Raw genomic sequence first — 225223 nt, forward strand, 5'->3', positions numbered from 1 at the left:
CTTGGGGATGCGCGCCTCGAACAGCTCCTGGACACGCGGCAGACCGTGCGTGATGTCGGCCCCGGCCACACCACCGGTGTGGAAGGTCCGCATCGTCAGCTGGGTGCCGGGCTCACCGATCGACTGCGCGGCGATGATGCCGACGGCCTCGCCGACGTCCACCCGCTTGCCGGTGGCCAGCGAGCGGCCGTAGCAGGCGGCGCAGACACCGATCTTGGCCTCGCAGACCAGGGCGCTGCGGGTCCGGACCTCCTCGACACCCGCCTCGACGAGGCGCTCGACGACCGTGTCGGCCAGGTCCGTGTCGGCCGGGAAGATCACCGTGCCGTCGACCACGACGTCCTCGGCGATGGTCCGGCCGACCAGTCCGGTCTCCGTGGTGGTCGGCTTGGTCAGGGTGCCGTCGGGCTGCCGGTCGGCCACCTGGAACGGGATCGTCCGGTCGGTGCCGCAGTCCTCCTCGCGCACGATGACGTCCTGCGCCACGTCGACCAGCCGCCGGGTCAGGTAACCCGAGTCGGCGGTCCGCAGCGCGGTGTCGGCCAGACCCTTACGGGCGCCGTGCGTGGAGATGAAGTACTCGACCACCGACAGGCCCTCGCGGAACGAGGACTTGATCGGCCGCGGGATGGTCTCGCCCTTGGGGTTGGAGACCAGACCGCGCATACCGGCGATCTGCCGGATCTGCAGCGGGTTACCGCGGGCACCCGACTGGACCATCATCCAGACGGGGTTGGTCTTGGGGAACGAGTCCTCCATGTCCTTGGCCACGTCCGCGGTCGCCTGGTTCCAGATCTCGATGAGCTCGGACCGGCGCTCGTCGTCGGTGATCAGACCGCGGTCGAACTCGCGCTGCACCTTGTCGGCGCGACGCTCGTGCGACCCCAGGATCTCCGCCTTGTTCGGCGGAGCGATCACGTCCTCGATCGAGATGGTCACACCGGACCGGGTGGCCCAGTGGAACCCGCGGTCCTTGAGCGCGTCCAGCGAGGCCGCGACCTCGACCTTGGGGTAGCGCTCGGCCAGCTCGTTGACGATCGCCGAGAGCTGCCGCTTGCCGACCTCGTAGTTCACGAACGGGAAGTCGGCCGGCAGCGTCTCGTTGAACAGGCAGCGGCCCAGGGTGGTCTCCAGCCGGTACGGCTGGCCCGCCTCGTAGCCCTCGGGCGCCTGCCACCCGCGGGGCGGCGGAACGTCCTTGAGCCGGACGTGGATCTTCGCCTGGAGGTCGAGCTCACCCCGGTCGTAGGCCATCACGGCCTCCGGCACCGAGGAGAACGCCCGGCCCTCGCCCTCGGCCGCCTCCTTCTCCGACGTCAGCCAGTAGAGGCCGATCACCATGTCCTGGGTGGGCATGGTGACGGGCTTGCCGTCCGACGGCTTGAGGATGTTGTTGGTCGAGAGCATCAGGATGCGGGCCTCGGCCTGCGCCTCAGCCGACAGCGGCAGGTGCACGGCCATCTGGTCACCGTCGAAGTCCGCGTTGAACGCGGTGCAGACGAGCGGGTGGATCTGGATGGCCTTGCCCTCGACCAGCTGCGGCTCGAACGCCTGGATGCCCAGGCGGTGCAGGGTCGGCGCCCGGTTCAGCAGCACCGGGTGCTCGGTGATGACCTCTTCGAGCACGTCCCACACCACCGGGCGGGCGCGCTCGACCATGCGCTTGGCGCTCTTGATGTTCTGCGCGTGGTTGAGGTCGACCAGCCGCTTCATCACGAACGGCTTGAACAGTTCCAGGGCCATCTGCTTGGGCAGGCCGCACTGGTGCAGCTTGAGCTGCGGACCGACGACGATGACCGAACGGCCGGAGTAGTCGACCCGCTTGCCCAGCAGGTTCTGCCGGAACCGGCCCTGCTTGCCCTTGAGCATGTCGGACAGCGACTTGAGCGGACGGTTGCCCGGCCCGGTGACCGGGCGGCCCCGGCGGCCGTTGTCGAACAGCGCGTCGACGGCCTCCTGGAGCATCCGCTTCTCGTTGTTGACGATGATCTCGGGCGCGCCCAGGTCGAGCAGGCGCTTGAGCCGGTTGTTCCGGTTGATGACCCGGCGGTACAGGTCGTTCAGGTCGGACGTGGCGAACCGGCCACCGTCGAGCTGCACCATCGGGCGCAGGTCCGGCGGGATGACCGGGATGCAGTCGAGCACCATGCCGAGCGGGGAGTTCCGCGTGTTGAGGAACGCGGAGACCACCTTCAGCCGCTTGAGGGCGCGGGCCTTCTTCTGGCCCTTGCCGGTGCGGATGATCTCGCGCAGCTTCTCGGCCTCGGCGTCGAGGTCGAAGTTCTCCAGCCGCGCCTGGATGGCGCGCGCGCCCATGCCGCCCTCGAAGTAGCGGCCGAAGCGGTCGCGCATCTCGCGGTAGAGCATCTCGTCGCCCTCGAGGTCCTGGACCTTGAGCCCCTTGAAGCGGGTCCAGACCTCCTCCAGGCGATCGATCTCGCGCTGCGCACGGTCGCGGAGCTGCTTCATCTCGCGCTCCGCGCCCTCGCGGACCTTGCGGCGCTGGTCGGCCTTGGCGCCGGCCTCCTCCAGCTCCGCCAGGTCGGCCTCCAGCTTCTGCTGGCGGGCCTCGATGTCCGCGTCACGCCGCTGCTCGATCTGCTGCCGCTCCACCGAGATGTGCGCTTCCAGCGTGGGCAGGTCGCGGTCGCGCTTCTCGGCGTCGACACTCGTGATCATGTAGGCCGCGAAGTAGATGATCTTTTCGAGATCCTTCGGGGCCAGGTCGAGTAGATAACCCAACCGGGACGGGACGCCCTTGAAGTACCAGATGTGGGTGACCGGAGCGGCCAGCTCGATGTGGCCCATCCGCTCACGCCGCACCTTGGCCCGGGTCACCTCGACGCCGCAGCGTTCACAGATGATGCCCTTGAACCGGACCCGCTTGTACTTACCGCAGTAGCACTCCCAGTCCCTGGTGGGACCGAAGATCTTCTCGCAGAAGAGTCCGTCCTTTTCCGGCTTCAGGGTCCGGTAGTTGATGGTCTCGGGCTTCTTGACCTCGCCGTGCGACCACTGCCGGATGTCGTCTGCCGTGGCCAGACCGATCCGCAGCTCGTCGAAGAAGTTGACGTCGAGCACTATTTTCTATCCCTCGCCTAGGTTCAGACCTCTTCGACACTGCTCGGCTCACGCCGGGACAGGTCGATGCCGAGCTCCTCCGCCGCGCGGAAGACGTCCTCGTCGGTGTCGCGCATCTCGATGGACATGCCGTCGCTGGAGAGCACCTCGACGTTGAGGCACAGCGACTGCATCTCCTTGATGAGCACCTTGAAGGACTCAGGGATGCCCGGCTCCGGGATGTTCTCGCCCTTGACGATCGCCTCGTAGACCTTGACCCGGCCCAGGACGTCGTCGGACTTGATGGTGAGCAGCTCCTGGAGGGCGTAGGCCGCGCCGTACGCCTCCAGCGCCCAGACCTCCATCTCACCGAAGCGCTGGCCACCGAACTGGGCCTTACCGCCGAGCGGCTGCTGGGTGATCATGGAGTACGGGCCGGTCGAGCGAGCGTGGATCTTGTCGTCGACCAGGTGGAGCAGCTTCAGAATGTAGATGTAACCGACCGAGATCGGGTCCTTGAACGGCTCGCCGGTGCGACCGTCGAAGAGCTTGGCCTTCCCGCCCGAACCGACCATGCGCTGGCCGTCACGGTTGGGCAGGGTGCTCTCGATCAGCCCGGTGATCTCCTGCTCGCGAGCGCCGTCGAACACCGGCGTGGCCGTGTTGGTCCACGGCTCGGCCGAGTCGGCGCCGATCGACTTGAGGGCGCGCTTCCAGTCGGCGTCGTCGCCGTCGACCTTCCAGCCCCGGCTGGCCACCCAGCCCAGGTGGGTCTCGAGCACCTGGCCGACGTTCATTCGACCGGGCACGCCGAGCGGGTTCAGGACGATGTCGACCGGGGTGCCGTCCTCCAGGAACGGCATGTCCTCGACCGGCAGCACCTTGGAGATGACGCCCTTGTTGCCGTGCCGGCCGGCGAGCTTGTCACCGTCGGTGATCTTGCGCTTCTGGGCCACGTAGACGCGGACCAGCTCGTTGACCCCCGGCGGAAGCTCGTCGCCCTCGTCGCGGCTGAACACCCGGACGCCGATGACCTTGCCCTGCTCGCCGTGCGGCACCTTCAGCGAGGTGTCGCGGACCTCGCGCGCCTTCTCACCGAAGATCGCGCGCAGCAGCCGCTCCTCCGGGGTCAGCTCGGTCTCGCCCTTCGGGGTGACCTTGCCGACCAGGATGTCGCCGGGGACGACCTCGGCGCCGATCCGGATGATGCCGCGCTCGTCGAGGTCAGCCAGCACCTCTTCGGAGACGTTCGGGATGTCCCGGGTGATCTCCTCGGGGCCCAGCTTGGTGTCGCGGGCGTCGACCTCGTGCTCCTCGATGTGGATCGAGGAGAGGACGTCGTCCTGCACCAGCCGCTGGCTGAGGATGATCGCGTCTTCGTAGTTGTGGCCCTCCCACGGCATGAACGCCACGAGCAGGTTCTTGCCCAGGGCCATCTCGCCGTTGTCGGTGCAGGGACCGTCGGCGATGACCTGCCCGACCTCGACCCGGGCGCCCTCTTCGACGATCGGCTTCTGGTTGAAGCAGGTGCCCTGGTTGGACCGCTTGAACTTGGCCACCCGGTAGGTGGTGCGGGTGGCGTCGTCGTTCATCACGGTGATGTAGTCGGCCGACACCTCCTCCACCACACCGGCCTTCTCGGCGGTGATGACGTCGCCGGCGTCGGTCGCGGCGCGGTACTCCATGCCCGTGCCGACCAGCGGCGCCTCGCTGCGCAGCAGCGGCACGGACTGCCGCTGCATGTTGGAGCCCATCAGCGCGCGGTTGGCGTCGTCGTGCTCCAGGAACGGGATCATCGCGGTCGCGACGGAGACCATCTGCCGGGCCGAGACGTCCATGTAGTGCACGTCGGTCGGCGGCAGGTACTCGATCTCACCGCCCTTGGTGCGGACCAGCACCCGGGCCTCGGCGAAGGAGCCGTCCTCGTTCAGCGGCGAGTTGGCCTGCGCCTTGACGTAGCGGTCTTCCTCGTCGGCGGTGAGGTAGTCGATCTGCTCGGTGACCACGCCGTCGACGACCTTGCGGTAGGGCGTCTCGACGAAGCCGAACGGGTTGACCCGGCCGTAGGAGCTGAGCGACCCGATCAGGCCGATGTTCGGCCCTTCGGGCGTCTCGATCGGGCACATCCGGCCGTAGTGGGACGGGTGCACGTCGCGGACCTCGAATCCCGCCCGCTCCCGGGACAGGCCGCCGGGGCCCAGCGCCGACAACCGCCGCTTGTGGGTCAGGCCCGCCAGCGGGTTGGTCTGGTCCATGAACTGGGACAGCTGGCTGGTGCCGAAGAACTCCTTGATGGAGGCGACGACCGGCCGGATGTTGATCAGGGTCTGCGGCGTGATGGCCTCGACGTCCTGCGTGGTCATCCGCTCGCGGACGACCCGCTCCATCCGGGCCAGGCCCAGCCGGACCTGGTTCTGGATCAGCTCGCCCACCGTGCGCAGCCGCCGGTTGCCGAAGTGGTCGATGTCGTCGACCTCGATCGGCACCTCGACGGCGCCGACGGTGCCCTCGGTCTCGCCGGCGTGCAGCCGGACCATGTACTCGATGGTGGCGACGATGTCGTCCTCGGTCAGCGTGCCCTGGTTCATCTCCAGGTCGAGCCCGAGCTTCTTGTTCACCTTGTAGCGGCCGACCTTCGCGAGGTCGTAACGCTTCGGGTTGAAGTAGAGATTCTCCAGCAGGGTCTGCGCGGACTCCTTGGTCGGCGGCTCGCCCGGGCGGAGCTTGCGGTAGATGTCGAGCAGCGCGTCATCCTGGCCGGTGGTGTGGTCCTTCTCCAGGGTGATGTTGATCGACTCGTAGGAGCCGAAGCGCTCGCGGATGCGCGCCTCGTCCCAACCGAGCGCCTTGAGCAGCACGGTGACGGGCTGCTTGCGCTTACGGTCGATCCGGACGCCCACGTTGTCGCGCTTGTCGATCTCGAACTCCAGCCAGGCACCGCGGCTGGGGATCACCTTGCAGCCGTAGATGTCCTTGTCTGAGGCCTTGTCGAGCGAGCGGTCGAAGTAGACGCCGGGCGAACGGACGAGCTGCGACACGACGACGCGCTCGGTGCCGTTGATGATGAAAGTGCCCTTCGGGGTCATGAGCGGGAAGTCGCCCATGAACACCGTCTGGCTCTTGATCTCTCCGGTCTGGTTGTTGATGAACTCCGCGGTGACGAACATCGGCGCGGAGTAGGTCATGTCCTTGTCCTTGCACTCCTCGACGGAGTACTTGGGCGGCTCGAACCGGTGGTCACGGAACGAGAGCGACATGGTCCCGGAGAAGTCCTCGATGGGACTGATCTCCTCGAAGATCTCCTCCAGTCCCGACTGGGTCGGGACGCTCTTGCTACCGGCCTGCTGGGCCGCCTCGACGCGGGACTTCCACCTCTCGTTGCCGAGCAGCCAGTCAAAGGACTCGGTCTGCAGGGCGAGGAGGTCCGGGACTTCGAGCGGTTCCTTGATGCGTGCGAATGAAACGCGGTTCGGACCGGTTGCGGTATTCGAGGCGTTGCGCGAGGCTGCCAAGAGTGGTCCTTCCGAGGGCTCGCGGCGGACTGATGGCGCGCACGCCAAGCCATCCTCGCTTTCAGACGCCAAATGATCAAGAAGATTTCAGGGCATCCGGGCGTGGATAGTCAATGGGCAGCGCAAAGGGGCAGTGTAGCCGACCGGCACACCGCACGCAACTCTAGCGCCTCTGTATGCATCACAGTTGCCTCGCAGCATTGCTCGTCATCAGCGTTGAGTCAAGACCGGACATGGACATTGACCCGCTCGCCAGGGGTGAGGAAGGCCATAGTTTAGGGAGCGCCCTCCCCTGAGCACCGACGACGTGCTAGTGCCGGGTCCACCTGCGGTACGGGCTTCAGAGCACTTCCAGCTTCGACACCAGCCACCTGTCGCCGACCTTGATCATGGTCAGCCGCAGCGTGTGCTGATCGGGGAGCATCTGGTCCGTCTTGGTGCTGGCGGCCTTGACCGTCTGCTGGTTGAGGAAGACCAGGGCGACCATCCGCCCGGGCGCGGCGTCCTCGACGGCGGCCCGGATGGCGGTGCCCTTGACCTGGGCCTGCTGCTGCACCGCCGAGGCCTTCGTGCGCGGCACCAGGGCCTCGAACTGCCTGCGGAACGAGCCGGTGGTGTGTCCCGTGGCCCTGCGCAGGTCGGAGTCGATGGTGCGGTAGTCGTAGGAGGACAGGTCCTCGGCGGCCCTGGAGGCCGCGTAGGACGCCTGGCGTACCGACTTCTCGGTCGCGGCCAGTTCCCGCTGCTGGAGGAAGAGCCAGACCACGGCCGCGGCCAGGGCCGCGGTCACCAGGCCCAGCACCACCAGGACCTGGACGCCGGCTCGCGGGCTGGACGCCGGCTCGGCCTTCTTCCGGACGGTCCTCGCCTTCTTGACGGCCTTCTTCTTCGTGGGCGCCACAGCGGTCTCGTCGCCGTCCTCCGGGCCTGCTGCGGTGGTCTCGTCGCCGTCCTCGCCGTCCTCCGGGCCCGCCGTGGTGGTCTCGTCGCCGTCCTCAGCGGTCTCCGGAGCGGTCTCCGGGCCCTCTTCGACCGTTGCCTGGTCCTCCTCGGTGCGGGTGAGCTCGTCCCGGGCGGCCTCGGCCGGCTCGACGTCCTCGGTCTCCGCGGCCCGCTCCGCGCTGTCGGTCGCGGCGCTCCCGCGCCGGTCGGCGTCCGTCATGGCACCAGTCCTGTCTTGGAGACGAGCCAGCGCCCGTCGGTCCGGGTCAGTTCCAGCACCCAACGGTTGTTGACGGTCGTGCCGTTGGGCGCCTGCTTGCTGACGATGAGGACGGTGACCGCCACGGCCACCTCGGCGGAGTCGCCGTCCAGCGACACCACACCGCCCTTGACCGACTGCACCGTCCAGCGCGCCTGCGCCTGGGTGGCGGCGGCGATCACGGTGCGGGACTGGGTGCCCCACTGGTTCTTGGCCTCACCGGTCAGGCCGGTGAGCACCTGGTCGATGTTCTTCTGGATGTTGCGGTAGTCGAGACTGCCCATGTTGACCGCGGTCTGCCGGGCGGCCTGAAGCGCCGCCTCCCGGTCGGCGGCCCGGTCCCGGGCCCGCCACACCTGCGTCCCGAGGAGGCCCGCCACCACCGTCAGCGCCACCACCGCGGCCAGCAGGGAGGCCGCGAGAACCCGTCCCGGACGCCGGCTCAGCGCCGCCCCGAGATTCCTTGCCATAGCGTCGTCACCCATCAGTCACCGCGAAAGCGGGCCGAGCAGCAGCCACTTCCACGAGGCGTCCCCGAGCAGCCGCCGCTGCCCGCCTGTCGAGCCCATCTGGTAGCGCTTCCCGTCGGGGCCGTAGACGGCTCCGGTCGCTGGATCGTATCCAGCCAAAGCCACTGGTTCCGCCGAAAGCGGTACGTAAGCAACGGTGGGCTCGCCCTGCCCGGCCGCCTGGCCCGGGCCGCCGCTCGCGGCCGGGGAACCGTTCACCCCGCCGGGCGGGGCCCCGGCCCCCGCGGTGGCACCCGGCGGCAGCGCCGGCGCCGGGCGCGGCGGCGGGGCGTTGCGGGCGCCGCGCGGCACCTGCGGGGACGTCTTGGGCTCCTTGCAGCCGACGTCGAGCGGGTTCGGGCGGTCCCTGGTGTCCTGCGGCCAGCGCTTCTTGACCTTCTCGTACCCCCTGGTGCACGGCGGCGGCGAGTCCAGGTTGAGCACCAGGCCGAGGTGCTGGGTGCCGTCGCCGGGGGTCACCGTGAACGCGCCGCCGACCGCCAGCGGGTAGAGGATGAACAGCGACCGCAGCCCGTCGACCCGGGTGTGCACGATCTGGCCCACGGTGGTCATGTTGGCCAGCAGCACCGGCAGTGTCGGCGCCAGGTCCGCGATGGTCGCGTCGAGTTCCTTCGCGGCCGGCGGGGCGGCGTCCAGCGTGGCCCGCAGCGCCGGGTCGTCCTTGCGGAGCTGGTCCGTGAGGACGTTCAGGTTCCGGGCGAACTGCCGGATGTTGCCGCCCTGCGAGCGCTGGGTGTCGAGCACGATCCTGCTGTTGTCGATCAGCTCGGCGGTCGCCGGATAGGCCTCCTCGGCCGTCTTCAGCAGCCGGTCGCTGGCGTCCAGGATCGCCTGAAGGTCGGCCGCGGAGCCGGAGAACGCCTTGTTCAGCTCGTCCACGATCGTGCCCAGATGCTGCGGGTTCACCGACGAAATGAGCTTGTCGGTGTTGGCCAGCAGCTCGTGCGTGGACACCGGCAGCCGGGTGTCGGACCGCGGGATCGTGTACGCCCTGCCCTCGTCGAGGTACGGCCCGGCGGCACGGACCGGCTGGAGGTCGATGTACTGCTCGCCGACCGCCGACCGGTTGGCCACCACCGCGACCGTGCCCTGCCGCGGGATGCGGTGCCCGCGCCGGAGTTCGAGCCTGACCTTGATGCCGTCCCGGGTCAGCTCGATCGGCCCCACCCGGCCGACCGCCACGCCCCGGTAGGTCACCTCGGCGTTGGTGAAGACGCCGCCGGAGTCGGTCAGGTCCACGTAGGTGGTGTAGGTCCGGCCCAGCGCGTCGCTGCCCACCCCGAGGTAGCGGACGAGGGTGTAGCTCACGCCGAGCGCGGTGATCAGGGCGAAGACCAGCAACTGGATCTTGACACCACGCTTGATGATCATGAGAGCCCTCCCATCAGGAGCGTGTACAGATCCTGCTGCTGGGCCAGTTCCTCCCGGGTCAGGACGGGGCTCGCCGCGCGCGGCCGGGCGGCCGGCGGCGACGGGAGGAGCGTCGGCAGGGCGGGCAGGGTCGGCAGGCCCGGACCCGGCTGGGGCGCTCCGGCGGATCGCTGCGGCAGCACGCCGGGCGGCTGCTGCGGCAGCGTGATGTCCGGCGGCCGGAGCAGGTTGCGCGCCGCGGCGCCCTGCTTGGTCAGCGCGTCCAGTTCGGTGCCGCCCAGCAGGTTCCGCGCCAGCGACTTCATGTCCAGGTCGAGCGTCATGTGCACGTTGCCGTAGTCGCCCCGCAGCACGTTGGAGAAGGTGTGCGGGAACGGGAACGTGATCATCGCTTCGAGCTGCCGGGGCAGGTGCGTCCCGGCCTTGTTGAGGTTGGCCAGGATCGGCTCCAGGGCCTTCAGGTTGACCAGCAGGTCGGCCTTGGAGGCGTTGACCACGCGGGTGGTGGTCTTGCTCAGCTCGTCGAGGGCGACCAGCATCTTGGTGAGGTCGGCGCGGTTCTGGTCGAGGACCTTGATGGCCGGGCCGGCCCGGTCGATCGTGTCCTCGATCGTCCGCCGCTCGGCGGCCAGCTTGCCCGACAACCGGTCGATGCTGTCGAGCGCCCGGACGATCGCGCCGCGGTGCCGGTCCAGCGTGCCCACGAAGGTGTCGACCTGGTGGAGCACCGACTTGATGGTCTGCTCGCGGCCGTCCATCGCGGTGCGCAGCTCGTGGGTGATCGTCGCGATCTGCTCGATGCCGCCGCCGTTGAGCAGCAGCGACATCGCCGAGAGCACTTCCTCGACCTCGGTGTTGCGGGTGGTGTTGCGCAGCGGGATCAGGTCGCCCTGGCCCAGCGCGCCCTGCGGGGCCTCGGTGGTCGGCGCCGCCAGCGAGATGAACTTCTCGCCCAGCAGGCTGGTCTGGCCGATGCCGGCGCGCGCGTTGTCGGGGAGCCGGACGTCCTTGCGGACCTTGACGGTCACCCGGGCCCGCCAGCCGTCCAGCTCGATCTTGGTCACCTTGCCGACGGACACGTCGTTGACCTTGACCGCCGACTGCGGGACCAGGTCGAGGACGTTCTGGAACTCGATCCTGACCTCGTACGGGTCGGCGCCCAGGTCCGGCCCGCCGGGCAGCGGGACCGCGTCGACCCCGCGGAACGAGCAGCCCGACAGGACCGCCGCGCCGGCGAGCGCGACGGCGCACAGTCTCAGCAGCGGACGGTTCGTCACGGGGCACCGCCTCCCGGCAGCAGCGCGGTCACGTCCCGGGGCCGGGCCTGGGCTCCGGCCCCGGTGTTCCGCCGGTTCGCGGCGGCGTTCCCGCCGGGCCGGCGGGGGTCGTTCGGCCCGTACGCGTCCGGCGGGATCGGCACCGGGTCGTAGTGGGTGGTCAGCGCGGTCAGCCACGACAGGTCCAGGTGCAGCCCGGACAGCGCCGTGCCGATCCCGGCGTAGGGCCGCATGAAGTCCAGGCACTGCTTGGCCGGGGTGCCCACCGAGTAGGCCAGCGAGCAGATCCAGTCGCCCAGGTTCTTGAAGTTCAGCCCCAGGTTGGCCCGGTTGCCGACGGTGCCGCTGATCGGGTCGTAGGCCCGGGCCAGGTTGTTGACGGCCAGCGGCGCCACGCCCATGAACTCGCTGAGCGCGTCCTTCTCCTTGACCAGCACCGCGGTGATCTGGGCGAGCTGGCGGATGTTGGCGGCCAGCTGGGTGCGGTTGCCCTTGACGAACCGGGTCACGTTGCGGAGCGTCGGGCCGAGGCTGTTCAGCGCCGCGCTCAGCTCCTCCTTCTCCCCGGCGAGCTGCCCGGACACGGCCTGGAGGTGCTCGGTGAACTGCTTGATCTGCTGGTCGTTGGCGGCCATCGCGCCGGTGATGACCCGCAGGTTCTCGATGGTCTGCGCCACGTCCCCGCGGTCCTCGCTGAGCGTGCTCAGCATGGTCGAGACGTCGCCGATCGTGGTGCGGATGTCGGTGCCCTGCCCGTCCAGGGTGGTCGCGCCGACCTGGAGCAGCCGGGACAGCGCGCCCTGGCTGTTGGCCCCGTCGGGGCCGAGCGCCTTGCTCAGCTCGTTCAGGCTGCCGCCGATCTGGTCGTACTCGACCGGCACCGCGGTACGGCCGGTGTGCAGCGTCGCGCCGTCGGCCAGCAGCGGGCCCGAGCCCTTGTAGACCGGGGTCAGCTGGACGTAGCGGTCGGACACCAGCGTCTGGTTGATGATGATCGCCTGCGCGCCGGCCGGGACCTTGCGGCGGGCCTCGTAGCGCATCTCGACCCGCACCTTGTCGCCGGCCGGGGTCACCTCGGTGACCTCGCCGACCTTGATGCCGAGGATGCGCACGTCCGCGCCCGGGTACAGGCCGACCGTGCTGGTGAAGTAGGCCGTCAGCCGGTGCTGCGGCTCTCCGCCCAGGCGGAGCACGACCAGGGCCGCGACCAGCGCGACGGCGAGGGCGGCGACGCCGAGCTTCAGGACGGTCCCGCCACGGCGGGAAGGGGAAGGCACTCTGCTCACCTCTGCCTGGCTGCTCACGGGAGGAAGGGCAGCGGGTTGCCGCTCCCCGGGCCGCCGGACGGGTTCGGGTTGGGCTGCGGGTTGTCGCGGATGCTCATCGGGAGCGGCAGCAGGTTCTGGATGTAGGCGTCGAACCAGCGGCCGGTGCCCGTGGCGTCCGCGAACTGGCGGGCGAACGGGGCGAGCAACTGGATCGTGCGGTCGAGGTTGGCCTGGTTGTCCAGCAGCACCTTGTTGACCTTCTGCAGGTTGCTCAGCATCGGCTTGAGCTGCGCTTCGTTCTCCGCGATCAGGGCGTTGACCTGCTGGCTGAGGATCACGGTGTTGACCAGCAACTGGTGGATCACCGCCCGGCGGGCCTGGACGGCCTGGAGGATCTTGTCACCGTCCTCGATCAGCCGGACGAAGTCCTGGTTGCGGTCGGCCAGCAGCTGGGTCACGTCCTTGGCCCGCCCGGCGAGCTCGTGCAGTTGCTCGTCGCGCGAGGAGATGGTCGCCGAGAGCCGGCGCAGCCCGCGCAGCGACGCCTGGATCTCCTCCGGGGAGTTCTCGAAGGTGTCCGAGAGGACCTGGAACGACTTCGCCACCTGGACGGTGTCGATCTTGTCGACCCGCTGGCTGAGCTCGTTGATCGCGGGAACCACCTCGAACGGGGTGACCGTGCGCTCCAGCGGGATCTGCCGGCGCAGCGTCCCCGGCCCGCGGGGGTCCAGGGCCAGGTAGTGCGAGCCGAGCAGGGTCTTGATCTTGATCTCGGCCCGGGTCAGCTCGCCCAGCCGGACGCCGTCGTCGACCCGGAAGGCGACCCGCACGTAACCGCGGTCGTCGAGGTCGAGGGAGGTGACCTGGCCGACCTTGACGCCGGCGATCCGCACCTCCTCGCCCTCCTTCAGCCCGGCCGCCTCGGCGAACGCCGCCTGGTGCTCGGCGCCCCCGGAGATCAGCGGGATGCGCTGCAGGTTCATGGCCAGCACCATCAGGACCACGATGATCGCGATTGCCGCGAGCCCGATCGGAACGGGGTCGCGTTCGCGGAACGGAACCCTCACTGCGGCTTGCACCTCGCGTTCTCGTTGATGATGCTCGGCGTCTGCATCACCGGTCCGTCGGGCAGCACGATCCTGGCGTCGAGGCCGCAGAGGTAGAAGTTGAACCACGAGCCGTAGGACGAGGCGTGCACGAGCTTGTCGAGCCGGTCAGGGGTGCGCTCCAGCGCCTTGTCCAGGGTGGTGCGCTCGTCGGCCAGCGTCCTGGTGAGCCGGTTCAGGCCCGCGATGTCGGTGCGCACCGACGGCCGGACGTCCTTGACCAGGTCGGCGGTGACGCCGGTGAGCTGGTTGATCGCGTCCAGCGAGTCGAAGATCGCGGCCCGGTCGGCGGACACCCCGCTGACGAAGCTCCGCAGCTGCCGGATGAGCAGGTCGACCTGGGTGTGCCGCCGGTCGATGGTGCCCAGCACGGTGTTCAGGTTCTCGATCACGCGGCCGATCACCTGGTCGCGGTCGGCCAGCGTGTTGGTCAGCGAGGCCACGTGCGCCAGCAGGCTGTTGACCGTGCCGCCCTCGCCCTGGAGGGTCTGCACGATCTGGAAGGCGAGCTTGTTGACGTCGTCGGGCTCCAGCGCGCGGAACAGCGGGCGGAAGCCGTTGAACAGCACGGTGAGGTCGAGCGCCGGCCTGGTCTGCCCGACCGGGATCGTGCCGCCCGGCGGCAGGTGGTCGTCGACCGCGCCCGGCCCCTCCTCCAGCGCGAGGTAGCGCTGGCCGATCAGGTTCCGGTAGCGCAGCTGGGCCCGGGTCGAGCGGGGCAGGCCAGTGGCGAAGACGCCCTGCTTCTGCAGCGAGAACGTCACCTCGGCCTGCCGGCCCCCGTGCAGCCTGATCTCCTCGATCTGGCCGACCCGCACGCCGGCCACCCGGACGTCGTCCTTGACCAGCAGTCCCGCGACGTCGGTGAAGATCGCCTTGTACCGGCGGGAGTCGATGAACCGGGTGTTGGCGATCGTGATCGCCAGGATTCCGGTCAGCAGCGAGGTGACCAGGACGAAGACGGTGAGCTTGATCGCCGCAGTCGTGGTCTTCACTCGATCGTCACCACCGATCCCTGCATGAGCGGCCCGAACAGCAGCGTCGCCACGTCGGACACCTGGTCGGCCGGGGTGTGGATCATCGGTCCGACCACGTTCTTGATCTTTTCCTGTTCGGGCATGTCCCCCGGGTCGACGAAGACCCCGGCGGCGGCCCGGCCGCGCGGCTGCTCGTTCGGCGGGTCCGGGTCCCGCCACCACAGGTTGTCCTCGGTGCCGTCGAGGGCGAGGTAGTCGGGGAACGGGACCTGCGGGTTGGGCAGGCCGTAGCAGCGCGGGTTGCGGTGGTCCCTGGCCTCCGGCAGTTCCAGCGGGTTCTTGTACGCCGGCCGGGGCTTCACGATCTCGATCGTGACGTTGAAGGTGGAGCCGTTGCCGCCACCCGCCTCGATGGCCCGGGGCGCGAGCTTGGCCAGGCCCTCGAAGACGCAGGGCAGCGACGGGGAGTACCGGGCGAGCAGTGCCAGCCCCTCCTTGTTGGCGATGTTGAAGCCAATGATCTTGTTGCCGTTGTTCTGGACGAACCGGTCGCCGTTCCGCGCGGTGCGGGTCACCCCGGGGATGAGGTCCTCGATCGTGGCGCGCCGGTCCACGATCGTCCGGTTGGTGACGTTGAGGTTCCGCAGCGCCTGCATGAGATCGGGCGCCGCCGCGGTGTAGATGTCGGAGACGTCCGCCAGCGCGCGCAGGTCGTACAGCAGCGTCGGGACCTTGGGGTTGAGCTTCTTCAGCAGCGCGTCGGCCTGCTCCAGGTTGTGCCCGAGCTGGTCGCCGCGGCCCTGGAGCGCGGTGGCCAGCGCGTTGAGCGTGGCGTTCAGCTGCTCCGGCCGGACCGCCTGCAGCAGCGGCAGCAGGTTGTTCAGCACCCGGTCGATCTCGACGGCGGCCTGCGAGCGGTCCTGCTGGATGACCGCGCCGTTCCGGAGGCCCAGGGCGGCTGGCTGCGGCGGCACCATCAGGTCGACGTACTTCTCGCCGAACAGCGTCTTGGGCAGCAGCCGGGCCTGCACGTTGGTCGGGATCAGCTCGGCCTTGTCGGGGTCGATCGCCAGGTCGAGCACCGCGCCGTTCGCGGTCGCCCGCGTCCCTCGCACCTCGCCGACGATCAGCCCGCGCACCTTGACGTCGGAGCGGGGCAGCAGTTGCAGCCCCGCCCGGTCGGCCCGCACCTCGGCCCGGACGACCGGGACGAACACCTTCTGGAACAGCGCCACGGTCAGCGCGACCAGCAGCAGCACCACCAGGATGAACGCCAGCCCGGCGATCCGGAAGCGCGTCTTCTCGGCCAGCCCCGAGGAGGTCACCGCAGCGTGCGTCATCGCCCCGTCACCCCGCGATCCGCACGGTCGTGGTGGGTCCCCAGATCGCCAGGCCCATCAGCAGGTCGGCGATGTTGATCACCACGATGCTGGTCCGCACCGCCCGGCCGACCGCCACGCCGACGCCCGCCGGGCCGCCGCTGGCGTGGTAGCCGTAGTAGCAGTGGATCAGCATGACGATCACGGCGAAGACGATCACCTTGCCGAACGACCAGAGGATGTCGTACGGCGGTAGGAAGAGATTGAAGTAGTGGTCGTAGGTTCCCGGCGACTGCCCGTAGAACGTGGTGACGATCAGCCGGGTGGCGAAGTACGAGGACAGCAGCCCGATCACGTACAGCGGGATGACCGCGATCATCCCGGCCACCAGCCGGGTGGTCACCAGGAACGGCAGCGAGGGGACGGCCATGACCTCCAGCGCGTCGATCTCGTCGGAGATCCGCATCGCGCCGAGCTGGGCGGTGAACCCGCAGCCGACCGTGGCCGACAGCGCCAGCGCGGAGACCAGGGGCGCCAGTTCCCGCGTGTTGAAGTAGGACGACACGAACCCGGTGAACGCCGCCGTGCCGATCTGGTTCAGCGCGTTGTAGCCCTGCAGGCCCACCTGGCTGCCGGTGAAGAACGTCATGAAGCCGACGATCACCACGCTGCCGCCGATCACGGCGAGCCCGCCGGTGCCCAGGCTGACCTCGGCGAGCAGCCGCATCACCTCGGAGCGGTAGCGGCGCAGCACCCGGAACGTCCAGGCGAACGCCCGGGCGTAGAACGTGAGCTGGTGGCCCAGGTCGTCCAGCCGGTCGAGCGGGCGCGTCATGACCTTGGCGGTCCTGCCCGCCTTGCCCGGGGTCTCCATCACATCCCCTTCTGCGGGACGAACTGGAAGTACAGGGCGCTGATCAGGAAGTTCTCCACGAACAGCAACATGAAGGTGATCACCACGGTCTGGTTGACCGCGTCACCGACGCCCTTCGGACCGCCCGCGGCGTTCAGGCCCTTGTAGGCCGCCACCAGGCCGGCGGTGATGCCGAACACGAACGCCTTGATCTCCGCCTGGTACAGGTCGGGCAGCTGGGCCATCGCGTTGAACGACGCCAGGTAGGCGCCCGGGGTGCCGCCCTGCACCATCACGTTGAAGACGTAGCCGCCGACGATGCCGACGACGGAGACCAGGCCGTTGAGGAACAGGCCGACGAAGGCGCAGGCGAGCATCCGCGGCACGACCAGGCGGTGCAGCGGGTTGATGCCCAGCACCTCCATCGCGTCGATCTCCTCGCGGATCTTGCGCGAGCCGAGGTCGGCGCAGATGGCCGAGCCCGCCGCGCCCGCGATCAGCAGCGCGGTGACGATCGGGCTCGCCTCGCGGACGATCGCCGTCACGGCCGTCGCGCCCGTGTAGGACTGCGCGCCGAGCTGCCGGATGAGACCGCCGACCTGGAGGGAGAGGATGGCCCCGAACGGGATGGCGACCAGCGCCGTGGGGACCACCGTCACGCTGACGATGAACCAGGCCTGTTGGATGAACTCCCGCCACTGCAGGGGCCGCTGGAACATCGCCCGGAAGGTGTCGAGGCAGAGCGCGAAGAAGCGCCCCGGCTCCCGGACGGCCACGTTCGCGAGGCCGCCGGCGGCCGGGCGCAGCACAGCGCCCGGACCGCCGTTCCGGTTCCTGCCGAACTTCCCTGGCTGGTTCGCGCCTTCACCAGCACGGGTCATGCCCGGACGCCTCCCGGGGGTGGTGGCGTCTTGCCCGGACCGGGCTGGGTCACCGGCCCGGGCCGGGTCGGGGCGCCGGCCCCGACGGACATGGTCGCGACGTAGCGCGGCCACTCCTCCAGCCAGTTGCGGCCGAGCTCGTCGATGAACGAGCCGGCCGGCGGCGTGACGCCGTTCGCGCGCAGCCAGGCGCCGGGGGGCGACTGGGTCGGGCGGACCCGCCCGTTGCTGGGCAGCAGCTGCGGCGGGATGGGCGGCAGCCGGCCGGGGTCGTGGCCCATCTTGGCCTCGGCCTCCAGCTCGGAGACGTCCTTCTCCTCCGACATGCCGATCGGGCCGACCCGGCGGGCGTTGAGGAACTGCCGGACCACCGGCTCCTCGCTCGACAGCAGCATCTCGCGCGGCCCGCACATCACCAGCTGCCGGCGGAACAGCAGCCCGATGTTGTCGGGCACCGTCCGGGCGGTGTTGATGTCGTGGGTGACGATGAGGATGGTGGCGCCGATCTGCGCGTTCAGGTCGACGATCAGCTGGTTGAGGTAGGAGGTGCGGACCGGGTCCAGGCCGGAGTCCGGCTCGTCACAGAGGATGATCTCGGGGTCGAGCACCAGCGCCCGGGCCAGCCCGGCGCGCTTGCGCATCCCGCCGGAGATCTCTCCGGGGAGCTTGCCCTCGGCCCCGACGAGGCCGACCAGCTCCATCTTCTCCATGACGATCCGCTTGATCTCGCCTTCCTTCTTCTTGGTGTGCTCGCGCAGCGGGAAGGCGATGTTGTCGAAGAGGTTCATGGAGCCGAACAGGGCGCCGTCCTGGAACAGCACGCCGAACAGCTTGCGGGTCTCGTAGAGCTTGGACTCCGACAGCCGCGGCACGTCCTGGTCCCCGACCCACACGTGGCCGCGCTCGGGCCGCAGCAGGCCGATGAGCGTCTTGAGGAACACCGACTTGCCCGTACCGGAGGGCCCGAGGAGAACGGAGATCTCTCCGGCGGGCAGCGTTAGCGATACGTCTTCCCAGATGACCTGGCGGCCGAAGCGTTTGGTGAGGCCCTCGACCCTGATTTCGACGCCCACTCGTCACCTTTCGTCCAGGCCAGGCGGACTCCCCGGCCACTGAGCGAGTGACCCCGAACCCGGGCACCCGTCGTGACGTCCCGTTCACTACCGATCGGTAGGCGTGACGGGAGCACCACGTTAGCGACGAATCGGAGAAATGGAAGGGGGTTCCACCCGACGATTCACGCGAACCGGGCCATGTAAGCAAATCGTTACTTGTGCGACGAGGGTGACGAACGGGACACGATCGCCCGGTTCACCCCCACCGCACCGGACCGGCGATCTCGGAGCTCAGGGATCAGTTGCCGAAGCTAGAGCCGGGACATACCCGCGGACAAGTGACAAAAATGCAAAAGGCGGCCACTCCACTTGTCAGTGGAGTGACCGCCGCAGTGCTAAGCGGCCGCCGTCGTTACTTGACGGTGACGGAGGCGCCGGCCTTCTCGAGGGCCTCCTTGGCCTTGTCGGCCGTCTCCTTGTTGACCTTCTCCAGGAGCGCCTTCGGCGCGCCGTCGACCAGGTCCTTGGCCTCCTTCAGGCCCAGGCTGGTGAGCGCGCGCACCTCCTTGATGACCTGGATCTTCTTGTCGCCGGCACCCTCGAGGATGACGTCGAACTCGTCCTGGACGGGGGCTTCCTCGGCCGGGGCGGCCGGGCCGGCGGGGCCCGCGACCGCGACCGGCGCGGCGGCCTTGACGTCGAAGACCTTTTCGAACTCCTTCACGAACTCCGACAGCTCAAGGAGGGTCATCTCCTTGAAGACGTCGAGCAGCTCGTCGTTGCTGAGCTTCGCCATGGTGTGTTCCTCCGGTATTGCTACTGAACCAAGTTCGTTCTTGGGACCGCGGGGCTCAGCCCTCGGCGGGCTGGGTTTCCTCGGCAGGCGCCTCGCTGGTCTCGCCGGCCTCCTCGCGCTTGGTGCGCAGGGCGTCGGCGAGCAGCGCGAGCTGCGTCGGCAGGGCGTTGAACGTCGCGGCGGCATTGCCCATCGACGCCTTCATCGCACCCGCGAGCTTCGCGAGGAGCACCTCGCGCGACTCGAGGTCGGCCAGCTTGGTGATCTCGGTGGCGTCCATCGACTTGCCGTCGACGACCCCGCCCTTGATCACCAGCAGCGGGTTGGCCTTGGCGAAGTCACGCAGGCCCTTGGCGGCCTCGACCACGTCGCCCTTCACGAAGGCGATCGCCGACGGGCCTTCGAGCAGCTGCCTGAACTGCTCGTCGACCCCGGCCTCGCTCGCGGCGATCTTGGTCAGCGTGTTCTTCACCACGGCGAACCTCGCGTTGTCGCCGAGGTTCCGGCGCAGCTCGCCGAGCTGCGCCACGGTGAGCCCGCGGTACTCGGTCAGGACGGCGCCGCTGGAGTTGTTGAACTCGTCGGTGAGCTCGGCAACCGCAGCCGCCTTTTCGGCCTTCGCCATGGGCCTCCTTCCGAATTACCTAGGGGAAGCCGCCGGCGTGAGATCCGCAGGAAACACGAACGCCCCGGGCGCAGGCGCACGGGGCGGAACACGCGATCACCATTGATCTCGTGCGAGCTCTCGTCTCACCTGCGTGGGCCGTCCGCATTCGCTGCGGACCTTCGGTCACCCGGGTGGGTGACGACCGACGGTCTTCGGCAAGTCAAACTGTACAGGTATTGAGCGATGGTCCGCACCACGAGCCGGTCGGACTCCCGGGCCGCGAACGCGGCCGTGCGGGTATTGAGCAACGATCCGCGCCGGCCGCCTCCGGAACGGATCCGGAGGCGGCCGTGGGACAGCGTGCCGCGATCAGTTGCCGAACAGGCCGCTGAGCTCGCCGACCTGGTCGGCCGGCGGCGCCGAGACGGTCACCGACTTGCCGTAGTCGCTGTAGAGGACGGTGAGCGCCGCGCTCCCCCCACCGCTCTCCGCGCCCTTGGTGGTCAGCTTGCGGGGCAGGTGCTGCCCGTCCACCCACAGGTCGAAGTTCAGCTTGCCGTCCCCCTGCGGGTAGGCCTTCTGCAGCTTCTGCCGGGCCTGCGGGTCGAGCTGCGCCAGCGCCTCCTTGAGGGTCACCGAGCCCTGGTAGTGCGTGGTCTGCACCCCGTCGATCTTCTCGGTGCCCACCTTCCGGACGTTCTTGGACGCCGTCAGCATCTTGGTCTGCTCGGCCGGGTTGACCTTCTGGATCTGGTCAATCAGGCCGCCCAGGTCCACGCCGGTCCGCTGGTCAGCCTGGTTCACGTTCACCTTGAGCCAGGGCTTGCCGCCGGTGAACTGGGTGAGCCCCGCCGGCAGCTTCGCGTACAGCACCCGGTCGGTGAACACCGCCTGGGCACCCGCCCCGGTCAGCGACTGGCCGCCCCTGGCCAGCTCGTCCAGCCGGGCGCTGAACGCCAGCTCGGGCCGGAGCCGGAACTGCCCGCTGGCGCGGATCTTGGTCGTCGCGCCGGCCGCGGTGGTGCTCACCGTGAGCTCGGCGCGGAACGTGTCGGTCTGCCCGGCCTTCTTGGAGGTCTGGGTCAGGGCCTGCGCGGCGGTCAGCTTGATGTCCCCGGTGGTGCCCTGGTTTCCCGCCTCGCCCTGGCACCCGGTCAGAAAGAGGGTGAGAGTCGTGCCCACCGCGGCCGCTGCGGCGAATCGCAGCCTCATGTTCGGATCCTCTCTGATCGCCTGCTCGGTCGTGGTCCGACCCACTCGGTCATCGAGAGGTTGGACGCTGCCATACCGAGTCTTGTTCGTCCACCGATGGGCGGCATCCCCCGGTGGTACGAATACCGCCGGATTCGGTACCCCTGAAGGCGTAATCCACTCGGCGGGGCACGCTGAGCGGACATGCGAAGCGGGGCGCCCCCGGTGTCCGGGGACGCCCCGCTACGGCGTCGTGCTCGGGTGCGATCAGCCCGCGGTGCCCTCGAGCTCGGCCGTGAGGTTGCGGGTCACGTTGGGGTCGACCGGGATGCTCGGCCCCATCGAGGTGGTCAGCACCGCCTTCTTGACGTACCGGCCCTTGGCCGCCGACGGCTTGAGCCGCAGGATCTCCTCCAGCGCCGCCGAGTAGTTCTCGATGAGCTGGGCGTCGGTGAAGGACGCCTTGCCGATGATGAAGTGCAGGTTCGCGTGCCGGTCGACCCGGAACTCGATCTTCCCGCCCTTGATGTCGGTGACGGCCTTCGCCACGTCCATGGTCACGGTGCCGGTCTTGGGGTTCGGCATCAGACCACGCGGACCGAGCACCCGGCCCAGCCGGCCGACCTTGCCCATCATGTCGGGGGTGGCGACGACCGCGTCGAAGTCCAGGAAACCGCCCTGGATCTTCTCGATCATGTCGTCGGAGCCCACGTAGTCGGCCCCGGCCTCGCGGGCCTCCTCGGCCTTCGCGCCGCCGGCGAAGACCAGCACCCGCGCGGTCTTACCCGTGCCGTTCGGCAGGTTGACCGTGCCGCGGACCATCTGGTCGGCCTTGCGCGGGTCGACGCCCAGCCGCAGGGCGACCTCAACGGTCGCGTCGAACTTGGTGACGGAGGTCTTCTTGGCCAGCTGCACGGCCTCGGCCGGCGTGTAGAGCCGCTCCCGGTCGATCAGCTCCGCCCCCTGGCGGTAGCCCTTGCTGCGCTTCATGCTGCTCTCCTACTCGCTCGGTGAGAGTTCGTGGTCGAAGGGCTGCGCGAGCCCGTCCCACTGGTGTTCCGTTGCGGGTGTTACTTGACTTCGATGCCCATGGAGCGGGCGGTGCCGGCGACGATCTTCTCGGCGGCGTCGAGGTCGTTGGCGTTGAGGTCGGGCAGCTTGGTCTGCGCGATCTCGCGGATCTGGTCGCGGGTGACCGAGCCGACCTTGGTCTTGTGCGGCTCGCCGCTGCCCTTCTCCACCCCGGCGGCCTTGAGGATGAGCTGCGCCGCCGGCGGGGTCTTGGTGATGAAGGAGAAGGAGCGGTCCTCGTAGATGGTGATCTCTACGGGGATGACGTTGCCGCGCTGGGACTCCGTGGCAGCGTTGTACTGCTTGCAGAAGTCCATGATGTTGACGCCGTGCGGACCGAGCGCGGTACCGACCGGCGGCGCGGGCGTCGCCGCACCGGCGTTCAGCTGCACCTTGACGATCGCGGAGATCTTCTTCTTCTTGGGAGGCATGCCTCACCCTTCGTGTTCCGTTCGACGTCGGCCCCGACTCCCGCTTCGCGGGCAACGCGGCGGGCGGAACACAACCGCCGCGTTGGGACCATGTATGCGGACCGGCCCGAGGCCGGACCGGTCAGATCTTGGAGACCTGGTTGAAGGACAGCTCGACCGGGGTCTCGCGACCGAAGATCGACACCAGCACCTTGAGCTTCTGCTGCTCGGCGTTGATCTCGTTGACCGTCGCGGGCAGGGTGGCGAAGGGGCCGTCCATGACGGTGACCGACTCGCCCACCTCGAAGTCGACGGTGGCGGTGACCTTGCCGGGCTCGGCGCCACCGGCGCGCTTGACCGGCTCGGCCGGCTCGGGCGCGAGCAGGTTGGCGACCTCGTCCAGGTTCAGCGGGGACGGCTTGCTGGACAGGCCCACGAACCCGGTGACGCCCGGGGTGTTGCGGACCGCGGCCCAGGACTCGTCGGTCAGCTCCATCCGGACCAGGATGTAGCCGGGCAGCACCTTCTCGTTGACCTTCTGCCGCTTGCCGCCCTTGATCTCGGTGACCTCGTGCTGGGGCACCTCGACCTGGAAGATGTAGTCCTCCATGTTGAGCGACTGCGTGCGGGTCTCGATATTGGTCTTGACCCGGTTCTCGTAGCCCGCGTAGGAGTGGACGACGTACCAGTCACCCGGCTGCAGCCGCAGTTCACGCTTGAAGTCGGCGTACGGGTCGGGCGCGGGCTCGGCGGCCTCGTGGTCGTCGCCATCCGCCTCGGTGCCGCCGCTGAGCCCGGCGGAGACCTCCTCAGGGGTCTCCGCGGCGGCGGCCTCCGCCGACTCGGCCTGCTCGACGGCCTCGTCGTGGGGCATCGGGGACTCGGACACGCTGACTCTTTCTCTCGTACGACTGTGATGGTGGAACAGGGCGGTCCGCGGCTGTGATGCGGCTCGCTCAGCCGAAGACCGCGAAGACGGCCTTCTGCAGCCCCCAGTCGAGGCCCGAGACGATGCCGATCATGATCAGCACGAAGACCAGGGAGATCAGTGTGTAGTTGATCAGCTGGCTACGGGTCGGCCAGATGACCTTGCGCAGCTCGGCGGCCACCTGACGGACGAAGAGGGCGGGCGCAGTGCGCTTGCCCGCCGGCTTGCCCTTGTCTTCGGTCGCGGCGTCGCCGCGCGTGTCAGTCGCCATAGTGTCGCCGTTCACCTCATCGGTCATGTACTACGCCATGGTTGGCTCAGCGTATGCCACCTGTGAGAGGTGTGACCACGTACGCACACCGCACTCCGCAGGGCAGGAGGGACTCGAACCCCCAACCACCGGTTTTGGAGACCGGGACTCTGGCCAATTGAGCTACTGCCCTTCGCTGCGGAACCCCGCCGCACGGAGCGTCGCTGGACACGACCGTACGCCAAAGGCACCGCTAGGTAGGTGAGTGTACGTGGCCGAGGGCCTCCGCGTCGAACCGGGCAGGTACATCCGGCTGAACGTCGTGTCACGGGTCTGGAAGCATGGGAGGCATGAGCATCGACCGTCCTCGAATCTCCGCGCGGATCGCCGCGATCTCCGAGTCGGCCACGCTGGCCGTCGACGCCAAGGCCAAGGCGCTGAAGGCCGCGGGCCGCCCGGTCATCGGGTTCGGCGCGGGCGAGCCCGACTTCCCCACGCCCGACTACATCGTCGAGGCGGCGGTGACCGCCTGCCGGGTGCCGCGTTTCCACAAGTACACGCCGGCCGGCGGGCTGCCCGAGCTGCGCACCGCGATCGCCGAGAAGACCGAGCGCGACTCCGGCCTGAAGGTGGACGCCGCCCAGGTGCTGGTGACCAACGGCGGCAAGCAGGCCGTGTACGAGGCGTTCGCCGCGCTGCTCGACCCGGGCGACGAGGTGCTGCTGCCGGCGCCGTACTGGACCACCTACCCCGAGTCGATCAAGCTGGCCGGGGGCGTGCCCGTCGAGGTCGTGTCCGACGAGTCCACCGGCTACCGGACCAGCGTCGAGCAGCTGGAGGCGGCCCGCACCGACCGCACCAAGGTGCTGCTGTTCGTCTCGCCGTCCAACCCGACCGGCGCCGTGTACTCGCGGGCCGAGGTCGAGGCGATCGGGCAGTGGGCCGCCGAGCACGGGCTGTGGGTGGTCACCGACGAGATCTACGAGCACCTGGTCTACGGCGACGCCGAGTTCAGCTCGATGCCGGTCGCGGTCCCCGAGCTGGCCGACCGCACCCTGGTCCTCAACGGGGTGGCCAAGACCTACGCGATGACCGGCTGGCGGGTGGGCTGGCTGATCGGCCCGAAGGACGTCGTCAAGGCCGCGCAGAACCTCCAGTCGCACGCCACCTCCAACGTCTGCAACGTGGCCCAGGCGGCGGCGCTGGCCGCGGTGACCGGCGACCTGTCCGCGGTGGCCGAGATGCGCACCGCGTTCGACCGGCGGCGGCAGACCATGGTGCGGATGCTCAACGACATCCCCGGCGTGGTCTGCCCGGTGCCCGAGGGCGCGTTCTACGCCTACCCCTCCGTCAAGGGGGTGCTGGGCAAGGAGCTGCGCGGCCGGCGGCCGCAGACCAGCCTGGAGCTGGCCGAGCTGATCCTCGAAGAGGCCGACGTCGCGCTGGTGCCGGGCGAAGCGTTCGGCACCCCGGGCTACTTCCGCCTGTCGTACGCGCTGGGCGACGAGGACCTGACCGAGGGCGTCGCCCGGGTCGCCAAGCTCCTCTCCGAAGCCTCCTGAACCGGCCCGCGACGAAACTCCAAGCGTGATCCTTCAGGTTCCGGGGCGTCATAGCGCACCGGAACCTGAAGGATCACCTGGTGAGAGCGTGTGCGGCGATGATCCTTCAGCGTTCGGTGCGCTGTAGCGCCTCGAAAACCGAAGGATCACGTTGGGGGAGATCAACTAGGCGGTGATGGGCCGTCCGGGTCATCCGGCCTGGTCCGGGCGGGTGGTTCGCGCCGGTCGGCGTCCGGGGGGCGCGGGCGATCCGGCAACATTGGTTCATGGAGCCCCGTTCTGTTTTCGCACTTCCCAAGGCCCACCTCCACCTGCACTTCACCGGTTCGATGCGGCACTCGACCCTGGTGGAGCTGGCCGCCGAGCACGGGGTGCACCTGCCCGAGGCGCTGGTCGAGGACTGGCCGCCGCGACTGCGCGCCACCGACGAGCGGGGCTGGTTCCGGTTCCAGCGGCTGTACGACATCGCCCGGTCGGTGCTGCGCCGGCCCGAGGACATGTACCGGCTGCTGCGCGAGGCCGCCGAGGACGAGGCCGCCGAGGGGTCGGGCTGGCTGGAGATCCAGGTTGATCCGAGCGGGTACGCGGCGCGGTTCGGCGGGCTGACCCCCACCATCGAGCTGGTCCTGGACGCCGCCGACGTGGCCGAGGCCGCCACCGGGGTGGGGATCGGCCTGGTCATCGCCGCCAACCGTACGAAACACCCGCTGGACGCCAAGACCCTGGCCCGGCTGGCGGTGCGCCACCGGGACCGGCGGGTGGTGGGGTTCGGGCTGTCCAACGACGAGCGGCGCGGCCGGGCCTACGACTTCGAGGGGGCGTTCCGGATCGCCCGGCGGGGCGGGCTGCTGTCCGTCCCGCACGGGGGCGAGCTGCTCGGCCCGGCCAGCGTGCGCGAGTGCCTGGAGACGCTAGGCGCCGACCGGATCGGGCACGGGGTGCGCGCGGTGGAGGACCCCGCGTTGCTGGAGCAGATCGTCCGGCGCGGGGTGACGCTGGAGGTCTGCCCCTCGTCCAACGTGGGGCTGGGGGTCGCGCCCACCGCGGCCGACGTGCCGGTGCGGGCGCTGCTGGCGGCGGGGGCGCGCATCGCGCTGGGCGCCGACGACCCGCTGCTGTTCGGCTCCCGCCTGGCCCGGCAGTACGAGTTGGCCCGCACCGAGTACGGCTGCACCGACGCGGAGCTGGCCGAGCTGGCCCGCGCCTCGATCCGCGGCTCGGCCGCCCCGCCGGACGTCCGCAAGCGGCTGCTCGCCGGCGTCGACCACTGGCTGTCCCCGGTCGAGCCGTCCCGCCCGCGGCACCGCGCTCCGGCACGCTGCTCCTGAGCGGGCCGGCCGCCGGGAACCGTCAGAGCACGACCGTCAGGCCCTCCGCCAGGAGCAGGATGCCGAAGACCGCGAACGCGGCGGCGGCGCCGATCCTGATCGCCTGCTCGGGCAGCCGCCGGCCGAGTTGCCGCCCGGCGACGATGGCCAGCGCGTCGGCGGCGACCATGCCGACGGTGGAGCCGGCCCACACCCCGGCCAGGGCCCAGAACCCCGTCCCGTCGGCGGCCAGGGTGACGGTGGCGAGCATGGTCTTGTCGCCCAGCTCGGCCAGGAAGAAGGCGGTGCCGACGGCGAGGATCGCCGAACCGGTGGCCCTGGCGGCCTTGTTCTCCTCCTCCTCGTCGAGTTCGTCGCCCCGCCAGGTCCAGAGCGCGAAGCCGAGGAAGGCCAGCCCGGCGAGGATGGAGATCGGCCCGGTCGGCAGGGCGACGCCCAGCGCGGCGCCGAGGAGCACGCTGGCCAGGTGCACCACGGAGGTGGCCACCGTGATGCCGATCAGCACGGGGAGGGTGCGGAACCGGGTGGCGAAGGTCATGGCCATGAGCTGGCTCTTGTCGCCCAGCTCGGCAATGAAGATCACGACAAGACTGAGGATGAAGGCGGACACCGCTTCCCTTTCCGCTCGGCCGAGCGGAGGGCGGGCGGTGCGCGACCTCGGCCCGGCATGGCTGCCAGGCCGAAGGTCTCGTCCGCCCCGCGGAACGGGGCCCGCGCGACCGGGCGGAATGCGCCAGTATGTCGACCGCGCGATTGGGACTACTCCCCCTCGACGCGGATCAGGGTAACAAACCCCTAAAGCTCGACGCCGACCAGGACCGGCTCGTTGACGAGCTCGACGCCGAACGCGGCGTGGACGCCGTCGCGGACCTCGCGGGCCAGCTCCAGCAACTCCGCGGTGCTGCCGCCGCCCGGGTGGGTGAGCGCGAGGGTGTGCTTGGTGGAGATGCGCACCGGGCCGCGGGCGTGGCCCTTGCGGAAGCCGGCGCGGTCGATCAGCCAGGCGGCGGAGGTCTTGGCGCGCCCGCCGGACTCGGGGTAGCGGGGGAAGTCGGGGCCGGCCCGGTGTTCGAGCTCGGCCAGCGCGGCGGCGTCGAGGATCGGGTTGGTGAAGAACGACCCGGCGCTGCGGGTGTCGGGGTCGGCCGGGTCCAGCACCATGCCCTTGCGCCGGCGCAGTTCGAGGACGGCCTGGCGGGCGTCCTTGAGCGGCACCCGCGCGCCGATCTCCACGCCGAGGGTACGGGCGAGCTCGGCGTAGACGATCGGGCCCGACTCCCCCGTCTCCTCCAGCGCGAACGTGACGTCCAGCACCACGTACCGGTCGGAGCCCTTGAAGACGCTGTTGCGGTAGGTGAACTCGCAGGCGGCGCGGTCGAGGGAGACGATGCCGCGGGTGTGCCGGTCGTAGGCCCGGACCTCGGTGATGGTCTCGGAGACGTCCTGGCCGTAGGCGCCCACGTTCTGGATCGGGGTGGCGCCGATCCGGCCGGGAATGCCCGACAGGCACTCGACCCCGGCCAGTCCCTCGTCGGCGCAGCGGGCCACGAAGGGCTCCCAGTCCTCGCCCGCCCGGGCCCGGACGAGCACCCGCGGGGCGTCGCCGCCGACCGCCGGCAGCCGCTCCACCCCGCGGGTCGCCACGTGCACGACGATGCCGTCGAAGCCGATGTCGGAGACGACCAGATTGCTGCCGCCGCCCAGCACGAGCACCGGCTCTCCGTCGGTGTCGGCCTTGCCGACCGTGGCGACGAGATCGTCCTCGCTCACCGCCTCGACGAACCGCCGAGCCGGGCCGCCCAGGCGCAGGGTGGTGTATCCGGACAGATGGACCTGCTCGCACAGGACGGACATCGGTCTTCCTCCCCGCTCCCGGACGCTCCGCGGCTCAGGCGAGCCGGACGACGGCCTTGGCGCGGGTGAGGACCTTGGCGCCGGCGGACCGGGCCGTCAGCGCCACGACGACCTGGTTGTCGTCGCGCTTCTCCTCGACTTTGCCGCTGATCTCGATGTCGGCGCCGCCCTCGTCGGGCACCACGACGGGCGCGGAGAAGCGCACGCCGTAGCTCACCACCGCGCCGGGGTCGCCGACCCAGTCGGTGACGTACCGGCCGCCCTGGGCCATGGTGTACATGCCGTGCGCGATCACGTCGGGGAGACCGACCGCCTTGGCGACGCTCTCGCGCCAGTGGATCGGGTTGAAGTCGCCGGACGCACCGGCGTACATCACCAGGTTGGCCCGGTCGACGTGGTACGTCTGCGCGGGGAGTTCGGTGCCGACCTCGACGTCGTCGTACTTGACCTGCGCCGCCATCAGGCCCCCCGCTCCACGATCGTGTTGTAGGCCGTGCAGACCAGTTCGCCCTCGACGGTCTTGACCTCGGTCTCGATCTTCATCATCTCGTTGTTGCCGGCCGACTTGATGTCGGTGATGGTGGTCGAGCAGACGATCACGTCGCCGGCGCGCAGCGGGCGCTGGTACTCGAACCGCTCCTCGCCGTGGACCACCATCGCGTAGTTCAGGCCGAGCGCGGGGTCGAGCAGCGCCGGGCCGCCGAGCGAGACCACGATCGGGAAGGTCGGCGGGGCGATCACATCGGGGTGCCCGGCGGCCTTGGCGGCCTCGCTGTCGCGGTAGATCGGGTTGGCGTCGCCGATGGCGGTCGCGAACTCCCGGATCTTGACCCGGCTCACCTCGTAGGGCTCGCTGGGCGGGAAGGTCCGCCCGATGAAATCACGGTTCAGTGCCATGCAGTTTCCGTCCCTCCGGCGCACTCCGCGGTCTAGAGCGCGACCGTAACAGAATGACGTTCAGCCCGTCCTCGCGGGTCTACGCGGGGGCGGGCTGAAAACGTGAAAACGGTCTCGCGGCGAACGCGGTGATTTCAGCGCGTCTCGCGGTGCGGCCGGTGCGTGCGGCAGTTGGGGCAGTACTTCTTGATCTCCAGGCGGTCAGGGTCGTTCCGCCGGTTCTTCCGCGTGATGTAGTTGCGGTGCTTGCACTCCTGGCAGGCCAGCGTGATCTTCGGCCGTACGTCGGTGGCAGCCACGATGGAGTGCCTTTCTGGACTAGGGAAATGGACCAACAACACCTGCCCGCCGCCGGAAGGCGGATCGGACAAGGTAGTAGCGGAGGCCGGACTTGAACCGGCGACACAGCGATTATGAGCCGCTTGCTCTGCCTGACTGAGCTACTCCGCCGAGAGCGGCCGGGGGCGCCCGGCTAGCAAGGATACCGGACCTCCACCCGACTCAGGAACGAGAGAACCCGGGGGTCTCGGTTCCTTGAGCCCCGTCAGGGGTGGTGAGCCGCCATAGCTCGCCCATCAGGGCCGGTCAGAGGGTATCACAGGCCCCGGATGAGCGCGATTCGACCACTGCGCCATCGGGAAGAGGAAAGGCCGCTCCCCCATTACCCGGGAAACGGCCTGCCATCCTGCGAGAGCCCCTTTACGGAATCGAACCGTAGACCTTCTCCTTACCATGGAGACGCTCTGCCGACTGAGCTAAAGGGGCCTGCGTCGTGCGCGCGGTGTAACCATACACGCCCTTAGACCCCGATGTGAAATCAGTTGGCGAGCACCCGGCGGGCGATCACGACCTGCTGGATCTGGCTGGTCCCCTCGTAGATCCGGAACAGCCGGACGTCGCGGTAGAACCGCTCCACGGAGACCCCGCGCATGTACCCCATGCCACCGAAGATCTGCACCGCGCGGTCGGCGACCCGCCCCACCATCTCCGAACAGAAGTACTTGGCGCAGGAGGGGCCGAGCTTGGTGTCCTCGCCGGCGTCGAAGGCGCGGGCGGCCTCCAGCACCATCGCGCGCCCCGCGTACAGCTCGGTCTGGGAGTCCGCGATCAGTCCCTGGATGAGCTGGTACTCGGTGATCTTCTGCCCGCCCTGGCTCCGCTCGCGGGCGTACTCCACGGTGTCGTCCAGGATGCGCTGGGCCAGGCCCACGCAGACGGCGGCGATGTGCAGCCGGCCGTGCGCGAGGGAGGCCATGGCGGTGCGGAAGCCGGTGCCCTCGGCGCCGACCATCATGCTCGCCGGCACCCGGACGTCGGAGAAGAAGACCTCGGCGGTGTGCGTGCCGCGCTGGCCCATCTTCACGTCCTTGGGCCCGACCGACAGGCCGGGGGTGCCCTTCTCCACCAGGAAGGTGGAGATGCCCCGGGAGCCGGGGCCGCCGGTGCGGGCGAAGACCATGAAGACGTCGGCCTCGGGGGCGTTGGTGATGAAGCGCTTGGCGCCGTTGACGACGTACGCGTCGCCGTCCTTGACCGCGGTGGTGGTGAGGGTGCTGGGGTCGGAGCCGGCCTCGGCCTCGGTCAGCGCGAACGCGCCGATCACCTCGCCGGCGGCCAGCCGGGGCAGCCAGTGCTCCCGCTGCTCCGGCGTGCCGGCGTTGACGATGACCTGACCGGCGATGCCGTTGCTGGTGCCGAACATCGACCGGAAGGCCGGGCTCACGTAACCCAGTTCGAAGGCCAGCCGGACCTCTTCGCCCAGCGACAGGCCGAGCCCGCCGTACTCCTCGGGCAGGGCGTAGCCGAACAGGCCCATCTCCCGGGAGGTCTGGCGCAGCGACTCGGGGATCTCGTCGGTCTCCTCGATTTCCTCCTCGAGCGGGATCACCTGCTCCCTGACGAAGGCGCGTACCGCGCTGATCACATCGGCGAAGTCCTGGGCGTCCATCGGTCCCTCCCTGGCCGGCTATCCGAAGCAGGTCGAATTCTAGAATCATTTTCTAGTGTGTCGGGACTCGTCCCTTATGTCAGGCTTGGCCGTCATGAGTCAGGTCTTCCACCAGCTGTGCGAAGAAACAGTCCAGGCCGCGCTGGTCGAGGATCAGTCCTTCGGCAGCGTCCTGCCACGCCTCATCGACGAGGCGCGGCACGTCCCCGCCCCCGTCCTCTCCGCGGCGCTGCCCCGGCTGGCGCAGGGCGTCGCGGAGGCGCCGCCGAACCTGGGCGGCTGGCTGGCGGTCTGCGCGGGAGCCTGGGTCGAGAACGGCGCCGACCCCGACCCCGTCGGCACCGCGATCGTCGACCGGCTGACCGAGGTGGCGGCCGCCGCGCTGGCCTTCGCCGACGCCTGGGAGGCGGCCACCGGCGACAAGCCCCCGCACATGCAGGAGGAGCAGCCCTCCCAGCACGCGCTCAACGTGGTCTCGCCCACACTCGGCGAGGGCGGCGTCCCCGCGATGATGGCGTGGTTCTCGCTGCCGCAGTTCGCCATGGGCGCCTGCACGGTGCTCGCCCGGGGGCCGCGAGTCCGGGCCGCGGTGACCGACCGGCCGTTGAAGATCCTCGCGGCCGAGCGGTCCGCGCGGTACTGGGGCCAGATGGACTACGTGAAGGACCTGCTCCAGGTGCTGGACGACCACCCGCTGCTGGTCCTGGACCGGCAGACCCGGCGCGGCTGGATGGTCACGATCAGCGGGATCGGCGACAACTTCCAGCTGCACACCCTGCTGGCCGCCGCGCTGGTGGACCGCCCGCAGGGCGTGCCCGGCCGGGCCCCCGACCCGCGCTGGGTCGCCGCCTCCGGCGACGGCGACCTCCAGCCCGACACCCCGTCGGTGGTCGGCTGGTGGAACCTGGTGGACGCGCGCGGCGGATGGATCTGGAACGAGGGCGTGCCCGCGGACATCCCGGAGGTCAACGGCGTCCGGGTGGTGGTGCTCGACCCGCCGGCCTACGAGCGGGTGTGGAGCCCGGGCCGGCGGTTCCCGCTGATGCCCGGCTCGCTCACGGTGAACGGCACCTACACCGCCGACGAGCTGGCCGGCTGGTGGCCGCACATCGCCCCCGCACGGTCTCCCGGGCGCTCCGGCTGACCCCTCACCGGCGGGTGAGCAGGACCGCCGTCGCGTCGTCGTACCGCTTCCCCCGCGGCCCCGGCGGCAGCTCCGCCTCCGCGGCCCGGGTGCGCCGGATCACCTCCGCCGGCCCGTACCGGTCGAGCAGGTCGAGCAGGTCGCGCCAGCCGAGCAGCCCGAAACGCTCGACCAGCCGGGCCGCGCCGTCCGACAGCAGCGCGGCCCGCCGGACGCCGGTGGCGGACCCGGTGACCGCCTGGTGGGCGGCCTCCGGGCGGGTGCTCGCCACCCAGAAGCCGCCAGGTGCGTTGCGGGCCGCGCGGACGGCCTCGGCGGTGTAGGCGGGCAGCCGGTCGACCCGGTCGTCCCGGATCACCGCAGGCTCCGCCGCGCCGAGGTCGAGGACGATCGGGGAGTCGGCGAGCACCAGCCAGTCGAACTCCCCGGCCTCCCCGTCCCGGTGCCGCAGGATCGCCACGGCGGCGGACGGGCTGTCGGGGTCGTCCAGGTCGCACTCCGGGTGGGCGGCGCGGACGGCCTCGATGGCGCCGGCCAGCAGGTCGGGCAGCGGCTCGTGCCGCTCGGCGGCCAGGCCGCCGGCCAGCGCCCCGGCCAGCCGGCGCACCAGCCAGCCCGGCCCGTGCGCGCACCCCCCGTCCACCCCCGGCCGGGGGGTCGCCCCATCGAGCACGACCGCCCAGCCCGGGCCGGTCACCGCGTAGTCCTCGTTGCGGCGGCCCGGGGTGGGCTCGCTGGCCTGGACGATCAGCATTCCCTCCATGCCGGAAATGGTCTCAGCAGGTCGATCGGGGTAGGGAAGCCTGGATCGGAGAACCTGCCTCGATGGGACGAGCGGTGGAGAGCACGGGCGAGCGGATGCTCGGCGGACTGCTGGAGGACTGTCACCTGGCCGCCATGGAGGACCTGCCGCGCCTGGCCGCCGGGCACGCGGCACCGGCCGGCCTCGCCGACCCCACGATCCATGTGGCCGACCTGCAGAAGAAGTTCCTGGTCCCGCTGCCCGGCCAGTGCGGCCGGGACGGGAAGCCACTGCGGGAGATCTCCATCGACGTCACCATGGCGGGACGGGCCTTCCGCAACGTGGAGATCGTCCGGGTCCGCGACGACGACGCCCCCGGCTCGGCACGGCTGTGGGTGCCGCTGCTGGACGGCACCGAACGGCTCGGGGTGCTCGGGGTGACCGTGCCCGCCGACGACGAGGAGGCGCTCTGCCGGGCCGCGTACCTGGCCTCCCTCATCGCCCTGCTGGTGACCAGCAAGCGCAACTACAGCGACACCTACCAGAGCCTGGTGCGGACCGAGCCGATGACCCTCTCCGCCGAGGTGCTGTGGAACCTGATGCCGATCGGCACCTTCGCCAACGACCGGGTGGTGGTCAGCGCCGCCCTGGAGCCGGCCTACGCCGTCGGCGGGGACGCCTACGACTACGCCATGCGGGGCGACACGCTGCACCTGGCGATCTTCGACGCGATGGGGCACGACACGGCCGCCGGGCTGACCGCCAGCATCGCCATGGGCGCCTGCCGCAACGGCCGCCGGCTGGGCATGGACCTGACCTCGACCGCCGAGTCCGTCGACCACGCCATCGCCGGGCAGTTCGCCGGCGAGCGGTTCGCCACCGGCGTCCTCGGCGTGCTGGACGTCGGGGCCGGCGAACTGGCCTGGGTCAACCGCGGCCACCACCCGCCGCTGCTGCTGCGCCGCGGGCGCCGGGTCCCGCTGCCGGAGGAGCAGGTGGAGCCGCCGATGGGGCTCGGGTTGCCGCAGACCCCCACCACGATCCGGTACCAGCTCGAACCCGGCGACCGGGTGCTGTTCTACACCGACGGGATCATCGACGCGCAGAACCCCGCCGGGGAGCGCTTCGGCCTGGAGCGGTTCATCGACTTCGTCCTCCGCCGGGAGGCCGACGGGCTGCCCGCCCCGGAGACGCTGCGCCGGCTGGTCCTGACCATCCTGGAGTACCAGCACGAGCGGCTCCAGGACGACGCCACCGTGCTGATGGTCGAGTGGCGCACCCAGGAGGAGCAGCGCCTCACCTTCTGATCCGGGGTGAACCCGGCCGCGGGTTCGGCCGTCCATCCAGGTGACGATCTTGCTCGACGACCGGAAGGCGCCGTGCCGTTCACCCTGAGCCACCCCGCCGCCGTCCTCCCGTTCGCCCGCGGCCCGCTGGTGCCGTCCGCGCTGGTGATCGGGGCGATGGCGCCCGACCTCCCCTACTTCGCCTTCCTGATGGAGTACCGCGGGGTGACGCACCGGCAGCCCTGGGCCTTCCCCGCCGCCCTCGGCATCGGGCTGGCCGCGTACGCCGTGTTCCACCTGTGCTGGAAGCGCCCGCTGATCGCGCTGTCCCCGTCCTGGCTGCGGCGGCGGCTACCCGCCCCCGGCCCCGCCTTCACCCGGTGGGTGCTCCCGTCCCTGCTGTTCGGGACGGCCACCCACCTGTTCTGGGACGCCTTCACGCACAGCGCGCACGGCTTCACCGGCCTGCTGCCCTGGCTCGTCACCCACTCCTACGCGGGCCTGCCGGTGCACAAGTGGCTCCAGTACGGGAGCGGGGCGGGCGGCGCGCTGTTCATCTGCTGGTGGCTGGCCCGCTGGGCGCGCACCACCCCGCCCCGCGCCGACGCCCCGCCCGGCCTCTCCCCCACCACCCGGCGCCGCGTCCTGGCCTGGTCGGCCGCGGCCACCGCCCTCGGCGGCCTGCTCGGCGCGGTCACCCTGGTCGACCCCGCCGAGCAGAGCCCGGCGAGCACCCTCTACATCGCCGTGGTCAACGGCGTCCTGTCCACCGTCGCCACCGCCGCCCTCGCCCTCACCGTCTACTCCCTGTGGTGGCACCGCTCCGCCGCCCCGGGCTCACGCCCTTAACCTCGCCCAAACGATCTTGCCCCCGGACGGCAGCGGGGTGACGCCGCAGCACGTGGACAGGGCCTTGACGATGACCAGCCCGCGCCCCCCGTTGTCGTCGAAGTTCTCCTCCCGCAGGTCCAGGTCCTCGGGCCGCAGCTCGGTGACCGGCGCGGGCTCTCGCGGGAGGCCCGGATCGGTGTCGGCGACCCCCACCGCCAGGCCGATCTCGTCCCGTCGGCAGAGCACGGTGATGCATCCGCCCCGGGGACTGACCGCCACCGCGTTCGCGACCAGCTCGCTCAGGATCAGCCGGGCGTCGTAGCGGGCGTCCTCGCCCAGCCCCCAGCAGATCAGCCGCTGCTCGACCAGGCTCCAGGCCAGCCCCGCGCTGGCCGGGGACGCCGCCATCGGCATCCGCAACTCGTCCGGGCTCTTGGCCTCGGTGGAGGTCACGAGACCACCGCCCGGCGTCCGGGACGGGGCTTCTCGGGGGGAACGGAGTGTTCGGGTGGGGTCGCTCGCAGTATCGTCGTCACTGCCTCTCCCTGGAGGGGTGGAGCCGCGCGACCGGGCCAGGCCGTCAATCCGAAACCCGGTCGCGCGGCGGCTTCCGCGCGGGTGGTTATCCACAGTTCGCGTATTCGCTCGTAACCGCGCCACTACTCCCGGATACTTACACAGGGCTGCATCAACCCGCTAGTGAAACACAAGGATTGCAAATCACTAGTAGGATTTTCTCTGGGCAGCCGGTGATCCCCTCCGAGGAGAGCAGATGGCGAAGCAGACCCGTCCACCCACGGCACGCCTGCGCAGGCTGGCGGGCGAACTACTCGCACTCCGCCAGCACGCGGGCCTGAGCAGGGACGACGTCAACGAGCGCTCGGGCATCAACCCGGCGACCCTCTACCGCATCGAGGTGGCGAGGTCCCGCCCCCAGGCCAGGACGCTCAAGACGCTGCTGGACCTGTACGAGGTCGACCAGGACAGGCGGGACGCGCTGACGCTCCTGTTCCGCGAGTCCGGACAGCGGAACTGGCTCCTGTCCTACCCCGCGGACCTGCCCGAGCGGTACAGCACCTACATCTCATTCGAGTCCGAAGCCCACACATCCCTGACCTTCGGAGCAACCCTCGTCCCAGGGCTGCTTCAAACCGAGGACTACGCCCGCGCCGTCATCAGAGGCCTTCTCCCGGAGATCACCTCAGAAGAGGTGGAACAACGAGTCGAAGCTCGCATGCGACGGCAAACGATTCTGGACAGGGAAAACCCTCTGCGACTTTGGGCCATCGTGGACGAGGCCGCGCTTCGACGTCAGGTAGGCAGCCCCCAAGCCATGAATGCGCAGATCGCCCATCTCCGGGAATCCATGGACCGGCCGGAGGTGACGCTCCAGGTACTCCCCTTCGAGGCAGGGCCCCACCCGGCGATGCTCGGAGAGTTCATCATCCTCAAGTTCGAGGGGGCCATCGCGCCCGATATCGTCTATATCGATGGCCTTGCTGGAGACTTGTTCGTGGATGATGCTCCCAGTATCGCGCGTTACATCAGAGCTTTTGAGCACCTCCGGGCCATCGCCTCCAGTCCGGCAGCCACGCACAAGATCCTTGCCACCCTGGCCAGGGATGCCTGAGTGAAAGGGGCACAGAATGCACATCTCCGACCTGCCTGATGCTGTATGGCGTAAAAGCACCCGCAGCAGCGGAAACGGCGCCTGCGTCGAAGTCGCCGACCTGACCAAGGCCATCGCCATCCGCGACAGCAAAGACCCCGACGGCCCCACGCTCACCCTCCCCGCCCCCGCCTTCGCAACCCTGATCACCCGGCTCAAGCACAACGATCCACTGGCCAGGCCCTAACGACGGCGAACCGGCACCGCACAATGATCCTTCCCCGAGAGGGGGCGCGGCCGGTACCGATGCCTCGGGGAGGCTTCTGGCCTCACTTTGAGACATGCCTTAAAAGGGCGGCCAGTCCGAGTCGGAGGAGGTGTGCCCTGGCCCAGTTTCCGGCTCCGTATCTCCAACGGCCAGCGCCGGTCGATGACAGCCGCGGCCTCCTTAACGAGAGGGCCACAAGATGCACATCCCGGAACTGTCAAGCGCGGCATGGCGCAAGAGCAGCCGCAGCGGCGGAAACGGCAACTGCATCGAAGTCGCCAACCTCACCACGGCCATCGCCATCCGCGACAGCAAAGACCCCGGCGGCCCCACGCTCACCCTCCCCGCCTCCGCCTTCGCAACCCTGATCACCCGGCTCAAGCACGGCGATCCACTGGCCAGGCCCTGACGCCGGCGAACCGACACCGCACCGTGAACTGCCGGAAGCGGCTCACGCCATCGCGCCGGTTCCAAGGCGTGTATCGAAGTGGGCCAGGTGCCGATGGTGCTGGTTCGCTCGCGCAGGACCGGGCCGCCCTGCCCAAAAGCCTGCACCGGTGATCGTTGAGGATGGGCGGTGCCAGGGCACCGCCCATCCTCAACGATCACGCGGGCAAGGGGTCGGAGACCGACGTCGGTGGTGCCGCGGGGGCTGCCGGCCTCACGTTGAGACAGGCGCTAGAAGGGCGGCCAGTCCGAGTCCGGGGAAGGCCTGCCCTGAACCCGGTGGTTCGAGCCTCGCTTCTCCACCGGCCAACGCCGGTCGATGACGGCCGCGGCCTCCTTGCAGGCTTGGCAGGCGTCGTCCCAGTGCGGCACCCACGGGTAGGGCGAGGCGGACACGGCATCTTGCCGGACACCACAAAGAGTCGTGCCGAAGTACCCGTAAGCATGGGAAACACCGGCGGGCAATCCCGTACCGGTGGCCCGTTCCCAGCGCAGGCGCATGGGCTCGTACGTCGGTCGCGAGACCTCCTGCGGGCCGATCCCCAGAAAGGTCAACGCATAGCACCAAGAGCACAACCACACCTGCTCCCGCTGGAGAGCCGGATCTGTCGGCACCTGCCGCATTTCGTGGTCGCACACATCACAGAGCATGGCCTAATCCTCGAACACGACCACCGGCCTCAGCGGCCATACGGGCACCTCGGCAGGAGGTCCGAACGGCACCCGGCCGAGGGGCGGCGGCATCGGTGTCAGCGGCGGGCCGCGGGGCGGGCGGGTTTGGTGGCTTGCACGATGGCCGAGCGCAGGCCCTGGCCGGCGTCGGCGGTGGGGGTGATCCGGATATCGGTGAAACCGGTGGTGGTGAGGAGGTGCCGGTACTCGTCGGCCGTGAGGGTGCCGTTGGCGCAGCCGACTTGCTGTTCGGCGGCGGCACGTCGGGCGGGGTCGAGGTCCGGATCGGCGATGACGTCGCTGATGCCGAGGCGTCCGCCGGGGCGCAGGACCCGGAGGGCCTCGGCGAGGACGCGGGCCTTGTCGGTGGACAGGTTGACGACGCAGTTGGAGATGACGACGTCGACCGTCGCGTCGGGCAGGGGGACGTCCTCGATGTGGCCGTGCAGGAACTCGACGTTGGCGGCACCGGCCTGGGCGGCGTTGGCGCGGGCAAGGGCGAGCATGTCGGGGCTGGCGTCCAGCCCGTAGACGCGGCCGGCGGGGCCAACGCGGCGGGCCGACAGCAGGACGTCGAGGCCGCCGCCGGAGCCGAGGTCGAGCACGGTCTCCCCGGGGGCCGGGTCGGCGACGGCGAGGGGGTTGCCGCAGCCGAGGCTGGCGCGCAGCGCGGCCTCGGGCGCTTCGGCGCCGGTGTAGGCGGCGGGGCCGAAACAGCCCTCCGCACCGGACCCGGCCTCGCCGTCCAGCGGGGTGCCGCCCGCTATGGCGAGCCGGGCGAGGCCGGAGTAGCGCTGGACGGTCAAGTCCCGGCGCGCGTCGGAGTCGGTCATCGCTGGTCTCCCGGGGTGGGCTCGCAGGTGGGCGGGGCGGGCACGGGACGGCCCATGACGACGTCGGCGGCGGTGGGGAAACAGGCGACACAGGCGTCGTTGATCCGGTAGAAGGCCGCGGTGCCCCGGCGTTCCACGAGCACGAACCGGACCTCGGCGAGGACCTTGAGGTGCGCGGAGACGGTCGACTGGCCGACCGCGACGGCCTCGACGATCTCTCCGACGGTCAGTGCCCCGCCGTGCCGGGCGAGCAGCGAGACGATCTGGATCCTGGTGGCGTCGGCGAGCGCCTTGAACCACGAGGCGTACTCCGCGGCCGTGGGCCGGTCGAGCGGTTCTACCCTATTCATCGTTCATCGACGATAAACGATGAAGCTGGTGTCAGGGAAGCAGTTCCGCCAGCAACCGGCGGACGTGGGCGTCGATGGCGTCCCGGATGGGCCGGATCTCCTCGGCGCTCCTGCCGGCGGGGTCGTCGAGTTCCCAGTTCAGGTAGCGCTTACCGGGATAGAACGGGCAGGTGTCCCCGCACCCCATGGTGACGACGACGTCGGATGCCCGGACGGCGTCGTCGGTCAGCGGTTTGGGGAACTCCCTGGCCAGGTCCAGGCCGAGTTCCGCCATGACGGCGACGACCGCCGGGTTGACGGTCTCGGCAGGCGCGGACCCGGCCGACCGCACGCGGACGCGCCCGGCGGCGTGGTGGTCCAGGAGCGCGGCGGCCATCTGGGACCGTCCCGCGTTGTGGACGCACACGAACAGGACCTCGGGGATGTCGGACACCAGGTTCCTCCTTGCTGCGAATCGGTGCGGGGTCACGCGCCGACGGTTCGTTTCGGCGTTTCCGGGGCGGCCGACCGCGCCGCCCGCGGGTACAGGGCGGCGACGAGCAGGCAGCCGAGCACGGCTCCGGCGAACTGGGCGGCAACGAAGCCGGGCACCGAGCCGGGCGCGATCCCGGCGAACGTGTCGGTGCGGGACCGGGCGAGGGTGACGGCGGGGTTGGCGAAGCTGGTCGAGGAGGTGAACCAGTAGGCGGCGCCGATGTAGGCGCCGACCGCGGCGGGCGCCAGATGGGCGCGCCCCTGCCGGGACAGGGCGAAGACCAGCGCGACCAGCCCGGCGGTGGCCACCAGTTCCCCGAGCAGCAGGTGCCCCGCCGACCGGTCGTGCGCGGCGGTCTGTAGCGCGGGCCGGGCGAACATCAGATGCGCCAGCACCGTCCCACCGAGCCCGCCCGCGAGCTGGACGGGCACGTAGACCAGGACCTCCCCGAGCGCCAGCCCGGTCCCGTCCCGGCGGCCCAGTGCCCAGGCCGCCAGGGAGACCACCGGGTTGAGGTGCGCGCCGCTCACCGGCCCGAACAGCAGGATCAGGACGCCCAGCCCGCCGGCCGTGGCCAGGCTGTTGGCCAGCAGCCGGATCCCGTCGTCCCGCGACAGCTCGGCGGCCATGATCCCCGACCCGACCACCACGGCCACCAGCAGGCCGGTGCCCAGGAACTCAGCGAGAGCCCGCCGCGCCAGTGGCAGCCCGGTCACAGTGCGGCGGGCTCCGGCTTGAGCAGCGCGGCCAGGCGCTCCAGCGTGGCGGGCAGCAGCCAGTAGTACACCCAGGTCCCCCGGCGTTCGGACGCGATCAGCCCGGCCTCGCGCAGCACCTTCAGATGGTGGGAGATCGTCGGTGCGGTCACCTCGAACGCCCCGGTCAGCTCGCACACGCACACCCCCTGGCCGACCTCGCGGCCACCCGCGTGTGCGCCGATCAGCGTCAGCAGCCGCAGCCGGACCGGGTCGGACAGCGCTTTGAACACCCGCGCCAGCTCGGCCGCCTCGCCCGCGCCGAGGGGTTCGGCGACCAGCGGTGTGCAGCATTCCGCGGAGACGACCGGCAGCCCTTGATTCGACATAGGTCTAATTTGACAGACATCTAGATAGAAGCGCAAACTCGGGACTGCTTAGACAGCCATCGAATCAGTACGGAGGGCCCGCCGTGTCCCGCGTCCAACTCGCCCTGCGCGTCGCCGACCTGCAAGCCTCGATCGACTTCTACACCCGGCTCTTCGGCACCGAGCCCGCCAAGCTCCGCCCCGGCTACGCCAACTTCGCGATCGCCGAACCGCCGCTCAAGCTCGTCCTCATCGAGGGCGACCCCACCGCCCCGACCCGCCTGGACCATCTCGGCATCGAGGTCGAGACCGGCGACCAGGTCACCGCCGCCACCACCCGGCTGGCCGGCGCGGGTCTCGACACCACCGTGGAACAGGACACCGCCTGCTGCTACGCCGTCCAGGACAAGGTCTGGGTGCACGGCCCGGGCGAGGAACCCTGGGAGGTCTACGTGGTCAAAGCCGACGCCGACACCCTGACCAGGACGGCGGACTCCCCCTGCTGCGCCCCGGCCGGCTGAGCCCGCGCGGGAGGAACGCGATGCCCCGGCAAGCACAGTGGCCTCCGCCCGGACGCGCCGGAGGGCCGCCAGCGGGGATCGGCCCAGGTGAAAGCTCGCCCCCTGTGCCCAGGTACGGGGTTACCGCCGGAATGAGCCCGCCACCGAGCCGGGCCGGAAAAGGAGCCGACGATGACCGGGCCTGACGTACCGATCACGTGCACGCTGTCGCCGGACAAGATGATCGACCGGCTGGCCGACTTCGAAGCGCTGTACGCGGCCCGGCTGACCGCCCTGGAGCGGGAACCGCTGCGGCTGCTGCTGACGTTCGCCGGCGCCGACACCGCGGGACGGGCCCGGATCCGCGAACTGTTCGACGCCGAACAGCAGTGCTGCGCCTTCCTGACCTTCACCTACGCGCAGACCGACGACGACCTGAAGGTGACGATCACCGCACCCGCCGAGGCCGCACCGGCACTCGACGTCATGCAGGCCCTCGCCGAGCGCAACGCGCCGCAGGCCGTCGCCGACCAGGAGTGCGAACCGGACGAGCGGCAGCCGTGAGGAACCGCGCGGCGGCGCCGGGTGAACTCGCATCCGGCCCGCCGCGCGACCGCCCCACACAACAAATCCGGAGAAGCACCGAAGCGGTCCTGTCGCGACCTACGACAGGACGGGCCGAAGTGCAACCCCAAGGACCCTGACGACAAGTTTCAATCCGATGCGGTTTGTCGCGGTCTGCGACAGTAGCCTCGATTATGAGTCCGTGACCTGCAGCGTTGCAAGATCATGCGCCGACCCCCGTCGAACGATCTTGAACACCACCCGTCGTTGACCTTCTCCAGCAGAGTCCTCGCAGGCCAGCCCTCTTCCCAAGGCCACCGTCCTCGCCGCACCGGAGGCAGTCGACGCCCGCTGACCGGCCGGCCGACGCCGGTCTCCGCCTCCGTGCGGTTCCGGCTCGCTGACCAAGATCATCAGAGTTGGGCTCGCAGGGTTTCCGTATCGGCTCGTTCGGCTCGGGCGTCCAGGCGTTCCCACGCCTCGATGGAGCGGGCCAGCTCGGAACCGTCCTCGTGGAGGCGCCCGCGGGCCCGGGCGAGGCAGGCCGCCGTCCAGGCGTTCTCCTCAGCGAGCGGGGTGGCGGCCGCCAGCAGGTCCGTGGCGTCGGGCAGGCCCGCCGCCACGGCCAGTTCCGCGCCCGCCGTCCCGGCGCGCTGACCCGGGTCCACGACCACGTGACCTGGTGCGTGTTCGGCGTCCTGGCCGGCGTGGAACACGAGGATCTGTACGCGCTCTCCGAGGACGGCACCACACTGACCGAGATCGGCGGCAAGGCGAACCGGGCCGGCGAGGTCAGCGGCTTCGCCCCGCCCGGCGACATCCACCGCGTCCGCAACATCGGCGACGACACCGCCGTCTCCCTGCACATCTACGGAACCGACCTGCGCCGCGTCGGCTCCAGCGTCCGCCGTTTCTATGATCTCCCGACCGAAGCCACCGAATGAGCACCCCGAAAGAACGAGGGCCGGCATGACGATTCAGCGAATGGACAACATCGGCATCACCGTCGACGACCTTGAGGCCGTCATCGCGTTCTTCATCGAACTGGGCCTGGAACTGGAGGGCAGGGCGCTGGTCGAGGGGCCTTGGGCGGCACGGCTCGTCGGGCTCGACGACCAGCGAGTCGACATCGCGATGATGCGGACCCCGGACGGCCACGGGCGGATCGAGCTGGCGAAGTACCACACGCCGAAGCCGATCAGCGGCGTGCCGAGGGACGCCCCGGCGAACACGCTGGGCATCCGCCGCATCATGTTCGCGGTCGACGACATCGACGACGCCATCGCCCGCCTGCTCGCCCACGGCGCCGAACTCGTCGGCGACGTGACGCAGTACGAGGACAGCTACCGGCTCTGCTACCTCCGCGGCCCCGAGGGCATCGTCGTCGCGCTGGCCGAGGAGCTCGGCTGACGGCCCGTCGCGGCCGACCTGCGAGAACGGCCCACTGTACGGGCCGAAAACGACAACAGGAGGAACCGTGCAACCGAACGAGATCGTCGAGGTTCTGAACCGGCCGATCAGTCAGGAACTGCTGGCTCGCGACATGACCCGCCTGGCCTACGTCGCCATGGACGGCACGCCTCGCAACATCCCGATCATCTTCGCCTGGAACGGCTCGGAGATCGTCGTGTGCACTCCGAAGAACGCTCCGAAGCTCCGGGCCCTGCGCGAGAACCCGATGGTCGCCCTGACGATCGACACCGAGGTGCACCCGCCCAAGATCCTGCTCATCCGGGGCCGGGCCGAGCTGGACTACGTCGATGACATCCCGGACGAGTACCTCCAGGCGACCAGCACCTACGAGATGAGTCCCGAGCAACGGGTCGAGTGGGAGGCGGAGGTGCGTTCGCTCTACCACGACGGCATGGTCCGGATCGTCGTGACCCCGACCTGGGTGAAGCTGATCGACTTCGAGACGACCCTGCCGAGCGCGGTCGAGGAGCTGATCCGGCAGCGAGCGGAACGCCAGCGCGCCTGAGAGCGGGCGGGCGCCCATCGGCCGCGTTCCCGGCCACGCCCCGGGCGGCACCGACCGGGGTGTGGCATTCGGACCGCCCCGCTTCCGTTCCTCGGGCCGTGGCCGGCCCTGCGGTACAGGTCGAGGTTGCCCTCGAACACCGAGGCTCCGTGGTGCGCCAGGCCCGGGATCCCGTGCCCCACGCGTGCCTCACCGGGCGGTGATCAAGGGGGGCCACGGGAAGAACGCGAAAGCGGCGCCGGGCCCCGTTCGACGAGGTCAGACGCCGCTTCGCAGAGTGTGGCGGGTCCAGGGTTCGAACCTGGGTAGGCTAAGCCGACAGATTTACAGATGTCCGGACGATTCTTGATCGCTCCCGGCTCCGCCGCAGGTCAGGCGGTTGTTTCTCCGGTCGGTTGGGCTTCCTCGTCGCCGCCGTGCCCCACTCGTGCCCCAGGGCCGCCCGCGCCCTCTTTCCGTGCCCCCGGCGGCTTGCGGTCGAGCGCATCGGCGATCTCGGCGTCACGGGCTTCCACCGCCCGAGCGTAGTGGCGGGTCGTGACGCTCGCGTTGGAGTGGCCCAGCCGGCGGGCCGCCGCCATGACGCCGTGCCGGTCGGCCACCCAGGTCGCGTGGGTGGCCCTCAGGTCATGCGGGGTGACGTCGACCAGGCCCGCCTTCTCCGCCGCCGGGTCGAAGTACCACCGGCGCCAGGAGTTGTAGTGGAACGCCTTGCCGGTACGGCCGGTGAACAGCAGCGTCTCGGGCGCCTGGTCGAGGTCGGCCAGGTGCGCGCGGAGCCGGTCGACCAGGAAGGCCGGAAGGGTGATCTCCCTGCGCTGGTGGGACTTGGGCGAGCCGAACACGTGCTTTCCCGCGATCTCCACCACGGCCTCAGCGACCCGGAGCCGCCCGTTGTCCAGGTCGAGGTGAGCGCGGCGCAGCGCGAACGCCTCCCCCACCCGCAGCCCGCCGAAGGCGAGGAGTTGCACGAGGAGGTCATGGGGTCGCCGCGCGCTGGACACGAGCCGATCGACCTCTTCGGGGGTCAGGATGCGGGGTTCGGTCTGCGGTAGCCGAGGCAGCTTCACGCCCCTGCACGGGGACGCCTTGATCAGGTCGTTGTCGACGGCCGATGTCATGATCTGCGAGAGGACGATGTACGCCTGTCGGATCCGGGACGGGCTCAACCCCCGTCCGACCATGCGCGCCACCCACTCACTGACCGCGATCGGCCGTACCTCGGCGACCTGGAGAACGCCGAAGGCCGGTTCGATCTGCGTCTTGATCAGCGAGGCGTACAGCGCCCGGGTCTTGGGCTTCAAGCTCGGCCCCGCGGACGCCAGCCATCGCGCGCTCCAGTCCTTGACCATGGTCTTTCCTGCGTCCGGATCCAGCCACTCCCCTCGTGCGATCTCCGCTTCCTTCAGGGTCAGCCAGCGGACCGCGTCCCGCTTGTTCTTGAACGTCATCGGCGCGGTACGCCGACGCCCCTCAGGGTCCCGGTAACGGGCCTGCCAGCGCCCGGACGGCAGTTCCCGCGCACTCCCGAAGTGCCGCTTGACCATCAGGCCGCCGCCCTTTCCCTACCGCCGTGCAAGGTGACCGGCTCGACCCGACCGGCCGCGATGAACTCCAGGAGCGCACTCTCAGCGATGCGTACGTGTCGGCCGAAGTGGTGGAAGGCGATCCGGCGTTCTTCGATCAGCCGCCGGACAAACCGTTCTTTCGTGTTCAGCAGCTCCGCAGCCTCAGCAGCGGTCAAGAACCGTTCCAGCGCTGGCCCCTTTCGAGTGGTGGTCATGTCGATGAGCCCCCTTGCTGAGGGCTGAGTGGTGGTAGCGGTTGGCCGGTCAGCGCGGCAGTCAGCAGCGCTTCACCGGGGGTGAGGCCCTGTCCGACGTAGCGCCAGTCAGCGAGGACGATCACGGGTTCCTCGTCGGGGAAGGGCAGCCGCCCGGTAGTGATCTCGGCCTCTCGCCGGTTGTGGTCGATGCGGTCGGCGCGCAACGTGCCGAGGGTGGTGGAGTAGTCGCGGGATTTGGTGGAGAAGTGGCCGCGGAAGCCGAGCATGTGCGCCCACTCGGCCAACCGCAGGCCCGCCAACTCCTCCATGGCGCCCAGGCGCAGGCACTCGGTGATCAGCCGCCGGGCGTGCGCCGACACCGGCAACTCGGCCGGATCGTCAGTGGGCCGAATACGGCGGTCCAGGGTGCCGACGCACTCAGCGGCTTTGGTGGCGTACTTAGCCACGTAGCCGGCCACCGCCTTGTCAGTGAGTTCCCCACTCGTGGTGATGGGTCGAACGTCGACCTGATCCCCCCAGGCCAGCGACCGGGCGGGCAGGTCCGGCGCCGTCGGAGTCGACACCGTGACGACCCCGGCCGCCTCATTGACCGCATCGGCAAGGAGTGCGTAGGTGGCCCAGCCAGGCGGGGTCGAGGCCGGGCCGTCGGGCCCGTCCAGGCGGATGACGGCGTGGAAGTGCACGACCCCGCGCCGCTGGTATTCGGCGACCTTGGCGAACGACACGGTGAGCACGTCGCGCAGTTCGCGGACCGTCAGCCCGGCGGCTTTGGCGATACGCCGCCGCAGGGCCAGGGTGAAGCGCCGCCACAGTTCCGGGGCCAGGGCGTTGAACAGCACGGACCCGGCATGGTCGTAGCAGTCCGGGCACAACGGCTGCCCAAGCCGGGAATCATCGGCGCCGTGCCGGGTGGTGCAGGAAAGCACCCGCCCATGCGGGCACGGGACTGCGTTCCGCCGAGGGTGGCAGGGTGCCACCGACCCGCCGGGGGTCTCCCGCCGCGAATGCACCACCCCGAACGACGGCGCGGTCAAGGTGACGAACGCCGCCGGATGGGCGGCCACCGACGCCGGAACACCTTTGCCGCCGGCCAACCCGGCGCGGATGAGCTGGTAGGTATCGGCCCGGTAGGTCTCGGCGCACGCTGGGCAGCGGGAAGCCCGCCGGGTCTTGCACGCCACCCGCAGCACCCCGCCGGGTTCGTGGGCGGTGGAGTAGCGGTGCAGCAGTTGTCCCGTGGCCGGGTCCCGGTAGTCGACCCGGCCTTTGAGGTGGATCGGCTGAGCACACCCGCCGGTCGCCCGGGCACGAGCGGCCCACCGGGGAAAGTCGGGCCGGTTGGCTTTGTCGGCCAGGTCCCGGGCGACCAACGGCGTGATCCGATGCGGACTCACAGCGGGCGCGGTGTGCGGCACGGCGGGCGGACCTCCCAGAAGACACGAAGACGGGAACAGAACGAGGGCCAGGAGCAGGAGGAGCGAGGCGCCGGCGGAGCGGTAAGGCCAGCCCCGCCGGGTGCGGTCGGGTCAGAAGACGGAGGCGAACACCGCCAGCGCATCGGCCAGGGTGCCCAGGCCGTGGGCGAGGGCGGTTGCGGTGTCGGCTGCTGCGGCGGGGTGGCGCAGCACGTACAGGGCCAGGACGATCCAGAAGAGGGCGAAGCAGCAGCGGCGCACGAACATCGGTGGGGTCTCCGTTCGGTCGGAAGCCGGGCGAGAGGTAAGCAGGTCAGGTGTGGCCGGCTCCGTCGCAGCCGGGGCAGGTGTGGCCGGCTGAGTTCAGGCCGCCCCCGCCGCACTGGTCGCACGCCCAGCCGCGGACTACCGGCACGAGCGGGGTGAGGGGCTTGGAGTTCTCGGCCGGGTCGGGGTTGTCGGTGGGGCGGGCCCGCTCGACCAGGCCGCCGTGTGGGGTCGGGTCGAGTGGGCCGGGGCGGTCGGTGTTCATCAGGCCGCCGGGTCGTGGGTGGTGTCGGCGGCCGGGGTGGTGGTCGGGGTGGTGTCGGGGGTGACGTTGTCGGCGTAGGTCATCAGCGCGGCGTAACGGGCGCCGGAGTGGTCGGGGATGTGCACGGCGCGGTAGGTGATGCGGCCGAAGGTGCGGGAGGTGGTGTAGTGGCCGCCGTCGGCGGTGTCGTCGATGACCTGGGCGCCCAGCAGGGCGGCGATGCGGTCGATCTCGGCGCGTCCGCTTTCCTCGGTGTGGTCACGGTCGGTGTAGATGGGGTAGTCGCGCCCGTACTCCTCCACCGGCACGGCCGGGTGGGTCTCCAGGAAGTCCGCCAGGGCGCGCAGGCCGGTGATGGTCTGGTGGCGGGCCAGCAGGTCCCCGGGCACGATCGGCGCCAGAGCGTCTGGGCGAACGGTGTGGACGGTGTGGGTGTGGCGGGTGGTCATGGGTGTTCTCCCTTGCAACAGCGATCAGGCGGCGGTGTCGGTGGTGGCGCGCAGGTGGCGCAGCAGTTCGGAGGCGAGCTGGTTGGAGACCCCCAGCCGGGCGCGTAGGGCGTCGCGGGTGATCGGTTTGCCGTGCCGGGTGTGGTGCTCGTCGGCGACGCGGCGGGCGAACTCCACCAGCGGCCCCGCCGGCCCCGCCGACGAAGACGGACCCGCCGAGGAAGATGGGCCCGCAGTGGCCGGGGCGGGTACTGGGTCGGTGGGGAGTGGGAGTGCGGTTTGCTTCTCGTCCCCGGCAGCCGGGGGCCGGGTGGGGGCGGCCGGGGCGAGTTCGGGCCGGGCCTCGTCCGCCACCGCCCCCGAGGAGGAGGCAGCGGACGAAACGGGCGAGGCGACCGGGGGCGGGGAGGGGTTGCCGAAGGACGGTGGGACGGCCCCACCCGATGAGGACGGGACGGCCGACCGGCCCGCGGGACGAGCGGCCCCGGAGGCACGGCGCTCCAGCATCGAGACCGCGACCAGGAACGCCACCGCCGGAGTCGCCGCCGTCACCCACCCCCACGCCGACGGGTGGGCTTGGGCGAGGTTGGCGGCCAGGGACAGCAGGATCCCGCCGACCAGGACGCAGGTGGGCCACGACACCGCCCGGACAGCACGGCCGGTGCGCTTGTCGCGCTGGCGTTCACGCGCCGCCATGACGCAGGTCAGGTCGATGCACACGGCGATGGCCCAGGCCATCCACCCGTGCTGGCCGTGCTCGGCAGCGGTGTCGCGGATGTGGGTGAAGGACCCGGCCGCCGCGATCCCTGCCAGCACCAGGACCGGCCCGGAGTCGACCACCGCCGAGCCCAGCCGCCGGTTCACGCCACGCCCCTACCGGTGACCGCATCCAGCAGCGCGACGAACTCCAGGTCACACCGGTGTTCCTCGGCCCAGGTGTGCGCGTCGGTCAGGGTGGCCGGAAGAACCGTGTCGGTGCAGCGGGAGCAGCAGGCGACGTAGGCGCCGCGCTCATCGCTCCACTCCACCGCCACCGGGTCGACCGGCCCCCGCCGCCGGGACGAGCGGGGACGGGGCGGGACGGCCGGGGACGAGGACGAGGGACCGGCCGAACGGGCAGTACGGGGACGAAGGATGATCACTCGGGCGTTCACGAGAACTCCTCAAACGGTTCCGGGCATGGGTCGGGTAGGGACGTGGCGCGCAGGGCCCGCGCCGAGCCGAAGGAGAGAGGGAGAGAGGGAGAGAGGTTAGGCGGCTTGCTCGCCGGTCCAGGACGGCCGGTCAGGGAGCGCGGCCGGGGTGGTGGTCGAGGTGACCTGCTCCCACGGCGGGGTCAGGTGCGCGTAGGTGGTCGCGGCGTGTTCGGCGGCTTGTTCGGGGAGGTAGGCCGAGCGGGCGCGGTGCCAAGAGCCGTCTTGGCCAGCCACCACGCACACCCCCGGAGTCTCCGCCGCGATCACCCGCGCGGCATCCAACGCGTCCGGGTCCAGGTCCCCCAACGCCATCGTGGCGGTTTCGGGGTCGTTGACCCGGTGGCACACCCGGCCGGAGAGTTGGGAGCGCAGCGCGGTGACGCCGGGGCCGAGGTCGGAGCCGATGCGCTGCCCGCAGACGATCAGGTGGACGGCGAAGGCCCGGCCGAGCTGGGCGACCCGCAGCAGCGCGACCCCGGTCCGGGTGACCTCGTCTTTTTCGGTGCGGTCGGCCATGAGGAACAGTTCGGCCACCTCGTCCACCAGCAGCACCACCGGCACCGGCCGCACGCTCTCCGGGAGCGTCCAGACGTTGCGGGCACCATGGGCCCGGCACAGGGCCATGCGGTTTTCCAGTTCGGCCACCAGGTCCGAGAGCAGGGCCACGCATTCGGTGCGGGTGGTGCCCAGCGCCGACAGCCGTGGGGCGTAGGGGGTGAACTCGACCCCGCCCTTGAGATCGAAGCCGACCAGGGCGACCGGTTGCGGGGACAGGCCGGCGATGATCGCGTTGGCCAGGTTCGACTTCCCCGACTGTGTGGCGCCCACGATCATCCAGTGCGGCACCGTCCGCAGGTCCATCACCCACGCCCGCCCGTCCTCCAGGCGGCCCGGCCGCACGGTCAGCAGGTCCGCCGACTCGGCGACCGCAGCGACCTCGGCCAGCGGGTCCGTGCGGGTAGCGACCAGGACCAGCCGGCCCGGGCGGGTCTCCAGGACCCGCACCGCGTGCACCCGCCAGGCGTGCGCCAACCGTTCGGCCACCGCCGCGTAGTCCGCCGGGATCTGCCCGTCATGCAGCCGCACCGGCAGGCGCCACCCGATCGGAGTGGGCCGGATCAGGCCCAGCCGGGGAGCGCGGTCGATGTCGACCCGGCGCATCCGCCGCTTGTACTCCACCACCGACGCCGCCGACCGCGCCGCCGGACCCACCACCGGCAACGCGTCCAGGGTCAACCGCCAGGCCCGACGACGGCGGGTGAGCTTGCACCCACCCGCCACATGCGACCACGTCAGATACACCCACACCGCACGGGCCGGGAACCCGACCCCGTACCAGAACGACGCCGGGTGATGGCGACGCCAGGCCCAGAGCCCGGCCGCCGCAGCGACCAGGGCCCCGAGCACGTAAACCAGCGTGTCACTCATGATCGGGCGCCCCTCAGGCCGCCGCAGCCGACGGCGAAGCCGGACCCGACTCGACCGCCGCAGCGGCGGAGACGATCCGCTCGGCCCGGTAGGCGATCCCCCACCGCAACCGGCCGTCACGGGTCTGCTCCCAGGGGAACCCCACCAGCCCCACCGGGCGAACGATCTCCCCCAGGCCGATCCCGGGGTCCCCGGAGACGTTGACGTTGATCAGTTCGGCCCGCCCGGTCGCCTCATCGGCCACCGACAGGCCCACCTGGTAGACCATCGCCCCATGACGGTCCATCTTCACCTCTCCGGTGTCCTGGTCGACCAGCTTGGGACGCGGAGCCGACACGCACACGAACGCCAATCCGTTCGTGTCGACCGGGATGTTGCGCATGGAGCCCTCCTAGACTCAGACACTGACTTCACTACCTACAAAGATACCTAGCAAAGTAGAGAAGTCAACTGATAGACCGAATATTTCCTCAGGTACCTAGAGACCTAGGAGGAGGCTTACACTCTCTGACATGGGAAATCGTCGCCCCACCGACCACCGCAAGCCGTTCGTGCGCATCGCCGACGACCTACGCCGTGACATCGCGGCGGGCAGGTACCCGATCGGCGAGAAGCTGCCGGCGGTCGGCGAACTGGCCGAGCGGTACGGGGTCGCGAGCATGACCGTCGGCAACGCCATGGCGGTCTTGCGCGACGAGGGGTTGATCACCACCAAGCAGGGCGCCCGAAGCACGGTCATCGCCGTGCCCGACGCCCAGAACGCCGAAGCGGCCCCGGCGGAGCGGAGCGAGGAGTTCGAAGTCCTCTTCTCCCAGCTCCAGGAGATCCGGGGCCAGCTTCGGCAGTTGGGTTCTAGGCTGGACGAGCTAGACGAGCGGACTCGGGACCTTTGACCCGCTCGGCGATCTCCGCCACCCGGCCGTGAAGTTCATCGAGTTCCGCCGAGACCTCCGCCAGCATCTCCAGCAGGATCGCGCGCTCTTCCTCTGACAGGCCCATCGCCCACTTCCTGATTCTGGTCACTTCCCGCATGAGGTCGAGCTGGACGACCCGCATGGAGTCGATGACCTGCTGACCCGTCCCCCAGGCCGGAGAACACCCCGGTTCACCGGCAGGGGGCGCATGATCGAACGTGGTCGCCAAAGCGGCGGCCGGGAGCAGCACATCCAGCAGCCTGAACAGCCGGACCGGGTCAGCGAACGGCGGCAACCCCGCCCCCTGTCGGGTGTGCGCGGCCCGCACCAGCAGCCGGGCGACCTGTCGCGTCTCGTCGGTACCGGCGCCCGGATCGGCGAGCCGGTCAAGGTCGGGACAGCCGGACGCGTCCCGCAGCGACCCAGGCGTGACGGCCGAGATGATCCGGACGCACACGTCCACACCATCGAGGAGCCCAGGCCGCCCGAACTCGCCGAACAGCGCACCCACCAGCACCTTCGTTCGCAACTCGTCCCCGGCAAGGTGCGCGTCGATCGCGTGCGTGACCCGTTTGGTGACGGCGAGCTGTTCGGCAGGGCCCAGCGCCCGGAAGCCGTCGAGATCGGTCACCGGACATCACCCGCGCCGGTGTAGTTGCGCAGCCGCCGCAGCAGTTCCGAAGCGCTCTGCCCGTACAGGGCGCCCCAGCCAGGTTGGGTCGCGCTCCACCGGCCGGAGGTTTCTCGGGAGATCCGCCAGTCCGGGAACTCCGTCTGTATCGCGATCTTCCGCCGCTTGATCAGCGCCGCCTCTTCCGACGTCACCTCGCTCATCACTGGCCATCACCCACGAGGCGTAGCCCGGTGATGTGGTCGGCCAGCCGTCGGGCCGCCCCCGCAACGTCGTTGACCGGGTGCTGGTGATTGCCCCGGTTCCAGGAGAAGTAGCGCATGTTGAAGGCGACGAAGACCCAGAAGAAGACGTCCGGGGTATCGGTCAAGACGGCCAGCGCCATCACATCCTCGCGGATCTCGGCCCGGATCTCGTGTTCGACCAGAGCCCCGCGCAACTCGGCCAGCAACTCCAATTCCAGCGACATGCTCACCTCCACTGCCTTGCCTCTCGTCCGGCTGTGGACCGGCGGCGCGGGGTCACGGCCACTTCCTCCACCATTCGAAGGGCCCGCCCGCACCGCGCCGCCGGTCACACTTCGAGAGTGCTCCGAAGGGGTGTCACGCCGCGTTACCGCCGGTATCGCGTCCCGGGCGTCTTGCGCTCATTTCGTCTCGTCTGTGTCGCGTCTCGTGTTACGTTCGCCGCGATGGACTCCCCGGAGAAGACCCCGACCACCGTCCGGCTGAAAGTCCTGCTGCGCGAGCGCCATTGGCAGACCCACCGGACCTTCACCGCCGAATACGACAAGGCCGCCCGGAAGATCGACCCCGTGTTGGTCGGCGCCGGCCCCAGCCGCGCCCAGCTTCACCGCTGGACCTCCGGTGAGCTGAAGGGCCTGCCCTACCCCGATCACTGCCGGGTGCTGGAGAAGATGTTCCCCGGCTGGACGGCCGCGCAGTTGTTCGAGCCCGCCGCCGAGGAGGAAGAGGGCCAGGCCGCCGAGCCCGGCCCCGAACCCCCGGCACCGGCCGAGGCGACCCGCCGGGCCCCGGCCGACCCGGCCGCGGGTACTTGGGGTGACAGCATCCGCGGCCATATCGTCGAGCTGTCGATCCGGCTTGATATCGACATCGCCCCGGACGGGTGGGCCCGGTTGGTCAACCGCCATGAACTGCTGAACCTCAGCGACACCCCGTTGACCCGGGTGTCCCGAGAGTTGTGGTTTGAGAACACGCGCGGCCCGCTGGCCATCACCCCGACCGACGACTGTGAGCGCCGGATGATGATCCGCCGCCTGCACGACACGGCGAACCTGGCCAAATTCGCCTGCCAGATCTCCCCGCCGCTCCAACCAGGGGAATCGGCCGTCCTAGCCTTCTCCTGTGAGGACGGGCAGTTCGTTGACGACCACTACTGGCGCCAGGGCATCTCACGCCACGTCCGGCAGTTCACCATGCGCGTCCGCCAGCGCGGAGCCGGCCACCTGCTCAACTGCTCGGCCATCGAAGAACACCCCGACGGCGCAGAGCACTCGGCCGACGCCGGACTGATCTGGGACTACGAGGACGGAGACGCGGTGATCACCCTCACCCGTGAATACCTGCGCCCCAACCAGGCCATCACCTTGCGTTGGGACGTGCCGCGGTGAACGTCCGCGATGAGGCCGAGCAGATCATCCGGGCATGGAACGCCTACGAGACGCGCCGCACCGGGTCACCGGTCATCGACTTCGACTGCCACCCCACCGGAGACGAGGCCGAGCCCGCCGCCGACCGGTTGGAGGTCTACCGGCGCCTGACCGAACTACGCGCCATCGCAGACGGCCCGGTCGCCGTCCGGCTTGACGCCGATATCGCCTACCTCGGCGCCCTGCTGGGCGAACGCGCCCCGCTGGCCGGCTACGTGCGCGCGACCCAGGGATGCGACACCGCCGGATGGCCACAGGAGTACGTGACCCACCGCGCCGACCAGGCCCGCACCGCCCTGGACGGCTTGGGCATCGGATGGGACGCCGACACGGCCACGGCATTGGAGCAGGCCGAAGGGCCGATCGACGCAGAAGAGGCGCCCGAGGCGATCCGCCAGGCCGCCGCCGAGTACGAACCCGCCGTCCGCCAGGCCACCGGCTCAGACGCCCCGTACACGCTAAAGATCGAGAACGCCGACGTTGACGCCTACTGGGCGTACTGGCTGGACGGGGCAGGCGACCAGGTGCGGCTACGCCTCAACACCCGTAACTCCCGCTTCACCAAGGTCAGCGCCCGCCAGTTCGCCCTACACGAAGTACTCGGCCACGGGTTGCAAAGCGCCAGCCTCTCCGCCCAGGCCACCGCCCAAGACGTCCCGTGGGTCCGCCTGCTATCGGTGCACGCCCCCCAACAGGTGATGTTGGAGGGACTGGCCCAGGCCATGCCCCTACTCATCACCCCCGACGAGGAGATCCTGACCGCCCGGGTACGCCTCGACCACTACACCCAACTCGTCCGCGCCGAACTCCATCTAGCCATCAACGACGGCGCCCCCATCACCGAATGCGCCCAGCACGCCCGCCGCCGTATCCCTTGGTGGAGCGACGCCGCCATCGCCGATGCGCTCACCGACCGCAGCACCAACCCCGAACTACGGTCCTACCTGTGGGCCTACCCCGCGGGTATCGACTGGTTCGCCGCTCTCGCCGAGGCCGACGCTAGGGTGATCCGGGAGGTACTCCATGCCGCATACCGGGCCCCACTCACCCCTACCGACCTCGCGGACCTCTGGCCCGCAGGACCGCCTATCGGTGGACCCGGACGCCCTGTTCGTCTACGGCACACTCCAATTCCCTGAAGTCCTCCACGCCCTCATCGACCGGGTACCGGCCCACACCCCCGCCCAAGCCCCAGGCTGGAGAGTCACCGCCCTCCCCGAACGCGTCTACCCCGGACTGGTCCCCGGACAACAGACCGCCGCCGGCTACCTGCTCACCGGACTCAGCCCCGAGGAATGGCGCGTCTTGGATGCGTTCGAAGATCCGGTGTACGAGCTGCGCCGCCTACACCTCACCGACAACCGCCACGGATGGGCCTACGTCTGCAACCCCGAAGCAGACACCCTCGATGAGGACTGGTCGCTAGAGATCTTCACCGCGCAGCACCTCCCGGCCTACGTCGACCGCTGCGCAGCATGGCGCCAACGCCACGAAGCCCGCCAGAACCAGGAACAGGCCAGCTAGACCCGGGTTCCCTAAGCCCTACAGGCAGGAGCCATCCCGCCCAATCCTCGACAAGGGCTTCTCTGCTTGCTGGCTCGCTCTCGCCGCGATGAACGCGCAGCGCCAGCTAACCCACCACTCCGCTGACGCGGCGCAGCACGCTGATAAAGAGGCGTCGGGCGCGCTCTGCTCCATCCAGCTGCTCCATGAGCTCCGGTCGATCGGCAAGGAACTGCTGATGCCCGTCCGCATAGGACAGTGGCCCATGAGGGCTGACAGCACTGGAGTGTTCTTGATTCATCTGCTCTGCCCACTCGGCCACGACCAGGTATCCAGCGAGCAACTCGACCAGCCGATCATCAAAAGCCGACCGGTCCACCGCCAAAGCCAAGCGCAGCAACGGCGCAGTAGACCACAACCGCCCCAGACGGACCTCTAGTCCTTCATCGCGATGCGGCGGCGGATGCTGAGCGTCCCGCCACATCCCTTTCATGACCTCACGAGCCAGATGAGCTTCCTGAGGCGTCGGCTCCCACTCCCCCGACTCCAGCACACGCCTGGCCTCCCGCAGAACCGGCCCCAGCCCCGCGAGTCTGATCGAATCATCAAGCACAAGGCCATGCTGCCACCAGCCGAGCCCAGCGCTTGCGGCATGAGGCACACGACAGCAACTTCTCGATCCCCGGATGAGAACTTTCTTCACGGGTTCAAGGGCGCCCCGCTAAAGCGGGCCGCCGGCCGGTTCGTCCGAGCCGGGCATGCGGCCTGTTCCGGCCGGTCCCGGCCCGGCCGCCCGGCCGCTTCGACGGTTTATTCAGCCTGCGAGCGTAGTTCCGCCGCTTCGTCATGCGCCGACTGCGCGTCAGCCAGGCGACCCAACTCCGAGAACACGACGCCGAGGCTGTTCAGGGAACCGGCGAGGTCAGGGCGGTAACGGTCGGGGTAGGCAACGGCCAACTCCCGGTAGGTCTCGACGGCTTCCTCAGTGACCGACAACGCCTCAGCCGAACGACCCAACTCCGAGAACAAGATGCCGAGGTTATGCAGGGAACTGGCGAGGTCAGGGCGGTAACGGTCGGGGTAGGCAACGGCCAACTCCCGCCGGATCTCGACGGCTTCCTCAGTGACCGACAACGCCTCAGCCGAACGACCCAACTCCGAGAACACGACGCCGAGGCTGTTCAGGGAATTGGCGAGGTCAGGGCGGTAACGGTCGGGGTAGGCAACGGCCAACTCCCGCCGGATCTCGACGGCTTCCTCAGTGACCGACAACGCCTCAGCCGAACGACCCAACTCCGAGAACACGACGCCGAGGCTGTTCAGGGAATTGGCGAGGTCAGGGCGGTAACGGTCGGGGTAGGCAACGGCCAACTCCCGGTAGGTCTCGACGGCTTCCTCAGTGACCGACAACGCCTCAGCCGAACGACCCAACTCCGAGAACAAGATGCCGAGGTTATGCAGGGAACTGGCGAGGTCAGGGCGGTAACGGTCGGGGTAGGCAACGGCCAACTCCCGGTAGGTCTCGACGGCTTCCTCAGTGACCGACAACGCCTCAGCCGAACGACCCAACTCCGAGAACCTGACGCCGAGGTTATGCAGGGAACTGGCGAGGTCAGGGCGGTAACGGCCGGGGTAGGCAACGGCCAACTCCCGCCGGATCTCGACGGCTTCCTCGATGACCGACAACGCCTCAGCCGAACGACCCAACTCCGAGAACACGACGCCGAGGCTGTTCAGGGAACGGGCGAGGTCAGGGCGGTAACGGTCGGGGTAGGCAACGGCCAACTCCCGCCGGATCTCGACGGCTTCCTCAGTGACCGACAACGCCTCAGCCGAACGACCCAACTCCGAGAACACGACGCCGAGGTTATGCAGGGAACCGGCGAGGTCAGGGCGGTAACGGTCGGGGTAGGCAACGGCCAACTCCCGGTAGGTCTCGACGGCTTCCTCAGTGACCGACAACGTCTCAGCTGGGCGGCCTGTCTGGGCGAGGGTGGTGCCGTGCCAGGTGAGCCATCGGGCGTGTTCAGCGGTTCGGCCGGGGCCGAGGGCATCGAGGATGCGGCGGGTGATGGCCAGGTCGGCTTCTGCGAGAGCCAGGGAGGGGTAGGGGATGGCGTTGGAGATCGCCGAGAGCAACGGCAGGTCCTCGGGCAGGTCGGTGATGACCCGTTCCAGCAGGGGTAGGAGCCGTTCCAGCAGCGGTGTCGCGGTGGGCTGGTCGGTTGATGCGCGGCCGAGCAGGGTCACCGCGCGCAGCACCTGCCGGTCATCCAGATCAGACAACAAGAGGTCAGCGAGCCCGGGAGAGGCGTCGAGTTGGGCGATCACGTGGTGTTCGGCGAGACGGTCCGGTTGCAGCGACCCCAGCCACTCCCCATCAGCGGGTGGATACAGCTCCCGCAACCATGCCGCCAACCGGTCTGCGCCCCCCACCTCCCGAACACGTTTTGCTAAAGCGACCGCGGCAGCCTCGTCCACAGCCCCTAGCAGGCACGCCGCAGCGACCATGCGTCGCAGCGTCCCGACCCCGACCCCGGTCGTCCCCTCCAGCAGGCCCGCCCGCCCGGCGGTGCCGATCCAAAAACGCTCCTCGTGTTCCAGCAGCTCACCGAGCACATCAGCGACCCCGACCCGCACCTCCGGCACCGGAGCCCGCCCGGCGGCTTCCCCCTCAGCCGTCCGCAGCACCGCCACCAAAGCCGCCGCGTGCAGATCCAGCACCCGAGCCCGCCCCGGACCCGCCTCCACCAGCACCCGCGGCATCACCTGAACCCCGACCTCGGCAGCGAACACCACCGCCGCGGCATTCACCAACTCCTCATCAGTAACATCGGCCTCCACCACCGTCGGCAGATCCTCACCCGCATAAGCGCCAGCCATCAGGCCCCGCACGGCCCGTTCGGCCCCCTTCAACCGTTCCCACCACTCACCCGCGCTCCGGGCCAGCAACAACACCCGGATCTCACCGTCATCGGCCGCGACCTGACGCAACATCCCCACCAGCCCGGTACGGACCTCTGCGTAATCCACCACCAGCAGAACCCGGCCCTCCCATACCGCCCGCACCGCCTCGACCGCCGAACCCTCACCGCCATCAGCGACCTGCACACACCGCCACCCGACCTGTGACAGGCGCGCACACAACTCCACCCCCAGCCGGGTCTTGCCCACCCCACCAGGCCCCGTCACCAACCGCACCCGCCCACCGGCCGCACCCTCACACCAACCGACCAGACCCGCCAACTCCTCACCGCGGCCGACGAAGTCCACCACCTCACGAGAGGGCACCAGCAACCCCGCCGGACCCCCCGCCCCCACTGGCAATACCGAGACACCCGCCAGTGCCTCCACCGCCGCACGCCGAAGGCGACGAGCACCCAACCCCTCACTCACAAACGAACCAGCAGCCCCCGCAGCAACCGCAACCCCCACAGCCGAGACCACCCGCCAACCCAACGACCAGTTCTCAGGAACCCACGCCCCAGCAGCCGCCGCCCCACCCGCGACCACCAACAGCAACAACCAACCCACCGGCCGGACCCCACGACCACCCATCCCCCCACCATCACCCACCCGAGCGAAGCAGCCGACCGCAAACACCCAACGAAGCCAGACCGTGACAAATCCAGCCCCACACCGGCAAGCCGATCAAGCACAAAGCAAGCGCCCCATAGCCCCCGGCCCCCGCGCACCGCCGGCCACCGGCCGCCATTCAGGGCTGGAAGCTCCTGGCTGCTGCCCCCCGTCCCCGTCCCACCGCAGGTTAAGGACGAACACAGGTTGTGATTTCCCAAGCTGATGTTCAGGACGGTCGCCGTGGGTGGTCGGGCACTGTTTGGGGTTGGGGGCTCCCGCTGCCGCCCCCGCTTCCGTTCCTCGGGCCGTAGCCGGCCCTGCGGTACGGGTCGGGGTTGCCCTCGAATCGCCAAGACCCTGCGGTGCGCCGGACCCCGGATGCCGTGCCCCACGCGTGCCCCACAGGGCGGTGATCAAGGGGGAACCACGGGGACTCACGGGGAGAACGCGAAAGCGGCGCCGGGCCCCGTTCGACGAGGTCAGACGCCGCTTCGCAGAGTGTGGCGGGTCCAGGGTTCGAACCTGGGTAGGCTAAGCCGACAGATTTACAGTCTGCTCCCTTTGGCCACTCGGGCAACCCGCCGTGGTGGCACCGCTTCCGCGATGACATCGGAAAGGATAGCGGACTCCCGGGGCCATAGTGACATCGGGACGAGGGCGCCGGGACGTGGTGCGAGACTGGGGGTTCGCCGGGGCGGGGCCGCTCCGGGCGCACCCTGACCGAGACGACCCGTGAAGGACTTGAACCCGTGGCTTCGGAGTCATCGTTCGACATCGTGAGCAAGCTCGACCGGCAAGAGGTCGACAACGCGCTGAACCAGGCCGCCAAGGAGATCGGCACCCGCTTCGACTTCAGGAACGTCGACGCGGGGATCAAATGGTCCGGCGAGGCGATCGAGGTCCAGGCCAACAGCGAGGAGCGGGCCAACGCGGTCCTCGACGTGTTCAAGGACAAGCTGGTCAAACGCAAGATCTCACTCAAGGCCATCGACGCCGGCGAGCCGCGCATCTCCGGCAAGATCTACAAGCTGGGGGTGGCCCTCAAGGAGGGCATCTCCCAGGAGGACGCCAAGAAGATCGGCAAGATCGTCCGGGATGAGGGGCCGAAGGGCGTCAAGGCCCAGATCCAGGGCGACGAGCTGCGGGTGAGCTCCAAGAAGAAGGACGACCTCCAGGCGGTCATGACCCTGCTGAAGGGCAAGGACCTCGACGTCGCCCTCCAGTTCGTCAACTACCGGTAGGTGGACGGACGCGGCCGGCCGAGCCCTCCCCTAAGCTCAGCCGGCCGCGCGACCGGCGGAGACCACACCCGCGCCAGTGAGGGCGGCCCCGCCGCGATCCGGCCCCGACGGCCGGAACGTCCGGGGACGGTGCCGGCCGCCTTCCCGCTCAAAGGCGGTCCGACCCCGTCCATATGTGTGTGACGCGGACAGACCGCCATGAGTTCGGACGAATTCTCAGCAATTTCACCAGGGGTCGGTCCGGCGGGCCATGTCCTGGAGGCGGGCGATCCGCTCCGCGGTCGGCGGGTGCGTGGAGAACAGCTTGACCAGCCCCTGGTTGCGGAAGGGGTTGGCGATCATCAGCGAACCGGTGGACGCCAGCGGCCCGTCGGCCGGCAGCGGCATCGCCTTGGTGCCCGCCTCGATCTTGTGCAGCGCGCTGGCCAGCGCCAGCGGGTCGCCGGTGAGCCGGGCCCCCGCCACGTCCGCCTGGTACTCCCGGGTCCGGCTGATCGCCAACTGCACGATGGTCGCCGCCACCGGCCCGAGGATCAGCATCAGCAGGGCGCCCAGCATCCCGGGCCCCTCCTCGTCCTCGGACCGCCCCACCGGCAGGAAGATCGCCAGATAGGACAGGTAGGTGATCACCGTGGCCAGCGCGGCGGCCACCGACGCGGTCAGGACGTCCCGGTTGTAGACGTGTGAGAGCTCGTGGCCGAGCACCGCCCGCAGTTCCCGCTCGTCCAGCATCTGCAGGATGCCCCGGGTGCAGCACACCGCGGCGTTGCGCGGGTTGCGCCCGGTGGCGAACGCGTTGGGCTGCATCGTCTCCGAGACGTACAGCCGGGGCATCGGCTGCCGCGCCGAGTTCGACAGCTCGCGCACCAGGCGGTACAGCACCGGCACCTCGACCTCGCTGACCGGATGGGCGCGCATGGTGCGCAGCGCGATCCGGTCGCTGAAGAAGTACGCGATCCCGTTGGTGACCAGCGCGATCACGAGAGCGACGGCCAGCCCGCCGCGGCCGCCCAGCCCCCAGCCGATCACCAGCACCAGCGCGGAGAGCGCACCGAGCAGCGCCGCGGTCTTCAATCCGTTGAATCCCACCGTTCGTCACCTCCCCTAGACCACTCGACTACCCCGTCCACTATGAAAAACGGCATGGCCAGGACGGACGTTCCAGACGTCAGGTGGCCAGGGTGACCGCCTGGAGCACCAGTTGCGGGGCGGCCGAAAGCACCACGACGCCGGCCAGGGTGGCGGCGAGGGCCGGGCGCAGCGGCCGACCGATAGGCCGGGCCTGGACCGCCTCCTCGGCGGGGGCGAACAGCCGGGCCGCCCAGGCCAGGTAGTAGTACAGCCCGATCGCGGTGTTGACGGCCATCACCACCGCCAGCCAGGTCACGCCTCCGGCCACGGTCGCCCGGAAGACCACGATCTTGGCGATCATGCCGATCACCCCGGGCGGCAGCCCGGCCAGGCAGATCAGGAAGAACGCCAGCGCCGCCGCGGTCACCGGATTCGACCGGGCCAGCCCCCGGTAGCCGCCCAGATCCGTGATCTTGACGGCGATGACCACGGCGAACGCGCCCAGGTTCATCACCGAATAGATCGCCACATAGGCGACGGTCGCCGCCACCGCCTCGGGCAGCCGGTCCGTTCCGACGGCGAGCGGGGCCAGCATGTAGCCCGACTGGGCCACCGACGACCAGGCCAGCAGCCGCACCGCGTGCCGCTGGCGCAGCGCCACCAGGTTGCCGACGGTCATCGTGACCGCGGCGAGCACCGCGATCAGCGGCCCCCAGACGTGCCCGTACCGGGGAAAACCCAGCACCAGCACGATCGCCAGCCCGGCGAACCCCGCGGCCTTCGACACCACCGACAGGAACGCGGCCACGGGCAGCGGCGCGCCCTGGTAGACGTCCGGCGCCCAGAAGTGGAACGGCACCGCGGCGACCTTGAACGCGAACCCGGCCAGGACGAGCACCACACCGACGGCCGCCACCGGCGCCAGGTCCGGGCCGGGCCGGGCGACGGCGATCCGGTCGAGGTGCATCGCCCCGGTGGACCCGTACACCAGGCTGATCCCGAACAGCATGACCGCGGCCGAGACCACCGAGACCAGGAACAGCTTCAGCGCGGCCTCGCCCGCCCGCCCGTCGTACCGGCGCAACGCCACCAGCGCGAAGACCGGCAGCGACAGGGTCTCCAGCGCCACCACCAGGGTGACCAGGTCGCGGGCGGCGACCAGGACGAGCGCCCCCGCGATCGCGGCGAGCAGCAGGAAGTGGTACTCCCCCACCGGCAGCCGGGACTCGGCGACCTCCGCCACCGACAGCAGCACAACGATCACCGCCGCGGCCAGGACCAGGCCCTGGAACAGCAGGGTGAACCCGTCGGCCACGTACGAGCAGGAGGACGGCCCCTGACCGCGCAGGCCGGCGGGCAGGCAGAAGGTGGCCCGCCGATCACCGGCCGCCAGCACGACCACCGCGCCCAGCGCGACGAGCAGCGCGCCCGAGGCGAGCCAGCCCAGCAGCCGGCCCGGCACGTCGAACGCGTCCGCGAGCAGCAACGCGACGGCGGCGACGGCCACGATCAGCGGCGGCGCGATCGCCGCGTAGTCGATGCCCTGGATCATCACCCACCCCCCAGCAGCGCCCGGACGGGGGCGGCGGTGAGGTCCAGCAGCAGCTTGGGCCAGAGCCCGACCAGCAGGATCAGCGCGACGAGCGGCGTCCAGACCGCGTACTCGGCCCGCTCCGCGTCCGCACCTGGTGCGGGCAGGCGAGCCACGCCCTCCCGCGCTTCCGCACCGCCCGCAGGTGACGCGGGAAGGCGAGCCGCGCCCTCCGGTGCCTCTGGCCCACCGTCACCGCCCGCGAGTGATGCGGGAACCGCGTCCTCCCGCGCGCCCAGGCCACCGTCACCGCCCGCAGCCGAGGAGGGAAGGCCGGCCACGTCCTCTCGCACGTCTGCACCGCCCGCAGGTGACGCAGGAAAATGCGCTGCGCCCTCCCGCGCGTCCGGCCTTCCATCACCACCCGCGGGTGACGCGGGAACCGCGTCCTCCCGCGCGTCCGGGCCGCCCTCACCGCCCGCGACCGAGGAGGCCAGGCCGGCCTCGTCCTCTCGTGCCTCCGGGCCACCGCCACCGCTCGCAGGGGATGCGGGCAAGCCGGCCTCGTCCTCTCGTGCCTCGGGGCCACCGCCACCGTTCACAAGGGATGCGGGCAAGCCGGCCTCGTCCTCCCTCCCCCCCGGGCCACCATCGCCGTCCACGGGCGACGCGGGAACCGCGTCCTCCCGCTCCGGCCCGCCCTCCAGGCCCGCGGACGGGCGGCCGTGGGTGACCTTGGCGAGCAGCCGCAGGAAGTACGCCGCGGTGAGCACCGCGCCGAGCCCGCCCACGACCATGTAGATCAGGAACGCGGTGCGCGGCAGCTCCGGATCGGGGCGGTACGCGCCGAGCAGTGCCAGCATCTCGCCCCAGAAACCGGCCAGCCCGGGCAGCCCCAGGCTCGCCACCGCGGCGAACGTCAGGAACGATGCCAGGCGGGGGGCGCGGGCGAGCATTCCGCCGCCCAGCGCGTCGAGGTCGCCGGTGCCGTACCGCTCCTTGACCGTCCCGGCCAGGAAGAACAGCAGCCCGGTGATCAGGCCGTGCGCGACGTTGCCGAACAGCGCCGCGTTCACCCCGACCGGGGTCAGCGTGGCGATGCCCAGCAGGACGAAGCCCATGTGCCCCACCGAGGAGTACGCGATCAGGCGCTTGAGGTCACGCTGGGCCAGGCAGGCCAGCGCCCCGTACACGATGCCGACCACCGCGAGCAGGCCCAGCCCGGGCGCCCACACCTCGGCGCCCTCGGGGGCCATCGGCAGGGCGATCCGGACGAAGCCGTAGGTGCCCATCTTGAGCAGCACCCCGGCGAGCAGCACCGATCCGACGGTCGGGGCCTCGGTGTGCGCGTCCGGCAGCCAGGTGTGCAGCGGCCACATCGGCGCCTTGACCGCCAGCCCCAGCCCGACCAGCAGGAACGCGGTGACCTGCACGCCGCGGGACAGCCCCGCGCCGTGCCGGTCGGCCAGCTCGACCATGTCGAGGGTGCCCGCGTTCACCCCGATCAGCAGCAGGCCCACCAGCAGGGCGCCGGAGCCCAGCAGCGTGTAGAGGATGAACTTGTACGCCGCCCGCCGCCGGCCCGGCCCGCCCCAGATCGCGATCACCGCGTACATGGGGATCAGCACGACCTCGAAGAGGACGAAGAACAGCAGCAGGTCGAGGGCGACGAAGGTGCCGAGCATCCCGACTTCGAGCGTCAGCAGCAGCGCGGTGAGCAGCCGGGCGTGCCCGCCCGCCTGCGGACGCCGCACCAGATGGACGAAGCACAGGAACGTCAGCAGCGCGGTGAGCAGCACCAGCGGCAGCGAGACCCCGTCGACACCGAGGTGGAAGCGCAGGCCGATCGCGGGCGCCCAGGCCAGGTCGATCTCGTGCCGCATACCGGCGGTTCCGGGCCGGAACCCGACCGCCGCCGCCATGGCGAGCAGCAGCGTGAGACCCGAGACGCCCACCCCGTACCGGCGCACCGCCGCGTCCCCGGGCAGGAACCGCCCGGCGGGGACCAGCAGCGCCAACGCCCCCGCCAGCGGGACCGCCAGCATGATCGCCAGGATCATCCGCGCCACCTCGCCCACGGAGCACCGCCATCCGGCCGCCCGGCCAGGGGCATGACCATCAGGATCAGCCGTGCGCCCCGCCCTCCGGAGCGCCGCCACCCGGCGGGCACGGCCGGGCGGCTCATTGGAGGACCGCCACGGTCACCGCGATGACCACCACCCCGGCCAGTAGGCCGGTGAGGTAGGTCTGCGGGTTGCCGTCCTGCGGGCGGCGGAGCAGGCCGCCCAGGCCGCGGCTCGCGGGGGCGGCGCCCCGCACCGCGGAGTCGATCACCCGGTCGTCGGTCTCGACCACCAGCCCGGCCAGTGCCCGGACCGGCCGGACGATCACCAGGGCGTACAGTTCGTCCAGGTAGAACGCGCGGGCGAACGGGGCGCGCAGCGGGCCCAGCGCCCGGGCCGGGTCGAGCGCGGGGTCGCGGTTCCACAGCAGGTACACCGCCCCGGCCCCGGCCGCGACCAGCAGCAGCGACAGCAGGGCCGAGCCGAGGTGCGGGCGCAGCGCCGCGTCGCCCAGCCCGAGCAGCCCCAGCAGCGCGGCGGGCACCGCGCAGGCCGCCACCGGCCAGGACATCAGCACCGGCGCCTCGCGCGGCCGGAAGTCCGACCGCGGCTCGCCGAAGAACGTCATCAGCCAGGCCCGGGTCGCGTACGCGGCCGTCACCGCCACCGTGGCCAGCAGGCTCAGGTAGACGACCCAGGCGACCCAGCCGGGGACGTCCACGGAATGCTGGGCGACGGCGACGGCCGGATACGGCTCCGACAGCACCACTCCTGCGCCAGGGGAGGCGTCGGCGGGATGCAGGGCCGCGTGCTGGGCCGCCTCGATGATCGCGTCCTTGCTGAAGAACCCGCTGGCGGGGGGCAGCCCGGCCAGTGCGGCGAAGCCGACGGTCATCGACCAGAAGGTGATCGGCATGGCCCGGCGCAGGCCGCCGTGGTCGCGGAGCAGGTTCGAGCCGGTCACCAGGATCACGCAGCCGGCGGCGAGGAACAGCAGCGCCTTGAACGCCCCGTGGGTCAGCAGGTGGAACGTCGCGGCCTCGCGCGCCCCGACCGCCAGCCCGGCCGCCATGTACGCGAGTTGGCTGATCGTGGAGTAGGCCAGCACCCGTTTGAGGTCGTCTTGGGCGAGGGCGGCCAGCGCCGCGCCCAGCATGGAGATCGCCGCCAGCACGCCGAGCACGGCCAGCGCGGCGGGCGCGGCCGAAAACACCGGGTACAGCCGGACGACGACGTAGATCCCCGCCGCGACCATCGTGGCGGCGTGGATCAGCGCGCTGATCGGGGTGGGGCCGGCCATCGCGTCGGGCAGCCAGGTGTGCAGCGGGAACTGCGCGCTCTTGCCCGCCACCCCGGCGAGCAGCAGCAGCGCGGCCGCAAGGACGGTGCCGTCCGGCAACTGGGGTACTCGGGCCAGCACGTCGTCGATCCAGAACGTCCCGGCGCCGGCCCCCAGGACGAGGATCCCGAGCAGGAACCCGACGTCGCCGAGCCGGGTCACCAGGAACGCCTTGACCGCCGCCCGCGAGTTGGCCCGCTCCTCCCAGTGGTGGCCGATCAGGAAGTACGAGCAGACGCCCATGACCTCCCAGCCGACGTACAGCAGCAGCAGGTCGCCGGCGAACACCACCAGCAGCATCGCCGCGGTGAACAGCGAGACGAACGCCGCGTAGGAGGAGTAGCGCGGGTCCTCGGCCATGTAGGCGATCGAGTAGACCTGCACCGCCAGCGCCACGCAGCAGACCATCAGCCCGACCGCGACGGCCGGGCCGGTCGTCTGGACGCCGATCACGATGTCGACGCCGCCGGTGGGCACCCGGGTGAGCACGCCGCTCCGAACGCCCGGATCGGCCCAGTGGACGATCAGCGTGACCAGCGACAGCAGGGCGGCCAGCCCGGTCGGCACGCAGGCGAGCAGCGCGGGGCCGTTGCGCAGCGGCACCCGCGCGGCCGTCCCGGCGGCCACCGCCCACGACCGCGCGGACGCCCGGGGCCCGCCGCCCGGCACCCAGACTCCGCCCGGCGCGGGGCCGGGGCCGCCGAGCGCCCGGGTCAGCCGCGGCCCGGCCAGGAACCCCGCGAACGCGGCCAAAAACGGCAGCAGGATCATCGCGGAGACGAGCGCGATCACGGCGTGCCCTCCCCGTCCCGGCCGCCGGCGACCGTGGCGGGCGGCCGGTCCGCACCGTCCTCGCCGGGGACGGGGTCGCGGTCGGCGAGGTCGCGCAGCCGGTCGACGTCGACCGTCCGGCGGGTGCGGTAGACCAGCAGCACGATGGCCAGGCCCAGCCCGATCTCGGCGGCGGCGATCACGATGGTGAACAGCGCGAGTACCTGCCCGCCGTGCAGCCGGTCGCGCAGCCAGACGTCGAAGGCGACCAGGTTGAGGTTGACCGCGTTGAGCATCAGCTCGACCGACATCAGCACGAGGATCGCGTTGCGCCGGGCGAGCACCCCGTAGACGCCGAGGGAGAACAGCAGCGCGGCCACCACCGCGGGATAGGCGACGTGCATCAGCCGTCCCCGTCCTCGGGCTCCCCGGCGGGCTCCCCGACCGGCTCCCCGACGTCGCCGCGCGACAGCACGATGGCGCCGATCAGCGCGGCCAGCAGCAGCACCGACAGCACCTCGAAGGGCAGCACCCAGGTGCGGAAGATCGCCGCGCCCAGGCCCTCGGCCGAGCCCGGGCCGGGGTCCAGGTCGATGAAGGCGTCGCGGAAGCCGCGGACCAGCAGGGTCACCAGCACCCCGGCGGTGGCCAGCGCCACCGCCAGGGCGGGCCACCGGTTGCCCGAGTCGAGGTCGGCGGACCGGCCGATCGGCGCCCGGGTGAGCATGATGCCGAACAGCAGCAGGACGACCACCGCGCCGACGTAGATGAGCACCTGCACCCAGGCCACGAACTCGGCGGTCAGCACCAGGTAGCAGCCCGCCAGCGCGCCGAACGACACCACCAGCCACAGCGCGGCGTGCACCAGTTGCCGGCTGGAGACGACGAGCAGCCCGGAGCCGACGGCGACGACGCCGAGCAGGGTGAAGACGATCTCTGCGCCGGTCATGGGCGGCCCCGCTCGGCGGCCCTGGCCGCCGCCGTGACCTCCTTGGGCGGCTCCGCTCCCGGGTCGTGCGCGGGCGGCGGGGGCACCGTCCACATCCACTCGCGAAGGCGTTCCTTCTCGTGCGTCAGCTCGGCGATGTCGTACTCGGCGTATTCGAACTCCGGCGACCAGAACAGCGCGTCGAAGGGACAGACCTCGATGCAGATGCCGCAGTACATGCACAGCGAGAAGTCGATGGCGAACCGGTCGAGCACGTTGCGGGAGCGCGGGCGGCCCCGGCCCTCGGCGGGCAGCGTCTCCTTGTGGGAGTCGATGTAGATGCACCAGTCGGGGCACTCGCGGGCGCACAGCATGCAGACGGTGCAGTTCTCCTCCAGCAGCGCGATCACTCCGCGGCTGCGCGGGGGCAGGTCGGGCTGCACCTCGGGGTACTGGCGCGTGATGGAGGGACGCGCCATCGTCCGCAACGTGACGGCCAGCCCCTTGGCCAGTCCGCCTCCTGGTAGCCGTGCCACGCGCACCATGATTGCGCACCTCGCGGCCCGATGAAACACGGGGCGCGAGGCCGTCACGGACGCGCGTGCCGGAACGGAAAAAGCCGTTCACTCGTCTGAAGAGACGTGATGCATTGGCACAAGGGGCCGTACCATCCTGGTATGGCCTGGTCGGGACAGCCCCCGGGGCGGCCGCCCCGAGTGTGGCGGCCCCCGCACGCCGGGCCGCCGGTCCCCCGGCCGCCGATGCCACCGCCGATCCACCCCCCACCGGTGCCTTCCGTGCCTCCGCCGCCACCCGGTGAGACGAGCGGGGTGCTGTGGGCGCTGGTCCCGTTCCTGAGCTACGGCTTCGGTACTCCCTTCTCGTTCGGGTACGCCGCGCTGCGGCGCCGCTCGGCCGGGCTGGGCGTGGCCGCCGGGGGGTACGGCCTCGGCACGGTCGGGGCGATCGCGCTGATGTCCGTGGGGCATCCGGGGGCGATCTTCCTCGCCCTCCTGCTGATGACGTTCCTGTGCGTCACCGGGACCGTGCACTCCTTCGTGGTGCGCGGTTCGGTGTTCCCGCGGGAGCAGTCCGGCAACTGGCGCAACAAGCAGGCGATCGGCGTGGCGAAGTACCGCATGATGCTCCGCCAGGAGGCCCGCACCCTGGTCCGCGACGACCCCGCCCTGGCGCACGAGCTGCGGATCGGCCGGCCCGACCTGCCCCGCGGCTACGACGACGGCGGGCTGATCGACGTCAACCACGCCCCGGCCGCGACGCTGGCGATGCTGCCGGGGCTGACCCCTGAACTGGTCGAACGGATCGTCCAGAAGCGCACGGAGCAAGGCGGCTTCGTCTCGGTCGAGGAGCTCGCGCTCGACGCCGACCTGCCGCCCGAACTGGTCCAGCGCCTCGGCGAGTACGCGATCTTCCTTCCCTAGCAGGGTTGTCCGGCACCGGAAAGGGGCGGACTGCACCGTGAGCCTCGCGAAGACGCTGCCCCGGGTGATCTTGAGCCACCTCTGGGCGCTCACCCCCATCCTGTCGGGCGGCTTCCTGACGTTCGTGGTCCACGTGATCGCGGCCGGCCGGCTGCGATCCGTCTGGCAGTGGGTCTCCGTGGGCGGTTACGTGGCGCTGTTCGCGGCGCTGGTGGCGCTCTCCGACGCCGCGGACGGGACCACCCGGGACCACCTGTTCTCGGGAGCCCTCGCCGCGATGATGTTCGGCGGGTCGCTCCACGCGTACGTGATCCGGAGGCGGGTGTTCTTCCACCCGGTCCCGTCCCCGTCCGTGGGATCGCCGTCCCCTAAGGACACGACGGCCCTACGGCGCCCTCCGCCGCACCTCGTGCCCGCGCCGGCGGAGCCGTCGTCCCTCCAGGTCGCGGCCGAACAGGCCCGCCGACGGCTGGACGCCCGGGCGGAGGCGCGGGCGCTGGCGGCGTCCGATCCGGCCCTGGCCCGCGAACTGGGGATCGGTCGGCCCGACCTGCCGCGCGGCTACGACGACGGCGGGCTGGTGGACGTCAACCACTGCCCGCCGGAGGTGCTGGCGACCCTGCCGGGGCTGACGCCGGAGCTGGTCGAGCGGGTCGTCCGGGCCCGGGAGGAGTGTGGCGGGTTCGTCTCGGTGGAGGAGTTGTCGGTGCTGGCCGAGTTGCCGCCGCGGCTCACGCCCCGGCTGGCCGAGCAGACGATCTACCTGAGCTAGCCGGAGATCGCGACCTTGACGACGCCGGTGAGGGCGAGCTGGGCCAGCGACAGCGGGACGAGGACCCCCCAGGCGAGCCTCTGGAGCTGGTCCTCGCGCATCCGGGGATAGCTGACGCGGAGCCAGATCACCACGAAGGACAGCGCGAAGACCTTGGTCAGCGTCCACAGCCAGCCCAGCTCGGCGTCCAGGAACGGGCCCTTCCAGCCGCCCAGGAACAGCACCGCGGTCAGCGCCGACAGCACCACGATGCCCGCGTACTCGGCCAGCAGGAAGAACGCGAAGCGCAGGCCGCCGTACTCGGTGTACGGGCCGAAGATGATCTCGGAGTCGGCCACCGGCATGTCGAACGGCGGGCGGCGCAGCTCGGCCAGGCCCGCGACGAAGAACACCACCGCGCCGACCGCCTGCCAGGGCAGCCACCACCAGCGCCACTCCTCGACCACGCCGGACAGCGACAGGGTGCCCGCCGCCATCGCCACCGAGGACGCCGCGAAGACCATCGGCAGCTCGTACGACATCAGCTGGGCGGCCACCCGCATGCCGCCGAGCAGCGAGTACTTGTTGGCGCTCGCCCAGCCGGCCATGATCGCGCCGATCACGCCGACGCCCATCACGGCGAGGGCGAAGAACAGGCCCAGCCCGAGGTCCAGCACCACCTGGCCGTCCGGGCCGACCGGTATCACCGCCAGCGCCACCAGGTACGGGACCAGCGCCACCGCGGGGGCCAGCTTGAAGATCCGCCGGTCCGCGTCCCGCGGGACGACGTCCTCCTTCTGGGCGAACTTGACGCCGTCGGCGACGAGCTGCGCCCAGCCGTGGAACCCGCCCGCGTACATCGGGCCGAGCCGGCCCTGCATGTGCGCCATGACCTTGTGCTCGGCCTGGCCGACGAGCAGCGGCAGCACGGCGAACGCGGCCGCCAGCCCCAGCAGCTTGAGCACGACCTCCAGCACCTCAGGCACCCTCGTCTTCCGCGTCGGGGCGGGCGGGCCGCCGCGGACCCCAGTCCTCCGGGACGCCCGGCGGGAGCATGCGGCGCCGGCTGGGGGCGCCGTGGCCGGACTCGCCGGGCTCCTTGGCGCCGGGCCACGGCTTGGCGACCCGGGCGGCCAGCACGAACTCCTTGCGCAGCGGGTGCCCCTCGAACCCGTCGGGGAGCAGCAGCGGCCGCAGTCCCGGGTGCCCGTCGAAGACCACGCCGAACATCTCGTGCGTCTCGCGCTCGTGCCAGTTCGCGCCCCGGTAGACGCCCGTGGCGGTGGCCAGCCGGGGGTCCTCCCGGGGTACCCGGGTGCGGACCAGCAGGTGGTGGCCGTGTTCCAGGGAGTGCACGTGGGCGACCACCGAGAAGCCCTCGGCCAGCTCGTCGACGCCGGTCAGCCAGTCGAAGTAGCCGCAGCCCAGCTCGTCGCGGGCGAACTCCAGCGCCGCCGGCCAGTCGCCGGGCGGGACGTCCACGGTCAGCCCGCCGAAGCTCTCCTCCAGGGTCGCCTCTCCGCCGAACCTTTCCGTCCACGCGGTGCGCAGATCCACCGGGTCACCGCCCGTCCTCGTCGTCCGCCAGTCCCGGGATGATCGTGGGGTCGTGTCCGGGCCGCTTCCGCCTGGACCCCTTCTCCTGCCGCGGCGGCTCTCCTTCGGCCGGGACGACGGGGAGCCGGTCGGTCGCCATCAGGTCCGGCGGAGTGTACGCCCCGGGCTCGTCCCCGCCACTTCGGTCCGCCGGAGACGGTCGCGAGTCCTGCGCGCCCTGGTCGTCGGGGAGCGGCGTCAGATCCTGGGTGCGCTGGTCGCCCGGAAGCGGCCGCAGGTCCTGGGTGCGTTGCTCGTCGGGAGGCGGTCGCAGGTCTTGCTCACCCTGGCCGTCCGGGAGCGGTGTCAGGTCCTGCGTGCGCTGGTCGTCCGGCGCGGCCACGGGTTCCTCGTCCCGGAGGGGGCGCAGGTCCTGGGTGCGCTGGTCGTCCGGGTTCGGGACGACCGTCAGTTCCTCGGTGAGCCGGGAGTCCGGGTCCGGGACGATCGTGAGTTCCTCGGTGTGCCGGGCGTCCTCGGCGGGGTCGGGGCCGAAGAGGTCCAGCCCGTCGAGGAGGGGGTCGGCCGCCGTCATCTCGCTGCCCGGCTCGGGCGCCTCCGGGAGCGGCGGCGGGGGGAGCGGCGGGCGGCGCAGCACGGTGGCCGGCATCGGCCGCGGCGGGGGCGGCGGGCTGACCGGTTCGCCGGACCGGCCGTAGCGCTCCCCCAGCGACTCCGCCGCGATCTTCTCCTGGAGGTGGACGATGCCGTGCAGCAGCGCCTCGGGGCGGGGCGGGCAGCCGGGGACGTACACGTCCACCGGGATGATCTGGTCGACGCCCTTGGTCACGCAGTAGGAGTCCCAGTACGGGCCGCCGCAGTTGGAGCAGGCGCCGAACGAGATCACGTACTTCGGCTCGGGCATCTGCTCGTACAGCCGTTTGATCGCCGGAGCCATCTTGTCGCTGACCGTCCCAGAGACGACCATCAGGTCGGCCTGCCGGGGGCCAGGGGCGAACGGGATGACCCCGAGCCGGATGAAGTCGTGCCGGCTCATCGAGGTGGCGATGAACTCGATCGCGCAGCAGGCGAGCCCGAAGTTGAAGACCCAGAGCGAGTAACGCCGGCCCCAGTTGAGCACGAACTTGACCGGCTTGGGCGCCAGCCGCGACAGCGGCCCGACGCTCGGCTCAGGCAGATCGACGGTACCCACAACAAGCATTCTTGCGCGCCGGAACCATGATCGACTCTGTGCCCCGCGTCAAACCCAGGAGAGGACGCCCTTCTTCCACGCGTACACCAGCCCGGTCGCCAGGAATCCGAGGAACACGAACATCTCGCCCAGGGTGGTGAATCCGTACCCGGGAGCCGCGAACACCGTCGCCCAGGGGAACAGGAAGACCGCGTCGACCGCGAACACCACGTACAGGTAGGCGAAGACGTAGTAGCGCACGTAGGACTGCGCCCAGCCCTCGCCGACGGGGTCGACCCCGCACTCGTAGGTGGTCAGTTTCTCCGGTGTCGGCCGGTGCGGGCGCAGCAGGCGGTTGGCGGCCAGCCCTCCGCCGACGATCAAGCCGCCCACCAATATCAAAACGACAACGATTATGTACGAACCGAAGTAGTCATCCACGCACGCCTCCCCGGATCATGCTCTGACCAGTATTCCGGGGAGTTCTGCGGAGTTCTACCGAAGGCGGATCCGTTCGGCACAGATGAACGTCCAAGCCGTTAGACCACATTGCCTGCCCTATGCGCCACACTAGGGACGTATTACGGCTAGTTCGCCTGGAAGGTACGTGCTGCATGAGTAGCCCACCACCCCCGCCCGGCTGGACCCCTCCGTCCGGCCAGCCTTGGCCGCCCGCAGGTCCGGGCGGCATGCCCCCCGGTCCGCCCGGCGGCATGCCGGGTGGCATGCCCGGCCAGCCCGGCTTCGGCCCGGGAATGCCGCCGCCCCCGCCGCGGCGTTCCAGCAGTGCTCCGCTCGTCCTGGCTCTGCTCGGCGGCGGTTTCATCATCATCGTCATCATCGTGGTGGTACTGGCCTTCACGGTCTTCAACACCAACCAGATGTCCGACACCGAGAAGCTCACCGCCGCCGCCCGGAACCTGTCCACGGCCAAGGCGATGACGCTGAACGGCACGTTCGGTTCCGCCTCCAACCAGTTCACCGGCGAGCTGAAGGTCACCTCGGGCGGTCGCCAGACCGGCCAGGTCACCTGGGGCAGCCACCGGGTGACGATCCTGCAGGCGGACGGCAACTTCTTCGCCAAGGGCAACCGGGCGTTCTGGACCGACAAGGGCCGCTACACCGGTGACGCCGAGTTCCTGAACACCGGCGAGCACTGGGGCCGGCTCGAGTCGTTCTCGATGCCGATCGGCTTCAAGGACAACCTGACCACGACCGCGATCGTCAACCGGATGCGCCAGCTCACCCGCTACAGCATCCGCTCGTCGGAGCGGACGACGCTCAAGGGCGAGGACGTCGACAAGATCACGACCTTCAGCGCCACCTACTACCTGACCACCGACGACGAGCCGCAGCTGGTCCGGATCGAGAGCACCTCCTCCCCGACCATCTCGGCCGACGTCAAGGTCCAGGGCTCCAGCGACGGCGCGGGTACGATCAGCGAGATCCGCTCCCGCATCGGCGAGCTCAAGGACTCCTTCGACCCGACCAAGAACCCGCGGGTCCAGGAGTGGAGCAAGGGCGGCTGCAACGCCTCGGGCTGCCCGGTGCGCGCCAAGGTCTGGACCGTGCGCGGTTCCTCGTCCTCGGTGCTGGTGAACGTGCACTTCACGATCACCGCCGACACCCGGACCGGCCGGCACCTGGGCGACTGCACCACCTCGGTGACCATCACCGGCATCGACGGCGTGTGGGCCGAGTGCCGGGTCACCAGCAGCGCCTGGACGAGCTGGTTCAACGCCGGCAGCGGCACCAAGACGTGGTGGAAGCACGCCGACCTCACCGCGGCCGGCGCCTCCGAGGGCGATATCACGACCATGCAGAACGCGCTCGACCGCGAGTGACCCTGGTGGCGAGACGCCGCCGGCCCCGGATCGGGGTCGGCGGCGTTCTTGTTGGCGGCCCGCCGTGAGCAACCGTAAGGTCAGGCGAGTCGAGTGAACGGCCGGACGGCGGAGCAGCGATGAGCAGTGAACACGGGGGACCGCCGCGAGGTGGACCGTACGGCCCGCCGGCGCAGGCACCCGGTATGCCGGGGCGGGCGGCCGGGGGCGGGTACGGGCCACCTCCCGGTGCCGCCCGGGAACACCCGGCCGGAAACGGGTACCAGGCGGTCGCGGCTCCCGGGCGTTCACGGCAGGGGCCGCCGCCGGGGTTCGGGGCACCGCGGGGCGGCCCGGAGGGCCCGCGCCGGCGGCGCGAGCGCAACGTCCCGCTGCTGGTGGGGGCGATCGGCGGCGGAATACTGCTGCTCGTGGCGACCACCGTGCTGGTGATCTCGCTCCGCGCGGACGACGACGGCGACCCCGGGGGCGCGAACCGGAACGGCACCGGCCCGGCGGCCGGTTCCGGCGGTGACCGGCGGGTGAGCCGGGCCGTCCGCACCCTGAACGCCACCCCCGGCATGAACTACACCGGCACCCTCTCCTCCGCCGGGGACGACATGCAGGTGCGGCTCTCGATGACCAAGGGCGGGTCGGGAACGGGCACGCTGACGGCGTCCGGCCGGCGGATCGACGTGCTCGTCGCGGACGGCGCCACCTACCTGCGAGCCGACAGCGCGTTCTGGCGGGCGCGGCCCGGCACCGCCGCCACCCCGGGGGATTTCGCCGGCCGGTGGACCAAGGCCCCCGCGAGCGCCCTCGGCTTCGACCTCGAGGACGCCCTGGCCCCCGCCGAGATCGGCCGGCGGCTGCGGCCCGCGCGGCCCGCGGCCCGGACCGAGAACATCAACGGGGTCCCGGCGTTCCGGGTGCCCACGGCCCGCGGCGACCACTATTTCGCGGCCGCCGCCCCGCACCGGCTGCTGCGCATCCGCAGCGGTACCCTCCGGGTCGACGCCGACCCGGCCACCGACATGAGCGCAGTCTTCCCCGAGTTGCGCGACCGGATCCGGCGGCTCTCCGGCGCCCGCGACCCCGCCGTGCGCTTCCAGGCCCAGGGGAAGCTCCAGTTCAGCAACTGCAACAACAACGTCAGCGGCTGCACCCTGAAGATGACCGCGGCCAGCCTGTCGCCCGGCGCCGAGGGCAGGGTGCGCGCCGTCATGATCGGGACGATCACCGTCGGGCGGCGCGCCCTCGGCACCTGCACCGCGGGCAAGCCGCTCACGTCCACCACCGTCGATCTGAGCTGCACCGTGCGCAGCCAGGGCTGGCAGACGTGGATGCAGCGGGCGCGCACCACACCGGGCACGCACCGCTATGCCGCCCAGGCCCGGGTGGTGGCCGAGGCCGTGTCGGCCGCCGACGTAGCGGCCCTGCTGGCCCGCATCGACCGCGAAGAGCGTGGCGGCTGACCCGACGAGCGAGCGGAGCGAGCCGTGAGGGACGAGCGGGCCGCGCAGCGAGCGAGGAAAGGTCAGCCGCAGGCAAGCACAGCTGACCCGACGAGCGAGCGGAGTGGGTCCGGCCCGCGCGGCGAGCGAGCCGTACGGTGGATGATGTGGGTCGGTTAGGGTGAACTTATTCGGTCCTGTCCGCGTACTGAGCGGTAACGGCCCCGGCCGGTCAGGGCTGAGGGCGCGCGAACTATAGTGCGGGACGTGACTGCCGCCACGTCTCCGGGAGATCGGGGAGAAGCGCCCGCCTCCCGGCACCGCCAGGTGGTGATGCCCCTGCTCAGCCGTCGGCTGCACGTGGATCTCTGTCGGCTGGCGAGCGCCCTGTGTTGACCCCTCGCCCGGCGTCCTGAACCCCCGGCCCGGCAGGGTCGGCCTCAGGAGCCGGTATTCCGTGTTCGGCGTGATCGGGCGCCGGGAGAACCGACCGTGAGCCACCGCAAGGGCTCGCACGGAACGCCCGGCCGCATGATCCAGCCCACACCGGAAACCGGAACTCTCCTTACGTACCGGACATAACATCAAAGGTAAGCCTAAGTAGCGCCCAGACCCGGGCACCTCCCCCGGGTCGGTGCTGCGTGTCGAGGAGGTCTTCCTCTGTGACCAATGTGACCAAACAGGTCCAGCAACTCGACCGGGTCATCATCCGCTTCGCCGGCGACTCAGGCGACGGCATGCAACTGACCGGCGATCGCTTCACCCAGGAAACCGCGTCGTTCGGCAACGACCTCTCCACGCTGCCGAACTTCCCCGCCGAGATCCGTGCACCCGCAGGCACGCTTCCCGGCGTCTCCAGCTTCCAACTGCACTTCGCCGACCACGACATCCTGACGCCCGGCGACGCCCCCGACGTGCTGGTCGCCATGAACCCGGCCGCGCTCAAGGCCAACCTCGGTGACCTGCCGCGCGGCGCCGGACTGATCGTCAACACCGACGAGTTCACCAAGCGCAACCTGGCCAAGGTCGGGTACGCGGCGAACCCGCTGGAGGGCGAGGTGCTCGCCGAGTACCGGGTGCACGCCCTGCCGCTGACCTCGATGACGGTCGGCGCGCTGGGTGACTTCGACATCTCCAAGAAGGACGCCGAGCGGGCCAAGAACATGTTCGCTCTCGGCCTGCTGTCGTGGATGTACAACCGGCCGACCGAGGGCACCCTGAACTTCCTGGAACGGAAGTTCGCCAAGAAGCCCGAGATCATGAAGGCCAACATCGCGGCCTTCCAGGCCGGCTGGAGCTACGGCGAGACCACCGAGGCGTTCTCGGTGCAGTACGAGGTCCGGCCGGCCGAGCAGGAGCCGGGGCTCTACCGCAACATCACCGGCAACGTGGCGCTGGCCTACGGGCTGGTCGCCGCCGGGCAGCGGAGCGGGCTGCCGGTCTTCCTGGGCTCGTACCCGATCACCCCGGCCTCCGACATCCTGCACGAGCTGTCCAAGCACAAGCGGTTCGGCGTGCGGACGTTCCAGGCCGAGGACGAGATCGCGGCGGCCGGCGCGGCGCTGGGCGCGTCGTTCGGCGGCTCGCTGGGGGTGACCACCACCTCCGGGCCCGGGATCGCGCTGAAGAGCGAGACCATCGGCCTGGCGGTCGCCACCGAGCTGCCGATGATCGTGATCGACGTGCAGCGGGCCGGGCCGTCCACCGGGCTGCCCACCAAGACCGAGCAGGCCGACCTGCTCCAGGTGCTGTACGGCCGCAACGGCGAGGCGCCCGTTCCGGTAGTCGCCCCGCAGTCGCCGTCCGACTGCTTCGACGCCGCCCTGGAGGCCGCCCGGATCGCGGTGAAGTACCGCACTCCGGTGGTCCTGCTGTCGGACGGGTACCTGGCCAACGGCTCCGAGCCGTGGCTGCTCCCCGACGTCGAGTCGCTGCCGCGGATCGACCCCGAGTTCGCCGCGGCGGGCCAGGAGGACTTCCAGCCGTTCAAGCGGGATCCCGAGACGCTGGCCCGGCCGTGGGCCGTGCCCGGCACCCCGGGGCTGGAGCACCGGATCGGCGGCCTGGAGAAGGCCGACGGCTCGGGCAACATCTCCTACGACCCCGACAACCACGATCTGATGACCCGGCTCCGCCAGGCCAAGATCGACGGAATCGCCAACGACATCGCGCCGTTGCGGGTCGACGACCCGGACGGGGCCCGGGTTCTGGTGCTCGGCTGGGGGTGCACCTACGGGTCCATCTCGGCGGCCGTCCGCCGGGTGCGCCGGGCGGGCGGGCAGATCGCCCAGGCCCACCTGCGGCACCTGAACCCGTTCCCGGCCAACCTCGCCGAGGTGCTCCGGTCCTACGACAAGGTCGTGGTGCCGGAGATCAACCTCGGCCAGCTCGCCCTGCTGCTGCGGGGCAAGTACCTCGTCGACGTGATCAGCTACAACCGCATGCGTGGCCTGCCGTTCAAGGCGGAGGAGCTCGCGGGCGTCATCCAGGATGTGATCGACAGTGACTGAACTGCTCAACGGTGACGGCGCGCTGTCGCTGGTGCCCAAGACCGACGTCAAGCAGACCGCCAAGGACTTCAAGACCGACCAGGAGGTGCGCTGGTGCCCCGGGTGCGGTGACTACGCCATCCTGGCCGCCGTGCAGGGCTTCCTGCCGGAGCTGGGGCTGCGCCGCGAGAACATCACGTTCGTCTCGGGCATCGGCTGCTCGTCGCGGTTCCCGTACTACATGAACACCTACGGGTTCCACTCGATCCACGGCCGGGCGCCGGCGATCGCGACCGGGCTGGCCGCCTCCCGGCCCGACCTGTCGGTGTGGGTGGTGACGGGTGACGGTGACGCGCTGTCGATCGGCGGCAACCACCTGATCCACGCGCTGCGCCGCAACGTGAACCTGAAGATCCTGCTGTTCAACAACCGGATCTACGGGCTGACCAAGGGCCAGTACTCGCCCACCTCCGAGGTCGGCAAGATCACCAAGTCGACACCGATGGGGTCGCTGGACTCGCCGTTCAACCCGATCTCGCTGGCGATCGGCGCGGAGGGCACGTTCGTGGCCCGCACGATCGACTCCGACCGCAAGCACCTGCAGTCGGTGCTGCGGGCGGCGGCCCAGCACGAGGGCACCGCGCTGGTGGAGATCTACCAGAACTGCAACATCTTCAACGACGGCGCCTTCGACCCGCTCAAGGACGCCGCGGTCCGCGACGACGTCACCGTCCGGCTGGAGCACGGCGAGCCGATCCTGTTCGGCGCCGAGCGGCAGAAGGCCCTGGTGCGCGGCGCGAACGGCGGGTTCGAGGTGGCGGAGGCGGCCGACGTCGACCCCGCGTCGATCGTGGTGCACGACGCGCACAACCCCGACCCGTCGCAGGCGTTCGCGCTGTCGCGGCTCGACTCGCCGGCCTTCGAGCACACCCCGATCGGGATCTTCCGGCAGGTGGCGCGGCCGTCGTACGACCAGTTGATGCGCGAGCAGATGGAGGAGGCGGTGGAGCAGCAGGGCCCGGGCGACCTGGCCGCGCTGCTCGGCAGCGGCGACACCTGGCGCATCGGCTGAGCCGACCGAGGGAGCGGAGTGGGCCGTGAGGAACGAGCGGCCCGCGCAGCGACCGAGGAGGCTCAGCCGATAACAGGCACGCCTGAGCCGACCGAGGGAGTTCATCGGAGGCCCGGTACCTACGGTAGGTGCCGGGCCTCCGGCTCGCTGTTAACATCCTGGCCGCCCGCACGTTTCCTGCGCGGGGTTCGATCGCGGCGTGGACGGGTGACGATTCCCCTGCCGGGTAAAGCCTCCACATCGTGTTGGCCAACTGCCAGACTGAAAAAGAGACCGAGCGGGAGAGGTGACGATGTCGGGGGTACGGCGCCGCAGGCAGGCGGCTTCGGAGCGACGGCCCGCACCCGTGCCGGACCCGTCTCCCGTCCGGGACGAGCACTCCCGCGGCGGCGGCAGACGGCGCAGGCCGGACCGGCGCGGCTGGTGGCGGGGCCGCGGGCGCCGGCCGGCCCCGGCCGTGCGTCCGGTCATGACCGGCCCGCTGGATCCGGCCCAGCAGGAGATGCTGCAACGGACGCGCCGGATCGAGGCGCAACGGCAGGCCGTGGAGCGCAAGCGGTCCCGGCATGCGCAGGCCGTGGCCCGGCGCCGGCAGCGCCGGATGGTGGCCGAGCGCCGGCAGACGGCGGGCCGGCGCCGGGCGGGCCTGCTGACCATGGTGATCACTCTTGGTGTGCTGATCGCGGCCGTGGCGGTCAGCGGCGGGCTGATCGCGGCCTCCATGCTGGAGCGGCCCGAGCGGCTGGCCGCGCCGCTGCGCGTCTACCCCGTGGAGCAGGTCGTCCCGGGATCCTGCGTGGCCGGCACCCCGGGGCTCACCGGCCAGACCGCCGCCGGCGTGCATTGCTACCGGCTCTCCCAGGGGATCGCCATCTACGAGGTGACCGGTCTGCGGGTCCAGGACGGGCGCAATGCCCGTCCCGAGGTGTCGATCAGCCTGCTGTCGGCCGACCGGCGGGCCTTCGCCGACCTCACCCGGCGAACCGTCGGCCGGGAGGTGGCCTTCGTGGTGCGCGACCAGCTGATCACGGCGCCCCGGGTGGAGACCCCGGTGACCAGCGGCACGGTGGTGATCGCCGGGCAGTTCACCCGGACCGACGCGGTGAACCTGATCCGTGAGCTGAGGGGCCGATGATCGGATATGAGCCGGCTCCCCGCAACCGGAACGGGCTGGTCATCGGGCTGGTCTTCGGCGTACCGGTCCTGCTGGCGGTGGTCGTGCTCGGCGTGCTGCTGGCCGTCCAGGTGGGAGACGACGAGCCGGAGTTCGGGCCCGCGACGCTCCGGCAGCCGATCCAGCTCAGGCAGGTCAGCGCGGTGAATCCGCCTCCCTGCACGGGCGGCGCCGCCGCCTCGGCCGACGACGGCCAGTGCTACGTGCTGGGCAACGGCATGACGGTCCGGCAGGTCGCCGATCTCAAGGTGACGCAGCCCGGCCTCCAGCAGGGTGACGCGTCCTGGGCGCTGCTCATCAAGCTGCGCCCGGCCGACGTGCAGCCGTTCGCCGACCTGACCCGGCGGGTCTCCACCGCGCCGGCCGGCACGCCCGCGAACCGGCTGGCGATCCTCGTCGGCGACGGGGTCGTCTCGGCCCCCTCGGTGACGTCGGTGCTCACCAGCGGCGACGTCCAGATCTCCGGCACCTTCACCCGGGACGAGGCCTACCGGCTGGCCGCGCAGATCACCGGCTCTGCCTGACCCCGGCCGCCGTGGTGTGGCGGTGCCGCCGGAACCTGCCGGCCGGGGCCCGGCGGTGCCGGCCGGGGCCGTGGGAGCGGTGGTGCCGGGGCGAGACGGCCGGCAGCGGCTCGGGCACCGGCTCGACGCCGACCGCCTTGGGCTCGGGGACCTGGCGGGCCGACCGGAGCGGAAGCTCCTTGAGGGCGAACACCATGACGAGGCCGAGCAACGCGATCGGCACGCCGACCAGGAACACGGTCTGCATGGCTTCGGTGAAGGACTCCAGCACCATGTGCCGCAGCGGTTCCCCCAGCCCGTTGATCTGGTCGGGCGAGCCCAGGGCCACCCCGCCCGCGGGTAGCGGGAGCCGCGCGGCGCTCAGCCGTTCGGCGAGGCCGGAGCTCAGCCGGTCGGTCATGAGCGCGCCGAACCCGGCGACGCCCATCGACCCGCCGAGGCTGCGGAAGAAGGAGACCCCGGAGGTGGTGACGGCCATGTCCGGTAGCGCGGCGGCGTTCTGCGCGGCCAGGATCAGGTTCTGCATCGACATGCCGAGCCCGGAGCCGAGCAGGGCGATGTCGACGCCGATGACGGCGTAGGGGGTGTCGACGTGCAGGTGGGAGAGCAGGAAGAGGGCGCTGGCGACCAGCGCCAGCCCCACCATGGGGTAGATCTTCCAGCGGCCGGTGCGGCTCACCAGCCGCCCGGTGACCAGGGACGCCAGGAACATGCCCAGCACCATGGGCAGCGTCATCAGCCCTGAGGCGGTGGGCCGCATCCCCCGGACGATCTGGAGGTACTGCGGCAGGAAGATCATCGCCCCGAACATCGCGACGCCCAGGAACAGCGAGCTCAGTGACGCCAGCACGAACGTCCGGTTGCGGAACAGCCGGGGCGGCAGGATCGGTTCCCGGACGCGGCGCTCGGCGCCGATCGCCAGCGCGACCAGCGCGGCGACCAGCACGGCCAGCCCGTAGGTCCACCCGGAGTTCCAGGCGAACTCCTTGCCGCCCAGGGAGAGCAGCAGCATGAGCGTGCTTGCCCCGCCGGTGATGGCGAACGCGCCGAGCCAGTCGATCCGGGCGTCGCGGGTGTTCCGGGGCAGGTTGAGCACCTTCTGGATCACCACGAAGGCGATCGCGGCCAGCGGCACGCAGACGTAGAAGCACCAGCGCCAGCCCAGCCAGGAGGCGTCCACGATGAAGCCGCCGAGCAGCGGGCCGGCCACCGTGGCGACGCCGAAGACCCCGCCGACCACCCCGGCGTAGCGGCCGCGCTCGCGGGGCTCGACCACGTCGCCGAGGACCACCTGGACCAGGGCGGAGATGCCGCCGGCGCCCAGGCCCTGGATGGCGCGGGCGGCGATGAGCATCCCGATGCCCTGGGAGAGCCCGGCGGCCATCGAGCCCAGCACGAAGATCGCCAGGGCGCTCTGGAACATCAGCTTCCGGCCGTACAGGTCGGAGAGCTTGCCCCACAGCGGGGTGGAGGCCGTCATGGTGAGCAGCGCGGCGCTGGCCACCCAGGCGAACTGTTCCTGCCCGCCGAGCTCGCCCACGATGGTGGGCAGCGCGGTGGCCACCACCGAGGTGGAGACCATCGAGGTGAACAGGGCCAGGAGCAGGCCGATCAGGATCTCGCGAATTTGCCGCGGCGTGTACCGCACCCGGCCGCCGTCAACCGTCTGAACCACCCCGTGCCCCCTGCGAACCTGCCAGAAACATTACCTGCACTTAGCACACAATTATGTAGACGCCTGTTTACTTGTCAAGTCGGGGGATACTTGCCGGATGCAGGTCCACGAGCGACCGCGCCGTGACCGCGCGGCCACCCGGCGACGGTTGCTGGACACCGCCCGGGCGCTGTTCGCCGAACACGGCTACGACCACGTCTCCGTGCGGATGATCGCCGGGGCGGCGGGAGCGAACGTCGCCCTGATCAACCGCTACTTCGGGACGAAGGCCGCCCTCTTCGGCGAGGTGCTCGCCGAAGAGACGGAGCTGCGCCGGATCATCGAGGAGGGCGACCGGGCCGGGCTCCCCCGCCGGCTGGCCGAGCGGTTCGTCCGGCAGATCGAGTCCGGGCAGCTGAACCTGACGTCACGCCTCCTCGACCGCTCGATCGGCAGCGAGGAGGTCCAGCCGATCCTGCGGCAGCACATCGAGACCGTGCTGGCCGAGCCGCTGACCGCCCGGCTGGCGGAGGACGGCGGCGACGACGCCCGGGCCCGCGCCGCCCTCGCCGCGACGATCATCCTGGGCGGCGGGTCCGTCCGCCGGATGATCGGCCTCGCCGAACTGCGGGCCCTCGGCCCGGCGGTCCTCCTCGAGCGGCTCACCGCCATGTACGAGGCCGCCCTCGCCCCCGTCCCGGCGGAGGCGGTACGCCGCGCAGAGTAGAACCCGCCCCGGCGGTACGCCCGACGACGTACCGGGAAACGGTCCGACGGCGGACGATCAGGGTGCCCGGCACCCCTAGGCTCAAGGGCATGCACCTCCGGGGAATCCCGCGGCGCCGCGCCGCGCTCGTCCTCGCGGCCGCGCTCGTGCTGGGTGGTACCGCCTGGGGGCTGGCCGCCGGGGACGGGTCGCCGGTCACCGCGCACCAGCAGCGGATCCAGGTCGTCGACGGCCCGGGCGACGACCAGAAGGTCACCCTCGACACCACCTTCTTCCCCCCGGCGGGCGGCGGGAAGGCCCCGGCGATCATGCTCGCCCACGGGTTCGGCGGCTCCAAAGACGGGGTCCGCGCGGAGGCCGAGGAACTGGCCCGCGCCGGGTACGCCGTGCTGACCTGGTCGGCCCGGGGCTTCGGCCGGTCCACCGGGGAGATCGCGCTGAACTCCCCCGACTACGAGGTCAAGGACACCCGGCAACTGATCGACTGGCTGGCCAGGCGTCCCGAGGTGCGGCTCGACCGGCCGGGCGACCCCCGGGTGGGCATCGCCGGCGAGTCCTACGGCGGGGCCATCGCGCTGCTCACCGCCGGCCACGACCCCCGGGTGGACGCGATCGCCCCGCAGATCACCTGGCACGACCTCGCCGACGCGCTGTTCCCCCAGGCCACCGGCGCGGACCCCGAGCACGGCACGCTCAAGAAGCTGTGGGCGGGCATCTTCTTCACCGCCGGCGGCGAGGGCGACACCGCCTGCGGGCGCTTCCGGCCGGAACTGTGCCGGATGTACCAGCAGATCGCCGTCACCGGCCGCCCCACCGCGGAGGCCGTCGCGACGCTGCGCCGGTCGAGCCCCGCGGCCGTGGCCGGCCGGATCAAGGCACCGGCGCTGCTGGTCCAGGGGCAGGCCGACTCGCTGTTCCCGCTGGACCACGCCGACGCCAACGCCCGCGCCATCGCCGCGGCCGGCACGCCGGTCTCCGTCGTCTGGTTCCAGGGCGGCCACGACGGCGGCGAGCCGGAGACCGAACGGATCCGCGGGCTGGTCACCGGCTGGTTCGACCGCTGGCTGCGCGGCACCGGCGACGCCACACCCGGCTTCACCGTGACCCGGCCGGGCGGCATCGACTCCGGCAGCGGCGAAGTGGTCGTGCACACCGCCGAGACGGCGTCCTACCCGGGGCTGTCGGCGCGTCCCCGCACGGTCGCGCTGACCGGCCGGGAGCAGACCGTGTTCCACCCCGCGGGCGGCGTCCCCGCGTCGATCTCGGCGCTGCCCGGACTCGGCGCGCTGGGCAACCTGGGCCAGTTGGGCGGTGGCGGGATCCCCGGCGCGCCCGCCCTGGACATGCCCGGCCAGTCCGCCCGGTTCGACTCCGCCCCGCTCGGCGCGCCGCTGCGGCTGACCGGTGCCGCGAAGGTGCGCGTCAAGGTCGACCGGCCGGCCACCCTGTTCGCCAAGCTGTACGACGTGGCGCCGGGTGACCGGGCCGCGCCGGCCCGGCTGATCGCCGCCCCGGTGCGGGTGGAGAAGCCGGGCGAGATCGACGTCACACTGCCCGCGATGGACTACGAATTCGACCGCGGCCACCGGCTGCGGCTGGTGCTGGCCACCACCGACATGGGGTACGCCACCGCGCCCGAGCCCGCCGCCTACCGGGTGTCGGTCGTCTCCGGCCTGGCCGTGCCGACCGTCCCCGCGCTGGACTCCGCCCCGCCGACGCTGCCCTGGTGGGTCTGGGGCCTGCCGGCGGCCGCGCTGGCGGCGGCGCTGGCGATCGTGTTCGCCCGGCCCCGGCGCCGCACCGCCCCGGACCCCGAGCTCGCCGGCGTCCCGCTGGAGATCACCGGCCTCACCAAGGCGTACGCAGACGGGTACCGGGCGGTGGACGACCTGTCGTTCCGGGTGGAGAAGGGCCAGGTGCTGGGGCTGCTCGGCCCGAACGGCGCGGGCAAGACCACCACCCTGCGGATGCTGATGGGGCTGATCCACCCGGACGCCGGGGAGATCCGCATCTTCGGGCACGCCGTCGCGCCGGGCGCGCCCGTCCTGGCCCGGCTGGGCTCGTTCGTGGAGGGGCCCGGGTTCCTCCCCCACCTGTCCGGCCGCGACAACCTCGACCTCTACTGGCGGGCCACCGGCCGGCCGCCCGGCGAGGCGCACCTGGAAGAGGCGCTGGCCATCGCCGACCTCGGGGCCGCCCTCGACCGGCCGGTGCGGACCTACTCCCAGGGCATGCGGCAGCGACTCGCCATCGCCCAGGCCATGCTGGGCCTGCCGGACCTGCTCGTGCTCGACGAGCCCGCCAACGGGCTCGACCCGCCGCAGATCCGGGAGATGCGCGACGTGCTCGTCCGGTACGCCGCCGCGGGCCGCACGGTCATCGTCTCCAGCCATCTGCTCGCCGAGGTCGAGCAGACCTGCACGCACGTGGTCGTCATGTCGCGCGGGCGGTGGGTGGCGGCCGGGCCGGTGGCCGAGATCGTCGGCTCCCAGCGCCGGCTGGAGGACGCGTTCCTGGAGCTCATCGAGGAGGCGGCGAGTGACAACAGCGTCTGATCCCTCCGCCGGGTACGCGGTGCGCCGCACCCTGCCGCTGCGGGTGGAGTTCGTCCGCCAGTTGCGGCGGCGCCGCACCTCGGTGGCGTTCGCGATCCTGCTGGTGCTGCCCTGGGTGCTGGTCGTGGCGTTCCAGATCGGCGGCGACCCCGACGGGCCCGACGGTTTCCCCAGCCTGGTCGACGTGGCCACCTCCAGCGCGCTGAACTTCGCGCTGTTCACGCTGTTCGTCTCGGTGGGCTTCCTGCTGGTGGTGGCGGTGGCGCTGTTCTGCGGCGACACCGTGGCCAGCGAGGCCGGCTGGTCGTCGCTGCGCTACCTGCTGGCCGCCCCGGTGCCGCGCGCCCGGCTGCTGCGGCAGAAGCTGGTGGTGGCGCTCGGCTTCGCCACGACCGCCGTGGTCAGCCTGCCGCTGATGGCGCTGCTGGCGGGCACGGTGGCGTTCGGCTGGGGGGACGTGGAGTTGCCCACCGGCGGGACCGTCTCGGCGAGCACGGCGCTCGGCCGGATCGGCATCGTCGTCGGGTACGCGCTGGTCAGCCAGTTCGTGGTGGCCGCTCTGGCGTTCCTGCTGTCGGTCACCACCGACTCACCGCTGGGCGCGGTGGGCGGTGCGGTCGGGCTGGTGATCGTGAGCAACATCCTGGACGCGGTGACCGCGCTGGGCAGCTGGCGGGAGTTCCTGCCCTCGCACTGGATGTACGCCTGGATGGACGCCCTCCAGCCGACCGTCCAGTGGAACGGCATGATCAAGGGGACGGCGATCTCGCTCGCCTACTCGGTGATCCTGCTGGCGCTGGCGTTCCGGCGGTTCCGCGCCAAGGACATCGTCTCCTAGAGGGCTTCGACCACCTCGTCGGTGGTGCAGACCGTGCCCAGCGCGGGGAAGCTCTTGCCGACCGTCAGGTCGTGGGCCACCGGGTCGAACGCGGTCATGGCGTCTTCGACCAGGAACAGCTCGTAGCCGTACGTGCCGGCCGCCGTCCGCGCGGTGATCTCGACGGCGCCGTCGGTGGCGATGCCGGCGAGCACCAGCGCGGTGACGCCGCGCTCGCGCAGGTCGCCGTGCAGCCCGGTGCGCTCGAAAGCGTCCTGGGACTTCTTGGCGACGAGCAGGTCCGTTCCCCGGGGAAGCATCTCGTCGACCAGTTCGCTGGCGGCCGGCGGGCGCTCACCGCCCCAGTCGTGCTGCACGATCACGACCTGCGCCTGGTGCTCCCGGAACGCGTCGGCCAGCCGCATGGACTGCCGGACGACGTCCGCACCGCCGTACGGCTTGGTCTCCATGCCCACGATCCGGACCTGGAGATCGATCGCGATCAACGCTGTCCGTCGTGGGTCGATGACTATGTGGGGCATGACGCGGCATCCTACGGTCATGGGGGATTCTTCGACCGTAAGGCACGTCGCCCTGGCACTGCCAGGTGTGCAGGAGCGTCTGTCCTGGGGGCAGGCGACCGTCCGCGTATCGCACGGGATCTTCGATATCGGCCAAGAGTAGCAGCATGGATACTCTTTGTTATTTTTTGCTCGGCGAAAATCGGTCGAACCTGTCGTTCATGTCGCATAGGCTCGGCGAAACTGACGTGAGCGCCCCGCGTCGCACGCTAAATGAGCATGAGATCACTTCCGCGGCCCGGATTAGCGGGCAGCGGAAAGGGGGAGATGATCACCATGTCACGGCAGCAACTCGTCAAGCGACCGAGACCCCCTCGGCAGCCTGCTCCGATCGACCTTCGCACCCCTTCCGGCCGCGTCCTCCCTTACTGACCCCTTCGCTCCCGCTTCGCCCCGGCACCGTCCAGGAGCCCGACTCCCCTCCGCCGCGACCCGGCAGGTTGGGGAAGTCATTGCCGGTGTGCAAATATCATCCCTGCACCTCGGCTCTCTAAGCGGGAGAACGCAGTGGAACTGTTGACTGCCTCGGCGCGCGCCCACGGCCCGTTCGCGGTCGTCGCGCTCGCCGGTGAACTCGATATGACGGGCGTGTCCACCGCCGAGCGGACCATCCGGTCCGCCCGCTCGGACCACAGCCCGCACCTGGTCCTCGACCTGACCGGGCTGACCTTCATGGACTCCACGGGATTGCGAGTACTGCTCCAGGCCCAGCGCCAGACCACCGCCCAGCAGGGCACCCTGGCGCTCGCCGCGCCGGCCCCGGCGGTGCGCCGGGTCATCGAGGTCACCGGCCTGGACCGCCACTTCACGATCTACGACACCCTCGACGAGGCCCTCTCCGCCTCCATCGACTGAGTCCCGGCCGCACCGCGGGCCCGCCCGCCCGAATGACGGCGCCGGCCGGCCGCGCGCCCCCAGAGCGCGGCCGGCCGGCGCCTCACGCCGCCATCCACAGCCTGTGGACAGCCGGCGCGACGCGCCCTGGCCAAGATCGTCGAAAGGTGCGAGACTCGGGCGATCCCACCAGCCGGAGGCCAGGTGACGACCCCCTCGAAGCGCACCGGCTGGATCGCCGTGGCCGTCCTCCACACCGCCGTGGTCTTCTCCCTCGGCTACCTCGCGGGCGACCGGACGACCCCGGCCGTCGCCGTACCGGCGGCCGTGCCCGGCGGCACGCCGGCACCGGCGTCCCCGCCGCCCAGTCCCACACCGGCCGGCCCCACACCGACCGGCTGGCCGCGCCAGTCTCCGATCGACGACTTCGCCGTCAAGGTCGTCAAGGTGTCGACGGCGAAATCGCTCTCCGACTCGCTCTACGGGACACATCGCCCGCGAAGCCGGTTCACCCTCGTCCGCCTCTCGCTGCGCAACCGCACCGACCGCCCGGCCCATCCCCCGTCGAACCTGCCGCTGCGGACGGCCGACGGCAGGGAGTTCGCGCCCGCGTGGGAGCCGACGTTCGGGCAGACCGTCCTCGCCCGCCGCGGCACGTTCAACGACGTCAACCCCGGTGCCGCCACCACGGTCGTCTACGTCTACGACCTCCCCGCCGGCGCCCGCCCCGCCGAGGTCGCCGGCCGGCGCCTCTGAGCCGTCCCGGGCGGGGCGGACGGCGGGGTTCTCGAAGGCTTCCACTCGCGACCTCTTCACAGTGGATTCCGCATTGCCCCTTGCGGTGGTTCACGCCCGACACAAAAGCAAGATCGAAAATTCCACCGGAATACCCGCAAAGAAGAGATGCGCCTTCCCCGATGGCCGTAATGACCGGAGGGAGATTGACGGCTGGCCGCTTTCATCTGCCGCACCACACCGATCAGGCAAGGAGAAATACCTGAACAACGCTGTTCCGATCTTGAACCCCGGCATCGGTGACGGCCGCGTCAGAGCGCCCTCCGACGGTGCGGTGGCTGCAATGCCAGTCCTTATTTTCCCGCCGCAACGACCAGAACTCGTCCCGCCGTTCAACACGGCTCGAATTATTCGACGGCATCTCCGTGGATTGAAACTCGGCGGGCATTCCGAACGTCCGAGTCACCGTACATCCCCTGCGCTGCCACGGGAGAAAAGATGCCCACGTTCACGCAGCCGCCCTTACGACAGCCACCATCTCGCAGGTCGTTCCTGGCCGTGGTGTCCCTCCTTGCCGCGGGCTCCGCCGGTTGCCGTCGCCCTCCACCCAGGCGCCAAATTCCCGGGCAGCCACCTCGCAGAGGGGGCGGCGGGCCGCCGGACCCGCCCGTCGACCTGCCCATCAGCGGGCCCGCGCTGACCGTCATGCCCAGTTCGCGGTTGCTCGTCGGCCAGTCCTACAGCCTGCGGGCCTCGGGATTCCTGCCCGGGGAGAGCGTGCAGTTCCGGATCTTCTTCTCCAGCTCGGTGATCCGCTACCGGCTGGTCCACCCGCCGCCGTCCGGCCAGGCATGGCCGATCTTCTCCGGCCAGCCGCATGCGGGCCGCTACCGGGTCACCGCCTACGGAGTGCGGTCGGGGCGGGTGGCCCGGGCCGGTTTCCAGGTCGGTGCCTGATCCGCCCGGTCCGGCGGCGAACGCGCGTCCCGCCGTTTCGACCTGGCCGGGTTCGCCTGGGAGGGTTGGGGGATGCGCTGGACCGTCAACTCCGAAGAGCCCCTCTACCGCGACGAATGGCTGGACATCCGGATGGCCCGGGTGGACATCGGCGCGGGGCGCACGCTCGACCACCGGCTGATCCGCACCCCGCCGGGCGCGGGGGTCGTCGCCGTCGACGACCGGCGGCGCGTTCTCCTGCTGTGGAGACATCGTTTCATCACCGACTCGTGGGGGTGGGAGATCCCGATCGGCAGGATCGAGCCGGGTGAGGGCCCCGCCGAGGCGGCGGCCCGCGAGTTCGAGGAGGAGACCGGCTGGCGGGCCGGGCCGCTGCGCCCGCTGCTGACCACCGAGCCCACCCCCGGCATCAGCGACAGCCGGCACCACATCTTCCGCGCCGACGGTGCGTCCTATGTGGGCTCCCCGGCCGAGGACTGGGAGTCCGAACGCATCGAGTGGGTTCCGCTCGCCCGGGTCCGTGACCTGGTCGCCGGGCGGCAGATCGTCAGCGGCACCACGCTGGCCGCCCTGCTCTACCTGGCCCTGGCGGAGCCCCCCGGATAATCGGCTGCCCGGAACGGGAGACCGCTCTACCGTGGTCCCGTGGACGTGACCTTCAAACGCACCGGCGAACGCCGCTACGGGCTCATCGTCACCGCACCCGGGCAGGGCACCCGGCAGAAGGACCCGGCGCCCGGTTACGACGACCACATCCCGCACGACCTGGTCCACTACGTCGTGGAGGCCGAGCTCGGGTTGGCGGGCGGCGTCTTCGGCCGGATCGCCGGGGGCGGTGGTGGCCTCTTCCAGATCGACGATGACGTCCGGGACCATCGGGAACGCCGCCGGCAGGCGCGCAGGCAGCGCAGGCGCGAGGACCGCCTGCGCCGGGAGGACCACGCGGGCCAGGCCGACATGGCGACCTCGGAGACGTATGCCGGGTTCTGCCTCATCGCCTGGAAGCGCCGGCACGGGTACCGGGGAGAGGCCGCGGCCTGGCTGAACCCCGAGATCCCGCGGCCCGAGGAAGATCCGGCGCTCGGGCGGATCCTGGACCGCCTGGACCGGATCGCCCCGCTCTGGAACGCCCTGCCGGTCGGTGGTTCCCTCACCTTCCGCTGGCCCGGGACGGAGCCGGTGCGGCCCTGACCGCCCGGCGCGATCACGGGCGCCTCCGCGGGGCAGGATCACCGGGACAGCCCAGGACCGCCGTCCCCAGGAGGGAGCCGCCGTGGCCACCCAGAAGGAACGGATGCTCGCCGGTGAGCCCTACATCGCCGACGACCTCGAACTCGCCACGGACGCGCTGCGTGCGGCCCTCCTGTGCGAGCGCTTCAACTCCCGCAGCGCCGCGGAGCCCCTGGCCCGGCGGGAACTGCTGGCCGAGCTGCTGGGCGAGATCGGGGAGGGCGTCGAGATCCGGCCGCCACTGCGGGTGGACTACGGCTACCAGATCACCATCGGCCCCCGGACGTTCCTCAACTTCGGGGCGGTCCTGCTGGACGTCGCCCGGATCACCATCGGCGCCGACGTCCAGATCGGCCCCAACGTCCAGTTGCTGACCCCCACCCACCCGGTGGAGCCGGAACCGCGGCGCGCCAAGTACGAGTCGGCCCGGCCGATCACCCTTGCGGACAACGTCTGGCTGGGCGGCGGCGTCATCGTCTGCCCGGGGGTGACCATCGGGGAGAACACCGTCGTCGGCGCCGGTGCGGTCGTCACCGCGGACCTGCCCCCGAACGTCGTGGCCGTGGGCAACCCGGCCCGGATCGTCCGCGGGATCTGAGCCGGGAATGCCCGACCGCGGATGATGGTTTAAAGTTCAACTACTCATCCTCGGGAGGACGGCATGAACGGGATCGACATCCGGCGGGCGGACGAGCGGTTCACCACGAAGATCGGATGGCTGGACTCCAAACACTCGTTCTCGTTCGGGCGGCACCACGACCCACGCAACGTCCACCACGGGCTGCTGCTGGTCAACAACGACGACACCGTGGCACCCGGCACCGGCTTCGACACGCACCCGCACCAGGACATGGAGATCGTCACCTGGGTGCTGCGCGGATCGCTGGTGCACCAGGACTCCGCGGGGCACAACGGCGTGATCTACCCCGGGCTGGCCCAGCGGATGAGCGCCGGCACCGGCATCCTGCACTCGGAGAAGAACGACTCGTGGCGGCTCCAGGGCGAGGAGCACACCGACCCCGTGCACTTCGTCCAGATGTGGGTGGTGCCGGACGAGGCCGGGATCGAGCCCGGCTACGAGCAACTGGAGATCGACGCCGAACTCCTCGGCGGCGGCCTGGTCACCGTCGCCTCCGGGATGCCCGAGCACCGGAACGCCACCGCCATCCGGATCAAGAACAGGTACGCCGCGCTGCACGTGGCCCGGCTCCAGCCCGGCCAGAGCGTCACGCTGCCCGACGCGCCCCTCCTGCACCTGTTCGTCCCGCGGGGCGCGGCCGACCTGGAGGGCGCCGGCACGCTGCACGAGGGCGACGCGGTCCGCTTCACCGGCACCGGCGGCCACCGCGTCACCGCCACCGACCCCGCCGAGATCCTGGTCTGGGAAATGCACGCCACCCTCGCCGCCTGACCGAACGGGTCCCGCGAGGGAAGTGCGGCGAACAACAGCCCCACCTCGGACGTCGCGCCCCAGGCTGGCAACGTTCCACATCTCCCCCCCCCGGTATCGACAGTCAGTTTCCAGAAAGTACCGGTCCGTAACCACCAAGCCCTCCGCCAAGCTGGCCCCCATGAGGAAGAGGGGGCAGGATGGGAACCATGACCATCGGGCAGGCCGAGTCTCGGCGGCATCCGCTGACCGTGGACGATCTGGCGCGGACGCCGGACGACGGGAAGCGCTACGAACTCGTGGACGGGCGGCTTGACGTGTCCCCGGCCCCGATGTACCCGCATACGCTCATCGAGTCCCGGCTGATGATCCATCTGGGCGTCTCCGCCCCCGAGGAGTTCACGGTCCTCACCGGGCCGGGGATCAACTTCAACGCCGACCGGACGCACCACCGCATACCCGACGTCGCCGTGATCCGCACCGAAGACGGGGAGCCTCCCTATCTCACCCGGCCGCCGCTGCTGGCGGTCGAGGTGGTCTCGCCCGAGAGCGTCTTCCGCGACCACCACGTCAAGGCGCGGGAGTACGCCGAGTTCGGCATCCCGTCCTACTGGATCATCAACCCGTCCGCGGAGAAGCCGGGCCTGCTCGAAATGCGGCTGGACGACGGCGGGTACCGCGAGTCCGCCCAGGTCTTCGGCCAGGACGTGTTCGAGACCGACGTCCCCTTCCCGATCGCGATCGTCCCGCACTGGCTGATCGCTCCCGGTCCGTGGAAGGCGCGTATCGCGGGTGGGTGACCGGGCGATCCCGCGAACCGTCCACGTCACCGGCCGGTCGGGGCGTCCTCCCGGCCGGTGACGCGCTTTCACGGTGGCGGCCGGTCCTCCTCGGAGTAGGCGTCGACCGGGCCGCCCGACTCGCGGACCCGGACGGCGACGCCGTGGAGCCGTTCCGGCAGCCGCACCGCGCCCGCCGTGCCGGTCACCCAGACATCGACCGTCGGCTCTCCGCCGCTCTCGCCCTGGCCGACCGAGACGACCTCGGAGATCTCGTCCATCCACCGGGTCGCCTCGGCGAGCGCCCTGTCCACGTCCTTCTCGCTTCCGGACATCGGCGCGCGGCTACTCCGCCACCTTGATTCCCAGGAGTTCCTGGACCGGCACGATCGGGTTGATGATCGTCGCGGCGGGCGAGCCGGCGAAGAGCAGGCCGACCGCGCGCTCGTCCAGGTCGGCGACGATGCTGCCGGAGTCGCCGGGCGCGCTCATGTTGCCGGCCTGGATCTGCCCGGTGAACCGGGCGACCCGGCCGCCGCCGTAGTTGACGTCGACGGTCGCGTTGATGTTCATCACGGTGCCGGTGGTGTAGTTCGTGGTCCGGCCGCACTTCTGCAGGGTGAGGCCGACGGCGGGCGTGGTGTTCAGCCCCTTGAGGTTCCCGACCCAGTAGACCCTGCGGTCGAGGTCCTCGAAGTCGCCCTCGGCCACCGCGGCGTCCACCAGGTTCAGCGGCACGGGCTGGCCGGACTGGATGAACCTGATCGGCACGAACCGGCTGAGCCGGGCGACGACGTCGCCGGGGAAGGTCCCGCCGTCCGCCGGCCCCGGCTGCAGGATCGGGTCGCCGATGGACGCGTTGTTGGAGTTCGCCAGCACGTGGTTGTTGCTGAGCATGTAGTAGCGCTGCGGGATGCCGGGTGAGGCCGCCGCGTCGTAGACGCAGGTGCCGAGGGTCCCGGCGGTGATGTTGACGTGCCCGACGCTGACGCCGCCGTGGGCCGGCCGGATCCGCTTGGTCAGCCGGAAGGGCCCCACGTGCTCCAGCGCCGGCAGTGACCTGTCGTCGACCCGTACCGCGTGGACGGCGCCGTTCTGGACGACGGTCATCCCCAGGTCGCCCGAGGTGACCAGCGGCCCCTGCGGTAGCTGAGATACTCCCTGGAAGGTGGGCGGGGCGACCAGTTGCCCGGCCCCGGTGGTGGTGAGCGGGGCGCCGGCCTGCAGGACGCCCACCTCCTGGACGTCGGTGATGGCGTCGCCGATCTTCGCCGGGATTCGCTCCTCTGAGGTGAGGGCGTCCTTGGGCATTTTGACGTCCACCAGAACGGTGACCGCCTTCTTACCGGTGCTTTCCCCGCTGGTGTGTTTGTATCCGAGCGCAACGCCGACGACGCGTTGCCTGGCCAGCAGCTTCTCCTGTTCGCGGTACTGGATGTTGGCCAGTTCCACGAATTCCTTCGGCAGTTGGTCCTCCGCCCGCATGGTTTCCCCTTCGTCACGAAGCCAAGAATTAGAGAATTCCGAATAGACGGATCTTCTCCCCCCGCATCGACTCGTCCCCATGCCTTTCCCCCAAAAAACCGACAAGCAATAAGATTTGCGCTTGCATTACTAAGTCGGAATTTTCGGGAACGAGCTACTACCTGGCTGGTGCCCGGAACCCCGCGGCCGGGACTCCGGGCACCGCACGTTCGCGAACTTCGCCCGCGGGCTCGCCGCCCCGTCAGAGCCTGACGGCCCCCGGCCGGCGGTCTTCGACCACGAACGAGGCGAACGTCGTGGCGCGCGCGTCGGCGCGGCTGACCGTCGGCACCATCCGCAGGTCCGTCCGCCACCGGTGCTGGTCCAGCTTGCAGGTGACGTAACCGCGGCGGTCGCCGTCGAAGAACTTGATGTGCGGGTTCCACTTGATCATCGGCCCGTAGTAGGGGCCGTAGACCTCCCCGTCGCCGTTGGTGCTGATGGAGGTGCCGACGAACTCCGTGGCCACGACCCGGGAGTCGGGGTCGTCGAAGTCGCTCTTGATGTCGTTGACGAAGGTCGAGTGCCAGTCGCCGGCGACCAGCACGGGGTTGCGCACCCTGGCCGAGGTGAACGTGTCGGTGATGGCCCTGCGCGAGGCCGGGTAGCCGTCCCACGCGTCGTGCCAGATGATGTCGCCGGTCGGGCCGTCGTGGTCCAGGCGGGCCATCATCACGCTCGTGGCGATGACGTTCCAGCGGGCCTCCGACCGGCGCAGCCCGTCGAGCAGCCACCTCTCCTGCGTGGCGCCGAGCATGCTGCCCTTGGTCGGGTCGTTCCCGGCCTCGCACGCCGGCGCCTCGCCCCAGCCGCACGGCGGCGCGGTCCGGTACTGCCGGGTGTCCAGGACGTCGAGCTGGGCCAGGCGGCCCCAGGCGGACCGGCGGTAGAGCAGCAGCGAGCCATCCTTGCGGGGCAGTGACCGGCGGCTCACGGGCTGGTGCTCGTACCACGCCTTGTACGCCGCCACCCGGTTCGCGGTCGCGCCGCCGTTCGCTCCCGCGTAGTCGTTCTGGACCTCGTGGTCGTCCCAGGTGACCAGCCACGGGAAGCGGGCGTGCACGCGCTGCAGGTCCGGGTCGGACTTGTACAGCGCGTACTGCATCCGCCAGCGGTCGAGGTCCAGCGGGCCCTCGCGCAGCACGTCCGGCGTCGGGGTCCTGCGCAGGCCGCCGTCCGCCGGGATGCCGTACTCGTACACGTAGTCGCCGAGGTGGACGACGAGGTCGAGGTCCTCCTCGGCCATGTTGCGGTAGGCCGAGTAGAAACCGTGCGACCAGTCCTGGCAGGAGGCGAACGCGAAGCTGAGCGACCCGAGCGGGCCGTGCTCGCGCGGCGCGGTCCGGGTGCGTCCCACGGTCGAGACGTCGCCGCGGTAGCGGAACCGGTAATGGTACTCCCGGCCCGGTTCCAGGCCCTCGACCTCAACATGCACCGAGTGCGCCAGTTCGGGCAGGGCCGACACCGTGCCGCGCCTGACGACCCGCCGCATGCCCGGGTCCAGCGCGACCTGCCAGTCGACCGGTACCGGACGGCTCGGCATACCGCCGTCCGGGCTGAACAGTTCGGGCACGAGCCGGGTCCACAGCACCACGCCCCCGGGCGTCGGGTCACCCGAGGCGACACCGAGCTTGAAGGGGTACTCGCCGCCCCGGACGCGCGGTGCCGCCAGGGCGTCGCCCTCCAGGGGCACCTGGCTGAGGGCCGCCAGCCCGGCCACCGTTCCGATGCCGCCGAGGAAGCGGCGGCGGTCCAGGCCGGACCGGCCAGGGAAGTTCACAGTCATGGCCGCCAGATGACCGGCCCGCGCCGAACACCCGGCATCCCTGACGTAACGGCCGGCCGAAAACAGGAGGGACGGACGCCGAAGCGCACATCCCCGCATCCGGTCGGCGCGCGACCGGGTTCACGTGGTGAGATCGCGCAGTTCCGCGAGCACCTGCTCCCAGGGCGGCACGCGCCCCTGCGGCCCGGCGGGGTCGAACAGCACCCGCACGCCCATCGACCGCAGCACGTCCAGGTTCCGGCCGAAGGCCACATGCCGGGCCAGCCCGTCATTGGTCTGGGGTACGGCCAGGACCGGCACACCGAGGCCCGTCTGCTCACACAGCAGCGCGGTCGCGAACGTGTCGGCGATCCCCGCCGCCCACTTGTTGACCGTGTTGAACGTCGCCGGAGCCACCACCACCGCGTCGGCGGGCGGCAGTTCCTTCGGCTGCCACGGCAACCGGAACTCGCTGCGCACCGGCCCGCCGGTCAGCGAGGCCAGCGAGTTGACGTCCACGAACCGCCGTCCCAGCGGGGACACGACCGCGAACACCCGCCAGCCCGCGGACTGCGCCAGCCGGATGAACCCCGCCACCTCGGCGGCCGCCGGCGCGGCGCACACGATGACGTAGAGGACCCGCCGAGCCTCGTCGTCTGCCACGCCAAGAGCGTAGACACCATTCATCCTGATAGGTGAACGGGACCCGGCACTCCAAGGGCGCGACGGGCTTCCGCGACGCGGTTCCCGCGTGCCAGCCTGTCGGCATGATCAAGGTGCGGCGGGTGTGGCTGATCCGGCACGGGCAGAGCGAGTCGAACGCGGGGCTGCCGACGAACGGGCCGGGGGCGTCCCCGCTCACGGCGCTCGGACGGGAGCAGGCGGCACGGACGGCCGCGGCCTTCACCGCACCGCCCGACCTCATCGTCGGCTCGCCGTTCGTCCGCGCGCGGCAGACCGCCGAGGCGACCGTCCAGCGGTTTCCCGAGGTGCCGTACGAGGAGTGGCCCGTGCAGGAGTTCACCTACCTGGGCAGGCTGCACGGGCCGCAGACCACGACGCAGCAGCGGCGGCCCCTCGCCGAGGCCTACTGGGAACGGACCGATCCCACCTATGTCAACGGCGGCGACGGCGAGACCTTCGCCGCGCTCGTCACCCGCGTCCACGCCTTCCTGGACCGGCTCGCCGACCGCCCCGAGGACGGCCTGATCGCGGTGTTCACGCACGGCATCTTCATGAAGGCCGTGATCTGGTCGCTGTTCGCCGGGGCCACCGACCCCGACACCGCGGCGATGCGCGGCTTCCGCCGGTTCAACGGCACGTGCGACATCCCCAACTGCGCCGTCACCGAACTGTGGCGGCCGAGCGGGCCGTACGGGTTCCGCGTCGTCGGCGGCGGGACGATGCACCTGGCGGAGACGGCCACCGTCCAGGGGGCTGCTTCCTCCGCCGCCTTGGACTAGGCGGAGCCCACCGGCGGCGCCGGTTTCGCGAGGAGGTCGCCCGCGCACAGCGGACAATAAAAAAGGGAAAGGGGCGTACTCGCTCCTTTCCACTCTTAACTTATAGCGCACCGGGGGGCTTGCGGCAAGACCCCCGTCGTGCCGCAGAATCGTCGGCCTAGGGCCGGAGCCTGCGGAAACGGGGGATGCGAAGTGCGGGTGTTGTTGTCGACGTACGGGTCGCGCGGGGACGTCGAGCCACTGGTGGGACTCGCGGTGCGGTTGCGGGAACTCGGCGCGGAGGTGCGGATGTGCGCGCCGCCGGACGAGGACTTCGCCCAGCGGCTGGCCGGTGTCGGCGTGCCGCTGGTGCCGGTCGGCCGGTCGGCGCGCGCGCTGACGACCGGGGCGCCGCCACCGTCGTCCCTGCCGCAGCGCGCGGCCGAATTGATCGCCGGCCAGCTCGACGCGGTCACCGCGGCCGCCGAGGGATGCGACGCGCTGGTGGCGACCGGCGTGCTACCGGCCGTGGCCGGCGCGCGGTCGGTGGCCGAGAAACTGGGCATCCGCTCCGTGTCCGTGACCTTCCAGCAACTCACCCTGCCGTCGCCGCACCACCCGCCGCTGGCGTATCCAGGCCGGCCGTTCCCGCCGGAGGTGACCGACAACCGGGTGCTGTGGGACCTGGACGCCCAGAGCATCAACGCGCTGTTCGGCGCGGCGCTCAACACCAACCGGGCGTCGATCGGCCTGCCACCGGTGGACGACGTCCGCGGCTACGCCATCGGCGACCGGCCGTTGCTGGCGACGGACCCCGTCCTGGATCCGTGGCGGGAGACGCCGGACCTCGACGTCGTCCAGACCGGCGCGTGGGTCCTGCCCGACGTCCGCCCGCTCCCGGACGAGCTGACGGCGTTCCTGGACGCCGGCACACCACCGGTGTACGTGGGCTTCGGCAGCATGCCCATGCACGCCGCGCCGGACGTCGCCCGGGTGGCCGTCGAGGCGATCCAGGCGCAGGGCCGCCGCGCGGTCATGTCCCGCGGCTGGGCCGATCTGGCCCCGGTCGACGGCCGGGACGACTGCTTCGTCGTCGGCGAGGTCAACCAGCAGGCACTGTTCGCCCGGGTGGCCGCCGTCGTGCACCACGGCGGCGCGGGCACCACCATGACGGCCGCCCGGGCCGGCGCGGCCCAGGTGGTGGTGCCCCAGGCGACGGACCAGCCGTACTGGGCCGGCCGGGTGGCCGACCTGGGCATCGGCGCGGCGCACGACGGCCCGGTCCCGACCACCGAGTCCCTGTCGGCCGCGCTCGGGACGGCCCTGGCCGCCGAGACCCGCGCGCGGGCGACCGCCGTGGCCGGCACGCTCCGCACCGACGGGGCGACAGTGGCCGCGAAGCTGCTGGCCGACGCGATCAGCCGGGGAAGGCCGCCGGTGTCCGTGTGAACACCGGACCGGGACCCGAACCTGCGGGCCCGGCGCTCTGGACCGGCCATGGTCCACGTCCCGTCCCGGCCCCCGGCCCGGACGCCCTGCCGCACGCACAGACCTCACCTTGGAGCTGACGCCATGAACCCCCTGCCCACCAGCGCGTTCGACCTTCCCGACCGCCTCTCCGCCAAGGCCGACCCGGCGCTGATCGCCGACGACGAGCGACACTTCGCGGCCATCGCGGAGAGCCTCGCCCAGTCGATCGCCGACCTGTCCGACCGCCTCGACGCCGAGCGCAGGGCCCCCGGCGGCATCGGCCAGCAGGCGATGGACCGGGACATGGAGATCCACCGGCTGACCGCCCGCCTGCGCGCGCTGCGCCGCTTCGGCCTGGACCTGTGCCTCGGCCGCATGGTCGGCGCGGACGGCACCGAACCCGTGTACGTCGGACGGCTCGGCCTCAAGGACAGCACGGGGCGCCGGCTGCTGGTCGACTGGCGCTCCACCGCGGCCGAACCGTTCTTCGGCGCGACCCACGCCAACCCGATGGGCCTGGCGAGCCGCCGCAGGTACCGCTGGACCCGCGGCCGGATCAGCGACTACTGGGACGAGGTGTTCACCTCGGACGGCTTCGACGGGCACGCCGCCCTCGACGACCAGTCCGCCTTCATCGCCAGCCTGGGCACCAACCGGTCGGCCCGGATGCGGGACGTGCTCGGCACCATCCAGGCCGACCAGGACGCCATCATCCGCGCGGGATCCCGCGGCGCCCTCGTCGTGGACGGCGGGCCGGGCACGGGCAAGACCGTCGTCGCCCTGCACCGCTCCGCCTACCTCCTCTACTCCGACCCCCGCCTCGGTCACCACCGGGGCGGTGTGCTGTTCGTCGGCCCGCACCAGCCCTACCTGGCCTACGTCTCCGACGTCCTGCCCAGCCTCGGTGAGGAGGGCGTGCAGACCTGCACGCTGCGGGACCTCGTCGCCGAGGGAGCCGCGGCGGCGGCCGAGACCGACCCGGACGTGGCCCGCCTGAAGTCGTCCGCCGAACTGGTGCAGGCGATCGAGCCGGCCGTCAGGTTCTACGAGAACCCGCCCACCGAGGGGATGACGGTCACGACCCACTGGTCCGACGTCTGGCTGGGCGCCGACGACTGGGCCGAGGCGTTCCAGGCACCGGAACCCGGCACCCCGCACAACGAGGCGCGCGACCAGATCTGGGCGGAACTGCTCACGATCCTGGCGGACAAGCACGACGGCGACGTCTCGGCCGACCTGCTCCGCAAGTCGCTGGCGCAGGACCGGGAACTGCGCACCACCTTCAACCGGGCGTGGCCGCTGATCGAGGCGGCCGACCTCGTCGGGGACCTGTGGTCGGTACCCGCCTACCTGCGGATGTGCGCCCCGTGGCTCAGCCCCGCCGACATCCGGGCGCTGCAACGCGCGGACGCCCAGGCGTGGACGGTGTCCGACCTGCCGCTCCTGGACGCGGCCCGGCAGCGTCTCGGCGACCCGGAGGCGTCCCGCCGCAGGCGCCGGCACGAGGCCGCGATCGCCGCCGAACGGGAGCAGCGGGCCCAGGTCCTCGACAACCTGGCCGAGGCCGCCGACGACGAATACGGCGTGGGCCTGGTGACGATGCTGAGCGGCGAGGACTTCCAGGACGCCCTGGTCGACGGCACCGCGGCCCCCGGCACCGAACCGGACCTGCTCGCCGGCCCGTTCGCGCACATCGTCGTGGACGAAGCCCAGGAACTCACCGACGCGCAGTGGCAGATGCTGCTGCTCCGCTGCCCGTCCCGCAGCTTCACCATCGTCGGGGACCGCGCCCAGGCCAGGCACGGGTTCACCGAGTCGTGGCGGGAACGGCTCAAGCGGATCGGGCTCGACCAGATCGGGCTGGCCTCCCTGAGCATCAACTACCGGACACCGGAAGAGATCATGGCGGAGGCCGAGCCGGTCATCCGGGCGGCGCTCCCCGACGCCAACGTGCCGACCTCCATCCGCAGCGGCGGCGTCCCCGTCGTCCACGGATCCACCGCGGAACTCGGCTCGGTCCTCGACACCTGGCTCGCCGCGAACGCCGACGGGACCGCCTGCGTCATCGGCGACCCCACGTTCCGGCCGGCGCCCCGCGTCCGGTCGCTGACCCCGGAGCTGGCGAAGGGTCTGGAGTTCGACCTGGTCGTCCTCATCGACCCGGAGACGTTCGGCCAGGGCATCGAGGGGGCGGTCGACCGCTACGTGGCGATGACCCGGGCGACCCAGCGACTCGTCATCCTCACCAGCCCTTGACATCGGCCGGGCGGAAACCCGCCGCCGGCCTGCCCGGACGCCGGCTCACCACCGGTACATGCGGGCGCCGCGTACCGATCCTTCTAGGGTTCCGGGCCTTCCCACTCGTCCCGCCGGCAGGTCCGTCCGGGCGCGGACCAGGCCGAAGTCGGGGGTTCGGGCCCCTACCCGTCCCGCCGGCGCACCATCTCGGTGATCCAGACGGGTGCGAACGGGGACGTGCAGCCCGGGGAGGTCGGGTAGTCCTTGAGCACCTCCAGGCGTTCACCGATGTCGATGGCGCGGGCGCGGTGCTCGGCGTGCTCGATCCCGATCTGGGCCAGGCAGTGGTTCATCGCCCACTGCAGGCGGTCCGGGGCGTCCCGCATCCCCGCCTCGATGACGTCGAGCAGCCCGGCGAGGTCCAGGACCTCGGGCCGCTTCGCCACGCGTTCGGTGGTCAACGCCCAGCCGGCGCTCGCGACCGCCGGATCGGGGTCGGCGGACCAGGCCAGGCGCAGCTCCTCGGAGTGCGGGTTCTTCTTCACCACGTAGTTCACGAGCCAGTCGTGCACCTTGGGGGTGCGGGCGTCGCGCACCATGCCGTCCAGCTCGGCACGCCCGAACGCCTTCGGGCGGCAGATCAGGATCGCCAGCAGCCGCGCCGCGGTGTCACCGGTCTCCCAGAGCCGGCCCGCGAGTTCCTGCTGCGTCTTCAGCCGCTTCGCGAGGGCGCGCAGCTTGCCGAGGTTCACCCCGTGGTCGTCACCGTGCCGCTCGTTCACCTCGCGTATCTTCGGGTCCTCGAGCCCGGCCAGCTCGGCCATGACTTCGGCCACCATCGTCTCGGTCAGCGTCGTCCCGGCCACCGCGGCCTCCCGTCCGTCACGCGTGGAATTCAGCCTACGACGGAAGGCCGGACTCCCGCCGTACACGCCGGTTCGGCGGTGCTTCCGGGCGGCTGGTTACGGCATGATCAGCAGGAGTCTTCGTCCCGCGGACGCACCAGGACGCGGGATGCCGTCACAGCCGAACAGGATGTCAGCGTGAGCGTGCGCCCGGACTGGTTGAACCGCTACCTCGCCGGTGAGCGAGCGCAGGTATGGCATGAGCTGCGGCAACTGGGCGACCGGATGCGCGCCCCCGGCCTCGCCGAGGAGGCGCAGGCGGTGTGCGACGAGATGGCTCACCGTGCCCGCAGGAACATCGAGATGATCATCGGCCGGCTGGACGAGCAGGGCTACCGGTTCCACGAGAACAACGACGACCAGACCCCGACCGAACCCTTCGCGCCTCCCGGCCCCGAGGCCGAAACCCATCTCCGCTGGCTGGAGGAGCGGCTCGGCCCGCTGCCGATGACCCTCTCCTCATGGGTGCGCATCGTCGGGGACGTGTGGCTGGTCGGAACCCACCCCCAGTGGCGGAACTCGGCGGACGCCGACCCGCTCGTCTTCGAAGTGGAAGGCACCCGCCACCCGGCCGGAGGCATCCGCGAGTACGCCAAGGAAGAGATCGAGTACTGGCAGGAGGACGAGCAACCCGGCCCCTTCGTCCTCCCCGTGGCACCGGACCATCTCCACAAGGCCAACGTCAGCGGCGGCGGCCCCTACGGAATCCTCCTCCCCGACGGGTGCGCCGACGCCCACTTCGTCGGCGAGGTCGGCATGCCCCTGGTCGACTACCTCACCTGGGTCTTCCACAACGGCGGCTTCCCCCGGCCGACCAACGACAACGCGCAATGGGACGTGCTCTTCCAACTCCGGCAGGAACTCCAGCCCCTGTGACTTCCTGAACGGCGGAGCCGGTGGCGAATTCAGGTGGCTCAGTGGTCATGGGCTCGATTTACATCGAGCCTCACTCGCCCTCGATCTCCCGCAAAAGCTTGTACATGCCGGATGAGGGGTTGTTGTGGGGGAATCGAGTACCGTCCTGCTCATGTCGCGCATCGAGGAGCTGTGCTCGTTGAGCAGCTTCTTTTCGTAGGGGCATGTAAGCGTCCGCGTCGATACTTTTCCCGGACCGATTATCCATCGACCGGGACAGTCGTTCGGCGGGATCCGTGTCAACAAAAGAAGAGTGATTGCGGTAGTGCAGAATCAGCCAAAGCTCAAAGCACGGGTTTGAGATGGCAAGGTTTATCCCATTTGCCCGAGCCAACTCCACGGCTTCGGGTAGGTGTGGATGGTTTCGCGGCCACTCTACATCAAATATGCACCAGCATTCATCCACCTCAGGATCCCATTTATGCTCTTTGGCCATCTTGACCAGGGTAAGGGGAACCCCCTGCTTCGGATGGATGCGCAGGTCCAGCGCGGTATTCGCTGCCACATGGGGCAGCTTCTTCAAACCCCTAATGTAGTCAGGTTCTGAATTCACACCTTCGCAGAAGACCACAATGGTACGAAGTTCGGGCCGCTTTCCAGTGGTTCTCTTGAGAGATCGGCCGCCTCGCCTGCCTCCGCGTGGGGCCATCAGCCGATCAACCCGAGCGCCCGCAACAGGTCGGTCTGATCAACCTGGGGCAGGGCACCGAATCTTCCGTGGAGATATGCGTTTTCAAGGTTCTGGGACTTGCGTACACGCTCTCCAGCAAAATCAGCCAGCGCGCCAAGACGTGTTGAACCGTCGCCGCGCTTCTCAGTCAACCACACCTCATCTCGGTTTAGATGATTGAGTAGGCTGGTATCGTGTGAAGAGAAAATGAGCTGGGCTCCGTTTGGGTTCGTAGTCGGACTGTGAAAGATGCGAATCAGTTCCGCCGAGAGGGTGGGATGCAAGCTACCATCCAGCTCATCAAAGATGATGACCGACCCGAACTGTAGTGCCCCCAGGACCGGACCAATGAGATTAAACCAGGTCCTCGTCCCTTCGGATTCTGCACCAAGGTCGAACGGAATACTTTCTTCAGAGGTTTTGTGCAGCAAGCGCACCCTCCGCCGAGTACGCACGTCCGACGAGTCCGGGTAAGTGATCTCCTGATTATCGATCACCACGTCTTCGATGCCGAGGTCTGCCATGCGCAGCAGGGCGAGCGCTCGCTTACGCCCTCTTGTTTCTGCGCCATCAAATTCCTCCCCGGAGAACAGGGAAAGCTGATCACCGTGGTCCTCGTCGAACCATCGCGCCGTCGGGCGAGCGTGAAAGGAGCGAGGCGCCACTACGAGGTTGCCCGGAGTTCGGTTTGGTAGGCGATGCCCAAGGGTCTGTATACGCAGGAGCGCATTGGCAAAATCCGACACAAGCGGCTCATTGAACCTTCTCGCAATTGAGAGCGCCAGCACTCTCGGTGTCATGAGATCGCGGGTTCCGGACAGTTCGCCCAGCCCGCGTTGCAGCTTGAGCTCAGCCTCTTCCCGCTCGAAAATCCGCCTACGCTTTTTCTCGGGATAGTGGAACAGGGCCTCATACATCACGCCCTCGCGGTTCAGCTCCAGAATATATTCGAACCGAATTCCACCGATCTCAAGCTCAACAATGAATTCGCTAGGCGAAGCAGGCCCGTCAGAGAAAACGAATGGTTCGATCGGAACTTCGTCTTCCCAGAAGCGGAGTGACAGCTGGACCGCGTCGCGAACCCATGCCAGCGCCCCGAGAACGTTGGTCTTGCCGGACGCGTTCGGCCCATAGATGGCGGCGACCGGGAGAAGGCTCTCACCGAGATGCGGGGCGGGCCGCGCCGCCTCACGATCCTGATCGATTGCGACCATCGAGAGCTCGGCGGTCTCCCGGATGGAACGGTAGTTGCTCACCTCGAACCTGATCAGCACGGACTTAGCTTACCCTCCCCTAGCCTGCGGACACGTGGCCTGGATCGCAGGAGTCGGACGAAAATAGGGCTGTGCTTGCAGGGAGCCCGCACACATGTTGGTTGCTTACCCCAGTCTGGGCGCAGACCGCGACTCGATTCACGCGGCCGGGGTTCGAAGCTGAACGAGTTCGGCGCCGAGGCGTTCGAGGACGGGCAGGGTCGGGACAGTGCCACCGGCCTCGAACCTGACCACGGCCAACTGCGTCATCTCCGCGACTTCCGCCAGCCGGCTCTGGCCCCACCCGCGTTCCTCGCGCAGGGCCCGGACAGTACCCCCAACTACGCAGGCCAGCCGGGTGGCCGTGTGTGCCTCGGCCACCTCGGGCTCGACCATCCGGCGCTCCCGCAACTTGCCACGCGTACAGCCCACCAGCGGCATCGCTCAACGAATCTGCAGATACACCCTCAGCCTGCAGTAAGCCCGCCGCGACCCGGTGACGCGGCAGATTGACACCGGCCGCTCCATTTTCGTAACCTTCAGCTATTACTCCCCGCCGTCCTCCGGGACTGGCGGGGCTTTTTACTGGGGACCCGCGCCCTGGAGCAATGGGACCAGTCGGTCGCGCTCATCCTGCGCTTCAATCCGATGCGGTTTTATCTCGGCCTGCGACTCTGGGACCTGGCGAACACCCACCCACTCGTCTCGGCGTTTCAATCCGATGCGGTTTTGTCGCGGTCTGCGACAGTACCCCCGATTATGAGCCTGTGACCTGCGGATTTGCAAGATCATGCGCCAACCTCAGGTGGGCGATCTTGGATGGCTCTCGATATTGATCTTCATTGGCGGTGTTCATGCAGGTCAGGCGTCCTTTCAGGGGTGTGCGCCAACCTCCCGCCGATCGACGGCCAGGGTGAAGGCTATTTGGCCGGTCCAGGCAAGGCTCCTGCCATCGTAGGAGCAGCCTGTCCAGGCCGCGAGGCGGTCGGGCACGTGGTGAGCGGTGAACAGGCTGGGAACTCATCGGGTGCGGGTTGTCTACCTCGGGCGAATCCACCCGCCCCTCCAGGGGTTACCGGTCGGGTCGTGTGGTCTTGGTAACAGGCCACGGCCAAGTCGCCGGGTCCCTCAGCGCCTGCTCCATCACCTCAGCGGTGATCGTCTCCAGCAACCGCCAGCGGCCCCGCACCCACACCATCGCCCACCACGCCCCGGTGTGCCCACCCCACCAGACCACCGCCCCTGCCCGCCGGCTCTCCAGGCGCGCGGCCACCACCCGGGGATCAGGTGCCTGCCGGTCCAGCGCCACCGTCACGAGCCGTCCTCCGGGCGCAGCGCCAGAACAGCCGTGATCTTGTCGGCCGCCGCCGTCAACTCTCCGGCCGGACCCAGCGGCTCCAACTCATCGGGAGCGTCCCGGGTCGGCCCCGACCACACCCAGTGCCACCACAACGACCCGTCCCCGTCCGCCGGGCGGCAGACCACCTCCTGGCGCAGGCCCGGATGCAGCGCCCGCCCCATCCGGTTCCCCTCCGCGGGCAGCGCCGTGCGGTTCTCCGCCCGCACCACCCCGCCCCGCAGAGCACGGGCCGACAGGCCCCGCCGGGTCAGCGCCGTCACCAGCGCGTCAACGTACGCTCGTTCCTCACTCGTGATGGTTCTGGGGAGAGCCTGGCGTTCTCGGCGTGCGGGGGGATGGTCCGCGGTGGTGTCGTGGTTGGGCATGCGACGACCGTAGGAGCGATCCGCACACCGTCCGGGTCGGTGTTGTCACCCAGCGTTGAAGGGTACAGGTCGTACCCCTTCGGCGATCAGGCCACGGCGAGACCGAGGTGGCCGCGTAGTTCGGTCACGTCGTCGCGAATCGTGCTGCCGCCCTTGTCGGTGAGTTCGAGGACCGCCGAGCGGGCGAACAGGCTGAACCGGGCCGTGTCCGGTGACTCGTTCCACGCCTTTTTCAGCAGGTGGACGGTCGCCACGTGTTCGCGCCGCATCAGATAGCCGCGGGCGGTCTCCATGAGGTGGAAGCTGCGGCGGGTGGCCGAGGGCATGGCGTCCAGGTCCAGCCGGTCGGCCTGCCGGGTCGCCTCACCGCCGTGGGTCAGGTCGGCCTGGATCGTCACGGCGTAGGCGTCGACCATGCCGGAGCCGAAGATCAGCCAAGGGTGGCTGTAGTCGCCGCCCAGACCGCGGGCGGCCTCGCCGGCCTTGTCCCAGTACCGCAGGGCGTCACCTTCGCGGCCCGACCTGGCATGCGACAGGGCGATCGCGAGATTCAGCAGGCCCCACAGCGCCAGGTGCTCGCCGCCGTCGGCCGGGCGCAGCAGGCCGGCGGCGCGGGTGGCCAGTTCGATCCGGGCCGCGTCACGGTCCCCGGCATCGCGGAAGATGTGGTTCATGTACCAGGCCGCCGCCGCGATGGCCAGCGGGTCGTCGGCGTCCTGGGCCGCCATCATCGCCCGGTCGCCGACCAGGTGCACCAGTTCGGGGGCCGGCTGGAAGGCCAGGTAGAGCTGTGTCAGGTGGTAGACCTGCGCGAGCAGCGCGAGAGCCGCCCGCCGGTCGGCCCCGTCGTGGAGCCGGACGGCCGAGCCGAGATCGCGGATCAGTCCCGGAAGTACCACGGACACCGCCGTCCGCTGCCGCCGGGCGCCGTGCCACAACTCCCAGGCCTGCCCCACCCGGGCGGCCAGCGCCGCGACGCCTTCGGGTTCGGCGTCCCGCGGGATGAGCGGGTAGTCGGTGACCGCGTCCGACACCGCCGACAGAGCCTCATGTGAGGCTTTCCCGTAGGTCGCCACGGACAGCTTCTGCTCGCCGGTCAGGTCGGCCAGGTCGGTGATCTCCAGTACCTCGGCCAGCCGCAGCAGCATCGGCAACCGGGGCTGCAACAACCGCCCGGTCTCCAGCCCCTTGACCCACTCGGCCGACCGTCCCACCAGCCCGCCGAGAACCGTGCGGGACATCCCCGCCCGCTCCCGGAAGTACCGAAGACGCGCCTCGAACGGCAGCGCCGGGTCAAGCGAAGCGTTCACCTCGGCCATGCGCGGTACCTCCCAGCCATCGCACCCTCAGGCTACGTCCGGCACCGCGGTCCGTGTAGGGGTCGCACACCGGCCGGGGCGCTCCGGCCCGGTGACCACCACCTGCGAGCGGCCCCGGTTCCAGGCGATTCGCTGTCCGATCTCCGCGTGCGCGTTCAAGGCCCGTAGTCCTCTCCGCCGGGGGTCAACCGTCGAGGATGGAGTGCAGCTCCTCCAGGATCGGTTCCCAGCGTGGCATGCGCGCATGCGGGGGCGCAGCGGGATCGAACAGCACCCGCACCCCCATCGACCGCAATACCTCCAGGTTCCGCTCGAACGCCACATGCCGGGCCAGCGCGTCCTTGAGTTGCGGCACGGCCAGGATCGGCACGCCGAACCCCATCAGCTCGCACAGCAACCCGACCGCGAACGTGTCGGTGATCCCCGTCGCCCACTTGTTGACCGTGTTGAACGTCGCCGGAGCCACCACCGCATCGGCGGACGGCATCCCCTTCGATTCCCCCGGCATCCGGAACTCGCTCCGCACCGCCTCACCAGTCAGCGAGGCCAGCGAATGCACGTCCACGAACCGCCGCCCCAACGGGGACGAGATCACGAACACCCGCCACCCCGCGGACTGTGCCAGCCGAACGAACACCTCGACATCGGCCGCCGCCGGAGCGGCACAGACCACGACGTAGAGGATCCGCCGCCCACCGCCATCAGCCACGGCAAGGAAGCCTAATCCGTCGGGGCCACCACGTAGCGGGCGAAGACCGTCAACAGGAGCGCAATCTTATCCGCCGGCCTGTCGGCGTCTGATTCATGCGGCCGGAGTCCGGAGTTGGACGACGAGTTCGGCGCCGAGGGCGTTGGCGAGGCGTTCGAGGACGGGCAGGGTCGGAACCGTGCCGCCGGCCTCGAACCTGGCCACGGCCGACTGCGTCATCTCGGCAGCCTCCGCCAGCCGGCGCTGGCTCCACCCGCGCTCCTCGCGCAGAGCCCGGACGGTGCACCCCAGCTCGTAGGCCAGGCGGGTGGCAGCGTAGGCCTCGGCCGCTCCAGGCTCGGCCATACGACGCTCACGCAACGCGCTCCAGTCGGACCGCTCACTCATCGGTCTCACCCTTCTTCAGCGTCCACCGTATGCGCCTCTGCCACGCACAGCCGCAGCGCTCGGCGAGCCCGCTCAACCTCTCGATCTTCCCGCATGCGCGTCTTGTGGAACACCGTGAGCAGGATGATCCGCCTGCCCGAAGCTATCCAGTACGTCACGCGCACGGCCTCGCTGTCGAGATGGAACCGCAACTCCCGCAGCTTGCCGTCGAGCTGCCGCGTGTACGGCTCGCCCAGCAGCACCCCTTGACCGGCCAACAGATCGATGTAGAACGCCGCAGCGGCGAACTGCGTGGCCGGCAGACGCTCCAACCATTCACGCACCTCCGGCTCAAGCTCCACAGTACCCCAGCTCATAGCATCGATGCTATAGAGCAGGCGACGGGCCCAACCGGACTTTCACCAATCGAACCGAAGCGACCGTCAGCCGACCGCAGGCGCGATGCCCACCGGGCAGCTCACGCCGGTACCGCCTGGTCTGTGCTCCCATGTGACCCGTAGGGACAGCCCGGCGGACAACGGCCGGTTCATCCTTTGGGCCGGTCGAGGGCGCCGGGTTCGGCGAGCCACTGCGTGGCCTGGCCGGACACGTTGGTGATCTGGTCAAAGTCACGGTCATAGTGCAGCAGTGTGACGCCGTGCAGGTCGGCAGTTGCGGCGACGAGCAGGTCAACGGGGCCCGGGGCGCGGTGCCGCCCGTGTGCCGTCAGTTCCGCCTGGACCGCCAGAGCACGCTCGTACGCCCGATCGGGGACGGCAAGCCAGCCGAACACCTCACCCAACTCGTCGAGCAGATCGGCACGGTCAGCGGGCGACCGGGCGCTGTAGAGGATCTCCAGTTCGGTGATCGGGCAGATGGCGACGAGACGGGGCGCCGGCATGTCCTCCCATTGGGCGTACGCCTGCTCGTCACGGAGCAGCCGAACGACGGCGAAGGTGTCAGCGAGCCAGGGGCGGTCAACGGACGGCGGCTCCGGCGTCAGCATCGGCGATGGAAGGCCTGGGACGGTAGCCGTCCTTGTCGTACAGGTCGTCGAACTGCCCCGCCAGGGCACGTCGGCGGAGCCGCGAAAGCGCCTGGCGGCGGTGCAGTACGGCGGCGGCCTCGGCGAGCGCCATGTTGACGGTGTCCTTCATGGTGTCGGTGCCGTACACCTCGGCCGCGGCGGCGAGAGCATCCTCGTCGATGTCAATTAGCCTCTTGGCCACGACCCACCCCCGTATATCCAACTCGTGAATCGGTATATACCTATGTCTTCGGTCACCCGGCCACTGTCCGGCGACACCGAAATGATCGACCGTCCTCGGCCCGTCCTCGTCGAGCCCCGCACCGCCCGAGTCGAAGATCGTCCAGCCCGCGGCACGCCAGTGCCTACGAGTTGCCGGTGAGGCCCACCGGGCAGCTCACGCCGGTGCCGCCGATGCCGCAGTAGCCGTTGGGGTTCTTGCTGTCCGAGAGGTACTGCTGGTGGTAGTCCTCAGCAAAGAAGAACTCGGGGGCCGGGACGATCTCGGTGGTGATGTCGCCGTAGCCGTTGGCCTTGAGGACCTGCTGGTAGGCCTGACGGGACGCCTCGGCGGTGGCCGCCTGGGCTGCACCGTGGGTGAAGATGGCGGAGCGGTACTGGGTGCCGACGTCGTTGCCCTGGCGCATGCCCTGGGTGGGGTCGTGGGACTCCCAGAAGACGCGGAGCAGGTCCTCGTAGGAGACCTTGGCGGGGTCGTAGACCACGCGGACGGATTCGGTGTGGCCGGTCTGGCCGGAGCACACCTCCTCGTAGGTGGGGTTGGGGGTGTGGCCGCCCTGGTAGCCGACCGCGGTGGAGAGGACCCCGGGGGTCTCCCAGAACTTGCGTTCGGCGCCCCAGAAGCAGCCGAGCGCGAACTCGGCGATCTCGGCGCCGTCGGGGTAGGGGGGCGCGAGCGGGCCGTCGAGCACCGTGTGGCGGGGCGCCACGGGAAGCGGCACGTCGCGGCCGGGGAGCGCCTTCTCGGGGGACACCATCTGCGTCTTCGCGAAACCGAACACGTCCTCAGGCTACCTCCCCCGGCCCGCGGTGTACCGTCCCGAACCGGCAAGAGTCATGACCATCACATGGTTTTGCTGATTACGCGCTGATAGTCTTCGTCGGTGCAAAACCGTCGCGGCATCGCGTTTGGCGTCGCGGCTTACGGTATCTGGGGGTTGTTCCCCCTCTACTGGCCGCTGCTGAAGCCCGCCCAACCCCTCGAAATCCTGGCCCACCGGATCATGTGGTCCCTGGTGGCCGTACTCGCCATCCTCGCCGTCCGCCGGCACTGGGGCTGGCTCCGGACCCTCACCCTCAAACAGGCCGGCCTGCTCGCCCTGGCCGCGACGGTCATCTCCGTCAACTGGGGCACCTACATCTACGGCGTCAACAGCGGTCACACCATCGAGACCGCGCTCGGCTACTTCATCACCCCGCTGATCAACGTGATGTTCGGCGTCCTGCTGTTCCGCGAGCGGATGCGGCCGGCGCAGTGGACCGCGATCGGGCTGGGTGCCCTGGCCGTGGTGGTGCTGACCGCCGACTACGGCCGGCCGCCCTGGATCGCGCTGACCCTCGCCGCCTCGTTCGGGACCTACAGCCTGGTCAAGAAGTACGTGAGCATGCCCTCCGCGGAGAGCCTCACCGTCGAGACCACCGTGCTGTTCGTCCCCGCCCTGATCTTCGCGATCTCCCTGCAGGCGGGGGGCACCGCCAGCTTCGGCCACCACGGGGCGGGACACGTCCTCCTGCTGGCGGCCGCGGGAGTGATCACGGCCGTGCCGCTGATGCTCTTCAACGCCGCGGCCATCCGCATCCCGATGAGCACCATGGGCATGCTGCAGTACCTCGCCCCGGTCCTGCAGTTCCTGATCGGCCTGCTCGTGCTGCGCGAGCCGATGCCCGCCAGCCGGTGGATCGGCTTCGTCCTGGTCTGGGCCGCCCTGCTGGTCTTCACCACCGACGGCCTGCGCACCGCCCGCCGGAACCGGCTCCGGCTGCCCGTCCTGCCGGTCCCGGCTCAGCCGGTACGCGAGACCACGTAGTCGCAGAGGGACTCGAAGGCCGACCGGGCCGGGACGTCCGGCAGGGTGCGCAGCTCCGTACGGGCGTCCTCGGCCCACTGGGCCAGGTCGGCCCGGGCCCGGGCCATCGCCGGGTGGGCGCGCAGCAGCGTCAGCGCCTCGGCGTGCAGCGCGTCGTCGTCGGACAGGTCGGCGCGCAGCAGGTCGCGCAGCCGGGCGTCCGCCGGGTCGGTGCCGGCCAGCACGTGGTGGACCGGCAGGGTGCGGATGCCCTCGCGCAGGTCGGTGCCGGGCGTCTTGCCCGACTGGTCGGACTCCGAGGCGATGTCGAGGATGTCGTCGGACAGCTGGAAGGCCACCCCGATCTTCTCGCACGCCGAGGTGACCGTGTCCACCACATGCGGCGGGGCGCCCGCCAGCATGGCGCCGAACTGCCCGGAGGTGGCGATCAGCGAGGCCGTCTTGTCGGCCACCACCTGGAGGTAGTGCTTGAGCGGGTCGGCGTCCGGGCCCGGCCCGACCGTCTCCTGGATCTGGCCGCGGACCAGCCGGGCGAAGGTGCGTGCCTGGATGCGCACGCTCTCCGGGCCCAGGTCGGCCAGCAGGTCGGACGCCCGGGCGAACAGGTAGTCGCCGGTCAGGATCGCGACCGTGTTCGTCCACCGGGAGTTGGCCGACAGCTCGCCACGGCGCAGCGGCGCCTCGTCCATCACGTCGTCGTGGTAGAGCGTCGCCAGGTGCGTCAGCTCGACCACCACCGCGGACGGGATCACCCCGGGCGCGGCCGGGTCGCCGAAGTGGGCCGCCAGCAGCACCAGCATCGGCCGGAACCGCTTGCCGCCCGCCTCGACCAGGTGCCGGGACGCCTCGGTCAGCAGCGTGTCCTCGCTGCGGACCGTGTCGAGCAGATGATCCTCCACCGCGGTGAGCCGCTGTTGCATGTCCGCCGCCAGGTCCTCGTCGACCCGCAACCCGAACGGAACATCAGACACCGAAGGACCCCCTAGCCGAACGGGCTGAGCCCGTCTACTACCTGACGAAGAGCTGACCGGCGGCCTGCCCGGCCAGATCCAGCACCGGCTGCGGCAGCACGCCGAGTACCACAGTAGCCGCCAGTCCCAGCGCCACCGCCGCCACCGTCGTCGGCGCGACCACCACCGCGGGACCGTCGGGCTCCGGGTCACTGAAGAACATCACCACGATGACGCGGACGTAGAAGAACGCCGCCACCGCCGAGGCCAGCACGCCGACCACCACCAGCGGCGTCGCGCCACCCTCGACCGCCGCCGAGAACACCGCGAACTTGCCGGTGAAGCCGCTGGTCAGCGGGATACCGGCGAACGCCAGCAGGAAGAAGGCGAACGTCCCGGCCACCAGCGGGGAGCGCTTGCCCAGCCCGGCCCAGCGGCTCAAGTGCGCCGCCTCGCCGCCCGCGTCGCGCACCATGGTGATCACGGCGAACGCCCCGATGGTGGTGAACCCGTACGCGGCCAGGTAGAACAATGTGCCCGAAAGGCCCGCTGTCGTGGTGGCGACCAGGCCGGTGAGCAGGAAGCCCGCGTGCGCGATCGAGGAGTACGCCAGCATCCGCTTGACGTCGGTCTGGGTGATCGCGATCACCGCGCCGACGACCATGGTGAGAATCGCCACGGCCCAGATCGCGGGCCGCCAGTCCCAGCGCAGGTTCTCCAGCGCCACGTAGAACACCCGCAGCATCGCACCGAACGCCGACACCAGCGTGCAGGACGCCATCAGCGCGGTGATCGGCGTGGGGGCGCCCTGGTACACGTCCGGCTTCCACATGTGGAACGGCACCGCGCCGAGCTTGAACAGCAGGCCGACCGACAGCAGCGCCACCCCGGCCAGCAGCAGGGTCTCGTCACCGGTGTTCCGGCTGATCGCGGTGGCGATGTCCGACAGCCGCACCGAGCCGGCGAAGCCGTACAGCAGCGCCGCACCGTACAGGAAGAACGCCGAGGAGAACGCGCCCAGCAGGAAGTACTTGACCGCCGCCTCCTGCGAGAGCAGGCGCCGCCGGCGGGCCAGGCCGCACAGCAGGTACAGCGGCAGTGACAGGACCTCCAGGGCCACGAACATCGTCAGCAGGTCGTTGGACGCGGGGAACATCATCATCCCGCCGACCGCGAACATCATCAGCGGGTAGACCTCGGTCTGCACGAAGCCGGCCGCCATGGTCTCCTGCTCGGCCTCGCTGCCGGGCAGCGCCGAGGCCTGGGCGGTGAAGTGCGACTGGTCCCGCTCCGCGATCAGCAGCAGGCTGACCAGGGCGAGCACCGCGATGGTGCCCCACAGGAACAGGGTCGGGCCGTCCACCCCGAGCGCGCCCTCGGCCGCCACCAGGTGCGGCGGCCGCTCGCGGGCAGCCAGCGCGATCGTCCAGCCGAACGCCGCGACCAGGCCGAGGAAGGCGAGCGGCACCTGCACCCGGTAGCGCCAGCCCCGGCCCACGAACGCCTCGACGAGCACGCCGAGCACGGCCACGCCGAACACCACGAGCAGGGGGGCGACGTCGCCGTACTCGATGTGCGGCGCCGGGATGTCGTTCTGCGCGAGAACGCCGGTGACGTTCACGGGCGCGCTCCCTTCTCAGCGACGGTGGGGGCCGGGTCCTGCGTCTGGACGCGGCTCATCGTCTGCTTCACCGTTGGATTGACCATGTCGAGCACCGGCCTGGGGTAGAAGCCCAGGGCCACGATGATCGCCAGGATGGGAGCGACCACGGCCACCTCGCGGCGGCTCAGGTCCGGCATGCCCTTGACCGCGTCGGCGGTCGGGCCGTTCATGGTCCGCTGGTACGCCCACAGGATGTAGATGGCCGACAGCACCAGACCGGTCGTCGCGACCACCGCGGCGACCTGGTACTGGGAGAACGTCCCGACCAGGACCAGCAGTTCGGAGACGAACGGCGCCAGCCCGGGCAGCGACAGGCTGGCCAGGCCGGAGATCAGGAAGGCCCCGGCCAGCAGCGGCGCCACCTTCTGCACCCCGCCGTAGGCGTCGATGCGGGCCGAACCACGCCGCACGATCATGAACCCGGCGACCAGGAACAGCGCCCCGGTGGCGAAGCCGTGGTTGACCATGTAGAGCATCGCGCCCGCCTGGCCCTGCGAGGTCATCGCGAAGATGCCCAGCGCGATGAAGCCGAAGTGCGAGATCGAGGTGTAGGCGATCAGGCGCTTGAGGTCGATCTGCCCGATGGCCAGGATCGCGCCGTAGACGATCCCGATCACCGCCAGGGTGAGCACCACCGGGGTGGCCCACTTGGCGGCGCCCGGGAACAGCTCCAGGCAGAACCGCAGCATTCCGTAGGTGCCGACCTTGTCGAGCACGCCGACGATCAGCACCAGGGCGCCGGCCGGGGCCTGCCCGGCGGCGTCCGGCAGCCAGGTGTGGAACGGCACCAGCGGCGCCTTGATCGCGAACGCGATGAAGAAGCCCAGGAACAGCCACTTGGCGGTGGTCGGGTCCAGGTCCAGGCGGGCCAGCTGGTCCACCATGAACGTGCCCTCGCCGAGCCCGCCCTGCGCGGGCGGCCGGGCCGACAGCACGTACAGCCCGATCACCGCGACGAGCATGAGCAGCCCGCCGAACAGCGAGTAGAGCAGGAACTTCACCGCGGCGTACGAGCGCTGCGGCCCGCCGTAGTAGCCGATGATGAAGTACACCGGGATGAGCATGGCTTCGAAGAAGACGTAGAAGAGGAAGACGTCGGTCGCCGCGAAGACGCCGATCATCATCGCTTCCAGCGCCAGGATCAGCGCGAAGTACGCCTTGGCCGAGCGGGTCCGCGCGGGCGTGCCGTCACCGGCACTGGCCGGGGGTTCGCCCGCCCCGCCGTACCGGTCGGCCGCGTTCCACGACGCCAGCAGCACCAGCGGGACGAGGATCGCCGACAGCACGATCATCGCCAGCGCGAGGCCGTCGACGCCGAGCCCCCAGTGCACCCCGAACTGCTTGATCCACCAGTACTTCTCGGCGAACTGGAAGCGGGGACCGCCGACCTCGAACCGGAACGCGAGCACCACGGTCAGCGCGGCCACCACCAGCGAGATCGCCAGTGCGAGCCGCTTGGCCAGCGCGTCGCTCCCCTTGGGCAGCAGCGCGAGGGCCAGCGCGCCCACCGCGGGCAGCGCGATGAGGAGGCTCAGCCACGGGAAGTCGTCCATATCAGACCCTCACCACCAGGAGGGCCGCCACCACGAGCGCGGCGCCCAGGAACATTGACAGCGCGTAGGAGCGGACGAAGCCGGTCTGCACCCGCCGGACCCGGCCGGACGTGCCGCCGATCCCGGCCGCCAGGCCGTTCACGAGGCCGTCCACGCCCTTGTTGTCGAAGAAGACGGTCAGCCGGGTGAGCCACTGGCCGGGCCGCATCAGCAGCGACTCGTTCAGCGCGTCGCCGTACAGGTCGCGGCGGGCGGCCTTGGTGAGGACCCCGCCGCGCGGGGCCTCCACCGGCACCGGCCGGCGCCCGTACATCGCCCAGGCCAGCGCGACGCCCGCGGCGACGACCGCCAGGGTGAGCAGGCCCACCGGGGCGAGCGGGTCGAACCCGTGGTGGTGCTCGGGGGCGCCGACCACCGGCTCCAGGAAGTGCATGAACCGGTCGCCCAGGATCATGAACGCGCCGCCGAACACGGACCCGACCGCCAGCAGGACGAGCGGCCAGGTCATCACCGGCGGCGACTCGTGCGGGTGGGCGTCCTCGGCCCAGCGCTTCTCACCGAAGAAGGTCATGAACATCAGCCGGGACATGTAGAACGCGGTGATGGCGGCGCCGAGGATCGCGCACGCGCCGAGCACCGGGTTGTGCGCCCAGGACGCCTCGATGATCAGGTCCTTGGTGAAGTACCCGGCGAAGCCCGGGAAGCCGATGATCGCCAGGTAGCCCAGGCCGAACGTCACGAAGGTGATCGGCATGATCTTGGCCAGGCCGCCGTAGCGGCGCATGTTCACCTCGTCGTTCATGGCGTGCATGACCGACCCGGCACCGAGGAACATCCCGGCCTTGAAGAAGCCGTGCACGACCAGGTGCGCGATGGCGATGGCGTAGCCCGCCGGGCCCAGCCCGGCCGCCAGCACCATGTAGCCGATCTGCGACATGGTCGAGCCGGCCAGCGCCTTCTTGATGTCGTCCTTGGCGCAACCGATGATCGCACCGGCGAGCAGCGTGGCCGCGCCGACGATCGTGACGACGAGCTGCGCGTCCGGCGACATCTCGAAGATCGGGGCCGACCGGACGATCAGGTAGACGCCCGCGGTGACCATGGTGGCCGCGTGGATCAGCGCCGACACCGGGGTCGGGCCCTCCATCGCGTCCAGCAGCCAGGACTGCAGCGGGAGCTGGGCGGACTTGCCGCACGCCCCGAGCAGGAGCAGCAGGCCGATCGCGGTGGCCGTGCCGGTGCTGAGCTGCGTCGCCAGGCCCTCGTGGTGCGCGCCGGTGCCGAGGACCTGCTCGAACCCGACGGTGCCGAAGGTCGCGAACATCAGCATGATCGCGATGGCCAGGCCCATGTCGCCGACCCGGTTGACCACGAACGCCTTCTTGGCCGCCACCGCGGCCGACGGCTTGTGCTGCCAGAAGCCGATCAGCAGGTAGGAGGCGAGACCGACGCCCTCCCAGCCGAAGTACACGCCGACATAGTTGTCGGCCAGCACCAGCAGCAGCATCGCCGCGACGAACAGGTTCAGGTACGCGAAGAACCGGCGCCGGTTCGCGTCGTGCGACATGTAGCCGATCGAGTACACGTGGATGAGCGAGCCCACCCCGGTGATCAGCAACACGAAGGTCATCGACAGCGGGTCGAGCAGCAGCCCGGCGTCGACCTTGAAGCCGCCGACCGAGAAGAACTCGTACAGGTGCACCGCCCGGCGCCGCTCCGCACCGGAGTAGCCCAGCATCTGGACGAACATCGCCAGCCCGAGGACGAACGACAGCACCGGCGCCAGCGTGCCGAGCAGATGCCCCCAGCGGTCGGTGCGCCGCCCGCCCAGCAGCAGGACGGCCGCGCTCGCCAGCGGCAGCGCGATGAGGAGCCAGGCCAGTGCCTGGATGCCTTCCGCTTTCATGCCCGGCCTCTCAGTACTTCAGCAGGTTCGCGTCGTCGACCGACGACGACCTGCGGGTCCGGAAGATCGTCATGAGGATCGCGAGGCCCACCACGACCTCGGCCGCGGCCACGACCATCACGAAGAAGGCGATGATCTGGCCGTCGAGGTTCCCGTGCATGCGGGCGAACGACACGAACGCCAGGTTCGTGGCGTTGAGCATCAGCTCAACGCACATGAACACCACGATGGCGTTGCGGCGCACCAGCACGCCGATCCCGCCGATGGTGAACAGGATCGCCGAGAGCACCAGGTAATGGGTGGGGCTCACTTCCCCGCCTCCTTGTTGCCGGCCGTCGGAACGCCGGCCTTGACCTCGCGGTCCTGGGCGTCCGCGTCGGCGGCCGTGTCGGTGGCCGCGCGGACCGCGGCGATGTCGTCCCCGGCCGCCTGCTCCTCGGTGCGGCCTTCGAGGTCGGTGTGCATCCCCGCGGTGGCGGTGCGGCGGGCGATGATCGGGTTGACCGACAGCTCGGAGGTGGTGCCGTCGGGCAGCAGCGCCGGCATGTCCACCGCGTTGTGCCGGGCGTAGGTGCCGGGCCCGGGCAGCGGGGTCGGGTGGTCGCCCAGGAAGCGCGCCTTGGACAGCGCCCGCTGGGTGGCCTTCGGCGCCAGCCGCTCGCGGTGCGCGAGCACCATCGCGCCCAGCGCCGCGGTGATCAGCAGCGCGCTGGCCACCTCGAAGGCGAAGACGTACTTGGTGAACAGCAGCCGGGCCAGCCCGACCACGTTGCCCTCCGCGTTGGCCCGGGCCAGGCCCGCCGTCGTCGGCAGCGCCGCGCCGGCGACCCCGGCGGCCAGCAGGCCGACGAAGCCCAGGCCGGCGAGCGCCGCCCACAGCCGCTGCCCGCGGATCGTCTCGACCAGCGAGTCGGTCGAGCTCACCCCGACGAGCATCAGCACGAACAGGAAGAGCATCAGCACCGCGCCGGTGTAGACGATCACCTGGACGAAGGCCAGGAAGGGCGCCTCCAGCACGGCGTACAGCACCGCCAGCGAGAGCATCACGACGGCCAGCAGCAGCGCTGCGTGCACCGCCTTGCGCATCAGGATCATGCCGAGCGCGGCGCTCACCGAGACGATCGCCAGCAGCCAGAACACGAACGGCTCGGCCGCGTGCGTCTGCGCCTCGGCGAGGAGGGTCGGGTTCATTTGGACTCTCCGCTTTCCTCCGTCTGGAGCCCGAGGCGGTAGTAGTCCGTCTCGTCGTCGCCGAGCCGCATCGGGTGCGGCGGCGTCTCCATGCCCTCGCGCAGCGGCGCCAGCAGCATGTCCTTGGTGTAGATCAGGCTCTCGCGGCTGTCGTCGGCCAGTTCGTACTCGTTGGTCATCGTGAGCGCCCGGGTCGGGCACGCCTCGATGCACAGCCCGCACAGGATGCAGCGCAGGTAGTTGATCTGGTAGACGCGGCCGTACCGCTCACCCGGGGAGTACCGCTCCTCCTCGGTGTTGTCGGCGCCCTCCACGTAGATCGCGTCGGCCGGGCAGGCCCAGGCGCACAGCTCGCACCCGACGCACTTCTCCAGCCCGTCCGGCCAGCGGTTCAGCTGGTGCCGGCCGTGGAAGCGCGGCGCGGTCGGCTTCTTCACCTCGGGATACTGGACGGTCTCGCTCTTGGTGAAGAGCTGGTGGAAGGCGACGCCGAACCCCTTGACCGGGTTCAGGAAGTCAGTGAAGCCCACTGGTGACCTCCTTACGCGTGGTGTTGTCGCGGCGGGCCTGCGCCGGGACGCCGACCCCGTGGTAGTGCGGGGCGTCCATCGGGGGCACCGGGAAGCCGCCCGCGTCCGCCGCCGGTTCGGCGGGTTCGGCCGTGTCGGGCTCCTCGCCCTCCGCCCGGCCGGACATCGCCTCCCAGACGAACATCGCCAGCAGGATCACGACCACCGCGACCCCGCCGTAGACGACCAGCTCCCGGGTGTCCTGGCCGTCGTTGCGCAGCGCCCGGACGGTGGCGACCAGCATGATCCAGCCGAGCGAGACCGGCATCAGGACCTTCCAGCCCAGCTTCATCAGCTGGTCGTACCGGACCCGGGGCAGCGAACCGCGCAGCCAGATGAAGAAGAAGATGAACAGCCAGAGCTTGGCCAGGAACCACAGCACCGGCCACCAGCCCTCGTTGGCGCCCGCCCAGACCGTGGAGATCGGGGCCGGGGCCCGCCAGCCGCCCAGGAACAGGGTGGTGGCCAGGGCCGACAGGGTGGCCAGGTTGATGTACTCGGCCAGGAAGAACATCGCGAACTTCAGCGACGAGTACTCGGTGTGGAAGCCACCGACCAGCTCGCCCTCGCCCTCGGGCAGGTCGAACGGGATCCGGTTGGACTCGCCCATCATCGTCACGACGTAGATCAGGAACGACGGCAGCAGCAGGACCACGAACCACCGGTCGGCCTGCGCGTTGACGATGCCCGTGGTGGACATCGTCCCGGCGAACAGGAAGACCGCGACGAACGACAGGCCCATCGCGATCTCGTAGGAGATGATCTGCGCGGCCGAGCGCAGCCCGCCCAGCAGCGAGTAGGGCGACATCGACGCCCAGCCCGCCAGCACGATCCCGTACGCGCCGATGGAGGCCATGGCCAGCACCAGCAGCACCGCCACCGGCAGGTCGGTGCCCTGCAGCGCCGTCTGGTGACCGAAGATCGACACGGTCGGCCCGAACGGGATGATGCTGAAGGCCACGAACGCCGGGGTGGCCGAGACGATCGGCGCCAGAATGAAGACGAGCTTGTCGACCTGGCGGGGGACGATGTCCTCCTTGAGCGCCAGCTTGACGCCGTCGGCCAGCCCCTGGAGCAGGCCGAACGGGCCGGCCCGGTTGGGGCCGACACGCAGCTGCATCCGCCCGATCACCCGGCGCTCGACCCACATCGACAGCAGGACGGTCAGCACCAGGAACACGAAGATGGCCAGGACCTTGCCGCCGATCAGCCACCACGGGTCCCGGCCGAAAGTCTCCAGCGTCGGGTCCGCCGGGGCCGCGTAGGGACTCATGCCACGCTCCCATCGGTGTTCGCGATCCGCACGACCGCCCCGGCGGACACGCCGAGGTCGCGGTGGAGGGTGCTGCCCGCCGAGTTGGTCGGCAGCCAGACCACCCCCTCGGGCAGATCTGGAGTGAGCTCCAGCGGCAGGACCACCTCGCCCCGCTCGGTGGAGACCCTGACCGCACCGGACGCGCCGATCCCCGCGGCCGTGCCGGGCGCCAGCCGGGCCACCGTGGGCTTGGCCGTGCCGGCCAGGAAGGGCTCGCCGTCCTGCATCCGGCCCAGGTCCAGCAGCTGCCGCCAGGTGGCCAGCAGCGCCTCGCCCGGCCGCGGTTTCGGCGGCATCGGCGCGGCGGTACTCGGCCCGGCCGGGCGGGACCCGCGGTAGGTGCCCAGGCCGGCCAGCTCGCGGCGGGCCGCCTCGGGTCCGGGCAGGCCCAGGTGGACGTCCAGCTCACCGGCCAGCGCGTTGAGCACCCGCAGGTCCGGCATGACGCTGGAGACCTTCAGCGCCGCCTCGAACGGGCGGCCCCGGCCCTCCCAGTTCACGAACGTGCCGGCCTTCTCGGCGACCGCGGCCACCGGCAGCACCACGTCGGCCCGGTCGGTGACGGCGCTCACCCGCTGCTCCAGGCTGACCACGAACGAGGCCGCCTCGATCGCGGCCAGCGCGGCCTCCGGGTCGGGCAGGTCGTAGGGGTCCACCCCGCCGACCAGCAGCGCGTCCAGCTCGCCGCCGGTGACGGCCGCCAGGATGCCGGCGGTGTCCCGGCCCGGCGTGGCGGGCAGGTCGGTGACGTCCCAGGCCCGGGCGACCTCGGCGCGGGCCGCGGTGTCGGTCACCGGGCGGCCGATCGGCAGCAGGCCGGGCAGCGCGCCGGCCTCCAGCGCGCCCCGCTCCCCGGCCCGGCGCGGCACCCAGGCCAGCCGGGCCCCGGTCGCGCGGGCCAGCCGCAGCGCGGCCGACAGCGCGCCCGGCGCGGTGGCCAGCCGCTCGCCGACCATGATGATCGAACCGGCGGCGCGCAGCGGCTCGGCGTCCAGCGCGTCGAGCGCGGTGGCCTCGCCGCCGGGCACGGTCGGGATCAGCGTGCCGCCGACCTTCCGCAGCCCGTTGCTGGTGTACGGGGCGATCGACAGGACGCGCAGCCCCGTCTTGCGGTGCGCCTTGCGCAGCCGCAGGAAGACGCTCGGGGACTCCTCCTCCGGCTCGAAGCCGGCGAGCAGCACCACGGGCGCCCGCTCCAGGTCCGTGTAGGTCACGTCGATGTCGTGGCCGGCGACCGCCGCCGCCAGGAACTCGGCCTCCTCGGCCGAGTGGGCCCGGGCGCGGAAGTCGACGTCGTTGGTGCCGAGCGCGACCCGGGCGAACTTGGCGTACGCGTAGGAGTCCTCCAGGGTGAGCCGGCCCCCGGCGAGCACGCCGGTCCGGCCGCGGGCGGCGGCCAGGCCGCGGGCCGCGACGGTCAGCGCCTCAGGCCAGCTCGCCGGCTCCAGTTCACCCCGCTCGTTGCGGACCAGCGGCGTGGCCAGCCGGTCGGGCTGGGTGGCGTAGGTGAACGCCCACCGGCCCTTGTCGCAGTTCCACTCCTCGTTGACCTCGGGGTCGTCGCCGGCCAGCCGCCGGGTGACCTTGCCGCGCCGGTGGTCGGTGCGCAGCGCGCAACCGCCCGCGCAGTGCTCGCAGGTGCTGGGCGTGGAGATCAGGTCGAATGGGCGGGACCGGAACCGGTAGGCGGCGCCGGTCAGCGCGCCGACCGGGCAGATCTGCACGGTGTTGCCGGAGAAGTAGGACTGGAACGGCTTGTCCTCGGCCACCCCGACCTGCTCCTTGGCGCCGCGCTCGAACAGGTCGATGAAGGCGTCGCCGGCGATCTGGTCGGAGAACCGGGTGCAGCGGGCGCACTGGATGCACCGCTCCCGGTCCAGCAGCACCTCGGTGGACAGCGGGATCGGCTTGGGGAAGGTGCGCTTGCGCTCGGCGAACCGCGTCTCGCCCCGGCCGTTGGACATCGCCTGATTCTGCAGCGGGCACTCGCCGCCCTTGTCGCAGACCGGGCAGTCCAGCGGGTGGTTGATCAGCAGCAGCTCCATCACGCCGTGCTGGGCCTTGTCGGCCACCGGCGAGGTGAGCTGGGTCTTGACCACCATCCCCGGCATCACGGTGGTGGTGCAGGACGCGGCGGGCTTGGGCATCCCCCGCCCGTTGCCCGCGTCGGGGATCTCCACCAGGCACTGGCGGCAGGCACCGATCGGGTCGAGCAGCGGGTGGTCGCAGAACCTGGGGATCTGGATGCCGAGCAGCTCGGCGGCCCGGATGATCAGGGTGCCCTCGGGCACCTCGATCTCGAAGCCGTCGATGGTGACCGGCACCATCGTCACGGCCTTCTCGACCGCGTTCTCGTCAGTCAGGGTCATTTCGCACCTGCCCAGAGGGTGGAGGCGGCGGGGTCGAAGGGACAGCCGCCCTGCTCGAAGTGCTGGAGGTACTCGTCGCGGAACAGCTGGATGGACGAGACCACGGGGCTGGTCGCGCCGTCGCCCAGCGCGCAGAACGACCGGCCCAGGATGTTCTCGGACAGGTCCAGGAGGGTCTCCAGATCCTCCTCGGAGCCCTGGCCGCGCTCCAGCCGGGCCAGCGTCAGCTTGTACCAGTAGGTGCCCTCGCGGCACGGGGTGCACTTGCCGCACGACTCGTGCGCGTAGAACTCCGACCAGCGCAGCACCGCCCGGACCACGCAGGTGGTCTCGTCGAAGATCTGCAGCGCCCGGGTGCCGAGCATGGAGCCCGCGGCGCCGACGCTCTCGAAGTCCAGCGGCACGTCCAGGTGCTCGTCGGTGAAGATCGGGGTGGACGACCCGCCGGGCGTCCAGAACTTCAGCCGGTGCCCCTCCCGGATACCGCCGGCCATGTCGAGCAGTTCGCGCAGCGTGATGCCCAGCGGCGCCTCGTACTGGCCCGGCCGGGTGACGTGCCCGGACAGCGAGAAGATGCCGTAGCCCTTGGACTTCTCGGTGCCCATCGCGGCGAACCAGTCGGCCCCGTTCTCGACGATCGAGGGAACCGAGGCGATCGACTCGACGTTGTTGATCACAGTGGGGCCGCCGTAGAGGCCGGCCACCGCCGGGAAGGGAGGCTTCAGCCGAGGTTGGCCGCGGAACCCTTCCAGCGAGTCCAGGAGCGCCGTCTCCTCGCCGCAGATGTACGCGCCGGCGCCGCTGTGCACGACCAGTTCCAGGTCGTAGCCGGAGCCGAGGATGTTCTTGCCGAGGTAGCCGGCCTCGTACGCCTCGGCGACCGCCTGCTGCAACCGGCGGATCACGTGCAGCACCTCGCCGCGCACGTAGATGAACGCGTGGTTGGAGCGGATCGCGTACGCACTGATCACGACGCCCTCGACCAGCACGTGCGGGTTGGCCATCATCAGCGGGATGTCCTTGCACGTGCCCGGCTCGGACTCGTCCGCGTTGACCACCAGGTAGCGCGGCTTGTCGCTGCTCGGCGGCAGGAAGCCCCACTTCATGCCGGTGGGGAAGCCGGCGCCGCCCCGGCCGCGCAGGCCGGAGTCCTTGACCGCCGAGACGATCGTGTCGGGCTCCATGCCCAGCGCCGTGCGCAGCGCGCCGTACCCGCCCTCGCGCTCGTAGGCGGCGAGGGTGAAGGAGTCGGCCTGGTCCCAGTTCCTGGTGAGGATGGGGGTCAGCGTGGTCATTTGTTGATGTCCTCCCGGTTGCCCGGGGCCATCGGGCCCTTGGCCGGCTCGTGCGGCTGCGGGCGGTCGGCCTCGGCCGGCGGCGCCGTCCAGCCGCGTTCCTTGGCGAGCTTCAGGCCGACCAGCGACTCGGGCCCGGCCTGCGTGCCCTCACCGGCCCGGCCGTCGTTGAAGCCGGCCAGCACCCGGGAGGCGTCCTTCCAGGTGCACACGGTGTCGGCGCCGCGGGTCGGCGCGACCTGCTCGCCGGCGCGCAGGTCGTCGACCAGCCGCTTGGCCTTCTCGGGAGTCATGTTGTCGAAGAACTCCCAGTTGACCGTCATCACCGGGGCGAAGTCGCAGGCGGCGTTGCACTCGATCCGCTCCAGCGAGACCTTGCCGTCGGGGGTGGCCTCGTCGTGACCGACCCCGACGTGCTCGCTGAGCTCCCGCCAGATCTGGTCGCCGCCCATGATCGCGCAGAGCGTGTTGATGCAGACGCCCACGTGGTACTCGCCCACCGGCGCGCGCTTGTACTGGGTGTAGAAGGTGTAGACGCCGGTGACCTGGGCGGGTGTGATGCCCAGGGTCTCGGCGCAGAACTCCACGCCCGCCGGGGTGATGTGGCCGTCCACCGACTGCACCAGGTGCAGCAGCGGCAGCAGCGCCGAGCGCGGCTGGGGGTAGCGGGCGACGATCTCCTTGGCGTCCCGCTCCAGGCGCTCGCGCACCTCGGGCTCGTAGGCCACGTAGGTCGTGCCCAGCCCGATCTCCACAGGTTCAGCGGCCATCGGTCGCGCCCCCCTTCTCGCTCGCGCCCCTCATCGGTCGACGCCCCCCATCACGGGATCGATGCTGGCCACGGCGGCGATCACGTCCGCGACCATGCCGCCCTCGCACATCGCGGCGGTGGCCTGCAGGTTGGTGAAGGACGGGTCGCGGAAGTGCGCCCGGTACGGGCGGGTGCCGCCGTCGCTGACCAGGTGCACGCCGAGCTCGCCGCGCGGCGACTCGACCGCGCTGTAGACCTGCCCGGCCGGCACCCGGAACCCCTCGGTGACCAGCTTGAAGTGGTGGATCAGGGCCTCCATCGAGGTGCCCATGATGTGCGCGATGTGCTTGGGCGAGTTGCCCAGCCCGTCGGCGCCGAGGGCGAGCTGCGCGGGCCAGCCGATCTTCTTGTCCTCGATCATCACCGGGCCCTTGACGGCCTGGAGCCGCTGCACGCACTGCTCGATGATCTTCAGCGACTCCTCCATCTCGGCCATCCGGACGAGGTAGCGGCCGTACACGTCGCTGGTGTCCTGGGTGTGCACGTCGAAGTCGTAGGTCTCGTAACCGCAGTACGGCTGCGTCTTGCGGAGGTCCCACGGCAGCCCGGTCGCGCGCAGCACCGGGCCGGTGATGCCCAGCGCCATGCACCCGGTCAGGTCGAGGTAGGCGATGTCCTTGGTGCGTGCCAGGTACACCGGGTTGGAGTCCATCAGCTTGCGCATCTGCTGGATGCGGACGGGCATCCGCTTCAGGTACTCGGTGATCCGGTCGATCGCCCCGGGCGGCAGGTCCTGCGCGACCCCGCCGGGCCGCACGTACGCCATGTTCATCCGCAGGCCGGTCACCAGCTCGAAGATGTCGAGGGTGTACTCGCGCTCGATGAACCCGTTGAGCATGACCGTGGTGGCGCCCAGCTCCAGGCCGAAGGTGGCGATCGCCACCAGGTGCGAGGAGATCCGGTTGAGCTCCATCATCATCACGCGGATGATCTGGGCCCGCTCGGGGATCTGGTCGGTGATGCCGAGCAGCTTCTCCACACCGAGGCTGTACGCCGCCTCGTTGAAGATCGGCGCGAGGTAGTCCATGCGGGTGCAGAACGTGGACCCCTGGGTCCACGTCCGGTACTCCATGTTCTTCTCGATGCCGGTGTGCAGGTAGCCGATGCCCACCCGGGCCTCGGTCACCGTCTCGCCGTCGAGGGTCAGCACCAGCCGGAGCACCCCGTGCGTGGACGGGTGCTGCGGGCCCATGTTGATGACCATCCGCTCGTCGCCCGCGTCGTGGGCTCCGGTGGTGACCTGGTCCCAGTCCTGGCCGGCGACGTTGAAGACCTTGCCCTCGGCGGCGTCGGCGGCGTAGGCGTCGTACTCGGTGTACTTGGTCGAGGAGCTCATGTGTACGACCTCCGCTGGTCGGGGGGCGGGATCTCCGCGCCTCGGTATTCGACGGGGATGCCGCCCAGCGGGTAGTCCTTGCGCTGCGGGTGGCCCACCCAGTCGTCGGGCATCTGGATGCGGGTCAGCGCCGGATGCCCGTCGAAGACGATGCCGAAGAAGTCGTAGGTCTCGCGCTCGTGCCAGTCGTTGGTCGGGTAGATCGACACGATCGACGGGATGTGCGGGTCGGCGTCCGGGCAGGTGACCTCCAGCCGGACCCGCCGGTTGTGCGTCATCGACAGCAGGTGGTAGACCGCGTGCAGCTCGGCCCCGGTCTCCTGCGGGTAGTGCGTGCCGGACACCCCGGTGCACAGCTCGAAGCGCAGCGTGGCGTCGTCGCGCATGGTCTGCGCCACCGCGGGCAGGTGCTCGCGCCGCACGAAGAAGGTCATCTCGCCGCGGTCGACGACGATCCGCTCGATCGCGTCGCCGAAGTCAGGAAAGGCGCGTTCCAGTTCGTCGGCCACCGTGTCGAACTCGCCCGGCTCGACCGCGCCACCAGGACCGCCGTACGGCCGCTCCGCCCACACCTTGGGCGACTGCCGGACGACCAGCCGGCCGTAGCCGGAGGTGTCGCCGGTGTCCTTGGCGCCGAACATGCCCATCCGCGCGACGGGCTGCTCGCGGCGGTCCTCCGCGGCCTGCGCCGGGAGCTGGTCGGCGGCCTGCTCGGCCTGCTGCTCGGGATGCTGCGAGCTCACAGTGCCCCCTGCTGTCCGAGGAGCGGCAGCGCCCGGCGCCGGGACTCCTCGATCTCCTGGATCTGCTTGGCCCGGTGCGGGCCCAGCTTGGTGTTCTGGATCTTGTCGTGCAGCTTGAGGATCGCGTCCAGCAGCATCTCGGGCCGCGGCGGGCAGCCGGGCAGGTAGATGTCCACCGGGACGATGTGGTCGACGCCCTGCACGATCGCGTAGTTGTTGAACATGCCGCCGCTGGAGGCGCACACGCCCATCGCGATGACCCACTTGGGTTCGGACATCTGGTCGTAGATCTGCCGCAGCACCGGGGCCATCTTCTGACTCACCCGGCCCGCGACGATCATCAGGTCGGCCTGCCGCGGCGTCGCGGACGCCCGCTCCATCCCCCACCGGGAGAAGTCGTGCCGCGGGTCACCGGCCGCCATCATCTCGATCGCGCAGCAGGCGAGACCGAACGTCGCCGGCCACACCGAACTCTTCCGTGCCCAGCCCGCGACCTGCTCGACCGTGCTCAGCAGGAAGCCGCTGGGAAGTTTCTCTTCCAGTCCCATGTTTCTAGCCCCCTAGTCCCACTCCAGGCCGCCGCGCCGCCAGACGTAGGCGTAGGCGACCAGAACCGTGGCGATGAACAGCGCCATCTCGACCAGACCGAAGATCCCCAGGCTGTCGAAGGCCACGGCCCACGGGTAGAGGAAGATGATCTCGATGTCGAAGACGATGAAGAGCATCGCCGTCAGGTAGTACTTCACCGGGAAGCGCCCACCGCCGACCGGCTGCGGAGTCGGCTCGATGCCGCACTCGTAGGCCTCCAGCTTGGCCTTGTTCCACCGCTTGGGGCCGGTGAAGGCCGCCATCACGACCGAGCCGGCGGCGAACAGGAACGCGAGCACTCCCAGCACGACGATCGGGACGTAGAGGTCCATCGCCTCTACACCTCCTTCTCGGTCAGGGTGGGAACGGCCGCCATCGAGCCGCCGTTGTCCAGGTCGCGGGTAGCAACCATAGTCACGGCGCGCGACCACGTCATTTCGGGATGCGGGCTCATGCTGCGGGCGCCACCTTCGTCATCGCGTTGATGACCCGGTCCGCCGCGTCGCCGTCCCGCGGGTCGGTGAGGTTGGCGAGCAGCTTGAGGGTGAACCGCATCAGGGTGGGGTGCGGCAGGCCGTGCCGGGTCAGGAAACTCATGATCCGAGGGTTGCCGATCATCTGCACGAAGAGGCGGCCGATGGTGAAGTACCCGCCGTGCTCCTCCTTGAGGATGCGCGGGTACTGGTACAGCGCCCGCTCCCGCTGCGCCGCGGTGGGCCGGGCCAGCGCCTGGACGATGATGTCGGCGGCCAGGTGCCCCGACTCCATGGCGTAGTCGATGCCCTCACCGTTGAACGGGTTGATCATGCCGCCGGCGTCGCCGACGAGCAGCATGCCCCGGGTGTAGTGCGGCTGCCGGTTGAAGCCCATCGGCAGCGCCGCCCCGCGGATCGGGCCGGTGGCGAACTCCTCGGTGAACTGCCACTCCGGGGGCATCCCGGCGGTCCAGCGCCGGAGCATGGCCCGGTAGTCGGTGTTCTGGAACGAGCCGCTGGTGTTCAGCAGGCCCAGCCCGACGTTGGAGGTGCCGTTGCCGACGCCGAACACCCAGCCGTAGCCGGGCAGCAGCCGGTCGCCGTCCCACAGTTCCAGCCAGGATTCGAGGAAGTCGTCGTCGTGCCGGGGGGTGGTGTAGTAGCGGCGCACGGCCACGCCCATCGGCCGGTCCTCGCGCTTGCGCAGGCCCATGGCCAGGGAGAGCCGGGTGGAGTTCCCGTCGGCCGCGACCACCAGCGGGGCGCGGTACTCGACCTCCGCGCCGTCCCGCTTGGCGGTGACGCCCACGATGCGGTCGAGGCGCTCGTCGATGATCGGCGCCTGGACGTTGGTGCCCTGGAGCAGTTCGGCCCCGGCGGTCACGGCCCGCTCGGCGAGGATCTCGTCGAGGTCCGTCCGGGCGCGGACCAGGCCGAAGTCGGGGAAGCTGGCGAGTTCGGGCCAGGGCAGCTCGACCTTGACGCCGCCGCCGTAGATGCGCAGGCCCTTGTTGCGGATCCAGCCGGGGGCGTCGATGTCGATGCCCATCGCGATGAGCTGGCGGACGGCTCGCGGGGTCAGGCCATCTCCGCAGATCTTGTCCCGCGGGAAGGTCGCCTTTTCCAGCAGCAGCACGTCCAGGCCGGCCTGCGCGAGGTAATACGCGGTAGTCGAGCCGGCGGGGCCTGCCCCGACGACGATGACGTCGGCTTCTCGGGCGGAGTCGGTCACTGCGTCTTCCTCTGGCCTAGTTCGCTTGTGAAGCACTTCACAAGGACTCGTCGCGAGTCTATGCCTACTTCGGGGTTTACGAGCAAGCGACCCCGTACTTGGTTTGGACCGGTCTATCCGTTTTTCACGTATCGGGCCGGCGCCCGTGGTGGAGGGCCGCCACGCCGAACGTCAGGTCGCGCCAGCGCACCGACGCCCAGCCCGCCTCCTGGAGGCGCGTCGCCAGCGTCGCCTGGTCGGGCCAGGCGAGGGTCGACTCTGCCAAATAGTTATAAGAGTCTGGGTTGGAGCTGACCCTGGCCAGCAGCGGCAGCCCGTACCTCAGGTGCATCCGGTGCCCGAACCCCAGCAGGGCGTTGGACGGGTGACTGACCTCGCACACCACGATCCGGCCCCCCGGCCGGGTGACCCGGTACATCTCGCGCAGCGCCGCCACCGTGTCGGCCACGTTGCGCAATCCAAACGAGATTGTCACCGCGTCGAAAGCCCCGTCGGCGAACGGCAGCCGCAGCGCGTCCCCCGCCACGAACCGCAGCCCCGGCGTGCCCGCCTGGCGGCGCGTCCCGACCCGGAGCATCCCCAGCGAGAAGTCACACGCCACGGTACGGGCCCCGACTTCGGCGAACGGCACCGCCGAGGTGCCCGTGCCGGCCGCCAGGTCGAGCACCCGCTCACCGGCCCGCGCGTCCACCGCCCGGACCACCGCACGCCGCCACCGCCGGTCGCTGCCGCCCGTCATCAGGGTGTTCAGCAGGTCGTACTTCTCGGCGGTGCGGTCGAACATCGCCGCCACGTCGGCGGGCTGCTTGTCCAGGGAGGCGCGGGTCATGCCCGCCAGCCTAGGGCGTGCCCGGCCCGCCATCGACGCCCGGGAACCCGCGACCGGAAGACCCTCAGGCCGGCACCGCCCGCGGGAATCCGGAGGAACGACGGCCGTCACGGAACGGAGCTTCCCACCGGTCCCGCATCGGCAGGGGTCGCGCAGGTGGTCAAGACCACAGCCCGGTGCGGCGGATGGCCTCTTCCGGCGTGGTGGCGTGCCTGATCCCCGGAACGGGGTTCCCGTCCTGGTCGTGGAGTCGCCAGCCGCCGAGCTGGACGACCGGGGCGCGGCCCCGGCGCATCGCCAGGGCCAGTTCGGACAGCGTCCCCCAGGAGCCACCGACCACGATCACGGCGTCGCCCGAGTTGACGATGATGTTGTTGCGGGCCTCGCCGACCCCGGTGGGGATGGCGATGGTCAGGTCGGGGTTGGCGCCCTCCCGGTCGGCCCGGGACAGGATGCCCACCACGGTCCCGCCCGCCGCCCGCGCCCCGGCCGCCACCTCGGCCATCACCCCGGTGTAACCACCGCAGATCACCACGGCTCCCCGCTCGGCCAGCAACCGGCCCAGCTCCCGGGCGTGCCGCCGATCGTCCTCCGTACAGTCACGCGGCCCGCAGACCGACACCTGAACGGCCACCCGGCACCTCCTCCGCCGACCTTACTTAGCGGGCGAGTCCAGCCAGACGCGCGGTCCCTCAGGCGTCCTCTTTGCCGGGGGCTTCGTCGAACAGGCGCTTGCGGGTGCGCAGGGTGTCGGTGACGGTGGCGGACATGGCGTCGCGGCGGGCCGACAGCAGGACGAAGCTGACGAGGCCGCTGACCACCAGGGCGAGCAGGAGCAGCAGGACGCCCCGGGCGCCGAACAGGTAGAGCACGCCGAGGGTGGCCACGAACAGGACCACCCGGGCCGCCGTGTAGGCGAGTACTGGTTTCATGGCGGTTCCGAGGTTAGCCGAGGGGGCGGAGCGGGTCAGCCTGTGGGGCGAGGACCCCGGCGAGCAGCGCGGGGTCCACGTTGCCGCCCGACAGGACCGCGACGTAGGCGCTGGCCACCGGCAGGCGGTCGCGGTGGAACAGGTAGGCGGCGACGGCGACCGCGCCGCCGGGCTCGGCGACCAGGCGGGCCTCGCCGGCCAGCCGCCGCATCGCCGTGCTGATCTCGTTTTCGCCGACCGTGACGATGTCGTCGACGTACTCGCGGATGTGCGCGAACGGCAGGTCGCCCACCCGCTGGACGCGCAGCGCGTCGGCGATCGTGCGGGAGGTCCGCTCGGCGGCCCACTCCACCGGGTGGCCGGCGCGCAGCGAGTCCCGCGCGTCGGCGGCCAGCGTGGGTTCCACCCCGATCACCTGGGCGGCGGGGCGCAGCGCCCGGATCGCGGCGGCGATTCCCGAGATCAGCCCGCCACCGCCGACCGGTACGAGCACGACCTCGACGTCGGGGGCGTCCTCGACGATCTCCAGCCCCACGGTGCCCTGGCCGGCGATCACCTGGGCGTCGTCGAACGGCGGGATCAGCGCGAAGCCGTGCGCCTGCGCCAGCCGCTCGGCCGTGCCGGTGCGGGCCTCCATCGTCGGCTCGACGAAGACGATCTCGGCGCCGAGGGCCTGGCAGGCGGTCACCTTCACCTGCGGGGTGGTGTGCGGGACGACCAGGACCGCCGGGACGCCCATCGCCCGGGCCGCGTACGCCACGGCCTGCGCGTGGTTGCCACTGGAATGGGTGATCACCCCGGCCGCGCGGGCCTCCTCGGGCAGCGCGGCGAGGGCCGAGTACGCGCCCCGCAGCTTGAAGGCCCCGGTCGGCTGGAGCGACTCGGGCTTGATCAGCAGGGGCGGGTCGGCCATCGGGAACGGGACGAGCGGGGTGCGCACCACGACCCCCTGCAATCGGCGGGCCGCCCGCTCGATGGCTTCGAGTCCGACCAGTCCTCGTTGTCGCTCTCGCGCACCTTCATCACGGGTTGTTCCAACCGACATACGAAGAGCCTATGTCGTCGCCATTGCACCGGTGACCCCCGGTCCCCGGCGATACACACCGGGTGTATGGACTTCTGTGAGACGGTTGGTCCCTAAATCCTGTTCACTTGAAGTCATGTGTGCAGCTCGGAAAACTACGGACGGTGATGTTTTCCGAAAACAAGGGAGAAATCGGTCTTGACCCGGCACACTAAGAATCTGTCCACCCGCATCGGAAGCGGGACAAAGGGGGAGAGAACGTGGAGAGTACGAGCGAGCGCCTGCTGACTCCCGGAGAGGTCGCCGCGCTCTTTCGGGTCGATCCGAAGACCGTGACCCGGTGGGCCGCGGCGGGTCGGATCAGCAGCATCCGCACGCCCGGGGGACACCGCCGGTTCCGCGAGTCGGAAGTGCACGCGCTGCTGCGCGGAGAAGAGCCCGTACCGGAGCACTCCGGCCGCTGAACTCTCGCGCGGGTTCGAAGACAACTCACGGGGCCTCGGGGTGTTCGGCCTCCTTCCACTCTTCGAACTGCCGGCGTAGAGCCTCGTCGTCCTCCCGCCACCGGCGTCGTTTCTCTTCCAGTTCCTCTTCGGTCACCGCCTGGTCGAGGAGCCGGGTGTAGTCGGGGTCGTCCGGCCCGATGTCCACGTAGGCCTGGCCGATCACACGCCCGTCCTCGCTGGTGGCGCTGTGCGGAACCCGCAGCTTGCCGTTGGGAAGTCTGATCACGTACATCGATCAACCTCACAGCCCGTAGCGGCGGTTGAAGAAGAGCATCACGTTCAGCGCCACCCGGATGTTCCCACCGAGCATGTCCACCAGGGCGGGCCGCTGGCGGGCGGCGATGGCGGCGAAGGCGTCCGCGAAGAACTCGCGGCGGCCCAGGTCGCCCGGCTGCTGGTGGAAGTCGCTGGCAAAGTGGGGCAGGCACTCCTCGTACAGCGCCCGGAAGGCGGGGCTGTCGGACTGCCAGCCCTTGTCGGGGCCGTCGATGTCGTCCAGCGCGTGCCCGACCTCGTGCATCATCACGTCCGGGGTCGGGGACGGGCGGTCACCCACCACGATCTTGCGGTCGCCGTACGCGCCGGCGCAGATGTCCCAGGTGGCCCGGCCCGACGGCAGCGGGCGGTCCTTGAGATGCCCCATGTGGTCCAGGTCGGGGACGCCGCCCGGCCCGACGTAGATGCCGTCCAGTTCGGCCGCCAGCCGGCCCTTGAGCCGGTCGGGCAGTTCGGCGAGGCTGTCGACGGCGCGGACCACCTCGGGCGGCGGCAGCTCCTCGACGTCCCACTGCCGGATCAGGACGCTCTCCAGCATCCCGCAGTGCCGCCGGCCGTCAGCGCGGGCCGGCGAGTCAGGTGGACGCGGCGCCACCCCCGACAGGTCGTCGTCGAGCTCGAAATCATCCCAGCGGGGCCGTTCGGCGGGCCGCCGGCCGCGCCGGCCCTCGGCGTCGAGGACGGCCGGAGCGTCGCCCTGCTGGGCGCCGTCGCGCCCGGCCCGGCGGAAGCGGCCCACCCGGTCGCGGGGCTGCGCGGCACGTGACCGGGCCCCCTGGTGCTCGGAGGGAGGCGGTGCCGGGGACGAGGCCGGGATCGTCTCCAGGCCCGCCTCCCTGACCGTCTCCAGCGGCGTGCGGGACTTTCGTCTCATGCCCCTGTACCGCATCTGGCTCCCTCTGACTGCCATGGTCGGCTCGGCCTCCGCTCAAGGCCCACTGGCAGGGTATGCCCCTCGCCGACACGGCGTCATCCCCGGAAATCGCGAGCTACCCTGCGTAGCATGCTGTATGCCCTCCTCGCCCTGATCGTGCTCGCCACCTGGCTGTACTGCCTGTTCGACGTGATGACCACCGATGAGCGGGAGGTTCGGCTGCTGCCGAAGTTCGGCTGGCTCCTGGTCGTGCTGCTCGGCCTGCACATCGGTTCCGCGGCCTGGCTGCTGTTCGGCCGGCCGCGGCGCGAGGTCGTGGAACGGCCGTCGGGGCCGCCTCCGGAGGCGCCGCGCGGCCCCGATGACGACCCCGACTTCCTGCGTTCCCTTGATCGCCGAATTCAGGACGAGGACTGAGCCCAATTCCCTAGAGCCGAAAGGCCGGGAAATTGTCAGCTCCGTGATAACTCGACACTCATGACGGACTCATGAATGCCACAGATAACGATCAGCCGCCGGCGTACGAGTGCAGTCCCGAGAACAAGTAGTTCACCCCGAAGAAGTTGAACAGCAAGGCCGCGAAGGCCAGCAGAGAAATGATCTGCGCGCGGCGGTTCCAGCCGGCGGTGGCCCGGGCGTGGAGGTACGCCGCGTACAGCACCCAGGTCACGAACGACCAGATCTCCTTGGGGTCCCAGCCCCAGTAGCGGCCCCACGCCTCGTCGGCCCAGATCGCGCCGGCGATGATGGCGAAGGTCCAGATCGGGAAGACGAACATGGTCACCCGGTTGGCCAGCCGGTCCAGCGCCTCGCCGCTCGGCAGCCGGCTCCACAGGCCGGTGACGGCGTCCCGGGCCTCCCGCTTCGCCACCGGCAGGTAGAGCAGGGTGGCGACGCCCGCAACGGCGAACCCGCCGGTGGAGACGATCGCCGCGGTCACGTGGATCGCGATCCAGTACGACTTCAGCGCCGGGTCCACCGGGCCCGCGTCGGTATAGAACCAGATGACGTCGACCCCGAGGGCGACGATCGCCAGCACCATCACGAACGCGCCGAGGAAGCGCGCCTTCTCCCGCCAGAGCACCACCAGGTAGGCGGTCACCGCGGCCAGCGCGATCGCGGCCAGGAACTCGTACATGTTGGCCCACGGCCAGCGCTGCACGGCCAGCCCGCGGGTGACCAGGGAGCCCGTGTGCAGGCCCCAGCCCAGCACGGTGAACAGCACCGCGAACCGGCCCCAGTCGACCTCGCCGCGACCGGTCCCCGGCTCCGTACCGGTCTCAACCTCAGCCTCGATCTCGGCTTTGGTCTCGGCCTCGGCGGAACCCGCGGCGCCGACCAGGACCTTCCGCTCGGCCGCGGCGGCGGCCCGCCGGTGCCCGAACGCCAGATCGGCCGCGTAGCCGAGCATGGCGGCCACGTAGGCCAGCACCGTGCCCAGCATGAGCTGATCGCTCAGTTTCGCGAGCTCGGGGTCGACCATGCTCGTCACTCCTTAGGTTCTTCGGTGCTCTCGGCGTCCTGGACGCCCTCGGGGCCGCGCAGGGCCGCGACGATCTCGTCGAACTCGGCGGTGGGGTGGCCGAGGGTCAGCCCGCCGATCTCGACCACGGTACTTCCGCCCGGGGCGCCACTCGCGCGGACCCACACCCGGCGCCGGCGGACCATGAAGGACACCACGAGCCCCAGGATCGCGGCGATCGCGGCGGCCAGGGCGGGCAGCCGGCCCGGGTCACGGTTGATCGCGAGGGTGATCCACTCGCGGCTGCCGTCGAAGGTGATCGACCCGGCCCCGTCGGGCAGCGTGAACGTCTCGCCCGGCGCGAGGATCTTCTGCCCGCCCCGGATCGGCTGGAGCTTCTTGCCGATGCCTTCGAGCTTGTAGACCGACTGCGGGATGCCCGAGTTCAGCCCCAGATCGCCCTTGAACGACATGATCGACACCCGGGGCTGCAGCGCCTCCGGGAAACCGGAGACGATCTGCCGGCCCGACGCGTCCGGCACCGCGGTGGGCCAGAACACCCCGTAGAAGCCCAGCTGCTCGGGCTGCGCGTCACCCGCCTTGATGACGCCCTCGGACGTGAAGTTGCGCTCCTCCAGCGGCAGGAAGGGCACCGCGCCCTGGTAGGCGATCTGGCCCTTGCCGTCCCGCACCGTGAAGACCGGCGCGTAGCCGTGGCCGAGCAGGTACACCTTGGCCCCGCCCACCTCGAGCGGGTGGTTGACCCGCAGGTCGTAGCGGCGCTCGGGGCCCGAGGGGGTCTCCCGGTAGCGGACGTCGGCGGAGAAGTGGGTCGGCCGGCCGCGCCGCTCGCCCTCCCGCACGTAGGTGCCGGTGAACTCGTTCAGGGTGAACGAGAAGGGCGCCATCCGCTCCGGCGAGAACCGGCTGCCCGGCTCGAACCGGTCGTACCAGGCCAGCGAGTTGGAGAAGCCGGTGCCCTCGGTGACCAGCATGTTGCCCCGGTAGCCGAACGCCGAGCCGAACCCCACCGCGAACAGCAGCGCCAGCAGCGCCAGGTGGAAGACCAGGTTCCCGGTCTCGCCCAGGTGGCCCTTCTCCGCGGCCACCGAGCCGTCATCGCCGTCCACCCGGTACCTGCGCCGCCGCAGCGCCTGCCGGGCCTCGGCCAGCACCTCGGCGGCGTCCCGGTCCGTCTCGAACGACGCCGACTGCGGCAGCCGGTCCAACCGCCGCGGCGCCGCCGGCGGCCGGGCCCGCATCGCCTTCAGGTGCTTGCGCCCGCGCGGGATGACGCAGCCCGCCAGCGACACGAACAGCAGGATGTAGACGGCGGCGAACCAGGGCGCGGCGAAGACGTCGAACATCGACAGCCGGTCCAGCCAGGGCGCCAGCGTCGGGTGGTCGGTGAAGAACTCGGCGACCTTCTCGGGGGCCTGCCCGCGCTGCGGCAGCACCGAGCCCGGCACCGAGCCCAGCGCCACCAGGAACAGCAGGACCAGCGCGGTGCGCATGGAGGTGAGCTGCCGCCAGCCCCAGCGCAGCCAGCCCAGCGGGCCCATCCCCCCGGGCCGCGGCGGCGGGGCGGGCTCGGTCACGGGGTCGGCCGCCGTCGTTTCCGTCATCTCAAATCACCGTCTCGAAGCCGCCGATCCACGACCGCAGCCAGATGGTCAGGTCACCCCACAGGCCGGTCACCAGCAGCACGCCGAGGGCGACGAGCATGCCGCCGCCGACCCGGGTGACCGCCCCGTAGTGCCGCTTCACCCACCCGAAGGCGCCCAGCGCCCGGCGGTAGGCCAGCGCCGTGATCACGAACGGCAGGCCCAGGCCCAGGCAGTACGCCAGCGACAGTACCGCCCCCCGGACCGCGCTCGCCTCGCTGAACGCCAGCGACTGGACGGCCGCCAGCGTCGGCCCGATGCACGGCGTCCAGCCCAGCCCGAACAGCACGCCCAGCAGCGGCGCCCCCGCCAGCCCCGCCGCGGGCAGCCGCCCGGACTTCACCGTGCGCTGCAGGCCCGGGAGGAAGCCCATGAACGCCAGGCCGAACACGATCGTCAGCACGCCCAGCACCCGGGTGAGCGGGTCCGCGTACTCCAGCAGCCACCGCCCCAGCCCGCCGAACGCCAGCCCGGCGCCGACGAACACCACCGAGAAGCCCGCGATGAACAGCACCGCCCCGGCCAGCAGCCGGCCGCGCCGCTGCTCGGCGAGGTCCACCCCCGACATGCCGGTCACGTACGACAGGTAGCCGGGCACCAGCGGCAACACGCACGGCGACACGAACGACACCAGCCCGGCCAGCATCGCCAGCGGCATGGCCAGCACCAGAGACCCGCCCAGAATGACTGTGCTCACTTGGCGCTCGTTCCTCGCGCTTGTCGCGGCGCCTTCGGCGCGCCGTCTTCCCTCGTCGCGGTGAAGATCGCTCGTTCCTCACGATCTTCACCGCTCCTCAGTCCAGACGGCGCGGGCGCCGCTCCCGGACCGCCTCGCTGCGCATCGACTGGGACTGCCATGTCACTTCTCCGCTGTGACCCGCGTGAGCAGGGGGGTGAGGGCGGAGTAGGTGGTGGGGCCGATGATGCGGACGGCGACGCGGCCCTGGCGGTCGAGGACCAGGGTGCTGGGGACGGCGTTGGGGGGGACGTCGCGGAAAGCCAGGGTGAGTCGGCCATCGGGGTCGAACAGGCTGGGGTAGGTGACCTTGAAGCCGCGCTGGAAGGCCCGGGCGGGCTCCTTGCCGTCCTTGATGTCGATGCCGACGAACTCCACGCCGCGCGGCTTCTGCTCGGCGTAGATCTTCTCCAGGGTGGGCGCCTCGCCCCGGCAGGGGGCGCACCAGGAGGCCCAGAAGTTGACGACCACGACCTTGCCGCGCAGGTCGGCCAGGTTCAGCGGGCGGTCCTCCAGGGTGCTGCCCGAGACCTGGGGGCCGGCCTTGCGGTCGGCGGGGGTGATCACCTGGGCGCTGCCGTCGCCGGCGACGAACCGCGAGTCGCCGGTGGTCGCGCCGGTCTGACCGCCCGCGCAGCCGGCGAGCAGCACGGGCAGCAGGGCGAGCCCCAAAGTGGCTACTGCCAGGGCGCGGAAGGCTCGGGGAATCAACCGACTCTCCTACTACTACAAGATGTAGTACTTCACTGTAGTGCCTGGGTCAGGCGCCGGGGACGGTGGGGCGCTTGACCAGGCCCCCGGCCGGTTCGGCGTAGTCCACCGAGACCAGGCGGTCGCCGTCGAAGGTCAGGCTGGTGACGCTGGCCAGCTCGCACTGGCGGCGGGCCGGGTGGTGCCACAGGCGCTGCTTCTCGGCCTTGCGGCGGAGGATCCAGATCGGCAGCTGGTGGCTCACGCAGACCGCCTCATGCCCGCGGGCCTCCGCGCGGGCGCGCTTCACCGCGGCGACCATCCGCGCGGCGATCTCCTCGTAGGGCTCGCCCCAGGACGGCCTGACCGGGTTGATCAGGTGCGGCCAGTGGTGGGGGCGGCGCAGCGAGCCCCGGCCCACCCCGAAGGTCAGCCCCTCGAACCGGTTGCCCGCCTCGATCAGCCGGTCGTCGAGCAGCACCGGCAGCCCGATCATCTCGGCCAGCGGCTCGGCGGTCTGCTGCGCCCGCTCCATGGGCGACGACAGCAGCGCCTTGACGTCTCGGGAGGCGAACCACTTGGCCGCCGCCTGCGCCATGAGAACCCCGTTCTCACTGAGCTGGTAGCCCGGCAGTCGCCCGTAAAGGATGCCTTCTGGGTTGTGCACCTCGCCGTGCCTCAGCAGGTGAACGATCGTCTTCTCACTCATGGCCTCGCCAGACTACCCGCGCCGCGGAACCGTACCCGCCGGGGGCCGTCCCCGCTGGTCCGGCGGTGTCACGCGGCGGCGCGGAACGCCTGGAGGGCGGCGCGGATGGCCGGCCGGCGGGTGGCCTGCTCCCGCCAGACGGCGTAGACGCTGCGGGACGGCACCGGCCGCAGCTCCACCAGGCGCACCCCGGCGGGCACGTCGCAGCGGCCCAGCCGGGGCAGGACCACCGCACCCAGCCCGGCCGCGGCCAGGGCCAACTGGCTGGAGAGCTCCTGTGCCATGTGGTCGATGTGCGGCTCGCCCCCGATGGTGCGCAGCGTGTGGGTCAGCCAGTCATGGCAGATCGTGCCCGGGGCGTCGCAGATCCACGGGTCGCCGGAGAGCTCCTTGAGTTCCACGACGTCCCGGTCGGCCAGCGGGTGGTCGGCGGGCAGCGCGACGTCCGCCACGTCCTCGCAGATGCCGCCCCGGAGCAGGCCGTCGGGGATGGACAGCGGCCGGTTGCCCCAGTCCTGGACGATGGCCAGATCGAGGTCACCGCGGGCCACCATCGGGACGCTGACGACCGGATCCTTCTCGTTGAGCACCACCCGCAGCCCCGGGTGCCCGGCGCGCAGCGCGGCCAGCGCGGCGGGGGCCAGCCCGCGGGTCGCGGTCGGGAAGGCCGCCATCGACAGCTCCCCGACCACCTTGCCGCGATGCGCCTCCAGGTCGGCCTGGGCCTGCTCCACCAGCGACAGGATGCGCTCGGCGTGCGAGACGAGCAGTTCGGCGGCGTCGGTCAGGCGCACCCCGCGGCCGTGCCGCTCCAGCAGCTTCTGGCCGGTCTCCCGCTCCAGCTTGGCGAGCTGCTGGGAGACGGCCGAGGTGGTGACGTGCAGGACGTCGGCCGCGGCGCCGACCGAACCGTGGACGGAGACGGCGTGCAGCGCGCGCAGCCGATCGAGGTCGAGCATGAAGCGATACTAAAACCGTCCGCCCCGATCATCCAGACCTGGTCAACCCTGGACGGCCGCCGCCGCCCGGGCCGCGTGCGGCAGCGCCTCGACCACCCGCTCCAGCGCCGCGTCGTCGTGCGCGGCCGACAGGAACCACGCCTCGTACGCCGACGGCGGCAGGTAGACGCCCCGCCGCAGCGCCTCGTGGAAGAACGCGGCGAACGCCCGGGTGTCCTGCCGCTGCGCCGCGGCGAAGTCGCCCACCGCCGCGTCGGTGAAGAAGACCGAGAACAGGTTGCCCGCGACCTGGAGCCGGTGCGGCACGCCCTCCTTGGCCAGCGCCTCCGTCGCCGCCCGGGCGACGGTCGCGGCGGCCTGGTCGATGGTGGCGTAGACGTCCTCGGTGGCGTTGCGCAGGGTGGCCAGCCCGGCCGCGGTGGCCAGCGGATTGCCCGACAGGGTGCCCGCCTGGTAGACGGGACCGACCGGCGCGAGCTGGTCCATCACCTCGGCCCGGCCGCCGAACGCCGCCGCGGGCAGCCCGCCGCCCATCACCTTGCCGAAGGTCACCAGGTCGCCGGCGACCCCCTCCAGCCCGTACCAGCCCGACCGGCTCACCCGGAACCCGGTCAGCACCTCGTCGATCACCAGCAGCGCGCCGTACCGCTCGCAGAGCGACTTGAGCAGCCGGTTGAAGTCGGGGATCGGCGGCACCACGCCCATGTTGGCCGGGCACGCCTCGGTGATCACGCAGGCGATCTGCCCGCCGTACTCGGCGAACGCCTCCTCCACGGCGCCGACGTCGTTGTAGGGCAGCACGAGCGTGTCGCCGGCGGCGGCCCCGGTGACCCCGGGGGTGTCGGGCAGCGCGAACGTCGCCACGCCCGAGCCGGCGGCGGCCAGCAGCGCGTCCACGTGGCCGTGGTAGCAGCCGGCGAACTTCACCACCTTGGCCCGGCCGGTGAAGCCGCGGGCGAGCCGGATCGCCGACATCGTCGCCTCGGTGCCGGAGCTGACCAGCCGCACCCGGTCCACCGGGGTGCGGGCCGCGATCTCCTCGGCGAGCTCGACCTCGCCGGGGGTGGGCGCGCCGTAGGAAGTGCCCCGCCCGGCCGCCGCCCGGACGGCCTCGACGACGGCGGGATGGGCGTGCCCGAGGATCATCGGCCCCCAGGAGCAGACGAGGTCGACGTACTCCGTACCGTCCACGTCCGTGAGGTACGGGCCCCGGGCGGAGGCCATGAACGCCGGCCGGCCGCCCACCGCGCGGAAGGCGCGGACCGGGGAGTTGACACCGCCGGGGGTGACTTCCTGTGCGCGGTTGAACCATTGCTCGGAGTGATCGATGCCAGTCACCGGACCAGTCTCTCAGTTCCGGTTTGATGACGGCCCTTGACCCGACGTATAACCGGCCGATATCCCACGAACATGCCCATGAGCGGAGGCCCGGGGACCCCGCCGGGCCGGGCGACCGGAGGGAAGCACAACGTGGTGGACGGCTGGACGGCCCCTGGTTTCACGCACCGGCAGGAGCTCGGGCGAGGCGCCTGCGGGCGGGTGGTGCTGGCCGTGGACGACGAGTCCCAGACCGCGGTGGCGATCAAGTACCTGAACGAGGATCTGCGGCAGGACGGCCGCTTCCTCGAGCGGTACCGGGCGGACGCGCGGCGGCTGTCCCAGCTCGAGGATCCCAACGTCGTCGATCTCTACGACTTCCTCGAACTGCCCGAGGGCTCCGCGGTGGTGATGGAGCTCGTCCAGGGCGTCAGCCTGGCCCGGATGCTGGCCGCCCAGGGGGCGACCGGCCCGCTGGCCGCCCTGTCGGTGCTGGGCGGCACCCTGCTGGGCCTGGCCGCCGTGCACTCCGCCGGCGTCCTGCACCGCAACCTGCGGCCCGCCGAGATCCTGATCGACGAGGCCGGCAACGTCCGGCTCACCGACTTCGGTCTCAGCCCCGGCGAGCCGCCCGGCACCGCCGACTACCTGGCGCCCGAGCTGTGGAGCGGCTCCCCGCCGAGTGAGGCCGGCGACCTGTACGCGGCGACCGTGGTCTTCTTCGAGTGCCTGACCGGGCATCGCCCGTTCACCGGGCGGAACAACTCCGCGCTGGCCAAGGCGCACCGCGAGGGCCCCATCCCGGTGGAGGAGGTGCCCGGCCCGCTGCGCGAGCTGATCTCCCGGGGCCTGGCCAAGGACCCGGCCGACCGGCCGGCCTCCGCGGCCGACTTCGCCGAGGCGCTGGAGGAGGCCGCCCGGTCCGCGTACGGACCCGCCTGGGAGGCCCAGGGGCGCAGCAGGCTGACGGAGATGGCCGCCGCGACCGCCGCCCTCCCCCCGCCCGATCCGGCCCAGCAGCGGGCCGCTGACCGCTCCCGCGGGTCCGGTTCCCACCGCACCGTGGGCGGCGAGAAGGGCGGGCGCCGCCGGTGGCCGTGGGCGGTCGGGGCCGCCGTGCTCGCCGTCGCCGCGGCCGCCGGCGGGGCGTACGCCCTCACCGGCTCGTCCGGCGGGTCGGACGGGCCGCCACCTTCCCCGCCCGCCTCGTCCCAGCCCGCCGCCGCACAGCCGACCACCCCGGCGCCCGGGGCCGTCGCCGGCGCCGACCTCGCCCGGCAGGTCACCACCGCGGTGACCGCCCGGCGCAGCGCGTCCTTCGTGCACCGCGGGCCCGGCGTCAGCGCCCGCGGCGCGCTCCAGCTCGACGCCTACGACATGACCGTGTCCGGTGCCCAGGCCGCGCTGCGCCGGCCCGCCCGCGCGATCGTCCTCGGGACGGTCGTGTACGTCCGGGTGGGTTCCGCCTGGCGGCCCGTGCCGGTCGCCCAGGCCACCGGCGCGTACGCCGGCCTCGCCGCCCGGGCCCGGGAGGGCGGTTCGGTGCGGGGCGTCATCGCGCTGCTGCAGTCGAGCACGTCGATCCAGCAGACCGGCGGGGCGGCGGGGCAGCCCGGCAACCCCGTCTACCGGGGCACCACCCCCCTGGCGGGGCTGGGCGGGACGCCGGTCGCCGGGCCGCTGTTCACCCGTCTGGCCGGAAGCGGCCAGGCGAGCTTCGTGATCGAGCTGGACCGCACCGGCCTGCCGCTGAAGGTGCAGTACTCGGTGACCGGGCCGGACGGCCGCGCGCAGACCTACCGCACCCACTACGCGAACTGGGGGCGCCGGGTGGCGATCGCCCGGCCCCGCTAGGAGCGGCTAGGAGACGTCCGCGAGGACTTCCAGCAGGCGCAGCGGGTCGGGCAGGGGGTCCCGGCCCGGGGCGCGGAGCCAGGCCGCCTCACGGCCGTACGGGAGCACCGACGGCGGGGCCACCACGTAGCTGTCGCGGCAGTGCCAGCGCATCCCGGGCATGTCTGCGACGGTCTCGGGCAGGCAGTCGAGGTTGGACGACCACCACTCGTCCTCGTCCACCGGGGCGCCCCGGGTCGCCACGAAGAACAGGTGCCGCTCGCCGCCGACCGAGGCCACCGGGCCGACCGGCAGGTCCTCGGCCTCGATCCGGGCCAGCGCCGCGGCGCCGACGGCGGCGGGGACGTCGAAGACGTCGAAGACCCGCCCCGTGGGAAGGACGATGTTGGCCTGCGGCTGGTCGGCCCACCAGCGTTTCAGCACCGCCTGGTCGACGGTGGCCTGGAGCGCCCAGGCGGCCGACAGGGGGTGCGCGGCGGGCGACGGGCAGCCGACCCGGTCGCAGGAACACGCCCGGTCGCCCCCGGCCATCGGGGACGCCGCCGGTACGCAGGCCCACCCCCGGTCCGCGTAATCGCGTGCGGCGGCGATCATCCGGTGCCGAGCCCGTTGCCGCCTGCCCCCTGTGACTGCCAACATGTTCGCTCCCCCCCGCGGGCACGTCGGCCCAGGTCCGCTCGCTACCCCCGATGATGGCGAACGCCCCGCCGCGGCATTCATCCAACCCCCGGAAACGGCCCCAATTGACTACGGGGCCGATGATCCTCCGGTCACGCCAGCCGGCGGGCGACCTCGGTCGCCCAGTAGGTCAGGACGATGTCGGCCCCGGCCCGCCGGATGCCGGTCAGCGACTCCATGATCGTGCGGTCGCGGTCGAGCCAGCCGTTGGCCGCGGCGGCCTCGATCATCGAGTACTCGCCGCTCACCTGGTACGCCGCCACCGGAACGTCCACCGTGTCGCGGACCCGGCGGACGACGTCGAGGTAGGGCCCGGCGGGCTTGACCATGACGATGTCGGCGCCCTCGTCGAGGTCGAGCAGCACCTCGCGCAGCGACTCGTCGGCGTTGGCCGGGTCCTGCTGGTAGGCCGACCGGTCGCCGAACTGCGGCGCGCACTCGGCGGCCTCCCGGAACGGGCCGTAGAACGCCGAGGCGTACTTGGCCGAGTAGGCCATGATCGACACGCTGGAGTGGCCGGCCTCGTCGAGCGCGGTCCGGATGGTGCCGACCTGGCCGTCCATCATGCCGCTGGGGGCCACCACCGCGACCCCGGCCTCGGCCTGGGCCACCGCGATCGAGGCGTACCGCTGCAGCGTCGCGTCGTTGTCGACCTCGCCGGACCCGGTGAGGATGCCGCAGTGCCCGTGGTCGGTGTACTCGTCCAGGCACAGGTCGGCCATCAGCACGGTGGCGTCGCCGAGGTCGGCGGACAGGTCGCGCAGCGCCCGCTGCACGACGCCGTCGGGGTCGTCGGCGGCCGAGCCCGTGCCGTCCTTCTCCGCGGGGACGCCGAACAGGATCAGCCCGCCGACGCCCGCCTCGGCCGCCTCGTGCGCGGCCTTGCGCAGCGTGTCCCGGGTGTGCTGGACCACGCCGGGCATCGAGCCGATCGGGTGCGGCGCGGAGATGCCCTCCTTGACGAACATCGGCAGGATCAGGTCGGCCGGGGCGAGCCGCGTCTCGGCGACCAGCCTGCGCAGCGCCGGGGTGCGGCGCAGCCGGCGGGGTCGGACGACGGGGAAGCCGGGGGACATCTCGGTTGTCTCCTACCTGCGGCGCCGGGCGCCGCGGCGCATCTGGCTGGGCTTGCGGAGCGGGTCGCCGGCCTCGACCTGCGCGGCCCTGCGCCGGGCGCCGAACTCCGCCAGCGCCTCGGCCAGCGCCGCCACGGAAGCCTTCTCGGCCATCACGTCGACGCGCAGCCCGTACTCCTGGGCCGTCTTGGCGGTCTGCGGGCCGATCACCGCGATCACGGTCACGTTGTGCGGCTTGCCGGCGATCCCGATCAGGTTGCGGACCGTCGAGGACGAGGTGAACAGTACCGCGTCGAAGCCGCCGCCCTTGATCGCTTCGCGGATCGGCTGCGGCGGCGGCGCGGCCCGCACGGTGCGGTACGCGGTGACGTCGTCGCACTCCCAGCCCAGCTCGGTCAGCCCGGCGAGCAGGGTGTCGGTGGCGATGTCGGCGCGCGGCAGCAGCACCCGGTTGATCGGGTCGAGGTCGGGGTCGTAGGGCGGCCAGACCTCCAGCAGCCCCTCGCTGGACTCCTGGCCGGTGGGCAGCAGGTCGGGGTGGACGCCGAACTCGACCAGCGCCGCCGCGGTCTGCTCGCCCACGGCCGCGACCTTGAGGCCGGCGAAGGCCCGCGCGTCGAGACCGTACTCGATGAACTTCTCGCGGATCGCGCGGACCGCGTTGGTGGAGGTGAAGACCACCCACTCGTACCGGCCGGTGACCAGGCCCTTGACCGCCCGGTCCATCTGCTGCGGGGTGCGCGGCGGCTCGACCGAGATGGTCGGGACCTCCTCGGGCACCGCCCCGTAGGAGTGCAGTTGTTCCGACAGCGAGGCGGCCTGCTCCTTGGTCCGCGGGACGAGCACCCGCCAGCCGAACAGCGGCTTGGTCTCGAACCAGGAGAGCTCGGCCTGCCGGGTGACCACGTCGCCCACGATGATCATGGCGGGCGCTTCCATGCCCTTGGTCTCGGCGACCAGCCGGTTGAGCGTGGTGACCACCGTCTCCTGCTCGGTGGTGGTGCCCATGCTGGTCATCGCGACGGGGGTGGAGTCGGGCCGGCCCGCGGCCATCAGGCCCTTGGCGACGTCGGCGACCGAGCTCTCGGCGCCCAGGATCACCAGGGTCGCGTCGGGCACGGAGAACCGCTCCCAGTCCACCCCGCCCTCGGCGACGTCGATCACCCGGATCTCGCGGGTCCGCGCGTCGGTGAGCGGGATGCCGGCGTAGCCGGGCACCGCGGTGATCGAGGAGACGCCGGGCACGAACTCGAAGGGGATGCCGGCCCGGGTGCAGGCGGCCGCCTCGCGGGCGCTGTCGCAGGACACCCCGGGGTCGCCGGCGAACAGCCGGACGACCCGCCGGCCCGCCTCGGCGGCCCCGGCGACCAGCCGTACCGGGTCGTCCTCGGCGGTGTCGAGGATCTCGACGCCGTCGCGGCAGCGCGCCAGCAGGTCGGGGTGGCAGCGGGCCTGGTTCACGACGACGGTGTCGGCCCGGCTCAGCTCGTCGGCCGCCCGCAGGGTGAGCAGCCCGGGGTCGCCCGGGCCCATCCCGACGAACGCGACCGTGCCCGTCCCGGGGCCGGTCGTGGGGTCCGTGGCCTGGTCGGTCTCGGTCTTCTTGCTAGCGGGGCTCAATGTGCCGCTCCCCCATCAACTGGTCGGCCCCCTCGGCGAAGAGGCGGGCGGCGAGATCGCCGCCCAGCCGCGCCGCGTCCTGCGGGTGGCCGCTTGCGGATAGCCGCACCTGGCGGGTGCCGTCCAGGGCGACGACGTTGGCCGTCAAATGCAACTTTTGTTCTACTTCGGCAGCGTATGCTCCCACGGGCGCGGAACATCCCGCCTCCAGCGCCGCCAGGACCGTCCGTTCCGCGGTGACGGCGGCCCGGGTCGCCGGGTCGTCGACCGCGGCCAGCAACTCGGCCAGATCCGGCCGGTCCGCGGCGCACTCGACGGCCAGCGCTCCCTGGCCGGGGGCCGGCAGCATCTGGTCCGGGTCGAAGATCTCGGCCGCCTCGTCCAGCCGGTCGATCCTGCTCAGCCCGGCGCAGGCGAGCACCACGGCGTCCAGCTCCCCCTCGGTCACCTTGCGCAGGCGGGTGTCGGCGTTGCCGCGGATCGGCACCACCTCCAGGTCGTGGCGGAGCGCCCGCAGCTGGGCCATCCGGCGCGGCGACCCGGTGCCCACCCGCGCCCCCCGCGGCAGATCGGCGAGCTTGGCCGACCCGCACAGGGCGTCGCGGGGATCCTCGCGCTGCGGGACGGCGGCCAGCGTGATACCCACGCCCGGGGCGGTCGGCAGGTCCTTCAGCGAATGCACCGCGAAGTCCACCCCACCCGACAGCAGCCGCTCTCGGAGCGCGTTGACGAAGACCCCGGTGCCGCCGATCTGCGCCAGCAGCGCCTTCGAAACGTCACCCTCGGTCGTTACCCCGACCAGTTCCACCGCATACCCGGTACGGCGCGACAGCTCGTCGGCGACGAGCTGCGCCTGGGTGACGGCCAGCAGGCTCTTGCGGGTGCCCAGCCTCAGCGTTCTCGCGCTCATGGGTCGGTTCCTTCGATATCGGCGCGGGCGACGGCCTCGGGCGCCTGGGGGTCGAGGTCGAACAGCTCGCGCAGCGCGGTCGCGTACGCGTCGCCGCCGGGTGCCGACGCGAGTTCCTTGACCCGCACGGTCGGCGCGTGCAGCAATTTGTCGACCACCCGCCGGACGGTCTGTGCCACCTCGGCGCGGGCCCGGTCGTCCAGCTCGGGCAGCCTGCCGCCGAGCCGGTTCAGCTCGGCCTCGACGACCTGGGCTGCCTTGCTGCGCAGGGCCACCACGGTAGGGGCCACGGCCGCGGCCCGGGCGGCATTCAGGAAGTCCGCGACCTCCTCGGCGACGATCCGGCGGACCGCCTCGGTCGCCTCCGGGCCGATCGCGCGGGCCGCCTCCTCGGCGGTGCGCAGCTCCTCCAGGCCGGCCAGGGCCGCTCCAGGCAGCTCGCGCACCCGGGGGTCGATGTCGTGCGGCAGCGCCAGGTCCAGGAAGAACCGGGGCCGGTCCGCGGGGGCGAGCCGGTCGGCGTGCACCACCAGCCCGGGGGCGCCGGTGCAGGAGATCACCAGGTCGGCGTCGGCCAGCGCGGCGTCCAGCCCGGACAGCTCGATCGCCCGGGTCCGCTCGTACTGCCCGGCCAGCCGGACCGCGCGGTCGTGGGTGCGGTTGGCCACCACGATCTCGCGGACGCCCGCCCGGCTCAGCGTGGCCACCGCCAGCGCGCTCATCGAGCCGGCGCCCACCACCAGCGCGCGCGTCCCGTCCAGCGGGCCGAGGTGCCGGGTCGCCACTTCCAGGCCCACGCTGACCAGCGAGGCCCCGGCCCGGTCGATGCCGGTCTCGGCGTGCGCCCGCTTGCCCACCCGCAGCGACCGCTGGACGACCTCGTGCAGTTCCCTGCCGACGGCCTCCTCCTGCTGGGCGAGCTTGAACGCGGCGCGCAGCTGGCCGAGTATCTGGCTCTCGCCGACGACCATCGAGTCCAGCCCGCACGCCACCGCGAACATGTGCTGGACGGCCCGGTCCTCGTAGTGCACGTAGAGGTGCCGGGCCAGCTCGTCGAGGGGGACACCGGAATGCCGGGAGAGCATCTCGGTGATCGCCGAGACCCCGCCGTGGAACTTCTCCACCGCCGCGTAGACCTCGACCCGGTTACAGGTTGAAACGATCATTACTTCGGCCACGTACGGGGAGCCCGCCACATCGTTCAGCAGCTTGACCAGGTCGTCGCCCGTCGCCGCGGTGCGTTCCAGCAGCGGCACCGGGGCGCTCCGGTGGCTCAGGCCCACCACCAGCACGCTCATCTGATGGCCCTTCTCTCGACTCCCCCGAGCTTGTGCTGACTCACAGTTCGACCGCCTCGACGTATTCGCGTTCTACCTGCTCACCCATCGGGCCGCCTGCCTTGCGTTGCTCGTGGAAGGCCAGAATCTGCAACTCGATCGACAAATCGACCTTACGCACGTCCACGCCGTCCGGTACAGACAGCACGATCGGAGCAAAGTTCAGCACACTGGTCACGCCGGACGCGACTACCCGATCGCACACTTCTTGGGCGGCCACCGCCGGGGTGGCGATCACCGCGATCGACACCCCGTGCTCCGCGATGACCGTCTCCAGCCGGTCGATGTGCTCGACGTCGATGCCGGCGATGCGCTCGCCGACCAACCGCGGGTCCGCGTCGAGCAGGCTCGCCATGCGGAACCCCCGGGAGGCGAACCCGCCGTAGCCGGCCAGCGCCCGGCCGAGGTTGCCGACCCCGATGATCGCCACGACCCAGTCCTGCGTCAGGCCCAGCTCGCGGGAGATCTGGTAGATCAGGTACTCGACCTCGTAGCCGACGCCCCGGGTGCCGTAGGAGCCGAGGTGGGACAGGTCCTTGCGCAGCTTCGCGGAGTTCACCCCGGCCGCGGCCGCCAGTTCCTCCGAGGACACCGTGGCGATTCCCCGGTCCTGGAGGCTGTGCAGCGCGCGCAGGTAGACCGGCAACCGCGCCACCGTCGCCTCGGGGATGCCGCGCTCGGCGCGGCTGCGATTCTGTCGTCGTGTCACGGCCTGCTCTTCGGATCGACGCTCGTGGCTGTCCGCGAGGGCCGTCGGCCGGGCCGGAAGCCCGTTCAGCCCGGCCGCCCAGGCTTCCTCCAGGTTAAGGCCTTGTGAACGAGTGCACAAAGTCGCCTACGCGAGGGGCTTCGTACCGGCAAATCCCTACAACGACGGCAAACCCCTGATCGGAGCATGGCGGGAGAGGCCCGCGAGGCCGCCCGGCCGGCCCGCGGTGTGACGTATCAGACACCGCGGGAGGACCGGACGGCCGCGTCGAGCGCCGCCCGCAACCGCCCCTCGTCCACCCGCCAGAAGTCGTGCTGCACCCCGTCGATCAAGGTCACCGGGATCTGCTCCCAGTACTCCCGGGTGTCCTCCTCCGACAGGGTGATGTCGCGCTCCTCCAGCACCACCCCGCGGCCGGCGTAGTCGGCCAGCACCGTTGTGATCACCGCCCGCGCGTCCTCGCACAGATGGCAGCCGGGCTTCCCGAGCAAGGTCACGGTCGTCAACGGCTCGCTCCTCCTAGTAGTCGGGGGCCAGCGCCGGCGGCGGAACGACCTTGGCGGCGCCGAGGTTCAGCTCGATCACGTTGGTGGCGATCACGTGCGTGCGGCTCTCGGCGAGGAAGCGCGCCATGTGCGGCCGGCGCTGGTGGTCGGCGAACGCGGCCTCGTCCCGGAAGAGCTGGTAGACGATGCGCTGGGTGGGCGCGTTCACCACCTCGTGGCAGGTGAAGATCAGCGTCTCGGGATCTCCGGCGCGGGCGGCCCGGACCGCCTCGGCGACCAGCCGGTCGAACGCCTCCTCGCGGCCGTCGAGCAGCGTGTAGACGGTGATCAGCCCGCGCATCGGCGCGGGCGGCGGGGGCGGGCCGGCGAACAGGTCGGCGCCCACGGTCCCCGGCTCGCCCGGCGGGAACCGCACCCCCGCCGGGGCGCCGCCGGGCGGCACCTCGACCATCGGCGCGGGCGGCGGCTGCATGGTGGGCGCCGCGAAGGTCGCCTGCGCCTCGTAGCCGGTGCGGACGTTGTCGGCGCCGTCGTACCGGTCGTCGTAGTCGTCGTAGTCGTCGTCGTCCAGGGGCGGCTCGGTGCGGCGCGCGCCGAACCAGACCAGCGCCGCGGCCCCGGCCAGCGCCAGCACCGCCAGCAGGCCGGGCAGGAAACCGCGGGTGCCGCCCACCACCAGCACCCCGGCCAGCGCGACGAACGCCACCGGCATGAGCAGGTCGTACGCCTCGCGGTCCTCCTTGCCGGCCCGCACCGCGATCACCCCGGCGCACGCGACCAGCGCGAGAACCGCGATGACGTGCGCCACGTCGATGAGCAGCAGGGGCAGGCCCCCGTAGTGCTCGCCCGGCTTGGGCAGGCTCTTGTCGAAGTCGCCCTTCAGCGGGTCCAGCAGCACGATCACCGCGGCGACCACCGTGTACGAGACCGCGAACAGCCAGGCCGCGAAGCGCACCTGCACGAGGCGGGCCATCAGCTCGACCATGCCGAGCGCCAGCCAGATCGGCGCCAGCAGCGCGCCGCCCAGCTCGATCGCGCGGAACGTCCCGCCGCCGAAGCCCGCGATGAAGCCCAGCCCCATGGCGCCCAGCGCGATGGAGATCCCGAGAAGGGTGAGGGACCAGCCGGCCAGGAAGGGCCGGCGTTCGCTGTTGGCGCGCATGAGGAGCGTCCCCAGGGCCACCAGGGCGGCCAGGGTCGCTGCGAGCGCGAGTATTCCTACGACCATCGCGCCCCATGGTGCCCGATGACGGACCTGTTCGCGTAACCCTGTGCCGAGATCGCTGGACATCTCAGAAGATTGGGCAGCTGTATAACAGATCCGTCTCAACTAGCCATTGCGGCAATACTTGACAGTATCTACAGTGGCTTTCCACGCCGGAGGTCGCGCCCGCCGCGGTTTTCGCTCGGCCACGACCGCATCAGCCCGAGGAGGACTGCATGCGCAGCCTGACCCTCGAAGACCGGGAATCGGTGATCGTCCCGCCGTCCCCGCAGGTCGGAACCCGGGAGCCCCGGGCCGGCGCGCGCCGAACCGCGCGCGTCCCCGAAAGCGACGAGATCAAGCGCCTGGTCCTGCGGGCCCGCGACGGCGAGACCGAGGCCTTCGGCCAGCTGTACGACCACTACCTGGAACTGGTCTACAAGTACATCTACTACCGGGTCGGCACCCACGCCCTCGCCGAGGACCTCACCAGCGACACCTTCCTGCGGGCGCTGCGCCGGATGTCCGACTTCAACTGGCAGGGCAAGGACTTCGGCGCCTGGCTGGTGACCATCGCCCGCAACCTGGTGGCCGACCACTTCAAGTCCAGCCGGTACCGGCTGGAAATCTGCACGGCCGAAACGCTCGAAGGCGACCGGCTGGAGGAGGGGCCCGAGCGGGCCGTCCTCGAATCCATGACCACCGGCGTGCTGCTGAACGCCATCCGGCGGCTCAACTCCGAGCAGCAGGAATGCATCGTGCTGCGCTTCCTGCACGGCCTCTCGGTGGCCGAGACCGCGCTCATCATGGGCAAGAAGACCGGCGCCATCAAGGCGCTCCAGTACCGCGCCGTCCGGACGCTGGGCCGGATGCTGCCCACCGACCTGCGCACCTGAGCGCCCGCAGGGGCCGGTACGGGGCCGGCCGTAACTCCTGCATACTCCCGATCGTTGGGAAGTGGACGGCGAGCTCAGGGGAATCTCTATGACGACGAGGCGGGGCAAGGACGACCCGCTGTCGAAGCTGCGTGAGATCGGCGAGACCGGCCCCGGCCCCGACCCGCTCTTCCGGGAACTGCTGCGCGAACAGCTCATGGCCGCCGCCGAGCGCCCGGTGACCCAGCGGCCCGCGGCGGTCCGCGCGGCACCCCGGCGCCGGCGGCCCGGGCTCGCCGTGGCCGCCGCGCTGCTGCTGGCCGCCGGGCTCGGCGGCACCACCGTGTTCAACGCCCAGCGGTCCCTGCCCGGCGACCAGTTCCACGTGGTCAAACGCGCGGGCGAAAGCGCCCGGCTCAGCCTGGCCGGCAGCGACGCCGCCCGCGGCCGGCGCGAACTCGCCACCGCCCGCACCCGCACCCGGGAACTGGCCCGGCTCGTCGACCGGCCCCGGCCCGACTCCGGCGCCATCCGCGACACGCTCCGCGACATGGACGACCACACCCGGACCGCCGCCGAACTGCTGCACCGGGCGTACCTGCACAGCGGCGACCGCGCCCTCGTCACCGCGCTGACCGAGTTCACCCTCGACCAGCGCGGCCGGCTGAGCGCTCTACTGCCCCGGCTGCCACCCGCCGGACACGACTCGCTGGCCCTGGTGAACGAAATCATCGAACGCACCCGAGCCCTGCCGGAGCCGAGGAGTGAGCGGAGTGGGCCGTGAGGAACGAGCGGCCCGCGCAGCGAACGACGAGGCGCAGGCAGCAGCCAACACCGCCGGAACCGCCCTAGAACCGGCCTGGACCCACCCTGCGCGCGGCAATCATTCACCGTGCATCCGTCCGGCACGCATTAGGCTCGGGAGCATGCGCCGAATCTGGCACCGGCGGGGCGATGACGACCCCGCTCGCGCGGGGAAGGTCGCGGCCGCCGCCGCCGAGACCACCGACACGATCCCGTCCGAGCCCGACCTGACCGCGGCCGCGTTCTTCGACGTCGACAACACCATGATGCGCGGCGCGTCGATCTACTACTTCGCCCGCGGCCTCGCCGCGCGCAAACTCTTCACCCTGCGCGACCTCGCCCTGTTCGCGGTCGGGCAGGCCGCCTTCCGGCTGCGCGGCGCCGAGAACGCCGAGCACATCTCCACCGCCAAAGAGGCCGCGCTCGCCTTCGTCGCCGGGCAGAAGGTCGAAGACCTCGTCCGGCTCTGCGAGGAGATCTACGACGAGGTCATGGCCGACCGGATCTGGGCCGGCACCCGGGCGCTCGCCCTCCAGCACCTCGACGCCGGGCAGCAGGTCTGGCTCGTCACCGCCACCCCCGTCGAGGTCGCCCGGGTCATCGCCCACCGGCTGGGCCTCACCGGCGCGCTCGGCACCGTCGCCGAGACCGAGGACGGCGTCTACACCGGCAGGCTCGTCGGCAACCTGCTGCACGGACCCAACAAGGCCGAAGCCGTCCGGGCGCTGGCACTGCGCGAGGGGCTCGACCTGTCCCGCTGCTCCGCCTACAGCGACTCCCACAACGACATGCCGATGCTGACCGTCGTCGGGTACCCCCACGCCGTCAACCCCGACACCGAACTGCGCGCGCACGCCAAGGCCGAGAACTGGCCCGTGCACGACTTCCGCACCGGGCGCAAGGTCACCATGATCGCGCTGCCCGCCGCCGCGGGCGCCGGCGCCCTGGCCGGCGGCGTCGCCGCGGGGATGGCGCTGAGGAAGCACTACCGCGCGTAGTTTGCTTGGCGCTCGTTCCTCGCGCTTGTCGCGGCGCCTTCGGCGCGCCGTCTTCCCTCGTCGCGGTGAAGATCGCTCGTTCCTCACGATCTTCACCGCTCCTCAGTCCAGACGGCGCGGGCGCCGCTCCCGGGCCGCCTCGCTTCGCATCGGCGTCCGATCTCGTCCTTTCGCGGACGGATCAGTTCGGGCGTGCCCGACGGTGAATCCTGCGCTGGCGGGAAGCGCGGTCGGGTCAGGGGGCGCACCTACCGGCGAAGCCGGTGCTGTTAGAGGCCGGGGCTGTCAGAGGCCGGGGCTGTCAGAGGAAAGCGGTGCCGCGGCGGAGGAGGAGGTCGTAGAGCATGTGCTGGATGGTTTCGCGGACGTGGTCGGTGAGGTTGAAGACCGTCATGGGGTCGTCGGCGGCGGTGGCCTCGTACTCGTCCAGGGGTACCGGCTCGCCGAACTGGATCATCCATTTGGACGGGAGGGGGACCAGGCCCAGGGCGCCCAGCAGGGGGAACGTGGGGGTGATCGGGAAGTAGGGGAGGCCCAGGAGGCGGGCCAGGGGCCAGAAGTCGGCGATCTTGGGGTAGATCTCCTCGGCGCCGACGATGGCGCAGGGGATGATCGGGGTGCGGGCGCGTAGTGCGGTCTCGACGAAGCCGCCGCGGCCGAAGCGTTGCAGCTTGTAGCGGTCACCGAAGGGCTTGCCGACGCCCTTGAAGCCTTCGGGGAACACGCCGACCAGTTCGCCCTTGTCCAGCAGGCGGGCGGCGTCGGCCTGGCAGGCCAGGGTGTGGCCGGCCTTGCGGGACAGGTGGCCCAGCAGCGGCACCTGGTAGACCAGGTCGGCGCCGAGCAGGCGCAGGTCGCGGTGGGCGTGGTCGTGGGCGGCGACCGTGAGCATGATGCCGTCCAGCGGGAGGGTGCCCGAGTGGTTGGCGACGATCAGCGCGCCGCCCTTGTCGGGGATGTTCTCCACCCCGTCCAGTTCCACCCGGAACCAGCGCTCGAACAGCAGCCGGGCGGGCGGCAGCACCACGGTGCGGTTGAACTCGGGGTCGTAGCCGAACTCGTCCACGGGGTAGTCGCCGGACATCCGGCGGCGCAGGAAGGACAGGCCGGCCGCGACGCCGCGTTCGAACGAGCCGCGGTCGTCCGGTTCCGGCTCCGGCGGGGGGCGGTAGCCGTTGCCGAGCGGGATGATCCGTGCCCCCTCGTCGGGCTCCGGGGCGGCGCTCATCGGGTTCCGCCCAGCGCCCCGGCGAGGCGGTCGAGCAGTTCGGCCGGCGGGTTGCCGCCCATTCCCTGGGCGCGCACGAACTCGTCGAACGCCGTGGCCGAGTCGTACCCGGGCCGCCAGCCGAGCTCGGCCGCCAGCCGGGAGGAGTCGACCACCCGGCCGTACATCAGCCAGCGCAGCAGTTCCGGTGAGAACCCCGACAGCCCGGCGAAGCGGCGTCCCAGATCGCCCAGCACCTGCATCGACTGCGCGGGCACCGGGACATGGGGACGGCCCGCCCGGCGCAGCGCCTGCGACAGCAGCAGCACTCCGTCACCGGCCGCGTTGAACGTGCCGGGGTGGTCTTCCAGCGTCATCCGCCGCAGCACCTCCACGCCGTCGTCCTCGTGCATGAACTGCAGCCGCGGGTCGAAGCCCAGCACCGTGGGCACCACCGGCATCCGCAGGTACCGGGTCAGCGGTGTGTCGACGTCGGGGCCGAGGAAGTTGGCGAAGCGCAGCAGCGACACCACGAGGTCGGGGCGGCGCCGCTGCAGCCCCCGCACGTAGCCCTCGACCTCGACCGCGTCCCTGGCGTAGCCGGACGCGGGGGGCTCCGCCGGCTCGTCGAGCTCGGAGAAGACCGCGGGGTCGCGCGGGGAGGAGCCGTAGACGGCGGCCGACGAGCGGACCACGAGCCTGCGCATGTCGGGCGACCGCTGGCACGCCGCCAGCAGCTGCATCGTGCCGATGACGTTGATTTCCTTCATCTTCAGCCGCGGCCCGAGCTGCGGGACGGTCACCAGGTTCAGGTGGACCACGGTGTCGACCCGCGCCGAGGTGATCACCTTGGCGATGTTCGGTGTGCGGATGTCGACCGTGACGAACTCGGTGCGGCCGAGCGGCAGCGTGGGCGGGACGGTGTCGACCCCGATGACCCGCTCGACGGACGGATCGGCCTGCAGGGCGTTCGCGACCCGTGCGCCCAGGAAACGGGAGACACCCGTCACGAGGACCACACGGGCCGCGGCTGAGGGCTTAGCGGACACCGTGCGCCCCACCCTTCCCGGCCCCGTCCGGCTACTTCTTGTTGCGCCGCTGGACCCGCGTCTTCTTCAGCAGCTTGCGGTGCTTCTTCTTGGCCATCCTCTTACGGCGCTTCTTGATGACGGAACCCACGAAACCTCACTCGACATGCCGGATGGAGTGCAGGGGGCGAGCAGACCGCGCGCCCCCACCCGGGCGTACAGGCCCGGAGCCCAAGGGTACCGCTGGACCGGCGCCCACGCCGCAGCCGGTCACCGCGGTGACCCTCGTTCGGCCACCGCGTACCGGCCGACGGCCCCGCGGGCCGCCGGCCACGCTCTCCCTCGCCGCCGCCGCGGGCGCCTGCTCACGGCACCCGCGACCCCCGGCTACCCCGCTTCGATGTACGCGTCGCGGAGGTAGTCGTGAACGGCCTGCTCGGGAACTCTGAACGAGCGGCCTACGCGTATCGCCGGCAGCTCGCCTGAATGGACAAGGCGGTAGACGGTCATCTTGGACACCCGCATCACCGCCGCCACTTCGGCCACAGTCAGGAACCTGACCTCACTCAGAGGTCGCTCGCCTGAGCCCATCGGACGCCCTCTTCCACACGTGCCGCGCACCGGCCCTTTGGGTGACTTTGAACACGCACGTGTACTTCCCCCAGCGTAAATCGTGCATCCACAGTCGCAAGAGGGAAGTTCAGGCAGACAAGCCAGATAGCTCCAGAAGGTAAGCAGTCAACGGCGCGTACTGGTGGGCCGGAACGCCGTCGTCCAGGGGCACCACGGCCGCGACCTTCCCCTCGGCCTCCCCCGCGAACAGGGCTGGATCGTTGCAGTCGGCGAATCCGACGGTGACGATCCCGGCCTCGCCGGCGGCTCCCGCCCAGCCGTGGTCGGCGATGGCCAGATCCGGCCAATCATCGGATTCTGCTGCGAGCTCGGCCAGTATCGCCTCCATCGGCTGCGGATCGTGGGTGTGCTGCATCCGGCCGTCCTCGCTCTGGAGCATCGCCACGTCCTCGACGTAGCGCAGCCGGCGGACCTCCGTGCCGTAGGCGAGCTCGGCCTCGTACCACCAGCCCTCGGCCGGGGTCAGCAGCCGGCAGCCGCGGGCCCGCAGTGCCCGGCCCAGCGCCTGGTAGATCGGCGGCAGCGCCTGGGGGTGGCCGGTCGCCAGCACCACCCGGGCGCGGCTGTCGGCGGCGTGCCGGATGCGTTCGGCCATCGCCTCCAGCGCGTCCAGCGTGCGGTCGGGGTCGATGGTGTCGTCCCCGTAGACGTGCCGCGGATCGGGGCTGACCCCGCACCGCTCGGCCATCATCGCCAGGACGTCGGCCTCCGACCACTGCCGCTTGAGGTCCAGCCCGAACAGGTAGTAGGGGTTGCCCGCGGCCATCCGCCGGTAGTGCAGCAGGTTGTTCTGTCTGGGGGTCGCGACCTCGCCGGCGATCATCGTACGGACCAGGTGCTCCCGCAGCTCCGCCCGGGACGGCGCCCGGGACGGAGAAGGCGTGTTCAAAAGCTCGCTCCTCAGGTCATGCGTCGGTCATCGGGTCGAGGCCGTGTTCGGGGAACACCGCGCGCCGGGTCGCCAGGATCGCCTGGTCGAGGGGGCTGGCCGGGTCGTACCCGCCCGCCCAGGAGGGCCCCTCGGTCCGGCCGCCGTCGGTCATCCGGCGGGGCGCGATCTCCGCCGTCCGCTGCCGGACGAACTCGCGCCAGTCGTCGGGGGTGGGCGTCTCCGGGGCGATGGGGCGGCCGGCGGCCTCGGCCAGCAGGTGCGTCCACGCCCGCGGGACCACCTGGACCAGCTCGTAGCCCCCGCCGCCGGTGACGATCCAGCGGCCGCCCGCCGTCTCGTGCGCCAGCCGGTGCAGTGCCGCGTACGCGGCGCGCTGGCCGTCCACCGTCAGGATCAGGTGGGCCAGCGGGTCGAGCGCGTGGCTGTCGCAGCCGTGCTGGGTGAGCAGGACCTGGGGCCGGAACGCCCGCAGCAGGTGCGGCACCACGGCGTGGAAGGCGCGCAGCCAGGGCGCGTCGCCGGTGCCCGGCGGCAGCGCGACGTTGACGGCGGTGCCGTCGGCGCCGGTCTCGTCGGGGAAGCCGGTGCCGGGGAAGAGCGTGCGCGGTGTCTCGTGCAGGCTGATCGTGAGCACCCGGGGGTCGTCGTAGAAGACGGCCTGCACGCCGTCCCCGTGGTGCACGTCGATGTCGACGTACGCCACCCGCTCGGCGCCCTGCTCCAGCAGCCAGGCGATCGCGATGGCGGGGTCGTTGTACACGCAGAAGCCGGACGCCGCGCCCGGCAGCGCGTGGTGCAGCCCGCCGGCGATGTTGGCGGCGTGCTCCGACCCGCCCGTCCACACCGCCCGGGCGGCGGCGACCGAGGCGCCGGCCACCAGGGCCGAGGCGTCGTGCATGCCCGCGAAGACCGGGTTGTCGGGGCTGCCCAGCCCGCGGCCCGGTTCCGCGAGCCCGGTGGCGCCGGAGTGCTTGACCGCCGCGATGTAGCCCGGCTCGTGTACCAGTTCGAGCAGGTCGTCGCCGGCGGGGGCGAACTCCGCCAGGCGCACGTTCGGGTGGTCGAGGACCCCGTACTGCCGGGCCAGTTCCATCGTCAGCTCGACCCGGACGGGGTTGAGCGGATGGCCGGAGCCGAAGTCGTAGGAGATGAGTTTCTCGTCCCAGAGGACTTCCAGCCCGCACGCCTCCGGCTCGTTCATGAGCTCACGTTATCGCTCCTGCACGGCGGAACTCCCCGTGGCGCTCATCACAACAAACAGCCACCGGACGTGCACTGACAGGAGTCAACGCAGCTCACACTGGTGAAAACTTGTGAGGTGGATTACTCTCCCTTGAGAGCAGAGTTAACACGACGGAAATGTATCCGGAAGTGGGGTGCCGATGGATCAGCTCCTACCCGGCGACCCGCTGCAGTCAAGCCGGCAGAGTCGCGTCATCGCGCAGGCGCTCCGGCTGAGCCTGTGGCCCCTCCTCAACCGCGCGCCGGGGCCGCCCGGCTCGCTCCAGGCGTTCCGGGCCACCGTCGACGCCGCCGCCCGGCTACTGCCGGTCAGCCCCGGGGTGCGCATCGAGCCGCTGGCCGACCCCCGCGTCGAGACCGGCGAGCCGCCCGTCGCCGGCGAGTGGGTGGCACCGGCCGGGCCGGTCGCCGAGGGAGCCGTCCTGTACCTGCACGGCGGCGGCTACGTGATGTGCTCGCCGCGCACGCACCGCTCGATCACCTCCCGGCTGGCGGTGGAGTCCGGGCTGCCGGTGCTCGTCCCGCGCTACCGCCTGGCGCCCGAGCACCCCTTTCCAGCCGCCCTGAACGACGCGCTGGCCGCGTACCGCTGGCTGCTCTCCCGGGGCGTCCCCGCCGGCCGGATCATCGTGGCCGGCGACTCCGCGGGCGGGCACCTGGCGGCCTCGCTGACCGGGGAGATCTGCCGCATCGGCCTGCCCGCCCCGGCCGGGGTGGTGCTCCTGTCCCCCTGGGTGGACCTCGAGTGCGAGCTGTCCCTGGGCAGCGACGCCCGGGACGCCTACATCAGCGCGCACGCGGCGCAGCGGGTCGCCCGGCTGGTGATCGGCGACGCCGACCCCCGCGACCCCCGGCTGGCGCTGCTCCACCGCGCGTGGACGGACATGCCGCCGTTCCTGATCCAGGTCGGCGGGAACGAGGTACTGCGGCCGGAGGCCGAACGGCTGGCCAAGGCCCTGGGCGACGCCTGCGAACTCCAGGTCTGGCCCGGCCAGATGCACGTCTTCCAGATCCTCGACCGGCTGCTGCCCGAGGCCCGCACCGCGCTGCGCGAGGCCGCCCGCTTCATCGGCTCGGTGCTGCACCCCTCGGCCGCCGGCGCCGCCGACGCCGCGTAGCGGTCACTCCGTGCGGAGGGCCACCACCGGATCGAGCCGGCCCGCCCGGCGGGCCGGCAGCACGCCGAAGATCACGCCTACCGCCGCCGAGACCGCGAACGCCAGCGCCGGAGACCACCAGGCGACCTCCGCCGGGACGGGTGACGCCCGGGAGATGGCCAGCGCGCCGCCGACCCCCAGCGCGATGCCCGCCAGACCGCCGATCGTGGTGAGCAGCACCGCCTCCACCAGGAACTGGGCCAGGATGTCGCGCTGCCGGGCGCCGAGCGCCTTGCGCAGGCCGATCTCCCGGGTCCGCTCCCGCACGCTGACCAGCATGATGTTCGAGACGCCCACCCCGCCGACCAGCAGTGAGATCGCGGCGATCGCGGCCAGCACCCCGGTCAGCGCGCCCAGCACGGTGCCGATCGTGCCCAGCAGCTGGGTCTGGGTGATCGCCGAGAACCGCTCCCCCGGATACCTGCGCTCCAGCTCGGCCACCACCCGCCGTTGCAGGTCCGGGATGGCGTCGGTGGTCGGGGCGCGGATGGCGAGGAAGTCGATCCGGTCGACCCCGAACAGCCGCTGCGCGGTGGTCACCGGGATGTGCAGCTCGGCGTCACGCGGCTGACCGAAGGTCTGACCGACCTCATCGAACACGCCGATCACCCGGAACCGGGCGCCGCCGGCGACCGCCACCTGGCGGCCCACCGGATCGGCCTCGCCGAAGATCCGCCGGGCGGTCTCCGAGCCCAGCACCGCAACCCGGCGCCGGGTCTCCACATCCGTGCGGCTGAGGTAGCGGCCCCGGCTCAGCGGCCGGTTGAACACCTGCTGCAGGTGCTCGTTGGCCCCGACCACGGTCGAGAACGTCTCGCTGCCGCCCGCGCGCACCCGCTCCCCGGAGGCCAGCGACACCGCGATCCGCCGCTCGTCGCCCACCACCCGGGCGAGGGGGGCGACGTCCTCCAGCCGCATCCGGCTCAGCGTGGGCGCGGCGCCGAAGGACAGTTCCCCGGGCGCCACGAAGATCAGGTTGGAGCCGAGTCCCTCGATCTCCCGTTCCACCATGTTCCGCGCCCCGGAGCCGATCGCCACCAGCACCACCACGGCGGCGACCCCGACCACCACCCCGAACATGGTCAGCCCGCTGCGCAGCCGGTTCACCCGGAGCGCGTCCCAGGCCACCCGGACCGATTCGGCGAGCCTCACCCGGACGCCCCGGTGTCGTGCTCGACCCGCCCGTCCCGGATCCGGATCTGCCGGCGGGCGCGGGCCGCCACGTCGTGCTCGTGCGTGACGAGGACGACGGCGACGCCGCGCTCGGTGTTCAGCCGGGCGAGCAGGTCCATCACCTCGTGACCGGTCCGGGTGTCGAGGTTGCCGGTGGGCTCGTCGGCCAGCACCACCCGCGGCTCCCCGACCAGCGCCCGGGCGATCGCCACCCGCTGCTGCTCGCCCCCGGAGAGCTGGTTCGGCCGGTGGTCCAGCCGGTGCCCCAGCCCCACGGTGGCCAGCGCCTCGGCCGCGAGGCGGCGCCGCTCGGCCCGGCCCACACCCCGGTAGACCAGCGGCAGCGCCACGTTGTCGCGGGCACTGGTCCGGGCGAGCAGCTGGAACGACTGGAACACGAAGCCGATGGTGGCGTTGCGCAACTCGGCCAGTTCGGCGTCGGAGAGCGCCGCGACCTCGCGCCCGCCGATCCGCAACGAGCCCGCGGTGGGCCGGTCAAGGCAGCCCAGCAGGTGCATCAGCGTGGACTTCCCCGAACCCGACGGGCCGACGATGGCGGCGAACTCGCCCGGGGCGATCCGCAGATCCACCCCGCGCAGCGCCTCGACGGACACGCCGCCCATCCGGTACGTCCGGCCGACACCGGCGGCCTCCAGCGCCGGCGGCCCGGTCACGGCACCTCCTGGCCCTGCTCGACCGTGTCCACCCTGGAAGTGACGATGCGCTCGCCCGGGGCCAGGCCGCCCAGCACCTGGACGAGGGAGTCGCCCTGCGCGCCCAGGCGGACCGCGCGCCGCCGCGCCCGCCCGTCCGTCACCACCCAGACCGTCGTCTCGCGCCCGCTGGTGACGACCGCCGCGGACGGCACCGACAGCACCCCGCGCGCCTCCCGGACCCGCAGGTCGGCCACGGCGCTCATGCCCGGCTTGGGCCGGGGGGCGGCCGCACCGCCGGATCCGGTGCCGGCCCCGAGGGAGAGCGTGACCCGGTAGGTGACGCCGCCGGCCGACTGCTGCTGGGGGGTGACCCCGACCCCGGTGACCACGGCGGTGTACCGGACGCCGGGCAGGGCGTCGAGTTCGACGTCCGCCGGGGTGCCCTGGTCCACCCGGAGCACGTCCGTCTCGTCCACGTCGGCCGACAGGGTCAGCCGGGAGACGTCGGTGACGGTCACGACGGCGTCGCCGGCGGTGACCGGAGCGCCCTCGGCGATGGACGCGGCGTCCCGGGGCGCTCCGCCCAGCCCGGCCAGCCCGCTCAGCGCCCCGGCGGCCCCGGCGGCCCCGGGCGGCGGGCTCGGCAGGCCGCCCGGGCTCCCGGCCGGGCCGCCCAGGCTCGCCACCCCGGCGAACGGCGCCCGGATCGTCAGCGCCTCGACGGTGCGCTCCGCCGCGAGCACCGCAGCCCTGGTCTGCACCCGCTGCGCGGCGGTGATCGACGAGAGGGCCGCGCCGACACCGCCCAGCCCGGCGTTCAGCCGGGCCACCGCGGCGCGGGCCGCCGCGGCCGCGGCGGCGTAGTCGGCCTCGGCCCGGGTGATCTCGGCGAGCACCCGGGCGCGCTGCCCCGGGTCGGGGACCTCCCGGGCGATCCGGCGTGCCTCGGTGAAGCCCCGCCGGGCGGTGCGGTCGGTGTGCCGCTGGAAGGAGCCGAGGTCGACCCCGGCCGGGGCGGCGGGGACGGAGCCGCCGGCCGCGCGGTCGGCGGCCCGGGCCTCGGCGAGTTGCTCCCGGGCCGTCGGCGAGTCGAGCCGGGCGAGCACCTGGCCGCGCCGCACCCGGTCGCCGTCCGCCACGTGCAGCCGCCGGATCACGCCCTCGGCCGGGGCGCGCAGCGAGGACGTGCGGCGGGCCGCCACCGTGGCCGGAACCTCGACGACCTCGGCCACGTCGGACGTGCCCACCGTCCCGATCCGGACCCGGGGGCGCTCGTCGTCGCCGGTGCACGCACCGGCCAGGCCGAGGGCCGTCAGCGCGGCCAGAGCCGGGGGGACATACCTCCGCAAAGCCACCCGGCCATCGTAGGAGCGATCACCCCGGCCCGACAGACCCCGTCAGAGCCCGGCTGGCGCGGGGTCCCGGCGAGAGGCCCGGACGGTCAGCATCCCGACCAGGGCGGCGACCGTGGCTATGCCCTCACCGACGACACACCAGACCTTCTCGCTGTACCAGGTCGTGTCGTGCATGTTCGGGATCGGGCCCAGCGCCCCGGGGTCGAAGTAGTGGTAGAACAGCAGCGCGCCGACCGCACTGCCCGCCACCAGGAAGGCGACGGCGTACGTCCACCAGCGTTCCAGCACCAGCACCAGCACCGCGGCCAGGGCCGCGACCACCGCCTGGCCCCGGAAGAGGGTGTCGCCGCCGATGCCGGTGGCATCGGGGTTGGCCATGTCGGGGGCGAAGATCCAGTGCACGTAGGCGTCAACGGCGAGACCTGCTGCCACGAGCAGGCGGAGCACGATTCCCATACCTGTTTATCGTCCAGCACCCCCACCAGGTTCAAGCGCCGGCGGAAAAATCCCCCCACTCGTGACGCTTCTCTGTGTGTCAAGTGGTGGGCGGGGACCGAACAGGAGGGGTCAGCCGCCGGTGGCCAGTTCCCGGCCGCGGTTGCGGGCCGCCTCGATCGCCTCCAGGACGGCGGCACGGACGCCGTGCCGCTCCAGCTCCCGGATGGCGGCGATGGTCGTCCCGCCCGGGGAGGTGACCGCCTCGCGCAGCAGCACGGGGTGCTCGCCGCTGTCGCGGAGCATCACGGCCGCGCCGACCGCCGACTGGATCACCATTTCCAGTGCCGCGGCCCGCGGCATGCCCAGCAGGATCCCCGCGTCGACCATCGCCTCGACGAGGTAGTAGAAGTACGCGGGGCCGCTGCCCGACAGCGCGGTGGCACCGTCCTGCAGCGACTCGGGGATGCGCAGCACCTTGCCGACCGGCTCGAGCAGTTCCTCGGCCAGCCGCAGGTGCTCCTCGCCGGCGTGCGAGCCCGCCGAGATCACGCTCATCGCCTCGTCGACGTGGACCGGGGTGTTGGACATCACCCGGACCACCGGCACACCGGACGGCAGCCGGTCCTCGATGAACCCGGTGGTGATGCCCGCCGCCATGGAGATCACCAGCTTGCCGGGCGGGACGGACGGGCGCAGCTCGTCCAGCAGCGCGGCCATGTCCTGCGGCTTCACCGCCAGGACCAGGGTGTCGGCGGTCTTGGCGGCCTCGGCGGTGCCCACCGCCGCCACCCCGTACCGCTCGTGCAGCAGCGCCGCGCGCTCCGCACGGCGGGCGGTCACCAGCAGTTCGGCCGGGCGGCGGCCGGCCCGGAGCACCCCGGACAGCAGCGCCTCACCCATCTTGCCGGCACCCAGAATCGCGATCATCGACAACACCTCGGAGCGGGATACGGACAGCGCACCCACCCTAGTGGCGGGCCCGCGGATGTCAGGACCGGCCGGCCAGGGCGCGCAGGAAGAACGCCAGGTTGGCGGGACGCTCGGCCAGCCTGCGCATCAGGTAGCCGTACCATTCCCGACCGTAGGGCACGTAGACCCGCACCCGGGCACCGCCGGCCGCCAGCCTGCGCTGCTCGACCGGGCGGACGCCGTACAGCATCTGGTACTCGAAGTCGTCCGGGCCCCGGTCGTTGAGCAGGGCCAGCGCGCCACCGATCTCGATCAGCCGCGGGTCGTGCGTGGCCAGCATCGGGTAGCCCCGGCCGGCCATCAGCACCCGGGTGCAGCGCACGAACGACTTGTCGATCTCGGCGCGGTCGGTGAAGGCCACGGACTCCGGGGCGGCGTAGGCGCCCTTGCACAGCCGCACCCGGGATCCGGCGCCGGCCAGCTCGCCGCAGTACTCCTCGGCCCGGCGCAGGTACGCCTGGACGACCGCGCCGGTCTCCGGGTGGTCCCGGCGCAGGGCGGCCAGCACGCGCAGGGTGGACGCGACCGTGGTGTGGTCCTCCATGTCCAGCGTGACCGTGGTGCCCGCCGCGCGGGCCGCGGCGCAGATCCGGCGGGCGTTCGCCGTGGCGAGGTCCTCGTCGAGCGCCTGGCCGAGCGCGGTCAGCTTGACCGACACCTCGGCCCGCGCGCTCTGGCCGGCCGCCGCCAGCCGTTCCAGCAGGTCCGTGTAGCCCTTGACGACCGTCTCGGCCTGGCCGGGGTCCCGGGTGCCCTCGCCCAGGTGGTCGAGGGTGACGAGCAGCCGGTCGCCGGTCAGCGTCCGGGTGACGTCCAGGGCGTCGTTCAGCGTCTCGCCGGCCACGAACCGGCGCACCACTCCCCGGGTGTAGGGCGCCGTCTCCACCGCCCTGCGGACGCCGTCGCTCCGCGCGGCTGCCAACAGGACCTGACGCAGCAATGTTCCCTCCGTTTTCCCGCGGTCGCCCGGGGCCGCTAAGAGACGGTGCCCACGCTGTTGGTACCGCCGTTCCGCCGCACATAACCCGCCATCTCGTCGCCGCGGACGGCGGTGTAGAGCTCCCTGGCCCTGACCTCGTCGAGCAGGACCACGCTCTGCACTCCGCGCATGGCCGGGCCCTTGTTCGGCACGGTCAGGAACTGCACGTCCTGCGGGCGCAGCCCGCGCAGGCCGAGCGCCAGGGAGCGCAGGTCGCCGGACGACATGGAGTCGTCCACGCTGATCGACTTGGTGAACGCCCGGAGGAACCGGTTGAGCTTGATCGGGTTGGAGATCGTGCCGCCGTCGGACGCCTTCTTGGCCAGCGCGCGCAGGAACGCCTGCTGCCGCTTGATGCGGTCGAAGTCGCCGTTGGGCAGGTTCTGCCGCTGCCGGACGAACAGCAGCGCCCGCTCCCCGTTCAGATGTTGCCGGCCGGCCCGCCAGGTGACGTTGTTGGCCGGGTCGTACACGGTCTTGGCGATGGTGACGTCCACCCCGCCCAGCGCGTCGGTCATCGCCTGGAAACCGCCGAAGTCGACCGCGCCGTAGTGGTCGACGCGGATGCCGGTCAGCTTCTCGACGGTCCGGATGAGCAGCGCGGGACCGCCGAACGAGAAGGCCGCGTTGATCTTCTGGTGGCCGCGGCCGGGCACCTCGACCCACGAGTCGCGGGGAATCGAGACGATGTAGGCGTTCTCCCGGTCGGCGGGCAGGTGCAGCAGGATCAGCGTGTCGGAGCGGTGGCCCCGCACCTTCGAGATGTCGGCGCCCTGGCCGACCTCCACCGCCCCGTCGTCGAAACCGACCAGCAGCCAGTTCTCCGAGCCGGCGGCGCTCGGCTTCGGCCGGTCGGTGTTGGTGGGCATCACGCCGGGAATGCGGTCGACGTTCCTGTCGTAGGACGCCTGCCGCTCGTACACCAGCGCGCCCGCCCCGATCACCGCCAGCAGGAGGACGGCCAGCACGGTGAGCAGCACCCGCCGCCCCCGCCTGCGCGTCTTCTTCCTGGCCGGGGCCTCGCCGGGATCGGCCGCCGCGGCGGCGTCCTCGCCGGCCTCCGCGGGAGGCTCCTCCGCCGGGCGGGGCTCGGCGGGCCCTGTGCCCGCCCCGGCCTCAGCAGGTTCTGTGACCTCTGCGGCCTCAGCAGGCCCGGCGACCTCTTTGGCCTCCTTGAGCTCGGCGGGCCCTGTGCCCGCCCCGATCCCAGCAGGTTCTGTGACCTCTGCGGCCTCAGCAGGCCCGGCGACCTCTTTGGCCTCCTTGAGCTCGGCGGGCCCTGTGCCCGCCCCGGCCTCAGCAGGTTCCGTGACCTCTGCGGCCTCAGTGGGCGCGACGGCCTCTGTGCGCTCGGTGGGCTCTACGGAGTCGGCGGCCTGCGCGGCCTCGGTGGCTTCCGCAGCCTCCGTGGGCTCAGCGGGACCTTCCGATGCACCGGCCTTGGCCGGCAGGTCCTGCTTGCTCATAGCGCAACAAATTACCAGCCCCGGTGCTGGATCCCCCGCGGTCAGGGCGTGCGGCGGCGCAGCGTGGCGGCACCCAGCACGAGGGCCAGGAGCGTGCAACCCGCGACGACCGACATGTCGCGCGCGAGCGTGCCGGTGACCTCGGCGGTGCGCGTGAGCTCGACCATGGCGTCGACCGCGTAGGTCAGCGGGAGCACCACCGAGATCTGCTCCAGCACGGGCGCCATCTGCTCGCGCGGCACGAACAGCCCGCACAGCAGCACCTGCGGCAGGATGAAGGCGGGCATGAACTGCACGGCCTGGAACTCCGTCCGGGCGAACGCGCTGGCGAACAGCCCGAGGGCCATGCCGAGCAGCGCGTTGAGCACGGCCACCAGGAGCAGCATCCCCACCGGGCCGGCCAGGTCCAGGCCGAGCCAGATCATCGAGATCGTGGCGGCCACCGCGACCTGGACCACCGCCAGCAGCCCGAAGGCCAGCGCGTACCCCAGCAGCAGGTCGAGCTTGCCGAGCGGCATGGTCATCAGCCGCTCCAGGGTGCCGCCGGTGCGTTCCCGCAGCGTGCCGACGCTCGTCACGATGAACATCACGACGAACGGGAAGACGCCCAGCAGCAGCGGGCCGAGCCGATCGAAGATCGCGGGCTGCTCGATCACGTATCGCAGCAGGACCATCAGCACGGTGGGCACGCCGACCAGCAGGCCGACCGTACGGTGGTCGTGCCGCAGCTGCGTCAGGATGCGCCGCGTCGTCGCCAGGGTGATCCGCAGGTTCACGCGGGTGCTCCCTCGCGCTCGGAGATCAGGTGCAGGAAGGCCTGTTCGAGGTCCTGGCGGCCGGTGCGGGCGCGCAGCGCGGCAGGGGCGGCGTCGGCCAGGATGTCGCCCTCGCGCATCAGCAGCAGCCGGTCGCACCGGCTCGCCTCGTCCATCACGTGGCTGGAGACGATCAGGGTGACGCCGCCGGCCGCCAGCTCGTGGAACAGCCCCCACAGCTCCTGCCGGAGCAGCGGGTCGAGCCCGACCGTGGGCTCGTCCAGCACCACCAGCTCGGGACCGCCGAGCAGCGCCACGGCGAGGCTGGCCCGGGACAACTGGCCGCCCGACAGGGTGCCGACGAGCTGCCCGCGCTGGTCGGCCAGCCCCACCTGGGCGATCACCCGGTCGGCGTCGTGCCGGGAGGCGCCCAGCACCGAGCCGAAGTAGCGCAGGTTCTCGGCGACGGTCAGGTCGGTGTAGACGGCGGGCTGCTGCGTGGCGTAGCCGACCAGCCGGCGCAGTTCGGGGTCGCCTGCCGGCCGGCCCAGCACGGTCACCGTGCCGCCGCGGACCATCTGGACGCCCACGATGGACCTGATCAGGGTCGTCTTGCCGCAGCCGCTCGGACCCAGCAGCCCCAGCACGGCACCGCGGGGGACGTCGAAGTCCAGCCCCCGGAGCACCGGCCGTCCGCCGCGGTCGACGCGCAGCCCTCGTACGCTCACCGCCGGAGCAGAACTCATCATGTGTTGAATTTAAGTGGACGCAAAGACCCCGTCAAGGGGATCTCATGGGAGTTCAGCCCAGATAGTGCTGGATCACCGGGGCCAGGAGCTCGACCAGCTCCTCCTCACTGGCGGACGCGACCGGCTCCGTCTTGATCACATAGCGCAGGATGGCCACGCCGACCATCTGGCCCACCGCCGCCTCGGCCCGCAGCAGCGAGGTTCCGCGCGCCGCGGCGACCCGGCGGAGCAACGCGGTGGTGATGAACTCGCGCATCAGCGTCGCGGCCTGCTCGTTGGTCATGGCCGAGCGCACCATGGCGATGACCGGTGCCCGGCGCTCCTCGTCCCGCCAGATCTCCAGGAAGATCCGCACCAGCGTCTCGCCCAGTTGGTCGGGCGGCGCCTCCAGCAGGCGCGGCAGGACGTCGGCGGGCGTCACCGGGAACTGCATGGCGGTGGTGAAGACGCCCTCCTTGTTGCCGAAGAAGTGATGCACCAGCGCGGGGTCGCAGCCCGCGGCGCGGGCGATCGCGCGCAGCGAGGTGCCGTCGTACCCCTTCTCGGCGAACAGCTCGCGCGCCGCCGCCAGGATCGCCGCGCGGGTCTCGGTGGGCCCGGGCCGGCGGCCCGGGCGGCGGGTCTGCCGGACGTCCGGCTCAGACTTCATCGGCGGGCACTCCGCCGCGACACCTCACCGCCCGGAGTGACCTCCCACGTGTGGTCGGGCGCGGCCAGGTGCAGCCGGGTGAAGGCCAGCGCCTCGGCGAGGTCGGCCATCCGGTCGGACCGGTCGGCCGCCCGGCGGGTGTTGACCTCCAGCACGACGTGGCCGCCGAATCCCTCGACGGCCAGCCGCTCCAGCATCTCGGCGCAGGGCTGGTTGCCCCGGCCCGGCACGAGATGCTCGTCCTTGTTGGGGACGCCAACGCCGTCGGCGAGGTGGATGTGCCGCAGCCGGTCGCCCAGTTGCGTGGCCATCTCCAGCGGGTCCGAGCCCGACACCGCGGTGTGCGAGGTGTCGAGCGTGACGTACGGGAAGTCCTGGTCGACCGGGTTCCAGTCGGGGGCGTACATGCCCACCTCGGCGGCGCGGGCCTTGACCGGGAACATGTTCTCCACCGCGAACATGACGTCGGTCTCCTCCTGCATGCGGGCCAGGCCCTTGGTGAACTCGCGGGCGTAGTCGCGCTGCCAGCGGAACGGCGGGTGCACCACGACCACCTCGGCGCCCAGTTCCTCCGCGACCTCCTTGGAACGCACCAGCTTGCCCCAGGGGTCGCGGCCCCAGACCCGCTGGGTGAGCAGCAGGCAGGGCGCGTGGATCGACTTGATCGGCACCTGGTGGTACTCGGAGAGCCGCCGGAGGACGTTCAGGTCCTGGGAACCGGCATCGGTCGCGACCATCACCTCGATGCCGTCGTACCCCAGCAGGGCCGCCATCTCGAAGGCGCTCGGCACCTTCTCGGGATAAACCGACGCCGTCGAGAGGGTGACCGAGGCGTCCGGCAACCGGAGCCCCGGTGGAACGGTGCCGTTGTACTGCGCGGTCAAGGCTCCCTCGCCATAGTGTCGCCGGGCGGTTACTTGATGTCTGAAAGCCTATGCGGTATTAGCCGAAAGTGATGCCCGGTTGGGACATCCCTCCAGCTTACGAGCACTCCGGCTACCATCGGCCACCGTGGCCGATGTCGTGCGCGGGGCCGTGCCGAGCCCCAACATCTGGAACTCCCCGCAGGTGTACGAGGTGGAGAACCGGGCCGTCGACCCCGACGGGCTGATCGAGGCGACCATGCGCCGGCTCCACCCCTGGGCGGGTGCGAACGTGCTCGACCTGGGCTGCGGAACCGGCTTCCACCTGCCGCTCTTCGCCCGGGAGGCGACCCGGGTGGTCGGGGTCGAGCCGCATTCCGGCCTGGCCGCGGCAGCGCGGCGCAGAGTGGCGCATCTCACGAACGTGACCGTCCGGGACGGCGCCGCGCAGGCGCTGCCCCTGCCGGACGCCTCGGTCGACGTGGTGCACGCCCGCTGGGCCTACTTCTTCGGTCCCGGCTGCGAGCCCGGGCTGGCCGAACTCGCCCGGGTGCTGCGGCGGGGCGGTACCGCGTTCCTGATCGACAACGACGCCACCCGGTCGACGTTCGGCGGATGGTTCCGGCGCTGGCTGCCCGACTACAACCCCGGCAAGGTGGAGCGGTTCTGGGCCCGGCACGGCTTCACCCGCGAGCCGCTGCTGATCCGCTGGCTGTTCGAGCGCCGGGCCGACCTGGCCGCCGTGCTCCGCATCGAGTTCCCCGCCGAACTGGCCGAGGCGTTCCTGGCCGAGCACCCCGGTCTGGAAGTGGACTACGCGATCAATCTCTGGCACCGGAACTATTGAGTTCGTCTCTATTACCGATCGGTAGCGAGCGGCATACTGTACGCCCCGTCGAATTGGGACTTCGGAGGTCGCGTCATGGGCACGGGTCGCAGAATCCTCACCGCCACCGCCGTCGGGGCGGGAGCCGCCGGCGCCGCGGGCGCCGGCCTGGCGCTCCAGCGCAACGCCGTCCACCGGCTCCGGCTACGACCCGACCCGTACGCCGGCGAACCGTTCGGCTCGCTGCGCGGGCAGCCGGTCCAGGTCCGCGCCACCGACGGCACCCGGCTGTACGCCGAGATCGACGACCCCGACCGCACCGACCTCGCCATCGTCTTCTCGCACGGCTGGACGCTCACCCAGGACTCCTGGCACTTCCAGCGCCGGGCACTGCGCGGCCTCGGCCGGCTAGTGTTCTGGGACCAGCGCGGCCACGGCCGCTCCGACCCCGGCGACCGGCTCGGCAACGACGTCCCGCTACTCGGCCACGACCTCGCCGCGGTGATCGAGCAGACCGTGCCCAAGGGGACACCCGTGATCCTGGTCGGCCACTCCATGGGCGGAATGACGATCATGAAGTACGCCGACCTGTACCCCGCGGAGATCGGCCGCCGGGTGCGCGCGGCCGCACTGGTATGCACCTCGTCGGGCGGGCTGAACCAGGTGACCCTGGGCATGCCCGCCCTGCTGGCCCGGCTCACCCAGCGGCTCCTCCCCCGCACGCTGCGCGCGGCCGGCGCCGGAGCCGGCCTCATCGAGCGGGTCCGGCACCTCGGCCGGGACGGCGCCGTGCTGGTGGAAGACCTGATCGCATTCGGCCCCGAGGCCAGCCCCACCGCCGTGCGATTCGCCGAGGAGATGATGGCCGAGACCCGGATGGAAGCGCTGCTCGACTTCTTCCGCTCAATGATCACGAACGAGTCGATCAGCGACTGCACGGCCCTCAGCGCCGCCGACGTGCTGATCATCGGTGCCGAGAAGGACGCCCTCACCCCCCTCTCACACAGCGCCCGAATCGCCGACTGCCTACCATCGGCCCGGTTCGAGACCATCCCCGGCTCCGGCCACATGGCCATGATGGAACGCCCCGGCGCAGTCTCCACCCACCTCACCGACCTCGTAGAACACACCCGCAAAGAGCTCTGTTAGCTTGGCGCTCGTTCCTCGCGCTTGTCGCGGCGCCTTCGGCGCGCCGTCTTCCCTCGTCGTGGTGAAGATCGCTCGTACCTCACGATCTTCACCACTCCTCAGTCCAGACGACGCGGGCGCCGCTCCCTTTTCGCCTCGCTGCGCATCGGCGCCCATCTCGTCCTTTTGCCGGCCCGTTCAACTCGCCTGGCCGGTCAACGTGTGACGGTGGTCGGTTCCCGGACGGCGGTGGTGACGCGGGTTGCGACGGCTTGCATCCCTCGGGCGTTGGGGTGGATCGGGGCGGCCCGGGAGTTCAGCAGGATGCCCTCCACCCACCGCTGTCCGGCCGGGGCGCACATGTCGCGGCCCTTCCCGTCGGTGTAGACGTCCACGAACCCGGCGCCGTGCGCGCGTGCCTGCTCGGCGAGCATCCGGTTCAAGGATCGGTGCAGCCCCTCCAGGTAGGGCACGTCACCCCGGGCTACCGGGACGAACGGCCAGCATCCCCGTTCGGGAGGCAGCAGCCGCAGGTAACCCACCACGAGTACCCGGGCCCGCGGCGCGCGGCGCCGGATCTCCCCGAGCACCGCCGCGACCTTCGGCGCGGTCTGTGTCACCCGCTGCTCCAGCCCCGCACCGTACTGGGCCGCGCAGGGAGCCCCCGCCGGATTCCGCAGGCTCAGCACCCCGCACCCCACGGCGAGATCGCTGAACCCCACGTCGTTCCCCCCGATCCCCACCGTGACGAGCGAGGTCCCCGGGCCGAGTGCGTCCAGTTGCGGCCGGTTCCGCCCGAACAGCACGCTCTGCGGCTGCGTCATGTGCGACGTCCGCGCCCCGCTACAACTCACGTCGACCAGCCGCCCCACCCGCAGTTCCCGCGCGACCAGCGACGGATAGTTCCCGCTGGACCGCAGACACCCCACCGGCGCCCCCCGCTGCTCGGGGATCAACGGCCCCGCCGTGAACGAATCCCCCATCGCCACGTACTCACCCACCACCCCCTCGGCCTCGGCACTCGTCGCCCCCACCGGCCCGAACACCGCCGCCAGCACAACCCCGGCCACCCAGACGGCACGCCTCATCCGCCCGCTCCCTCTCCACCCACCCGCGAAACCCCGCCCGCGGCCCCCCAAGCACAGGCCCCCACCCGGGCCCCCGTCAACGAAAAGGCCCACCACCGCAGGCCACACTTCCCTTACCGAACGTCACACTGACACCACAAGCCCCACCACGCCCCCACCCCACACCCCGCCTCCGCACGCCCCCGCCCCACACTCCGCCTCCCACACCCCCCACACCCTCACGCCCATTCGAAAAGGACGAGATGGGTGCCGATGCGAAGCGAGGCGAAAAGGGAGCGGCGCCCGCGCCGTCTGGACTGAGGAGCGGTGAAGATCGTGAGGAACGAACGATCTTCACCGCGACGAGGGAAGACGGCGCGCCGAAGGCGCCGCGACAAGCGAGCGAAGCGAGCCAAGCCAGCACTGTCCGACCCTCCCCCTACTCTCCTTCCTATGGCTAAGACGAAGACCGCCTACCGCTGCTCCGAGTGCGGGTGGCAGACCTCCAAGTGGGTGGGTCGCTGCGGCGAGTGCCAGACCTGGGGCACCGTCGCCGAGGCCGGTGCCGCGGCCCCGCCCCGGGTGGTCTCGGCCGGGCCGGTGAGCACCCCGGCGCGGCCGATCGGCCAGGTGGACGTGCGGTCGGCGCAGACCCGGCCGACGGGGCTGGACGAGCTCGACCGGGTGCTGGGCGGCGGGCTGGTGCCGGGCGCGGTGGTGCTGCTGGCGGGCGAGCCGGGCATCGGCAAGTCGACCCTGTTGCTGGAGGTGGCGGCGCTGGCGTCGGCGGCCCGGTCGGGTGAGCGGGGCGGCTCGGTGCTGTACGTCACGGGTGAGGAGTCGGCCGAGCAGGTGCGGTTGCGCGCCGACCGGGTGGGCGCGGTGACCGAGGGCCTGTATCTCGCCGCCGAGACCGAGTTGTCGGCGTTGTTGGGGCATGTCGACGCGGTCGAGCCGAAGTTGCTGGTGGTCGATTCGATCCAGACGATCGGCACGGCCGAGGTGGACGGGGCGCCGGGCGGGGTGACCCAGATCCGCGAGGTCACCGCGAACCTGATCCGGGTGTCCAAGGAGCGCGGCATCACGACGGTGCTGGTCGGCCATGTCACCAAGGAGGGGGCGATCGCGGGGCCGCGGCTGCTGGAGCACCTGGTGGACGTGGTCTTGTACTTTGAAGGTGACCGGCACAGCCGGCTCCGCATGATTCGCGCGGTGAAGAACCGGTACGGGCCGACGGACGAGCTGGGCTGTTTCGACCTGTCGGAGGTCGGCATCGTGGGGCTGCCCGACCCGAGCGGGTTGTTCCTCAGCCGCCGGGAGGAGCCGGTGCCGGGCACGTGCGTGACGGTGACCCTGGAGGGGCGCCGTCCGCTGGTGGCCGAGGTGCAGGCGCTGGTGGCGAAGTCGTTCCTGCCGAGCCCGCGCCGGGCCACGTCGGGCCTGGATTCGCCCCGGGTGTCGATGGTGCTGGCGGTGCTGGCCCAGCGCTGCAAGATCTCGATGCACGAGCAGGACGTCTATGTCTCCACGGTGGGCGGGGTGCGGCTGACCGAGACCTCGGTCGACCTGGCGGTGGCACTGGCGGTGGCGGGTTCGACGGTGGAGCAGTCCATGTCGGGCAACGTGATCGCGCTGGGCGAGGTGGGCCTGGCGGGCGAGGTGCGCACCGTGCCGGGGGTGCAGCGGCGGCTGGCCGAGGCGTCCCGGTTGGGCTTCGACTACGCGGTGGTGCCGCGGGGTTCGCTGGAGCTGGGTGAGACGACCGCGCTGAAGCGCAACGGGGCGCGTGGCCCGGTCTCGTTCGAGGGGATGACAGTGCGTGAGGTGGACAGTTTGAATCAAGCGTTGCAGGTGGCCTTCACGGCTTCCTGAGCACCCGACCGGCCGGGGCAAGCCGCCCTTAAGCCGCCCTTAGGTCCGCAGCGGAGCCTGCTGAAAGGGCTCCTCGGTAAACTGAGCGCCGTCCAGCGACCTCCGGGGGTCTCGTGCCAGTACAGGAAAAGGGTCATGACGAACGTCGCCGCGCCACCCTGGCAGCGGTGGCTCCGGGCACCGCGATTCGCGATGGCCTGGAGCGCATTCTGCGGGGGCACACCGGCGGGCTGATCGTGCTCGGCCACGACAAGGCCGTCGAGGAGCTCTGCAGCGGGGGCTTCGAGCTCGACGTGGAATTCTCCGCGACGCGGTTGCGGGAGCTGGCCAAGATGGACGGCGCGATCGTCCTCGACAGCACCCACACGCGGATCGTCCGGGCGGCCGTGCACCTGGTGCCCGACTCCACCATTCCCACCGAGGAGTCCGGCACCCGGCACCGCACCGCGGAGCGGGTGGCCCGGCAGACCGGCTGCCCGGTGATCTCGGTCAGCCAGTCGATGCGCATCATCGCGCTGTATCTGGACGGCGTCCGCTACGTGCTGGAGGACTCCGCGACGATCCTGTCCAAGGCCAACCAGGCCCTGGCCACGCTAGAACGCTACAAGCTGCGGCTGGACGAGGTCTCCGGCACGCTGTCGGCGCTGGAGATCGAGGACCTGGTCACGGTCCGCGACGTCAGCGCGGTGGCGCAGCGGCTGGAGATGGTGCGCCGGATCGACGACGAGATCGAGGGGTACGTCGTCGAACTGGGTACCGATGGGCGGCTGCTGTCGCTGCAACTGGACGAGTTGGTCTCGGGCGTCGACCGCGACCGGGAGCTGATCGTCCGCGACTACTGGCCCGGTGACGCGCGGCGGCACGGCGTCGAGGAGGTGCTGACCGCGCTGGACGGGTTGTCGGCCACCGAGTTGCTCGACCTGCCCACCGTGGCCGACGTGCTGGGTTTCGCCGGCCCGGACGCCCTCGACCTGCCGGTCAGTCCCAAGGGTTACCGGCTGCTGGCCAAGGTGCCGCGGCTGCCCGCGCTGGTGGTCGAGCGGCTGGTCGAGCATTTCGGCGGGCTGCAGAAGTTGCTCGCCGCCGGCATCGACGACTTGCAGGCGGTCGGCGGCGTCGGCGAGTCCCGTGCCCGCAGCGTCCGCGAGGGCCTGTCCCGCCTTGCCGAGTCCTCGATCCTCGAACGCTACGTCTGACCGCCACCGGGCGCCCTTCCGACGCCCGGCACGCCCACCTGCCTCCACCCCGACACCATGATCCTTCAGTATCCAGGGCGTTAGAGCGCCGCGAAAGCTGAAGGATCACGGCTGCATGCGCTCTCAGCGGGTGATCCTTCAGCATCCGTGGCGCCATGGCGCCACGGATGCTGAAGGAGCAGCTTGTATCCGCTCCTTGCGCCAGGGCCTGTCTCAAGGTGAGGCCACAAGCCCCGCGGTACACCAACGCCGGCTTCCGGCCCCGTGCCCGGTGTTCGTGGAGGATCAGTGGTGCCAGAGCACCACTGATCCTCCACGAACACCGGCGCAGGCAAGGCATGCCCCGTCAGGGCGGCCGGGCCCCGCCCGAGCGAACCAAAACCGTCGGAACCCGGCCCGCGCCGAAGCACGGCTCAGGTGAGGCGGAAGACCTGCTTGGGGACCTTGGCGCCCTTGACCGTGACGACGTACGTGCCGGGCCGGGCGGTGGAACGGCCGCCGGGGCAGCCGTCCGAGGAGCGGCGGCGGTCCCAGGTCGTCTCGGTGATGTGCGGTATGCCGCGGCGCAGCAGCTGGAGCGTCGAGGCCGGCCCGCCGGCGCAGTGCGCGGACGACCACACCCGGTCCGATCCCGAGGTCACCCGCAGCTCCAGTTCCCGGGGCCCGACCCCGTAGGTGCAGGAGCGGGCGCCGGTGTTCACGACGGTGAGCCGGAAGACGGGCCGGTCCTTGCCGCCGTAGGAGCCCTTGGTGGGCGCCAGACCGACCACCACGTCCTTGGGGTCGCAGGCGTCGCCGTTCCGCCGCGGCGCCGCCGGGGTCACGGTGACCCGGGCGGTGACGGTGGCGGTGATGGTGGGCATCGCGGTGGGCACGGCCGAAGCGCTCGCGGCCGGGGAGGCCGACGCGGCCGCGCCGCTCACCGGCCTGCGGTCCTCGCCGTGGGAGCACGCCCAGGCCAGCACCCCCACGCCGGCCAGCACCCCGCCCAGGACGAGGACCCGGCGGCGCCAGTAGGCGTCCAGCCCGATCCCCTCGTCGTCACCCTCCGCGTCCGAATGCATGCAGACAGTATGCTTTTTGGATCTTCTCGGGGCCTCGAGACCCGCCGTGGAATAGTGGGCACCGATGAACCGTTTCGCCGAGCCGATCCTCGACTGGTACGCCGAACACGCCCGCGACCTCCCGTGGCGGCGCCCGGAGGCGACCCCCTGGGGAGTGCTGGTCAGCGAGATCATGCTGCAGCAGACCCCCGTCGTCCGGGTGCTGCCGGCCTGGGAGCGCTGGCTGGAGCGCTGGCCGACGCCCGCCGCGCTCGCCGCCGAACCGTCCGGCGAGGCCGTCCGCGCCTGGGACCGGCTGGGCTACCCGCGCCGGGCGCTACGGTTGCACGCCTCGGCCTGCGCGATCGTGGAGCGGCACGACGGTGAGGTCCCCTCCTCCCACGCCGCGCTGCTGGAACTGCCCGGGATCGGGGCGTACACGGCCGCCGCGGTGGCGAGCTTCGCCTTCCGGCAGCGGCACGCGGTGCTGGACACCAACGTGCGCCGGGTACTGGCCCGGCTGGTCTCGGCCGAGGAGTACCCGCCCCGGTCCCAGACGGTCGGCGAGGTCACGCTCGCCGAGTCGCTGCTGCCCCTCGACCCGCCGACGGCCGCCACCTGGTCCGTCGCGGTGATGGAACTGGGCGCCCTGGTCTGCACGGCCCGCGCCCCGCGCTGCGTCGACTGCCCGGTGCTCGCCGGCTGCGCCTGGCAGGCGGCCGGCCGCCCGGCGTACGCGGGCCCGGCCCGGCGCGGCCAGCGCTACGCGGGCACCGACCGGCAGTGCCGGGGGCGCCTGCTCGCCGTGCTCCGGCACGCCGACGGCCCGGTCGAGAAGGCGGCCCTCGACGTCGTCTGGTCCGAACCCGTCCAGCGCGAACGCGCCCTCGACGCCCTGATCGCGGACGGCCTCGTGGACCCCCTGGACGACGGCCGCTACGCCCTACCCTCCTGATCCCGGCCGGCTGTTCCGGCCCGCGGACGCCTGGACGCCCGTCCCGGCGGACCCGCACCTGGTCCCGGCGAACGGCCTCCGGGACGGGAGGTCGCGCCGCTCCGCCACCCGCTCACCCCCGGGCTGCCCGCACCCGGCTGTCCGATAGCGGAAAACGCCGCAGCCGTCCGGGACGGATCGGGTTTACTCGGCGGCAGGGGCGATCGCGGACGGCGAGGAGGGGCCGGTGGCGGAGGAAAGACCCGCGGTCCGGCGGCGGGCGGCCAGTCATGGGGTGCGGACCTTCGCCGGGGGGCTGGTGGAGTTGCCGTTCGTGCCCGAACTCGTCCGCGAGCTGACCGCGACGTTCGAGGCGCTGGGCTTCGACCCCGCCCCCGGCGGCCACCGTGACCTGCCCTCCGCCGAGCTCGGCCGGGCCGTGCTCGGCGGGCTCGCCGCGCCGGCGGACGTGGCGGTGGTGCACGTGATCAGCCATGGGCACCGCGGCCGCAGCGACGGCGTCTACCTGCTCGGCGCGGACGGCGCCGTCTCCCGCGAGAACGACGTGGAGAGCTGGCTCAAGGAGATCGAAGACCGGGCCGACGGCCCGCCCACCCTCTTCCTCCTCGACCTGTGTCACGCCGGCCGGTTGGCCCGGCTGCCCTGGCAGTCGGGCGGGAGCGGCAGGAGCCGGGTACTGGCCGCCTGCCAGGGCGACGAGGCCGCCTACGACGGCCGGTTCACCCGGGCGCTGATCAACGTGCTGCGCGACCTGCGCGGGCTGGCCGTCGATCCGGCCCTGGAGCACGTCCCGCTGGCGACGGTCGCGCAGGCGGTGCGCCGCGAGGTCAACCGGCTGGCGACCGAGGCCGACGGTTTCGGGCAGCAGGTGACCGGCAGCCTGGTGGACATCTCCGCCGACTCCGACCTGCCGTTCTTCCCCAACCCGGCGTACCGCGCCGGGTTGCCCCGCGCGGAGCTGCGCCGCGGGCTCGACCCCGGGGTACTGCCCTTCCTCGACGACCTGGACGAGGGCCTGGACGCCCGGCACTTCATCGACCGGGCGGCGGGCACCGGGGTGCTCGGCGAGTTCGATCCCGCCCGGCTGAGCGCCCGGCGCTTCATCCACTGGATGACGGGAGTCGGTGCCCCCGAGTCCGAGCCGGACCTGATCGCCGGCTGCTTCACCGGCCGTGACCGGCAACTCCAGCAGCTGTCGCGGTGGATCAACTTCTTCGACCGGGGCACGCTGGCGGTGCTCACCGGCAGCCCCGGTGCGGGCAAGTCCGCCCTGCTCGGCGTCCTCGTCTGCGCGGCCCATCCCCGGCTGCACGCGCCCACCAAGCCGCTCTGGAACCGCGCCACCCACCTGCCCGACCCCCTGCACCCCGGGCAGCTCGCCGCCATCCACGCCCGGCGCCGGACCCTGGACGAGGTCACCGCGTCGATCGCCCGCCAGCTCGGCCTGCCGCCCCCCGGTGACCCGGCCAGGCTGATCGCCGCGATGCGCGATCTCCCCGTGCCCCCCGTCCTGGTGCTCGACGCGCTCGACGAGGCCGAGGACGGGACGGCCCTGATGAATCACCTGCTGTTGCCGCTGGCCGCGGACCGCACGGAGCGGGGCGCCACCGCCCGGCTGCTGGTCGGCACCCGCCGCTATCCCGAGTACGCGCCCCTGCTCGCGGCCGCCGCGATCACCGACCTCGACGACATCCCGACGGACGTGCTGGAGGACGACCTCAACCGGTACGTCCTGGAACTGCTCCGGGCCACGCCCCTGTACCGGCCGCGCGGCGCCGTGCAGGGCGCCTTCGCCCACGAGTCGGCCCAGGTGCTGGCCCGGGAACGCGAGTGGGGCGGCTTCCTGGTGGCCGGCCTGTACACCCGGCACTTCGTGACCACGCACACCGACCCGCCGCTGGACGACCCGGCGGAGGCCGAACGGCTCGGCGCCGCGGTGCCGCGGAGCCTGCCCGAGGTGTTCGAACTCGACCTGGACGCCCAGGCCGGCGACCGCCCGCTACGGCCCGTCCTGACAGCACTGGCGTTCGCCCAGGGGCAGGGCATGCCCGTCTCGGTGATCGCCCGGGTGGCCGGAGCGCTGGCCGGGAACTCCCTACCCGACCCGCAGGCACAGGACGGACAGCGCCTTCCCCCGCGTTCGCCTGGCACCGGAGGGAACGTGGTCCGGGCCGGCTCGCAGGCACGGGACGGGCAGCGCCCTCGCCCGGGTCGGCCCCTGTCCGGTGCGCAGGTGCGGGACGCGCTGGACGCCGGCCGGTTCTACCTGCGCCGGGCCGTCGACACCGACGGGACCGTCCTCTACCGGCTCTTCCACCAGGGCCTGGCCGACCATCTCGCGGAGCGGGACGACGCCGGAGCGGTCCTGCCCGCGCTGCTGGCGGCGCTCGGCCCGCCCGGCGCCCGCGACTGGAGCGCCGCCGAACCGTACCTGCTGCGGCACGCCCTGCACCACGCCGACGCCGCCGGCGACCCGGGCGCCCTGCTCGACGACCCGGAGTTCCTGCTGCACGCCGACCCCGCCTGCCACGCCGACCGGCCCGACTCGTGGCCGATGCTGCGCGCCCACCGCCGCGCCGTGGCCGACGCCGGCCCCGCCGGGGACCCGCGCCACCACCTCGCGCTGCGCGCCGCCCGAGCCGGGGACGTCCGGCTGGCCGAACGCGTCGCCAACCCGCCGGGCGGCCGGCCGCTCCCCTGGCAGCCGCGCCACGTGTGGCGGCGCCCTGCCGCGCTCCCGACCGCCGCGCCGCCGACCCAGGGCGTGCCGGGGCACGACGGGCCGGTGTACGCGCTGGCCGTCGGCTCGCTCGACGACCGGCCGATCGCGGTCACCGGCGGCGCCGACCACACCGTGCGCATCCACGACCTGGCCACCCTGCAGCAGCTCGGTCCACCCCTGCACACCGCCAGGGCACCGGTGTACGCGGTGGCCCTGCGCCTCCACCGGGGGCGTCCCATCGCCGTGACCGGCGAGGCCGACGGCACGGTACGGGCCCTGGACCTGGCGGCCCGCGACCAGATGGGGCCCGCCTATACCGTCCACGAGGGGCCCGCCTACGGGGTCGCCTGCACGAAGGCCGCCGACGAACTGTTCGCCAACGCGCTGATCGCCCTCTCGGTCGGGGCCGACTCCCTCGTCCGGACCACCCAGTTCTGGAACCCGGGATTCCTCGTCCCGCCGACCGTGGTGTCACCCGGGTTCCAGGTCGGGCACTCGGGGCCGGTGTTCGGGGTGGCGGTCCACTGGATCCAGGACCTGCCGGTGGCCGTCACCGGGGGCGGCGACGGCACGGTGCGGCGCTGGGATCTGGCCGCCAAGGAACCACTGGGCGAGCCGCTGCGCACCCCCGCACCGGTGTTCGCCGTCACCGTGGCGGCTCCGGGCGGGCGCCCGATCATCGTGGCCGGCGGCGCGGACGGGGCGGTACGGCTGTGGGACCTCGCCACCGGCGCCCCGGCCGGCCTGCCGCTGCCCGGTCCCCGGCCCGTCATGTCCCTGGCGGCCGGGCACCTCGACGGGCGTCCCGTCATCGTGGCCGGCGGCGGGGACGGAACCGTGCGCGTCTGGGACCTCGACACCCGCCGGGAGATCGCCCGGCACGCCCCCGGGCCCGCCTCCGTCCCCGCGGTGGCCCTCGCCGAGGTCGCGGGCCGCTCGGTGGTGGTCGGCGGCGACTACGGGGGGCGGGTCACCCGATCGTCCCCGGGGCCCGCCCGGCCGGCCCTGCTCGGACCGCTCGGGCCGTCCCTCGCCCTGCTGGCGCACTCCGACGGCGAGGTGGTCGCCCGCGACACCCGGTCGGGAGAGATCCGGTACTCGGCGGAACTACCGGCCGGCCGCCGGGTGGTGGAGTGCAGGACCGCCCCGGGCGCCGGGCGCACGGTCCTGCTCGCGAGCGACGGCACCGGCTGGCTGTGGGAACCGGAGCAGGGCCCGCCCGTTCAGACCGCCGCCTTCGACCGCGCGGAACCACCGGTCCTGGTGCGCGGCGGCGAGATGGTCGTGCAGGTCGTTCCCGGCGACGGTGGCACGCTGCGCTGGCGCGCCCCCGCCGGGGACCTCACCGCCGATCCCGGCCATCGGCACCAGGGCGCCGTCACCGCCGTCACCGCGGCCGCGCCCGGCGGCCGGCCACTGGTGTTCAGCGGAGGCGAGGACGCGACCATCCGGATCTGGGACCCCGCCGACCGCCGGCAACTCGACGCGCTCCCGCTGCCCGGACCGGTCCGGGCCCTCGCCGTCACCCCCGACGGGCACCTGCTGGCCGACACCGGCACCGAGGTGATCTGCTTCCGCGGCCCGGGCGCTCCTCGATGAGCGGGCCTTCCGGCCCCAGGGTCGGTCCGGAGCGCAGGGTCGACCAGATCGTGTTCCGCTCGTCGTTGGAGTCCCTGGGCGGCCCCGGCCGGGGAGGCATGGGCCCGGTCGCCTCCTCCCTCACCCCGCAGGAGACGTTGGCCTGGTCCATCCGGTTGAGAAGCGGTGACTTCGTCGCGCCGCTGGGCTACGGCTCTTCATCCGGTACCGGGCCCGCCCTCGGCGGGTTGCCCACGGGAAACGAGCCCGGCGCCCGGGACATCGTCCTCCGATGCGTGGAAGAACCCGATTACTCCGGCCGGCCCTCCTGGCTTCTCCATGTACTGCTGCTGCCCGCGCAGTCGCCCATCGAGTGTTCCGCCGCATGGTTGGCGACAGGACTGGCCGACTGGTCTGCGTGGGTGCCCCCTGGCGTTCCAGTCCCCGCCGAGTTACTGCCCGCCGTCGACGTCAGGATGCTCCACCAGTTCGCCCAGGACGGGAACGCTCGTCTCACCGCGAGGCTGCCCGAGTACAGGGAGACGCTGATCCGCTTCGTCGCCGAAGTCCTGGAAGACCCCGACGCGCTGTTCTCCGCCGACCTGAGCTCCGTGGACGATCCTCTGGTGCTCGTGCACGGCCTGGTCTCGCTGCTCGCCGGAACGGCCGGCCGGGAACCGTGGAGCCTGCTCGTCAACGGTCGGGTGCTGCACTCCCCTGACGAACCCCGCCTGCTCGTCTCCACTGAGAGGGAAGGAGCATCTGCGCTTCTCCTGCAGTTGGCCGGGCACGCACGCCGTGAACTGACCGCATCCACGGCCGGCCCGGCCGTTCGCGAGGCGGCCCCGGTCATCGTCGCCTTGCTGGAGGGCGGGCGCACTCCGCCGCAGGCACCCCTCTCGTCCAGGCAAGAGTTCCTGGCTTGGGCGGCCGCGGAGCACCACGAGCCGGCCGGCGGCGAAACGCTTCTTTCCGACAAGCCCGGGGAACGACTCGCCGCCCGTTCCTTCGCCTCGCATACCGCGCAGGAACTCCGGGAACGGTTCCGCGACGCCACCGATCAGCAGGTGGCCGAGCTCGCCGCCGAGTTCGCCCGCCGTCCCGGGGTCCCGGAGCTCATCCGCGCCCTCAGGCGTGAAGTCCTCGCCAGGGGCATGGCCGGCGGACCGTCCCCGACCTCCGACATCGCCCGCTCCCTGGGCCCCCCGGACGACGACGACATGCGCGCCGCGTTCGACAGGTGGGCGGAGTGGCCCTGGGAGGTACGCGCGCCGGGGACGGCCGGGGTCCTCCGCTCGGCGCTCCCCCTCGGGCTGCTCCGGGACGACCGGTTCATGGATCGCGTGCTGGCGGGCGGTCCCGCACACGAGATCCTGCGCGCCGTCGAGCAGTGCGCCGACCTGCCGGGCGTGGTCGGCTCCTGCTTTCTGGCGCTGGGCCGCCGTACCCTTTCCGCCGGGGAGCGGTCGCGCTACCGGGAGGTACTGCTGGCCACCGGTCTGCTCTCCTCGCTGGACCGGTATCCCCCGGCCGGGTCCGAGTGGCTCGAAACGGCTCTCCGGCTGGGCTACGACCGGCTCCCCGCCGGCGAGATGGACGCCGCCGTCGAGGAACTGGGCTCGGCCATGGCCGAGCCGCCGTGGCGCACGCTGGCCGATCTCGCCGAGGGCCTGCCGGCCAGGCTGGCGCTGGGACGGGCCGCGTTGCACCAGGGCGTGCGGTGGAGCGCGTTGCACGGCGCGTTCGACGGCGTTCCCCTCACCGACCTGCTGGCGGCCGCCGCCACCTGCCATCCCGCCGACCTCGCGCTCGCCGAGTTCCTCCTCGGCGAGATCCGGGCCTCGGCGGACGAAGCAAACAAGGCAAACCGGGAGAACCAGAAGGCCGTCCGGGAGGCGCTGGCCGAGCACGGACACCTGAGCTGGGTGATCGAGTCCCTGTTCCCCGACGACGTCGAAGCCCAGGTGAAGAAGTACCAGGTGCTGCTACGCGCCGCCCACGGCAACTTCCTGTTCCCCGACGCCGCCCGCGCGATCCTGCGAGATCCGGTGCCACCCGCGCTGGCCGTCGCGGTGCTCGGTCACTGCCCGTCGGACGTGCTCCCGCAGGCCATGAACGCCATCGCACTGGAGTACCTGCGTGCCGCCGGTATCCCCCCGGACCTGCTGAGCTTTCCCTGAGCGTGTTTCACCAGGCGACGAGTTCGAACCAGACGCTCTTGCCGGTGGGGATGCGGTGGACGCCGTGGCCGTCGGCGAGGTGCGCGACGATGAACAGGCCCCGGCCGGACTCGCCGTACGCGTCCCCGACGACCCGGCCGGGCGGCAGGACGGGGCTGCCGTCCCGCACCTCGACGCGCAGCCGGTCGCCGCGCCGGTCCAGGACCATCACGATGGGTGGCTCGCCACCGTTCTCGCGGCCCCGCACCGTGAGGGCGCGGGTGGCGGGGATCTCCCAGCGGCGCTCGTCGGCCGGCTCGTCGAGGACCGCCGCCGGAAGGGGACCGTCCGGCAGCGCGCGTTCCGCCCACAGGGCCGGCCCGGGGTCGCCGCCCGGGAACGCCTGCTTCGACTCCACCAGCGGCGCGCCGCCGTAGTCGGCGCCCTCGCAGGGGCAGGGCCCGACCGGGACGGGTTCCTCGCGGCCGGCGGGCGGGTGGGAGACGCACCCGTCCGGTGGTGCGGCGTGCCGGTGGGCGTTGGTGACGATCTCGCTGACGCAAACTTCCAGCCGTTCGATCACGTCCTCGGGCACGCCCCAGTCCCTGGCGGTCAGGACGGCGTCGCGCCGGGCGACGGACGCCGCCTGCGGGCGGTTGCGCAGTCGGACGCGCTTGAGCGGCATGGAGGGCGCCTCGATCGACACTCTGTAACTCTCCTCGGGCCGGCAGGGGGCTCGGTAGTTCGTCTTCCCTGCTCAGCGGGTCGTCACACGGCCACTCACCGCATGTGGAGAACGTCGGAAACGTACCCGTCAATCACCGACACGAAGGGAGGAGGTCAAAGGGGGAAAGATCTGCGGCCAACACCAGGCAAGTCCGGACGGTCAAACGCGCCTGGTGGAGAGAACCGCAATGCGTTCGGTGAGGGCTATCCAGGCCATCCGGCGACCCTCGACCGGCGGGCCGGGCGCCAGCAGCGCGGCGATGTCGCGGAGGACGTCGGGATGCCGCTGGACGAAGCACCACAGCTCCCGGGGCACCCGGCGGCCCGCCACGACCAGGTCGCGGGCGCGGGCGGCCAACTCCCGGGCCAGTAAGGGGTCGTCGCGCCGCTCCAGGCCCTGGACGGCCGACAGCGGCACCCCGGCCCGGACGCAGGCCAGGACGGCCCGGCGGTACGCGGCGCCGTCCAGCGCGTCCACGGCGCCGAGCGCCACGGGCGCCAGCGCGGGGTCGCCGAGGGCGGCCGCGACCAGGTCCGCGCCGATTCCCGCCAGCACGGTGCGGGCGTCGCCCTCCGCCGTGCGGTCGATCAGGTGGGGCAGCGCCTTGAGGATCGCCCGGCGTTCGGCGGTCCCGCCGCGCAGGTACAGCTCGGCCGGCCGCAGCCGGTCGGTGGGAAGCGCGCACAGCAGGACCGTCCGGGCGGCCTCGTCGGCCGTCCAGCCGGGAGGTCCGGCCAGCGGGGCCCGGCCGCAGTTGAGCCCGGTCGCCGGGAACAGCTCGGTGATCGCTCCGGGGTCGAGGGACAGGAAGGTCAGCGCCTCGTCGAGCCAGCGCCGGCCGCCGTCCGCCAGCGCCCCGTCCAGGGCCTCGTACAGCTCGTCCATGCCGCCAGGATGCCCCGTGGACCGGCCCGCGCGCATGAACCCTGGCGGTCCCGGAAACGCGAGGACCCGCACCGGTGGAAATCCGGTGCGGGTCCTCGGTCGTGCTCCGTACGGGCCCGTCAGTCCTTGTTGAACTTGACGGCGCCCTCGACCGGAAGGGCGTCGGGGACGGTGGACGGCTTGGGCTCACCGGTGAAGGTGAACTTGGCCGTCTCGCCGGTGCCCTCGACTCCGACGATGACGATCTGGCCGGCCCGCAGCTCGCTGTAGAGGATCTTCTCGGACAGGTTGTCCTCGATCTCCCGCTGGATCGTCCGGCGCAGCGGCCGGGCGCCGAGCACCGGGTCGTAGCCGCGCTCGGCCAGCAGGTCCTTGGCCTCCTGGCGGAGCTCGAGGCCCATGTCGCGGTCGCGCAGCCGCTCGTCGACGCGGGCGATCATCAGGTCGACGATCTGGATGATCTCCTTGGGGGTGAGCTGGTGGAAGACGACGGTGTCGTCGACGCGGTTGAGGAACTCGGGCCGGAAGTGCTGCTTGAGCTCTTCCTGGACCTTGGCCTTCATCCGGTCATAGTCACCCTGGGTGTCGTTCTGCCGGGCGAAGCCCAGCGACAGGCCCTTGGAGATGTCCCGGGTGCCCAGGTTCGTGGTCATGATGATGACGGTGTTCTTGAAGTCGACCACCCGGCCCTGGGCGTCGGTCAGCCGACCGTCTTCCAGGATCTGCAGCAGCGAGTTGAAGATGTCCGGGTGCGCCTTCTCGATCTCGTCGAACAGCACCACCGAGAAAGGCTTACGGCGCACCTTCTCGGTCAGCTGCCCGCCTTCTTCGTAGCCGACGTATCCGGGCGGGGAACCGAACAGCCGCGAGACGGTGTGCTTCTCCATGAACTCGCTCATGTCGAGTTGGATCAGCGCGTCCTCGTCACCGAACAGGAACTCCGCCAGCGTCTTGGACAGTTCGGTCTTTCCGACACCGGACGGGCCGGCAAAGATGAACGAACCACCGGGCCGCTTGGGGTCCTTCAACCCGGCGCGGGTGCGCCGAATGGACTGCGACAGCGCCTTGATGGCGTCTTCCTGACCGATGACCCGCTTGTGGAGCTCGTCCTCCATACGGAGCAGACGCGTGGTCTCCTCCTCGGTCAGCTTGAAGACCGGAATGCCGGTGGCCGTCGCCAGAACCTCGGCGATCAGCTCTTCGGTGACCTCGGCGACGACATCCATGTCGCCGGCCTTCCATTCCTTCTCCCGCTGCGCCTTCTGGGCCAGCAGCTGCTTTTCCTTGTCGCGCAGCGCGGCGGCCTTCTCGAAGTCCTGCGCGTCGATCGCGGACTCCTTTTCACGCCGCACGTCGGCGATGCGCTCGTCGTACTCGCGCAGGTCCGGCGGCGCGGTCATCCGGCGGATGCGCATCCGGGAACCGGCCTCGTCGATCAGGTCGATCGCCTTGTCCGGCAGGAACCGGTCGCTGATGTACCGGTCGGCCAGCTGCGCCGCGGCCACCAGCGCGCCGTCGGTGATCGAGACCCGGTGGTGCGCCTCGTACCGGTCGCGCAGGCCCTTGAGGATCTCGATGGTGTGCGACAGCGACGGCTCGGCCACCTGGATCGGCTGGAAGCGGCGCTCCAGCGCGGCGTCCTTCTCCAGGTGCTTGCGGTACTCGTCGAGCGTGGTCGCGCCGATGGTCTGCAGCTCGCCGCGGGCCAGCATCGGCTTGAGGATGCTGGCGGCGTCGATCGCGCCCTCGGCGGCGCCCGCTCCGACCAGCGTGTGCAGCTCGTCGATGAACAGGATGATGTCGCCGCGGGTGCGGATCTCCTTGAGGACCTTCTTCAGCCGTTCCTCGAAGTCACCGCGGTACCGGGAACCGGCGACCAGCGCGCCCAGGTCGAGGGTGTACAGCTGCTTGTCCTTGAGCGTCTCGGGCACCTCGCCCTTGACGATCTTCTGGGACAGCCCCTCCACCACGGCGGTTTTACCGACGCCGGGCTCTCCGACCAGCACCGGGTTGTTCTTGGTCCGCCGCGACAGGACCTGCATGACCCGCTCGATCTCCTTGTCCCGGCCGATGACCGGGTCGAGCTTGCCTTCGCGGGCGGCCTGGGTCAGGTTGCGGCCGAACTGGTCGAGCACGAGGGACGTGGAGGGAGCGGACTCCGACGGCCCACCCGACGCGGCCGGCTCCTTGCCCTGGTAACCGTGGAGCAACTGGATGACCTGCTGGCGGACCCGGTTCAGGTCGGCGCCCAACTTCACCAACACCTGGGCGGCCACGCCCTCGCCCTCACGGATCAACCCCAGGAGGATGTGCTCGGTGCCGATGTAGTTGTGGCCGAGCTGCAGCGCCTCACGCAGCGACAGCTCCAGCACCTTCTTGGCCCGGGGAGTGAACGGGATGTGTCCCGAGGGCGCCTGCTGCCCCTGACCAATGATCTCTTCGACCTGCTGACGCACGGCCTCCAGGCTGATACCCAGACTCTCCAACGCCTTGGCCGCGACACCTTCACCCTCGTGGATCAGACCCAGGAGGATGTGCTCGGTGCCGATGTAGTTGTGGTTGAGCATCCTGGCCTCTTCCTGGGCCAGGACGACAACGCGCCGCGCGCGGTCGGTAAACCTCTCGAACATCTCGTCGCTCCTCACAGAGCGGTTGGGCAGGAACCGGTATGTCCGGGCCTGTCCTTCCGCATGCTAGCCCGCCCCGAGGAGGCCGCCCGGTGCACTCCCACCAGGAGACGTTCCCCAGCTATGCGCTGTTCATCCTCATCCAACTACCGCCTTGGGGTGGCATGTTCCCGCTACGCCCCAAGCGAACGGGGCCTTTTCGCAGCTTGCCGTACCCGAGCCCACCACGTCCGAGCGCCCTCGAATGCGCGCTACGCCAGAAGCGAACGGCCCGTCACCCCCTCGACGGGTGACGGGCCGCGCGGACGGCGCGCAATCAGCGGCCCCCGGAAGCCTCGAACTCTTCGACGATCGAGGCCGGAATGCGGCCGCGCTCATTGACCTTCTTACCCCGTGCCTTCGCCCACGCCCGGATCTCGGCGCTGCGCTCACGGCTGGACGCGCCCCGAGGACGACGACGCCCCCGAGCGGCTCCTGCCTTGCGCGCGTGCTCCACGAACGGCTGCAGCGATTCCCGCAGCTTCTTCGCGTTGGCATCGCTGAGATCGATCTCATAGGTGGCGCCATCGAGCGAGAACGCTACGGTCTCGGCCGCCTCGCCACCGTCGAGGTCGTCGACGAGAAGCACCTGAACCTTCTGTGCCATGGGGACAGACCTTTCCGCCGGAGCAAACTGTATTCGGTTCACAAAGATATACCGCTTCGCTTGCTCATGACAATTCAACACTCAGGATCTACTTTCCCTCCCCCTGCGGTAACCCATCGTAATCGGGCTGCCCAATCGGCCACGCCCGGCTTACTGGCGGGAGCCATCCTTCTTGGCACACCGCCGGGAGGGTGGTCACCTGTATGGAATTGTCCGTCGGCCAGCAGGGGGTGGAGATAGCCACCAGGGCGACGGAGGGGCTTTCACCCTGGCGCCGGGGCAGGAAATACGTGGCTCAGATGGCCTAAACCGCCGGGCTCGTGGGCGGTCTGGCCCGATTAAGCCGATGTATCAGGACTTACCCACCCAGTCCCCCTCGGGGTGGGTAGTTCCCACTGGGATCCACCGCATCTCCCGGATCCCAGTGCAACTCTCACTGAACTGAACGGGTGCTGAACGCCACAACCCCCTTGGCATAAGGGAAAAATGGCCCTCGCGCTATCCGGAAGACGCCGTCACCGCGATCACCCGAGTACCGGCGAGCCTGTCGTGCAACGCCTGCCGCCGCGGTTCCTCAAGGGCGAAGGCGGCGTTACCGACCCAGAACAGCCCCGCGAGAACGTCGAGCACCGGAACGGGCTGGGCCGCCAGCGGCAGCGCGTACGTCGCGGCGCGCAGTGCCGCCCGTGCCGGATCGAGCCGGGACCGCCCGGCGTCCGGCTGGGGGACCACCGCGAGCCCGGTCAGGCGCTTGCCCAGCGTCCGCCCCCACAACGCGAGCTGGACGGCCTCATAGACCAGCAGGAGCCCCGGCAGCGCCAGGGGCAGCACGAGTTCGGCCGAAAGGCCGGCGCCCTGCACGACGGCCACCACGGGCAGGCCGACCACCAACGTGTCGATCAGCCGGGCCACCAGCCGGGGCCCGGGCTCGGCGGCCTCAGTAGGCGGCACGGTCGTCGATGACGACCGTTCGGGCGAACCGGTCGTGCATGGCCTGGTTCAGCGGCCGGTCCCAGACGGCCCACACGTAGGCCATCACCATGCCGACGCTCACCAGCAGGATCCCGTAGGCCGCGTAGTCCCAGACGAACACCGTCACGACCAGGAAGAAGAAGAACCCGATCTGGTAGCCGACGTTGTTCACCCCGGCCCGCCAGACGGCCTGGACCTGCGGCAGCGGGTCACCCGGCGGGTTGACCTGGACCACGCGCAGGTGGAGCACCCGCTTGCCCAGCGTCTGCCCCCACATCGCCAGCTGCACCGCCTCGTAGATGAACGGCAGCACCGACAGCACGATGAACAGGGTGATGATGATGGGCCAGTTCCAGACGCCGCCCTCGGTACTGGTCTTGCTGCCGGGGGCGTCCAGTCCCATGGCGCCGAACGCGATCGGCAGCACCAGCGCGAATCCGAAGACCGCGACCAAAATGGTGTCCATCGCCCGCGCCCCCGCGCGCCGCAGCAACGGGGCCAGCGGCAGTTCTTCGGGACTGCCGTAGGAAGGACCCGCGTATTCGGAGTAGGACGCCTCGCGGGTCCGCGGGTCGTAGGGGGGTTCGCTCATGGTGGCTCAGTCCTCCAGGCGGAGCAGCATCCGGGTGTTCCCCAAGGTATTCGGCTTCACCCGATCCAGATCGAGGAACTCGGCGACTCCTTCGTCATAGGAACGCAGCAGCTCCTCATACACCTCCGGCGACACCGGAGTTCCCAGGATCTGGCGGAAGCCGTGGCGGCCGAAGAACTCCACCTCGAAGGTGAGGCAGAAAACCCTGCGGACACCCAGTTCCCGCGCGGTTTCCAGTAGCCGGGCCACGATACGGTGACCGATCCCGCGGCCGGCGCAGTCGGGATCGACCGCGACCGACCGGACTTCGGCCAGGTCCTCCCACATCACATGCAAGGCGCCGCAGCCGGCTATCCGGTCGTACTGGAGATCCTCGGCCACCCAGAACTCCTGGATGTCCTCATAGAGGGTAACCGTCGTCTTTTCGAGCAAACGGCGGCCCGCTCCGGCGTACAGATCGACGAGCCGCCGGATCTCCGGGACGTCACCGGTCCGGGCACGCCTGATCAGGATCTCCACAACGGAGTCACACTAGCGGCCCCCGATTCCCCACCCCGGCAGTAGGGCGAATCCCGGAACCTTCCCCATCACGAACGGATGACGAATCGACCGCCAGAGAGTCACCACACCGTTGCGACCTGCAAGTTTCGCCGTTCTGGTTGGCATCCGGCGCTGACTCCGTTAGTGTCCCTCGCTGATATCGACGCCATGCTCGTGGCCGTCGAACCGCCGAGTCCACAGACACGCCCGTGTCCTTGCGAACCGGGGACCCACACTTCCCGGGGTGAATCCGCGTCCCCCGCGCCGCGGTAGGGCTACTCCTGGCCCGAACCCGTCAGCTAACCCGGTAGGCGGCCGAGGAGAGGAGTCCGAGTGCAGCCCATGCGGTCCAAACGGGTGTCGCCCCCCCGGCGCCGGCCGGCCCGACGGATCAGCGCCTTCACCGCCGCCTTCGTGACGATCGCCGTCGTCCTGCCGGGCGGCGTCGGCCGGGCGGAGCCGGAGCCGCCGCTCAAGGACCTCCGCACCCAGGCCGAGAAGCTCGCCGACCAGATGGAGCAGCTGACCGAGCAGTACAACGGGCTCCGGGTCCGGCTCCAGCAGGCGCAGCGGGCGGCCCGGGTCGCCGCCGGCAACGCCGACCGCCAGCAGCGGGCGCTCCAGGGCGTGCAGGACCAGGTGAGCGGCATGGCCGCCAGCCGCTACATGAGCAGCGGCATCGACCCGACGGTCGCCCTCGCCACCGCGAACGACCCCCAGGCGCTGCTCGACCAGGCCGCCACCCTGAACTACTTCGCCACCCAGAACGGCACCAAGGTGCTGGGCCTGGTGCAGGCGATGCAGGCCGCGCAGCGCGCCCGCAAGGCCGCCGACGAGCGTGCCGACGAGGTCGAGAAGCTGCGCACCGACCTCGACGCCAAGCGCAAGAAGGTCGCCGAGCTCTACGAGAAGCTGCGCGGCCGGATCGTCAAGCGCGACCCCTCGGCCCTGGCCACCCTGCCCGTGCTGGGCGGCGGCAAGGCCGCCCAGGCGCTGCGCCTGGCGATGGGCAAGCTGGGCCGGCCGTACGTGTGGGGCGCCGAGGGTCCCAACTCGTTCGACTGCTCGGGGCTGGTCATGTGGGCGTACCGGCAGGTCGGCGTCAACCTGCCGCACTACACCGGCAGCCAGTGGAACGCGGGCACGCACATCTCCCGCAGCCAGCTCCAGCCCGGTGACCTGGTGTTCTTCTACAACGACCTGCACCACGTGGGCCTGTACATCGGCAACGGCAAGATGCTCCACGCCCCGCAGACCGGTGACGTGGTCAAGATCGCCCCGATTGCGGGACGCCCCTACGCCGGCGCCGTCCGGGTGGCCTGATCTCCGCCGAGACGCTCCCCGAGCGGAGCGGACCGATGCTCGGCCGCGCCCCGTCCCGGAGCACGCTTCAGATGAGCTGCCTGCGGGCCGCCCAGACCACCGCCTCGATCGGTGTGTTCACCTCGAGGCGGTCGCAGATGGACCGGAGCCGGCGCCGCAGGGTCCGGGCGCTGAGCTCCAGCTTGCGCGCGGCGACGTCGGCGGTGACACCACTCGCGATCTCGGCGAGCAGTCGGAGGTCCTCCTCACTCAAGCCTGGTTCTTCAGCGCCACGACTACGTGCGAGTGTGGCCTGTTCCACTCCGTCCTCCCTCATCTGTGGTGACGACAGCGCAGGCATGGTCGGGCCTGCATCGGTTCGCGCAGTGATGCGGGGTCCGGAGCCGGCCGATCCGATGGACGACGGTTGGCCGGAGTCGGCCGATGATGCAATTTCAGGCCGCGGCGGGGGAACTCCGGTTAACGATTCACTCGTTGGGTCACCGAACCGAGCGCCGGTCCCGGAAGTAGCGGGCACGGTCTCCAGAGGGGAGGGCTCCCCCCGGTCGTCGCCGTGGGCGTACGACGGGTTCCGGCCGGTCCGGGCGCAGCCGGGACGGGCCATGGCAGCAGCCTCTTCCACCCGTCTCTGCACGCCTGAACCCCGACCTTGATCGTGAATCGTTTCAAGCTACGCTTCGGCTCGGAACGCTAGGCGGCCTGATCCTTACCGTCAAGCGCACAAAGATGACGGCAAGTGCACGCGTTATGGCATTCGGCTACCAGGCATTGTCGGGCTTTGTTCACTGACCGTGTTTACCTGCGAAAACCACGTCGGTCACGGCGAGGAGTCAAGTGCCACAGAGCAGCATCCGCGAGGTCGCAAGGCATGCGGGAGTCTCAGTTGGGACCGTTTCGAATGTCCTAAACCGGCCAGATCTCGTGGCCGAAGCCACCCGTGTCCGGGTCCAGGCCGCCATAGCCGAGCTCGGTTTCGTCCGTAACGAGTCGGCCCGCCGGCTGCGGCAGGGCCCGCCCGCCCCCGGCGGCGGCGTCGTCGGAGTGCTCATCCGGGACGTCGCCAACCCCTATTTCACTGACGTCGCCCGCGGCACCGAGGCCGTGCTCAGCGCGCACGGGATCGACGCGCTCTGGTGCACCAGCGAGGGCTCCCGCGACAAGGAACTGCGCTGCCTGGACTTCCTCCACGAGCACGGCGCCGCGGCGGTGCTGATCATGCCTGTGGGCCAGGGGGCGGAGAGCGTCGCCCGGGCGCGCGCCCACGGGATGGGCGTGGTGACGCTCGACCGCGAGCTTCCCCGCGCCGACGGCTGCACGGCCCGGGCCGACCACGGCGCGGGCGGCGCGCTCGCCGCCCGGCACCTGATCGACCGGGGGCGTACCCGGCTGGCCTTCGTCACCGGCGCGCCCAACTCCCCGCCCTGCCGGCAGCGGCAGGCCGGCGCGGTCCGGGAACTGGCCCGGGACGGTCACGAGCCGCTGCTCACCCTGCCGCAGGGCGACATGACCCCCACCCTCGGGCAGGAGGCGGCCCGGCGGTTGCTCGCCCTGCCCCGGCCGCCGACCGGTGTCTTCTGCGCCAACGACCTGCTGGCCATCGGGGTGGTCAACGAGTTGCTCCGGCAGGGGGTCCGGGTGCCGGAGGACATCGCGGTGATCGGCTACGACGACATCGAACTGGCCGCCACCGCGGCCGTGCCGCTCACCACCGTGCGCCAGCCCCGCAACGAACTCGGACAGATCGCGGCGGAACTGGCACTGGCCGAGAGCGGCACGGCGTCCGATCATGTTCATCGGCATGTCGTGCTCGCACCGGAGCTCGTCGTGCGCGACTCGACCTGAATTCCCGCCCCCGGAGGAGGCCCCGTGAAGGCCACCGTCGACGTCCCCTCGATCCTCGGTTTCGACCCCGCCGATCCTGGATTCCTGGCCGACCCCTACGCGCACTACCGGCGGCTCGACGCGGCCGAGGCGCTGCGCCGCACGCCCGGCGGGCTCTGGGTGACGACCTCCTACGAGCTGTGCGGGCACGTGCTGCGCGACGCCCGGTTCGGGCACCACCCCGAGGGGATCGCCCAGGTGCCCCGGCGGCGGTCGTTCCTGACCCTGGACCCGCCCGACCACACCCGGCTGCGCCGGCTGGTGGGCAAGGCGTTCACCGCGCGGATGGTCGAGCGGCTCCGGCCCCGGGTGGAGGCCGTCGTCGACGAGCTGCTCGCCGATGTCCGCGGCGAGGTGGACCTGCTCGAAACGCTGGCCTACCGCTACCGGTGATCATGATCAGTGAGCTGCTGGGCGTCCCGCCGGAGGACTACGCGCGGTTCGGGGCCTGGTCGGCGGCGCTCGCCCGCAGCCTGGACCCGGAGTTCCTGCTGCCCGACCGGGAGATCGCCGCCCGGGACGCCGCCCGGGTGGAGTTCGCCGGCTACTTCCGCGAGCTGATCGAGCGCCGCCGGGCCGAGCCCGCCGACGACCTGCTCAGCGCGCTGGTCGCGGTGTCCGCCGACGGCGACGCGCTGTCGGAGGAGGAGCTGGTGGCCACCTGCATCCTGCTGCTGATCGCCGGGCACGAGACGACCGTCAACCTGATCGCGGGCGGCACCCTGGCGTTGCTCCGCCACCCGGCCGAGCTGAAGTGGTTCCGGTCGCACCCCGAGCACGCCGCGGCCGCGGTCGAGGAACTGCTGCGGTACGACCCGCCGGTCCAGCTCACCATGCGGTCGGCGCTGGAGGACGTCCCGCTGGCGGGGACGCTGGTCCAGCGCGGCCAGCCGGTCCTGATGCTGATCGGCGCGGCCAACCGCGACCCGGCGTTCTTCGCCGACCCCGACCGGCTCGACCTGACCCGGTACACCGGCGACCGCCCGGCACCCGGGCACCTGGCGTTCGGGCACGGCATCCACTTCTGCCTGGGCGCGCCGCTGGCCCGGCTGGAGGGCCGGATCGCGCTGTCACGGCTGATGGAGCGCGAGGTCACGCCGGCCTGGTCGGAGCTGGCCTACCGCGACAACCTGATCCTGCGCGGGCTGGCCGCGCTACCGGTCACTCTGGCTTGACCAGCGGGAACAGGATCGTCTCGCGGATGTTCCGGCCGGTGAAGGCCATGATCATCCGGTCGATGCCGGCGCCCATCCCGCCGGTGGGCGGCATGGCGTACTCCAGCGCGCGCAGGAAGTCCTCGTCGAGCTGCATCGCCTCGGGGTCGCCGCCCGCGGCCAGCAGCGACTGCTCGGTCAGCCGGCGGCGCTGCTCGATCGGGTCGACCAGCTCGGAGTAGGCGGTGCCCAGCTCGGTGCCGAACCCGATCAGGTCCCACTTCTCGGTCAGCAGCGGCTCGGTGCGGTGCTGCCGGGTCAGCGGGGAGGTCTCCAGCGGGTAGTCCATGACGAACGTGGGCTGGATCAGGGTGTGCTCGACCAGCTCCTCGAAGATCTCCTGGACCAGCCGGCCCTGGCCCCACTTGGGGTCCCAGTGCAGCTCGCGGGAGTCGGCGTGCTTGCGCACCCGCTCCAGCGGGGTGTGCGGGGTGACCTCCTCGCCCAGTGCCTCCGACACCGCCCCGTACAGCGTGATCCGGGGCCACTCGGCCAGCCCCAGGTCGACCTCGCGGCCGTCGTTGACCACCACGGTGGTGCCCAGCGCGGCGACGACCGCGCGCTGGTACATCCGCTGGGTGAGGTCGGCCATGTCGTTGTAGTCGAGGTAGGTGCCGTACGCCTCGAGCATGGTGAACTCGGGGTTGTGGGTGGCGTCGGCGCCCTCGTTGCGGAAGTTGCGGTTGATCTCGAAGACCTTGTCGATGCCGCCGACGACCAGCCGCTTGAGGTAGAGCTCGATCGCGATCCGCAGGTACAGGTCCATGCCGTACGCGTTGATGTGCGTCTTGAACGGGCGCGCGGCGGCGCCGCCGTGGATCGGCTGGAGCATGGGCGTCTCGACCTCGAGGTAGCCCTCCTCGTGCCAGAAGTCGCGGACCGCGCGCACGGTGTCGCTGCGCAGCCGGGCCATCCGCCGGGCCTCGTCGTTGACGATCAGGTCGACGTAGCGCAGCCGGACCCGCTGCTCGGGGTCGGTCAGCCCGGCGTGCTTCTCCGGCAGCGGGCGCAGGCACTTGGACGTGATCGCGTACCGGTCTGCCATGATCGACAGCTCGCCCCGGCGGGAGGTGATGATCTCGCCCTCCACGCCGATGTGGTCGCCAAGGTCGACGTCGCGCTTCCAGGCGTCCAGCGCCTCCTGGCCCACCTTGGCCAGCGACAGCATGACCTGGACGTCGCCGGAGCCGTCGCGGATCGTGGCGAAGCACAGCTTGCCGGTGTTGCGGACCAACATCACCCGGCCGGCGACGCCCACCCGCTCGCCCGTCTCGGTGCCCGGCTCCAGGTCGGGGTATTTCCCGCGCACCTCGGCGATCGTCGCGGTGCGGGGGAAGGTCACCGGGTAGGGATCGACGCCGCTCTCGCGGAGCCGGTCGAGCTTCTCCCGGCGCACCCGCATCTGCTCCGGAAGGTCGTCGTAGGCCGTCTGCTGCTGGTCACTCACGCCCGCCAGGCTACCGACCGTCTCCGGCCCGCCGCGAACGACTTGCCCCGGTCAGGAGCCGCCGATGTTGCGCTCGTAGATGATGCGCAGGCCGATCAGGGTGAGCCACGGCTCGAAGACGTCGATGCTGCTCGCCTCGTCCAGCACCAGGGGGGCCAGCCCACCGGTCGCGACGACGGTGACGTCCGCGGCGTCCGGGGCCAGTTCCCGCGACATGCGCTCGACGATGCCGTCCACCTGGCCGGCGAAGCCGAAGATGATGCCCGACTGCAGCGCCTCAACGGTGTTCTTGGCGATCACGCTGCGGGGACGGACCAGCTCGATCTTGTGCAGTTGCGCGCCGCGCGAGGACAGCGCGTCCACCGAGATCTCGATGCCGGGGGCGATCGCCCCGCCGACGTACTCGCCCCGGGCGGAGACCGCGTCGAAGGTGGTGGCGGTACCGAAGTCCACCACGATCGCCGGCCCGCCGTACAGGTGGATGGCGGCGAGCGCGTTGACGATGCGGTCGGAGCCGACCTCCTTGGGGTTGTCCATCCGGACCGGCACCCCGGTCTTCACCCCCGGCTCCACGATCACCGCGGGGACGTCGCCGTAGTAGCGCCGGCACATCTCCCGCATCTCGTGCAGCACGGACGGCACCGTGGAGCACAGCGCGATCCCGGCGATGTCGGTGTCGGCCAGCAGCGGGCTCTGCTGCACCAGCCCCTGGAGGACCACCGCGATCTCGTCGGCGGTGCGCCGGGCGTCGGTGTTGATGCGCCAGTGCTCAATCACCTCCTCGCCCTCGAAGAGGCCCAGCACGGTATGGGTGTTGCCGACGTCGATCGTGAGCAGCATCAGGTCCCCGCTCTATCAGGTGAAGTCAAGGCCGATGTCAAAGGCGGGCGCCGAATGGGTGAGCCCGCCAACCGCAAGGTAGTCCACACCGGTCACGGCGGCGTCTCGGGCCCCGGCCAAGGTGAGCCCACCGCTGGCCTCCAGCTCGGCCCGGCCCGCCACCAGCCGCACCGCCTCGGCCATCGTGGCGGGGCTCATGTTGTCGAGCAGGATCGACCCGGCCCCGGCGGACAGCGCCTCGGCGACCTGGTCGAGGGTGTCGCACTCCACCTGGACGTGCAGCGCGGGGTAGGTCGCCCGGATCCGGGCGTAGGCCCGGGTGACCGATCCGGCCGCCGCGATGTGGTTGTCCTTGACCAGCGCGGCGTCGTGCAAACCCATCCGGTGGTTGACGCCGCCGCCCTGCCGGACGGCGTACTTCTCCAGCGCGCGCAGCCCCGGCAGGGTCTTGCGGGTGTCGCGGACGCGCGCCCCGGTGCCCTCGATCGCGTCCGTCCAGCGCCGGGTCAGGGTGGCGATGCCCGACAGGTGGGTCAGGAAGTTCAGCGCGGTGCGCTCGGCGCGCAGCAGCGCCCGGGTCGGCCCGGTCGCGCTCAGCAGCACCTGCCCGGCGGTGACCCGGTCTCCGTCGGCGGCGCGGGGGGTGGTCGCGACGCCGAGCGCCGCGCAGACGGCCTCGGCGACCGGCAGCCCGGCCACCACCCCATCAGCGCGGGCGGTGAAGTCGGCGGCGGCGGTCTCGTCCGGGCCGAAGACCGGCTCGCTGGTGACGTCGACCGCCCCGTCCTCGGCCAGGGCGGTTTCGACCAGGGCCGCCACGGCCCGCGGGTCGAGGCCGGCCTCGGTCAGTCGCCGGGCGAGCTCGGGGGTCATCGCGTCTCCTCGTACTGGGTGGTGATCCCGGCGGCGCCGAGCCGGCCGGTCAGCCGGCCCTGCCAGCGGGCGTCGTCGCGGTCGGGGAAGTCCTCGCGCCAGTGGCTGCCACGGGTCTCCTCGCGGCGCCGGGCGGCCGCCACGATCGCCGTGGCCGCGGTGTGCAGGTTGGTGGCCTCCCACGCGGCCACGCACGGCTCGGCGGACCGGTGCCCGCCGAGCCCGGCCAGCCGCCGGGCCGCCTCGGCCAGCCCGTCCGCGCCGCGCAGCACGCTCGCGTGCTCGGTCATGATCTGCTGCACCTGCGCGCGGACCGAGGGGTCGAGCAGCCCGGCCGGCGCGGCGGTCGCGACCGGCTCGCCGGGCGCGACCGGGTCGGCCAGGGCGGCGGCGATGCGCTCGGCGAAGACCAGGCCCTCCAGCAGCGAGTTGGAGGCCAGCCGGTTGGCGCCGTGTACTCCGGTGCAGGCGACCTCGCCGCAGGCGTACAGGCCGGGCACCGAGGTCCGGCCGGACAGGTCGGTCCGGACGCCGCCGCTGGCGTAGTGCGCGGCGGGCACCACCGGGATCGGCTCGGTGACCGGGTCCACGCCGTGGTGCCGGCAGCTCGCCAGGATGGTGGGGAAGCGGTTCTCCCAGCCGCGGGCGCCCAGGTGCCGGCCGTCCAGGTACATGTGGGCGGCGCCGGTCTCGCGCATCCGGTTCATGATCGCCTTGGCGACCACGTCGCGCGGGGCGAGTTCGGCGAGCTCGTGCCGGCCGACCATGAACCGCCGGCCGGTCGCGTCGATCAGGTGCGCGCCCTCGCCGCGCACCGCCTCGGAGATCAGCGGCTGCTGGCCGCTGGCGCCCTCGCCCAGCCAGAGCACGGTGGGGTGGAACTGGACGAACTCCAGGTCGGCGACCTCGGCGCCGGCCCGCAGCGCGAGCGCGACGCCGTCGCCGGTGGAGACGCCCGGGTTGGTGGTGGCGGAGAAGACCTGGCCGAGGCCGCCGGTGGCGAGCACCACCGCGCGGGCGCGCACGGCGCCCACCCCGTCGCGGCGCCCCTCGCCCATCACGTGCAGGGTGACGCCGGCGGCCCGGCCGGCCGCGTCGGTGAGCAGGTCGAGCACCAGGGCGTGCTCGATCACCTCGATCTCGCTCTCCTTGAGCCCGGCCAGGAGCGCCCGGCTGATCTCGGCGCCGGTGGCGTCGCCGCCGGCGTGCGCGATCCGGCGGCGGTGGTGGCCGCCCTCCCGGGTCAGCGCGATCGCGCCGTCGGCCGTCCGGTCGAACTCGGCGCCGAGCGCGATCAGCCGGCGGACGGCGGCGGGCCCCTCGGTGACCAGGACGCGCACGGCCTCCTCGTCGCACCGGCCGGCCCCGGCGACGAGGGTGTCGCGCAGGTGCTCCTCGGGGCTGTCGTCGGCGGCCAGGGCGGCGGCGATCCCGCCCTGCGCCCAGCGGGTGGAGCCCTCGTCCAGCAGCGCCTTGGTGACGAGCAGCACCCGGCCGTGCGCCCGCGCGCCCAGCGCCGTGACCAGCCCGGCGATGCCGGAGCCGATCACCACCACGTCGGTGTCGACAGTCCATCCGGGGGGCGGAGCGGCGAGGCGCCGGGCGAGGGACGGGTCCGGTGACCGGGTGGGGGGCGGGACCAGGGTTTCGGCACGATCCAGGCAGGGGTGGGAGATCATGGACGACCCTCCTCAGTTCTCGTCATTATGACCATAACTGGCGGAGGTCCGGCCACGATTCCCGGGGTGCCTAGTGGACCAGGTCACCCCGGGCGCCGACCGTGCCGGGCACCGGCTCGGCCGGGTCGTCCCCGAGCGAGATGATCGAGTTGGACCGGTCGACGTGCACCACCTTCGGCCGGAAGGCGCGCGCCTCGGCGTCGCTCATCGCGGCATAGCTGATGATGATCACCAGGTCGCCGGGCGAGACCAGCCGGGCCGCCGCGCCGTTGATCCCGATCACCCCGGTGCCGCGCGGCCCGGCGATCGTGTACGTCTCCAGCCGGGCGCCGTTGTCGATGTCGACGATGTGCACCTGCTCTCCGGGCAGGATGTCGGCGGCGTCCAGCAGATCCTGGTCGATGGTCACCGAACCCACGTAGTGCAGGTCGGCCTGCGTCACGGTGGCCCGGTGGATCTTCGACTTGAACATGTTCCGGAACATCAGACCTCCTGGGGGACGGTGAGGACGAGGGGCTGGTTGTCGATCAGTCGGGTGGCGCCGACCCGGCCCGCCACGGCGAGCACGGCCGGTCCGGCGTACTCCCCGGCCACCTCCTCGAAGGTGGCCGGGTCGACCAGGACGAGGTAGTCGGGGTCGAGCGGCGGTTCGGCCTTCATCGCCTCGTCGAGCACCGTGCGCGCCGCCGCCAGCACCGCCGCCGAGCCCGCGCCGGCCCGCCCGGCGCCGGCCCGCAGCGCCCGCGACAGGGCGAGCGCGGTCCCCCGCTCCGCGGCGGAGAGGTAGCGGTTACGGCTGGACAGGGCCAGGCCGTCGGGCTCCCGCACGGTCGGGAAACCGATCACCTCGACGCGCAGGTTCAGGTCGCTCACCATGCGCCGGATCAGCGCCAGTTGCTGGGCGTCCTTCTCGCCGAAGACGGCGACGTCCGGCGTCACGATCTGGAACAGCTTCATGACCACGGTGAGCATCCCGTCGAAGTGCCCGGGCCGGCTGGCGCCCTCCGCGATCGCACCCATCCGCCCGGCGCCGACCGTGATCTCGTTGGACACCGGGTACATCTCGCCCACCGCGGGCGCGAAAACGGCGTCCACCCGCTCGGCCGCGCAGACCTCCAGGTCGGCGTCGAGGGTGCGGGGGTAGCGGTCGAGGTCCTCCCCCGCCCCGAACTGCAGCGGGTTGACGAAGATGCTCACCACGACATGTGCGGCGATCTCGCGGGCGTGCCGGATCAGCGCGCGGTGCCCCTCGTGCAGGGCGCCCATGGTCGGCACCAGGGCGACCGTGCCGGGCAACGGGTCGGTCCGCGCGGCCAGTTCGGCGCGCGTGCGGGCGATGGTGGTCATGGGCGATCCTCCACTGCGGGGGTTTCTCAGTCGGCGAGGACTTCGAGGAGGCGCTCGGCGTCCTCGGGCTTGAGCAGCCCGGCGGCCAGCGCCCGGTCGGCGGTCAGCCGGGCCAGCGCGATGTAGGCCCGGCGGCTCTCCGGCGACACCCGGCCCAGTTCGGTGACGTGGTCGGCCACGGTGCCCGCGTCACCCCGGGCGACCGGGCCGGTCAGCCCGTTCATCTCCAGCCGCAGCGCGTTGTCCAGGGCCGCGCCGAGCAGCGGGCCGAGCAGCCCCGCCGGGTTCTCCACCCCGGCGATCCGCAGCAGGTCCATCGACTCGGCCACCAGGGTGACCAGGTGGTTGGCCCCGCCCGCCAGGGCCGCGTGGTAGAGCGGGCGGCGCTCCTCGGGGATCCAGACGGGCTCGCCGCCCATCTCCACCACCAGCGCCTCGGCCACCGGCCGCAGCGGCTCGGGGGAGGTCACCCCGAACGAGATCCCGGCCAGCCGGTCGACGTCGTCGGGACGTCCGGTGAAGGTCATCACCGGGTGCAGGGCCAACGGCAACCCGCCCGCCCGGGTGACCGGATCGAGCACGCCGATGCCGTACCGGCCGCCGGTGTGCGCGAACAGCCGGCCCTCCACCGGCACCCCGGTGGCGGCGAGCCCGGCGACCAGGTCCGGCAGGACGTCGTCGGGCACGGTGAGCAGGACCAGGTCGGCCGCCTCGACCACCTCGGGGAGCGGCAGCAGCGCGGCGCCGGGCAGCCGCTCGGCGGCCCGGTCGCGGGAGGGCTGCGAGACCGCCGCGGCAGCGACCACTCGGTGCCCGGCGAGGGTGAGGGCGGCGCCGAGCGCGGTGCCGACGCGCCCCGCGCCGACCACGCCGACGGCCAGCCGGCCGGGGCGGTCCGCGGGCACGTCGGGCGACGGCACGCCGTGTGCTTTCATACTTCGTTCCAGTCCTCGTCAGGGGTACCGGACGTTGCGCTGCACAGCGTACCCGCGCGAAGCGGCCCGGGTGTCACCCGGGCCGCTCCCGCCCCACTCGTCCATCCCTCCCGGCCGCCGGCCAGGCCCTTCCGCCGTCCCCGCCCTACTCGTGGGCGAGCGACCTGTAGCTCCCTCCGGCCGACAGCCAGGTTCCCGTCACCCGCGCCTACTCGTGGGCGAGCGACCTGTAGCTCCCTCCGGCCGACAGCCAGGTTCCCGCCACCCGCGCCTACTCGTGGGCGAGCGACTCCACGATCGACGCCCGGGACGCCCGCCGGGCGGGCAGCACTCCGGCGAGCATCCCGGCCAGCCCGGCCAGCACCACGAAGCCGGCGATCCACAGGTACGGCGGCGCGAAGACGAAGTTCTTGGAGATCGCGTTGGTGGACGCCCAGCCGAACACGACCCCCAGCACCACCCCTGTCAGCGCCCCGATCACGCCCATGATCAGCGCCTCCACCGTGAGCATCCGGCGCAGCTGGCGGCGGGTGAGACCGAGCGCCCGCAGCAGCGCCGACTCCCGGGTCCGCTCCACCACCGACAGGGTCATGGTGTTGGCGATGCCGAACAGCGCGATCACGATCGCCAGCCCGAGCAGCCCGCCGAAGACCAGCATCAGCGTGTTCACGGCGCCGCCGAGCTCCTCCTGGAACTCGACGGTGGAGTAGACCTTGACCGTCGGGTAGGGGCGCGCCGCGGCGTCGACCACCGCCCGCGCCGCCGGCTCCGGCACGCCGTCCTTGATCACGACGTAGACCGAGCTGTCGTCGAGCGGGCCGAAGTGCCGGTCGAAGTCCGCCTCCGACACCAGGTACGGCGGCAGCGGGAGGTCCCCGGCGAGGATCGCGACGATCTCGAGCTGGACCACCCCGCGGGCGGTCCGCACCTTGACCTCGTCGCCGAGCCGCTTGCCCGCGTGCCCGGCCATGGTCTGGTGGACCGCCACGGTGTCGCCGGTCAGCGCGGCCAGCGAGCCCTGCTCGACCTCCGGCCGGATCTGGCGGCCGAGCGCCGCGGCGCTCACCGCGGCCACGGCGAAGTCGGTCCCGTCCACCTTGGTCGGCTTCTCCCGCACCTCGGTGACCGAGGCCAGTTCGGGCTTGCGGCGCAGTTCCGCCGCCAGCGCGCGCGGGATCAGGTGGTCGGTGCCGATCTGGGGGCCCAGCTGGTAGTCCACCGGGAACTGCTCGGCGAGCTGCCGCTCGGTGGTCGCCTCGACGCTGCCGGCCACCACCGAGAACAGGCTCATCAGCCCGACCCCGACGGTCAGCGCGATCGTCGTGGTGGCGGTCCGCCGGGGCGCGCGGCGGGCGTTCTCGACGGCCAGTTCCCCGGGCATCCCGGCCGGGCGGGCGAACACCGCGCCGATCGCCCGGCTGAGCGGCCGGACGAGCAGCGGCATGATCATGATCACCGCGAGGAAGGCCGGCACCCCGCCGAACGCGACGACGAACATCGCGGACTCGCCCTTCTCCATGCCCAGCGAGCCGAGCGCGCCGATCGCCACCCCCGCCGCGCCGAACACCACGGCGAGCGCGAGCCGCACCCGGCCGAGGCGGAACCGCCCGGTGCCGGGCTCGGACTCGGACCGCAGCGCGGCGACCGGCGCGACCCGGGTGGCGGTGCGGGCGGGCACCAGCGCGGCCAGCACCGTGACGACCACCCCGACCGCCAGGCCGAGGACCACCGTGCGCGGGTGCAGCGCGATCCCGCCGGCTCCGGTGGGCAGGCCGGTGTCCATCAGGCCGACGAGGGCCAGCAGGCCGACGCCCAGCCCGTAGCCCAGGGCCAGGCCGAGCAGCGAGCCGACCAGGCCGACCACCGCGGACTCGACCAGCACCCCGCCGAACACCTGCCGGCGGGACGCCCCGACACAGCGCAGCAGCGCCAGCTCGCGCATCCGCTGGGCGATCAGGATGGTGAACGTGTTGTAGATGACCAGGGCGGACACCAGCAACGACACCAGGCCGAACATCAGCAGCCCGACGCCGATCATCCGGGTGTCGGCACCGGCGCTCCTGGCCAGCCGCTCGCCGAGCTCCTCCCCGGTCAGCACCTCGAACTCCTTGCCGACCGCGCCCGCCACGGCGGCGTGGAGCCCGGCGGCGCCCTCGGCGGCGGCTATGTCGATCTCGTGGAAGCTCTGCTCGCCGGTCATCCGCAGGGCGGTGGCGGTGTCGAAGCCCACCGCGCCCTGGACGGCCACGCCCTGGTCGATACCGAAGTCGGCCACCCCGACCAGGGCGAAGGTGTGGACGGTCCCCCGGTGGTCCAGCACCCGCAGCGTGGCGCCGGGCTCGAAGCCGGTCTTCTCGGCGGTCTGCTCGTCCAGCACCGCCTCGTTCGGCGCCGCCGGGGCCCGGCCCTGCCGGAACTCGTAGCGCAGCAGGCGGCCGGCGGGCACCGACAGGCCGAGCGTCGGCATGGCGCCGTGCGCCTTGCCGTCCTTGCCGATCAGGGCGGCCTCGCCGCGGACGAGGCCCTGCGCGTCGGCGACCCCGGGCAGCGCCCTGACCCGGGCGAGGTGGCCGGCGGCCAGCTGGCTCTCGCCGTCGAACTCCGGGGACAGCGCGACCAGGTCCGCCTTGCCGGCGGACCCGGCGAACTCCCGGTCGATCCCGGCCTGCATGGTGTCGGTGAGGACGAACGTGCCGGCGATGAACCCGACACCGAGCATGATCGCAACCGTGGTGAGCAGCAGCCGCAGCCGGTGCGCGCGCAGCCCGGCCAGCGTGATCCCGAGCATCAGCCCTCCAGCCGCTTGAGCCGGTCGAGCACGGTCTCGGGGGTCGGGTCGCGGAGCTCGGCGACAGTCAGGCCGTCGCGCAGGAAGACCACGCGGTCCGCGTACGACGCCGCCACCGGGTCGTGCGTGACCATGATGATCGTCTGGCCCAGCTCGCGGACGGACGACCGCAGGAAGCCCAGCACCTCGGCACCCGACCGGGAGTCGAGGTTGCCGGTGGGCTCGTCGGCGAAGATCACCTCGGGCCGGGAGACCAGGGCGCGGGCGCAGGCGACGCGCTGCTGCTGCCCGCCCGACAGCTCGCTCGGCCGGTGGCCCAGCCGGTCGCGCAGCCCGACGGTCTCGATCACGTGGTCGCGCCACCGCGGGTCGGGCGCGCGCCCGGCGAGCTTGAGCGGCAGCAGGATGTTCTGCTCGGCGGTGAGCGTGGGCAGCAGGTTGAACGCCTGGAAGACGAAGCCGACCCGTTCCCGGCGCAGCAGCGTCAGCCGCCGGTCGTCGAGCCCGGTGATCTCGGTGTCGCCGAGCGTCACCCGGCCGCCGGAGACGGTGTCGAGCCCGGCCAGGCAGTGCATCAGGGTGGACTTCCCGGACCCGGAGGGGCCCATGATCGCGGTGAACGCCCCGCGGGCGAAGCCGACACTCACGCCGCGCAGGGCGTGGACGGCGGCGTCGCCGGAGCCGTACACCTTGGTCACGTCACTGGCCTGGACGGCCGTTTCCGTCGCCCTGAGCGGCGCGGTCGGGGGGCTGGTCATGGAGGCTCCTCGGTGGGTCGCTTCGACGTGCCCCACGCTAGGAAGGACGGGCGCCCCGGCCATCGGCCTGAAAGCTGCGGTTCCGTGCGCGTTCCGGGCTACCCCGCGCCGGCCGGTACGACCTGAGTCGTAGATCGGAGTCGTACCTCGGAGTCCCCGGAAACGCTGAAGCGCCGGAGGCGGGCCTCCGGCGCTTCAACAGGGGTGGATCAGTGGTACTGCTTCACCTTGAACGGGGTGACCGTGCCGGCCCCGCCCTTGCAGTGCGCGCCCGACAGGCCGACCACCGTGACGGCGTTGACGGCGACACCGCAGACGTTCACCGGAACCGAAACCGGGGCGACGACCTGGTTACGGTTCAGGCTGCCGTTGAGGATGTTGATGTCCGCGGCGGCCGGGGTGCCGCCGAGCGTCATGCCGTAGGCGGCGGCCGCGACGGCACCGGTGAGCGTGAGCTTCTTGAGCATGGGGGGTCCTCCATCGAACCGACTGATGTCACATCTGATGCCGCCGATCCATGAAATCGGCGTCACATGTTGTAGTCAGTCAGCTACCCAAAGGTAAGGGAAAGAGAATCCCGGGGCCGTCCCCAAACGTTCACCGCTCAGTGATCTAGCCGTTACTCTTCGTGACTAGCTTGACCGCTTTTCACCATGCCCGTCTCATATGCGAACACCACGGCCTGCACCCGGTCACGGAGATCGAGCTTGGCGAGGATCCGGCCCATGTGCGTCTTGACGGTGGCCTCCGAGACGTAGAGCCGCTGCGCGACCTCACCGTTGGAGAGCCCGCGCGCCACCAGCAGCAGCACCTCGACCTCGCGAGCGGTGAGCGAGGCCAGCGCGGTCTCCCGGGGGGCGTCGCCCTCGGGCAGGTGCATCGCGAACCGGTCGAGCAGCCGGCGGGTGGTGCTCGGCGCCACCACCGCGTCACCCGAGTGCACCGCCCTGATCGCCTCGACCAGATGGGCCGGGCCGGCGTCCTTGAGCAGGAAGCCGGCCGCCCCGGCCTTGATCGCGGCGAAGGCGTACTCGTCCAGGTCGAAGGTGGTCAGGATGATCACCTTGGGGCCGTCCGAGCCGATCCGCCGGGTGGCCTCGATGCCGTCCAGCCGCGGCATCCGCACGTCCATCAGCACCACGTCGGCCGGGGTGGTGCGCAGCAGCTCCACCGCCCGCGCGCCGTCGCCCGCCTCGCCCACCACCTCGATCCCGGGCTGCGCGTCCAGCACCATCTTGAAGCCGGCCCGGACCAGCTCCTGGTCGTCGACCAGGACCACCCTGATGTTGTCGGTCACACCCGTGTCTCCTCACGCACCGGGATCAGCGCCACGACCTCGTACCCGCCGCCGGGACGCGGGCCGGCGCGCACCGAGCCGCCGTAGACCGCGACGCGCTCGCGCATCCCGACCAGGCCGTGCCCGGCGCCGTCACCGGGCGCCGCCGCGCCCCGGCCGTCGTCGGTGACCCGCACCTCCAGGGCGTCATCACCGTAGTGCAGCCGCACCTGGGCGCTGGCCCGGGGACCGCCGTGCTTCAGCGTGTTGGTCAGCGCCTCCTGCACCACCCGGAAGACGGTGAGCTGCCGGCCCTCCGACAGCTCCAGCGGCACCCCCGCCACCTCGAACTCCAGCGGCAGGCCGGCCGAGCGGATCTGCTCCACCAGGTCGGCGAGCTGCTCGACGCCCGGCTGCGGCGCGTAGGACCCGGCGTCGTCGTCCTCCCGGAGCACCCCGAGCAGCCGCCGCATCTCCGCCAGGGCGTGCCGGCCGGTGTCCCCGATCGTCTCCAGCGCCCGCCGCGCCCGCTCGACGTCCGTCTCGATGGCGAAGGAGGCGCCGTCGGCCTGCACCACCATCACGCTGACGTTGTGCGCGACGACGTCGTGCAGCTCCCGGGCGATCCGGGCCCGCTCGGCCGCCATCGCGATCTGCACCTGGGTGTCGCGCTCGCGCTCCGCCCGCTCGGCCCGCTCCTCCACCGAGCTGTAGTACGCCCGCCGGGTCCGGATGTAGACCCCGAGGATCCACCACGCGGCGACGAAGAACGACCAGGACAGGAACATGTCCCGGTGGGCGTCCCAGTCCCTGCTGTCGACCTCGCGGAGCACCTCCAGCAGGGCGCCCAGCTCGACCACCGCCCAGGCCGCGACGGCCCACCGCAGGCTCAGCTCGGCCGCCATCGTGTACATGGCGACCAGCACCGCCAGGTTGGCGGGGAGCGCCTGGATCCCGACCAGCCACTGCACGAACGAGACCAGCGCGACGAACGCGAAGACGCCTCTCGGCCATCGCCGCCGCAGGGCCAGCGGCAGGCACAGCATCAGCGTCAGCGCCAGGCAGGCCCACTCGTTCGGCGGCGTCGGCATGCCCGGCGCCGGCTCGCCCAGCGGCGACGGCCCGGTGATCTGCGGGATCATCAGCAGCGAGATGCCCAGCAGCGGCAGCATGAAGGCGAAGTCGACCAGGATCCGCTGGCCCCGCCACCATTCCCACGCTCTTCGCACCATGCCCGGCAGCGTACGGAACCTCCGAACCGGGCGGATCGCCCCTGAGGCTGACCCGCCGTACGCCTCCGGTCGTCCCCTCGCGAAAGCCGGTAGCGTCACCACCACACCGGCGGAGAAAAGGTTGGGACCTTGGGCTGGCTGACCTGGCGGGACGCGATGGACCAGGCGCTGTACGGGAAGGGCGGCTTCTACCGGCGGGGCGAGCGGCCCGCCGCGCACTTCCGCACCTCGGTGCACGCGTCGCAGCGGTACGCCGCCGCGTTCGCCGCGCTGCTGGCCGAGGTCGACGCCGCGCTCGGCCACCCCGCCCGGCTGGACCTGGTCGACATGGGCGCCGGCTGCGGCCGTTTACTCGCCGACATCCTCGCCGCCGCCCCGCCACACCTGGCCGCCCGGCTGGCCCCGGTCGCGGTCGAGGTGGCGCCGCGCCCGCCCGGCGTCCCGGAGCCGATCGAGTGGCGAACCGAACCGCCCGCCGCGATCACCGGACTGGTCATCGCCAACGAGTGGCTGGACAACGTGCCGCTCGACGTCGTCGAGCTCACCCCGGACGGCCCGCGGACCGTCCTCGTCGACCCCGCCGCCGGATCCGAACGGCCGGGCGGGCGGCCCGATCCCGCCGACCGCGCCTGGCTGGCCGAGTGGTGGCCGCTGCGCGAGCCGGGCGACCGGGCCGAGGTGGGGCGCCGCCGCGACGAGATGTGGGCCGGGATCCTCGGCCGGCTACGCCGCGGGCTGGCGATCGCCGTCGACTACGGCCACGACCGCACGGCCCGCCCGCCGCACGGCACGCTGACCGGTTACCGGGACGGCCACGGGGTGCCCCCGGTACCGGACGGGTCGTGCGACATCACCGCGCACGTGGCGCTGGACTCCTGCGCCGCGGCCGGCACCCGGGCCGGCGCCACCGCGACGCTGCGCACCACCCAGCGCGCCGCGCTCCGGGCGCTGGGCCTGTCGGGCGCCCGCCCGCCGATCGAGCTGGCCCACCGCGACCCGCGGGCGTACGTGCGGGAGCTGTGCGCGGCCGGCGAGGACGCCGAGCTGATCGACCCCGCCGGCCTCGGCGGCTTCGGCTGGCTGGTCCAAGCCGTGGACGTCCCGCTGCCGCGGGACCTGGCGGCCCTCCGGCCGGAGTGACCCGCCCGGCCTCAGACCGTCACTTGAAGCTCCTCCAGGCCGCGCAGCACGAAGCCGGGCTTCCACTTCGGTTCCTCCACCAGTGCCAGCCCGGGGGCCAGGCGCAGCAGCGCGCCGAAGGACTCGGCCAGCTCGATCCGGGCCAGCGGCGCGCCGAGGCAGTAGTGGATGCCCAGCCCGAAGGTGATGTGCGGGTTGGGGTCGCGGCCCAGGTCGAGCCGGTCGGGGTCGGCGAAGACCGCCGGGTCCCGGTTGGCGCCGGCGAACTGGAGGGCCACCTCAGCGCCCCGGGGGATGGTCACCCCGCCGACCGTGACGTCCTCCAGCACCCACCGCTCGAACATCGGCGCCGCCGTGTCGTACCGCAGCAGTTCCTCCACGGCGCTCGGGACCAGCGTGTGGTCGGCGCGCAGCCGGGCCAGCTCGCCCGGGTTCCGCAGCAGCGACCACCAGCCGTTGCCGGTGGCGTTCACCGTGGCCTCGTGCCCCGCGTTGAGCAGCAGCACGCAGGTGCCGATCAGCTCGTCCTCGCTGAGCCGGTCGCCCTCGTCGGCGACCTGGGCCAGGGAACTGATCAGGTCGACGCGGGGGTCGCGGCGGCGGGCCCGGGCCAGCTCGCGCAGGTAGCCGGAGAACTCCACCGCGGCGGCCACCGCCGTCCGCTGCGTCTGCGCGGACGGGTTGAGCTCGTACATCCCGCAGATGTCGGCCGACCAGGGGCGCAGCAGCGGCCGGTCGGACTCGGGGATGCCGAGCATCTCGGCGATCACCGTGACCGGCAGCGGCTCGGCCACCCGCGTCAGCAGGTCGCCCCCGCCCTCGGCGACGAACGCTCCCGCCAGTTCCTCGGCCAGCCGCCGGACCGTCGGCCGCAGCCCCTCCACCATGCGGGCGGTGAAGGCGCGGGAGACCAGCCGGCGCAGCCGGGTGTGCGCGGGCGGCTCGACGTCGAGCATCCCCGCCCGGATCAGGTCCCAGAACGGCGTGAGGAAGTCGGCTTCGGCCGGTTGCCCGAACTCCTCGTGGGTGGCCAGGTGCAGGTAGGAGCGGCCCAGCCGGCGGTCGCGCAGCAGCGCGTCCACGTCCGCGTACCGGGTGACCACCCACTGCCCGGTGGGTTCGTGGAAGAACACGGGACGCTCGGCGCGCAGCGCGGCGTAGGCGGGGTACGGGTCCGCCACGAAATCCGGTGACCAGGGGTCATAGGGGATGTTTCCCATGGCCCTGACCTTAATGGGCCCCTACCGGGCCCAGCGCGCGGTGTTCCCGCTGCGTGCCCGGGCCACCCGGGCGCGCTCCGCGGTGGCCTCGACGATCGCCCGCGCCTCGCCGAGGTCGCGGTCGATCGCGGTCACCTCCACCGGACCTGTTGGCGCGTCCACGTGCACCGTCCCCAGCCCGAGCAGCCGCTGCACCGGGTTCGCCGTCAGCCGGACGGACTGCGCCCGCGCGTGCGCGATCACCTCCGTGCGGTGGCAGAGCAGCCCGCGCCGGGTCACGAACACCACGTCGTCGGTACCCGCCGCGGCCACCCGCCCGCCGCGCGCGGCCGGCAGCAGCGGCACCGCGTCCACGGTCGCCCCCGGGAAGACCTGGGCGACCAGGGCGAGCGCCACCTGCCGGGGGGCGGCCGGCAGCAGCACCGACGACAGCGCCTGCCGCTCGCCCGTGTAGCCCGCCACCGTCACGTCCACCCGGGCCCAGCCCGGCCCGCGCCACAGCAGCGGCTCGACGATCCGTACCGCCTGCACCCGGCCCGGCGGGACGGTCTGCATCCGCGTCTCCAGCAGGCCGTACCGCAGCCGCAGCCCGTCGGGCGAGGCCGCCGCGGTGAAACCGCCGTACATGATCAGCGGCGCGGTGACGGCGCCCAGCAACCCGAGCAGCGCGGGGATCGCCCCGGCGAGCACGCCGGCCTCGCCCCGCGCGATGCCGAACCCGACCAGGAACAGGAAGAGCACGATGGTGCCGAGCACCGGCAGCTTGAACAGCAGCGAGCCGAGCAGGGTGCCGAACGGCACCCGCCACAGCGGCCGCTCCGGCGCCTCCGGGGTGTGGCCGGGCAGCCCCGCGGCGCGGGCCAGCAGTTCGGCCCGCAACTGCTGGCCGGCGGACCGGCCGAGGTAACGCAACGCGATCTCGCTGCGGTCGCCGCCGGCCAGCTCCACCCTGATCTCGGTCAGCCCGAACAGCCGGGTGATCAGGGGCCGGACGACGTCGATGGCCTGGATCCGCGACAGCGGGATCAGCCGCTTGCGGCGGCGCAGCAGGCCGGTCTCCACCACCAGGTCGTCGTGTTCGATGCGGAAGCGCAGCGCCAGCCAGGTCCACAGCCCCGCCACCGCAGCGATCACCGCGAAGGGGATGGTGACGATCGCGAACCGGGCGACCACCGCCGGGCCGAGCACCAGCACCACCCCGTCCTCGGTCTGCGTGAGCAGCAACGAGAACCCGATCAACACAAAGTAGATGATCATGATGATCGCCGCGCGCAGCGGCGCGGTGGCCCAGTGCAGCCGGTGCGTGCCCTCGGAGAACCGCACCGGCGGCGGCCCGTAGGGCTGACCAGGCGGATAACCCGAATACGGCGGATACGGCCCTGCCCCGTAGGACCCCCGCGGCGGACCGCCGTACGGCCCCGGACTTCCATACGGACCGTGCGGCCCCGACTGCGGACTCCCGTACGGTCCCGGACCTCCGGACGGTCCGTGCGGCCCCGGCTGCGGACTCCCGTACGGCGGCCCGTACGGGTCCGGCGGCGGACCTCCGTGCCCCGATGCACCGTACGGCCCGTACCCGAGGTGCGGCTGGTACCCGCCGGGCCCGTAAGGGCCGGTCACAGCCCCATGCTCCGTTCCTCGCCGCGCTGGGCCAAGCGGTCGCGCAGCTGCGCGGCCTCCCCCTTGGGCAGGCCCGGGATCCGGGCGTCGGTGGTCGCCGCCGCGGTGTGCAGCCGGACGGTCGCGATCCCCAGCATCTGCTCCACCGGCCCGGCGGTCACGTCGACGTACTGCATCCGCCCGTACGGGACCACCACCAGGCGCTTGACGAACACCCCGTACGACACCACCAGGTCGTCGGACCGCTCGGCGTAACCCCACGACCGGTAGGCGAGCTCCGCCACGATCCAGCCCAGACCGCACGCGACGACCACCGCGACCACCCACAGCAGCGCGGGCAGCCCCCCGGCCACCCACAGCACCACCAGCCCACCGAACAGCGCGACCGGCAGCCCCCACAGCAGCGCGCTCACCCGGCGGTGCCAGGTGAACCGGGACGAGACCCCGACCCAGGTCATCCCGTCCGGCGACGAGAACGCCCGGTCCGCCGGATACGCCGGGGCGGCGACCGGCCGCGCCGGGCGCGGGGCCGCCCCGTCCTCGGGCGGGTACATCTGCGGCGGCCCGGCCGGATGCGGGCGCCCGGCAGGGTACTGGACGGCCGGCCCCTCCCCGGCGGGCGGGTACGCTCCCCCACTGCCCGGCTGCGGCGGAGGAGCCGAGCCCTCTCCACCGAACGGGTACGGCTGTGCCTGTCCCCCCTCGGCCCCGCCGCCCGGCTGCCCCGCAGGCGGGTACGGCCGCGCGGGCCCCTCCGATGGAACCGGCGAACCCTCCTCCATGTCGCCACCCGAACGCTCCGCGGGCGGGTGCGGCCGCGCGGCGGTCTCTTCCCCGGCCTCACCGCCCGGACGCCCCTTGGACAGGTGCGGTCGCGCGGGTCCCGGCCCGGCTCCGTTGCCCGGACGCGGCGGGCCGGCCGCCCCTCCATCCTCGGGCGGGTACGGCCGCCCAGGTTCCGGCCCGGCCCCGTTGTCCGGACGCGGCGGGCCGGCCGCCCCCTCACCCTCGGGCGGGTACGACCCCCCGGGTTCCGCTCCGGCTCCGCCGTCCGCGGGCGCGGCGTCCTCGCGGGCCGCGCCGTTCGGCGGTGCGGGCGGGCCTGCGGCCCCGGGCGGCGGCGGTGGCTGCTCCCCGGGTGCGCCGTCCCCGGGCGGTGGCTGGCTGGCGTTCATGGTGAAGCCAGTCAACCGGAACCACCGGCGTCCCGCGAGCCCCGCCGTGGCACGATTGGTTCATGGAGACGCGGACCGTGGGAATCGGGGCGGGTGCCAAGGAGCTCGCCACCGAGGACATGGTGCTCAACATCGGGCCGCAGCACCCGTCCACCCACGGCGTGCTTCGGCTCCGGCTGACCCTGGACGGCGAGCGCATCTCCGCCGCCGAACCCATCGTCGGCTACATGCACCGGGGCGCGGAGAAGCTGTTCGAGGTCCGCGATTTCCGGCAGATCATCGTGCTGGCCAACCGGCACGACTGGCTGTCGGCGTTCGCCAACGAGCTGGGCGTGGTCATCGCGGTCGAGCGGATGCTCGGCATGGAGGTGCCCGAGCGCGCCGTCTGGGCCCGCACCCTGCTGGCCGAGCTGAACCGGGTGCTCAACCACCTGATGTTCCTGGGCTCCTACCCGCTGGAGGTCGGCGCGATAACGCCGATCTTCTACTCCTTCCGCGAGCGCGAGGAGTTGCAGCGGGTGATGGAGGAGATCTCCGGCGGCCGGATGCACTACATGTTCAACCGGGTGGGCGGCCTGAAGGAGGACCTGCCCGCCGGCTGGCTCGGCCGGACCCGCGCGGCCGTGGCGTCCGTCCGGTCCCGGATGTCCGACATCGACGACCTGATCATGGGCAACGAGATCTTCCGCGCCCGCACCCGGGGCGTCGGCGTGCTCACCCCCGAGCAGATCCAGCAGTACGGCGTGTCCGGCCCGATCGCCCGCGCCTCCGGTGTCGACTTCGACCTGCGCCGGGACGAACCGTACCTGGCCTACGGCGACCTCGACGTCCGGGTGGTGACGCGCACCGAGGGCGACTGCCTGGCCCGCTTCGAGTGCCTCCTGGACCAGGTGCACGCCTCCCTGGACCTGGCCGACACCTGCCTGACCCGCCTGGCCGACCTGCCCCCCGGCCCGATCAACCAGCGCCTCCCCAAGGTCCTGAAGGTCCCCCAGGGCCACACCTACGCCTGGACCGAGAACCCGCTCGGCATCAACGGCTACTACCTGGTCTCCCGCGGCGAGAAGACACCCTGGCGCCTCAAACTCCGCTCCGCGTCCTTCAACAACATCCAGGTCCTGTCCGAAATGCTCCCCGGCACCCTCGTCGCCGACATGATCGCCATCCTCGGCTCCATGTTCTTCGTCGTCGGCGACATCGACAAGTAGGCGCCCCACCCATGAATGGTCGTCTGGTGAGGGCGGAGTCCTGGCATGAGCGACAGGCTTGAGTGCTCCCAGACCGCACATGGCGGATCCCTTCCGCGCCGCGGAGGAGCGGCCGGTGTGCCGGTGATCAGAGATCATCGGAGTCGACCTCGTGCATCACCCCGTCCGACCCCCTGCGGAAACGCCGCGGCTTTCCCATCCTCTGCAGCACCGCCGCGTACGCGGCTTCGCGCGCTGCCTGTTCCTCGCCGGACGGATCGGTCACCCGGAAGCCGTGCAGGTGGACGCCTTCCGGGTCGATCTCGTCGGGATGGCCTTCCACGGCGAAGCCGAACAGCGCGCACAACGCCTCATCACCCAGTTCCAGCGGATGGAACGGCAACGGGTACGGCCCCCGGTCGGGCCAGCCCGACACGGGCACAACGGGATACTCCCCCGCCCAGTACGGCAGCTCGAACTCGTACGGCTCGCCGATGTTCTCCGCAATGCCCCCGTTGGGTGACAGGCTCAGCGACCGGATCAGCTCGCCGTCCTCCCAGACCGCGAAACAGCACCAGTCCGAGACCGAGTGCATCCCGTGCATGATGATCCGCCTGCCCGCGCCGACCGCACGCAGATGCTCGGGGAGCTCGGACGGACGGTCGAGCACGAGCCGCCGGTCGCAGAACACCTCCGCCCCGGCCAGCTTCGTGGCGTAGGTGATGTCGTCCGGTGGGTAGACGTAGTCCCACAGCGTGCCGTCCTCGACAGGCTCGACGCGGTAACCCGGGTGAATCCGACGCACCAGCATCTCGGTCTCGTCCCGCTGCGAGCGCGTCGCACCCAGCAGTGCGGGACGGATGTCACCGTCGGCGAACGCCAGCAGTGCCGTCTTCGCTCCCATACCGCTCCTCCAGATCCTCGGCTCGCGGACAAGCGGCTGCACCCTACTGACCACCAAGGACACTGCGTACTCGATGGGCTCGACGCAGCCGTGGTGGGCGCGCCGGGTGGGTGAGATCATCGCTTGATCCGTCATTCGCGACGATCTCCCGAAAGAGACCGACATGAACGTCTTCCTCTGGGTCCTGCAGAGCCTGCTCGCGGGCATGTTCGCCATGGTCGGTTTCATGAAGACCACTCAGCCCAAGGAGGAGCTGGCGCCCAGGATCCCCTGGGTCGAGGACTACTCCGCCACCACCGTCAGGTTCATCGGCGCCGTGGAGTTCCTCGCCGCGCTCGGGCTGATCCTGCCCGCCGCCACCGGCATCATCCCGGCGCTCACCCCGCTGGCCGCCACCGGCCTGGCGATCATCATGGTCCTCGCCACGGTCGTCCACGCCCGCCGCAAGGAGTTCCAGGGGGTCGCGTTCAACATCGTGCTGCTGGCGCTCTGCGCCGCCGTCGCCTGGGGCCGCTTCGGCCCCTACCCTTTCTGAGCTCTCGTTCGTGATCCTTGAGGATCACGAACGAGCGGCGTGTTCAGGCTCGCGGTTGGACCAGGCGCGGCGTCCGCGTTCGGAACGGAGCCGGGCGCCGAGCCTTCGCCGCTCCCCAGCGGTGGTCATCATCTTCCTTTCCGGTCGCCGTGCTCCGGATCGCTCCCCATCATGCCCTTGCCCTTGGGCCTTCCGAGATGGATTACTGAGAGTGGGCACCACTCAACGCTGAGAATGCAGGCGGGCCCGCCCCGAGGGAGATCACCGTGAGCGCTCTCCGGAGGGTGCCCCTCCGCTGTCAGGACGAAAGGAGCCGCCCGATGGGCAAGCACAGTGCGCCCGAGCCGCCGAACCCCAAGCCTCCGCCGCCGCCGAACCCCGACAAGAAGCCCGACGGTGGCGGGACGCGCGGCAAATGACCGGTGCGCGGCGCCTTGAGGCGCTGATCGATCGGCTGGCAACGGTCGGCTGGCTCAAGAGCCCGGAGATACGGAAGGCGTTGCACGCCGTCCCCCGGCAGATGTTCGTACCTCCGGTAGCGCTGGTCAGCCCGCTGGGAGAGGACTATCTGATCGACGAGGGGCGTGATCCGGCCGCCTGGCTGGACGCCGCCTACTCCGACGACCCGATCGTGACGCAGATCGAGGACGGGGCCGTCCCGCTGGAGGGCGGCAAGGGCGACTTCACCTCCTCGTGTTCGGCGCCCAGCACGGTCGTGGCGTTGCTGGAACTGCTCCAGGCCGAGCGCGGCCACCGGGTTCTGGAGATCGGGACCGGGACCGGATGGACGGCCGGCCTGCTGTGCGAACTGGTCGGCGAGAAGTACGTCACCAGCGTCGAGATCGACCCGCAGGTCGCGGACCGGGCCGCCCGGAACCTGCGCGAGGCCGGGCGATCGCCCCGGCTGGTGGTGGGCGACGGCGTCAAGGGCTCCCCCGAGGGGGCTCCCTACGACCGCGTTCACGTCACCTGCGGGGTGCGGGAGGTCCCGTACGCCTGGGTGGAGCAGACGCGGCCCGGCGGGGTGGCCGTGCTGCCCTACAGCCCCGGATTCGGCTACAGCCACGAACTACGGCTCGTGGTGATGCCAGACGGCACCGCCCTGGGCCGTTTCCCCGGGCACGCCTCGTACATGATGCTCCGCTCCCAGCGGAAACCCGATCTCGACTTCGGGGACGCGGAGGCGTCCCGTTCCGTGACCCGGACCGACCCGCGCACCATCGGCTACGCCTCACCCGGAGCCGACCTGGCGATGTCGGCCGCCCTGGGGGACGTCTTCTCCCAGGGGCACGAGGAGGACGGCGTCTACACGCTGTGGCTGTGGTCGCCCTCCGGGTCCTGGGCCACGGCCATCCACCGGCCGGACCAGCAGGAGTACGAGATCCGGCAGGCCGGGGACCGGCGCCTGTGGGAAGAGACCGAGACCGCCTACTTCCGGTGGGTGACCCGAGGTGAACCGGGCCGCGACCGCTTCGGCATGACCGTCACCCCCGCCGGCCAACGGATCTGGCTGGACAGCCCGGACAACCTCATCTGAGTCCACCGACCCCCGCCCGGGGCAAAGGGGAAACCCGAATACAGGGGTTTCCCATAGAGGCACGCGGTTTGGTCAGGCGAGTTGCAGTGGCCAGACCCTGATGCCCTTGGACGCCCAGGGTTCGGGGGTGTCGCCCTGGGCGAGGCGTTCGAGCCAGCGGATCTGGTCCACGCAGTAGATGTGGGTGGGGCTGCCCTCGGTGACGGTGATGATGGGGCCCTGGGTGCCGCGTTTGCCGTGGCCGTAGAGCATCATCCGGCAGGCGTCATCGACTTCTTCGATCGCGAACGAGCAGGGGAAGTTGAACAGGAAGATCTTGAACGCGGGGTGCTTGGTGCTGAGGGCGTGCAGGGGGCGGAGGATTTCGCGGACGTAGCGGTCGGGGTCTTCCATGGCGGCCTCGGCCGGTTCGATGCGGTACCGGTCGCGGCGTGAGTCGCAGTAGGGATCCATGATGAACAACTGGACCGGGACGCCCGCGGCGGCCTTCTCCTCGAAGACGGGCAGTACTTCGTCGCGGGCGTAGTAGTTGCGGGTCAGGCCGAACATGTTGATGCGCTGCCGGGCGGCCTTGATCCGGTCGAGCAGGTCCTGTTGGGACTCCTCGCCGGTGTAGGGGTAGGCGTCGATGATCCCCGCTCGTTGCAGATGACCTACATACGGTTCCATGGCACGGACACCTCCGATGCGGTCACGTGATGGACTCATTCCAGCGGAAGATCGCTAACTCGAAAGTCCGCGTGCCTGAGTCAGGGCCTCGTGGTACTCCTGCGCCCACTCGGAGTCCTGCTGGTCGGGCGGCAGGGTCGAGAGGCCGGCGGCGATGCGTTCGGCCGCCGCGGTGGGCTCACCAAGGGCCAGCAGGGCTATGCCGAAGTTCAGATGGTGGTAGTCGGGGGTCAGCCAGTAGGCGGTGCCGGGCGGCAATGCGCGGGCGGCCCGGTCTGTCAGTGCGGCGGCCTCGTCGAGCAGTTCCCGGGCGGTGGCATGATCTCCAAGCATGGCGTGCGCCTGCGCCGCCTGGACCGCGTCGCCGAGACGTTGAGCGGGATGTGCTCCAGGCGTGTGATAAGCGATCATGAAATGACGGATCGCGCCCCGCGGGCGTTTCTGATGGCGCGACAGATAGCCCTTGAAGTTGGCGGCCTGTGCGGCAAGGGTTCCGTCCTTGGCGTCGTCGGCCATTTCCTCCGCTTCGGTCAGCAGCCGCATGGCCGGAGCGCCGTCGTTCATCTCCGCGTACAGCCACCCGTGGAACTGCACCCATTCGGCCGCGACCGGAGCCAGCGCGGCGCGGATCGCGCCTCGGGCCTCGCTGAGAAGCTGGGTCGCGGTGGCGGCCTGGGTGGCCGTGGCGGACAGGATGGCGGTAGGTCCCAGCGAGTCGTCCAACCGGCGCTGAGCAGCAAGGATCGTCGCCAACGACTCGACGACCGCCAGGTCCAGCCGTGCCGGTCTGGCAATGGCGAGGTTCAGCCGTTCTTCGTCGTCCGGGGTGAAATCCTCGCCGATGCCCGGCAGGCGCCACACCGACGGGGGACCTCCCTCTCCGGCGAATAGATCATCTCGGTCCATACCGAACACAGTGGCATAAGCAACCCGGTAACGCTTGCTCACGCCTCCCTTGCCCGCTTCCCAGCGCTTGACGTAGGACAGCAACGTTTCCGCGCTCGGGTAGGGCTGGGGGTCGGCGCCGAACAGACGGCGGGCCATTTCCCGTTTCGACCAGCCGCGGCGGCAACGCTCGGCGGCCAGCCGGTCGCCGATTATGCGCAGTTCGTGGGCGTTCTTGGTCATATGCCGCACACCTTCGGATCTACATCCCGGATTACCCCCGGGGCGCAATCCATAATGCCCCCTCCTGCTCGCCGGGTGACGCGGTTTGACTGGCTGTAATCCATGAAGCGCAGGCGGCCCCGGGGCGGCGCCACCAACGCCGTCTCCCGGGGCCTTGATCGGACGTAGGAGGTCCGACCCATGAGCAAGGTAGCCGAGACCATGACGGCGGCGAGGACGCTCCCGTGGGGCGTGCCGGAGTTCGACCCCGAACAGGTGGCGGCCCGGATACAGGACCGCTTTCCGGGGGTGTGCGCCTGGTTCGGGGAGTACACCGGGCAGTGGTGGGCGCTGACCCGGTGGGGGCTGATCGAAGCCCCCGGCCCGGCGGAGCTCGTCAGGCGGCTGGAGGGCGAAGCATGGCGGAGGCGTTCTCTCCCGGTTCCGCCGCGGGGCGTCCGCACCGGCCCGGACGGGCGGATGACCGGCGAGCCGTACCGGGCCGGTCCGCCCGCGAGCCCCCGGCGGGAGCGGGCGGTGGCGCGGCGGCGCGGGTTCTGGCAGCGGGTCCTGGGCGGTCTCGTCGCCGTGGAGGCGCGATGAGCACGCCGGTCCGCCGCGCCTTCGACCCGCCGCTCCTGTTCACCTGGGACGTCCTGGGCGACCACCAGGGCGCGGCCGGGGTCACCGACGACGAGGACCAGGCCCGTGCCCGGCTGGCCGAGGCTCTGGCGGGCGCGCCGGCCGGGACCCGAGGCGTCGTCCGCCAGGCGCGGTTGGGCGCGTTCCCGGACGGCTACCGGTACGGCTCCCCGGTCGCGGCGGCCGAGACCACCGATGAGGGGGTGACCTGGTCGTGAGGGGCGCGGATCAGCGCGTCACAGGCGGGAGATGAGGACGTCGAGGTAGTTCGCGCGGGCCGCCGGGGTCCAGTTGGGCTCGTCCGTCGGGAGGGCGGCCCAGCCCTGCTTGCGCAGGCGTTTGAGGGTCTTGCGGATCTCGCGGCGGACCTTGGCCGGGGCGCCGCCGTAGGAGACGAACGCCTCGGTGGCCGCCGACAGGTACTCGCGGTGCACGTCCGGTGTCGCCAGCACGGCGCGCAGCCGGTCCAGCGCGTACGGGTCGCCGAGGCTCGCCGTCCGGGCCAGCGACCAGGCCGCCACCACGACGTTCCCGTCCTCGATGTAGGGGCGCAGCGTCTCGCCGACCAGGCCCCGGTACTCTCCCCCGGCCCGGTGCAGCCTGGCCAGGTTCTCCGCCGCCGCCCCGCGGACCTCCCGGTCCGGCTCGTCGCGCAGCGCCCGGCCCAGCGCCTCGACCAGGTGCGGGGTCCAGTCCTGCTCGAACCCGGGCCACAGGTCCATCAGGACGAACGCGGCGACCGCCGCCGCGCGCACGGACACGTCGGGGTCCGCCACCGCCAGGTGCGTCACCCGCTCGGCCAGCCGCAGCACCGAGGGCGGGTGGTGCCGCTCGTCCGCAAAGTACTCGATGCCGTCCACCGCCCCGGCCCGCACCGCCGCGGCCGGGTGCTCCGTCATGCCCAGCAGCAGGCCGGCCGCCTCCGGGCCGGGCACGTACACCCCGAACAGCGGCAGCGCCGCGGCGAGCACGGCCGGATCCTGGTCGGGCCGGCACAGCCGCACCAGCGCCGCGGCGACCTCCGGCCGCAACTCGGGGTGGTCCACCGTGATCGGGGCCCGGTCCAGCGCCCGCAGCGCCAGCAGCACCCCCTCGGCGGGCTCGCCCGCGCAGACCGCCAGCGCCTGCCGGACCAGCCCGGGCACGTCCCGGTCCAGAGCCTCTTCCAGCAGGTCGTCCCGCCGGTCGGCGGGTGCCCGCAGCAGTGCCGGAAACACTGCCGTCCCCGCGGGCGACGCCGCCGACCGCAACCCCTCGTCCACCCCGTACATGCCGCCCCTCCGCCACTTCCGGACCCCGCGGCCAAGGCTGCCCGCCGGGGTGTCCCGCGCGCACGGGACACCGGTCACGTTCAGACCGGGCGGGGACGGTCCCGGTCGTCCTCGTCCTCGGGGCCCTTGGGCACGCGGCACGCGTACTCCAGGAAGAGCGCCGCGCCGACGAGCAGCAGCGCCGCCACGAAACTGCCGACGCTGACGAAGAAGTCCTGCCGGGGGACGGTCTTGTCGAGGGAGGACGCCAGGTAGAGCGCGAACCCGGCGAAGACCCCGCCCAGCACCGCCGCGGCGTGGGCGCTCGCCTTGGCCAGCGCCGCCATCCGGGCCACCATCATCGGCTCCACCGGCCGGGTGCCGGGCTTGTGGCGGATCCGGGCCCGCAGGTTGACGGCGGTGAACGCCTCGCCGAGTGCCAGCAGCCCCAGGGTCGGCACCGCCGTCCAGGGCAACGGCGGCAGCGACACGTACAGCAGCCGCAGGAGCAGCCAGGTGAGTCCCGCGAGGACGGCCGCAAGGGCGAGCAGCAGCCCGGGACGGGTGGCCCTCACGCGGGTGGCTGGAGGGTCAGGTCGTCCCGGCGGCGCACCCCGGCCGTGCCGAGCGCCGCCGCCAGGTCGGCCACCCGGCCGTGGCCGGGCAGTTCCGCGTCCGGATCGACGTCGGCCCAGGGGACCAGCACGAACGCCCGCTCGTGCGCCCGGGGGTGCGGCAGCGTCAGCTCGGGGTCGGTGGAGACGGTGCCGCCGAACAGCACGATGTCGATGTCGAGCGTGCGCGGCCCCCAGCGGACCTCGCGGATCCGGTCCATGGAGTTCTCGATGTTGAGCACCCGTTCCAGCAGCGTCTCGGGGGTGAGCCTGGTGTCGGCGACGAGAATGATGTTGAGGAAGTCGTCCTGTTCGGGCCCGCCGACCGGGTCGGTCTCGTAGACGGGCGACAGCGCCACGAAGGACAGCCCGGGGGCGTCGAACAGCGCGTCGATGGCCTCCTGGAGGTTGTCCAGCCGGTCGCCGAGGTTGCTGCCCAGCGAGAGCACGGCGCGGTGCTGGACGAGCATGTGCCCGCCGGTGGCGGTGCGGTCCGTCATGGGCCCTCCCTACGTGCGGGTGCGGAGAATGGTCACGGCGACGTCCGTGAACGGATGCGGCACCGGGGCGGCGGGTTTGTGCAC

At 71.4% G+C, this 225223-nt stretch carries 232 protein-coding genes, 4 tRNA genes and 1 riboswitch (2 of these 237 running past the window's edge); of the genes, 67 read left to right on the plus strand and 169 right to left on the minus strand.

Annotated features, from left to right (window positions below):
* The 21 genes from DPM19_RS10585 to DPM19_RS10685 all read right to left on the minus strand — a co-directional run.
* Positions 1-3081 carry the 5' portion of a DNA-directed RNA polymerase subunit beta' gene (locus DPM19_RS10585; protein ID WP_111865588.1) on the minus strand. It extends 792 nt beyond the left edge of the window, so 3081 of the gene's 3873 nt are visible here — the first part of the coding sequence; it begins with the start codon at positions 3079-3081; its stop codon lies beyond the left edge, outside the window.
* 23 nt (positions 3082-3104) lie between these two features.
* Positions 3105-6572, minus strand: a complete 3468-nt coding sequence (gene rpoB / locus DPM19_RS10590) for a DNA-directed RNA polymerase subunit beta (RefSeq protein WP_111865591.1) — start codon at positions 6570-6572, stop codon at positions 3105-3107.
* 340 nt (positions 6573-6912) lie between these two features.
* Complete coding sequence (locus tag DPM19_RS10595) at positions 6913-7734, minus strand: prolipoprotein diacylglyceryl transferase (RefSeq protein ID WP_111865593.1); 822 nt, start codon at positions 7732-7734, stop codon at positions 6913-6915.
* Positions 7731-8243, minus strand: a complete 513-nt coding sequence (locus DPM19_RS10600) for a hypothetical protein (protein ID WP_111865596.1) — start codon at positions 8241-8243, stop codon at positions 7731-7733. Before DPM19_RS10600 ends, DPM19_RS10595 begins: the two co-directional genes overlap by 4 nt.
* Before the next feature lie 18 nt (positions 8244-8261).
* A complete protein-coding gene (locus tag DPM19_RS10605; RefSeq protein WP_111865598.1) occupies positions 8262-9674 on the minus strand; it encodes an MCE family protein in 1413 nt (470 codons plus the stop codon).
* On the minus strand, positions 9671-10951 hold the full coding sequence (locus tag DPM19_RS10610; RefSeq protein ID WP_111865599.1) for an MCE family protein: 1281 nt from the start codon (positions 10949-10951) through the stop codon (positions 9671-9673). Before DPM19_RS10610 ends, DPM19_RS10605 begins: the two co-directional genes overlap by 4 nt.
* Positions 10948-12228 carry an MCE family protein gene (locus tag DPM19_RS10615; protein WP_233510026.1) on the minus strand — a complete coding sequence of 427 codons (1281 nt, stop codon included), beginning with the start codon at positions 12226-12228 and terminating at the stop codon, positions 10948-10950. The genes DPM19_RS10610 and DPM19_RS10615 overlap by 4 nt, the downstream gene beginning before the upstream one ends.
* A gap of 23 nt (positions 12229-12251) precedes the next feature.
* Positions 12252-13286, minus strand: a complete 1035-nt coding sequence (locus DPM19_RS10620) for an MCE family protein (protein WP_111865601.1) — start codon at positions 13284-13286, stop codon at positions 12252-12254.
* Entirely contained in the window at positions 13283-14320 is a 1038-nt protein-coding gene (locus DPM19_RS10625; protein WP_111865604.1) for an MCE family protein, read from the minus strand. The genes DPM19_RS10620 and DPM19_RS10625 overlap by 4 nt, the downstream gene beginning before the upstream one ends.
* Complete coding sequence (locus DPM19_RS10630; protein ID WP_111865607.1) at positions 14317-15642, minus strand: MCE family protein; 1326 nt, start codon at positions 15640-15642, stop codon at positions 14317-14319. The genes DPM19_RS10625 and DPM19_RS10630 overlap by 4 nt, the downstream gene beginning before the upstream one ends.
* Before the next feature lie 7 nt (positions 15643-15649).
* Positions 15650-16495, minus strand: coding sequence for an MlaE family ABC transporter permease (locus tag DPM19_RS10635; RefSeq protein WP_111865610.1), 846 nt, complete (start codon positions 16493-16495; stop codon positions 15650-15652).
* Positions 16495-17355 (minus strand): MlaE family ABC transporter permease, encoded by an 861-nt coding sequence (locus DPM19_RS10640; RefSeq protein WP_111865613.1) that lies wholly within the window; start codon positions 17353-17355, stop codon positions 16495-16497. Before DPM19_RS10640 ends, DPM19_RS10635 begins: the two co-directional genes overlap by 1 nt.
* Entirely contained in the window at positions 17352-18428 is a 1077-nt protein-coding gene (locus DPM19_RS10645) for an ABC transporter ATP-binding protein (RefSeq protein ID WP_111865615.1), read from the minus strand. Before DPM19_RS10645 ends, DPM19_RS10640 begins: the two co-directional genes overlap by 4 nt.
* Positions 18429-18822: 394 nt before the next feature.
* Positions 18823-19206 carry a 50S ribosomal protein L7/L12 gene (gene rplL / locus DPM19_RS10650; protein WP_111865617.1) on the minus strand — a complete coding sequence of 128 codons (384 nt, stop codon included), beginning with the start codon at positions 19204-19206 and terminating at the stop codon, positions 18823-18825.
* A gap of 55 nt (positions 19207-19261) precedes the next feature.
* A complete protein-coding gene (gene rplJ / locus DPM19_RS10655) occupies positions 19262-19831 on the minus strand; it encodes a 50S ribosomal protein L10 (RefSeq protein ID WP_111865620.1) in 570 nt (189 codons plus the stop codon).
* Between the two features lie 351 nt (positions 19832-20182).
* Positions 20183-21025, minus strand: a complete 843-nt coding sequence (locus DPM19_RS10660) for a LolA-like protein (protein ID WP_111865623.1) — start codon at positions 21023-21025, stop codon at positions 20183-20185.
* A gap of 246 nt (positions 21026-21271) precedes the next feature.
* A complete protein-coding gene (gene rplA, locus DPM19_RS10665) occupies positions 21272-21994 on the minus strand; it encodes a 50S ribosomal protein L1 (RefSeq protein ID WP_111865625.1) in 723 nt (240 codons plus the stop codon).
* Positions 21995-22074: 80 nt separating this feature from the next.
* On the minus strand, positions 22075-22506 hold the full coding sequence (rplK, locus tag DPM19_RS10670) for a 50S ribosomal protein L11 (RefSeq protein ID WP_111865627.1): 432 nt from the start codon (positions 22504-22506) through the stop codon (positions 22075-22077).
* 121 nt (positions 22507-22627) lie between these two features.
* Complete coding sequence (gene nusG / locus DPM19_RS10675) at positions 22628-23374, minus strand: transcription termination/antitermination protein NusG (RefSeq protein WP_233510027.1); 747 nt, start codon at positions 23372-23374, stop codon at positions 22628-22630.
* 67 nt (positions 23375-23441) lie between these two features.
* Positions 23442-23684, minus strand: a complete 243-nt coding sequence (gene secE, locus DPM19_RS10680; protein WP_111865629.1) for a preprotein translocase subunit SecE — start codon at positions 23682-23684, stop codon at positions 23442-23444.
* A 98-nt stretch (positions 23685-23782) separates the two neighbouring features.
* Positions 23783-23856 (minus strand) — tRNA-Trp (locus DPM19_RS10685).
* Between the two features lie 148 nt (positions 23857-24004).
* Here DPM19_RS10685 and DPM19_RS10690 point away from each other — a divergent pair.
* A complete protein-coding gene (locus tag DPM19_RS10690) occupies positions 24005-25225 on the plus strand; it encodes a pyridoxal phosphate-dependent aminotransferase (protein ID WP_111865632.1) in 1221 nt (406 codons plus the stop codon).
* A 266-nt stretch (positions 25226-25491) separates the two neighbouring features.
* Positions 25492-26553 carry an adenosine deaminase gene (locus DPM19_RS10695; protein WP_111865635.1) on the plus strand — a complete coding sequence of 354 codons (1062 nt, stop codon included), beginning with the start codon at positions 25492-25494 and terminating at the stop codon, positions 26551-26553.
* Positions 26554-26575: 22 nt separating this feature from the next.
* Here the strand turns inward: DPM19_RS10695 and DPM19_RS10700 are convergent, their stop codons facing one another.
* The 8 genes from DPM19_RS10700 to DPM19_RS10735 all read right to left on the minus strand — a co-directional run bounded on the left by DPM19_RS10700 (position 26576) and on the right by DPM19_RS10735 (position 31252).
* Positions 26576-27163 (minus strand): TMEM165/GDT1 family protein, encoded by a 588-nt coding sequence (locus DPM19_RS10700; RefSeq protein ID WP_111865645.1) that lies wholly within the window; start codon positions 27161-27163, stop codon positions 26576-26578.
* A gap of 185 nt (positions 27164-27348) precedes the next feature.
* A complete protein-coding gene (locus tag DPM19_RS10705; protein ID WP_111865647.1) occupies positions 27349-28407 on the minus strand; it encodes a UDP-N-acetylmuramate dehydrogenase in 1059 nt (352 codons plus the stop codon).
* Between the two features lie 34 nt (positions 28408-28441).
* A complete protein-coding gene (locus DPM19_RS10710; protein WP_111865650.1) occupies positions 28442-28867 on the minus strand; it encodes a MaoC family dehydratase in 426 nt (141 codons plus the stop codon).
* Positions 28867-29304 carry a MaoC family dehydratase N-terminal domain-containing protein gene (locus DPM19_RS10715; protein ID WP_111865652.1) on the minus strand — a complete coding sequence of 146 codons (438 nt, stop codon included), beginning with the start codon at positions 29302-29304 and terminating at the stop codon, positions 28867-28869. The genes DPM19_RS10710 and DPM19_RS10715 overlap by 1 nt, the downstream gene beginning before the upstream one ends.
* Before the next feature lie 134 nt (positions 29305-29438).
* Positions 29439-29603: a 50S ribosomal protein L33 gene (gene rpmG / locus DPM19_RS10720; protein WP_026404241.1), complete on the minus strand. Its 165-nt coding sequence runs from the start codon at positions 29601-29603 to the stop codon at positions 29439-29441.
* A gap of 77 nt (positions 29604-29680) precedes the next feature.
* Positions 29681-29754, minus strand: a tRNA-Met gene (locus DPM19_RS10725).
* A gap of 242 nt (positions 29755-29996) precedes the next feature.
* Positions 29997-30069, minus strand: a tRNA-Thr gene (locus DPM19_RS10730).
* A 52-nt stretch (positions 30070-30121) separates the two neighbouring features.
* Positions 30122-31252 (minus strand): acyl-CoA dehydrogenase family protein, encoded by a 1131-nt coding sequence (locus DPM19_RS10735; protein ID WP_111865655.1) that lies wholly within the window; start codon positions 31250-31252, stop codon positions 30122-30124.
* Positions 31253-31346: 94 nt separating this feature from the next.
* On the opposite strand from DPM19_RS10735, the gene DPM19_RS10740 reads away from it, so the two are divergent.
* Complete coding sequence (locus DPM19_RS10740; RefSeq protein WP_111865657.1) at positions 31347-32396, plus strand: hypothetical protein; 1050 nt, start codon at positions 31347-31349, stop codon at positions 32394-32396.
* Positions 32397-32400: 4 nt separating this feature from the next.
* Here the strand turns inward: DPM19_RS10740 and DPM19_RS10745 are convergent, their stop codons facing one another.
* The gene (locus DPM19_RS10745) at positions 32401-33159 is read right to left on the minus strand and encodes a hypothetical protein (RefSeq protein WP_325050210.1); all 759 of its coding nucleotides are present in this window, start codon (positions 33157-33159) and stop codon (positions 32401-32403) included.
* A gap of 62 nt (positions 33160-33221) precedes the next feature.
* On the opposite strand from DPM19_RS10745, the gene DPM19_RS10750 reads away from it, so the two are divergent.
* A complete protein-coding gene (locus tag DPM19_RS10750; RefSeq protein ID WP_111865663.1) occupies positions 33222-34445 on the plus strand; it encodes a PP2C family protein-serine/threonine phosphatase in 1224 nt (407 codons plus the stop codon).
* A gap of 72 nt (positions 34446-34517) precedes the next feature.
* The gene (locus DPM19_RS10755) at positions 34518-35273 is read left to right on the plus strand and encodes a DUF4184 family protein (RefSeq protein ID WP_158566753.1); all 756 of its coding nucleotides are present in this window, start codon (positions 34518-34520) and stop codon (positions 35271-35273) included.
* Here DPM19_RS10755 and DPM19_RS10760 read toward each other — a convergent pair.
* A complete protein-coding gene (locus DPM19_RS10760) occupies positions 35262-35708 on the minus strand; it encodes an ATP-binding protein (protein ID WP_111865668.1) in 447 nt (148 codons plus the stop codon). The two genes, DPM19_RS10755 and DPM19_RS10760, sit on opposite strands and share 12 nt — an antisense overlap.
* 319 nt (positions 35709-36027) lie before the next feature.
* Here DPM19_RS10760 and DPM19_RS10765 point away from each other — a divergent pair, with 319 nt between their 5' ends.
* From DPM19_RS10765 to DPM19_RS10775, 3 genes are all read left to right on the plus strand, one after another.
* Complete coding sequence (locus DPM19_RS10765; protein WP_111865670.1) at positions 36028-36885, plus strand: helix-turn-helix domain-containing protein; 858 nt, start codon at positions 36028-36030, stop codon at positions 36883-36885.
* A gap of 16 nt (positions 36886-36901) precedes the next feature.
* Positions 36902-37111 (plus strand): DUF397 domain-containing protein, encoded by a 210-nt coding sequence (locus DPM19_RS10770; protein WP_199484978.1) that lies wholly within the window; start codon positions 36902-36904, stop codon positions 37109-37111.
* Positions 37112-37331: 220 nt separating this feature from the next.
* Positions 37332-37541: a DUF397 domain-containing protein gene (locus DPM19_RS10775; protein ID WP_111865673.1), complete on the plus strand. Its 210-nt coding sequence runs from the start codon at positions 37332-37334 to the stop codon at positions 37539-37541.
* A gap of 787 nt (positions 37542-38328) precedes the next feature.
* Here DPM19_RS10775 and DPM19_RS10785 read toward each other — a convergent pair.
* The 5 genes from DPM19_RS10785 to DPM19_RS34800 are packed head-to-tail and all read right to left on the minus strand — an operon-like array spanning position 38329 to position 40993.
* Positions 38329-39084, minus strand: coding sequence for a methyltransferase domain-containing protein (locus DPM19_RS10785; protein WP_111865676.1), 756 nt, complete (start codon positions 39082-39084; stop codon positions 38329-38331).
* On the minus strand, positions 39081-39434 hold the full coding sequence (locus tag DPM19_RS10790; RefSeq protein WP_111865679.1) for an ArsR/SmtB family transcription factor: 354 nt from the start codon (positions 39432-39434) through the stop codon (positions 39081-39083). The genes DPM19_RS10785 and DPM19_RS10790 overlap by 4 nt, the downstream gene beginning before the upstream one ends.
* Before the next feature lie 31 nt (positions 39435-39465).
* Positions 39466-39867 (minus strand): arsenate reductase ArsC, encoded by a 402-nt coding sequence (locus tag DPM19_RS10795; protein WP_111865681.1) that lies wholly within the window; start codon positions 39865-39867, stop codon positions 39466-39468.
* Positions 39868-39899: 32 nt separating this feature from the next.
* Entirely contained in the window at positions 39900-40625 is a 726-nt protein-coding gene (locus DPM19_RS10800; protein ID WP_199484979.1) for an aquaporin, read from the minus strand.
* Positions 40622-40993, minus strand: coding sequence for an ArsR/SmtB family transcription factor (locus DPM19_RS34800; RefSeq protein WP_146778806.1), 372 nt, complete (start codon positions 40991-40993; stop codon positions 40622-40624). Before DPM19_RS34800 ends, DPM19_RS10800 begins: the two co-directional genes overlap by 4 nt.
* An 83-nt stretch (positions 40994-41076) precedes the next feature.
* On the opposite strand from DPM19_RS34800, the gene DPM19_RS10805 reads away from it, so the two are divergent.
* Together DPM19_RS10805 and DPM19_RS10810 are read left to right on the plus strand one after the other, a co-directional pair.
* Positions 41077-41493 (plus strand): ArsI/CadI family heavy metal resistance metalloenzyme, encoded by a 417-nt coding sequence (locus tag DPM19_RS10805; RefSeq protein WP_111865686.1) that lies wholly within the window; start codon positions 41077-41079, stop codon positions 41491-41493.
* 171 nt (positions 41494-41664) lie between these two features.
* Positions 41665-42036, plus strand: a complete 372-nt coding sequence (locus DPM19_RS10810; protein WP_111865688.1) for a hypothetical protein — start codon at positions 41665-41667, stop codon at positions 42034-42036.
* A 413-nt stretch (positions 42037-42449) separates the two neighbouring features.
* Here the strand turns inward: DPM19_RS10810 and DPM19_RS36200 are convergent, their stop codons facing one another.
* Positions 42450-42704 (minus strand): hypothetical protein, encoded by a 255-nt coding sequence (locus DPM19_RS36200; protein ID WP_233510028.1) that lies wholly within the window; start codon positions 42702-42704, stop codon positions 42450-42452.
* A 6-nt stretch (positions 42705-42710) separates the two neighbouring features.
* On the opposite strand from DPM19_RS36200, the gene DPM19_RS36205 reads away from it, so the two are divergent.
* From DPM19_RS36205 to DPM19_RS10825, 3 genes are all read left to right on the plus strand, one after another.
* Entirely contained in the window at positions 42711-42980 is a 270-nt protein-coding gene (locus tag DPM19_RS36205; protein WP_233510029.1) for a cysteine dioxygenase family protein, read from the plus strand.
* A gap of 25 nt (positions 42981-43005) precedes the next feature.
* Entirely contained in the window at positions 43006-43446 is a 441-nt protein-coding gene (locus DPM19_RS10820; RefSeq protein ID WP_111865693.1) for a VOC family protein, read from the plus strand.
* Positions 43447-43513: 67 nt separating this feature from the next.
* Positions 43514-44014 (plus strand): pyridoxamine 5'-phosphate oxidase family protein, encoded by a 501-nt coding sequence (locus DPM19_RS10825; RefSeq protein WP_111865696.1) that lies wholly within the window; start codon positions 43514-43516, stop codon positions 44012-44014.
* Positions 44015-44385: 371 nt separating this feature from the next.
* Here the strand turns inward: DPM19_RS10825 and DPM19_RS10830 are convergent, their stop codons facing one another.
* The 10 genes from DPM19_RS10830 to DPM19_RS10865 all read right to left on the minus strand — a co-directional run bounded on the left by DPM19_RS10830 (position 44386) and on the right by DPM19_RS10865 (position 51202).
* Complete coding sequence (locus DPM19_RS10830) at positions 44386-45561, minus strand: tyrosine-type recombinase/integrase (RefSeq protein WP_111865698.1); 1176 nt, start codon at positions 45559-45561, stop codon at positions 44386-44388.
* Positions 45561-45797, minus strand: a complete 237-nt coding sequence (locus DPM19_RS10835) for a helix-turn-helix domain-containing protein (RefSeq protein WP_111865700.1) — start codon at positions 45795-45797, stop codon at positions 45561-45563. Before DPM19_RS10835 ends, DPM19_RS10830 begins: the two co-directional genes overlap by 1 nt.
* Positions 45794-47170 (minus strand): replication initiator, encoded by a 1377-nt coding sequence (locus DPM19_RS10840; protein WP_233510030.1) that lies wholly within the window; start codon positions 47168-47170, stop codon positions 45794-45796. Before DPM19_RS10840 ends, DPM19_RS10835 begins: the two co-directional genes overlap by 4 nt.
* A 156-nt stretch (positions 47171-47326) precedes the next feature.
* Entirely contained in the window at positions 47327-47482 is a 156-nt protein-coding gene (locus tag DPM19_RS35670; RefSeq protein WP_199484981.1) for a hypothetical protein, read from the minus strand.
* A gap of 46 nt (positions 47483-47528) precedes the next feature.
* Positions 47529-47747 carry a hypothetical protein gene (locus tag DPM19_RS10845; protein WP_111865702.1) on the minus strand — a complete coding sequence of 73 codons (219 nt, stop codon included), beginning with the start codon at positions 47745-47747 and terminating at the stop codon, positions 47529-47531.
* Positions 47747-48196 carry a hypothetical protein gene (locus DPM19_RS10850; protein ID WP_111865703.1) on the minus strand — a complete coding sequence of 150 codons (450 nt, stop codon included), beginning with the start codon at positions 48194-48196 and terminating at the stop codon, positions 47747-47749. Before DPM19_RS10850 ends, DPM19_RS10845 begins: the two co-directional genes overlap by 1 nt.
* A 24-nt stretch (positions 48197-48220) precedes the next feature.
* Positions 48221-49060: a DUF2637 domain-containing protein gene (locus DPM19_RS10855; protein WP_111865705.1), complete on the minus strand. Its 840-nt coding sequence runs from the start codon at positions 49058-49060 to the stop codon at positions 48221-48223.
* The gene (locus tag DPM19_RS34805) at positions 49057-49350 is read right to left on the minus strand and encodes a hypothetical protein (RefSeq protein ID WP_146778807.1); all 294 of its coding nucleotides are present in this window, start codon (positions 49348-49350) and stop codon (positions 49057-49059) included. Before DPM19_RS34805 ends, DPM19_RS10855 begins: the two co-directional genes overlap by 4 nt.
* A 96-nt stretch (positions 49351-49446) precedes the next feature.
* Entirely contained in the window at positions 49447-50820 is a 1374-nt protein-coding gene (locus tag DPM19_RS10860; RefSeq protein WP_111865708.1) for an FtsK/SpoIIIE domain-containing protein, read from the minus strand.
* 13 nt (positions 50821-50833) lie between these two features.
* Positions 50834-51202 (minus strand): SCO3933 family regulatory protein, encoded by a 369-nt coding sequence (locus DPM19_RS10865; protein WP_111865710.1) that lies wholly within the window; start codon positions 51200-51202, stop codon positions 50834-50836.
* Between the two features lie 130 nt (positions 51203-51332).
* On the opposite strand from DPM19_RS10865, the gene DPM19_RS10870 reads away from it, so the two are divergent.
* On the plus strand, positions 51333-51713 hold the full coding sequence (locus DPM19_RS10870) for a GntR family transcriptional regulator (RefSeq protein ID WP_111865713.1): 381 nt from the start codon (positions 51333-51335) through the stop codon (positions 51711-51713).
* On the opposite strand, the gene DPM19_RS10875 is transcribed toward DPM19_RS10870, so the two are convergent.
* Genes DPM19_RS10875 through DPM19_RS10885 form a run of 3 tightly spaced genes read right to left on the minus strand, consistent with a single transcriptional unit; the run spans position 51673 to position 52834 of the window.
* On the minus strand, positions 51673-52365 hold the full coding sequence (locus DPM19_RS10875) for a hypothetical protein (RefSeq protein WP_111865716.1): 693 nt from the start codon (positions 52363-52365) through the stop codon (positions 51673-51675). The two genes, DPM19_RS10870 and DPM19_RS10875, sit on opposite strands and share 41 nt — an antisense overlap.
* A complete protein-coding gene (locus DPM19_RS10880) occupies positions 52362-52568 on the minus strand; it encodes a hypothetical protein (RefSeq protein ID WP_111865718.1) in 207 nt (68 codons plus the stop codon). Before DPM19_RS10880 ends, DPM19_RS10875 begins: the two co-directional genes overlap by 4 nt.
* On the minus strand, positions 52568-52834 hold the full coding sequence (locus DPM19_RS10885) for a hypothetical protein (RefSeq protein ID WP_146778808.1): 267 nt from the start codon (positions 52832-52834) through the stop codon (positions 52568-52570). Before DPM19_RS10885 ends, DPM19_RS10880 begins: the two co-directional genes overlap by 1 nt.
* Positions 52835-53056: 222 nt before the next feature.
* On the opposite strand from DPM19_RS10885, the gene DPM19_RS10890 reads away from it, so the two are divergent.
* The 3 genes from DPM19_RS10890 to DPM19_RS10900 are packed head-to-tail and all read left to right on the plus strand — an operon-like array spanning position 53057 to position 55561.
* Positions 53057-53998, plus strand: coding sequence for an XRE family transcriptional regulator (locus DPM19_RS10890; RefSeq protein ID WP_111865723.1), 942 nt, complete (start codon positions 53057-53059; stop codon positions 53996-53998).
* Positions 53995-55176, plus strand: a complete 1182-nt coding sequence (locus DPM19_RS10895; RefSeq protein ID WP_146778809.1) for a hypothetical protein — start codon at positions 53995-53997, stop codon at positions 55174-55176. The genes DPM19_RS10890 and DPM19_RS10895 overlap by 4 nt, the downstream gene beginning before the upstream one ends.
* Positions 55130-55561, plus strand: coding sequence for a gamma-glutamylcyclotransferase family protein (locus DPM19_RS10900; RefSeq protein WP_233510031.1), 432 nt, complete (start codon positions 55130-55132; stop codon positions 55559-55561). The genes DPM19_RS10895 and DPM19_RS10900 overlap by 47 nt, the downstream gene beginning before the upstream one ends.
* A 106-nt stretch (positions 55562-55667) precedes the next feature.
* On the opposite strand, the gene DPM19_RS34810 is transcribed toward DPM19_RS10900, so the two are convergent.
* The 3 genes from DPM19_RS34810 to DPM19_RS10915 all read right to left on the minus strand — a co-directional run bounded on the left by DPM19_RS34810 (position 55668) and on the right by DPM19_RS10915 (position 59702).
* The gene (locus DPM19_RS34810; RefSeq protein ID WP_146778810.1) at positions 55668-56153 is read right to left on the minus strand and encodes a hypothetical protein; all 486 of its coding nucleotides are present in this window, start codon (positions 56151-56153) and stop codon (positions 55668-55670) included.
* 197 nt (positions 56154-56350) lie between these two features.
* Positions 56351-58813, minus strand: coding sequence for a tetratricopeptide repeat protein (locus tag DPM19_RS10910; protein WP_146778811.1), 2463 nt, complete (start codon positions 58811-58813; stop codon positions 56351-56353).
* Between the two features lie 807 nt (positions 58814-59620).
* A tRNA-Tyr gene (locus DPM19_RS10915) sits at positions 59621-59702 on the minus strand.
* 166 nt (positions 59703-59868) lie between these two features.
* Between DPM19_RS10915 and DPM19_RS10920 the strand changes: the two genes are divergently transcribed.
* Entirely contained in the window at positions 59869-60360 is a 492-nt protein-coding gene (locus DPM19_RS10920; protein ID WP_111865734.1) for a YajQ family cyclic di-GMP-binding protein, read from the plus strand.
* 225 nt (positions 60361-60585) lie between these two features.
* On the opposite strand, the gene htpX is transcribed toward DPM19_RS10920, so the two are convergent.
* From htpX to DPM19_RS10955, 7 genes are all read right to left on the minus strand, one after another.
* Positions 60586-61449 carry a zinc metalloprotease HtpX gene (gene htpX / locus DPM19_RS10925; RefSeq protein WP_111865737.1) on the minus strand — a complete coding sequence of 288 codons (864 nt, stop codon included), beginning with the start codon at positions 61447-61449 and terminating at the stop codon, positions 60586-60588.
* 79 nt (positions 61450-61528) lie between these two features.
* Complete coding sequence (locus DPM19_RS10930; RefSeq protein ID WP_111865740.1) at positions 61529-62983, minus strand: NADH-quinone oxidoreductase subunit N; 1455 nt, start codon at positions 62981-62983, stop codon at positions 61529-61531.
* Positions 62983-65022: an NADH-quinone oxidoreductase subunit M gene (locus DPM19_RS10935; RefSeq protein WP_146778812.1), complete on the minus strand. Its 2040-nt coding sequence runs from the start codon at positions 65020-65022 to the stop codon at positions 62983-62985. Before DPM19_RS10935 ends, DPM19_RS10930 begins: the two co-directional genes overlap by 1 nt.
* A 121-nt stretch (positions 65023-65143) precedes the next feature.
* On the minus strand, positions 65144-67156 hold the full coding sequence (locus tag DPM19_RS10940) for an NADH-quinone oxidoreductase subunit 5 family protein (protein WP_199484982.1): 2013 nt from the start codon (positions 67154-67156) through the stop codon (positions 65144-65146).
* Entirely contained in the window at positions 67153-67539 is a 387-nt protein-coding gene (gene nuoK, locus DPM19_RS10945) for an NADH-quinone oxidoreductase subunit NuoK (protein ID WP_111865742.1), read from the minus strand. The genes DPM19_RS10940 and nuoK (DPM19_RS10945) overlap by 4 nt, the downstream gene beginning before the upstream one ends.
* Positions 67539-68084, minus strand: a complete 546-nt coding sequence (locus DPM19_RS10950) for an NADH-quinone oxidoreductase subunit J family protein (RefSeq protein ID WP_111865745.1) — start codon at positions 68082-68084, stop codon at positions 67539-67541. Before DPM19_RS10950 ends, nuoK (DPM19_RS10945) begins: the two co-directional genes overlap by 1 nt.
* Positions 68081-68608: a NuoI/complex I 23 kDa subunit family protein gene (locus DPM19_RS10955; protein WP_233510032.1), complete on the minus strand. Its 528-nt coding sequence runs from the start codon at positions 68606-68608 to the stop codon at positions 68081-68083. Before DPM19_RS10955 ends, DPM19_RS10950 begins: the two co-directional genes overlap by 4 nt.
* Before the next feature lie 243 nt (positions 68609-68851).
* On the opposite strand from DPM19_RS10955, the gene DPM19_RS10960 reads away from it, so the two are divergent.
* On the plus strand, positions 68852-69505 hold the full coding sequence (locus tag DPM19_RS10960; protein WP_158566754.1) for a ComEA family DNA-binding protein: 654 nt from the start codon (positions 68852-68854) through the stop codon (positions 69503-69505).
* A gap of 37 nt (positions 69506-69542) precedes the next feature.
* A complete protein-coding gene (locus tag DPM19_RS10965; RefSeq protein WP_199484983.1) occupies positions 69543-70277 on the plus strand; it encodes a ComEA family DNA-binding protein in 735 nt (244 codons plus the stop codon).
* On the opposite strand, the gene nuoH (DPM19_RS10970) is transcribed toward DPM19_RS10965, so the two are convergent.
* From nuoH (DPM19_RS10970) to DPM19_RS10985, 4 genes are read right to left on the minus strand one after another with little or no spacing between them, the layout of a single operon-like run.
* Complete coding sequence (gene nuoH, locus DPM19_RS10970; protein ID WP_111865751.1) at positions 70274-71242, minus strand: NADH-quinone oxidoreductase subunit NuoH; 969 nt, start codon at positions 71240-71242, stop codon at positions 70274-70276. The genes DPM19_RS10965 and nuoH (DPM19_RS10970) overlap by 4 nt on opposite strands.
* Positions 71235-71813 carry an NADH-quinone oxidoreductase subunit C gene (locus DPM19_RS10975; protein ID WP_111865753.1) on the minus strand — a complete coding sequence of 193 codons (579 nt, stop codon included), beginning with the start codon at positions 71811-71813 and terminating at the stop codon, positions 71235-71237. Before DPM19_RS10975 ends, nuoH (DPM19_RS10970) begins: the two co-directional genes overlap by 8 nt.
* Positions 71814-71817: 4 nt before the next feature.
* Positions 71818-73005 carry an NADH-quinone oxidoreductase subunit B gene (locus DPM19_RS36935; protein ID WP_111865756.1) on the minus strand — a complete coding sequence of 396 codons (1188 nt, stop codon included), beginning with the start codon at positions 73003-73005 and terminating at the stop codon, positions 71818-71820.
* 48 nt (positions 73006-73053) lie between these two features.
* Positions 73054-73425 (minus strand): NADH-quinone oxidoreductase subunit A, encoded by a 372-nt coding sequence (locus DPM19_RS10985; RefSeq protein ID WP_111865759.1) that lies wholly within the window; start codon positions 73423-73425, stop codon positions 73054-73056.
* 248 nt (positions 73426-73673) lie between these two features.
* Here DPM19_RS10985 and DPM19_RS10995 point away from each other — a divergent pair, with 248 nt between their 5' ends.
* The 7 genes from DPM19_RS10995 (at position 73674) to DPM19_RS11020 (ending at position 81520) form a co-directional block, all read left to right on the plus strand.
* Positions 73674-74828: a hypothetical protein gene (locus tag DPM19_RS10995; protein WP_158566755.1), complete on the plus strand. Its 1155-nt coding sequence runs from the start codon at positions 73674-73676 to the stop codon at positions 74826-74828.
* Positions 74829-74947: 119 nt separating this feature from the next.
* Positions 74948-76282 (plus strand): hypothetical protein, encoded by a 1335-nt coding sequence (locus DPM19_RS11000; RefSeq protein WP_146778816.1) that lies wholly within the window; start codon positions 74948-74950, stop codon positions 76280-76282.
* A 312-nt stretch (positions 76283-76594) separates the two neighbouring features.
* A complete protein-coding gene (locus DPM19_RS37055; protein ID WP_407642513.1) occupies positions 76595-76657 on the plus strand; it encodes a putative leader peptide in 63 nt (20 codons plus the stop codon).
* Between the two features lie 275 nt (positions 76658-76932).
* Positions 76933-78771, plus strand: coding sequence for a 2-oxoacid:acceptor oxidoreductase subunit alpha (locus DPM19_RS11005; RefSeq protein ID WP_111865770.1), 1839 nt, complete (start codon positions 76933-76935; stop codon positions 78769-78771).
* Positions 78764-79822, plus strand: coding sequence for a 2-oxoacid:ferredoxin oxidoreductase subunit beta (locus DPM19_RS11010; protein ID WP_111865772.1), 1059 nt, complete (start codon positions 78764-78766; stop codon positions 79820-79822). The genes DPM19_RS11005 and DPM19_RS11010 overlap by 8 nt, the downstream gene beginning before the upstream one ends.
* Positions 79823-80291: 469 nt before the next feature.
* Positions 80292-80957, plus strand: a complete 666-nt coding sequence (locus DPM19_RS11015; protein WP_146778817.1) for a SecDF P1 head subdomain-containing protein — start codon at positions 80292-80294, stop codon at positions 80955-80957.
* Positions 80954-81520 carry a SecDF P1 head subdomain-containing protein gene (locus tag DPM19_RS11020; RefSeq protein ID WP_111865778.1) on the plus strand — a complete coding sequence of 189 codons (567 nt, stop codon included), beginning with the start codon at positions 80954-80956 and terminating at the stop codon, positions 81518-81520. Before DPM19_RS11015 ends, DPM19_RS11020 begins: the two co-directional genes overlap by 4 nt.
* On the opposite strand, the gene DPM19_RS11025 is transcribed toward DPM19_RS11020, so the two are convergent.
* Positions 81504-83195 (minus strand): MDR family MFS transporter, encoded by a 1692-nt coding sequence (locus DPM19_RS11025; protein ID WP_233510033.1) that lies wholly within the window; start codon positions 83193-83195, stop codon positions 81504-81506. The two genes, DPM19_RS11020 and DPM19_RS11025, sit on opposite strands and share 17 nt — an antisense overlap.
* Before the next feature lie 97 nt (positions 83196-83292).
* Here DPM19_RS11025 and DPM19_RS11030 point away from each other — a divergent pair, with 97 nt between their 5' ends.
* The 3 genes from DPM19_RS11030 to DPM19_RS11040 all read left to right on the plus strand — a co-directional run bounded on the left by DPM19_RS11030 (position 83293) and on the right by DPM19_RS11040 (position 87294).
* Positions 83293-83901 (plus strand): TetR/AcrR family transcriptional regulator, encoded by a 609-nt coding sequence (locus DPM19_RS11030; protein ID WP_111865781.1) that lies wholly within the window; start codon positions 83293-83295, stop codon positions 83899-83901.
* Positions 83902-83990: 89 nt separating this feature from the next.
* The gene (locus DPM19_RS11035) at positions 83991-86456 is read left to right on the plus strand and encodes an alpha/beta fold hydrolase (protein WP_111865783.1); all 2466 of its coding nucleotides are present in this window, start codon (positions 83991-83993) and stop codon (positions 86454-86456) included.
* Entirely contained in the window at positions 86440-87294 is an 855-nt protein-coding gene (locus DPM19_RS11040) for an ABC transporter permease (RefSeq protein ID WP_111865786.1), read from the plus strand. Before DPM19_RS11035 ends, DPM19_RS11040 begins: the two co-directional genes overlap by 17 nt.
* Here DPM19_RS11040 and DPM19_RS11045 read toward each other — a convergent pair.
* A complete protein-coding gene (locus DPM19_RS11045) occupies positions 87291-87779 on the minus strand; it encodes an isochorismatase family protein (protein WP_158566756.1) in 489 nt (162 codons plus the stop codon). The genes DPM19_RS11040 and DPM19_RS11045 overlap by 4 nt on opposite strands.
* A 582-nt stretch (positions 87780-88361) precedes the next feature.
* On the opposite strand from DPM19_RS11045, the gene DPM19_RS11050 reads away from it, so the two are divergent.
* From DPM19_RS11050 to DPM19_RS11085, 8 genes are all read left to right on the plus strand, one after another.
* Positions 88362-88709: an STAS domain-containing protein gene (locus tag DPM19_RS11050; RefSeq protein ID WP_158566757.1), complete on the plus strand. Its 348-nt coding sequence runs from the start codon at positions 88362-88364 to the stop codon at positions 88707-88709.
* Positions 88710-88892: 183 nt separating this feature from the next.
* Entirely contained in the window at positions 88893-89444 is a 552-nt protein-coding gene (locus tag DPM19_RS11055) for a DUF4352 domain-containing protein (RefSeq protein WP_158566758.1), read from the plus strand.
* A gap of 684 nt (positions 89445-90128) precedes the next feature.
* Positions 90129-90380, plus strand: a complete 252-nt coding sequence (locus DPM19_RS11060; RefSeq protein WP_111865795.1) for a hypothetical protein — start codon at positions 90129-90131, stop codon at positions 90378-90380.
* Between the two features lie 72 nt (positions 90381-90452).
* Complete coding sequence (locus tag DPM19_RS11065) at positions 90453-90986, plus strand: NUDIX hydrolase (protein ID WP_111865798.1); 534 nt, start codon at positions 90453-90455, stop codon at positions 90984-90986.
* 39 nt (positions 90987-91025) lie between these two features.
* Positions 91026-91571 (plus strand): hypothetical protein, encoded by a 546-nt coding sequence (locus DPM19_RS11070; protein ID WP_111865801.1) that lies wholly within the window; start codon positions 91026-91028, stop codon positions 91569-91571.
* Between the two features lie 103 nt (positions 91572-91674).
* A complete protein-coding gene (locus tag DPM19_RS11075; RefSeq protein ID WP_199485026.1) occupies positions 91675-92208 on the plus strand; it encodes a sugar O-acetyltransferase in 534 nt (177 codons plus the stop codon).
* A 63-nt stretch (positions 92209-92271) separates the two neighbouring features.
* Positions 92272-93021 carry a pirin family protein gene (locus tag DPM19_RS11080; RefSeq protein ID WP_111865806.1) on the plus strand — a complete coding sequence of 250 codons (750 nt, stop codon included), beginning with the start codon at positions 92272-92274 and terminating at the stop codon, positions 93019-93021.
* 188 nt (positions 93022-93209) lie between these two features.
* A complete protein-coding gene (locus DPM19_RS11085) occupies positions 93210-93800 on the plus strand; it encodes a Uma2 family endonuclease (RefSeq protein WP_111865808.1) in 591 nt (196 codons plus the stop codon).
* Between the two features lie 68 nt (positions 93801-93868).
* Here the strand turns inward: DPM19_RS11085 and DPM19_RS11090 are convergent, their stop codons facing one another.
* The 4 genes from DPM19_RS11090 to DPM19_RS11105 form a co-directional block, all read right to left on the minus strand.
* Complete coding sequence (locus DPM19_RS11090) at positions 93869-94114, minus strand: hypothetical protein (protein ID WP_111865810.1); 246 nt, start codon at positions 94112-94114, stop codon at positions 93869-93871.
* A 10-nt stretch (positions 94115-94124) separates the two neighbouring features.
* Complete coding sequence (locus tag DPM19_RS11095; protein ID WP_111865818.1) at positions 94125-95264, minus strand: trypsin-like peptidase domain-containing protein; 1140 nt, start codon at positions 95262-95264, stop codon at positions 94125-94127.
* Between the two features lie 241 nt (positions 95265-95505).
* The gene (locus DPM19_RS11100; RefSeq protein WP_111865821.1) at positions 95506-97089 is read right to left on the minus strand and encodes an alkaline phosphatase D family protein; all 1584 of its coding nucleotides are present in this window, start codon (positions 97087-97089) and stop codon (positions 95506-95508) included.
* A 120-nt stretch (positions 97090-97209) separates the two neighbouring features.
* The gene (locus tag DPM19_RS11105; RefSeq protein ID WP_233510034.1) at positions 97210-97731 is read right to left on the minus strand and encodes a flavoprotein; all 522 of its coding nucleotides are present in this window, start codon (positions 97729-97731) and stop codon (positions 97210-97212) included.
* A gap of 104 nt (positions 97732-97835) precedes the next feature.
* On the opposite strand from DPM19_RS11105, the gene DPM19_RS11110 reads away from it, so the two are divergent.
* From DPM19_RS11110 to helR, 3 genes are all read left to right on the plus strand, one after another.
* Positions 97836-98531: a histidine phosphatase family protein gene (locus DPM19_RS11110; protein ID WP_199484984.1), complete on the plus strand. Its 696-nt coding sequence runs from the start codon at positions 97836-97838 to the stop codon at positions 98529-98531.
* A gap of 192 nt (positions 98532-98723) precedes the next feature.
* On the plus strand, positions 98724-99959 hold the full coding sequence (locus tag DPM19_RS11115) for a glycosyltransferase (protein ID WP_111865825.1): 1236 nt from the start codon (positions 98724-98726) through the stop codon (positions 99957-99959).
* A 123-nt stretch (positions 99960-100082) separates the two neighbouring features.
* Positions 100083-102236: an RNA polymerase recycling motor ATPase HelR gene (gene helR / locus DPM19_RS11120; RefSeq protein WP_111865828.1), complete on the plus strand. Its 2154-nt coding sequence runs from the start codon at positions 100083-100085 to the stop codon at positions 102234-102236.
* Positions 102237-102400: 164 nt separating this feature from the next.
* Here helR and DPM19_RS11125 read toward each other — a convergent pair whose 3' ends face one another.
* On the minus strand, positions 102401-103042 hold the full coding sequence (locus DPM19_RS11125; RefSeq protein ID WP_199485027.1) for a DNA alkylation repair protein: 642 nt from the start codon (positions 103040-103042) through the stop codon (positions 102401-102403).
* Positions 103043-103261: 219 nt separating this feature from the next.
* On the opposite strand from DPM19_RS11125, the gene DPM19_RS11130 reads away from it, so the two are divergent.
* Complete coding sequence (locus DPM19_RS11130) at positions 103262-103999, plus strand: hypothetical protein (RefSeq protein WP_111865833.1); 738 nt, start codon at positions 103262-103264, stop codon at positions 103997-103999.
* Between the two features lie 70 nt (positions 104000-104069).
* Here DPM19_RS11130 and DPM19_RS11135 read toward each other — a convergent pair whose 3' ends face one another.
* The 12 genes from DPM19_RS11135 to msrA all read right to left on the minus strand — a co-directional run bounded on the left by DPM19_RS11135 (position 104070) and on the right by msrA (position 112129).
* Positions 104070-104687, minus strand: a complete 618-nt coding sequence (locus tag DPM19_RS11135) for an RloB family protein (protein ID WP_111865836.1) — start codon at positions 104685-104687, stop codon at positions 104070-104072.
* Complete coding sequence (locus tag DPM19_RS11140; RefSeq protein WP_407642514.1) at positions 104687-105913, minus strand: AAA family ATPase; 1227 nt, start codon at positions 105911-105913, stop codon at positions 104687-104689. The genes DPM19_RS11135 and DPM19_RS11140 overlap by 1 nt, the downstream gene beginning before the upstream one ends.
* Before the next feature lie 207 nt (positions 105914-106120).
* Positions 106121-106357 carry a helix-turn-helix domain-containing protein gene (locus tag DPM19_RS11145; protein WP_111865839.1) on the minus strand — a complete coding sequence of 79 codons (237 nt, stop codon included), beginning with the start codon at positions 106355-106357 and terminating at the stop codon, positions 106121-106123.
* Positions 106358-107033: 676 nt separating this feature from the next.
* On the minus strand, positions 107034-107276 hold the full coding sequence (locus tag DPM19_RS11150; RefSeq protein ID WP_111865841.1) for a hypothetical protein: 243 nt from the start codon (positions 107274-107276) through the stop codon (positions 107034-107036).
* On the minus strand, positions 107273-107686 hold the full coding sequence (locus DPM19_RS11155; protein WP_146778818.1) for a hypothetical protein: 414 nt from the start codon (positions 107684-107686) through the stop codon (positions 107273-107275). Before DPM19_RS11155 ends, DPM19_RS11150 begins: the two co-directional genes overlap by 4 nt.
* An 86-nt stretch (positions 107687-107772) precedes the next feature.
* Entirely contained in the window at positions 107773-109005 is a 1233-nt protein-coding gene (locus DPM19_RS11160; protein WP_111865846.1) for a helix-turn-helix domain-containing protein, read from the minus strand.
* A gap of 184 nt (positions 109006-109189) precedes the next feature.
* Positions 109190-109714, minus strand: coding sequence for a flavoprotein (locus tag DPM19_RS11165; RefSeq protein WP_111865849.1), 525 nt, complete (start codon positions 109712-109714; stop codon positions 109190-109192).
* A gap of 93 nt (positions 109715-109807) precedes the next feature.
* Positions 109808-110101 carry a helix-turn-helix domain-containing protein gene (locus DPM19_RS11170; RefSeq protein WP_111865851.1) on the minus strand — a complete coding sequence of 98 codons (294 nt, stop codon included), beginning with the start codon at positions 110099-110101 and terminating at the stop codon, positions 109808-109810.
* Positions 110102-110106: 5 nt separating this feature from the next.
* The gene (locus DPM19_RS11175; RefSeq protein ID WP_111865854.1) at positions 110107-110457 is read right to left on the minus strand and encodes a type II toxin-antitoxin system RelE/ParE family toxin; all 351 of its coding nucleotides are present in this window, start codon (positions 110455-110457) and stop codon (positions 110107-110109) included.
* A gap of 170 nt (positions 110458-110627) precedes the next feature.
* Positions 110628-111086: a PIN domain nuclease gene (locus DPM19_RS11180; RefSeq protein ID WP_111865856.1), complete on the minus strand. Its 459-nt coding sequence runs from the start codon at positions 111084-111086 to the stop codon at positions 110628-110630.
* Positions 111058-111309 (minus strand): type II toxin-antitoxin system VapB family antitoxin, encoded by a 252-nt coding sequence (locus DPM19_RS11185; protein WP_111865859.1) that lies wholly within the window; start codon positions 111307-111309, stop codon positions 111058-111060. Before DPM19_RS11185 ends, DPM19_RS11180 begins: the two co-directional genes overlap by 29 nt.
* A gap of 163 nt (positions 111310-111472) precedes the next feature.
* The gene (gene msrA / locus DPM19_RS11190) at positions 111473-112129 is read right to left on the minus strand and encodes a peptide-methionine (S)-S-oxide reductase MsrA (RefSeq protein ID WP_199484987.1); all 657 of its coding nucleotides are present in this window, start codon (positions 112127-112129) and stop codon (positions 111473-111475) included.
* Positions 112130-112285: 156 nt separating this feature from the next.
* On the opposite strand from msrA, the gene rarD reads away from it, so the two are divergent.
* Positions 112286-113155, plus strand: coding sequence for an EamA family transporter RarD (rarD, locus tag DPM19_RS11195; RefSeq protein ID WP_233510036.1), 870 nt, complete (start codon positions 112286-112288; stop codon positions 113153-113155).
* Here the strand turns inward: rarD and DPM19_RS11200 are convergent.
* The 20 genes from DPM19_RS11200 to DPM19_RS11295 all read right to left on the minus strand — a co-directional run bounded on the left by DPM19_RS11200 (position 113131) and on the right by DPM19_RS11295 (position 133957).
* The gene (locus DPM19_RS11200; protein ID WP_111866382.1) at positions 113131-114075 is read right to left on the minus strand and encodes a polyprenyl synthetase family protein; all 945 of its coding nucleotides are present in this window, start codon (positions 114073-114075) and stop codon (positions 113131-113133) included. The two genes, rarD and DPM19_RS11200, sit on opposite strands and share 25 nt — an antisense overlap.
* A gap of 88 nt (positions 114076-114163) precedes the next feature.
* Positions 114164-115726 (minus strand): NADH-quinone oxidoreductase subunit NuoN, encoded by a 1563-nt coding sequence (gene nuoN, locus DPM19_RS11205; protein ID WP_111865861.1) that lies wholly within the window; start codon positions 115724-115726, stop codon positions 114164-114166.
* Entirely contained in the window at positions 115723-117321 is a 1599-nt protein-coding gene (locus DPM19_RS11210) for an NADH-quinone oxidoreductase subunit M (RefSeq protein ID WP_111865864.1), read from the minus strand. Before DPM19_RS11210 ends, nuoN begins: the two co-directional genes overlap by 4 nt.
* A 1-nt stretch (position 117322) precedes the next feature.
* Positions 117323-119227, minus strand: coding sequence for an NADH-quinone oxidoreductase subunit L (gene nuoL / locus DPM19_RS11215; protein WP_111865866.1), 1905 nt, complete (start codon positions 119225-119227; stop codon positions 117323-117325).
* Positions 119228-119237: 10 nt separating this feature from the next.
* Positions 119238-119537 carry an NADH-quinone oxidoreductase subunit NuoK gene (gene nuoK / locus DPM19_RS11220; RefSeq protein ID WP_111865869.1) on the minus strand — a complete coding sequence of 100 codons (300 nt, stop codon included), beginning with the start codon at positions 119535-119537 and terminating at the stop codon, positions 119238-119240.
* Complete coding sequence (locus DPM19_RS11225; protein ID WP_111865872.1) at positions 119534-120418, minus strand: NADH-quinone oxidoreductase subunit J; 885 nt, start codon at positions 120416-120418, stop codon at positions 119534-119536. Before DPM19_RS11225 ends, nuoK (DPM19_RS11220) begins: the two co-directional genes overlap by 4 nt.
* The gene (gene nuoI, locus DPM19_RS11230) at positions 120415-120948 is read right to left on the minus strand and encodes an NADH-quinone oxidoreductase subunit NuoI (RefSeq protein ID WP_111865874.1); all 534 of its coding nucleotides are present in this window, start codon (positions 120946-120948) and stop codon (positions 120415-120417) included. The genes DPM19_RS11225 and nuoI overlap by 4 nt, the downstream gene beginning before the upstream one ends.
* Complete coding sequence (gene nuoH / locus DPM19_RS11235; RefSeq protein WP_111865877.1) at positions 120935-122260, minus strand: NADH-quinone oxidoreductase subunit NuoH; 1326 nt, start codon at positions 122258-122260, stop codon at positions 120935-120937. Before nuoH (DPM19_RS11235) ends, nuoI begins: the two co-directional genes overlap by 14 nt.
* Entirely contained in the window at positions 122257-124671 is a 2415-nt protein-coding gene (locus DPM19_RS11240; RefSeq protein ID WP_111865879.1) for an NADH-quinone oxidoreductase subunit G, read from the minus strand. Before DPM19_RS11240 ends, nuoH (DPM19_RS11235) begins: the two co-directional genes overlap by 4 nt.
* A complete protein-coding gene (gene nuoF / locus DPM19_RS11245; protein WP_111865881.1) occupies positions 124668-125966 on the minus strand; it encodes an NADH-quinone oxidoreductase subunit NuoF in 1299 nt (432 codons plus the stop codon). Before nuoF ends, DPM19_RS11240 begins: the two co-directional genes overlap by 4 nt.
* Positions 125963-126736 (minus strand): NADH-quinone oxidoreductase subunit NuoE, encoded by a 774-nt coding sequence (gene nuoE, locus DPM19_RS11250; protein WP_111865884.1) that lies wholly within the window; start codon positions 126734-126736, stop codon positions 125963-125965. Before nuoE ends, nuoF begins: the two co-directional genes overlap by 4 nt.
* A 30-nt stretch (positions 126737-126766) precedes the next feature.
* On the minus strand, positions 126767-128113 hold the full coding sequence (locus DPM19_RS11255) for an NADH-quinone oxidoreductase subunit D (protein ID WP_111865886.1): 1347 nt from the start codon (positions 128111-128113) through the stop codon (positions 126767-126769).
* A complete protein-coding gene (locus DPM19_RS11260; protein WP_111865889.1) occupies positions 128110-128856 on the minus strand; it encodes an NADH-quinone oxidoreductase subunit C in 747 nt (248 codons plus the stop codon). The genes DPM19_RS11255 and DPM19_RS11260 overlap by 4 nt, the downstream gene beginning before the upstream one ends.
* Entirely contained in the window at positions 128853-129404 is a 552-nt protein-coding gene (locus DPM19_RS11265; RefSeq protein ID WP_111865891.1) for a NuoB/complex I 20 kDa subunit family protein, read from the minus strand. Before DPM19_RS11265 ends, DPM19_RS11260 begins: the two co-directional genes overlap by 4 nt.
* Before the next feature lie 12 nt (positions 129405-129416).
* On the minus strand, positions 129417-129776 hold the full coding sequence (locus DPM19_RS11270; protein WP_111865894.1) for an NADH-quinone oxidoreductase subunit A: 360 nt from the start codon (positions 129774-129776) through the stop codon (positions 129417-129419).
* A 118-nt stretch (positions 129777-129894) separates the two neighbouring features.
* Positions 129895-131151: a geranylgeranyl reductase family protein gene (locus DPM19_RS11275; protein ID WP_111865897.1), complete on the minus strand. Its 1257-nt coding sequence runs from the start codon at positions 131149-131151 to the stop codon at positions 129895-129897.
* A 124-nt stretch (positions 131152-131275) separates the two neighbouring features.
* A complete protein-coding gene (locus DPM19_RS11280) occupies positions 131276-131980 on the minus strand; it encodes a demethylmenaquinone methyltransferase (protein WP_111865900.1) in 705 nt (234 codons plus the stop codon).
* A gap of 160 nt (positions 131981-132140) precedes the next feature.
* On the minus strand, positions 132141-132614 hold the full coding sequence (locus tag DPM19_RS11285; RefSeq protein ID WP_111865903.1) for a TIGR00725 family protein: 474 nt from the start codon (positions 132612-132614) through the stop codon (positions 132141-132143).
* Between the two features lie 58 nt (positions 132615-132672).
* Positions 132673-132912: a DUF4229 domain-containing protein gene (locus DPM19_RS11290; RefSeq protein WP_111865906.1), complete on the minus strand. Its 240-nt coding sequence runs from the start codon at positions 132910-132912 to the stop codon at positions 132673-132675.
* A 13-nt stretch (positions 132913-132925) separates the two neighbouring features.
* Positions 132926-133957 (minus strand): threonine ammonia-lyase, encoded by a 1032-nt coding sequence (locus tag DPM19_RS11295; protein ID WP_111865909.1) that lies wholly within the window; start codon positions 133955-133957, stop codon positions 132926-132928.
* A gap of 239 nt (positions 133958-134196) precedes the next feature.
* Between DPM19_RS11295 and DPM19_RS11300 the strand changes: the two genes are divergently transcribed.
* Complete coding sequence (locus tag DPM19_RS11300; RefSeq protein WP_111865912.1) at positions 134197-134400, plus strand: BldC family transcriptional regulator; 204 nt, start codon at positions 134197-134199, stop codon at positions 134398-134400.
* A gap of 25 nt (positions 134401-134425) precedes the next feature.
* Here DPM19_RS11300 and DPM19_RS11305 read toward each other — a convergent pair whose 3' ends face one another.
* The gene (locus DPM19_RS11305; RefSeq protein ID WP_111865914.1) at positions 134426-134674 is read right to left on the minus strand and encodes a hypothetical protein; all 249 of its coding nucleotides are present in this window, start codon (positions 134672-134674) and stop codon (positions 134426-134428) included.
* Positions 134675-134683: 9 nt separating this feature from the next.
* Positions 134684-135592: a hypothetical protein gene (locus DPM19_RS11310; RefSeq protein ID WP_233510037.1), complete on the minus strand. Its 909-nt coding sequence runs from the start codon at positions 135590-135592 to the stop codon at positions 134684-134686.
* Between the two features lie 129 nt (positions 135593-135721).
* Between DPM19_RS11310 and DPM19_RS11315 the strand changes: the two genes are divergently transcribed.
* The gene (locus DPM19_RS11315; RefSeq protein WP_111865919.1) at positions 135722-136009 is read left to right on the plus strand and encodes a PLDc N-terminal domain-containing protein; all 288 of its coding nucleotides are present in this window, start codon (positions 135722-135724) and stop codon (positions 136007-136009) included.
* A gap of 91 nt (positions 136010-136100) precedes the next feature.
* Here DPM19_RS11315 and ccsB read toward each other — a convergent pair whose 3' ends face one another.
* The 7 genes from ccsB to hemL form a co-directional block, all read right to left on the minus strand.
* Positions 136101-137075, minus strand: a complete 975-nt coding sequence (gene ccsB, locus DPM19_RS11320) for a c-type cytochrome biogenesis protein CcsB (RefSeq protein ID WP_111865921.1) — start codon at positions 137073-137075, stop codon at positions 136101-136103.
* 5 nt (positions 137076-137080) lie between these two features.
* The gene (resB, locus tag DPM19_RS11325) at positions 137081-138679 is read right to left on the minus strand and encodes a cytochrome c biogenesis protein ResB (protein ID WP_111865924.1); all 1599 of its coding nucleotides are present in this window, start codon (positions 138677-138679) and stop codon (positions 137081-137083) included.
* Position 138680: 1 nt separating this feature from the next.
* The gene (locus DPM19_RS11330) at positions 138681-139376 is read right to left on the minus strand and encodes a cytochrome c biogenesis CcdA family protein (protein ID WP_111866384.1); all 696 of its coding nucleotides are present in this window, start codon (positions 139374-139376) and stop codon (positions 138681-138683) included.
* Between the two features lie 201 nt (positions 139377-139577).
* Positions 139578-140165: a TlpA family protein disulfide reductase gene (locus DPM19_RS11335; RefSeq protein WP_325050214.1), complete on the minus strand. Its 588-nt coding sequence runs from the start codon at positions 140163-140165 to the stop codon at positions 139578-139580.
* A 49-nt stretch (positions 140166-140214) separates the two neighbouring features.
* Positions 140215-140853 carry a histidine phosphatase family protein gene (locus tag DPM19_RS11340; protein WP_111865927.1) on the minus strand — a complete coding sequence of 213 codons (639 nt, stop codon included), beginning with the start codon at positions 140851-140853 and terminating at the stop codon, positions 140215-140217.
* A gap of 68 nt (positions 140854-140921) precedes the next feature.
* Complete coding sequence (locus tag DPM19_RS11345) at positions 140922-141812, minus strand: LysR family transcriptional regulator (protein WP_111865930.1); 891 nt, start codon at positions 141810-141812, stop codon at positions 140922-140924.
* 42 nt (positions 141813-141854) lie between these two features.
* Positions 141855-143150, minus strand: a complete 1296-nt coding sequence (gene hemL, locus DPM19_RS11350; protein WP_111865932.1) for a glutamate-1-semialdehyde 2,1-aminomutase — start codon at positions 143148-143150, stop codon at positions 141855-141857.
* A 78-nt stretch (positions 143151-143228) separates the two neighbouring features.
* Between hemL and DPM19_RS11355 the strand changes: the two genes are divergently transcribed.
* Positions 143229-144983: a serine/threonine-protein kinase gene (locus tag DPM19_RS11355; RefSeq protein WP_158566759.1), complete on the plus strand. Its 1755-nt coding sequence runs from the start codon at positions 143229-143231 to the stop codon at positions 144981-144983.
* A 6-nt stretch (positions 144984-144989) separates the two neighbouring features.
* On the opposite strand, the gene DPM19_RS11360 is transcribed toward DPM19_RS11355, so the two are convergent.
* The 8 genes from DPM19_RS11360 to DPM19_RS11395 all read right to left on the minus strand — a co-directional run bounded on the left by DPM19_RS11360 (position 144990) and on the right by DPM19_RS11395 (position 153047).
* Positions 144990-145622, minus strand: coding sequence for a bifunctional DNA primase/polymerase (locus DPM19_RS11360; RefSeq protein ID WP_111865938.1), 633 nt, complete (start codon positions 145620-145622; stop codon positions 144990-144992).
* Between the two features lie 131 nt (positions 145623-145753).
* Positions 145754-146737, minus strand: coding sequence for a porphobilinogen synthase (gene hemB / locus DPM19_RS11365; RefSeq protein ID WP_111865941.1), 984 nt, complete (start codon positions 146735-146737; stop codon positions 145754-145756).
* Positions 146738-146749: 12 nt separating this feature from the next.
* Positions 146750-148357 (minus strand): bifunctional uroporphyrinogen-III C-methyltransferase/uroporphyrinogen-III synthase, encoded by a 1608-nt coding sequence (locus DPM19_RS11370; protein WP_267900871.1) that lies wholly within the window; start codon positions 148355-148357, stop codon positions 146750-146752.
* Entirely contained in the window at positions 148344-149267 is a 924-nt protein-coding gene (gene hemC / locus DPM19_RS11375) for a hydroxymethylbilane synthase (RefSeq protein WP_111865943.1), read from the minus strand. Before hemC ends, DPM19_RS11370 begins: the two co-directional genes overlap by 14 nt.
* Complete coding sequence (locus DPM19_RS11380) at positions 149264-150565, minus strand: glutamyl-tRNA reductase (protein WP_111865945.1); 1302 nt, start codon at positions 150563-150565, stop codon at positions 149264-149266. Before DPM19_RS11380 ends, hemC begins: the two co-directional genes overlap by 4 nt.
* A gap of 40 nt (positions 150566-150605) precedes the next feature.
* Entirely contained in the window at positions 150606-151313 is a 708-nt protein-coding gene (locus tag DPM19_RS11385) for a redox-sensing transcriptional repressor Rex (RefSeq protein ID WP_111865948.1), read from the minus strand.
* A 236-nt stretch (positions 151314-151549) separates the two neighbouring features.
* Entirely contained in the window at positions 151550-151819 is a 270-nt protein-coding gene (locus tag DPM19_RS11390) for a glutaredoxin family protein (protein WP_111865950.1), read from the minus strand.
* A 13-nt stretch (positions 151820-151832) separates the two neighbouring features.
* Positions 151833-153047: a putative quinol monooxygenase gene (locus DPM19_RS11395; protein ID WP_111865953.1), complete on the minus strand. Its 1215-nt coding sequence runs from the start codon at positions 153045-153047 to the stop codon at positions 151833-151835.
* A 212-nt stretch (positions 153048-153259) separates the two neighbouring features.
* On the opposite strand from DPM19_RS11395, the gene DPM19_RS11400 reads away from it, so the two are divergent.
* The 3 genes from DPM19_RS11400 (at position 153260) to DPM19_RS11410 (ending at position 155700) form a co-directional block, all read left to right on the plus strand.
* A complete protein-coding gene (locus tag DPM19_RS11400; RefSeq protein WP_111865955.1) occupies positions 153260-153919 on the plus strand; it encodes a sigma-70 family RNA polymerase sigma factor in 660 nt (219 codons plus the stop codon).
* 88 nt (positions 153920-154007) lie between these two features.
* Positions 154008-154682, plus strand: a complete 675-nt coding sequence (locus DPM19_RS11405) for a DUF5667 domain-containing protein (protein WP_111865958.1) — start codon at positions 154008-154010, stop codon at positions 154680-154682.
* A 142-nt stretch (positions 154683-154824) separates the two neighbouring features.
* Complete coding sequence (locus DPM19_RS11410) at positions 154825-155700, plus strand: HAD family hydrolase (protein WP_111865961.1); 876 nt, start codon at positions 154825-154827, stop codon at positions 155698-155700.
* Between the two features lie 301 nt (positions 155701-156001).
* Here DPM19_RS11410 and DPM19_RS11415 read toward each other — a convergent pair whose 3' ends face one another.
* The 6 genes from DPM19_RS11415 to DPM19_RS11440 form a co-directional block, all read right to left on the minus strand.
* A complete protein-coding gene (locus DPM19_RS11415; protein ID WP_111865963.1) occupies positions 156002-156928 on the minus strand; it encodes a lysophospholipid acyltransferase family protein in 927 nt (308 codons plus the stop codon).
* A complete protein-coding gene (locus DPM19_RS11420) occupies positions 156925-157917 on the minus strand; it encodes an NAD-dependent epimerase/dehydratase family protein (protein WP_233510038.1) in 993 nt (330 codons plus the stop codon). Before DPM19_RS11420 ends, DPM19_RS11415 begins: the two co-directional genes overlap by 4 nt.
* Positions 157918-157987: 70 nt before the next feature.
* On the minus strand, positions 157988-158086 hold the full coding sequence (locus DPM19_RS11425; RefSeq protein ID WP_012854759.1) for a 30S ribosomal protein bS22: 99 nt from the start codon (positions 158084-158086) through the stop codon (positions 157988-157990).
* A 236-nt stretch (positions 158087-158322) separates the two neighbouring features.
* Positions 158323-158526 carry a helix-turn-helix domain-containing protein gene (locus DPM19_RS11430; RefSeq protein WP_111865968.1) on the minus strand — a complete coding sequence of 68 codons (204 nt, stop codon included), beginning with the start codon at positions 158524-158526 and terminating at the stop codon, positions 158323-158325.
* 109 nt (positions 158527-158635) lie between these two features.
* Positions 158636-159457 (minus strand): phosphatase, encoded by an 822-nt coding sequence (locus DPM19_RS11435; protein WP_267900872.1) that lies wholly within the window; start codon positions 159455-159457, stop codon positions 158636-158638.
* Between the two features lie 16 nt (positions 159458-159473).
* The gene (locus DPM19_RS11440; RefSeq protein ID WP_111865974.1) at positions 159474-160661 is read right to left on the minus strand and encodes an acetoin utilization protein AcuC; all 1188 of its coding nucleotides are present in this window, start codon (positions 160659-160661) and stop codon (positions 159474-159476) included.
* 181 nt (positions 160662-160842) lie between these two features.
* On the opposite strand from DPM19_RS11440, the gene DPM19_RS11445 reads away from it, so the two are divergent.
* Complete coding sequence (locus DPM19_RS11445; protein ID WP_111865977.1) at positions 160843-161820, plus strand: alpha/beta hydrolase; 978 nt, start codon at positions 160843-160845, stop codon at positions 161818-161820.
* A 3-nt stretch (positions 161821-161823) separates the two neighbouring features.
* Here DPM19_RS11445 and DPM19_RS11450 read toward each other — a convergent pair whose 3' ends face one another.
* From DPM19_RS11450 to DPM19_RS11500, 11 genes are all read right to left on the minus strand, one after another.
* Positions 161824-163011 (minus strand): ABC transporter permease, encoded by a 1188-nt coding sequence (locus tag DPM19_RS11450; RefSeq protein ID WP_111865980.1) that lies wholly within the window; start codon positions 163009-163011, stop codon positions 161824-161826.
* Positions 163008-163706, minus strand: a complete 699-nt coding sequence (locus DPM19_RS11455) for an ABC transporter ATP-binding protein (protein ID WP_325050216.1) — start codon at positions 163704-163706, stop codon at positions 163008-163010. The genes DPM19_RS11450 and DPM19_RS11455 overlap by 4 nt, the downstream gene beginning before the upstream one ends.
* Positions 163703-165043: an efflux RND transporter periplasmic adaptor subunit gene (locus DPM19_RS11460; protein WP_111865983.1), complete on the minus strand. Its 1341-nt coding sequence runs from the start codon at positions 165041-165043 to the stop codon at positions 163703-163705. The genes DPM19_RS11455 and DPM19_RS11460 overlap by 4 nt, the downstream gene beginning before the upstream one ends.
* A 42-nt stretch (positions 165044-165085) precedes the next feature.
* Positions 165086-165499, minus strand: a complete 414-nt coding sequence (locus DPM19_RS11465; RefSeq protein WP_111865986.1) for a hypothetical protein — start codon at positions 165497-165499, stop codon at positions 165086-165088.
* A gap of 111 nt (positions 165500-165610) precedes the next feature.
* Positions 165611-166408, minus strand: a complete 798-nt coding sequence (gene proC, locus DPM19_RS11470; RefSeq protein ID WP_199484988.1) for a pyrroline-5-carboxylate reductase — start codon at positions 166406-166408, stop codon at positions 165611-165613.
* Positions 166409-166469: 61 nt separating this feature from the next.
* Positions 166470-167390, minus strand: a complete 921-nt coding sequence (locus tag DPM19_RS11475; RefSeq protein ID WP_111865988.1) for a proline dehydrogenase family protein — start codon at positions 167388-167390, stop codon at positions 166470-166472.
* 35 nt (positions 167391-167425) lie between these two features.
* Entirely contained in the window at positions 167426-168895 is a 1470-nt protein-coding gene (locus tag DPM19_RS11480) for an LCP family glycopolymer transferase (protein WP_111865991.1), read from the minus strand.
* 41 nt (positions 168896-168936) lie between these two features.
* Positions 168937-169671, minus strand: coding sequence for an ABC transporter permease (locus tag DPM19_RS11485; protein WP_111865993.1), 735 nt, complete (start codon positions 169669-169671; stop codon positions 168937-168939).
* Positions 169668-170378: an ABC transporter ATP-binding protein gene (locus tag DPM19_RS11490; RefSeq protein WP_233510039.1), complete on the minus strand. Its 711-nt coding sequence runs from the start codon at positions 170376-170378 to the stop codon at positions 169668-169670. Before DPM19_RS11490 ends, DPM19_RS11485 begins: the two co-directional genes overlap by 4 nt.
* Before the next feature lie 73 nt (positions 170379-170451).
* Positions 170452-171048 carry a TetR/AcrR family transcriptional regulator gene (locus DPM19_RS36940; protein ID WP_111865999.1) on the minus strand — a complete coding sequence of 199 codons (597 nt, stop codon included), beginning with the start codon at positions 171046-171048 and terminating at the stop codon, positions 170452-170454.
* Positions 171045-171932, minus strand: coding sequence for a sugar phosphate isomerase/epimerase family protein (locus DPM19_RS11500; protein WP_111866001.1), 888 nt, complete (start codon positions 171930-171932; stop codon positions 171045-171047). The genes DPM19_RS36940 and DPM19_RS11500 overlap by 4 nt, the downstream gene beginning before the upstream one ends.
* A 127-nt stretch (positions 171933-172059) precedes the next feature.
* On the opposite strand from DPM19_RS11500, the gene DPM19_RS11505 reads away from it, so the two are divergent.
* Positions 172060-172758 (plus strand): class I SAM-dependent methyltransferase, encoded by a 699-nt coding sequence (locus DPM19_RS11505; RefSeq protein ID WP_111866004.1) that lies wholly within the window; start codon positions 172060-172062, stop codon positions 172756-172758.
* A 75-nt stretch (positions 172759-172833) separates the two neighbouring features.
* Positions 172834-173886, plus strand: a complete 1053-nt coding sequence (locus tag DPM19_RS11510) for an alpha/beta fold hydrolase (RefSeq protein WP_111866006.1) — start codon at positions 172834-172836, stop codon at positions 173884-173886.
* A 194-nt stretch (positions 173887-174080) separates the two neighbouring features.
* Here the strand turns inward: DPM19_RS11510 and DPM19_RS11515 are convergent, their stop codons facing one another.
* Positions 174081-174953 carry an SGNH/GDSL hydrolase family protein gene (locus DPM19_RS11515; protein ID WP_111866009.1) on the minus strand — a complete coding sequence of 291 codons (873 nt, stop codon included), beginning with the start codon at positions 174951-174953 and terminating at the stop codon, positions 174081-174083.
* Positions 174954-175385: 432 nt separating this feature from the next.
* On the opposite strand from DPM19_RS11515, the gene radA reads away from it, so the two are divergent.
* Entirely contained in the window at positions 175386-176804 is a 1419-nt protein-coding gene (gene radA / locus DPM19_RS11520) for a DNA repair protein RadA (protein WP_111866011.1), read from the plus strand.
* Between the two features lie 113 nt (positions 176805-176917).
* Positions 176918-178000: a DNA integrity scanning diadenylate cyclase DisA gene (disA, locus tag DPM19_RS11525; RefSeq protein WP_111866014.1), complete on the plus strand. Its 1083-nt coding sequence runs from the start codon at positions 176918-176920 to the stop codon at positions 177998-178000.
* Between the two features lie 413 nt (positions 178001-178413).
* Here the strand turns inward: disA and DPM19_RS11530 are convergent, their stop codons facing one another.
* Entirely contained in the window at positions 178414-179064 is a 651-nt protein-coding gene (locus DPM19_RS11530) for a hypothetical protein (RefSeq protein WP_111866017.1), read from the minus strand.
* 64 nt (positions 179065-179128) lie between these two features.
* Between DPM19_RS11530 and DPM19_RS11535 the strand changes: the two genes are divergently transcribed.
* The 3 genes from DPM19_RS11535 (at position 179129) to DPM19_RS11545 (ending at position 186478) form a co-directional block, all read left to right on the plus strand.
* Positions 179129-179998: an HhH-GPD family protein gene (locus DPM19_RS11535; protein WP_111866020.1), complete on the plus strand. Its 870-nt coding sequence runs from the start codon at positions 179129-179131 to the stop codon at positions 179996-179998.
* 226 nt (positions 179999-180224) lie between these two features.
* The gene (locus DPM19_RS11540) at positions 180225-184319 is read left to right on the plus strand and encodes a caspase family protein (protein ID WP_111866023.1); all 4095 of its coding nucleotides are present in this window, start codon (positions 180225-180227) and stop codon (positions 184317-184319) included.
* Positions 184316-186478 (plus strand): hypothetical protein, encoded by a 2163-nt coding sequence (locus DPM19_RS11545; protein WP_146778819.1) that lies wholly within the window; start codon positions 184316-184318, stop codon positions 186476-186478. Before DPM19_RS11540 ends, DPM19_RS11545 begins: the two co-directional genes overlap by 4 nt.
* 7 nt (positions 186479-186485) lie before the next feature.
* Here the strand turns inward: DPM19_RS11545 and DPM19_RS11550 are convergent, their stop codons facing one another.
* From DPM19_RS11550 to DPM19_RS11580, 7 genes are all read right to left on the minus strand, one after another.
* Positions 186486-187163: an ATP-binding protein gene (locus DPM19_RS11550; protein ID WP_111866029.1), complete on the minus strand. Its 678-nt coding sequence runs from the start codon at positions 187161-187163 to the stop codon at positions 186486-186488.
* Between the two features lie 180 nt (positions 187164-187343).
* Positions 187344-188069, minus strand: coding sequence for an EboA domain-containing protein (locus tag DPM19_RS11555; protein WP_199484989.1), 726 nt, complete (start codon positions 188067-188069; stop codon positions 187344-187346).
* Positions 188070-188188: 119 nt separating this feature from the next.
* A complete protein-coding gene (locus DPM19_RS11560) occupies positions 188189-190699 on the minus strand; it encodes an ATP-dependent Clp protease ATP-binding subunit (RefSeq protein WP_111866032.1) in 2511 nt (836 codons plus the stop codon).
* A gap of 313 nt (positions 190700-191012) precedes the next feature.
* Positions 191013-191342 carry a histone-like nucleoid-structuring protein Lsr2 gene (locus DPM19_RS11565; RefSeq protein WP_111866034.1) on the minus strand — a complete coding sequence of 110 codons (330 nt, stop codon included), beginning with the start codon at positions 191340-191342 and terminating at the stop codon, positions 191013-191015.
* Between the two features lie 498 nt (positions 191343-191840).
* Positions 191841-192293, minus strand: coding sequence for an RDD family protein (locus DPM19_RS11570; protein WP_111866037.1), 453 nt, complete (start codon positions 192291-192293; stop codon positions 191841-191843).
* Entirely contained in the window at positions 192280-192906 is a 627-nt protein-coding gene (locus DPM19_RS11575; RefSeq protein WP_111866039.1) for an RDD family protein, read from the minus strand. The genes DPM19_RS11570 and DPM19_RS11575 overlap by 14 nt, the downstream gene beginning before the upstream one ends.
* Before the next feature lie 6 nt (positions 192907-192912).
* Positions 192913-193425 (minus strand): amino-acid N-acetyltransferase, encoded by a 513-nt coding sequence (locus tag DPM19_RS11580; RefSeq protein WP_111866042.1) that lies wholly within the window; start codon positions 193423-193425, stop codon positions 192913-192915.
* A 215-nt stretch (positions 193426-193640) separates the two neighbouring features.
* Positions 193641-193776, plus strand: a riboswitch (cyclic di-AMP (ydaO/yuaA leader).
* Positions 193777-193788: 12 nt separating this feature from the next.
* Between DPM19_RS11580 and DPM19_RS11585 the strand changes: the two genes are divergently transcribed.
* Positions 193789-194769 carry a C40 family peptidase gene (locus DPM19_RS11585; RefSeq protein ID WP_111866045.1) on the plus strand — a complete coding sequence of 327 codons (981 nt, stop codon included), beginning with the start codon at positions 193789-193791 and terminating at the stop codon, positions 194767-194769.
* A gap of 67 nt (positions 194770-194836) precedes the next feature.
* Here DPM19_RS11585 and DPM19_RS11590 read toward each other — a convergent pair whose 3' ends face one another.
* The gene (locus DPM19_RS11590) at positions 194837-195109 is read right to left on the minus strand and encodes a helix-turn-helix domain-containing protein (RefSeq protein WP_407642510.1); all 273 of its coding nucleotides are present in this window, start codon (positions 195107-195109) and stop codon (positions 194837-194839) included.
* Between the two features lie 494 nt (positions 195110-195603).
* Here DPM19_RS11590 and DPM19_RS11595 point away from each other — a divergent pair, with 494 nt between their 5' ends.
* The 3 genes from DPM19_RS11595 to DPM19_RS11600 are packed head-to-tail and all read left to right on the plus strand — an operon-like array spanning position 195604 to position 197825.
* Positions 195604-196611: a LacI family DNA-binding transcriptional regulator gene (locus DPM19_RS11595; protein ID WP_111866049.1), complete on the plus strand. Its 1008-nt coding sequence runs from the start codon at positions 195604-195606 to the stop codon at positions 196609-196611.
* A 24-nt stretch (positions 196612-196635) separates the two neighbouring features.
* On the plus strand, positions 196636-197043 hold the full coding sequence (locus DPM19_RS36225) for a cytochrome P450 (RefSeq protein ID WP_233510041.1): 408 nt from the start codon (positions 196636-196638) through the stop codon (positions 197041-197043).
* A gap of 2 nt (positions 197044-197045) precedes the next feature.
* On the plus strand, positions 197046-197825 hold the full coding sequence (locus tag DPM19_RS11600) for a cytochrome P450 (protein WP_233510059.1): 780 nt from the start codon (positions 197046-197048) through the stop codon (positions 197823-197825).
* Here the strand turns inward: DPM19_RS11600 and lysX are convergent.
* From lysX to DPM19_RS11660, 12 genes are all read right to left on the minus strand, one after another.
* Complete coding sequence (gene lysX, locus DPM19_RS11605; RefSeq protein WP_233510060.1) at positions 197812-199266, minus strand: bifunctional lysylphosphatidylglycerol synthetase/lysine--tRNA ligase LysX; 1455 nt, start codon at positions 199264-199266, stop codon at positions 197812-197814. The two genes, DPM19_RS11600 and lysX, sit on opposite strands and share 14 nt — an antisense overlap.
* Positions 199267-199362: 96 nt before the next feature.
* The gene (locus DPM19_RS11610) at positions 199363-200151 is read right to left on the minus strand and encodes a type III pantothenate kinase (RefSeq protein ID WP_111866055.1); all 789 of its coding nucleotides are present in this window, start codon (positions 200149-200151) and stop codon (positions 199363-199365) included.
* A gap of 15 nt (positions 200152-200166) precedes the next feature.
* Positions 200167-201024: a carboxylating nicotinate-nucleotide diphosphorylase gene (nadC, locus tag DPM19_RS37060; protein WP_111866057.1), complete on the minus strand. Its 858-nt coding sequence runs from the start codon at positions 201022-201024 to the stop codon at positions 200167-200169.
* Positions 201021-202703 carry an L-aspartate oxidase gene (locus DPM19_RS11620; RefSeq protein ID WP_111866059.1) on the minus strand — a complete coding sequence of 561 codons (1683 nt, stop codon included), beginning with the start codon at positions 202701-202703 and terminating at the stop codon, positions 201021-201023. Before DPM19_RS11620 ends, nadC begins: the two co-directional genes overlap by 4 nt.
* Before the next feature lie 70 nt (positions 202704-202773).
* Positions 202774-203187: an aspartate 1-decarboxylase gene (gene panD, locus DPM19_RS11625; RefSeq protein ID WP_111866061.1), complete on the minus strand. Its 414-nt coding sequence runs from the start codon at positions 203185-203187 to the stop codon at positions 202774-202776.
* The gene (gene panC / locus DPM19_RS11630) at positions 203187-204050 is read right to left on the minus strand and encodes a pantoate--beta-alanine ligase (protein WP_111866064.1); all 864 of its coding nucleotides are present in this window, start codon (positions 204048-204050) and stop codon (positions 203187-203189) included. Before panC ends, panD begins: the two co-directional genes overlap by 1 nt.
* Positions 204051-204076: 26 nt before the next feature.
* The gene (locus DPM19_RS11635) at positions 204077-204985 is read right to left on the minus strand and encodes a Rossmann-like and DUF2520 domain-containing protein (RefSeq protein WP_111866066.1); all 909 of its coding nucleotides are present in this window, start codon (positions 204983-204985) and stop codon (positions 204077-204079) included.
* A 271-nt stretch (positions 204986-205256) separates the two neighbouring features.
* A complete protein-coding gene (locus DPM19_RS11640; RefSeq protein ID WP_111866069.1) occupies positions 205257-207773 on the minus strand; it encodes an ABC transporter permease in 2517 nt (838 codons plus the stop codon).
* The gene (locus tag DPM19_RS11645) at positions 207773-208531 is read right to left on the minus strand and encodes an ABC transporter ATP-binding protein (RefSeq protein ID WP_111866072.1); all 759 of its coding nucleotides are present in this window, start codon (positions 208529-208531) and stop codon (positions 207773-207775) included. The genes DPM19_RS11640 and DPM19_RS11645 overlap by 1 nt, the downstream gene beginning before the upstream one ends.
* A gap of 209 nt (positions 208532-208740) precedes the next feature.
* A complete protein-coding gene (locus DPM19_RS11650) occupies positions 208741-208998 on the minus strand; it encodes a DUF320 domain-containing protein (protein ID WP_111866074.1) in 258 nt (85 codons plus the stop codon).
* Positions 208999-209150: 152 nt separating this feature from the next.
* A complete protein-coding gene (locus DPM19_RS11655) occupies positions 209151-209828 on the minus strand; it encodes a response regulator transcription factor (protein ID WP_111866076.1) in 678 nt (225 codons plus the stop codon).
* Positions 209825-211039: a sensor histidine kinase gene (locus DPM19_RS11660; RefSeq protein WP_111866079.1), complete on the minus strand. Its 1215-nt coding sequence runs from the start codon at positions 211037-211039 to the stop codon at positions 209825-209827. The genes DPM19_RS11655 and DPM19_RS11660 overlap by 4 nt, the downstream gene beginning before the upstream one ends.
* A 129-nt stretch (positions 211040-211168) precedes the next feature.
* Here DPM19_RS11660 and DPM19_RS11665 point away from each other — a divergent pair, with 129 nt between their 5' ends.
* Positions 211169-212179, plus strand: a complete 1011-nt coding sequence (locus tag DPM19_RS11665; protein ID WP_325050217.1) for an SAM-dependent methyltransferase — start codon at positions 211169-211171, stop codon at positions 212177-212179.
* Between the two features lie 11 nt (positions 212180-212190).
* Here the strand turns inward: DPM19_RS11665 and DPM19_RS11670 are convergent, their stop codons facing one another.
* From DPM19_RS11670 to DPM19_RS11680, 3 genes are all read right to left on the minus strand, one after another.
* A complete protein-coding gene (locus tag DPM19_RS11670; protein WP_111866082.1) occupies positions 212191-213399 on the minus strand; it encodes a cytochrome P450 in 1209 nt (402 codons plus the stop codon).
* A gap of 21 nt (positions 213400-213420) precedes the next feature.
* Positions 213421-214722 (minus strand): PH domain-containing protein, encoded by a 1302-nt coding sequence (locus DPM19_RS11675; RefSeq protein WP_233510042.1) that lies wholly within the window; start codon positions 214720-214722, stop codon positions 213421-213423.
* Positions 214723-215015: 293 nt separating this feature from the next.
* Positions 215016-215573, minus strand: a complete 558-nt coding sequence (locus tag DPM19_RS11680; protein WP_199484990.1) for a PH domain-containing protein — start codon at positions 215571-215573, stop codon at positions 215016-215018.
* Between the two features lie 683 nt (positions 215574-216256).
* Here DPM19_RS11680 and DPM19_RS11685 point away from each other — a divergent pair.
* Positions 216257-217402, plus strand: coding sequence for an NADH-quinone oxidoreductase subunit D (locus tag DPM19_RS11685; RefSeq protein WP_111866088.1), 1146 nt, complete (start codon positions 216257-216259; stop codon positions 217400-217402).
* A 127-nt stretch (positions 217403-217529) separates the two neighbouring features.
* On the opposite strand, the gene DPM19_RS11690 is transcribed toward DPM19_RS11685, so the two are convergent.
* Positions 217530-218405 carry a DUF6928 family protein gene (locus DPM19_RS11690; RefSeq protein ID WP_199484993.1) on the minus strand — a complete coding sequence of 292 codons (876 nt, stop codon included), beginning with the start codon at positions 218403-218405 and terminating at the stop codon, positions 217530-217532.
* Positions 218406-218448: 43 nt separating this feature from the next.
* Here DPM19_RS11690 and DPM19_RS11695 point away from each other — a divergent pair, with 43 nt between their 5' ends.
* Both DPM19_RS11695 and DPM19_RS11700 read left to right on the plus strand, forming a co-directional pair.
* Positions 218449-218820 carry a DoxX family protein gene (locus DPM19_RS11695; RefSeq protein WP_111866093.1) on the plus strand — a complete coding sequence of 124 codons (372 nt, stop codon included), beginning with the start codon at positions 218449-218451 and terminating at the stop codon, positions 218818-218820.
* Positions 218821-219235: 415 nt separating this feature from the next.
* Positions 219236-220357 carry a methyltransferase domain-containing protein gene (locus tag DPM19_RS11700; protein WP_111866096.1) on the plus strand — a complete coding sequence of 374 codons (1122 nt, stop codon included), beginning with the start codon at positions 219236-219238 and terminating at the stop codon, positions 220355-220357.
* A gap of 72 nt (positions 220358-220429) precedes the next feature.
* Here the strand turns inward: DPM19_RS11700 and DPM19_RS11705 are convergent, their stop codons facing one another.
* Together DPM19_RS11705 and DPM19_RS11710 are read right to left on the minus strand one after the other, a co-directional pair.
* Complete coding sequence (locus DPM19_RS11705; protein ID WP_111866099.1) at positions 220430-221026, minus strand: phospholipase D-like domain-containing protein; 597 nt, start codon at positions 221024-221026, stop codon at positions 220430-220432.
* 54 nt (positions 221027-221080) lie between these two features.
* Positions 221081-222154, minus strand: coding sequence for a helix-turn-helix domain-containing protein (locus DPM19_RS11710; protein WP_199484994.1), 1074 nt, complete (start codon positions 222152-222154; stop codon positions 221081-221083).
* Positions 222155-222334: 180 nt separating this feature from the next.
* Between DPM19_RS11710 and DPM19_RS11715 the strand changes: the two genes are divergently transcribed.
* Complete coding sequence (locus DPM19_RS11715) at positions 222335-222736, plus strand: hypothetical protein (protein ID WP_111866102.1); 402 nt, start codon at positions 222335-222337, stop codon at positions 222734-222736.
* Positions 222733-222993, plus strand: a complete 261-nt coding sequence (locus tag DPM19_RS11720; RefSeq protein WP_111866105.1) for a hypothetical protein — start codon at positions 222733-222735, stop codon at positions 222991-222993. Before DPM19_RS11715 ends, DPM19_RS11720 begins: the two co-directional genes overlap by 4 nt.
* Before the next feature lie 18 nt (positions 222994-223011).
* On the opposite strand, the gene DPM19_RS11725 is transcribed toward DPM19_RS11720, so the two are convergent.
* The 4 genes from DPM19_RS11725 to folB form a co-directional block, all read right to left on the minus strand.
* Complete coding sequence (locus tag DPM19_RS11725; RefSeq protein ID WP_111866108.1) at positions 223012-224046, minus strand: HEAT repeat domain-containing protein; 1035 nt, start codon at positions 224044-224046, stop codon at positions 223012-223014.
* 80 nt (positions 224047-224126) lie between these two features.
* Entirely contained in the window at positions 224127-224600 is a 474-nt protein-coding gene (locus DPM19_RS11730) for a DUF3180 domain-containing protein (protein ID WP_111866110.1), read from the minus strand.
* Positions 224597-225139, minus strand: a complete 543-nt coding sequence (gene folK, locus DPM19_RS36230) for a 2-amino-4-hydroxy-6-hydroxymethyldihydropteridine diphosphokinase (protein ID WP_233510043.1) — start codon at positions 225137-225139, stop codon at positions 224597-224599. Before folK ends, DPM19_RS11730 begins: the two co-directional genes overlap by 4 nt.
* Before the next feature lie 9 nt (positions 225140-225148).
* Positions 225149-225223: the end of a dihydroneopterin aldolase gene (gene folB, locus DPM19_RS36235; protein ID WP_233510044.1), read on the minus strand. It continues 291 nt past the right edge of the window; only the last 75 of its 366 coding nucleotides appear in the window; its start codon lies off the right edge, out of view; it ends in the stop codon at positions 225149-225151.

This window comes from Actinomadura craniellae (assembly GCF_003289645.1).
GTDB lineage: Bacteria > Actinomycetota > Actinomycetes > Streptosporangiales > Streptosporangiaceae > Actinomadura_D > Actinomadura_D craniellae.

Coding starts and splice junctions, on each gene's coding strand:
- rplJ (WP_111865620.1), bottom strand. CDS start 19,831: ATGGCGAAGGCCGAAAAGGCGGCTGCGGTTGCCGAGCTCACCGACGAG.
- rplK (WP_111865627.1), bottom strand. CDS start 22,506: ATGCCTCCCAAGAAGAAGAAGATCTCCGCGATCGTCAAGGTGCAGCTG.
- DPM19_RS10635 (WP_111865610.1), bottom strand. CDS start 16,495: ATGGAGACCCCGGGCAAGGCGGGCAGGACCGCCAAGGTCATGACGCGC.
- DPM19_RS36940 (WP_111865999.1), bottom strand. CDS start 171,048: ATGAAGTCTGAGCCGGACGTCCGGCAGACCCGCCGCCCGGGCCGCCGG.
- rplL (WP_111865617.1), bottom strand. CDS start 19,206: ATGGCGAAGCTCAGCAACGACGAGCTGCTCGACGTCTTCAAGGAGATG.
- DPM19_RS10860 (WP_111865708.1), bottom strand. CDS start 50,820: ATGAGTGACACGCTGGTTTACGTGCTCGGGGCCCTGGTCGCTGCGGCG.
- DPM19_RS11225 (WP_111865872.1), bottom strand. CDS start 120,418: ATGAACCCGACCCTCCTCGCCGAGGCGCAGACGCACGCGGCCGAGCCG.
- DPM19_RS11110 (WP_199484984.1), top strand. CDS start 97,836: ATGATCAAGGTGCGGCGGGTGTGGCTGATCCGGCACGGGCAGAGCGAG.
- DPM19_RS11210 (WP_111865864.1), bottom strand. CDS start 117,321: ATGGACGACTTCCCGTGGCTGAGCCTCCTCATCGCGCTGCCCGCGGTG.
- DPM19_RS11065 (WP_111865798.1), top strand. CDS start 90,453: ATGCGCTGGACCGTCAACTCCGAAGAGCCCCTCTACCGCGACGAATGG.
- panD (WP_111866061.1), bottom strand. CDS start 203,187: ATGTTCCGGAACATGTTCAAGTCGAAGATCCACCGGGCCACCGTGACG.
- DPM19_RS11015 (WP_146778817.1), top strand. CDS start 80,292: ATGACCGGCCCGCTGGATCCGGCCCAGCAGGAGATGCTGCAACGGACG.
- hemC (WP_111865943.1), bottom strand. CDS start 149,267: ATGAGCGCGAGAACGCTGAGGCTGGGCACCCGCAAGAGCCTGCTGGCC.
- DPM19_RS11075 (WP_199485026.1), top strand. CDS start 91,675: ATGCTCGCCGGTGAGCCCTACATCGCCGACGACCTCGAACTCGCCACG.
- DPM19_RS11685 (WP_111866088.1), top strand. CDS start 216,257: ATGGAGACGCGGACCGTGGGAATCGGGGCGGGTGCCAAGGAGCTCGCC.
- DPM19_RS10890 (WP_111865723.1), top strand. CDS start 53,057: ATGGACTCCCCGGAGAAGACCCCGACCACCGTCCGGCTGAAAGTCCTG.
- DPM19_RS10850 (WP_111865703.1), bottom strand. CDS start 48,196: ATGACCACCCGCCACACCCACACCGTCCACACCGTTCGCCCAGACGCT.
- DPM19_RS11715 (WP_111866102.1), top strand. CDS start 222,335: ATGAGCAAGGTAGCCGAGACCATGACGGCGGCGAGGACGCTCCCGTGG.
- DPM19_RS11650 (WP_111866074.1), bottom strand. CDS start 208,998: ATGCTCAAGAAGCTCACGCTCACCGGTGCCGTCGCGGCCGCCGCCTAC.
- secE (WP_111865629.1), bottom strand. CDS start 23,684: ATGGCGACTGACACGCGCGGCGACGCCGCGACCGAAGACAAGGGCAAG.
- hemB (WP_111865941.1), bottom strand. CDS start 146,737: ATGTCCCCCGGCTTCCCCGTCGTCCGACCCCGCCGGCTGCGCCGCACC.
- DPM19_RS10705 (WP_111865647.1), bottom strand. CDS start 28,407: ATGTCCGTCCTGTGCGAGCAGGTCCATCTGTCCGGATACACCACCCTG.
- DPM19_RS11575 (WP_111866039.1), bottom strand. CDS start 192,906: ATGAGCGAACCCCCCTACGACCCGCGGACCCGCGAGGCGTCCTACTCC.
- DPM19_RS10930 (WP_111865740.1), bottom strand. CDS start 62,983: ATGATCCAGGGCATCGACTACGCGGCGATCGCGCCGCCGCTGATCGTG.
- DPM19_RS11345 (WP_111865930.1), bottom strand. CDS start 141,812: ATGCTCGACCTCGATCGGCTGCGCGCGCTGCACGCCGTCTCCGTCCAC.
- DPM19_RS11440 (WP_111865974.1), bottom strand. CDS start 160,661: ATGAACGAGCCGGAGGCGTGCGGGCTGGAAGTCCTCTGGGACGAGAAA.
- DPM19_RS11085 (WP_111865808.1), top strand. CDS start 93,210: ATGACCATCGGGCAGGCCGAGTCTCGGCGGCATCCGCTGACCGTGGAC.
- DPM19_RS11530 (WP_111866017.1), bottom strand. CDS start 179,064: ATGCATTCGGACGCGGAGGGTGACGACGAGGGGATCGGGCTGGACGCC.
- DPM19_RS10770 (WP_199484978.1), top strand. CDS start 36,902: ATGCACATCTCCGACCTGCCTGATGCTGTATGGCGTAAAAGCACCCGC.
- DPM19_RS11315 (WP_111865919.1), top strand. CDS start 135,722: ATGCTGTATGCCCTCCTCGCCCTGATCGTGCTCGCCACCTGGCTGTAC.
- DPM19_RS11290 (WP_111865906.1), bottom strand. CDS start 132,912: ATGAAACCAGTACTCGCCTACACGGCGGCCCGGGTGGTCCTGTTCGTG.
- DPM19_RS11265 (WP_111865891.1), bottom strand. CDS start 129,404: ATGGGACTGGAAGAGAAACTTCCCAGCGGCTTCCTGCTGAGCACGGTC.
- DPM19_RS11360 (WP_111865938.1), bottom strand. CDS start 145,622: ATGTTGGCAGTCACAGGGGGCAGGCGGCAACGGGCTCGGCACCGGATG.
- DPM19_RS11725 (WP_111866108.1), bottom strand. CDS start 224,046: ATGTACGGGGTGGACGAGGGGTTGCGGTCGGCGGCGTCGCCCGCGGGG.
- DPM19_RS11660 (WP_111866079.1), bottom strand. CDS start 211,039: ATGGTGCGAAGAGCGTGGGAATGGTGGCGGGGCCAGCGGATCCTGGTC.
- DPM19_RS10775 (WP_111865673.1), top strand. CDS start 37,332: ATGCACATCCCGGAACTGTCAAGCGCGGCATGGCGCAAGAGCAGCCGC.
- DPM19_RS11175 (WP_111865854.1), bottom strand. CDS start 110,457: ATGAGCTGGGGTACTGTGGAGCTTGAGCCGGAGGTGCGTGAATGGTTG.
- resB (WP_111865924.1), bottom strand. CDS start 138,679: ATGACGGAAACGACGGCGGCCGACCCCGTGACCGAGCCCGCCCCGCCG.
- DPM19_RS11585 (WP_111866045.1), top strand. CDS start 193,789: ATGCGGTCCAAACGGGTGTCGCCCCCCCGGCGCCGGCCGGCCCGACGG.
- DPM19_RS35670 (WP_199484981.1), bottom strand. CDS start 47,482: ATGTTCGTGCGCCGCTGCTGCTTCGCCCTCTTCTGGATCGTCCTGGCC.
- DPM19_RS10830 (WP_111865698.1), bottom strand. CDS start 45,561: ATGGTCAAGCGGCACTTCGGGAGTGCGCGGGAACTGCCGTCCGGGCGC.
- DPM19_RS10715 (WP_111865652.1), bottom strand. CDS start 29,304: ATGGCACTGAACCGTGATTTCATCGGGCGGACCTTCCCGCCCAGCGAG.
- DPM19_RS11255 (WP_111865886.1), bottom strand. CDS start 128,113: ATGAGCTCCTCGACCAAGTACACCGAGTACGACGCCTACGCCGCCGAC.
- DPM19_RS11415 (WP_111865963.1), bottom strand. CDS start 156,928: ATGAGCGCCGCCCCGGAGCCCGACGAGGGGGCACGGATCATCCCGCTC.
- DPM19_RS11510 (WP_111866006.1), top strand. CDS start 172,834: ATGGGCACGGGTCGCAGAATCCTCACCGCCACCGCCGTCGGGGCGGGA.
- DPM19_RS11640 (WP_111866069.1), bottom strand. CDS start 207,773: ATGCTCGGGATCACGCTGGCCGGGCTGCGCGCGCACCGGCTGCGGCTG.
- DPM19_RS11680 (WP_199484990.1), bottom strand. CDS start 215,573: ATGTACCCGCCCGAGGACGGGGCGGCCCCGCGCCCGGCGCGGCCGGTC.
- DPM19_RS11080 (WP_111865806.1), top strand. CDS start 92,272: ATGAACGGGATCGACATCCGGCGGGCGGACGAGCGGTTCACCACGAAG.
- DPM19_RS10785 (WP_111865676.1), bottom strand. CDS start 39,084: ATGACCGACTCCGACGCGCGCCGGGACTTGACCGTCCAGCGCTACTCC.
- DPM19_RS11100 (WP_111865821.1), bottom strand. CDS start 97,089: ATGACTGTGAACTTCCCTGGCCGGTCCGGCCTGGACCGCCGCCGCTTC.
- DPM19_RS11610 (WP_111866055.1), bottom strand. CDS start 200,151: ATGCTGCTCACGATCGACGTCGGCAACACCCATACCGTGCTGGGCCTC.
- DPM19_RS10790 (WP_111865679.1), bottom strand. CDS start 39,434: ATGAATAGGGTAGAACCGCTCGACCGGCCCACGGCCGCGGAGTACGCC.
- DPM19_RS11035 (WP_111865783.1), top strand. CDS start 83,991: ATGCACCTCCGGGGAATCCCGCGGCGCCGCGCCGCGCTCGTCCTCGCG.
- DPM19_RS11405 (WP_111865958.1), top strand. CDS start 154,008: ATGACGACGAGGCGGGGCAAGGACGACCCGCTGTCGAAGCTGCGTGAG.
- DPM19_RS11670 (WP_111866082.1), bottom strand. CDS start 213,399: ATGGGAAACATCCCCTATGACCCCTGGTCACCGGATTTCGTGGCGGAC.
- DPM19_RS10885 (WP_146778808.1), bottom strand. CDS start 52,834: ATGTCGCTGGAATTGGAGTTGCTGGCCGAGTTGCGCGGGGCTCTGGTC.
- DPM19_RS11600 (WP_233510059.1), top strand. CDS start 197,046: ATGATCAGTGAGCTGCTGGGCGTCCCGCCGGAGGACTACGCGCGGTTC.
- DPM19_RS11090 (WP_111865810.1), bottom strand. CDS start 94,114: ATGTCCGGAAGCGAGAAGGACGTGGACAGGGCGCTCGCCGAGGCGACC.
- DPM19_RS11590 (WP_407642510.1), bottom strand. CDS start 195,109: ATGCCTGCGCTGTCGTCACCACAGATGAGGGAGGACGGAGTGGAACAG.
- DPM19_RS11555 (WP_199484989.1), bottom strand. CDS start 188,069: ATGGACGAGCTGTACGAGGCCCTGGACGGGGCGCTGGCGGACGGCGGC.
- DPM19_RS10740 (WP_111865657.1), top strand. CDS start 31,347: ATGAGTCAGGTCTTCCACCAGCTGTGCGAAGAAACAGTCCAGGCCGCG.
- DPM19_RS11380 (WP_111865945.1), bottom strand. CDS start 150,565: ATGAGCGTGCTGGTGGTGGGCCTGAGCCACCGGAGCGCCCCGGTGCCG.
- DPM19_RS11200 (WP_111866382.1), bottom strand. CDS start 114,075: ATGCAACAGCGGCTCACCGCGGTGGAGGATCATCTGCTCGACACGGTC.
- ccsB (WP_111865921.1), bottom strand. CDS start 137,075: ATGGTCGACCCCGAGCTCGCGAAACTGAGCGATCAGCTCATGCTGGGC.
- DPM19_RS10765 (WP_111865670.1), top strand. CDS start 36,028: ATGGCGAAGCAGACCCGTCCACCCACGGCACGCCTGCGCAGGCTGGCG.
- DPM19_RS11395 (WP_111865953.1), bottom strand. CDS start 153,047: ATGGTCGTAGGAATACTCGCGCTCGCAGCGACCCTGGCCGCCCTGGTG.
- DPM19_RS11535 (WP_111866020.1), top strand. CDS start 179,129: ATGAACCGTTTCGCCGAGCCGATCCTCGACTGGTACGCCGAACACGCC.
- DPM19_RS10880 (WP_111865718.1), bottom strand. CDS start 52,568: ATGAGCGAGGTGACGTCGGAAGAGGCGGCGCTGATCAAGCGGCGGAAG.
- DPM19_RS11445 (WP_111865977.1), top strand. CDS start 160,843: ATGGATCAGCTCCTACCCGGCGACCCGCTGCAGTCAAGCCGGCAGAGT.
- DPM19_RS10735 (WP_111865655.1), bottom strand. CDS start 31,252: ATGGACGCCCAGGACTTCGCCGATGTGATCAGCGCGGTACGCGCCTTC.
- nuoE (WP_111865884.1), bottom strand. CDS start 126,736: ATGGCCGCTGAACCTGTGGAGATCGGGCTGGGCACGACCTACGTGGCC.
- DPM19_RS11400 (WP_111865955.1), top strand. CDS start 153,260: ATGCGCAGCCTGACCCTCGAAGACCGGGAATCGGTGATCGTCCCGCCG.
- DPM19_RS11125 (WP_199485027.1), bottom strand. CDS start 103,042: ATGGCCGAGCTGGCCGGGCTCGAGGACCCGAAGATACGCGAGGTGAAC.
- DPM19_RS11270 (WP_111865894.1), bottom strand. CDS start 129,776: ATGGACCTCTACGTCCCGATCGTCGTGCTGGGAGTGCTCGCGTTCCTG.
- DPM19_RS11690 (WP_199484993.1), bottom strand. CDS start 218,405: ATGATCTCACCCACCCGGCGCGCCCACCACGGCTGCGTCGAGCCCATC.
- DPM19_RS11710 (WP_199484994.1), bottom strand. CDS start 222,154: ATGACCAAGAACGCCCACGAACTGCGCATAATCGGCGACCGGCTGGCC.
- DPM19_RS11060 (WP_111865795.1), top strand. CDS start 90,129: ATGCCCAGTTCGCGGTTGCTCGTCGGCCAGTCCTACAGCCTGCGGGCC.
- DPM19_RS11240 (WP_111865879.1), bottom strand. CDS start 124,671: ATGACCCTGACTGACGAGAACGCGGTCGAGAAGGCCGTGACGATGGTG.
- DPM19_RS11155 (WP_146778818.1), bottom strand. CDS start 107,686: ATGCCCAACCACGACACCACCGCGGACCATCCCCCCGCACGCCGAGAA.
- DPM19_RS11480 (WP_111865991.1), bottom strand. CDS start 168,895: ATGAGCAAGCAGGACCTGCCGGCCAAGGCCGGTGCATCGGAAGGTCCC.
- DPM19_RS11700 (WP_111866096.1), top strand. CDS start 219,236: ATGACCGGTGCGCGGCGCCTTGAGGCGCTGATCGATCGGCTGGCAACG.
- DPM19_RS11030 (WP_111865781.1), top strand. CDS start 83,293: ATGCAGGTCCACGAGCGACCGCGCCGTGACCGCGCGGCCACCCGGCGA.
- DPM19_RS10845 (WP_111865702.1), bottom strand. CDS start 47,747: ATGAACACCGACCGCCCCGGCCCACTCGACCCGACCCCACACGGCGGC.
- folK (WP_233510043.1), bottom strand. CDS start 225,139: ATGACGGACCGCACCGCCACCGGCGGGCACATGCTCGTCCAGCACCGC.
- DPM19_RS10745 (WP_325050210.1), bottom strand. CDS start 33,159: ATGGAGGGAATGCTGATCGTCCAGGCCAGCGAGCCCACCCCGGGCCGC.
- DPM19_RS11160 (WP_111865846.1), bottom strand. CDS start 109,005: ATGGCCGAGGTGAACGCTTCGCTTGACCCGGCGCTGCCGTTCGAGGCG.
- DPM19_RS11170 (WP_111865851.1), bottom strand. CDS start 110,101: ATGAGTGAGCGGTCCGACTGGAGCGCGTTGCGTGAGCGTCGTATGGCC.
- radA (WP_111866011.1), top strand. CDS start 175,386: ATGGCTAAGACGAAGACCGCCTACCGCTGCTCCGAGTGCGGGTGGCAG.
- DPM19_RS10690 (WP_111865632.1), top strand. CDS start 24,005: ATGGGAGGCATGAGCATCGACCGTCCTCGAATCTCCGCGCGGATCGCC.
- DPM19_RS10950 (WP_111865745.1), bottom strand. CDS start 68,084: ATGACCGGCGCAGAGATCGTCTTCACCCTGCTCGGCGTCGTCGCCGTC.
- DPM19_RS11295 (WP_111865909.1), bottom strand. CDS start 133,957: ATGTCGGTTGGAACAACCCGTGATGAAGGTGCGCGAGAGCGACAACGA.
- DPM19_RS10835 (WP_111865700.1), bottom strand. CDS start 45,797: ATGACCACCACTCGAAAGGGGCCAGCGCTGGAACGGTTCTTGACCGCT.
- DPM19_RS11545 (WP_146778819.1), top strand. CDS start 184,316: ATGAGCGGGCCTTCCGGCCCCAGGGTCGGTCCGGAGCGCAGGGTCGAC.
- nuoH (WP_111865877.1), bottom strand. CDS start 122,260: ATGAGTCCCTACGCGGCCCCGGCGGACCCGACGCTGGAGACTTTCGGC.
- DPM19_RS10605 (WP_111865598.1), bottom strand. CDS start 9,674: ATGATCATCAAGCGTGGTGTCAAGATCCAGTTGCTGGTCTTCGCCCTG.
- helR (WP_111865828.1), top strand. CDS start 100,083: ATGAACCCCCTGCCCACCAGCGCGTTCGACCTTCCCGACCGCCTCTCC.
- DPM19_RS10640 (WP_111865613.1), bottom strand. CDS start 17,355: ATGACCCGTGCTGGTGAAGGCGCGAACCAGCCAGGGAAGTTCGGCAGG.
- DPM19_RS11310 (WP_233510037.1), bottom strand. CDS start 135,592: ATGAGACGAAAGTCCCGCACGCCGCTGGAGACGGTCAGGGAGGCGGGC.
- DPM19_RS10750 (WP_111865663.1), top strand. CDS start 33,222: ATGGGACGAGCGGTGGAGAGCACGGGCGAGCGGATGCTCGGCGGACTG.
- DPM19_RS10995 (WP_158566755.1), top strand. CDS start 73,674: ATGCCCCCCGGTCCGCCCGGCGGCATGCCGGGTGGCATGCCCGGCCAG.
- DPM19_RS10810 (WP_111865688.1), top strand. CDS start 41,665: ATGACCGGGCCTGACGTACCGATCACGTGCACGCTGTCGCCGGACAAG.
- DPM19_RS11000 (WP_146778816.1), top strand. CDS start 74,948: ATGAGCAGTGAACACGGGGGACCGCCGCGAGGTGGACCGTACGGCCCG.
- DPM19_RS10630 (WP_111865607.1), bottom strand. CDS start 15,642: ATGACGCACGCTGCGGTGACCTCCTCGGGGCTGGCCGAGAAGACGCGC.
- nadC (WP_111866057.1), bottom strand. CDS start 201,024: ATGACCCCCGAGCTCGCCCGGCGACTGACCGAGGCCGGCCTCGACCCG.
- DPM19_RS10710 (WP_111865650.1), bottom strand. CDS start 28,867: ATGGCGGCGCAGGTCAAGTACGACGACGTCGAGGTCGGCACCGAACTC.
- DPM19_RS34800 (WP_146778806.1), bottom strand. CDS start 40,993: ATGTCGAATCAAGGGCTGCCGGTCGTCTCCGCGGAATGCTGCACACCG.
- DPM19_RS10865 (WP_111865710.1), bottom strand. CDS start 51,202: ATGCGCAACATCCCGGTCGACACGAACGGATTGGCGTTCGTGTGCGTG.
- DPM19_RS11465 (WP_111865986.1), bottom strand. CDS start 165,499: ATGGGAATCGTGCTCCGCCTGCTCGTGGCAGCAGGTCTCGCCGTTGAC.
- DPM19_RS11340 (WP_111865927.1), bottom strand. CDS start 140,853: ATGAGTGAGAAGACGATCGTTCACCTGCTGAGGCACGGCGAGGTGCAC.
- DPM19_RS10660 (WP_111865623.1), bottom strand. CDS start 21,025: ATGAGGCTGCGATTCGCCGCAGCGGCCGCGGTGGGCACGACTCTCACC.
- DPM19_RS10820 (WP_111865693.1), top strand. CDS start 43,006: ATGACGATTCAGCGAATGGACAACATCGGCATCACCGTCGACGACCTT.
- DPM19_RS11095 (WP_111865818.1), bottom strand. CDS start 95,264: ATGCGGGCGGAGGACCAACTGCCGAAGGAATTCGTGGAACTGGCCAAC.
- DPM19_RS11135 (WP_111865836.1), bottom strand. CDS start 104,687: ATGGCCCCACGCGGAGGCAGGCGAGGCGGCCGATCTCTCAAGAGAACC.
- DPM19_RS11515 (WP_111866009.1), bottom strand. CDS start 174,953: ATGAGGCGTGCCGTCTGGGTGGCCGGGGTTGTGCTGGCGGCGGTGTTC.
- panC (WP_111866064.1), bottom strand. CDS start 204,050: ATGACCACCATCGCCCGCACGCGCGCCGAACTGGCCGCGCGGACCGAC.
- DPM19_RS11145 (WP_111865839.1), bottom strand. CDS start 106,357: ATGGTCGAGCCCGAGGTGGCCGAGGCACACACGGCCACCCGGCTGGCC.
- DPM19_RS10695 (WP_111865635.1), top strand. CDS start 25,492: ATGGAGCCCCGTTCTGTTTTCGCACTTCCCAAGGCCCACCTCCACCTG.
- nuoK (WP_111865742.1), bottom strand. CDS start 67,539: ATGCACGTCGCCTATCCCGCGGTGGTGGCCGCGCTGCTGTTCTCCCTC.
- DPM19_RS11410 (WP_111865961.1), top strand. CDS start 154,825: ATGCGCCGAATCTGGCACCGGCGGGGCGATGACGACCCCGCTCGCGCG.
- DPM19_RS10935 (WP_146778812.1), bottom strand. CDS start 65,022: ATGATCCTGGCGATCATGCTGGCGGTCCCGCTGGCGGGGGCGTTGGCG.
- DPM19_RS11705 (WP_111866099.1), bottom strand. CDS start 221,026: ATGGAACCGTATGTAGGTCATCTGCAACGAGCGGGGATCATCGACGCC.
- DPM19_RS11620 (WP_111866059.1), bottom strand. CDS start 202,703: ATGATCTCCCACCCCTGCCTGGATCGTGCCGAAACCCTGGTCCCGCCC.
- DPM19_RS10955 (WP_233510032.1), bottom strand. CDS start 68,608: ATGGTGCGCGTGGCACGGCTACCAGGAGGCGGACTGGCCAAGGGGCTG.
- DPM19_RS11635 (WP_111866066.1), bottom strand. CDS start 204,985: ATGAAAGCACACGGCGTGCCGTCGCCCGACGTGCCCGCGGACCGCCCC.
- DPM19_RS11565 (WP_111866034.1), bottom strand. CDS start 191,342: ATGGCACAGAAGGTTCAGGTGCTTCTCGTCGACGACCTCGACGGTGGC.
- DPM19_RS11180 (WP_111865856.1), bottom strand. CDS start 111,086: ATGCTGACGCCGGAGCCGCCGTCCGTTGACCGCCCCTGGCTCGCTGAC.
- lysX (WP_233510060.1), bottom strand. CDS start 199,266: ATGCGGGTGCGCCGGGAGAAGCTCGACCGGCTCCGCGAGAGCGGCGTC.
- nuoF (WP_111865881.1), bottom strand. CDS start 125,966: ATGACCACGCTGACCCCCATCCTCACCAGGAACTGGGACCAGGCCGAC.
- DPM19_RS11280 (WP_111865900.1), bottom strand. CDS start 131,980: ATGACCCGCGCCTCCCTGGACAAGCAGCCCGCCGACGTGGCGGCGATG.
- rplA (WP_111865625.1), bottom strand. CDS start 21,994: ATGAAGCGCAGCAAGGGCTACCGCCAGGGGGCGGAGCTGATCGACCGG.
- nuoL (WP_111865866.1), bottom strand. CDS start 119,227: ATGAAAGCGGAAGGCATCCAGGCACTGGCCTGGCTCCTCATCGCGCTG.
- DPM19_RS11355 (WP_158566759.1), top strand. CDS start 143,229: ATGAGCGGAGGCCCGGGGACCCCGCCGGGCCGGGCGACCGGAGGGAAG.
- DPM19_RS11330 (WP_111866384.1), bottom strand. CDS start 139,376: ATGCCGCTGGCGATGCTGGCCGGGCTGGTGTCGTTCGTGTCGCCGTGC.
- DPM19_RS11560 (WP_111866032.1), bottom strand. CDS start 190,699: ATGTTCGAGAGGTTTACCGACCGCGCGCGGCGCGTTGTCGTCCTGGCC.
- DPM19_RS10870 (WP_111865713.1), top strand. CDS start 51,333: ATGGGAAATCGTCGCCCCACCGACCACCGCAAGCCGTTCGTGCGCATC.
- DPM19_RS11020 (WP_111865778.1), top strand. CDS start 80,954: ATGATCGGATATGAGCCGGCTCCCCGCAACCGGAACGGGCTGGTCATC.
- DPM19_RS11430 (WP_111865968.1), bottom strand. CDS start 158,526: ATGGGCTCAGGCGAGCGACCTCTGAGTGAGGTCAGGTTCCTGACTGTG.
- DPM19_RS10595 (WP_111865593.1), bottom strand. CDS start 7,734: ATGACGGACGCCGACCGGCGCGGGAGCGCCGCGACCGACAGCGCGGAG.
- DPM19_RS10600 (WP_111865596.1), bottom strand. CDS start 8,243: ATGGCAAGGAATCTCGGGGCGGCGCTGAGCCGGCGTCCGGGACGGGTT.
- DPM19_RS11645 (WP_111866072.1), bottom strand. CDS start 208,531: ATGACCAGCCCCCCGACCGCGCCGCTCAGGGCGACGGAAACGGCCGTC.
- proC (WP_199484988.1), bottom strand. CDS start 166,408: ATGATCGCGATTCTGGGTGCCGGCAAGATGGGTGAGGCGCTGCTGTCC.
- DPM19_RS11720 (WP_111866105.1), top strand. CDS start 222,733: ATGAGCACGCCGGTCCGCCGCGCCTTCGACCCGCCGCTCCTGTTCACC.
- DPM19_RS11305 (WP_111865914.1), bottom strand. CDS start 134,674: ATGTACGTGATCAGACTTCCCAACGGCAAGCTGCGGGTTCCGCACAGC.
- DPM19_RS11695 (WP_111866093.1), top strand. CDS start 218,449: ATGAACGTCTTCCTCTGGGTCCTGCAGAGCCTGCTCGCGGGCATGTTC.